We start from the raw sequence: 230,686 nt of genomic DNA, 5'->3' as shown, positions 1-230,686 counted from the left end.
CCGGCACCAGCCGCCGGTCATCAAGCGTCGCCGCGCCAAGTTCTACTACCTGACGCAGACGGACATCAAACCGCCGACCTTCGTCTTCTTCGTGAACGATCCGGAACTGGTGAAGTCGTCCTACTCGCGCTACCTCGAAAACCAGCTGCGCAAATCCTTCGGACTGAAGATGGCCCCCATGCAGGTGTACTTCCGTTCGAGTCACAACAAGAAATAGCCGGACTCCGGCGTGTTGGACCCTCCGGCGCGGTCGCCCCGCCTTGACCGTGCCGGGGGAATTTCATACCGTTCGCGGATTGCATGGTCCGCCATGCCCGGCCCCCGCTCGTCTTGACAGTGCGCGGGGGGCGGCAACTTCATGATTCGCATAGGGAGAAATCCATGGTCCAGAAAGTCGACAGCATCTGGTTTGACGGAAAGCTCGTGCCGTGGGACGAGGCGCAGGTTCATGTGCTGACCCACACGCTGCACTACGGGTGCGGCGTGTTCGAAGGCATCCGCGCCTATCGCCTCGCGGATGGCGGCTCCGCCGTGTTCCGCCTGAAGGAGCACATCCATCGGCATTTCAATTCGGCGAAGATTCTCGAAATGCAGATTCCCTTCTCGGAGGAGGACATCTGCGCCGCCGTCATCGAAACCCTCAAGGCCAACCGCATGGCCGAGGGCTACATCCGCCCCCTGTCCTTTATCGGCGCGGGCGTGATGGGCGTGCATCCGGGCAACAACCCCATTCAGACCATCATCGCTACGTGGCCGTGGGGCGCGTATCTCGGCGAGGACGCCCTTGCCAAGGGCATCCGCGTAAAGACGTCCACCTTCACCCGGCATCACGTCAACGTGATGATGACCAAGGCCAAGACCTGCGGCAACTACGTCAATTCCGTCCTCGCCAAGCGCGAGGCCATTGCCGACGGCTACGACGAGGCGCTCATGCTCGACACGGAGGGGTACGTGTCCGAGGCGACGGGCGAGAACATTTTCATCGTGCGCGGCGGCGTCATCAAGACCACGCCGCTGACGTCCGTGCTCGACGGACTTACGCGCAACAGCCTCATCACCCTTGCCCGCGATCTGGGCTACGAGGTGGTGGAGCAGCGCTTCACCCGCGATGAGCTCTATTCCGCCGACGAGGCGTTCTTCTGCGGCACCGCCGCCGAGGTCACGCCCATCCGCGAGGTGGACCGCCGCGCCATCGGCGCGGGCAAAGCGGGCGAAGTGGGCCTGCATCTCCAGAAGGAATACTTCAAGGTTGTGAAGGGCGAGAACCCGGCCTACGCCAAGTGGCTCGACCGCTATACCCTGTAGTTCCCGGCACTGGTCGGGAACGGATGACATGATCGAACACGCGCCGCGTTCCCTCGGGGGCGCGGCGCATCCCGCAAGGAATCCATGAGCCAGTCCCATCTTACGCACAAGTACCGCCCCCAGACGTTCGCCGAAGTGGCAGGGCAGGAGACGATCAAGGCCATCCTTTCCCGGGCCGCGTCCACCGGGCGCATCGCCCCGGCCTACATGTTTTCCGGCACCCGTGGCGTCGGCAAGACGACCATCGCCCGCATCTTCGCCAAGGCCATCAACTGCGAGCGCGGCCCCGCCGCCGAGCCGTGCAACGAATGCGTGCACTGCCGCCAGATTGCCGCAGGTGCGGCCGTGGACGTCGCCGAAATCGACGGCGCGTCCAACACCGGCGTCGACGATGTGCGTAGCCTGAAGGAGGACGTGGGTTTCGCGCCCATCGACTGCCGCTACAAGGTCTTCATCATCGACGAGGCGCACATGCTCTCCAAGAGCGCCTTCAACGCCTTGCTGAAGACGCTGGAGGAGCCGCCGGCGCATGTCACCTTCATCATGGCCACCACGGAGCCGCACAAGTTCCCGCCCACCATCATCAGCCGCTGCCAGCACTACACCTTTCAGCGGCTGACGCAGAAGGAGCTGGAGACGCACCTTGTGCGCGTGCTCGACGCTGAAAGCCTCGGCTACGAGCACGAGGCCGTGGCGCTTCTGGCGCGGCGTGGGGCGGGTAGCGTGCGTGATTCCATGTCCCTGCTTGGTCAGGTGTTGGCTCTTGGCAGCGACAGCCTGACCTCGGCCGACGTGCGAACCGTGCTCGGCCTTGCCGGGCGCGACATCATGTTCCGGCTCATGGAGGCTATTCATGGCCGCGACTGCGTGGCCGTCAGCACCATTCTTTCCGAAATTCTCGATCAGGGACTCGACCTCGGCTTCTTCCTGCGCGAACTCACCGAGGTGTGGCGCACGCTGTTCCTGCTCGCACAGGCGGGCGAACGCGCATTGCCCATTCTCGATATCCCCGAGGAGGAGGCCCGGCAGTGGCTCACGTGGGTGCCCCGGTTTTCCGTGGCGCACATCCATGCCTGTTGGCAGTTGACGCTGGAGGGACAGCAGCGGGTGCGCCAGAGCCTCGAACCGGCTCTCGCCCTTGAACTCTTGTTGCTCAACCTCGCGTACCTGCCCGAGCTCGTCGGCCTCGAAGGAGCCGGGCAGGGCGGTGGAACGTCCATGCCGCCCGCCGGTGGCGCGCCCTCTGGTGGCGCGCGGCCCATGGGTCATGGCGGCGTCGCTCCCGGACGTCCCGCGTCCGCATCGGCCAGCGCGGCACCGGCTCGTTCCACTGCGCATGCGCCGTCCGTCGCCGCACCAGACATGGCGGAACGCTCCGCTAGCCCGGAACGCCCCGCCATGCCCGAGCGCTCCATGCCACAGGCGGCAGCGCCGGTCCGCGAGGCCGCAACAGCCAGCGTGCAGGCTCCCGCTGCCGATGTCGCGCCCGCAGCGCCGCAGTTTTCCGCGCCCCGGCCCGAGAGCGCCGCTCCCGCGCCGTCACGGGCGTATGGCGCGTCCCGTGGGGGGAACGATTCGAATTTTCCGCCCGTTCCCGCCGGTCCCAAGACGTGGGACTCGTTCATCGAGTACGCCACGGCCTGCAAGGAGGCCACGGGGCGGAGCATCACCGGGCTTTTGCATGTGCGGGCCAGCGTCGGCGCGGGTCGGTTGACCCTTGAATGCGCCAACGCGTTCCACTGCGAACAGATCAAGGCCGACAGTTCCTTCTCGTTTCTGCAGGAACTTGTGCGCGCCTATTTCGGCCCGGAGTGCGTCATCGACTTTCGGTTCCAGCAGAAGCAGCGCAAGAACCGTCAGCAGATCAAGGACGAGGTGAGCCGCCATCCCGTGGTGGCCGGTCTGATGCGCGATTTGGATGCCCAGGTGGTCAGTGCCGGGCCGCGTACGGATCGTCCCCATGATGAGCAGTTCAACCGGCAATAGACAATAATCCCCTGTTCTATAAGGAGTATCGAAATGAGAGGCATGAACGATCTGGTTCGTCAGGCGCAGATGATGCAGCGCAAGATGAGCAAGCTTCAGGAAGAAATGGACGAGCGCACGGTCGAGGCGACCTCGGGCGGCGGCATGGTGACCGTGACCGCGACCTGCTCCGGCAAGATCACCGCGCTGAAGATCGATCCCGCTGCCGTTGATCCGCAGGACGTCGAGATGCTGCAGGACCTCATCCTCGCCGCCATTAACGAGGCTGTGAAGAAGGGCAAGGACACCGCGCAGTCCGAGATGAAGGGCCTGACCGGCGGCATCAACATCCCCGGTCTGATCTAGGGGGCCTTCGTGCAGCAGCTACCGGAACCGCTGAAAGCGGTTGTGGACCAGCTGGCGCAGCTTCCGGGGCTTGGTCCCAAGTCCGCCCTGCGGGCGGCGCTGGCTATCCTCAAGTGGCCCATGCCTCGCGCGGCGGCCATGGGGCAGAGCATTCTGGACCTGCGCGAGAAGCTGTTCTTCTGCGAGAAGTGCGCCAGCCTCTCGGACTGCAACCCTTGCCGCATCTGCTCGGACCCCGCGCGCAGTGACGACCAGCTCATGGTCGTCGCGGAGTGGGACAGCCTCATCACCATCGAGGACGGCGGTTTCTACCGGGGGCGTTATCTGGTGCTGGGCGGCCTGCTTGCCCCGCTGGACAACGTTGGCTCCCAGCAGCTCGAAATCGGCAGGTTTCGTCAGCGTCTGGCGGAAGGCCGGGTGAGCGAGGTGATCCTCGCGCTCGGCACGACGCTCGACGCCGAAGCCACGGCGACCTTCATTCGCGACATGGTGGAGCGCCAGTACCCCGGGGTGCGCGTGTCACGCCTTGCGCAGGGCATTCCTCTCGGTTCCGAGGTCAAGTACATCGACCGCGAGACCCTGCGCCAGTCCCTCGAATATCGACAGAAGCTCGCGTAGTGGGCGTCAAACCTTGACGCGCCCCCGCATGGCATGAGACGAAGCCGGGTGGACTCCTTGGGGAGTCCACCCGTTTTTTTTCATGATTCGAGGAGACTTGCGTCCATGGCCGAAACGCTCAAGGCCGAAATCAAGAATATCGTCTTCCACAACCCCGCCAACGGGTATCTGGTGGCGCGCGTTTCCGTGGAGGCGCAGCCCGGTCCCGTGACCATCGTCGGCAACATGCCGGAGCCGCGCCCCGGCGAAATGCTCCAGTTGACCGGTACATGGAAGGAACACCCCAAGTTTGGGCGGCAGTTCCAGGTGGAATTGTGGGAGCAGGTGATGCCCGCCACCTTAAACGGCATCCGCCGCTATCTGGGGTCCGGCATGGTTAAGGGCGTCGGCCCGGTGCTGGCCACGCGACTTGTGGACGCCTTTGGTACCGAGGTTCTCGACATCCTTGAGAACGATCCGGACCGTCTGCTTTCCGTCGAGGGCCTCGGCCGCAAGAAGCTCGATTCCATCAAGGAATCGTGGGATGCGCAGCACGAGGTGCGAAACCTCATGATCTTCCTGCAAAGCCATGATGTCCCGCCCACCTTCGCCGCGCGCATTTTCAAGCGCTACGGCAACGGCGCGGTGAACAAGCTGCGCGAGAATCCCTACGAGCTGGCCTACGAGATCCACGGCGTCGGCTTCAAGACCGCCGACAGCATGGCCCTCAAGCTCGGTTTCGCTGAGGACGCGCCCCAGCGTATTGAGGCCGCCGTCATCTACGCGCTGTTTTCCGCCAGCGAGCGCGGGCATCTTTTCCTGCCTGTGGACAAGCTTATCGACGCCGTGGACAAGCTCCTCGGTGAGGTGGACCCCGAGCGGGTTGAGGACGCGGTCAACGCCCTCGCCGTCCGCAAGCGCCTGATGGTGGAGCCGCTGCCTGCGCAGGACATCGAGCGTGCCGTGTACCTCATGCATTTCTATCGGCACGAGCGGGAAATCGCCTCGCGCCTCTTGGCCCTGTGCGAGCATCCCACGCCCATGGATCTGGAGAAGATTCGCCGCCTGCTGCCGCAGTTGGAATTGGACGAGGAGATTCAGCTGTCCTCGGAACAGCGCGAGGCCGTGCTGGGCGGCTGCGAGAACAAGGTTTTCGTGGTCACCGGCGGACCCGGTACCGGCAAGACCACCATCACGCGCGTCATGGTCCGCGTGATGGACAAGATGGGCTTCAAGATCAAGCTCGCCGCGCCCACGGGCCGCGCCGCCAAGCGCATGGCCGAGGCCACGGGCTATCCCGCGTCCACCCTGCACCGTCTGCTCCAGTACCAGCCGGACGGTAGCTTTGCCCACGACGAGGAGAAGAAGCTCAAGGCACAGGCCGTCATCATCGACGAGGTGTCCATGCTCGATACCTCGCTGTGCCTTGCGCTGCTTCGCGCGCTGCCCATGACCTGCCGTCTCGTGCTCATCGGCGATGTGAACCAGTTGCCGTCCGTCGGTCCCGGCAACGTACTGGCGGACATCCTGAACAGTCAGGCGGTGCCGAGCGCCCGCCTCACCCACATCTACAGGCAGGCGCAGGAAAGCCTCATCGTCACCAACGCGCACTTGGTCAACGCTGGCCAGTTGCCGGAATGCTCTCCGCGTCCCGCGCCGGACAACGATTTCTTCTGGGTCCAGCAGGAGGACCCGGAGCGCATCCAGCGCCTCATCCTGCAACTCGTCACCGATCGCATCCCCGAGATGTACGGACTCGACCCGCGCCGCGATATTCAGGTGCTCACCCCCATGCATAAGGGCGACCTTGGCACGCAGACGCTCAATCAGCTCCTGCAGGAGCGCGTGAATCCCGGAAAGGGCGGCATCCGTCGCGGCAATCACACCTTCCGTAAGGGCGACCGGGTGCTCCAGATGCGCAACAATTACGACAAGGACGTCTTCAACGGCGACCTTGGCTGGGTGCGCGACATCGAGCCCGTGCGCGGCGAGATGCTGGTCGACTTCGAGGGGCACATGGTGAACTACGAATTGCAGGAGATGGACGAACTGGTGCCCGCCTACGCCATCAGCGTGCACAAGTCGCAGGGTAGCGAGTACCCTGCCATCATCATGCCCGTGGTCACACAGCATTACATGCTCTTGCAGCGCAACCTCATCTACACCGCGCTAACCCGCGCCAAGCGGCTGGCGGTGCTCATCGGCGGCAGAAAGGCCGTGAGCATCGGCGTGTCCCGGCAGGACAGCAACAAGCGCTATACCCACCTCCAGTACAGATTGCAGGAAGCCTTCAACGAACTGGCGACTTGAACCGGCCGGGCCTTTGTGTCAGTTTTGCTGCATGCCTGAAGAAGTGCCGTCCGCGAGGACGGCTTTCCGGGGATGACGTGAAGCGGCAGGAGGGCCGATGAAACGCTGGCTTGGACGTGCGCTGAGACTGGGGCTGACTGCGGGCTGCATCGCGTATGTCGTGCGCGGAACGGATTTCGCCGCGCTTGGGGAGGCCATGTTGCGCATGGCTCCGGCTGCGGTGGCGGCTGCGCTGTGCGCGGCATGTGTCGACTACATGGGGATGGGGGCGCGGCTGATGCTCGTGAGTGGGCGCAGGGTGGGGTGGCTGGACGCCATCAACGCCTCTGTGCTCTGCAACGGCCTGAATGTGGTGCTCCCCGCCCGCATGGGCGAGGTGGCGAAGGTCGTCCACCTACGCAGACGTTGCGGCATTCCCGCCGGTGCCGGGATGGGGATGGTCTTCTGGGAGCGCTTCGCGGACCTGAACATGCTTCTTTTCGTCGCGCTCGCGGCGGCCGGGGCCAGCGGGCAGACGCTGGCGCTCGCCCCGGTGGCCATCGCCGCCGGGGGCGTGTGGGGGGCGCTGATCGTCATGCGCCTGTTCCCCGCCATGCAGGCCGTTTTGTTGCGGCTTCTCATTTTCGAGCGCCTGCGGCTGTTTGCGGCGGAGGTGCTGGGGCAACTGCGCGAACGGATGACCCCGGGCTTTCTGGCGGTGCTCGCTCTCGCCTCGCTGTGGCCGTGGACCATGCACTGGGTCCAGCACTGGCTGCTGCTGGTGTGGGGAGCGGGGCTCGATCTCACCCCGGTGCAGGTGCTGGCCATATTCGTCATGAGCGCCGGGGGGCTGGCCGTGCCGTCCTCGCCGGGAAACATCGGCGTCTACGAGGCGGTGATGGTCGCCGGGCTGGGGCTCTACGGTGTGCCGCGAGAAGAGGCGCTGGCCATCGCGCTGGTTTGCCATATGACATTTCAGGGGCCGCTGGCGCTGTATGCGCTAGGCCTCATGGCTTTTTCAGGGATGGAGGCGCGCGAGCTGCGCGACTCGGCGGGCGCTGGTCCGCAAACTCCGAATCTGCCGCACGCGCTTGCGGACAGGGGGAAGAACTGATGAATACGCTGCCATGCATCCTGACGATTGCGGGGTCCGACTCCGGCGGTGGGGCAGGCATTCAGGCGGACATCAAGACCATCGCCATGAACGGTGGATACGCCATGTCCGTCATCACGGCGCTGACGGCCCAGAATTCCATGGGTATCACCGGCATTCACGCCCCGGACCCGGAGTTCGTCGCGTGGCAGCTGCGTGCGGTGCTCGACGATTTTCCGCTCGCTGCGGCCAAGACCGGGATGCTTTTCTCTGGCCCCATCATTGCCGCCGTGTGTGACAGGCTGGCAGCAAAGACCTTTCCCCTCGTGGTGGACCCGGTGAGCGTGAGCCAGACCGGGCATCAGCTCCTGAAGGACGATGCCATCGCGATGCTGGTGGAACGACTCGTTCCCCTTGCCGACGTGTTCACGCCCAACCGCCCGGAGGCCGAGGTGCTCACGGGCCTGAAGATCGACACGCCCGCCGACGTGCGCACCGCTACGGCGCGCCTTCAGGCCATGGGTGCCAAGGCCGTGCTGCTCAAGGGCGGCCACTTCGACGGGGATCGGATGATCGACTGGCTGGCGCTGCCGGGTGCGGAACCGATTGCACTGGAGCAGCCGCGCATCGACACGGTCCATACCCACGGTACCGGGTGTACGCTGTCCTCGGCTATCGCCACATGGCTTGGGCGTGGATATGGCGTTCGCGAGGCCGTGGTGGCCGCGCAGAAGTATCTGAATCTCGCCCTGCGCGCCGGTTTCGGGCCGGGGCGCGGAGCCGGACCGGCCAATCATAGTGTCGTACTGCTCCGCTTGCAGGAGCGCGAGCGCATCCGCGAGGACATGGGCGCGGCGGTGCGCAGGCTTGAGCATTTCGACGGCATGCGTCGTCTGCTGCCGGAAGGGGTGATGCACCTCGTCGCCGCGCTGCCGTGGGCGAGCGGGGGAGAGGATGTCGCTTCGCTTTCCGGCGGCGTGTCTTGCGATGCGCATGGGCGTCCGCTTGTTGCGGGGTGTCCTGAATTTGGCGCAAGCGGCGACGGCGCGGGAACCGTGCTAGCCGCATCCGCCGTGCGAGCCGAACTGCGCTTCGCGGCTGTGCTGCCGCTGACCGAGGCCGTAACGGCGGCGCTGGGTCGCTCCGGCCTTGGTGTGGCGTGGTTCGATAGGGCCGACGCCCCCGAGGCGGAGCGCGGCAATGCCGAGTCGCTTGCTGCTTGGGGCGTGCGGCAGGTGCTTTCGTCGTCACCTGCACCGCAGGGCATCGGCGCGGTGTGCGATTTTGGCGGCAACGGTTCGGTTGGCGCGGTGCGAATTCTCGGTGCCGAAGCCGACGAGGTGCTTGATCGTCTGGAAGCCGTTGCCGACGCGCTCGACTGAACCGAAAGCGCTCGGCGTCCGCAATATGGCGATGTCTGTAGGGATTGACAGATAAGCCGCCTGGTATTAGGGTTTCCCACTTTTGTGAGACAGTGAAAAGACCTGCCTCGGCCGGATTCCGGCCGAGTGCCGTTTTTTTGTCGTTTCGGCGATGGACAACGGCGCTGCGATGAGGCAGGAATGACGCGTTGAACGCCCCTTTTCGCTGGGCACAGGCCTGCCGTGACAGTATGCGGCGGTGGTGAAATTGGTAGACACGCTGGTCTTAGGAGCCAGTACCGCAAGGTATGCGGGTTCAAGTCCCGCCCGCCGCACCAGAGAAACCACATAGGCAGGCATGCCTCTTTCATGCTCGGAACATGTTTGAACGGCGCGCGCCGCTGGGCGGAGCCGCCATTATCGGAATCAAAAGGGAACGCCGTACAGGCTTAAGGAGGAGTGCCCCAATGGAATATACTATCGAGGAAATTTCCCCGGTTGAGCGCAAGGTGAACGTCACCATTCCCGCAGAAGAGGCGAATGCGGCCATTACCGCCACCATCGCCATGTACAAGACGTCCACCGACATCAAGGGTTTCCGCAAGGGCAAGGTGCCCGCTTCCATCGTCGAGTCCCGCTTCCGCAATCAGATTTATCAGGAAGCCACCACCGACCTCATCAACCTCCAGCTGAACCAGATCCTCGGAGAGTCCAAGCTCCAGCCTCTGTCCCGCCTGGATGTTGATGCCAAGGAACTCGTGCGTGACGAGGAATTCAAGTACTCCGTCAGCTTCGAGGTCGCTCCCACCTTTGAGATTCCCTCCTACGCCGGCCTCGCCGTCGAGCAGGAAATCGCCGTGGTCGAGCCCTCCGAGATCGACGAGGTCGTGGAGCGCATCCGCACCAACATGAGCGAGCTGAAGGACATCGAGGAAGACCGCCTCGCCCAGGACGGCGACGTGGCCGTCATCAGCTTCAACGCATGGAGCGACGGCAAGGAGCTCGACGAGATCAAGGCTCAGAATTTCGAGCTGCCCCTCGGTGACGGACAGGCCCTCGAAGCCTTCGAGAACATCGTGAAGAAGCTCAAGAAGGGCGAGAAGGGCGAAGAGGACATCACCTTCCCCGAAGACTTCATCAACAAGGACTTCGCCGGTCAGACCGTGACCATGCGCGTGACCCTGAACGCCATCAAGGAGCGCGTGAAGCCCGAGCTGGACGACGAGTTCGCCAAGAAGGCCGGCGGTTTCGCCAGCGTCGAGAAGATGCGCGAAGCCATCGAGCAGTCCTACCTGACCTCCCGCAAGAACCTCGTGAAGGCCGCCGCAGAGAAGAAGATCCTCGACGACCTGCTCTCCAAGGTGGACTTCGCTCTGCCGCCGGCGCTGGTCGAGGAGAACATCGACCGCCTCGTTCTCGACCTCAAGGACCGCATGGAGCGTTCCGGCCGTCGTCTCGAGTCCCTCGGCAAGACCCCCGAGGAACTGCGCGCCGAGCAGAAGGAGAAGTCCGAGGAGCTCGTGCGCACCCAGCTGTTCCTGCTGGCCGTCGCCGCCAAGGAGAACCTCAGCGTCGATCCTAAGGAAGTGGACGCCCACATCTTCCAGGAAGCCATGCGCCAGCGTATGGACCCCGAGGCTCTGCGCCACGCCTACGAGGAGAACAACCTCATGTTCGCCCTGCGTGACCGCCTGATGGCCGACAAGGCCATGGAGCTGATCTACGCTCAGGCCGACGTGAAGGAAGTTCCCGCCGCCGACCTGAAGAAGGAAAACTAGGCACGATTGTCCCACGGCGGGGAGCATGCCTCCCCGCCGTTTCTTCCCCCTCCCGCCATCCGGGCGGCTCGGCCATCTGCCGGCGGCCGTACCGGCGTTCCCTCCTCACTCGCGACGGGAACCGGACGCAACCCCCCGTCAAGAATCGCTTTACCGGCCATTCGCCCGGATTTGGCAGTGGACTTGCCAAGTCCTTTTGGCGTATCATTTTTCGAGACACATTCTTTAGGGTTTGAAGAACTGCACACAAGGGAGAGCGACATCCATGGGAACCATACCCATTGTAGTTGAAACCACGGGACGCACCGAACGCGCCTATGACATCTATTCGAGGCTGCTCAAGGACCGCATCATTCTCCTTGGCACGCCCATCGACGATCATGTGGCAAGCCTCATCTGCGCGCAGCTGCTGTTTCTGGAGTCGGAGAATCCCGAAAAGGAAATCTACCTGTACATCAACTCTCCCGGCGGTTCCGTCACTGCGGGCATGGCCATCTATGATACCATGCAGTACATCTCTTCGCCCGTTGCCACACTGTGCATGGGACAGGCCGCCAGCATGGGCGCTCTTCTGCTGTGCGCCGGTCAGGCTGGCATGAGATATGCACTTCCCAATTCGCGTATACTCATCCATCAGCCCCTGGGCGGCATGCAGGGACAGGCTTCCGACATCGAGATCCATGCGGCCGAAATCCTTCGGCTGAAGCAGAAGCTCAACGGAATCCTCGCTCAGCACACCGGCCAGAAGCTCGCCCGCATTGCCAAGGATACGGACCGTGACTATTTCATGGGAGCCGAGGAGGCCAAGGAGTATGGCCTGATCGACAAGATCCTTGTCTCCCGCAAGGATATTCTGGAAGATAGCAAGGAGTAGGAGCCTATGTCCGATAAGAAGATGAGCCTGCCACCGGAACTGTGCTGTTCCTTCTGTGGCAAGAGCCAGGAGGATGTGCAGCGGCTCATCGCCGGCCCCGATGTCTATATCTGCGACGAATGCGTGACGCTGTGCAACGAGATTATCGCGCAGGAAAGCGCCTCCACCGAAGTGGAGGAGGGCAAGCTCCTCACCCCTGAGGAGATCAAGAACCTGCTCGACGATTACGTCATCGGTCAGCAGCAGCCCAAGAAGACGCTGGCCGTGGCGGTGCACAACCATTACAAGCGCGTGTTCTTCGCGGGAAACGTCTCCGGCGATGTGGAGTTGGACAAGAGCAACATCCTGCTCATCGGCCCCACCGGTTCGGGCAAGACCCTCCTCGCACAGACGCTGGCCCGGGTGCTCAAGGTGCCCTTTGCCATTGCGGATGCCACCACGCTGACCGAGGCCGGATATGTCGGCGAGGACGTGGAAAACATTCTCGTCCAGCTGCTCCAGAATGCTGATTATGACATCGAGGCCGCGTCGAAGGGCATCATCTATGTCGACGAGATCGACAAGATCGCCCGCAAGAGCGACAGCCCGTCCATCACCCGCGACGTGTCGGGCGAAGGCGTGCAGCAGGCGCTGCTCAAGATCATCGAGGGCACCGAGGCGAACATTCCTCCCAAGGGCGGGCGCAAGCATCCCCAGCAGGAGTTTATCCGCCTTAACACCTCGAACATCCTGTTCATCCTCGGCGGCGCATTCATTGGGCTGGAGAAGATCATCCAGCAGCGGCGCGAGGGTTCGGGGCTCGGCTTCGGTGCCAAGGTCGCGGCGAAGAAGGAGGAGGATCTCTCCACCCTCATCAAGGACGTCCACCCCGTGGACCTCATCCGCTTCGGCCTCATTCCCGAATTCGTTGGCCGCATTCCGATCGTCACCTCCCTTGAGGAGCTGACCGAGGACGATCTGGTCCGCATTCTCACCGAGCCGAAGAACGCGCTGGTCAAGCAGTACCAGAAGCTCTTCGAGCTGGACAACGTGAAGCTCTGCTTCACCACCAACGCCCTGAGGGCCGTGGCCCGCAAGGCACTCGAACGCAAGACCGGAGCCAGAGGCCTGCGCAACGTGCTCGAGAACATCATGCTCGACATCATGTACAAGCTGCCCTCGCTCTCCGGCGTCAAGGAGTGCGTTGTGAATACGGCTGTGGTAGACAAGGGAGTGGAGCCTCTCCTCATTTTCCGTCAGGAAGTGAAAACGGCCTAGCCACCGCGCACATGCTGCGCCCCGTTCGGTGGTGCCGGGCGGGGCGCGGTTTTTTCCACGCGGTGGGGAATTGACAATCCATGGAGCGGATTTAGGTAGTGATGTGTTGCCGCCCAGTTTCGGGCGGGGCGTGATCCTGTTGCCCTAACGGAGGAATGCATGTCCGATTTCCTGATGGTGGATAACGATCCCCATTCTGCCGATATACTGCTGCCTCTCATGTCACTCCGAGAGGTGGTCATGTTCCCCCGGTCGATCGTGCCCTTGTTCGTCGGCCGCGAGGCCTCGGTCAAGGCCATAGAAACCGCCCTGTCCGACTTCAACAAGAAGATATTTCTTGTGGCGCAGCGGTCTCCGGAAAAGGAGAAGCCCGAGCCGCAGGACCTCTTCGAGGTCGGTACGGTCAGCAAGATTCTCCAGCTGCTCCGCCTGCCTGACGGCACCATCAAGGTTCTCTTCGAGGGCCTGTACCGGGCGCGTTGGTCGCAGGAAAAGGGTTTCGAGCCGATTCCCGAGGATCTCGTCGACGAGAACGTCGAATTTCCTCTCGTGACCGTCGCCCGCGTGGACGAGCGTACCCTCGAATCCTCGGATGGCGAGGCGCTGGTTCGCGCAACGCACGAGTCCCTTGAGGAGTACGGCAAGGTCAACAAGAAGCTGGCCTCCGAAACCATCATGGCCATCTCCTCGCTGACCGATCCCGGTCGGCTCGCCGACGCGCTGATGCCCCACCTCAAGGCGGACTACGTCCGCAAGCAGGCTCTGCTGGAGGAAGAGGACCCCATCAAGCGCCTCGAAGACGCCTACACTCTGCTTCAGGGTGAGATCGAGATCGCCTTCCTCGAAAAGAAGATCAAGTCCCGCGTGAAGTCCCAGATGGAGGGCAACCAGCGCGAGTACTACCTGAACGAGCAGCTCAAGGCCATCAACAAGGAAATGGGGCGCGAAGAAGACCCCATGGCCGAGGTGGCGGACATCGAGAAGCGCCTCGCCGAAAAGGTGATGCCCGACGAGAACCGCGAGAAGGCCCTGCGCGAGATCAAGAAGCTGCGCCAGATTCCGCCGTCCTCCGCCGAGTATACCGTCGTGCGCAACTACGTGGACTGGATTCTCGACCTGCCGTGGAACGTCTGCAAGGAGACCGACCTCGACATCGAGAAGGCCCGCGACATCCTTGAGGCCGACCACTACGGGCTCAAGAAGCCCAAGGAGCGCATCCTCGAATACCTCGCCGTGCAGAAGCTGGTGGGCACCATGAAAGGCCCCATCCTCTGCCTCGTCGGCCCTCCCGGAGTCGGCAAAACCTCGCTTTCCAAGTCCATCGCCCGCGCCACGGGCCGCGAGTTCGTGCGGCTGTCGCTTGGCGGCGTGCGCGACGAGGCTGAAATCCGTGGACACCGCCGCACCTACGTCGGCGCGCTGCCCGGCAAGATCATTCAGGCCCTCAAGCGGGTGAAGTTCAACAACCCCGTGTTCTGTCTGGACGAAGTGGACAAGATGAGCACCGATTTCCGGGGCGATCCGTCCGCCGCGTTGCTTGAGGTTCTCGATCCCGAACAGAATTACACGTTCAACGATCACTATCTGGACATGGACTACGACCTGTCCAAGGTGTTCTTCATCACCACGGCCAACAGCCTGCATTCCATTCCGCTGCCCCTGCAGGATCGCATGGAGATCATCCGCCTTCCCGGCTATCTTGAAACCGAGAAGACCAAGATCGCCAAGCAGTTCCTCGTGCCCAAGCAGATCAAGGAGCACGGTCTGAATGAGGAGAACGTGGTGTTCTCCGACAATGCTGTGCTCGAAATCATCCGCCGCTACACCCGTGAGGCTGGCGTGCGCAACCTCGAACGCGAGATTGCCACCGTCTGCCGCAAGACGGCCATGAAGCTCGTGGAGGAGAACGATCTGGACAAGGCCGTGCGCATCACTGTCCAGAATCTGCCCAACACCCTTGGCGTGGCCCAGTTCCGCTACGGCGAGAAGGAAGAGCTGTCGCAGGTGGGCGTGTCCACCGGCCTTGCCTACACGGAGCTTGGCGGTGAGTTGCTGGTTGTTGAAACCGCGCTCATGGCCGGTACCGGACAGGTGTCCATCACCGGCAAGCTCGGCGATGTGATGCAGGAATCCGCCAAGGCGGCTGTGTCCTACATCCGCTCTCGCTCCGAACTGTTCGGCCTGAAGCCGGACTTCTACAAGAGCATCGACATTCACGTCCACGTGCCCGAGGGTGCCATCCCCAAGGACGGTCCGTCGGCGGGCATCACGCTGGCGACGTCGTTGGTTTCGGCCCTGCTGAACCTGCCCGTTTCCAACGAGGTGGCCATGACCGGCGAAATCACGCTGCGCGGACGCGTGCTGCCAATCGGCGGCCTGCGCGAGAAGCTGCTTGCCGCACACCGTGGCCTGATCAAGACCGTGCTCATCCCCAAGGAGAACGCCAAGGACCTCAAGGAGGTTCCCGGCAGCATCCTGCGCGACCTCAAGATCATCGAGGTCGAGAACATGGACGAGGTGCTGGAGCATGCGCTCATCTGCCCCAGCCCAGACCAGATATTCAGCGGCCGAGGCGACAATGTGGTGCACATCTCGCAGACGCTGCTCAAGGAGCACTGTCAGAATAGCCGTACGCACTAGCGCGCGGCACCAATGACGTCACAAAGGGCCGGAGCTTCATGCTTCGGCCCTTTTCTTATGTTTTTGAATCGGTTGTGACGCGGTGGGACCGAAGCGCATATCCCGTACGGTGGGGCGCGAAGATCGGCAATGTTCGGAGCATCGTTTCGGTTTGCCACGCAGTCCTGTGCCTTTGGTGAGGTCTGTAGGCGGTGTCTATGTGGTAGCGGGGCGAGATGGCACGGTTTTGTAGCCGTGCGAGTGGACGCGGACGCACGCGGTCGTTGTCGGACCGCATACGCGAAACGGGCGGGGAAGTGGATTCCCCGCCCGTTTCGCGTTGCTGTGTCGGAATTTTGTTGCCGCTTGTCGGCGGTCAATCCCGTTCGTTTGGGATTGCCGATTCGTCCAGCCGTCGGACCTTGGGCAGGCGCAGGTGAAAGCGCATGGCGAGAAGTCGCAGGCCCGTGGCGGTGATGGTGGTCGCGAAAAGTAGCCACGACTGGCCGACGCCACATGCGTGCAGGGCCACGAAGGTCGCGCCGCCGAGGATGGCCGCCGTGGCGTAGAAATCCGTGCGGATGACGGCGGGCACTTCGCAGACAAGCACGTCGCGGATGACGCCGCCGCCCACGGCGGTCAGCGCGGCCATCATGATGGTGCCCATGGGGCCAAGACCGTACGCGGCGGCCTTTGCTGCGCCAATGGCCGAGAATACGCCGAGGCCGAGGGCGTCCGCCGCCATGACCATGTTCCAGCGGCGAGCGATGCGGGGGGCGATGAAAATGACGGTGACGCCGCCTGCGAGGCAGACGAAAAGGTAGGATTCATCGTGGAATGCGGCGGGCGGTGTGGCCCCGAGGACCATGTCGCGGATGATGCCGCCGCCGACGCCCGTAGCCGTGGCGAGAACCAGCGCGCCGAGGATGTCTAACTCGCGGCGTGATGCTTTGAATGCGCCGGATATGGCGAATATCAGTGTACCGAAGATGTCCAGGAAATAGAGCATGGTCCGCCTGCCCCGGTATATCGGTGTTGGAAAAGAAAAAGCCCTTCCCGACGAAAGAGTCGGGAAGGGCTTGGTACGCGAAAAATGCGTTGTTCGCAACGCCTTGTTATTGCGTGAGATCGATGGTGTCAGGTCCCTGCGCCACCGGTCCAGGTGGAATGAGGGGCGTTGGGCGCTGCCACGGCATGGAGTTGGCGCTGCGCAGGATGCCTGTGCGCACGGAGGGACGGATGCGCGTCATCTCGTCGCGGGATTTTTCGTCGAGGAGTTCCGTCACCTCGGAGGTAAGAGGCAGGGTGGCGCTGGCCATTGCCAACACCTCGTTCGAGGGCGCGTGGATCAGGCGGATGTTGAAGCGCACATTGCGGCTGGTCTGCGTGTAGGTGCCGGTGAGGAGCACGGCGCTCTTCACGAAGCGGTTGTCCGCCAATTGCACGTCCCGCGTGAGGAGCAGCTCGCCGCGTCCGGGCTTGAGCAGGATGTTCTTGCCCTTGCGGACGTCCTGCACGCTGTAGCCGGACCGGACGAACCAGCCCGCCATTTCTTCGCCGAGCAGCCGCGCGAGTGGAGAACTTTGTTCGAGATCGTCGAGGCTGGCGGGCGTGGTCACGATGAGCGTGGTTCCGCGCGCGGGGCCTTCGTCGAGCCCCAGCCGTTCAACGAGTTGCGCGTCGAGGCTCGCGGCGATGCTGTCCGCCATGTCCGGCACTCCCCCCGCGATGGCGCAGAAGGGTACGAGGACCAGAAGGGCGAGCGTTGTGATGATCTTTCCTGTCATGCTGTGAATCCTACCGTTTGGTGCGGATGAGCCGGTCCGTGTTTTCGATCTCCTGCGACAGAACGGCGCGCATGTCGTCGTTCTGCGCGGTGGCGAGGCCTTGCAGGAAGGTCTGCCGAGCCAGTTCGAAGCGCCCCTGCACCTGATACTCCCGCCCGAGGGTGAGATTGTGCAGGGCAAGCTCGTGATAGGGCAGGGCGTCCGCCCGCGATACATCGACCAGCGGGCTGACGCCGCCCGCCGAGCACCCGGCGAGCAGGGCCGTCAGCGCAAGCGCGGCGATGCGGGATTTCGTCGTCATTATCGACCTCCGGGGCACTAGTGCAGGTCCTCCTGCTCAAGCATGTAGCCGAGCGTGGTCTTGTCCTTCATCTCATCGTAGGATTTGAGTTCCACCTCGGCCGTGCGCAGGCGCAGGGCCGCGCCCTTGGCCAGCATGCTACGGGTGAGCGGCGTCTGCGGGAAGGCTACCGACGCGGTGCGGACCACCATCTGATCCGAGGGCCGGAACAGCCGGGCGTTCACGAAGACGCTGTGCTTGTCGAAATAGTAGGTGCCCGCCAGCACGAGTCCGGAGGCAAGCTGCGGTACGGCGCGTTCCATGTCCCGCGTGAGGGCGAATTCGCCGTCCTGCGGGCGGGTGGCCACGGCGGGCAGGGCGCGGTATTCGCGCACGCCGATGCCTTGCCGCGTCAGGTCGTTGAACATCTGTTCCGCGATGAAGCGGCCGAAGGAGGACGAATGGTCGAAATCGTCCTGATCGACGAAGGAGACGGGCATGGTTACCGCGCCGCCGAGGTCTGTGCCGGGGGCGAGGAGTTGCGCGGCGAGCTCGCGGACCTTGAGCCGCAGTTCTTCCGCCGCTGCGGCGTGTTCGTCCGGCGCGGGCATGGGCTGGTCCGAGTGGAGCCATATGTAGCCCTTGTCGCCGTCGTGGACCAGCACGCCGGGATGAACCTGCCCCTGATTGCGCAGGCTGTGCCGCGTGCCGTCCAGATGGATGGAACCGCCGTATTTCGAGGTGACGCCGCTGCCGGGATCGAGGGCAGGGGCCTCGTTCTGGGCGGCGATCATATGTTCGCCGGGCGTGGCCGGTTGCTCGTCGGCCCGGGCGATGGGGGCGACGGCAAGGGCCAGGACGGCCGCGGTGATGAGTGCGTGTCTGTTCATGAGGCATTCTCCGAAATGGTGCCGCTGGGGACGATTCGAAAGGTCGTCATGCCAGCCATATCGGTTGATGCCCGGAATTCTTTAGGATGAGAACGAGTTTTGATGCATCCCGGTTTCCACGTTTCGCGAATTGGTATACCCTTGAACGAAAAGTGCCCGCCGCGCACGCACGGCGCGAGTAGCCTGATGGAAACCTGTGATGACGGGAAAGGAGCCCCCGGAGGGGAAAGTGGAGCGTGTCAGATTCGGTCGCAGGGCACGTTGTTCATGAACTCCTCGATCTGATCGAAGAATTCCGTGTACTCTCCAAGGGGAAAGCGGCCGCCGCACTTGTCGCAGAACATGAAGACTTCTCGGCAGGAACGGATGACCCGAAGGGAACCGTGGCAGGTCTTGCAGGTCATTTTCGTTTCCGCCTGACGGGGGGAACGGTTGAAGACGGAAGGGGTGTGCATCAATGAATATCCTCCGGTCGTAGTTCGTGAAGGGAGAAGGATGGTGCCGTCTCGTTTCCGGATACTCTTTTGCCCCATTCGCGTGATTTGGGCAAGCCCCGCAGAGCCTGTCAATGCGATGTGGCCGAATTGATAGATCATGCGTTGCATGCGCAGATATGGAGGGCACATGCACGGGCGGCTGCCCTGCATGCCGGGAAACATCAATGATTCGAGCGGCGGATGCCGTCGCGAAGGAGCATCACCATGTTGAGCGGGACGATGGAAAAGGCCTTGAGCGAACAGATCAAGTGGGAACTGTATTCGAGCTATCTCTACCTTTCCATGTCGGGCTATTTCGCCACGAAGGGCCTGCCGGGATTCGCGAACTGGATGCGCATCCAGGCGCAGGAGGAACTGTTCCACGCCATGAAGTTCCACGACTATGTCCTTGAGCGCGGGGGACGGGTGAAGCTGGCGGTCATCGACGCGCCGCCCGCGACGTGGAAGCATCCCGAAGAGGTGTTCGAGGAGACCCTCAAGCACGAGCAGCAGGTTACCCGGCGCATCAACGATCTCATGGATGTGGCGCAGAAGGAGAAGGACCACGCCTGCGGTATCTTCCTGCAATGGTTCATTTCGGAGCAGGTCGAGGAGGAGGACAGCGTAAGCGATGCGTTGAACAAGCTACGGCTGGTGGGCAAGGACGGCGGCGGGCTGTTCATGCTGGATCGCGAGCTTGGCATGCGCGTGTTCACCCCGCCGACCGCCGCGCAGTAGCGGATGTGGTTCGCACCGACTGGCCGGGAGGATGTCATGGATGATCTGTTCGAGGTGCTGACGCGTTCGGAGGAAATGGCTGGCAAAAGCGCGGAATTCTATGCACGCGCCGCCGGGGCGTGCTCGGATGCGTTGGGCGCGGCCATGCTGTCCATGCTACGGCGGGAGAAACTGCTCCAGATGTGGCGGCTGCGGGCGGTGCGGCTCACCGTGCGTCATGAATCATGGAACGCCGTGAAGCCGCCGGTCGAGGAGGGCATCCCCCTGCGCATCGTGTTCCGCAGGCTGGCCGTCCGCCATGAGCCGCCGCGTCCGCCGCTGGAGCGCGAACTCGACGCCCTTGGCATGGCGCTGGAGATGGAACAGGCCATCGTCGGCTACCACGGTGGGCAGTTCGAGGATGCGGGGAGCGACGCGGAGCGGCGCTTTCTGGAGCAGCTTATTGCCGAGGGGCAGGAGGTGATCCTGCTCATCACCGATCTTCAGTACTATTTCACCGATCCGCACGGCTGGGTGATGACCGCTGATGCGGACGGGTTTCTCGTGGACTGATTCGTCGGCGGAAGACCGTCGGGAGGGGACATGTCCGAACGCGGGGTGAATGTCGTCATCGGTGGAGCGGCAGGGCAGGGGTTGGCAACGGTGGGCCGTCTGCTGGCCAAGGCACTGATGCGGGCCGGATACAATGTGGCCGTGTCGCAGGTGTACATGTCGCGCATCCGTGGCGGACATAATACCTTCGCCATTCGCGCGGGGACGGCGCCCGTCGGCGGGCCTGACGAGGAAATGGATCTGCTGGTGGCGCTGAATCAGGAGGCCGTGGATCTCAATGCCCATGCTCTGCGCAAGGGCGGGCTGCTCCTGTTGGATGCCGAACTGGACGCAAAGGAGGCCCCCAGCCTTTCGTTGCCGCTGGCGGAATTGGCTCCGGAGGCGATTTTGCGCAATGTCGCTGGGCTTGGCGTCGTCGGGGCGCTGCTGGGCCTCGGGCAGGACGTGTTCGAGACGCTTCTGTCCGAAACCTTCGCCCGCAAGGGGGAGACCGTCGTCGCCCGCAATCACGCCGTGCTCGCAAAGGCCTACGAGTGGGCGTATTCGCGAAATGTGCCCTTTGCCGCGCTACCGGAGGCGGAACCTCGGACGGGGCGTCTGCTGATGAACGGCAACGACGCCCTCGCGCTGGGAGCCATGGCGGCGGGGGCGAACTTCTGTTCCTTCTATCCCATGACGCCGGGCACTTCCATCGCGCAAGCGCTTATCAGTCATGGCGCGGAGCTTGGCGTGGTCGTGGAGCAGGCCGAGGACGAGATAGCAGCCATCAACATGGCCCTTGGCGCGTCCTATGCCGGGGCGCGGGCCATCGTGCCGACCTCGGGCGGCGGTTTCGCGCTTATGACCGAAGGCTTGAGCCTTGCCGCCGTGGCCGAGACGCCCATCGTCTGCGCCGTGGCACAGCGCCCCGGACCGGCGACGGGCCTGCCCACGCACACCGAGCAGGCAGACCTGAATCTCGTGCTCCACGCGGGGCATGGCGAATTCCCGCGAGCCGTGCTCGCGCCGGGAAGCGTCGAGGACTGTTTCCACCTCGCCCATCGGGCCATTGATCAGGCCGAGCTGCACCAGAGTCCGGTCATCATCCTTACGGATCAGCATCTGGCCGACAGCCTGTGTGCCGTGGACGCCTTCGATCTCGATGCCCTGCCACCGGTGAGCCGCCCGGCAACGCACGCCGAGGTGGGTGATGACTACGAGCGTTACGCCGAGACGGAAAGCGGCGTTTCGCCACGGCTGCTGCCGGGGTTTGGCCCGCATGTGGTGGTGGCGGATTCGCACGAGCATCGGCCGGATGGGCACATCACGGAGGACCCGGACATTCGCGTGACGCAGAACGAGAAGCGCCTGCGCAAGGGACTTGGCCTGTGGCGAGACGCTTTGCCACCGCAAGTGAGCGGCGACGAATCGCCCGATCTGCTGCTGGTGTGCTGGGGTTCGAGCGGCGATGCGGTGCGCGAGGCAGCGTCGGTCATGCGCGGGCACGGCGTGCGTACGGGCGTGGTCCATTTCACGCAGGTCTGGCCGCTTCGCGCGGACGCCTTTCTTGGGGAGTTCGACAGCGCGCGGGAGGTCGTGTGCGTGGAGAGCAACGCCACGGGGCAGTTCGCGGCGCTCCTCAGGCGGGAGACGGGGTTTGGTTTTAGCTACCTTGTGCTGCGGCACGACGGGCTACCGCTCACGGCCCGGTATATCGTGGACAGGCTCGATGCGCGGGTGTGCTCGTCACCGGAGGAGGGCTGACATGGTAACCGCAGACGACTTCGGAACGTATAAGACCTCGTGGTGTCCCGGATGCGGCAACTTCGGCATCATCGCGGCCGTGAAGCAGGCGCTGGCCGAGGAGGGCATAGCGCCGAACGAGGCGCTGGTGGTCTCGGGTATCGGGCAGGCGGCAAAGCTGCCGCACTACATGCGGGTGAATTTCTTCAACGGTCTGCACGGGCGGGCGCTTCCCGTGGCGCAAGGCGCGCGGCTGGCCAATCGCCGCCTGAAGATTCTCGTCACCAGTGGCGACGGCTGCACCTATGGCGAGGGCGGCAACCATTTCCTCGCGGCCATCAGGCGTAACATGGACCTCACCGTCATCGTGCACGACAATCAGATATACGGGCTTACCAAGGGCCAGGCCAGCCCGACCACCATGAGCGAGCAGGTAACCAAGGCCCAGCCGTGGGGCGTGGCCTCCGAGGCGTTCAACCCGGTGGCTGTGGCCGTGGCCATGAACGCCGGGTTCGTGGCGCGGGGATTTTCCGGCATGCAGGCGCATCTGGCCGATCTCATCCGGCAGGCCATGAATCACGAGGGATTCGCCCTTGTGGATGTTCTTCAGCCTTGCGTTTCCTTCAACAAGGTCAATACGCAAGCATGGTATCGCGAACGGTGCTACGAATTGCCGCCGGAGCATGATCCCACCGACCGGACGGCGGCCATGGCGCGGGCGTGGGAGTTCGGCGAGAGGATTCCGATCGGCGTGCTGTATCGTACAGACAGGCCAACCTTCGAGAGCCGCTTCCGTCATCTGGAAGGTCCGCCGCTGGCCGAACGCGAGGAGGACCGCGCGGCGCTGGAGCGGATTATGATGCACTACGCCTGACGACGGTTCCCCCGAATGCGAAAAAAGCCCCCGGACTTGCGTCCGGGGGCTTCGTTTCGTCGAGTGGTCGTGCGATCGGCTTAGTCGTACTTCACGGAGGAGAAGCGCATCAGCTTGTCCCAGCTGTGCACGGCCTCGATGTAGCGGATGGAGCCGGTCTTGCCGCGCATGACGAGGGAGTGGGTGGTGGCACCGTTGCCGGTGTACGTCACGCCCTTAAGGAAGGTGCCACCGGAGATGCCGGTGGCGGCGAAGAAGGTGTCGTCCGTCTTGACCAGCGTGCGGACGGTGAAGATCTCTCGGATGTCGATGCCGGCATCCATGAGAGCCTGCTCCTCCTTCTTGGAGCGCGGGTCGAGGCGGGCGAGCATTTCGCCGCCCATGGCGCGGATGGCGCAGGCGGAGAGCACGCCCTCGGGGGTGCCGCCGGTGCCCATCATGATGTCAACCTCGGAATTGGGGTTGATGGCCATGAGCGAGCCAGCCACGTCGCCGTCGGTGTGCAGCTGAATGCGTGCGCCGGTTTCGCGGATTTCCTGAATGAGCTGCTTGTGGCGGGGCTTGTCCAGCACGAAGACGACGAGGTCGTCCACGTCCTTGCCGAGCGCCTTGGCAACCTTGGTCAGGTTGTCCTTCACCGGGGCGTCGAGGTGCACCACGTCCTTCGCGGCGGCGGGCACGACGAGCTTCTGCATGTAGAAGCTGGGGCCGGGGTTGAACATGGCACCCTTGGGAGCCACGCCGACCACGGAGATGGCGTTGGGACGGCCGAAGGCGAGGAGGTTGGTTCCCTCGACGGGGTCAACCGCGACGTCGACGGCAAAACCGCCGCCCGCGCCGACCTTTTCGCCGTTGTAGAGCATGGGGGCTTCGTCCTTCTCCCCTTCGCCGATGATGACGGTGCCCGCGATGGGCAGGGAGTTGAAGGACAGGCGCATGGCATCAACGGCAGCCTGATCTCCGGCTTCCTTGTTGCCCTTGCCGAGCCAGCGGCCAGAGGCGAGTGCCGCAGCTTCCGTTATGCGGACCAGATCCATTGCGAGATTGCGTTCGGGGGCTTCCACAGTGTCACTCCTTTCTTGCGCCGTGCTCGGAACTAGGCGAGCTTTTCAGTGATGATCCGGGTGAGATTCTCGGGGGTGAAGCCGTATTCCCTTGCAAGTTCTCCAGCGGGAGCGGAAGCGCCGAAATGGTCGAGGCCGTAAACGATGCCGTCGAGCCCGGCGTACTTGTACCACAGGCCGGTGGAGCCTGCTTCCACGGCGACGCGCAGGCCGCCGCCGAGCACTGCGTTGCGGTACTCGGGGGTCTGTTCGTCGAAGAGTTCCATGGAGGGGATGCTGACAATGCGCACCTTGCGGCCTTCGAGCATGCGGGCGGTGCGGCGGGCGAGGTCAACCTCGGAACCGGCGGCCATGATGGTCACTTCGGGTTCGCCGTCGCAGTCCTCAAGGATGTAACCGCCGCGGGCGGGGCCTTCCACCACCGAGGGGTGGCTGGACGGCGCGAGCACGGGGAGACCCTGACGGGTCAGCAGCAGGCAGCTCGGGCGCTCTGTCTGGGTGAGAGCCAGTTCCAGACATGCGCGGGTTTCGTAGGCGTCTGCCGGGCGGAACACGAGCATGTTGGGGATGAGGCGCAGCGAGCTGGCGTGCTCGATGGGCTGGTGCGTGGGGCCATCTTCGCCCACGTAGAAGGAATCATGCGTAAAGACGTGCAGGACGGGGAGCTTCTGCAGGGCGGACATCCGCAGCGCGTTGCGCTCGTAGTCGGAGAAGACCAGGAAGGTCGCACCGAAGGGGATGACGCCGCCGTGAGCGGCCATGCCGTTCAGGATGGCTCCCATGGGGAATTCACGCACGCCGAAGGACAGGTTCCGCTTGCCGTGGTCGCTGGCGCAGAAGACGCCCATGGCCTCGCGGAACTTGGCGGTCTGGTTGGAGGGGTCGAGGTCGGCGGAACCGCCGGCCAAAAACGGCAGCTGGTGCATGATCTCGTTCAGGCAGGAACCCCAGGCCTTGCGGGTGGCCACGGAGGAACCGTCCTCGAATTCGGGCATGCGCAGCTTGAGGCTTCTGCGGCTGCCGGTCACGTTGTTCCAGAGCTCGTCGAACTCGGAATCGGTTTCACGCCGGGTGACCAGCTTGCGCATCCACTTCTTGGATTCGGCTTCGAGGAAGCCGAAGTGGGAACGGAAATGGGTGAGGACATCCTCGGGCACCTGGAAGTCGGCCTCGGGATCAAGGCCCCACTTGGCCTTGGTGGCAGCGATTTCCTCGGGCGGCAGCGGTGCGCCGTGGGTCTCATGATCGCCCTCGCGGGTGGCGGTGCCCTTGGCCATGACGGTATGGCCGATGATCAGGGTCGGGCGGGGATCGTTCTTCGCCTCGGCGATGGCGGTGCGGATGGCTTCGTGGTCATGTCCGTCGACTTCGAGAACCTGCCAGCACATGCCTTCGAAGACCTTGCGGTAGTCGACGCAGTCGCAGCGGCTGGTGGGACCGGCCAACTGGATTTCGTTCTTGTCGTAGAGCACCACGAGCTTGCCGAGGCCCCACAGGCCTGCCAGCGAAGCCGCGCCAAGGGCCACAGGCTCCTGCAGGTCGCCGTCGGAAGCGAGCACGAAGGTGTTGTGGTCGATGGTCTCGTCGCCGAGCTTGCTGCGCAGCAGCGCTTCGGCAACGGCCTCACCCACGCCCATGGCGAAGCCCTGTCCGAGGGGACCGGTGGTCACTTCCACGCCGGGGAGTTCGATTTCGGGGTGGCCGGGGGTCTTGCTGCCGAACTGGCGGAAGGCCTTCAGGTCGTCGATTTCGAGCAGGTCGCAGAAATGCAGCAGGCCGTAGAGCAGCGAGGATTCGTGCCCTGCGGACAGGATGAAGCGGTCGCGGTTGAACCACTGGGGATCGGACGGGTCGAAACGGAGAAATTCTTTGAACAGCACGTAGGCCATGTCAGCGGAAGACATGGGGCCGCCGGGATGGCCGGAGTTGGCCTTGCGGGTGGCATCCATGACCAGAGCCTTGAGCACGCTCACGGCCTTGGCATCAAGTGCGGGATTCGCCTCGGTCATCATGGTCGTTCTTTCCTCTGCGCCGAAGGGGCGGTATTTTTTGTGTCCGGACTGGGCCGGGCTTCGTGACTAGTCGTTGTTCTCGATCAGCTCGATGCGGCGCAGGTGGCGGCCGCCCTCGAACTGCGTGTCGATGAAGATGTCGAGAATTTCGGCGGCAAGGCCGGGACCGGTGACGCGCTCGCCAAGGCAGAGGACGTTCGCGTCGTTGTGCAGACGGGTCATGCGGGCCTGATAGCTATTGGCGCACACCGCCGCACGGATGCCGGGGATGTGGTTGGCCGTCATGGACATGCCGATGCCGGTGCCGCAGACGAGCACGCCGGGGCAGCCTTCTTCGAGGACATACTTGCAGAGCTTCTTGGCGTAGACGGGATAATCGACGCTGCAGGTGTCGAAGGGACCGACGTCCTGCACGGTGATGCCACGGTCCTCCAGATGCTTGCGCAGGATTTCCTTGAGGGAGAATCCGGCGTGATCGGAGCCGATGGCGACCGTTAACTGTGACATGATGCCACCCTTTGCTGGTTGGTTGAGAGGTTCGTGGCGAAGGGACCGCTATTCGTCGGACTTGAGACCGAGATCCTGCACGCGGGCCTTGAGAAGGGCCTCGCGGACGCGGGTGCGTTCGTTGCGGAGGTAGTCGATCTCCTCACGCAGGAACTCGATCTGCTTGAGCGAAAGCAGCAGGTCGTCGTCGACCGGGGGGATGGTCCCGGAGGACTTGCGACCGTCTTCGCCGGGGACAATGCCGTCGTGAATGTGCCGGCCGATGGCGGCGTACTCGCTTTCGAGCCGCTTTTCCATCTGACGGATTTCCACGGCGCGCAGGCCTTTGAGGACGATCCACTTGGTCTCGTCGGCAAGCACCTTGAGTCCGGTGATGAGGTTGTCCAGTACGCTGTCGCTCTTGCGTCGAATGTCAGTGCTGTCCAGTTTGGCGTCAGGCATCGTTCAGTCGTCCTCGATATGTCAGGGTTCTAGCGGGGCGAGCGAATCCATGGTCCGCGTCACCGTGCCCGGAGGCAGCAGGAGGTTCAGCGCCTCCTTCGGCCAGTCGCGCGGCGTGGTATCCACGCTCTTCACCCTGAGCACGGCCCGGTTTCCGGGTTGCATGCGCAGGTCGAGACGCCGCGCCCGAGGTGCGACATCCGTCCCGTCTGTATACCGCTCAAGGCGAAGGGTCCAGTCTTTGTTTTGGTGCCGCCCGGTGAGTTCCACAGGAAGGCCATCGGCGTCAAGGGCTATGCCGTTGATGCGGGAATCCTCGAATCCGAACAGCCAGCCGCCATCGGATAGCGGGCGCGCCGTATCGAAGATTTCGGGGACGAGGTCCGCGTAGTGGCCGGACAGCAGATAGGCGAGGTCGTGCAGGGAGAAGGGCAGGGCTATGCCCATCCCCGCGGCGGCGGATGCGCCGTCGTCGTTGGCGTAGGCGGCGCCGTTTTCCGGGAAGTAGCCGAGGAAGCCATCCTTTGTTTCGCGCATGAGGGCGACGTTGGTGCCGAAGCCCGCGCTCACGTCCATACGCAGGGGGTAGCCGAAATATCCATAGAGCGACAGCAGCACCCGCCCCGAACGGCGTCCCTCGTACTGGAGGCTGGCGGCGGCGTCGATGGAACTGGGCGTGCCGAGGGCCTCGTGCCTATGCCGGAACTCCTGCCACAGCGCCGTGGCCGTGGGCAGCACGCCTGCGGGGATTCTGGGACGGGCGCATCCTGCGGCCACAATGAGGGCGCAAGCCAACACGACGAGAAGCGAGGCCCGAGGCGTTAGCCTCGGGCCAAAGGTGTTCAGGATCATAGGGTGTCGAGCTTTTTTTGAATGGCCGGGGTGTCCGGCCTGAGTTCGAGACTGTTCCGGTAGCCTTCGCGGGCCTTTTCCGTATCGCCCACGGCGCGGGCGATGTCGCCATAGTGTTCCCAGATGGTGGGGTCGTCGGCCACGCGTTCGACGGCCCGCTGGATTTCCGCCCATGCCTTGTCGTTGTCGCCGAGGCGGAAATAAAGCCAGGCCAGCGAATCGATGATGAAGCCGCTTTCGGGGTCGGCCTCCAGCGCCTTGTTGATGAGCACCATGGCGCGGTCGAGGTCGCGTCCTTCGTCGGCGAGCGTGTAGCCGACGAAGTTGAGGGCGTCGGAATGCTCCGGATCAATGGAAATGATGCGCTCCATCATCTCCACGCCCTTGTCGCGCATGCCGAGCTTGTCGAGCGTGATGCCGAGGGAATAGAGCAGTTCCGTATCGTCGATCCACTGTTCGAGGGCCTTTTCAAGCGTGGCGCGTGCTTGCGCGAAATCCCCGAGCGTTTCGTGGATGTGCGCTTCAAGCAGCCAGTAGTCACGCACGGTGGGGTGCGCGGTCTTGACTCTGCGGACCAATCGGAGCGCCTCGGGGGTGCGGTCGGTATCGAGCAGAAGCTGCACGCGGAAGCTGATGGCGCGGCCATAGAGCGGATCGTCCGAGGGGATGCGATTCAGGTAGTCGAGGGCCTGTGCGGGGTCCTGATCGCCTTCGTAGGCCAACAGCGCGAGATAGAACCATATCTTCGTCGGTGCCCCCTCGGTCTGCGGCAGCGGCGTCAGGACGGAGCGCGCGTGGTCGTAGAATTTCTGCTCCAGGAACATGGTCGCCGCTTCGAGGGCGAAGTTCATGTCCGTGGGGCCTTGGCGGTAGAGTTCGAGCGCCTTGTCCGGATTGTTCATCTTGAGGTTCAGGCTGATGAGCCGGAGCCAGACTTCGCCGCCGGTTTCGCCGAGTTCGAGGATGCGGCCGTAGGTTTCCTCCGCGGCGACGTAGTCGCGCTCGACCTCGAACAGGTAGGCCATTTCGGCCCATGCTTCCACGAAGTCGGACTTGATCTCCACGGCACGGTAGAGCATGCCGATGGCCTGACGGTTCAGGCCGAGTCCGGCGCTGGCCTTCGCGCCGTAGTAGAGGGTCTGCGCGTCTTTTTCCTCGTCGGGGATGCCCTCGATGACGTCGATGGCCTGTGCGAAGCGACGGGCCTCGATGAGCACGACGGCAAGTTCGCGATGGGCGACCCAGTCGTCGGGGCGGGTGCGCAGGTAGTCGCGGATGGTCAGTTCCGCCGCGTCGAAACGCTTTTCGGCGAAATAGGTCGTCGCCAGCGTCAGCGCGAGGTCGCGATTATCGGGATAGGTCGCAATGGCGGTCTTGAGGATGTCGCGGGTTTCGTCGATCCTGTTGCGATGCCAGAAATAGTTCGCGCCCTCAAGGAAGGCGTGCGGTGATGGGGCAAGCTCCAGAAGCCGCGCCAGCGCGGCTTCCGCGTCTTCATGACGTCCGAGGCGGCGCGCCGTATCGAAGCGCATGAACTGGTAGGTGATTTCCGCGTGATCGGTGAGTTCCCACACGACGGGTTCGTCGGCCGGACGGGTGTCCGGGAGCGTCGCGCAGGAGCAGAGTGTGGCTGCAAGCGCCGTGGCGAGCGGAAGTGTCAGCAGTCGGGACATGGCGGACGTGTAACTCCGGTTGGATTGGTCGAGCTTCCGCGGACGGCTGTTTCGTCGAGAAGGCGAACCCGGCCATGTGGTCGGGTTCGCGTCGCGCTCGTCAACCCTGCGGGATGTCGAGTGCATCTTCCCGTGAATGTATCGTGTTTTGGCGTCCGCTGACAAGGGCGGACGCCGGCTCTCAACAGCCCAGAAGCTCCTGCTCGATTTCCTTGAGACGGCGGAAGATGGCCGGGGCGAGGGCAAGGCCGAGCTCTATGAACTCGGGGCCGAAGGTCTGGCCCGTTCTGGTGCGGAAGGTTTCCGCGATTTCGCGGATCTTCTCCATGCCTGCCGGGAAGAGGTCGAGGATTTCCTTGACGCTCAACTCGTTGTAATCGCACATTTCCCAGAGGGTGGTGGAGAAGTTGTCGGGGCCCCAGCGGAATTTGTCCGCGTCGTAGAGGGCGTTGGCCAGCAGTTCGGCTTCGGGGTCGTCGGTGATGCGGCGTTCGCGAAACGCCTCATGGTCGCTAATCGCAAAGGCGATGAGTTCCTTGTCGTGGTCAGAGATGGGGTAGTCGCCGAGGATCATCCCCGAGACTTCGGCTCCCTTCTCGGCGTGGTCCTCTTCAAGGCGGCAGGTGTCGTGCATGAGGCCGCTCATCTGAGCGAGCAGGGCGAGCTGACGGACGCGCTCCATGTCGTTTCCGCGCGCTTCGCACAGCACAATGGCTCCGGCTTCGATGGCGACCTTCTTGGCGTGGACCACGCCATGGCTCGCATCATCGTAGAGGAAGGGGATCACGTCTTCCTGCAGGCGCAGGATCATGGGATGATCGAAGAAGTTCCGGTTGCTGTAGTGCAGCTCGGCGGAGCACTCCTGATAAAAGCCCGGAAGAATCTGCTTCGCCGCAAGAATCTTCGCCTCGTTCTTCATTCTGCGCAGTGTTTCATTCATCGGTGTGGATCCAGTCGTCCGAGAAGTCGGAGATGTGTTCGGCCATGTGCTTCCGGAGCTTTTCGAGTAGGCGGGCCTCGATCTGGCGCACGCGCTCGCGGGTGATGTCGTACTTCTCGCCAATCTCGCGCAGGGTGGCCGGTTCGTCGGTCAACAGCCGCGAGGCGAGAATGTCCCGTTCCTTGTCGCTCAACTGGGGAAGGATGGCCTGAATGTGTTTGCGGACCATGGCGCTGATCTCGTCCTGCGCGACGTTGTCCTCGATGCCCTGTTCGAGCGCGGGGAGAAAGTCCATGCGCGACGCGCCGCCGTCCTCGCCAAGCGGGACGTTGAGCGACATGTCCTGCCGGGCGAGTCTCTGGTCCATTTCAATGATGACGTCCTCGGCCACGCCGAGGTTCTTGGACAGTGTCGCGGTGTCCGGGTCGAAGCCCAGATTCTGCAGGCGCTGCCGTTCCTTGTTGAGGTTGTAGAAGAGCTTGCGCTGCGACTGCGTGGTGCCGATCTTGACCAGACGCCAGTTGTCCATGATAAATTTCAGGATGTAGGCCTTGATCCAGAACGCCGCGTAGTAGGAGAACTTGATGCCCTTCTCGGGGTCGAACTTCTGGACGGCCCGCATGAGGCCGACGTTGCCCTCCTGGATGAGGTCCAGAACGTTCTGCATCCAGCGGCGCTGGAATTCCATGGCGATCTTCACCACAAGGCGCAGATGGGACGACACGATCCGGAACGCGGCTTCGTTGTCGCCCTCGTCGCGCACACGGCGGGCGAGTTCCAACTCCTCCTCGGGGGCGAGCAGGGGGAAGCGGCTGATCTCGCGCAGGTAGAGCCTGAGCGGATCGCGGGGCATGATGTCCGAACTGCCGACGAGAGTGAGCGCCTTCTCGTGCGAATCGTCGTCATCGTCGTCGGCAGGGTGTTCCCACTCGCCTTCGACGATGTCTTCGGATTCGCCTTCGATGGCGTCATCTTCGGATTCGAACTCGATGTCGTTTTCGTCTATTATGGTATGATCTTCCATCGTTAGTCGCGACCATGGCGGTCCGTGTTGCGAAAGCCGCCTTTCCGGGCGGGCCGTCGCCGTGAAATGCGGCGGATGACGGCTGCCGTTAGCAGGTTTCGTGCCCCTTTCGGGGTCCGGGAACGATATAGTTTTTGTTTGTCACTTTCAATGTTTTTAAGTACACAACACAGGCCCGGCAAGCCTCGGAATCCGCGCTTGGCGGGCGTAACCCGTTCTCGCTGTCAACCCGCAAAAACGGAGCATGACGTTGCCTGATTTTCGCCGTTTCCTCAAGGAAAGCCGCATGTTCGCCTTCGATGGCGGCATGGGGACGCTTCTGCAGGCCCGGGGACTGAAGCCCGGCCAGTCACCCGAAGCGTTCGGCCTCGCCAATCCCGATATCGTTGCCGACATTCATCGTGAATACATAAACGCCGGAGCGCGTGTTGTCACCACCAATACCTTCGGTGGTACGGATTTCAAGCTCGACGCCGGTCTGGAAGTCGTCTCCTTCAACCGCGAGATGACCGCCGTGGCCCGGCAGGCCGCCGGAGACCGCGCCTTCGTCGCGGGTGACATCGGCCCCACCGGAAAGTTCTGTCGTCCGCTTGGCGACGTGGACTTCCGCGACCTCGTCGAGGCCTTCAAGCGGCAGATTCGCGGCCTGAGCGAAGGCGGAGCGGACCTGCTCATCATCGAGACGCAGTTCGACCTCGCCGAATGCAGGGCCGCCGTTATCGCCGCCCGTGAAGTGTGCGACCTGCCCGTGGCCGTGTCCATGACCTTCGAGGATGGCGTCAGCCTGACGGGCACCCGCCCGCTGACCTTCATCGACACCATGCAGAACCTCGGCGTCGAGCTCATCGGCACCAACTGTTCCGCCGGTCCCGAAGGTATGCTTGAGGTGGTGCGCGCCATGCTGCCGCGCCTGTCCACTCCGTTCTTCGCCCAGCCCAACGCCGGCCTGCCCGAGCTTGAGGACGGCCGCACCGTATTCCGGCTGGACCCCGAGACCTTCGCTGAGCAGATAAAGCCTTTCGTGGCGCTTGGGGCCAAGGCCATCGGCGGTTGCTGCGGCACCACGCCGGAGCATATCCGCTGCGCCTCGAAGGTGTTCGAGGACGTGGCGTGGTCGCTGCCCGAACCGCCAGAGCGCGACTGCCTCGTGCTGACCTCGCGCGCGCAGTCCGTGGCCGTGTCGCCGCATCGACGCAGCAAGGTCATCGGCGAGCGCATCAACCCCACGGGCAAGAAGCAGCTCACTGCCGAACTTCAGGCCGGGCAGTTCTCCGAAGCCTTCCGTTTTGCCAAGGAGCAGTTGGCCTGCGGCGCACATATCCTTGATGTGAACGTGGGCGCGCCCATGGTACGCGAGGAAACGCTGCTGCCTGATCTCGTCTCGGCCCTCGTGTCGCGCGTGCAGGCTCCGCTGTGCCTTGATTCCACCAACGCAGACGCCATCCGCGCCGCGCTGGACGTGTATCCCGGCTCACCGCTCGTCAACTCCATTAGTGGCGAACCCGGCCGCATGCAGGCCCTCGGCCCGCTGTGCAAGCACTATGGCGCGCCGTTCATCATGCTGCCGCTTCTGGGCCGTAAGCTGCCCGTGACCGCCTCCGACAGGCTCGCGGTCATCGAGTCGCTCCTGCGCGAGGCCGACGACCTCGGCGTTCCGCGACGGCTCATCATGGTCGACGCGCTGGTGCTGACCGTATCGTCCAAGCCGGAGTCCGCCAAGGCCTGCCTCGAAGTCATCCGCCACTGCCGTGACGAATGGAATCTGGCCACGGTGTGTGGTCTGTCGAACATTTCCTTTGGTCTGCCCGCGCGTGAACTGCTCAACGCCTCGTTCCTCGTGATGGGCATGACGCAGGGCCTTTCGGCCTTCATTGCCAATCCCGGTTCGAATCGTCTCATGGAGAGCCTCTCCTCGTCGGAGGTGCTGCTCGCGCGGGACCCGCAGGCTCGCGATTTCGTGGCCGGTTACGCGGAGTGGAAACCGACCGGCGGTCCGTTGCCGGGACGCGATTCGCACCTCGCCGGTGCGGCCGCGCCCGTGGAAACTCCGGGGCAGGCCGTCATCGCAGGTGCGGCGGAGAAGGTCGTCGAACTTGTGGAGGCCGAGCTCGCCAAGGGCCGCGATCCCTTCGAGATCGTCGATAGCGACCTCATCCCGGCCATCACCGAGGTTGGCGAGAAGTACGAGCGCAAGGAATACTTCCTGCCGCAGCTTCTGCAATCCGCCGAGACCATGCAGCTCGCCTTCGAGCATCTGCGCCCGCACCTTGAGGCCGTTTCGGGTGGCAAGGAACGGGTGAAGGTGGTCATGGCCACGGTGGAGGGCGACATCCACGACATCGGCAAGAACATCGTCATCCTCATGCTGCGCAACAACGGCTTCGAGGTCATCGACCTTGGCAAGGACGTGCCCGCAGAGCGCATCGTGGAGACGGCGCGCCGCGAAAATGCGGCCGTCATCGGCCTGTCCGCGCTCATGACCACCACCATGGTCCGCATGGAGGAGACCGTGAACCTTGTGCGCGAGCAGGGCCTGAATTGCAAGGTCATGGTTGGCGGCGCGGTGGTTACGCAGGATTATGCCGACAGGATCGGCGCGGACGGTTATTCCCGCGACGCTGTGGACGCTGTGAAGGTTGCCAAGGCCTTGAGCGGCGCCGTGGCCGAGAGCCGTGGAGCATGAGAATGCGCAAGGGATTTGTGAAGCGGCTTGCCGGAGGGGTGGTGCTTTCAGCGGCGCTCCTCGGCTTTTCCGCTCCTTTTGTCGTCGGACAGGCCCATGCGGATGCCGCAGTTGCGGCACTGCCCGGAAACGAGCGGGACACCGTGGCCGCGATGGATATCATCCGCGCAGTGGGGTCCGCCCGCGGGCGGGTGGTTGTCGTCAATTTCTGGGCTACATGGTGCCCGCCGTGCAGGGCGGAGATTCCCGAACTGCGGCAGCTTCGCGAAAGCTATTCCGACGCGGACCTGCTGCTTTTGGGCGTGTCCCTCGATGACGACGAGAAGGCCTATGCGGAATTTCTCGGCCGGACGGAGTTCAATTATCCCGTCCGCCGAGCTGACGATTCCGTGACCAGTTTTTTCAGGATCGAGGGCATTCCGCGGATCATGGTCTACGATGCGGCGGGCAAACTCGCCGTGAATCATGAGGGCATGGTTACCGCGGACGAACTGTCCCCCGTTGTCGATAAGCTTCTCAACCGGAAAGAGTGAAATGAGTTCATACATTCGCAAGGCAATGATGCAGGACGTGAAGGCCATTCACGCCCTGCTCATGTCGTGTGCCTCCAAGGGACAACTGCTGCCCCGTTCGCTGAGTTCCCTGTATTCGCATCTGCGGGATTTCCATGTGCTGGTGGACCGGGACGACGAGCGCGTGCTCGGATGCTGCGCGCTGACCATCTTCTGGGCCGACCATGCCGAAATCCGCTCGCTTGCCGTGGTCGAGGAGTTGAAGGGACGGGGCTTCGGGCGCAAGCTCGTGGAGTCCTGCCTGTCCGAGGCCGTGACGCTTGGGGTTTACAAGGTCTTCACTCTCACGTATGTGAGCGGCTTTTTCGCGAGGCTCGGATTCGAGGAAGTCGAAAAGGACGTTTTGCCGCAGAAGGTGTGGACGGACTGTCTCAATTGTCCCAAGTTCCCCGACTGCGACGAGACGGCCATGCTCCTGGTTATGTGAGCGGGCCGTCGCTCGATTCCGCATGCGCATGACACGTCACAACTCCAAGGAAACAGGTTGAACATATGACTGGAAAGAACATGAAGGTCGTCATCACTCCCGAGGAAATTCGGGAGAGGGTCGCCGTTCTCGGCCGCGAGATCACCCAGCGCTTCAACGGCGAGCCGCTCGTCGTCGTCTGCGTGCTCAAGGGCGGTTTTCTCTTTTTTGCCGATCTCGTGCGCACCATCGACCTTGACCTTGAGCTTGAGTTCGTCCGTCTGGCCAGCTACGGCCGTGGCACCGAGAGTGGAGAGCTGGTCTTCTCCAAGGATGTGGAGACGACCCTGAAGGACAAGAACGTGCTCATCGTCGAGGACATCGTCGATACCGGGCATTCCATGGATTTCCTGCTGCGCACCTTCGAGGAGCGCAAGCCGAAGGCCCTCGCGTTGGCCGCGCTGGTGGATAAGTATGAACGCCGCGAAGTGGACGTAAAGGTTGACTTTCCGGGTTTCCATATTGATAAAGGGTACATCGTCGGGTATGGAATGGATTTTGCGGAGCGATTCAGGGAGCTTGGCGGAATTTACGAACTCGTCGAGTAGCTGGCGGACATTGCCGCTGGCGTTACAGGACTAGGGCTCCGGGCGAGGGGGCTGAAGGAGAGTGGTTCACATATGGTCGTAGAATGCCCGAATTGCCACACGACGTACAATCTCGATGAACAGTTCGCGACAGCGGGCCGCAAGGTGCGTTGTACCGTCTGCGAGAATATCTTCACCCTGTCGCCCACGTCCGCCCCGCCAAAGGCGGGCAAGTCCGAAGCACCGTCCGAAAAGCCTTCCGCTCGCAAGGATGCCGCGCGAGAGGAGGAATCCTTCGAAGGCCTCGGCAGCCTGTCCTTTGATATCGATGAGGGCGCAAAGCCCGCCAAGGGCGGTCGTGCGAAGACCGTGGCCATCGTGCTCATGATTTTTGCGCTGCTTGCCGGTGGCAGCTATGCAGGCCTGCGTTTTCTCGCTCCCCAGTATCTCCCCGCGTTTCTGGGCGGCAAGGCTGCCATGGAGGAGATTGCCATGGAGCAGGCCGAGCAGATGGAGGAGATGGTCAAGCGCATCTCCCTTGAAAGCATCCGCCAGTATTATGTGGACAACGAGAAGGCCGGGCGCATCTTCGTCATCGAGGGCCGCGCCATCAACGGTTTCGAGGTTCCCAAGGAGCTTGTCGAGGTCGAGGCCAGCCTGTTCGACGACAAGAACGCCGTGCTCGATTCCCGCCGTCTGCTGTGCGGGAACACCCTGTCCCTGTTCCAGCTTCAGGTTCTGGATCAGGCGGAGATCGAGAAGGCCCTCACCGACGAAGCCGGTGTGGGGTCCAACAACGTGAATCTCCAGCCCGGACAGGAAGCGCCGTTTATGTTCGTGTTCTTTTCGCCTTCCGACGCCGTTTCGGAGTTCGTGGTCAAGGTCGTGGCCGTCCAGTCGGTGGACATGTAGTCCGCGTCCGGCACGAACGTCCCAGCCCGCCCATTGCGTACATCATCATGAAGAAGAAAAGCGTCTACGTCTGTTCCGAGTGCGGGAGCGTTTCTCCGCGCTGGCAGGGGCAGTGCCCGCACTGCGGCATGTGGAATTGCCTGGCGGAGCAGACCGCTCCGCGCAAGGCCGGTACCGCGCGGCAGGCCGCAGCGGGAGCCATTCATGCGCCGGTCGCCCTTGCGGATTTTTCCGAGGAGCGCGCGGTGCCGTATTCCAGTGGGCTCGACGCGCTGGATCAGGTGCTCGGTAAGGGACTCATGCCCGGTGGCGTCGTGCTGCTTGCGGGCGATCCCGGCATCGGCAAGTCCACGCTTCTGCTCCAGCTCGCGGCGAGCATCAGCCGTAGCGGCAGGCGAGCGCTTTATCTTTCCGCCGAGGAATCCCTCGGTCAGGTCCATGCCCGCGCGAAGCGTCTGGTGGCGTCTCCGCCCGATTTGCTGGCCCTTTCCACCACACGGCTCGAAGACGCGCTGGCCGCCATCGGCGGTCCGGATCGTCCTGATCTCATGATCGTGGACTCCGTGCAGACCTTGTCCTCCGATGACGTCGAAGGCCTTCCCGGCAGCGTCAGTCAGGTGCGCGCGGTTTCGACGTCGCTCATCGAGGCGGCCAAGAGCAACGGCGCAACGCTCATCCTTGTCGGCCATGTCACCAAGGACGGCCAGATTGCTGGCCCGAAGCTCCTCGAACACATGGTGGACACGGTGCTGTCTCTCGAAGGCGACAGGCGGCATCTGTACCGCATCCTGCGCGTCATGAAGAACCGCTTCGGCCCGAGTCACGAGATGGTGGTCTTCGAGATGCGCGGTTCCGGCATGGAGGTCGTGCATGATCCGTCCACGTTCTTCCTTCAGGATCGCAACCCCGGCCTGTCCGGCACGGCGCTGGTCATGGCCATCGACGGGCAGCGTCCCTTCGCGGTGGAAGTGCAGGCGCTGGTCAGCAAGTCGTTTCTGGCCATTCCGCGCCGCACGGCCCTAGGATTCGATGCCAACCGGCTGCATCTGCTGCTGGCCGTGCTCGAAAAGCGTCTGCGGCTCAATCTGTCGCAGGTGGACATCTACACCAAGATCGGCGGGGGACTGAAGATGACGGACCCCGGCCTCGATGCGGGCATCGTGGCCGCCGTGCTGTCGTCCTTCTACGACAGGGCGTTGCCGGAGGGGGCTGTGGTCTGGGGCGAGGTGGATTTGAACGGGCAGATTCGCCCGGTCACCAGTCATGACATTCGGCTCAAGCAGGCGCAGCGCCTCGGGTACGGTCCCATTGTCGGGCCTGCCTCGGGCGGGCGCGGGGCGCGCACCATCGTCGATCTCCAGACGAGTCTCTTCGGGAAGGGGTAGCGGCTCCCGATTCTTTTTTCATTTTCGGGCCGCTCAGTTACGGGCCGCTTAGTTTTCCACCGGGAATGTCCCATTTGCCGCGGCGATGTTCGCGAGCAGTCTTTCCAGTTCTTCCAGTTCGACGGGTTTGGGCAGATAGTCGTTCATGCCAGCCGCGATGAAGCGGTCCCTGTCGCCTTCCATGGCAAACGCCGTGAGGGCGACGATGGGGATTTGCGCCTTGTCGCCCAGGTCGAGCCGCTCCCGAATGATCCGTGTCGTCTGAAGCCCATCAAGCACCGGCATCTGAACGTCCATCAGGATGCAACCGAATTCTTCCTGCGCCAACAGGTCCAGAACTTCCTTTCCCGTGGTCACGCTGCGGAACGGGTAGCCAAGGTGTGTCAGGAATCGCTCCAGCGCGATGCGGCTGAGCCTATCGTCCTCGGCCACGAGGATGCAGGGGAGAATCTCGGGCATGACGGCCGGGACGTCCTCAATGACCTCGTACGGCGGGGCGGCCGGAATATCGACCTGGAACGTGAAATGGACAGTGGTTCCCTGCGTTTCGGCCGATTCCACGGACAGCGTTCCGCCCATTAGACTGATCATGCGCTTTACGATCCCAAGCCCGAGGCAGTGCTCTGGAGATGAGCCTTCCTGAAGATCAAAGCTGGTCTCAAGGCGATTTTCGCTGAATCCTATGCCTGTGTCCGCCACGAAGATATGGATTACGAGCCGCTGATTCGGGCGATAGGGTAGCGCGTTGGCCATGATGACCACCCCTCCGCGCTCCGTGAATTTGATGGCGTTTCCCAGAAGATTGAACAGGACCTGCCGGAGTTTCTGCGCATCGCCGTACACCCGGTCCGGTATGTTGGGAGCCATGTCCCAACCGAGCGTAAGGCCTTTGGTTGTGGCTTCGGGTGCGAAGCTGTCCACGACGGTCTTTAGCGTTTCCGCAATGGACAGAGGTTCCGAGCGGACGGTGAGCGTGTCGGGAGCGAGGCGCGAAATGTCGAGCACGTCGTTGAGCAGGGTGATGAGTCCACGCCCGGCACGCAAGGCGTTGTCGACGAAGCCGCGCTGTTCCTTGTCCAGGCGTGTCTTGTCGAGCAGTTGGAGCATGCTCAATAGCCCGTTGAGGGGGGTGCGGATTTCGTGGCTCATCATGGCGAGGAATTCGGATTGCGTGCGGCTGGCGGCAGATAACGTCGTTTGGGCTACGCGCAATTCCTTCATACGCTTTACGGTTTCGGACATGTCGAGCACACAGGCAAGCGTTCCGTCATACTCGCCCGTTTCGTTTTGGATCGGCGCGGTGACGAGCCGCGTGGGGAAGATGGTGCCGTCCGCCCTGCGCAATTCCACATCGTATGTGCCGCCGTGGCCTTCGCGTAGGGCTTGCAGGCGCTCCTTGGCTGGTAGCCTTTCGTCTTCGGGCAGAAAGGCCTGCAGTTTGGTAGAGAGAAGTCGCGATTCGTCGAGGCCGAGCATTTCGGCCATGCGTGAATTGACGAATATGGTGCTGTCCTGCTTGTCCACAACCCAGATTCCTTCCATGAGGTTTTGGGCGACGAGGCTGTACTGGTGCTCGCGAAGCGCCAGTGCCTTTTGCGCGGCGTCGCGTTCGGCCATGCTCTGGACGAGTTTTCTGTTGATGGCGCAGACGGAGCGATAGCGCCACAGGAGTAGCGTCATCGCCGTGAGGAAGATCAGCCCGCCCGAGATGAGTAGGATGCGCTGGGCGGACCAGTAGGGAGTTTTTCTTCCATACCATTTCACGTAGATGTGCTCGAATTCGTCCTCGGTGACGAAGTGGCGCACCTCGCGGTCCAGCGCGACGAGCAGCGCGGTGTTTCCACGGGCCACTGCCATGGCGCGTTTGACTTCCATGGCGGGAGGTTCAAGCGAGGCGATGCGGTCCTCGATGCCGAGCATGCGGGCCATGCGCCATACGAGGGGGGCCGGATAGATGATCGCGTCCACCTGCCCAGAAAGCAGCAGAAGGACGAGATCGCGCAGGTCATCCGTCATCACTTCGACGAACGCGGGGCTGGACGAGACGATGGAGTGCCCGACGTTGGCTTGAACCGTGCCTATACGTCTGCCTTCGAGGTCCTCCAGCGTGTTGATGTCTGGCGCGGAGGCGCGGATGAAATATGAGATTTCGAAGGTTTCGAGGGGCGAGGTGAATTCGGCGTACTCGGAGCGACGGCTCGTGATGCCCATGTTCGGAATGACCTGCGCCTGTCCTGTCTTGAGGGCCGTCTGGGCGAGGTCCCAGTTGTCGTAGACGCTGTAGTGGACGGTCAGACCTGCCCGTTTCGCTATGGCATTCATGACGTCGATGGCGAAGCCGACGGGGTTGCCCTTTTCGTCCGTGTCATAGTGGGGTGGGAAATATCTCGGCACGGCGGCCGTGGTAATCTCCTGCGCTGTAGCCGTTCGAACCCCCGGCAGCTCGATTGCGCACAGGAATGCGCTAGTCAACGCCAGCAGGAGAGAAAGGAATCGACGCGAAACCTTGCATGGCGGGGCGGATGTGGCGAGGGCTCTCTTTCGTGGCACATTCACCTGCGCTTGGTTCAGGTGTCCGAAATACGTTGGAGTCCTTGGGCGTATCCTTCAACCTACTCCATTTTCGATGCGGTGGACAGGGTTCGCGCGCACGAGCGCCGCGCTCGGCAGGGAAAATGAAAAGCGCCCGCCTCCATGGGAGACGGGCGCTTTGATGTGTCATGTCTTTGGGCGGTTAGATGACGTCCCATTCCTGCCCGGCGGGGGTGTCCTTCACCTCGATGTCCATGGCGGCGAGTTCGTCGCGCACGGCGTCGGAGGTGGCGAAATCCTTGTCCGCCCGGGCCTTGGCGCGGCGAGCGAGCAGTTCCTCGACCTGACTGAGGTCAATCCTGTTGCGGCGAATCTTCATGGTGCGAAGCGCGGCGAGGAATTCGTCCGGGTCCTGATTGAACACGCCGAGCACCGTGCCCCACGAGGACAGCAAATACTGGACGCGATTCCACAGAACACGCGCGCCTTCGCTTTTGCGCATGGTCTTGTCCTCGGCCACGCGACCGGCAAGGCGGACGAGACCGAACACATGGCCAAGCGCGGCTGCCGTGTTGATGTCGTCATCCATGGCGCGGGTCCATTCGGCTTCGATGTGCGCCAGTTCCTCGGTGATCTCAGCGGGCAACTGCGCACCGGACCACTTCTCGCGGGTGAGGGCCGCGCGGATTTCGCAGCGGGCGGTGTAGATGCGCTTGAGGTTCTTTTCGGACTCAAGCATGTTGTCGGGCGTGAAATCGATGGGGCTGCGGTAGTGCTTGGTCAGCAGGAAGTAGCGCAGCGTCTCGGGCAGGTAGGACTCCAGAATGTCGCGGATGGTGGAGAAGTTGCCAAGCGACTTGGACATCTTCTCGGAGTTGACCTGCACAAAGCCGTTGTGCACCCAGAAGCGGGCCATTTCAGTAGCCGTGGCGGCCTCGGACTGGGCGATTTCGTTCTCGTGGTGCGGGAAGATGAGGTCCTGCCCACCGCCGTGAATGTCGAAGGGAAGCTGGAGGTGCTTGTCGCTCATGGCGGAGCATTCGAGGTGCCAGCCGGGGCGTCCGGGGCCCCACGGGCTGTCCCACGTGGGTTCGCCGGGTTTGGCGGCTTTCCACAGGGCGAAGTCCAGCGGGTCTTCCTTCTCGTCGCCGGGCTGCACACGTGCGCCGGAGCGCATCTCGTCCACGTCGCGGCCGGAGAGCTTGCCGTAGGCGTCGAAGGACCGCACGCGGAAGTACACGTCGCCGGAGGGCGTGGCGTAGGCGTGGCCGGTCTCGATGAGCTTCGAGGTCAGGGCGAGCATTTCGTCGATATGCTCGGTGGCCTTGGGTTCGATGTCGGCGCGCAGGACGTTCAGCCGGTCCATGTCCTCGTGGAACGCGGCAATGAAGCGCAGGGCGAGGGCCATGGGGTCTTCGCCGTTCTCGTTGGCGCGGTTGATGATCTTGTCGTCCACGTCAGTGAAGTTGCGGGCGAAGACGACATCGTAGCCGAGATGGCGGAGGTGGCGCACGAGCACGTCGAAGACCACGGCGGATCGGGCATGACCGATGTGACAGTAGTCGTAGGCGGTTATGCCGCAGGCGTACATGCGGACATGGTTGTCCCTGAGCGGTGTGAACTCTTCCTTCTGGCGGGTCATCGTATTGTAGAGCTGCATGGGCCGTACTCCGGTATCACTCGGTCTGTTTGTTGTCGTTTTCCGTGCTGTGCGCGGTGATTGCGCCAATGTCTGACAGGGGTGGCATCATGCACCAAATGCCCCCATGCGTCAAAGCGTTGGGGGAAATGCCAGTTTGCGGGCGCAACAGCCGTGAATGGCGATTAACCGTGGCGAAGCGCCGTGACGCAGGCCACAGCCTTGATGCCGAGCTTCTCGCCGGTAAAGCCGAGACCTTCCTCGGTGGTGGCCTTGAAGTTGACGCGCTGTGCGTCGATGCGCAGCAGCCGGGCCACGTTGTCGCGGATGCGTTCGCGATAGGGAGAGAGTTTCGGAATCTGGGCGATGACGGTCAGGTCCACGTGGCACAGCTCCAACTCCGCCTCTTCGGCCATGGTCAGCACCTCGTTGACCAGCACGGCGGATTCAATGTTGGAGAAGGCCTTGTCCGTATCGGGAAAATGCTGGCCGATGTCGCCCTTGCCGAGACATCCGAGCAGGGCGTCCGTGAGCGCGTGGAGCAGGACGTCGCCATCCGAGTGCGCGACGACCTGCGGGCCGCCGTCGATGGGCACTCCGCCGATCTTCATGGGCCTGCCGAGTCCGTACTTGTGGACGTCGTACCCCCAGCCGACGCAGGGCAGCGGGGCTGGCGCGTTGTCGGTGAGCATGCGCAGATCCTCCGGATTCGTGATCTTGATGTTGGTCTCCTCGCCGGGGACGACGCGTACGGCTCCGCCTGCGGCCTCAATCATGGAGGCGTCGTCCGTGACGTCGAGCCCTTTGGCGTTGCAGAACTCGTGCGCGGCGATAAGGGTGGGCAGCGCAAAGGCCTGCGGCGTCTGCACCGCGCAAAGTTCCGCACGGTGGAGAGTCTCTGCCACCAGCCCCTCGGGCGTGACGCGCTTTATGGTGTCCGTGACGGAAATGGCGGGGATGGCGGCCACATCGCCCTGCTCGACGGCGTCGATGAGGCGGTTGGCGAGCTGCGCCCCGGCGAAGGGGCGGGCGGCGTCATGCACGAGGACGGTGTCGCAGGTTTCGGCAATGGCGCGAAGTCCGTTCAGCACGGAGTCCTGACGGCGTTCGCCGCCGGGGACGGTGAGGCAGGGGAGGACGATGTCGTCCCTGCTGGCGAGGTCGCGCACGATGGCGGCGTATTCCTCGAATTCCGCTTCGGGAAGGACGAAGACGAGTCCCTTCACGCGGGAGACCCGCGCCAGCGTCCGGGCGCTCTTCCAGAACAGCGGCGCGCCCTCGAAGGGGATGAACTGCTTGCGTGTGGACAGGCCCGCCCGCGCGAGACGGGTTCCCTGACCTGCGGCGACAATGACGGCCCAGACGGACATGGTTTTCATCGTGTGTGCAAGGGGTTTGAAAAAGGAACGGCGCGGAGGCAAAAGCCCCAGCGCCGTCCGTGGTGACCTGAATGTCGGGAGCCGGACTGTAAGCCGGGTTCTGTACTCCCCGAAGGGAGTGGTCATCATTCCTCTAGGACCGCAGTTGCCTACGGCCTCAAGCAACCTACCCGAAAGCATCAGCCGGGCCGGCCTCAAACGCTTTCCTATTTGGTCTTGCTTCGGACGGGGTTTACCTAGCTCGACACGTCACCGTGGCGACTGGTGGGCTCTTACCCCACCGTTTCACCCTTACCGGCTTTCACCGGCGGTCTGTTTTCTGTGGCACTGTCCGTGGATCACTCCACCTGGACGTTATCCAGCGTCCTGCCCTGCGAAGCCCGGACTTTCCTCCCCGATCCCGAAGGATCGCGACGATGACCCGTCCGACTCCCGAAATGTCAAAGGCGTTTTGCGGCGCGCGGTTCACGCCGCAGTGCGCCTATACTATTCCTGCTCCTCGGCCTCGACCTCTGCCGCGGGTGCGGCGGGAGCGTCGGCGGGGGCGCAGAAGTGGTTGGTCCAGTAGATGAGTCGCTGGCAGTTGGGGCAGCTCAGAATCTGTTCGCCGCGCTGCAGTTCGTTGAAGATCTGCGGGGGAATCAGAATGTGGCAGCCATTGCACACGGCCTCGTCCACGGGGACGATGACGGGGTGCTGAATGCGGGCGCGGATGAATTCATAGCGACCGAGAACGCGCGGAGGAATGACTTCACAGGCGGTCTCGCGATCCTTCTGGAGCTTGGTCAGACGCTTCTTGGCCGTGGCGGTGCGCTTCTTGAGGTTGGCGCTGCATTCCTCAAGCTGTCCCTTGAGTTCCTCGGCCTCGGCCTCGGCGGCGGTCTGACGCTCCTTCTGGCGGTTCATCTCGTCCATGAGAGCGATCTTCTCTTCCTCGCGGGAACGATTGATCTTCTCCATGTTGTCCATCTCGCGCATCATGGCCTGATATTCGCGAGTGTTGCCGGCCATCATGAGCTTGTTCTTGCTCTTCTTGATCTTGGAGTCGTTGCTGTCGATCTCGTCGGCAAGCAGGCGCTGCTGGTGCAGCAGGATGTCGGTCCGCTCCTTGGTCTGTTCCATGCGCTCGGTCAGCTTGGCGTTCTTTTCCTCAAGAGCGGCAAGCTCCTTTGGCAGGCTTTCGAGTTCCTTCTCGATGACGATGATCTCGTCATCAACCTTCTGCAGAACGACGAGCTGTTCGATTTGCTTGAGGTACATGCTCAACGGAATTTCCTCCTCGGCAGTTGCCTGTTGGCGGCCGGCTGGCGGCTGCCGTGAATGTATCAAGACCCCGTGGGCGGGTTCTTTGCGTCGTATGTCCTATCGTCCGGCGCGCAGGGCGAACGGCTCGCGGCCGGGGAAGAAACGGACTTCGGCATCGTGCCGTCCCGAGAGCCGGGAGGCGAGCGTTTCCGCCAGGATGCGCGTCATGGTTTCTTCCAGAGAAAAATGTCCCACGTCAATGATGAAAATATTCGATTCAAGCGCCTGATGGTACTTGATGTCGCCCGTAATGTAGACCTGCGCTCCGCTTGCCTCGGCGGCCGGGATGAGCGAGCCGCCAGAGCCGGTGCAGTAGGCCACCGAGTCGATGCGCTCGGGAATTTGCCCCGTGGTGACCCAGAAGTCGCGTTCCACGCATGCGCCGAGGCGATCCGCGAAGGCGTCCCAGCCCATGGGGGCGGGGAGCCTGCCGACGAGACCGAAGCCGACCATGGGGTTGCCGGGGTCGGTTTGTTCCATCACGCGCGGTTCGTCAAGCTCCAATTCCCGTGCGAGCCAGCCCGCGGGGCCTTCGGGGCGGACGTCGAGGGACGTGTGCGCCGCGTACAGCCATGTCCCGCGTGTGAGCGTCTGCCGCGCAACATCAAGAAAGAAGCCGGGCCTGTCGAGGGGCTTCGGCTCCATATACAGAGGATGGTGCGTCAGGATGAAGTCCGCGTTCCACTCCAGCGCCTCGGCCATGGCGGCTGGGGACGGGTCGATGGTCACGGCTATCCTTTCGATATCGCCGATGGTGCCGGCGATCTGCACACCGCTTTTGTCCCACGGTGCGGCACCCGATACCGGGGCCATCTCCTCGATGCAGGCGATCAGTTCACGAACGTTCATGCCGCTCCTCAAAAAAGAAGGGTGCTTCCCTGTTCGCGTCGGAGGAAAGCACCGCTGTTGTCGCGCGGTAGCGGGGGGCGCAGGGCACCCGACCGATGTCGGCAGGTCCGTGGACCAACCGGCGTAATCCGCACGGATCGTGCGCATGCCGGAGGATACGAGAATCCCGACGCCGCGCACAGCGGCCCTTGGCGGTGAGACGTCAACGCGTCCCGTGCCCGCCACAGGCAAAGTCCACCTTGCGGGAAGCGAAAACTTTAGCAGAAAAGCCAGCACTCCGCAAGAACGCAAAGCGTTCCGGCGTGTTCCCGGAGTGGTGTTCGTTATTGTCAAAAAAGGGGTTGGAAGGACAATCGTCTTTCCAACCCCTGAAGGTCATTGGTGGGCCAAGTAGGACTCGAACCTACGACCAACCGGTTATGAGCCGGGAGCTCTACCAACTGAGCTATTGGCCCAATGCGCCTAGCGAGCCGATACTTTTACCCGTAGAAGTCCAAGGATGTCAAGGATTCTTCGGGGAAAGAGCCTCGGTGGCGCGTGGTGCGGCGCTCACGGTCCCTGTCGCCGCCGACGGGAGCCGCGAGCGTAGCGCGGGGCGCTAGGCGAACTGTTCGTCCTGTGTGCCGACCTTGCGGGCGAGGTAGATGAACGGCGTGTCGAGCGCTGCCACGAAGGCCTTGAACAGGTATGTGGTGAGGAAAATCTCGGCGAGGACCGGTCCCTCGAAGACACCCCAGAAGGCCACGAAGCAGAACACGGCGGAGTCGAGCATCTGGCTGACCATCGTGCTCACGTTGTTGCGCAGCCACAGGTGGCGGCCGTTGGTGCGTTCCTTCAGACGGTGGAAGGCCCACACGTCGTGCGTCTGCGAAATGAGGTACGCGGCCATGCTGGCAAGGGCGATGCGGGGCATGAAGCCGAATATCGCCTCAAGGTGCGGCTGGGCGAAGTCCTCCGGAGTGGGGACGAACTTCAGCGCGATCTGCATGTATACCGTCATCATCACGAGCGCCACGAATCCGAGCAGAACACCGCGCTTGGCTTCGTTCTTGCCGTAGAATTCGCTCAACAGGTCCGTGGAGAGGTAGACGCTGGCGTAGAGGATGTTCCCCAGAGTGGTCGTCAGGCCGAAGAGTTCGACCGTCTTGATGACCTGGAGGTTGCACAGGATGAGGTTGAAAACGATCAGGGCGTAGAGTCCGGATCGACCGAAGAGCCGAAAGAGGACCACGACGAGCGAAAGGTCCACCACGGCAAAGCAAAGCCAAAGGATTTCGTTCATTGACGACTCCGGAGTTAGATTTAGAAGGAGGGCGGCCTCCTTCCCGGCACCATTGCCGGAACGCGCGGGTTGTATACCCGGTGGCGGGCATGGTCAACCCCGCGGGGCGAACGAGGCGATGATACGCGAAAGGGGCCGCGAACGGAAGTCCGCGGCCCCTGTGGGTTCATGTCTGTAATAGATTAGGAATTCGCTTCGCGTGGCTGGTCCGCGTCGTCCTCGCAGCCGAGCGAGGTGCAGACCATGTTACGCCCCGAGGCCTTGGCGAGGTAGAGCGCGCGGTCCGCCTGCCGCAGGATGTCCACATTCTTCTTGAATGCGCCCGGCGGAATGGATGCCACGCCGATGCTCGTCGTGATGGTGAAGTTTTTTCCGTCTGCGGCGAAGAGCATTCTGGCGATTTTCTGACGCAGACGCTCGGCGAGATTCCATGCCTTCGTCTCGCAGGTGTGGGGCAGAATCACCGCGAACTCCTCTCCGCCGTAGCGGGCGGGAAAGTCCGTGGAGCGAAGGGTTTCGAGCAGCAGTGCGCCCACGTCCTTGAGTACGGCGTCTCCCGCCTGATGGCCGTAGGTGTCGTTGACGGCCTTGAAGTGGTCGATGTCGAGCAGCAGCAGCGAAATGTCCTGCGAGTAGCGGCGTGCGCGCTTGAGTTCGTCCACCAGACGCTCGTCGAAGTATTGGCGGTTGTAGATGCGCGTCAGGCCGTCGTGGTCGGCGCGGATCTTGACCTCGCGGTAGAGCAGGGCGTTCTTCAGGGCGAGGCCGAGGTGGTTCGCGGCGGAATGGAGCACGTCGCGCTGCTCGCGGCCAAGGCGCACCTGCTCCGGCGTGAGTAGCGCAAGACAGCCGAAGTCCCGCCCGCCAGCCTTGAGCGGCAGCAGGATGACCTGCCCCGGACGCGGCGAGAGGTCCACGCCGTCATCGGTCGCGGCGGCATCGAGCAGGAAGGTGAGCTGATAGCTGTCCACATGCGCGGTCGAGAGCTTCGCCGCCGTCTTGAGCAGCAGTTCCACCCACGCCTCCTGAATGTCGCTGTGCTCGTGGAAGGCGAGGAAGAGTTCGGCTTCCACGCTCTCGCGGCCCGTTTCGTGCCAGAAGATACACTGCGCGGCGCTCACCGGGAAGAGCATGTTCAGGTCCTGCCGGGCCTGCGTGATGATCGTCGCGGGGTTGAGGCTTTCGACGGCTCTCGCCATGACCCGGTTGAGGAACAGCAGGTAGTCGTTCTTGCGGGCAAGGATTTCCCGTTCGAGGGAAATCTCGCGTGTCATGCGCATGATGTCGTCATAGAGATTGCGCACCTCGATGGCCTTGAGCAGGGCATCGCTGATGGCGGCAGGCCGCAGCGGAGCGCCGAGAACCGACAGAAAGCCCATATCTACATAGGCTTCCGGGGATACGTCGCTGCCCGTACCGTTTTGCAGAAGCACCTTCTGGACGCTGTCCCACCCGAGGATTTCCTCGCGGCGGGTCGTGTCGAGCGCGTCCCACGAGGCTATGGGAATCCACAGGACGAGCGGCTCGTCCCGCTCCACGTCGCCCGCTTGGGGCAGTGCGTCCGGCGTCCAGTTGCGCAGCTCGTAGCCCGAACCGGAGGCGGTTTCGATCTTTTTGCGGTCTATGTCGTTGAGGCCGAATCCCCAGAGGAGCGTGCGGCTTGTCATGTTCTGCATGTGCGAATCCCCGTTGTGGGTGGAAAAGAGTTCCGTTCGCGAGTTCAGAAGCAAGAACGGGGCCAGTTTGAGCGGGCGGCGTCGCGGATGGTATGGACCGCTTCGTTTTTCAGGCGATTGGGTGTACGGGAATGCGGGCGGCTGGTGTGTGCCGGAGGCGAGGTCGCTATTTTTTTGACGCATGGACCGCGCCGCGCTCAAGAATTTCGGGCTTCGGCCGAAAAGACCAAGAACCGGAAGGAGTTTCGCAATCCGGAAAGGACGGGGAGTGAAGGACATTTCCATATCGATCATAGTGCCGAACTACAATTATGGCCGCTTTCTGCCGAGGCTGTTTACCTCGCTGTGCGCGCAGAGCCGTGGGCTGTCGGACGTGGAGGTCATCGTCATCGACGACGGGAGCACCGACGATTCCGTGGCGGTCGCAAATGAATTGGGTGCGACGCTTGGCGCGGCGGAGTTCCGCGTGGTGCGCATGCGCCATTCGGGGCGTCCGGGCACCGTGCGCAACGTGGGGCTGGCCCGCGCATGCGGGCGATTTATGCTGTGTCTCGACCCCGACGACGAGGTGGCTCCGCAGTATCTGGGGGCCACCCTTGCCGCTTTGGAGGGCTGTCCGCAGGCGGGTATGGCCGTCACGGACTACGAATTGGCCGAGGGGGACGACGTGCGCGTCATCCGCGTGCCGGAGTTCGATCCGGACATTCTGCGCACACAGAATCCCTATCCATCAGTCATGCTTTTCCGGCGGGAGGTGTACGAGCGTTGCGGCGGCTACCGTGACGACACCGCCTACGAGGACTGGGAACTGTGGGTGCGCGCCGCGTCCGCCGGATTTCGTGTAGTGCGCGTGGAGCGAACTTTGTTTCGCTATAATTTCCATGCGGGGAACTATTCCCAGACGGCGCGCAGGGACGATGCGCGGGCCAAGGCCGCGCTGGTGCTGGCCAACCGTCGGTTCTTCGATGCGCAGGTCGTGGCGTGGGCGCGGGGTGTCGAGCGGGGCGAGCCGTGGGCCGTGGGCTTCGGGCGTGGGCTTATCCCGCGCGCCGAAGATGTGCGGACCCTGCGTGGCATCGCCGAGCGGGTCGCCGGGGAGATGGCCGCAAAACACCGGGAAGGCGAGGTGATCCCACCTGTTACGCCATGAATGTGTTCCGGCGCGAAGCACAGACGCCGCGAGCGACGCGCCTGCGCAACCGGCCTTCGTGCCAGCCGGTCTTGACGCGGCGGGCGGTTCCATGTTCCATCCAAGTCCATGATATCGAAAAAAATATGGGGAACGCTCGACCCTTTCATCGAGGGCGGAGCGATCATGGGGCGCAGCGTGGCCAACGCCGCGTTTCTGCGTGCGCTTCTGCGGGCCGATCCTTTTGACGAATACCATTTCCTGCTGCGTGACCGGGCGCTGGCCAACGGCGTGCGCGCCCGGCTGGCCGACGAGTTCCCCGAACTCGCACGGGGCGGGCGGCTCGTCTTTCGCGAAAGGGCTGAACTGCCCGCCGCCATGGCCGATACGCCTTTCCACTGCATGCACCTTTCGGATTGCATCAATCATCCGGCGCATCTGGCCGCGCTGCGCAACGCCTTGAGTCCGCGCATCTTCCCCATAACCGGCCCCACCCATTCCTTGAGCTATCGCCGTTTCTCCACGGATTTCCTCGCCCAGCTCTGGCCCGGATCGACCCGGCGCGACTGTGTCATCGCCACGTCGACCACGGCCGTGGAGGTGGTGCGCGGATTTCATGATTACCTTTCGGAGGGCTACGGCATCGCGCCGGAGTGCAGGCCCCGCGTGGAGCGCATTCCCCTTGGCGTGGATACGGACGTCTACCGTCCCGCAACGCAGGAGGAACGCCGTGCGGCGCGCGAGAGCCTCGGGCTGGCCGATGGGCAGTTGGCGGTGCTGCTTTTTTCCCGGCTGTCGCACCATTCCAAGATGGACCCGCTGCCCGTGCTGCGGGCATTCCAGCGTCTCGGGCGCGAGGGCTTCGACCTGTCACGCGTGGTTTTGTGCCTTGCGGGGTGGGACGATGGCGATGGCGCGGCCTTCGGCGCGACGCTGGCCGAACTGGCGCGCAATGTCGGCCTAGGCTGGCGGCTGGAGGTGGGGCCGGACGAATCCCGCAAGCGTGAACTTTTCTGGGCCTGCGACGTGTTCCTGTCGCCGGTGGACAATCCGCAGGAGACCTTCGGACTGACGATGCTGGAGGCCGGGGCCATGGGCTGCGCTGTGGTCGCCTCGGACTACGACGGATATCGTGATCTCGTCGTGCACGGTGAGACGGGGCTCCTTGTGCCGACCCTCGGTCCCCGGACGACGGACGGCGTGGACCGCATGGCCCCGCTGGTCTTCGACGCGGACTATCATTTGCTGCTGGCGCAGGAGACGGTGGTGGACGTGCCGCGAATGGCGCAGGCGCTACGCACGCTCTTCGACGATCCCGCACTGCGCGGACGTCTTGGCGAGAATGCGCGGCGGCGGGTGGAAGCCGAATTCTCGTGGCGGTCTGTCGTGGAGCGACACGTCGAGCTGTGGGACGCCCTGTGGAACGAGCCGGTGGACGAGGCCGCCTTACGCGGGCGTCGCCATCCGATGCAGTTGCCCTATGCGAGGGTTTTCGGCGGGTATCCGACGGGCGTCCTCGATGACGCCTTGCGCGTGACGTGGTCGGCCGCCGGGCGCGCCCTGTATCGTGGGCAGGAATTCGTCTCCTTCTATGAAGGAATGGAAAGCCGTCTGTCTCCCGAGAGGCTACGCCGGGTCGTGTTTTTCGCGCGAAAGCCCATCGCCTGCGCGCGGCTTGCCGCCAAGCTCGCCGAGGCGGAGTCCATGCCCCCCGAAGATGCCGAGTTTTGCATCCTGTGGGCGCTCAAGAACGATTTTCTGGAGCGCTGTGATGAGCGGTGATTTGCCACCGGTGCGCATTCACGCGCTCTTGCAGCATCGCGGTGGGGCTACGGGCATCGCGCGGGCCGTGTTCGAGGGATGCGTCCGTGAAGGGGGCGATTGCGCCTTTTCCCATGAGCTTGCCGAAGGTGAGGGCGATGGCGACGAACTCGTTTCCGCATCCGAGGTTGGCGCATGGGTGGCGCGTACGCCCGGCGCACTCGCGCATGTTCATGGTTCCCTTGATTGGGAGGCGTGTCTGGGCGGTCTGTCCGGGCATGCGCCGCTGGTGGTGACGCTGCATGATTGCGGGCTGTTGACTGGCGGTTGTCCCTATCCGCTGGACTGCGACCAGTGGAGTGCCGGATGTGCCCACTGCGAGCGCAATTTCCCCGCATCCGCCGAACGCCGTGCCGCAAGGCGCGAGGCCGTGAGACTGGCACGTCCGGTGCTAGTTTCCCCCTCGCGCTGGTTGGCGAACATGGCGCGCGAGGCGTTGCCGGATGCCGATGTCCGGGTGATTCCAAACGGCGTTCCGTGGCCGGAGCATCTTCCCGCAAAGGTCGAGGCGCGGCGCGAGATTGGCCTAGCTCCCGGTGTGAAGCTGGTGCTTTTCGCCGCACACGGGGGCAGGGATGCCGCCTACAAGGCCGGTGACAAATGGGAAGCCCTCTGGCAGCGCATCAAGCTGGCGGTGCCAGAGGCCGTGTGTTTCATGGTCGGTGGCGAAGTCCACGAGAGGCGGGGTGATCTTTTCCTGTGGCCGTATGTGGACGGGGAGACGATGTTGCGCTTCATGCGCGCGGCGGATGTGCTGGCCTATCCGACCATGGCGGACAATCATTCCCTCGTGGTGCTCGAAGCCATGAGCATGGAGCTGCCGTGCGTGGCCTTCGGTGTGGGGGGCATTCCGGAACAGATCGTCTCCGGCGAGACGGGCATCGTCGTCGCGCCGGGGCAGTGGGAGGCCATGGAGTCCGCCGTGGTGCGGGTGCTTCGCGATCCCGGCCTTGGTCGGCGGATGGGGCGCGAGGCCTTCGAGCGGGGGCGGATGCGTTTTTCCCGCGAGCGAATGGTGGCCGACCACCTCAGGCTTTATCGCCGCCTGTCCCAACGGGAGCGAGAGCTTCGCGGATAAAGGCGAGGGCCTGCCGGATGACGCGTCTGTCGTAAAGCATGAAGACATGGCTGACCGGACCGGTCCGTTGCTGCTCCCAGCCGGGGACGCCAATGCGCAGGGCGGCGTTCGGCAGCACCATGTTGTCCACGGGCGAGGAGAGGCTCAGGCAGGGAATGTCCGCCGGGCGGCTTTCTTCGTTCAGGCGGCGGATGGCGGCACCGTCGGGCGTGATGTCCTTGGCGAGCCGCCCCGGTGCGATGGACGCGAGTCTGCTGCCGTTGTGCGGCGTCCCGAGGGTGACCGCCACGGCGATGTGCCGCGCCGTATCCTCGTCCGCCAAGAATGTGCGCAAGACGAGTCCACCAAGGCTGTGCCCCACCACGACCGCCCGCTGGCCGGGATGGCGTTCCATCATCTTCAGAAACCGTTCCTTCGCCCGCGTGGCGACCTCATCGAAATTCCTGCCAAAACTGAGATAACCGAAGGTGTACTGCCGCGAAAGGCCCTCACGGGCCAGCACGCGGGAGACGCGCAGCCACGCCGAAGGGTTGTGGTAAAGCCCATGCACAAGGAAAACCGGATGGGGGCTGGCGTCATCGGACGGGCGCGGCAGCCAGAGTCTGGGAACGAGGCCCGCCGCGTAGGTCGCGATGATGACGCACTGCCCGGCAAGGGCGGTGGCGAATCCGCGAAGGGTCCACGCTACGGCGTGTCCGTTCGAGAGACGGTCCAGTTCCTCGCGGTCACTTCCGTTGGCCGTTTCGTACCAGAAGATGAGATAGGTCGCGCAGGCGAAAAGGACGATGGCGGCGCACAGGGCGGCAAGCAAAAGGAAGACGAGCGTTTTCATGTGTGGGGAGTTCCGTCGCGCAGATGACGCGGGCCGCATCCGTCAGGATGCGGCCCGCGAGGGATTTGGGTGGAAGCCGACCGTCAGCCGTCGGCGTTGATTTCGGCGATGATGTCCTTCAGGCGGTCTTCGGCCTGCTCGACGGGAACCTGACAGGTGCCCACGGCAGCGTGACCGCCACCGCCGTAGCGCAGCATGAGCTTGCCGACGTCGGTTTTGGATGAGCGGTCGATGATGCTCTTGCCCACGGTGAAGACGACGTTCTGGCGGTTCAGGCCCCACAGTACGTGGATGCTGATGTTCACCTGCGGGTACAGGGCATAGATCATGAACCGGTTGCCCGCGTAGATGAGGTCCTGATTGCGCAGGTCGATGACTGCGCATTTGCCGTGCAGCGAGGTGTTGTCCTCAAGCATCTGGCGGAAGAGCTTTTCCTGCTCCAGATAGCGGTCCACGCGTTCCTTCACGTCGGGCAGGGCGAGAATTTTGTCCACTGGCATGGCGCGGCAGTACTCGATGAGATCCTCCATCAGCCTGTAGTTGCTGATGCGGTAGTCGCGGAAGCGGCCGAGTCCTGTGCGGGGGTCCATGATGAAGCCGAGGAGAATCCACCCGCTGGGTTTGAGGATTTCGTCCTGCGTCAGATTGGCGCTGTCGACCTTGTCCACGGCCACGAGCATGTCGTCGAAGCTCTCGGGGAATTTCTCGTGCCCGCCGTAGTAGTCCCAAATGACGCGGGCTGCGCTGGGAGCCATCTTGTACATGCCTTCGAACTGGAAGTCCGTACCGAGGCGGCTGCCCTCGCTGGAGTGATGGTCGAACCACATGCCGCAGCCCTTCACGTAGGGCACGTTGGCAAGGATATCATTCGAGGTGACTTCGATGGTGCCGTCCTGAAGGTCCTTCGGGTGGGCGAATTTCCATTCGTCGATGAGACCCAGCTCGTTGAGCAGGACGGCGCAGATCAGTCCGTCGAAGTCGGATCTGGTAAGCAGTCGCATGAAAAAATCCTCCTTGCTGTGGGCAGTGCCGTTTGCGGCGTCATGCTTCCCTGATGATGCAAAGATGTATGCGTGCAATACATCAATGTATAGCCAGAACGGTCAAAATCTGTCAAAGATTTTGAGGTGAAGTGCCGTTGCCGCATGCCGCGGCGACAGAGTGCCGGTAGCACTTGCCAATGAAAACGGTCATGCAGCTCGCACTTTCCCTACTGATTGCCATGCTCGCCTACATGGCGTGGGTATACGTCACGCAGGAGCGGATGGTCTATTTCCCGGATGCCGTCATGTCCGGCACTCCGGCGGATGTCGGCCTTCCCTTCGAGGACGTGGCGCTTACTGCGTCCGACGGCGTGCGGCTGTCCGCATGGTTCGTTCCGCATCCTCGGGCGCGGGGCGTGGTGCTGTTCTGCCACGGTAACGCCGGGAACATGTCGCACCGCCTTGATACGCTACGCATCCTAAATTCCCTTGGCCTGTCGGTACTCATCTTCGATTACCGAGGCTACGGCCAAAGCGGCGGGTACGTCACCGAGGAAGGAACCTATCGCGACGCACGGGCCGCGTGGCAACATCTGACCATCGCCCGCGAGATTCCGCCGCAACGCATCGTCGCGTGGGGGCGCTCCCTCGGCGGGGGCGTGGCCGCGTGGCTGGCCGAAAACGAATGTCCCGCCGCTCTCGTGCTGGAATCGACCTTCACGTCGGTCCCCGACATGGGGGTGCTCGTCTATCGCTGGTTGCCCGTGTGCATGCTGGCCCGCATCCACTACGATACCGAAAAACGTCTGCGAAGGGTAGAGTGTCCCGTGCTTGTGATGCATAGTCCGCAAGACGAGGTCATTCCCTTCGAGCAAGGGCACAGGCTCTACGGGGCCGCCGGGGAGCCGCGGCGTTTCGTGGAGCTTTCCGGCCGTCACGACGACGCGCACCTTCGTTCCGGAGCCACCTACACGCGCGCCGTGGATTCGTTTCTTCGCGAATTGGTGGGCATGTAGATTTGCCTACGCCTCGCGCCGGGCTGCAAGCGCCTGCGCCCGCAAAAGGCGCAACTTTTCGCCGGATTCCGGGCCGAGATCGCGTTCGGATTCCGGCAGTCGCACGGCAAGCATGACGGCGAGATCCTCACGGGCGAGGGGGGCGAGGTCGTCACCTCCATCCGCCCGGACGACGGCGAAAAGTTCCTCACGAACGCGTTCCGTATGCAGGACGTGGAGCAGATCCACCCGAGTGCCGGGGCGAAGCTCGACATAGCGCGCCGCCGTCATGTGGTGCCGGGCGGCAACGGCTCCAGCCCGGATGAGGCGTGTGGGCAGGGCAAGGCGCTGGCCGAGGGCGCGGGCCATGTCCTCACCGCGAAGTTCGTGCCCGTGGTGGGCGGGGAGCATCTCGACAGGCGTGGCGACCTTGCCGATGTCGTGGACCATGGCCATCCAGCAGGCGATTTCACGATCGGCTGGCGGCGGGGGGAAGGAGTCGTCCTCGGCGATGGCGTCCGCGCACTTTGCGCTGTGTTCCAGAACATCTTCGCTGTGCCACTGGGGCGGCCCGGCGGGGATGGCCTCTGCACCTGCGAATTCCTCAAACCATGAGCCAAGGCAGCCGGTGGCGGCCAGAATGCGCAGGAAGCGTCCCGGTCTTGCGGCGCGGAGCGCCTTGCGTAGCTCGTTGCCCACGCGTTCGGCGGCGAGAGCCTCCAACAGACCGTTTTCCGCCGTGTCGAACATGGCCTTGGCGAGCTCTGGGTGGATGGTGAATTCGGGAAGCTGCGCGGCGAAGCGTGCCGCCCGGAACACGCGCAAGGGGTCGTCGGCCATGGCTGTTGCCGATGCCGGGCGCAGGATGCGGTTGTGCAGGTCCGAAAGCGCGCGGGGGTGGCCGATGACCATGCGCGCGGCGGAACTGGCGCTCGGAATGCGCGGATAGTCGGGCAGGGGCAGGGCGATCGCGTTTATCGTCAGATCGCGCGATTCGAGATCGGCCATGAGTTCGGCCCCGGAGGCCGCGCTGGAGCCGAAGTCGCAGCAGGCACGGCCGTTGCCGCGAGGAAAGGCGTATTCCCTGCCGTCGTGGATGAAGACGGGGAAGGCGTGGCCCACTTCGCGCGCCGTGGGAAAGCGTTCCTGAAATTCGCGGGGCGAGGCATCAAGCACGAGATAGTCGCGGTCGGAAATGGCGCGTCCCATCAGCATGTCTCGCACTGCTCCGCCAACGAGGCATATCTTCATGCATAACAGCTATCACCTAATGCGAAACGATGCCAGTCGGGATTGACCAGCCGTCTGCATCGGCGGTAGGTCATGGCGCATGAACGACAGCCATGAACTTCTTCTTATAGGTAGGGAAACTGCCGGAATCAGCGAGGCGTTGACCCCAGATTCGCTGGCGGACATGCATCCGGGCTGGAGCGCCGATGTGGCCGCGTACGGACCATGGGAGCTTCGCGATGGAGATTGGCGCTCCTGCGGATGGCGCGGCCCGGCCACTGTTGCCGTGTGCGGGCGTTGTTCCTCCAGCCTCGACGTGGCGCGTGATCTTGCCGGGCAGGGGAGCATCGGCCCGTGGGACGCGGTGCTCGCCACGAGCCAGACCGCCGGGCGCGGGCAGCTTCGCCACGAATGGTCATCCCCGCAAGGCAACCTCTACGCCGCGTGGGTGCTTCCACGCTTCGCCCCGGAGTGGGACGTGCTCCTTCCGCTGGTGCTCGGCGTCATCTGCGCCGAAACGCTCGACGAATTCGGCATCGGTGCGCAGATCAAGTGGCCTAACGATCTTCTCGTGGATGGGCGCAAGGTCGGGGGTATTCTCGTTGAGGAGCGCGGCGGCATACTCATCGCCGGGCTCGGGCTGAACATCGTCCGTTCCCCTGGCGACGACGCCATCCGCGAAGCATGGTCCCCCGGGGCGGCGAGTCTTGCCGATTTTGCGGAACCTCCGACCCCGATCCGCCTATGGTCCGCACTTGTGGAGCGGGGAAAAGATTGGTACAACACAGCGCTTTGTGGGAGCACGCCTCGGGAATTCATCCAAACCATCACTCGTCGCATGGCATGGTTTGGCCGTGTGGTCCGGATTCACGGAACCGGAAGGGAATGCACGGCCAGAGTGGTTGGTCTTGCGCCCGATGGCGGGCTTGTCCTCGATTATGGGGACCACAGGGACACCCTGTATTCCGGAAGCATTTCACCGGCTTGAAAGCCTAATCCCCCAAAGGCTCCGCGCTCTGCGGAAATCAAACGTACGCATAGGGAGAAATTGCCTTGTCAGGGAAGAACACGCGTGTGACCTCCTTCAGTGAGGTCCTGGAACAGGTCAGGGGCAAGCGCATCCTCGTGGCGAACCGGGGTATCCCGGCCCGACGGATTGCCCGCTCCATCCGCGAAATGTGTGGCGCCATTCCCGTGATGACCGCCACCGAGCAGGACAAGACCTCCCCGGCCTCGTCCGGCGTGCAGGAGCTCCTGCTGCTGGGTGATAATCCCCGCGCCTATCTCGATATCGATCTTGTCATCCGCAGGGCCAAGGCCAAGGGCATCATCGCCATCCATCCTGGATGGGGCTTTGCCGCCGAGGATGATACGTTCCCTGAGAAATGCCGCAAGGCGGGCATCGAGTTCATCGGCCCCGCCTCGGAACCCATGCGCATTCTTGGCAACAAGGTGCAGGTGCGCGCGCTGGCTCGCAAGCTTGGCGTGCCCGTCGTGCCTGGTTCCGACGGAGCGGTGAGCATCCCCGAGGCCCGCAAGGTCGCCGAGGAGCTTGGCTACCCGATCATGCTCAAGGCCGAGGGCGGCGGCGGCGGTCGCGGCATCTACGAAGTCTATAGGCAGTCGCAGCTGGAAGATGCCTTTTCCAAGGCATCGACCATGGCGCAGGCCTCCTTCGGCAACCCGCGCCTGTACGTGGAGCGCCTGCTGACCAGCGTGCGCCACATCGAGATTCAGGTCATCGCCGACCGTCACGGCAACGTGTTTGCCTTTGACGAGCGCGACTGCACCGTCCAGCGCAATCACCAGAAGCTGGTTGAGATCACCCCCTCGCCGTGGCCCATGATGACCGAGGAACTGCGCGAACAGCTCAAGGAGTACGCGCGGCAGTTGGTCCGGGCCGTTGGCTACCATTCGCTGGCCACCGTCGAATTCCTGGTGGATAAGACGGGCACTCCGTACCTCATTGAGGTCAATACTCGCCTTCAGGTGGAGCACGGCATCACCGAATGCCGGTATGGCGTGGACCTCGTCGAGGAACAGATCGCCATCGCCTTCGGTGCGAAGCTGCGCTTCAACGAGGAGGACACCAAGCCGCTCAACCACGCCATGCAGGTGCGCGTGAACTGTGAGGACCCGCAGAACGGCTTCGCGCCGAACTCCGGACGCCTCACGCGCTACGTGTCGCCCGGCGGTCCCGGCGTGCGTATCGACTCCTGCGTGTCCGCCGGCTACGAGTTCCCCTCGCAGTACGATTCCGCCGCGAGCTTGCTCGTGGCCTACGGCAAGACGTGGAAGAAGACCCTGCGGGTGATGGAGCGCGCTCTGCGCGAGTATTTCATCAGCGGCGTCAAGACCACCATTCCCTTCCATCGCCAGATCATCCGCAACCGCAAGTTCCGCGATGGCGACTACGACACGAACTTCGTCCTCAATACGCCGGAGCTCATGCAGTACCGCTACGAGGAGCCGGAGGCGCATCGTCTGTCGCGCCTGATTGCCGAGATTTCGGCCAAGGGCTTCAACCCCCATGTCCAGCTCGGCGAATACCGTGGCCGCAGCGACAAGCGCATGCCGCGCTTCGAGCCGGTGCTGCCGCCCGTCAACCCGCAGACGTACGACTACCCGTATCCTCGCGGTGACAGGAAGGCGCTGCTGGACTACCTGCGCGACACGGACCACGTCCATTTCATGGATACCACCGCTCGCGATATCACCCAGTCCAACAGCGGTAACCGCTTCCGGCTGGCCGAGGACGAGCTGATCGGTCCCTACCTCGACAACTGCGGCTTCTTCTCCCTTGAGAACGGTGGCGGCGCGCATTTCCACGTGGCCATGCTCGCCAACATGACCTATCCGTTCACCGAGGCCGCGCGCTGGAACCAGTTCGCGCCCAAGACGCTCAAGCAGATTCTCATCCGCTCCACCAACGTGCTGGGCTACAAGCCCCAGCCGCGCAATCTCATGCGCCGGACCGGCGAGATGATCAACGAGCACTACGACGTCATCCGCTGCTTCGACTTCCTGAACCATGTCGAAAATATGCGGCCTTTCGCCGAGGTTGCCCTCGCTTCCGAGGCCAATGTCTTCGAACCCGCCATTTCCATGTCGTGGGCCAAGGGCTTCACCGTGGAGCACTACCTCGGCGTGGTAGAGGAGATTCTGAACCTCGTGCGGCAGGTTGCGGGCGTGAGCACCAAGCAGGCGGAGCGCCTCATCATCCTCGGCCTCAAGGACATGGCGGGCGTGTGTCCGCCCCGGTTTATGACCGAGTTGGTGACCGCCATCCGTCGCAAGCATCCCGATTTGGTGCTGCACTACCATCGCCACTACACCGATGGCCTGTTTGTGCCTGCTGTGGGCGCTGCGGCCAAGGCTGGCGCGCACATCGTGGACACCGCCATCGGCGCGTCCGTGCGCTGGTACGGACAGGGCGAAGTGCTCTCCACGGCCGCCTACCTCGAAGATGAGCTTGGCCTGAAGACCAATCTGAATAAAGACATGATCCGCACCTGCAACTTCGTGCTCAAGCAGATCATGCCGTACTACGACCGCTACACCTCGCCCTATTTCCAGGGCATCGACTACGATGTCGTCGATCACGGCATGCCCGGCGGAGCCACCTCGTCCTCGCAGGAGGGCGCGATGAAGCAGGGCTACATCCGGCTTCTGCCCTACATGCTGAAGTTCCTCGCCGGAACCCGGCAGATCGTGCGTTACCACGATGTGACCCCCGGCTCGCAGATCACCTGGAATACGGCGTTCCTTGGCGTCACCGGCGCGTACAAGCGCGGCGGCGAGCGCGAGGTGCAGGAGCTGCTCGACATCCTCGACTTCGTGGTCAACACCCCCGAGGCCGAACTGCCCGAGAACGTCAAGAAGGCGCGTCTCGCCCTGTACCGCGATTCCAACGATGCCTTCCGCAATCTGCTGCTTGGCGAGTTCGGCAGGCTGCCGCTTGGCTTCCCGCCGGACTGGGTGTACGAGAGCGCCTTCGGCTCCGACTACCGTTCCGCCCTTGCCCGCAGGAAGGACATCTCGCCCCTTGAGACGCTTCCCGAGGTCAACATCGAAGCGGAGCATGCCTCGCTTGTCGAGCGCCTGCGCCGCGAGCCGACCGAGGAAGAGTTCGTGATGTACCTGAACCACCCCGGCGACGCGCTCAAGACCATCGAATTCACCGAACAGTTCGGCGACTGCAACAAGCTGCCGCTCGACGTGTGGTTCGAGGGGCTTGAGATCGGCCGCGAGCTGTTCTTCGAGGACTCGAACCGCAAGCCGCACTCCATGACCATCCTGCACATTTCCGAGCCGGACGATCACGGCATGAGCATTGTGCGCTACTCGCTGGATTCGGAATTCCTGAGTTGCGAGGTGAAGGTGGCCGAGGTCGCGCGCTCCGGCATCGAGGGCCTTGAAATGGCGGATCGCAAGAATCCGATGCACATCGGTTCGCCGTCCAACGGCGACCTGTGGATCATGTACGTGAAGCCCGGCGACATCGTCGAGAAGGGCGAGGAGCTGTTCAACATCTCCATCATGAAGCAGGAGAAGTCGGTGCTGTCGCCCATGGCGGGCATCGTCACCCGCGTTCTCAAGGCGGCCGACTATCAGGAGGATCGCAAGATGGTCCCCGTGAAGGAAGGCGAACTGCTGGTGGAGCTTGGCCCCATCCCCAAGACCTGTCCTACGTGCAGACAGCATATCGTCGCCGACGATTTCTCGTTCTGCCCGTCCTGCGGACAGAAACTCAAATGATTCTCGGCCCGGACCGGATTTTCCCGGTCCGGGCCGTTCCCGTGAAAACGTTGACGTGATCGGACCGTTGGGCGTATGTACAATTAGGTTATATTCCTCACAAACCAATTAGTTCTTGACCAACGCCGACATAGTTTTCTAGAGCCTGACCGGCGCGCGATTTCGCGCGCGCAATAAATGATCAATTCTTCCGATCTGCTCTCATAGGAGGAGAGAATGGCCAAAGGACAGCAGAAGGTAGCTGACGCTGAGAAGAACGCCACCACGCCCGCGAAAAAGCAGACGACCAAACTGGACGCCATAACTGACAAGATTGTTCTTACCGGCGCAGACATCGTTTCCATCGGCGAGGATGCCGAAATCGTTGTTGGCGGCAAGAATTACAATACTGCCATCATCAGCCAGGTCGATGGAATCAGGGCCCCGCAGTTCAGGGCAATCTCCTCCATTGCCTTCCATAAGACGCTGGATGAGACCAAGGTCGATGCGGCCCTGGTCCGTTCTCTCGTGGAAGAGGAATACAAGCGCATCGATTGGAACAGCGAGGAAGTCAACAAAGATACCGACTACCTCCAGAAGTTCGTCCGCCGTGTCGGTCGCAAGGTTCGCGACTCCGCCTCCGAGGGCACGAAGGTTCGCCTGCGCTCCTTCATCAATAACGTTGTTGACGGATTTGCCACCTCTCCCGAAGGCATCGACCAGCTGCGCAAGCGTTCCGTGTTGGTGCAGACGGCCATTCTGTCCGTCGAACTGCCCGCCGAGGTTGGCCGCGAAGTCCGCAGCGCATACAACGCCATCTGCAAGGAAGCCGGTCTCGAAGACGTTCCCGTCGCAGTGCGTTCCTCCGCAGCAGGCGAGGATAGCCGCAAGAAGGCCTTCGCCGGCCTGCAGGACACCTATCTCAATATCGTGGGCGAGAACAACTGCGTCGAAGCCTACCACTGGGACTGCGCTTCCGCCTACAACCTGCGCAGCATGACCTACCGCCGCGAGGCCATTCTCGACGCCATCGCCGAGGCCGAGCGCACCGGCAATGATTCCATCGCTGCCACGGCCAAGGAAGAGTGGGCCATTGAGAACACCTCCCTGTCCGTGTGCATCATGCGCATGATCAATCCGGTGATCTCCGGTACCGCCTTCTCCGCGGACACCGCCACCGGCTGCCGCGGCACCGACCGCAAGGACCTCGTGTCCATCGACGCCAGCTATGGTCTGGGCGAGGCCGTTGTTGGCGGCATGGTCACCCCGGACAAGTTCTACGTCTTCAAGCGTGATGACAACGCCGAAGTCGTCATCCGCAACATGGGCTTCAAGGACAAGAAGATCATCTACGATCCCGAGGGCGGAACCCAGCTCGTGAAGGTCGACTCCTTCGACGCCTACCAGTGGTCCCTGTCGCTGGCCCAGGCCGAGGAAGTGGCCCGTGGCGTGCGCGCCATCAGCAAGGCCTACGGCGGCATGATCATGGACTCCGAGTTCTGCATCGATTCGTCCGACAGGCTCTGGTTCGTGCAGGCACGCCCCGAGACCCGCTGGAACGAGGAGTTCGAGCAGCATCCCCACACCATCTTCATGCGCAGGCTCGAAGTCGATCCCAAGGCCCTGACCCGGGCCGAGGCCATCATCGAGGGCAACGGCGCATCCCGTGGCGCAGGGCAGGGCGTTGTCCGCTTCCTGCGTTCCGCTCTTGAGCTGAATAAGGTCAACAAGGGCGACGTGCTCGCCGCCGAGCGTACCGATCCCGACATGGTCCCCGGCATGCGCATCGCTTCCGCCATTCTGGCCGACGTGGGTGGCGATACCTCCCACGCCGCCATCACTTCCCGCGAGCTGGGCATCCCCGCCATCATCGGCATCCAGCGCGCCGAGGTGCTGCGCAACCTCGATGGTCAGGAAGTGACCGTCGATGGTTCCCGTGGCAAGGTGTACCGCGGCAAGCTGCCCCTCATCGAGGTTGGCGGCGAGATTGACACCGCAGCGCTGCCCACCACCAAGACCAAGGTCGGCCTCATTCTCGCCGACGTGGGTCAGTCGCTGTTCCTGTCGCGCCTGCGCAATGTGCCGGACTTCGAGGTTGGCCTGCTGCGCGCCGAGTTCATGCTCGGCAACATCGCCATCCATCCCATGGCTCTCGAAGCCTACGACACCGGCCTGCTCGATACGCTGGTCAACCGCAAGCTCGATGAACTCGACGCCCGCCTGACCAAGCTCGTCAAGGAGCAGCTGGCCACCGGCGTGCGTACCCTCGATCTCAAGCTGCGCGACTACGTGGGCGAGATCACCGGCATCGCCTCCCAGATTCAGGCGCTGACCGAGCGCGAAAGCACCCCCGGCGGAACCGACGAGGTGCTGGCCATCCATCGCCACATGCGTGAACTGGACAAGCAGCTCGATCACCATCTCGAACTGGCCACCCATCGCCTCGACGTGCTCAAGACCTCCGAGGATCTCGAAGCACACGTCGCCGTCATCATGGGTTGGGCTGAGGTGCTGGAGCAGTTCACCGGCCACGACACGCACAGCGTGAAGAGCCGTCAGGAGCTTCAGGGCAAGATTCACGAGTACGTGCAGGGCATCAAGGACAGCGCCTACGTCCGCGACGTCCTCAAGCGCATCGGTGAGATGCGCCGCGAGGTCTCCCGTCAGACCGGTCTGGCCAAGGAGATCGAGGAAGTCCGCACCCTGCCCGAGCGCATCCGCGAGATCATCAAGTCGCGCGGTTACCGCAACGGCCGTGAGCACTACGTCCAGACCCTGTCGCAGAGCCTTGCGCTGTTCGCCATGGCCTTCTACGGCAAGGAAATCATCTACCGTACCACCGACTACAAGTCGAACGAGTACCGGAACCTCATCGGCGGCAGCCTCTTCGAGACCCACGAGGACAACCCGATGATCGGCTTCCGCGGCGTCTCCCGCAATATCCACGACTGGGAGATCGAGGCCTTCAAGCTTGCCCGTGGCGTGTTCGGCGGCAAGAACCTCATGATGATGCTGCCCTTCGTGCGCACCATCGAGGAAGCCCGCAGCATGAAGCGCTACCTTGAGCAGGTCCACAAGCTCAAGGCGGGCGAGGACGGCCTCAAGCTGATCCTCATGTCCGAGATTCCGGCCAACGCCATTCTCGCCAAGCAGTTCATCGAGGAGTTCGATGGCTTCTCCATCGGCTCCAACGACATGACGCAGATGGTGCTTGCCACCGACCGTGACAACGCCCGGTTGCAGCACATCTACGACGAAGAGGATCCGGCCGTCGTGTGGGCCATTCTGGTCACCATCTTCACCGGTCAGAAGTTTGCCAAGAAGGTTGGCTTCTGCGGTCAGGGCGTGTCCAATAGCCTGATCCTGCGCGGTCTCGTGGCCATCGCCGGCATCACCTCCGCATCCGTGGTGCCCGATACCTACCACCAGACCAAGCACGACATGGCCGCCGTTGAGGCGCTGAACATCCCCGTGTCCGGCCTCGGACGCTGGGTCAAGGAGCAGCACCTCCAGCACCTGATCAAGCTTCTCGAAGCCGAGAACTACGGGCACATCCTCAAGAAGTACAAGACGCCCGCCGACTTCCTCGAATGGTACGAGGGCGAGCTGGCTCGCTTTGCTGAGCAGCTGCGCGAGAACCTCGACGCCGAGAAGGAGCAGTTCTACCGTCAGGAGATGCAGCACTTCCGCGCCACCTTCCACAAGCCGGTCATCTACGCCAGCTGGGATTGGGAAGGCACCGTGCTCGACGCCATGCATCAGGCTGGCTTCGCCTCCTTCGAGGAGCAGGCCGAGGCCCTGATCAAGCAGCGCAAGAAGCTGGGCATCGCCTAGTTCCCCTGCGGGAGAACCGGATCACCATCAACAAAACGGCCCCCCGGACCACTCGGCCCGGGGGGCTTTTTCGTACCGACATGCAACACGAGAATCTCAAAGGCTGGACGCGCAATGTCCCCCTCATGGCCGAGGGCTATCACGAGGACGTGCTGGCGAGGGCGGATGCCCTGCGTGGCGACCGTACCATTTACCCCCCGCGCGGCATGGAGTTCAACGCGTTGCGCCTGACGCCTTTTGACGCCGTGCGGGTGGTGTTGCTGGGGCAGGACCCCTATCACCGGCCGGGGCAGGCGCATGGCCTGTCCTTTTCCGTGCCGGAGGGCGTGCCAGCGCCGCCATCGCTTCGCAATATGTTCAAGGAGATCACGGCGAGCGTTTACGGCGGGCTGGAGCACCCCATGTCCACTGACCTGACCCGTTGGGCACGGCAGGGCGTTTTGCTGCTCAATGCCATGCTCACGGTGGAGGAGGGCAAGCCGGGATCGCACGGACGCCTCGGCTGGGAGCGCCTGTCCGATGCGATTGTGCAGGCACTGTCCGAGCGACGGGAGCATCTCGTGTTTATGTTGTGGGGCAATTTTGCGCGCAGCAAGGCCTCGCTCGTTGATGCGTCGCGCCATCTCGTGCTGGAAGCGGCCCATCCCTCGCCGCTGTCCGCGTATCGCGGTTTCTTCGGCTGCGGGCATTTCGTCCGCGCCAACGCATATCTGCGCGAACACGGGGAACCGCCCATCGAGTGGTAGCCGCGTCTGCGCGGCATCGCCACAGCCAACTTTTTCCGTCAGGCCGGGCACGATGGAACGATGTTCCTCGTCGTCGGCCAGTCTGCGGCGGCATTTCATCTTTCGCCAGCGTATAAGAAAAGGCCCACACCTTCCGGTGTGGGCCTTTTGTCGTTTCGCGAGGATCGGGAACTACATGCGCGAGGTGATGTTGTTCTTGATCCAGGTGGCGTCCCACCATTCGATGGGATTGACCGGCACGCCGGACAGGAACACGCCGTAGTGCAGGTGGTCGCCACCGGCAAGGCCTGTCGCGCCGGTGTTGCCGATGATCTGGCTCTTTTCGACCATGTCGCCGACGTTCACGCTGATCTCGTTCATGTGGGCGTAGAGGGTCATCAGGCCGCAGCCGTGGTCGATGACGACGGTCTCGCCGTAGATGCCGAAGAAGCCCGTGAACACGACCTTGCCGGAGTTCGCGGCGGGAATGGGCGCATTTTGCACGGAGGCGAGGTCGATGCCGAGGTGGGTCTGCTGGTCCACTTCCTGGCCGTTGTAGAGGTAGGTGCGGTGATCGCCGAACTGGGCGCGGTTGGCCGCGTTGGGCAGGCGCTCGAAGCGGCCCTGCCACAGCGGGCGGGATTCGCTCTTGGCACCAAGCTCATGCATGGCCGCGCGGTTCTTGACGCGAAGCTCGCGGTTCACCAGCAGGTAGCGTTCCAGCTGGTTCGCAGCGTCGGGATAGTCGTCCTCGAACTGCGGCATCTTGGCGTTCAGGAAGCCGTCGGAGAGGTTGATGGTGTCGTGGCGGAAGGGCTTGTTAATCAGATGATAGTAGAACGAGCCCTTGCGGGTGTTGCCTGCGAGGTCCGTCGCAAAGAGCATGGGCGCGAAGTCCTTCTCCTCCATGTAGTGGGGGAAGGTGAAGAAGCACAGGAACTGGCCGTTGGCCTGCTTGTAGCCGCGGAAGAATTCTTCACCGACGCGGATGCCGCTTTCGGAGACGTCCTCATTCACGGTGTAGGCCACGCAGCCGACGCCGCCACGGCTGACGTTGTGCTGGGTGGACAGTACGGAGATCATGGGCTTCTTGGTGTCCAGCTCGAAGGTCCAGCTTTTGCTGGCGGTGTTGCCAGCGCCAAAGCCGTAGATGGAGCGGTCCGTGGCGTCCACGGTCACCACGACCTGACCGTTGCGGAATTTCGCCTGCGAATGGGTGAAGTTGAGGACGGCGTGGGTGGGGTCCTCGAACGTGTCGGTCGAGAGGAGGGTGACGGTCTTGTCGCCCTGACGTGCGGTGACGGTCAGCGTGCGGATGCCGGTCCCGAGGTCGTTCGCTTCGAGGGTGAACACCGTTTCGGCGCCGAGGAAGCCGCCGTTCGGGGTCAGCGCGAGTTCGGGCTCCTGCATATCCTTGAAGTAGAACAGGGCGCTGATGCCCAGAGCCGCTACGAGAAAGAGAACGATGGAGAGACTGACGATTTTTTTCATGCCACTCGTATGTAGGGATTGAAGGTTTGTGGAGTGTCATTCCCCTCCGCGATGGGAGAAGGGATGCCTTGGCGTCGAGGCATACCGCTTTCTGTGGCTCATGCCAAGCCCGGTCATTTTTTTCTCATGTCAAGTGTCGAGTTTGGAGGTGGCGCAAAAACGTGCGCGCATTGTCGCAGGCCGTGATTTTGCGGCACCGCATCGGTGATATGGCAAATTGCGGCTTGTGGCAGGGATTTTTGCGTATCCATCGTGACTGGTGACGCGTGAGGAAGCGATTCGTCAACTGGTTATTCGTTCAAACATTATTGTATGCGGCACTGATTCAATGATTGGAATGCAGTGTATACGATTCAAGAAATGGTAATACTGTTCTGCATATCATTTAATTCATCATGCAGAATGTCGAAAATTGCCGTCAATTACTGGGAAAAATGGGGTTTTTCCATTGACTGACATTTGCATTTGTGGTTTCTAATCACGAAATAGTATTCGCGTAGTGCTGATTCCATAAGACTTGAACGGTTGGATGGAACGCCATGTCCTTTGGCGGAGTGGTCCGCCGCTGTTTGGTAACTATGGAGGTGTCTTATGAAATGTGCAATTGGTAGCGGTAAGCATGACGTCATGGAATCTCTGAAGGCAAAAGGGATTTCACGCCGTGAGTTCATGAAGTTCTGTGCCGCTGTATCCGCCGCCATGGCTGCGGATGCGTCCTTCACTCCTGCCAAGGTGGCCGAGGCCCTCACGGCCAAGGAACGCCCCACCGTCGTTTGGCTGCATTTCGCCGAATGTACCGGTTGTTCCGAGTCCATCCTGCGCAGCACCGAGCCCGACATCGCGACAGTCCTGTTCGATGTGCTCTCCCTCGACTACCACGAAACCCTCATGCAGTGCGCTGGCGAAGCCATCGAAGAAGTGCTGCACAAGACGGTTGAAGAGAAGGCCGGCAAGTTCGTCCTCGTGCTTGAGGGCGGCGTGCCCACCAAGGACGGCGGCATCTACGGCAAGGTTGGCGGCAAGACCATGCTGTCCATCCTGCAGGAGATCTACCCCAAGGCTCTGGCCACCATCTGCATCGGCACCTGCGCAGCCTACGGCGGCGTTCAGAAGGCCGCCCCGAATCCGACCGGCTCCGTCGGCTGCAGCGAAGCGCTGGGCGGCGCTCCCATGATTCAGGTCCCCGGCTGCCCGCCGAACCCGATGAGCTTCATTGGCACCGTGGTCTACTTCCTGACCAAGGGTATGCCCGAGCTGGACGACAATGGCCGTCCTGTTCTGTTCTACGGCGAAACCGTTCACGACAACTGCCCCCGCCTCAAGTACTTCGAGGAAGGCAAGTTTGCTCCCTCCTTCGACTCCGAAGAGGCCAGAATGGGCTACTGTCTGTACGAGCTGGGCTGCAAGGGCCCCAATACGTACAACAACTGCCCGAAGGTCCTGTTCAACCAGGTCAGCTTCCCCATCCAGGCCGGCCATCCCTGCATCGGCTGCTCCGAGCCTGATTTCTGGGACGAGATGAGCCCCTTCTACGAGGAAGGCTAACACCTCGACGGTTTGGGTCCGTACTGGTTGAATTGAAGTCTGCTCGAAATATCATTTAGGAGGAAGTTATGGCTGGTTGTAAGTCCAAAGCGGCCCCGGTCACTCCTGTCGGGGATTACACCGGTAAGGTCGTCATCGATCCCATCAACAGGATCGAGGGTCATCTGCGTATCGAAGTGGAAGTCGAAAACGGCCGCGTCAAGAATGCGTGGTCCAGCTCGCAGCTCTTCCGCGGTCTCGAGATCATCCTGCAGGGTCGCGACCCTCGCGACGCCAAGCACTTCACCCAGCGCTCCTGCGGCGTGTGCACGCACGTCCATGCCCTGGCCTCCACCCGCTGCGTCGACAACGCCATCGGCGTTGACAAGCGCATCCCCGAGACCGGCATCGTCCTGCGCAACATGCTGCTCGGCGCGCAGTTCCTGCACGACCACATCGTGCATTTCTATCACCTGCACGCCCTTGACTGGGTCGACGTCGTCAGCGCTCTGTCCGCTAGCCCCAAGAAGGCTGCCGACCTCGCCAACGGCGCCGGACTCGGCCATCGCAAGCATACCGCTGCGGAGCTTGAGGAGACTCAGGCCCGTCTGAAGAAGTTCGTCGGCTCCGGTCAGCTCGGCATCTTCTCCAACGCCTACTTCCTTGAGCCGCACGCGGCCTACAAGCTTCCGCCGGAACTCAACCTGCTGGCCACCCATCACTACCTGCAGGCTCTGAAGCTCCAGATCCTGCCTTCGCGCATGATGGCCATCATCGGCGGCAAGAATCCGCACACCCAGAGCCTCTACGAGGGCGGCATCACCTGCTACGACGCCCTCAAGAAGGAAAACATCGCGCAGTTCAAGGCTCTCTACAAGGAGACCATGGACTTCGTGAACCACACCTACCTGCCGGACGTGCTGGCGGTAGCTCCGTACTACCTCGACTGGGGCGGCATCGGCGGCACCACGCACTTCCAGACCTGCGGTGAGTTCCCGACTGATGAAGCCAACATGGACAGCCGCTTCCTGCCCTCCGGCGTCATCTACAACCGCGACATCACCAACATCCACAAGTTCGACCTCCAGAAGATCGAAGAGGGTGTGAAGTACAGCTGGTACAAGGACGACTCCCCGAAGCATCCCTGGAAGGGCGTCACCGATCCCGAGTACACCGGCATGGACCGCATGACCTCCGAGGACACTGGCAAGTACAGCTGGATGAAGGCTCCCCGCTACGACGGCAAGTCCACCGAGGTCGGTCCTCTGGCTCAGGTGCTGGTTGCCTACGGCCGTGGCCACGAGCCGACCGTCGCGCTGGTCAACACCGTGCTCAAGCACCTCGGCGTCGGACCCGAAGCTCTGTTCTCCACTCTGGGCCGTACCGCTGCCCGCTGCATCGAGACCAAGCTCATCGGTGACGAGATGGTCAAGTGGATCGACAAGCTCGAAAAGAACATCGCCAAGGGCAATGTCGACATCGTCGCGCCCTTTGAGATGCCCGACAAGGCCTTCGGCGTCGGCTTCGTCAACGCCCCCCGCGGCATGCTGTCCCACTGGATTGAGATCGAGGGCGGCAAGATCAAGAACTTCCAGCTGGTCGTTCCCTCCACCTGGAACCTTGGCCCGCGCAGCGACGACGGTACCCTCGGCCCGGTGGAAGAAGCCCTCATCGGCACCCCGGTGTTCGATCCCAAGCGTCCTGTGGAAATCCTCCGTACCGTTCATTCGTACGACCCCTGCATCGCCTGCGGCGTGCATGTGATCGATCCGAAGAGTAACGAGGTCTACAAGTTCAAGGTCTGCTAAATTGGGTAGACATCGGTTCTGAAACGACTATAAATGGAACCCGGCCCGGCATAAGACGGGCCGGGTTCCCGTTTTTTCCAGACCGTCAGGAGTGCGAGTGACCAATACCGACAAGAAGATTCTCGTTCTGGGCTGCGGCAATATCCTGCTTCGCGATGAAGGTATCGGGGTGAGAGTTCTGGAACGCTTGCAGGATACCTACGATTTCTCCGAAAATACGGAACTCGTCGATGGCGGCGTGAGGGGACTCATCCTCACGGACATGATCTCGCAAGCGGATCACGTGATTGTTATCGATGCGGTCATCAACGGACACGAACCCGGAACGCTCTACAGGCTCGATGGTGACGACCTCAAGCTCTCTCTGGCGTTCAAGAATTCCGTGCACGACATGGACCTTCTGGAAACCATGTGCTGTTGCGAACTCATTACCGGCAAGCGCCCGGCGGCCGTCGTCGTCGGCATCGAGCCCAAGGACTATCAGTCCAGCCCGTCTCTTGAAATCAGCGAGGAACTGACCTCGCGCATTCCCGAGATGATGGATATGGCGCTCAAGGAAATCGAGGCCGTCGGGGGAACCTGGACCCCGCGCAATCCCTCGTAAACTTCGGATTTTGAGGATACGACCATGTGCCTAGCTACTCCCTGTAAGATTTCTGAACTCCTCGACGACGAACTGGCGACCGTGCAGGTCGGCAACTCTCAGACCTTCGTGAAGTGTTCGCTCATGCTGATGCAGGACAAGCCGGCAGTTGGCGAGTATGTGCTCGTCCATGCTGGATTTGCCATCAGCAAGGTGGAACAGGAAGAGGCCCAGAAGACCATCGACCTCATCAACGAGATGAGCGAACTCGCCGGGGCCAAGCCGCTGGGCAACACGGCGTTCGATCTGTAGCCGGCGCATGAACGGATTTTCCTGCCTTCGCGTCATGGATGCGGCGGGCAAATCCGCACTATCCGCATAGCTCAAAACATGGCCCCCATCCGTAAGGACGGGGGCCTTTTGTTGTACTTGGGCGCCTCAGTAGGCAAGCGAATGTCAGGACGTTTGCCCCAGGAAGCGGCAGAAGGGCGGAGGACTGTTGGAGGCCAAAAGTGGCCTTCAGTAAAACCAGAATTTGGAGGATAGCGAGTGCGATCTGTGCCGCTTCATGTATCTGTGGATGCCAGCCATCCTGCTTATCAATGGGCCAAGGCCCAATCCGACGCCGTTGATGCGATGGGGCATATCGGGACGCATCTTGACTGTTATACAGCGCAGCCATCTCGTCGCGTGTACGAGTTGGCTGTCGAGATTATAGACTGCGCCAACGGCATGCCCACTGCGGAGGCTATTCCTCTGCGCGATTTCACGGGAAAGGCAGTCTTTCTTTATACGGGTGTTTTGCATCGCTTTGGCTATGGCGGTGATGATTACGCACGGGCCGACACCTTCCTTGACGAGACAGCATTAGAGGCTCTACTCGCCTGCTCTCCGTCTTTCATCCTTATTGACGGATGTGGCATCGGTGCGCATGGCGAGGTGCACAAGCGCTTTGACAGGCGATGCGAAGAACTGGGATGCTTCGTGATAGAGAATGTCCTGCTTGACGATGAAACTATCAGGACCATTGAAGGGATTCGATTGGTAGTGGATATCGATACGCCATCCACAGGCAAGCCATGCAAGGTTTTTGCCCTGTGTAGATAATCTCTAATCCTTGTGAGGTCTGGGGCTGATCACGCGGCACGAGTGGGCGCTTGCGACCGCATGAAGGCAACGCGGTTTCAGATTCTGTGACGACGCCCCCCAACCTTTCACGCCGCATGGCGACGGCTCTCCGTTTGTTTGGCGAATGAGGTTCGAATGATCGGATGGAGCCGACCCGACGGCGGCGAGCGTTTTGGCAGGAAGAGTCAGCTACGCGTTGGCTAGTCGAGATCGAGCATGTCCATCAGGCGGATGGTCAGCTTCAGGAAGTCAGCCTCGGTGATGATGCCGACAAGTTCGTCATTGTCCACGACGGGTAGGCAGCCATACTTGTGGTGGAGCAGCAGCTCCGCAGCCTCCTGCAAGGGGGTTTCCGGGGTGACGGCCGTGACGTCGGTGCGCATGATCTCGCGGATGGGGATTCCGGAATCGATTTCGTCTTGCGTTTTTCTGTCCACGTCAGCAAACTGTGACAGAGTGGCCGCAAGTATGTCCCTGTGGGTGAGAAGCCCCATGAATTTCATGCTGTTGGACACGATGGGAATGTGACGTATCCGGGCGAGTGACATCATGGAGCGTGCAGTCTTGAGCGTGTCCGTTCCGCGCAGCGTGAAGACATCCCTTGTCATCAGATCGTTGACTGTCAGCATCGCGTGCTCCTTTTTGTCGTATGGACAATACTCGACACAGTTGTCCGGCGCTGTCAAGGGAATGCGTCGATGCTGGCGGATCATGTTGACTTGACTGGTGAAATCTGGTCTGCATCAGCGGGTCGTCACAGCCGCTCCATCACGGGATGGACAGCGAAAGGGCGGCGTGCATTCATCGGGAACATCTATGGTTCAAGTCGACTTACGCCGGAACAGGGAACGCATGGTTCGTGACCAGATCGAGGCGCGCGGGATCAATGATCTCGCCGTCTGCGACGCCATGCGCAAGATCAAGCGTCATCTTTTCGTGGAGGAGGCCCTTCAGGCGCAAGCCTACGAGGACCACCCCGTGCCCATCGGGTTCAAGCAGACCATCTCCCAGCCGTTCATCGTCGCGCTCATGTCGCACCTGCTGGACGTCCAGCCCGGCATGAGGGTGCTCGAAATCGGCACCGGGTCGGGCTATCAGGCCGCCGTGCTCGCCGAGATGGGGGCGGAGGTCTACAGCGTGGAGCGCATCCGCGAACTGCACGTCGCCGCGCGGAAGCGGCTGACGGAACTGCGATATTTCAACATCCGTCTCAAGCTCGATGACGGGACTCTCGGTTGGCCGGAGCATGCTCCGTACGACCGCATCATCGTCACCGCCGGGGGACCCGAACTGCCGCAGCCGCTGCTCGACCAGTTGGCCGATCCCGGCATGCTGCTCATGCCCGTGGGCGCGTCGCGCCGGAATCAGGACCTCGTCCTCGTGCGCAAGCAGGACGGGCGAATCACGCAGGAGAGCAGGGGCGGCGTCGTCTTCGTCGATCTCATCGGAACGCATGGCTGGTAGGGCCACATGCCCTCGAAACGCATCGAACCTCAACTCGGCGGACAATCCATGACATTCAGGCAGGCCCTGTTCTCCGGTCCCGGACCGGACACGTTCTCCCGCGCGCTCGTGCTGGCCGCGAAAGGCTTCTGCATGGGCGCGGCGGACATCGTTCCCGGCGTTTCGGGCGGTACGGTGGCCTTTATCACCGGCATCTACGAGGACCTCATCGCCGCCATTCGATCGGTGAACCTGCGCGCCATCGGCGCACTGCTCCGGTTCGATCTGGCGGGCTGCATCGCGCAGGTGCATCTGCGCTTTCTCGTGCCGCTTCTCGCGGGCCTCGGGTTGGCGCTCGTGTCCATGGCGGGTGTCATGAACATGCTGCTCAAGTCGTATCCCGTACAGATATGGGCGCTGTTTCTCGGCCTTATCCTCGCGTCCATCCTCGTGGTGAGCCGCCGGGTGGAGCGCTGGACTCCTGCGTGCTGGGCATGGCTCGTCGCCGGAACCCTCTTCAGCTGGTTCGTGGTGGGTATGATCCCCGTCACCACACCCGAGACGTGGTGGTTCATCCTGCTGTGCGGCATGATCGCCATCTGCGCCATGATCCTTCCGGGAATCAGCGGTGCCTTTCTGCTTTTGATCCTCGGGAAATACGAGTATATAACCGGAGCGCTGCGCAATCCGTTTGATCCCGGCAACCTTGCGGTGCTTGCGATCTTCGCCTGTGGATGCGTCATCGGCATCACGTCCTTTTCGCGGGTGCTGCACGTCTTTTTCGTGCGCTGGCACGCGCTGGCCGTGGCCTGTCTCACGGGATTCATGATCGGCGCATTGCGCAAGGTATGGCCGTGGAAGGAAGTGCTCGAAACGCAGATCATTCGCGGCAAGGTGCACGTCCTGCGCGACGCAAACGTGCTTCCTGCATTTGACGGGGATTTCATGTTTGCCGTATTGCTGATGGCGACGGGATTCGCGCTTGTGGTCCTGCTGGACCGCGTGTCGGAACGGCAGGCTCGCTGATCACCGCGATTTTTGTGAAAAAATTCTCCTTTGGCTCTGGTCAACGGCCAGAAAAGGATTATCGTCAATGCGTCCCCCGCCCGGCTGTCGGACGGAGAGGCACTGGAACCGTCACGGTGTGAACGGCTAAGAGTAACCACGAAGAGGCTAGAGACAATGACCCAATCCGGATGCAGCTCCTGTTCCTCTGGTGGCGGCGGCGAGAATAAGCCGAGCGCCAAGCAGATCATTCAGGACCAGATGATCTCCAGCACACTGGAGAAGATCAAGTATAAGCTGTTCATCATGAGCGGCAAGGGCGGCGTGGGCAAAAGCTCCGTCACCGTCAACGTTGCGGCCGCGCTGGCCAAGCTCGGCTTCAAGGTCGGCATCATGGACGTGGACATCCACGGCCCCAGCGTTCCCCGTCTGCTCGGTCTTTCCGGTCAGCTGGAAGGCGACGAGCGCGGCGGTCTGATCAAGCCCAAGAAGTACGACGACAACCTCTACGCCGTCTCCATGGATTCCCTGCTCAAGGACACCGACCAGGCCGTCCTGTGGCGCGGTCCCATGAAGACCTCCGCCATCCGTCAGTTCATTTCCGACGTGTGCTGGGGCGAGCTCGACTTTCTGGTCATCGATTCGCCTCCCGGAACTGGCGACGAGCACATGACCGTGCTCAAGACCATTCCGGACGCGCTGTGCGTGGTGGTGACCACGCCGCAGGAACTGTCCCTTGCCGACGTGCGCAAGGCCGTCAACTTCCTGCAGTACGCCCACGCGAGCGTGCTCGGCGTGATCGAGAACATGAGCGGCCTCGTCTGCCCGCACTGCCACAAGGAGATCAATCTCTTCAAGAAGGGCGGCGGCAAGGAACTGGCCGAGAAGTACGGCCTGCCGTTCCTCGGTGAGATTCCGCTCGATCCGACCACCGTTGTGGCGAGCGATCTGGGCACCCCGGTGGTGTACCTCGAAGAGGACTCTCCGGCAAAGAACGCGCTGCTCAAGATTGCCGATGAAATCAGCAAGGCCGCGCAGAACAGCCTTGAGGCGGTTTCGACCATTCACCTCTAGGCGGCGGAAGCAGCAGGCTTCCGTACCGCATCGGACGCGAGGGTAGGGTATGCGCCACGCGTTGACCATGCCGATCCTTATTCTTGTGATGGCGTTGAGCCTTACGCTCGACGCCGCGCAGGCCGGTGCGGGCAAGATGTACTATTTCGTGGACGAGGAGGGCCGATTCCATTTCACGAACCGGCCCTCCTCGACTGCGTACAGCGTTTTTGCCGTGTTCCGGAATTTTCCCGACAAGAGCCGCGACGACATCATGCGCGTCGTGCGGCGGATGTCGCGGCGGCACGGCGTGGACCCGAGCCTCGTGGCCGCAGTGATCGAGGTGGAGTCCAATTTCGAGCCGGATGCCATATCCCACAAGGGAGCGCAGGGGCTCATGCAGATCATGCCCCATACCGGGCGCGATCTCGGCCTCGATAAGCCCTTCGACATGGAGGACAACATCGAGGCCGGAGTGAAGTATCTGAAGATGCAGATCGATCGTTTCGGCGACAAGGCGTTGGCCTTGGCCGCGTACAACGCAGGACCCAAGCAGGTCGAGCGCTACGGCGGCATCCCTCCGTTTCCGGAAACCCGGCAGTACGTCCGGAAGGTGCTTACCATCTACAATCGACTCAAAGGCAGCTGATTCATAATGATAAAGCTCAATCTCGCCAACAAGCTCACCCTTGCGCGCATTCTTGCCGTGCCGGTGATCGTTGTCCTTCTGTATTTTCCTTCCAAGATCGCGTGCCTGAGCGCAATGCTCGTTTTCATCGTCGCGTCGCTCACGGATCTCTTCGACGGTCTCATCGCCCGCCGCATGGGCATGGTGACCAACTTCGGCAAGTTCCTCGATCCGCTGGCGGACAAGATCCTCGTCGGCTCCGTGCTGATCATGCTGGTCGAAATGGGCTGGGTTCCCGCGTGGGTGGTTATCATCATCATCGCCCGTGAGACGACCGTGACCGGACTGCGCGCCATCGCCGCAGACATGGGCATGGTCCTCGCTGCGGACAAGTACGGCAAGCTTAAGACCGTGATCCAGATTCTTGCGCTGTGTCCGCTTCTTTTGCACTTCGAGTGGTTCGGCTTCGATCCCGTAGGCATCGGAACGTTCTTCCTCTATATCGCCCTTGTGCTGACAGTGTTTTCCGGCGGGAATTATCTGTACAAATTCTATAAGAATTGGTTATATGAGGAAAATCGGGAAGGATAGCGGAGCGGTACATGCCGGTCCGCATTGGCGAGCGGACGAGAAACCCTAACCGCGGGGGGTTTTCATGGCCCAGATTGATGCCTTTTTTAAAATGATGCATGAAATGGGGGCTTCGGACCTCCATCTCTCCAGCGGAACCCAGCCGATCATCAGGCTGCATGGCGAGCTGGAACGTGTCAAATACAAGGTACTTGAGCACGACGAACTGAAGAAGCTGCTTTTTGAAATCACGCCGGAGGCCAAGGTCAAGGAATTCGAGGAAACGGGCGATATCGACTTCGCCTACGAAGTTCCGAACCTTGCCCGCTACCGCGTGAACTTCTTCAATCAGGCCAGAGGCGTCGCCGCCGTCTTCCGTGAAATCCCCCAGACGATTCTCACGGTGGAACAGCTGGACCTTCCCCCCATCCTTAAGAATCTCTGCATGCTGCCTAAGGGACTGGTGCTGGTCACCGGTCCCACGGGTAGCGGCAAATCGACCACCCTTGCGGCCATGATGGACTTCTGCAACACCATGCGCCGCCAGCACATCCTCACCATTGAGGACCCCATCGAATTCGTGCACCAGCCCCGGCAGAGCCTCATCAACCAGCGCGAGCTGGGGCGTGACACCAAGAGCTTTTCCGCCGCACTTCGCGGTGCGTTGCGCGAAGACCCGGATATCATCCTCGTCGGCGAAATGCGCGACCTCGAAACCATCCAGCTCGCGCTGGAAGCCGCGGAAACCGGCCACCTCGTGTTTTCGACCCTGCATACCATCTCCGCCGCCAAGACCGTCGACCGTATCATCGAGGTCTTCCCGGGCGACTTGCAGGCGCAGATTCGCGCGGGCTTGTCCGAGGCGCTACGGGCTGTCGTCGCGCAGAACCTCTTCAAGCGCATCGACCGCAAGGGCCGCGTCGCCGCGCTGGAGATTCTCATCGGCATTCCTTCGGTGCGAAACCTCATCCGCGAGAACAAGACGTTCCAGCTGAACTCGGTCATCGAAACCGGCAAGAAGTACGGCATGCAGACCCTCGACGACGAGATCATGAAGCTTCTCCAGAAAAAGATCATCGATCCCAACGATGCCTACGAGAAGTCCGTGGACAAGGCCAAGTTCAAGCAGTTCCTCACGAAGGACCCCAACGACTTCACCGAAGCCTAACACGGGGGGAGCGTCATGCTTCGTTCGCAGTTCGATCACATTATCGGGCAGGTGCTGGACCACAGCCCCTCCACGTCGGACATCTTTTTCGTGGCGGGGAAACCCTTGCAGGCCGAGGTGCACGGCAAGCTCGAAAACGTGCCGCTCGATCCGGCGATGGGGCCGTTCTCGCCCGCGCAGACCGAGTCGTGCGCCTTCTGCATGATGGGGCAGAATCAGCGCCTCTTCGACGATCTCGTCCAGCATGGTTCCTGCGACCTGTCCTACGAATTGTTGGGGCGCGCGCGCTTCAGGGTCAACATCTTCAGCCAGCGCGGGGCGCTTTCCATCGTCATGCGTCAGCTGTCCATGAAGGTCCCCACCGTGGAGCAGCTCGGCCTGCCAGCCATCTTCCACGAAATGGCGCACGAGAAATTCGGGCTGGTGCTCGTCACCGGTGCAACCGGCAGCGGCAAGTCCACCACGCTCGCAGCGCTTATCGACTCCATCAACGCCCAGTTCCCTGTGCATATCCTCACGCTTGAGGACCCGGTGGAGTTCGTTCATCCGCACAAGATGGGCACCGTCAATCAGCGCGAGATGGGGCAGGATTTCGACGCCTTCGCCTCCGGGCTTCGGGCCGCGCTGCGGCAGGCGCCCAAGGTTATCCTCGTCGGCGAAATCCGCGACCGGGAAACCATCGAGATCGCCATGCAGGCGGCTGAGACAGGGCACCTTGTGCTGGGTACGCTGCACACCTCCGACACGGGGCAGACCATCAACCGCATCATCGGCATGTTCGACCCCACGGAAGAGCATCTCGTCCGGCAGCGGCTGGGCGAAAGCCTGAAATTCGTCGTTTCGCAGCGCCTGTGCCCGAAGGAGGGCGGTGGGCGCATCGCGGCCTTCGAAATCCTGCGCAACAACCTGCGCATCAAGGATCTCGTCGTCAACGGCGAGACTCCGGAGAAGACGATCTACAACGTGCTCGAAACGTCCGAGACCTTCGGCATGATGACCTTCGACCAGTGCCTGACGAAGCACTTCGAGGAGGGCAAGGTCAGCGAGGAAACCGCCATGGTCTACGCGTCCGACAAGTCCGCGCTCATGCAGCGGCTGGATCGCATCAAGACGCTTCGCGGTGACAAGGTCACGGACATTTCCGGGTTGGAGCTCGACGCAGACTACGGCAAGGAGTAGCCGCCGCGGCGGCGCACAAGGAGGCGACCATGCAGGTGACATGCTCGGAATGCCACAAGACGCTGAACATAGCCGACGAGAAGATTCCCGCCGGAGGGCGCTTTTCCGTCAAATGTCCCCAATGTGGGCAGAAGATCGTCGTGGATGCCGCGGCAGCGGGCGCTTCGGTGCCGCCGCCTACACACGCCGCCCCCCCGCCGTACCCTGAACCCGCGCAGCCCATTCTGGATCTGCCCACTGTGGAGCCGGACATGTTCCCTCCCGGCTCGAAGGTCGCATTTCTCTATGTGGCCGACGGGGCCTTCCATTCGGCGGCTGAGGCATGGTTCGGGGCGAACGGCTACCATGTCAGCACGTCATCGGACGAGCTGGAGGCCATTGCCAAGCTGCGTCTGAACAGCTACGACATCGTGCTCGTCGAGGAAGGCGATGCCGCAAAGCGGCTGCTCTCCGAAATTTCCCGATGGCCAGGACACAAGCGTCGCGCCATCAATTATGTGCTGCTCGGAACCCGCGCAAAGAGTTTGGACCCGAATTTGGCCTTCCAGAACGGCGCGAATTTCTATATGAACACGGGCGACAGGGATAAGGCTGGTGATCTGCTCGATGGAGCCATCAGAGGTTACGAGCTTTATTACCAATTCTACAAGAAGGCGGCGCTAAGCGCCGGGAGCTGACTTCAACCAGACGGAAAACCATGGATTCCAAGACTGCCGTTCTGCAGACCAGGCTGATGAATTGCCTGGAAACGATCATCGAGCTGGAACAGGACCTCGAGCGCCTCGAGCTTGGGCACGTGCTGCTTGACGAGTTCAGCCAGCTCAAGGCGTTCATGAAGCGCATTGATCAGGTCAATGTCGACGAGGATGATGTGCGTCGCATCGAGCGCGCCACGTCCAACTTTCTGGAGGAACTGAAAGCTCCCATGGGGATCGCCGCCCTGGGTAGCGAGCGGACGTCCAAGCTCGTCCAATGATTCCAGTGCCGTGAGAGTAATTTTTCTTGCCCTGCTTCTTGTGCTCAATGCCTTCCTCGGTTATCGCCTCCTCGCGAGTGATCAGGGGGTCTTTGCCTATGTCAAGCTCCGGGAGGAGTGTGGGCGAATGCAGGACCGGCTGGCCGAAGCCGATAGGCGCGCCCGCGACCTTTCGCGTGAAATCCGTCTGCTTCAATTCGACCGGGACTACCTCAAGGACACAATTCGCAAGCGAATGAACTATCTGGCTCAGGACGAAGTCGTGTACGTCTTCCCGGATGCCAAAACCGATTCGACCGATCCGCACGCAGGAGCCGCCACGAATGCAAACCAAGATTAAATGGTTCAGGGAAGTACTGGAGCTGGAACCCGCGTCCAAGGTCTTCTTTCCTCTTGCCCGTCTCTACTTCGAGGACGGAAAACTCGAAGACGCCGTCTCGGCCCTGCGACAGGGGCTTGAGCGCAATCCCGAGCATGTGGAAGCCCGCTTCCTGCTGGTCGAGATTCTTCACGCCCTCGGGCGCGGCAGCGAGGCCGCAGCCGAGGTGGAGTCGATAACGGGCATGCTTTCGCGCTATCCCGCGTTTTGGAAGGTGTGGGCTGAAAGCTGCGCCCCCCGGGCAAAGGATGCCGCGCTTGCCTTGTCCTTCCTCGCCGCCAATTTTCAGGGTCGCAGCATTTCGTGGTCGCAGGTCATCGAACGCGGCCTCGATTCCTTCTATCGTGGCGAGGCTCCCGTGGGCGAAGCGGAGCCGTCCGTCATTGACGCCGCACCCGCGCCGAAGGCCGATGCGAAGCCAGCCGCTCGTCCAGCCGCTCATTTCGTCTCGCCGGAACCCGCCGTGGTTGTCGGTGACGAGGAGGAGGCCAATCTGCGCACGCGGACCATGGCCGATCTGCTTGCGGAGCAGGGCGACTATCGGGGCGCGCTCGACATCTACGATGAACTGCTGGCCGAAGCCGCCGATGATGAGGAAGTCGATGAGCTGGAAGGCATCATCGCCAATCTGAAGGGTAGGCTGCGAGGCGGCCCCGCGCGACAGGCGACGGCGGACGAAAGCGAACCCGTTGCCGAGGTCGAGTCGGAGGAGGATCTGCCCCCGGTCGGTCTGCCCGGCAAGGAAAAATTGCTGCATACGCTTGAAGCCCTCGCCGAACGGCTGGAGGCGCGCGCAGCCCTGTAGGGCTGTGACGGATTCCTAAAGAATTGCGGCCGCCTGTGTCCGGTGGGATCAGGCGGCCTTGTCTTGCCCGGGCGGTCCGGGACGGACCGGAGGGCAGATAGCGCTTGAAGAAAGCCGTATCTTCTGTCACACCACCCAAAGGCGACATGTGGGCCACGGCCCGAAAGCTTTGATGACGATTACAAGGGGTTGGAACTTGAAACGCAAACTCGTGCTTGCCTGCGCGGTCCTTGCCGCCACAATGATGCTTCAGGGCTGTGAAACGCTCAAGGGAACCTGGAAGACGACCAAGGTATACTACAAGGAATACATCAACGTTGATCCCCAGGTTGATCTTGAGAAGAAGGACTACAGCTCCAGCGAGGAGAAAATGTCCGCCCTTTTCACGCCGGTGGACAAGCACATGGAATCCCTTTCCATATTCCTGAATCGTCAGGACAGACTGCCCGACGAGAAGTGGATGGAGAACCTGTTCTCGGAATATCCGTGGGTTGACGGCTTCGTTGCGGCAACGCTCGATGGCGAGGTTGTCATGCGCCGTCCCGACATGAGCATGAAGCCCCTGAACATCGCTCCGCTCGTGGAGACGGGCGAGGCCCTGCGTGACAGGAAGCTGCGTGCCTACGTGGATTCCACGCCGCTTGGCCCCGAGGTCTACCTTGGCACGGCGCTGTTCAAGGGCAACGATCTGGCGGGCATCATGGCCGTCCATTTCGACATGCGCAATCTTGCCCAGTTCTGCCCGTCTCCCGACGAGCTGATGATCTTCACCCCGGACAACCTGCTGTGGGCCGGGAGCGATCGCAGCATCGCCGAGGCGCTGTTCGACCGCCCGTGGGATGCGCTGCTCAAGGAACAGTCCTCCGGCACCATCCGCATCGACGGACGTCAATTCGATTGGCTGGGACGCTATCTCGGAGACCGTCAGGTCATATACGCCGTGGAGCACATCTCCGGCGAAGACGAGGAGACCAGCAGTTTCTGGAAAATTTTCTAGCCTGAAAAGGCATGCGATGCGACGGCCGCGGTCTGTCGCCGGGCCGGATGCCGCATGGCATGCCGGCCTTCGCTTTTTGGTCGCAAATGAGAGCGCTTGCCTCGTACAACGCTTTGCTTTGCCTGTAAAAACATATTCAGCTATGATTGAAGAGCCGCTCTATTCCGATCGACTCCATCAGGAGGGCTTACGATGAGCCAGGTTACAGTTACCGAACACCTGCTTCTGCATCAGAAGAAATCGCCCATGGCAACGGGGCGGTTCACCAGCCTGCTTACGGAACTCATTCTCTCGGCCAAAATCATTTCCCGCGAGGTGACCAAGGCCGGACTCGTGGACGTGCTGGGCTTCACCGGCGAGACCAACGTCCAGGGCGAAAAGGTCCGCAAGCTCGACGAATTTGCCAACAACGTCCTCATCCACCGCATGCGCCGCTCCGGCGTGCTGTGCGCCATGGCTTCCGAGGAAAATGGCGATCTCATCCACATTTCCGGCGACCTGCCGCGTGGCGACTACATCCTCATCTTCGATCCGCTCGACGGCTCCTCGAACATTGACGTGAACGTCTCCATCGGCACGATCTTCTCCATCTATCGCCGTCCCCTCAAGAAGAACGGCGAGACGCCCTCCATGCGCGAAGTGCTCCAGACCTGTGACAAGCAGATCTGCTCCGGCTACTTCATCTACGGCTCGTCCACGATGATGGTCTACACCACCGGCGAGGGCGTGCATGGCTTCACCCTCGACCCGAGCGTCGGCGAATTCCTGCTCTCCCACGAGGACATGAAGATTCCCGAGCAGGGCCGCATCTATTCCGTGAACGAAGCCTACTGGAACTCCTGGGACCCGGCGACCAAGGAAGTGCTGGCCTACTTCAAGAGCCGTGAAAACGCGCTCGGCAAGCCGTACTCCTCGCGCTACATCGGTTCCCTCGTGGCGGATTTCCACCGCAATCTCCTCTACGGCGGCATCTTCATGTACCCCTCCCGCATCCTCGACAACGGGGAGCGGCAGGGCAAGCTGCGCCTGATGTGCGAGGCCGCGCCCATGGCCATGCTCATCGAGCAGGCTGGCGGCATGGCCACCGACGGCATCAACCGCATTCTCGACTACCAGCCCACCGAGCTGCACCAGCGCGTGCCGCTGTTCATCGGCTCAAAGAACGACGTCGAGACCGTCCGTCAGATCTACCTCAAGCATCAGGAGAAGAAGTGAGCCTGACGCTTGGCATTGAAACGTCCTGCGATGAAACGGCTCTGGCCCTTGTGGACCGGGGCCGTCTCGTCGCGGAGCGCATAGCCACGCAGATCGACGCCCACGCCCTGTTCGGTGGCGTGGTGCCGGAGCTTGCCTCGCGCGAGCATTTGCGCGTGCTTGCGCCGCTGTTCGATGAACTGCTGGCCGATGCCGGGATCGGACCCGACGACATTGCCAATATCGCCGTGGCGCGCGGGCCGGGGCTGCTGGGCAGCCTGCTGGTGGGCCTGTCGTTCGCCAAAGGGCTTGCGCTGGCCACCGGAGCGCGCCTTGTGGGCGTGAATCACCTTTGGGCGCATCTCACCGCTCCCGCGCTGGAGCAGGAATTCGAATATCCGGCCCTCGGGCTGCTGGTTTCCGGCGGCCACACGCAGACCTACCTCATCCGCTCGCCGCTGGAATTCGAAGTCCTCGGCCGCACGCTGGACGACGCAGCCGGTGAGGCCTTCGACAAGGCCGCCAAGACGTTCAATTTCCCGTATCCCGGCGGTAAGTACATCGACATGCTCGGTCGCCGCGCGCAGCCGGATCATTCCATGTTTCCGCGCCCCTACGTGAACAACGACAATCTTGATTTCAGCTTCAGCGGAGTCAAGACGGCCGTGGTCAATCACGTGGAGGCCCATCCGCATCTGCGCCTGCCCCGCATGCCGGAGCCGGGCGAGGACGTGGAGACCATCCTTACTGAGGCTGGCGTGCTGGACGAATTCTCGCTCGTGTGTTCCTCGTACAACTGGTGCATTGCCGACGCGCTACGCATCAAGGTGGAAAGGGCACTCAGGACCGTCGCGGACGCGGGCGTGCGCTCGCTTGTGGTTGCCGGTGGCGTGGCCGCCAACAGCGTGATACGTTCCACCATGACCACACTGGCCGAGACGCACGGACTGCGCTGCGTGCTGCCGCCGCTTCGGCTGTGCACCGACAATGGCGCCATGATCGCCATCATGGGTGAACGGCTCGTGAATGCGGGCTGGTGCCATGATCTCGATCTGGAGGCCATTCCGCGCGGCAGGGCCGTCCCGTGGGACTACCGCAGAATAGTTGAATAACCTCCGGGTTGTGTGCTAGCTTCGAGTTCCTTGACAGCCCGCAAGGGCCAACTTAATGTGAAAAGCTGAATCGCCGCGTGATTGCGCATGAATGCCGCACATCGCGTGGGTCCGGCCTGAGCCGGGCGCAGCCCGCGGTAGCGCCGCGGGAATCGGAACTTCGAAATCACCTTGAAACGCAAAGGAGAAGCGATATGGCTGCGCAAGTGACTGACGGCAATTTCGAAGCTGAAGTTTTGCAGTGCGATCTGCCGGTGCTTGTTGATTTTTGGGCCCCCTGGTGTGGCCCCTGCCGTGCGATGGGTCCCGTTGTCGACGAGCTGGCCAACGAGTTCGCGGGCCAGATCAAGGTCGTGAAGATGAATGTCGACGAGAATCAGGGCACCCCGAGCAAGTACGGCATCCGTGCCATCCCCACGCTGATCCTGTTCAAGGGCGGAGAAGTTCTGGAGCAGGTGACCGGTGCGGTTTCCAAGAGCAGCATCAAGGAAATGATCAGCGCCAAGATCGCCTAGGGATATTCCTGATCGGCTTTAGAGAAGGGTGGACCGGCCGTGCGTCGGCCACCCTTTTTTTTGCGCGTGCGAACGACGGGCTTGACCGCCAAGCCCCGCCTCCTGTAGGAAGCCTGACAGGGGGCGCATTCCTTTGGCGCTCCATCAGCGCAGCATCGTCCGTTTTTCCGGGCGTGACAGATCAACGACAATCCGGACAGGAAAATGAAGACAATACTTCGCATCATCGCGGCTGTGTCCCTTACCGTCATGCTGACGGGTTGCGGCTATCTCGACGCCTACTTCATCGAGCCGCCGGAGGACACGGCGCAGGAGCTCTTCGAGGCTGGCAAGGATGCCATGACCGAGAAGCATTATGCCGATGCCGCCGGATTCTTCGCGAAGCTCAAGGATCGTTATCCGTTCAGCCCCTATACGCCCGCCGCGGAACTCGCCCTGGGCGACGCCTACTTCATGAACGAGGATTACGAGCTCGCAGCGGATGCCTACAGCGAATTCGAGTCCCTGCATCCCCGCCACGAGGAGATTGCCTACGTCCTCTTCCAGATCGGAAAGAGCCGTTACAAGCAGTTCACCTCCATCGACAAGCCGCTGGAGCACGTCTCCGAGGCCATCGAGTACTTCCAGCGGGTTCAGGAAACCTACCCCGACACCAAGTACGCCAAGGAATCCGCCGCGTACATCGTCGCCTGCCGCCAGTACATGGCCGACCACGAAGTCTATGTCGCGGACTTTTACTGGCGTACGGAACGCTTCCGGGCCGCATGGCAGCGCTATACGGCCATCGCCCAGAATTTCCAGGATCTGCCCGAAGTGGCCCAGTACGCGCAGAAGCGCTCGACACTGGCCTACATGCGTTTCCAGAAGGACTCTGCCGAACTGGAACGCGAACGCGCACAGGGAAGCTGGAAACAGTGGTTTGAATGGTTGTAGATAACAAACGGCCCCACGCGGGCCGTTTTTCATTGTGGCCCGGATTGGCGTTGACGCGTCGGACGGGCCATTTTCAGGAGAAGTGACATGATCGAGAAGCCGTTCGTTCCCGAATGGGCCGTGTCCTGCCTTGTGGATGATGAGACCTTTGGCGCCGCCTATGACGGACAGTCCGGTGAGCGCAGGGCATGGCTGAAGAAGCTCATTGCCCAGATTTTCGAGATGAGCGGCCCCGTGCGCACGTCCGAAGCTTTCGCCGGTGCCGATTGGCGTACCGGATTTTCATCGCGTACCGTGAGCGCCACGCCCGACTATGTCGCCGTGGTGCTTGGCGCGGATTGCACCTCCGCCTCGCAGGCTGTTGCCGCGGCGCTTCCGGCGGTGCTGTCCGGCGCGCGCAACGTCTGCCTTGTCCGCGTGGGCGAGGAGGGCGGCGCTTGCGATGCCGTGCTGGCCGGAATGGAATTGTGCGGTATGGAGACCGTGCTGGCCATGAACGAGGCCGAGGCCGTGCGCTTCATCGAGTATCTGGCCGGATTTGGCCGTGGGGCGCTGGTCGTGCGTGCCGGAGCCGAAGCTGGCGGCGCGCTGGTGGCGCAGGCGGCCAGGGCGTGCGGCAACATGCGGCTGTGGTTGGACCAGCCGGCCACGCGCATCGGCGTATGGGGCGCGGATTCCGACTGGGATTTCGAGACCCTCGCTTGGGCGCATCCCGACGTGGCGTTCGAGCTGTGGAACGCGCAGGACAAGGCGGATGGCTTTGCACCGCGCGCTGGCGAATTCGAGGACTTCCTCGCGCAGGGGTACGATGCCGTCTTCGTTTCGCAGGAACTCGCCGAGCAGGCGCTTTCCCGCTCTGGTCTCGTGCTTTGTCCCGGTCAGGAAGGCTGCTGGGCATGGCTTGATCTGCGACCAGAAAATTTTCGTGTTTCCGGCTTGGCATTGAGTGTGGTTTCCGAGTAAAAACACTGGATACGCACGAGTTTCGTCCTCATACCGCCACACTTTCGCACAGGATGCCGAACATGCCGAATACTCCCATCGTCCCCAAGGGCTACATCCAGTCGCTGCGCAACATTGGCATCATCGCCCACATCGACGCCGGAAAGACGACGCTCTCCGAGCGCATCCTCTATTTCACCGGTAAGATCCATCGCATGGGCGAGGTGCACGAAGGCACGGCCACCATGGACTTCATGCCCGAGGAGCAGGAGCGCGGGATCACCATCGGCTCGGCATGCACTACCTGCACGTGGGGGCCGCACACCATCAACGTCATCGACACGCCCGGCCACGTGGACTTCACCATCGAGGTCGAACGCTCGCTGCGTGTGCTTGACGGCGCGGTCGGCGTATTCTGCGCCGTGGGCGGCGTGGAGCCGCAGTCCGAAACCGTGTGGCGGCAGTCCGAGAAATACCACGTTCCCAAGCTGGCCTTTGTGAACAAGATGGACCGCATCGGCGCGAACTTCGAGGCCGTGCTCGACGCCATGCGCGAGCGCCTCGGCGCGTCGCCACTGGCCATGCAGATTCCCGTGGGCGCGGGACCGGAATTTACGGGCGTCATTGACATCGTGGGCATGCGCTATCTCGTCTTCGACGAGGACAAGCGTGGCGGAAGCTACGAGGCTTTCGACCTGACGCCGGAGCAGGCCGAACTGGCCGCGCCGTGGCGCGACCGGCTCATCGACGTGGTCTCGGAAGCCAACGACGCTATTCTCGAAGCGGCTCTTTCCGGCGAGGACCCCGCGCGTGAACTGATCGACGCCACCGTGCGCGAGCTGACCGTTGGTCTGAAGATCGTTCCGGTCTACGCCGGTTCCGCACTGCGAAATATCGGCGTTCAGCCGCTGCTCGACGCCGTGTGTGCCTATCTGCCCAGCCCCCTCGAAGTGGTGCCCCAGACCGGCACGGACGCGCTGACGAAAAAGCGCATCACGATGGAGCCTTCACCGCAGGAACCGCTGTCGGTCCTCGCGTTCAAGGTGAATCTCGATTCCGGGCACAAGCTCGTGCTCATGCGCGTCTACTCCGGCGTGCTCGAATCCGGGCAGGTCGTCTGGAATGCCACCCAGCAGCAGGAGGAGCGCGTGGCGCACCTCTATCGCGTCCACGCAGGGCACCGGGAGAAGATCGAACGTGCCGTGGCGGGCGAGATCGTCGCTGCCGCTGGCATGAAGTTCGCTCGCACCGGAGACACGCTGTGCACGCGCGAGCATCCGGTCATCCTTGAGCATATCGAAGGCTACAAGCCGGTCATCTCGCTGGCTCTGGAGCCGCGCAGCAGCGCCGAGGCCGAACGGCTGGAAGAAGTCATGCGCAAGCTGCTGCTCGAAGATCCCACCCTCGACGTGAAGATCGACGAGGAGACGGAACAGTTGGTGCTGTCCGGCATGGGCGAGCTGCACCTCGATGTGGTGCTGGACCGTGTGCGTCGCGAGTTCAATGTGGACCCGCGCGTCGGCAAGCCGCAGGTGGTCTATCAGGAAACCGTGGGCCAGTGTGCGCCGGGAGAGGGCGAGTTCGACCGCGAGCTTGGCGACGTGGAGCATTACGGCTTCGTGAGTCTTACCGTGGAGCCGCTTCCTCGGCAGGCTGGGCGGGACATTGTTCTTGAGGTCGATCCCGAGGCGTGGCCGACCGACTGGCTCGACGCCGTGGCCGAAGGTATCGAGGACGGGTTGCAGAGCGGTGTGGTGCGCGGGTATCCCGTGCAGGATGTTCGCGTGATCGTGCGCGAGCTTCGCCGGGTGGACGGCAAGTCCAGCACCGTGGGCTATCGCATGGCCGCCGCATTGGCCCTGAAGCAGGCGCTGGCACAGGCGACTCCGAAACTGCTCGAACCCATCATGAATGTGGAGGTCAACGTCCCGGACGAATTCGTGGGCGAGGTGATAGGTCTTTTCGGCACCAAGGGTGCCAGAATCGGCAACATGTTCGACGTGAACGGCCAGAAGATCGTGCAGGCGCTTACGCCTCTGCGACAGCTGTTCGGGTTCTCCACCCAGCTGCGTTCCGTCACCCAGGGTAGGGCAGGGCTGATCATGAAGTTCGCCCGCTTCGACGTCCTTGGCTAGTGTGCAACCACTTTCCTCAGGTCACAGACTTCCGATGAACAAGAATCGTACGTCACGGTGGGTCCGGCTCAAGCGCTGGACCCGCTACCATTACCTGCGCATCATGCGTCTTGCGGCGACGCCGCACTCCATCGCCATGGGCCTCGCCCTCGGTATCTTCGTCGGCTTTTTGCCCATCATCCCGTTTCAGACCATCGTCGTGCTCGCACTGGCGTTCGTCTTTCGCGGGAACAAGATCGCCGCGGCGCTCGGAACATGGATTTCAAACCCCGTGGACCTGCCGTTTTTCTATTACGGCCTGTATCTCGTAGGCAGCCTTGTCCTGCCGTTCGCCGGTCCGGGTTTCGATCCGCATCACCTCGAAATGAAGCAACTCATTGAGGCGGGCTGGGAACTCTTCGCCATGATGCTGACCGGTGGCCTCATCCTCGGCATTCCGGCGTCCGTCATCACCTACTTCGCCACCAGCAAGGCCGTTTCGGTCTACCGCAAGCGCCGCATGCTGCGCATGCTCAAGAAGCGCACCCACATCGGCTGACCCCGATTACTATTTCCAACACGAAGGCCCCCACAGGATCGTTATTCCTGCGGGGGCCTTCGTGTTGGCGGGATGCTCCGCAACGATCCTCACTTCATTCCCGGCCCCAAGCGTGCTATGACGGACCGAAACCTGTTCATGATTTCAACGCGTTGCCAGCGCGGCGTCGATACGGGAGGAACCATGCGCACATGGAGTGAGGTGGAGACGGATTCCGGATTCTGGGCCGGGGTGGCCTCGGCTCCCGCAGTGGTGCTTGTCCTCGACTACGACGGAACTCTCGCGCCATTCGTGGCGAACCCTGCCGAGGCCGTTCCGTATCCGGGCGTGTGCGAAGCCGTGACGCGGTTGATGGACGGCGAACGGTGCCGTGTGGTTTTCGTGACGGGCCGGGCCATTGACGATCTGCTTCCGCTTTTGGCGTTGCCGCGCACGCCGGAGATATGGGGCAGTCACGGCGGGGAGCGGCTGCTTTCCGATGGTCGTTGCATTCCACCAGCCATGCAGGACGAAACGCGCGAAGCCCTCGCCCGTGCGGCAGGCATGGCCAATGCGGCGGGCTATAGCCATAACCTTGAGCGCAAACCGGGCTGTATCGCGTTTCACCTCCGGTCACTCCCGGAGCAGGAGAGGGCGAAGGCGTCGGAATGGGCGCGTGGAGCGTGGGGCGAGTTGGACGGACGGGACGGCCTCGTCCTGCATGCCTTTGACGGTGGGCTCGAACTGCGCTGCGCCGGATTTGGAAAGGATCGGGCGGTCCGAACCATTGTGGAAGAAGCACCGGACGGGGCGGCGATCTTCTACCTTGGCGACGATCTGACTGACGAGGACGCCTTTGCGGCACTTGCGGGGCATGGAACGGGAATTATTGTTCGCGCGCAATGCGAGCGGCCGAGCCTTGCGCAATGGATACTCCACCCGCCGATGGAGCTCATCGCGTTTTTTCAGCGCCTGACGGATGTTTTAGTTGGTAGGACATGAAAAGGCACGTGGCGCGGATTTGTGTGTATATCACGCAACAGCGCATGTTGCTTGAGAATTTCTTGCAATGCCATCATCCATTCTGTACACAATGAGGTGTCCTTCCGGAAGGACTGTGCCAATATTCCGGATTTGTTCACTCCATTCAGGGCGGTATGATGCATAGAAATTCAGTCCGGCTGCTCGTCGTTTCCAATCGGCTTCCCATTAGCCTCTCCCGTTGCGGCGAGGGCTGGAGCGTGGAGCAGGGCAAGGGCGGACTGGTCACCGCGTTGGCTCCCGTGCTTCGCAACAGGGGGGGCGATTGGATAGGCTGGCCGGGGTCTGGATGCGATGACGACCTTACCCCCTATCTGTCCGCATTCTCGAAGAAGGCCGGCTACAACCTGCACGGGGTCAACCTCACCGAAGACGAGGTGCAGGGCTTCTATCAAGGCTTTTCCAACGAAATCATCTGGCCGCTGTTTCACGACTTCCAATCCCGCTGCAACTTCGTCCCCGACTACTTTCGCAGCTACCTCGACGTGAACCGCAAGTTCGCCGAGGTCATCGCCGCCCATTCCACGGGGGACGATTACGTCTGGGTGCATGACTATCACCTCATGCATGCGGCGCAGATGCTGCGCATACTCGGGCACGCTCGGCGGACCGGATTCTTCCTGCATATCCCTTTCCCGCCGCAGGACATTTTCCTCAAGCTGCCATGGCGTCAGGAAATCATCCGGGCACTTTTGGAGTTCGATCTCGTGGGATTCCAGACCTTTCGCGACAGGCGGAATTTCCTGCAATGTGCCGTTACCCTGTGCCGGGACCTCAAGCCCTCCGGGCGCGGCCCCGTGGTGCACCTGAACGGGCAGGGCAGGCAGGTGAAGGTGGGCTATTTCCCCATCAGCATCGACTATCGCGAGTTCTCGAATCAGGCCCGCACCCGCGCGGCGGCGGAGCAGGCCGATCAGGTCCATGCGGCGTTCCGGCGCAGATTCCTCATCATCGGGGCGGACAGGCTCGACTATAGCAAGGGCATTCCCGAACGCCTCGAAGCCATGCGCACGCTGCTCCTCAAGTATCCGGAACTGCGCGAGAAACTGTCCCTCGTCCAGATCGTCGTTCCCAGCAGGGAAACCGTGCAGGAATATCAGACGATGAAGCAGCGCATCGAAAGCCTCGTCAGCGAGATCAATGGGCAGTTCGCGGTGCCGGGCTGGTCGCCCATCCACTATCAGTACCGGAATCTCGACAGGGCGGAGCTTGTGGCCTATTACCGCGCGTCGCGCATGGCGCTGGTTACCCCGCTGCGCGACGGCATGAACCTCGTGGCCAAGGAGTACTGCGCCTGCAACCTGTCCGGGGACGGCGTATTGGTGCTCTCCGAATTCGCGGGCGCGGCGGCGCAACTCCAGCGTGGGGCGCTGCTCGTCAACCCCTACGACACCGAGGGCGTGGCTGATGCCATTTTCGAGGCGTACCACATGGTTCTTGACGAGAAGCGGGCGCGCATGCACAAGATGCAGACCGCGATTCGCAAGTACGACATCTACTGGTGGGTCGATTCGTTTCTCAAGGCGGCCTTTGACAGACAACTCGACGACTTCCCGCCGCAGGAGGTCGTGGATTACCACGGGGCGTGACCCCGAACTGCCCGGCATCCACGTGCATAGGGCGGCATCCACCATCCGACGCCCACGCGTCGAAAACGAAGTGACAACGTGAATAAGATCGAGACTCCCCGCTACGGCCGCTTCGCCAAGAAGCGCTTCGGCCAGAATTTTCTGCACGATGCCAACATCTGCCGCAAGATCGTCGCGGCCTTGCGTATCGAACCCGATGATCGTGTCATCGAGATCGGTCCGGGCCACGGCGCGCTGTCCTGTCATATAGCCGAGGCCGCCCCGGCACTCTACGCCGCCGTGGAGCGCGATCTCGACCTCGCGCTGGAGTTGCGCGAGAAGTGTCCGGAGGTCCAGCCGCTGGCCGCGGACGCGCTGTGCGTGCGCTGGGAGGCGCTGTCGGCGGATGTGCCGTGGAAGATCATCGGCAATCTTCCGTACAATGTCGCCTCGCCGCTCATGTGGGACATCTTCAGCCGGGCGAAGGGGCTGCGCCGCGCGGTGTTCATGATCCAGAAGGAAGTGGGGCAGCGCCTCACCGCCGAACCGGGCACCAAAGCCTATGGCGCGCTGACCGTATGGGTGCAGAGCTACGTCAGGCCACGCCACGAGTTCACCGTTGGCCCCAACGTGTTCACGCCAAGGCCCAAGGTGGACTCTTCCGTGCTCTCGTTCGAGCCACTTTCGGAAGAAAAAGTCTTCGACCCCGAGGCCTTGTCCGGGCTGGTGAAACTCTGCTTCCAGAATAGGCGCAAGCAGCTTGGTAAGATACTGAAAACATTGTGGAATGACGATGTCGAAGCCCTTCTGGCTTCCCTTGGTCATACACCCCGGACACGGCCTGAGGAATTGGCCCCGACCCACTTCCAGGCCTTGTCAGCACTGGTTAATGTGCATTTTATGGCTTGACATGATTGAGATTCTGTTGCCAATGTTCAATGCGACGGCTGGGGCCGCGCCATGGGCGGGTTTCAGCCGTATGCCTCACTAAAGGGGAAGGGTAAATCCCGTAAACCACTGGACACGAACCTTCTTTTGCTTTATGGGGCATTGAAAAGCGTGCAAACGCATGCGAGTAGGGCTGCACTGGTCCACAACGGCACAATGGGCCACAAGCTTCAGTGAAAGCGAAGTTGCCTCGCCGAAGGCGGACATGGTGATAGGAAAGTTGTTTTTGGGGAGATAGAGACAAACTTCTATGAGGAGGAAGGACTGATGACTAAGGCTGATCTGGTTGTTAAGATTGCTGAGAAGGCCAACATCACCAAGGCCAATGCTGAGCGTTCCCTGAATGCTTTTCTGGATACCGTCGAGGCTACCCTCGTGAAAGACGGCAAGCTGACCCTTACCGGCTTCGGTACCTTCGTTGTTGAGGAGCGCAAGTCCCGCACCGGTCGCAACCCCCGCACCGGCGAGCAGATCGAGATTCCCTCTTCCAAGGTTGTCAAGTTCCGTCCTGGCAAGCTCCTGAAAGACGCCGTAAAGTAAAGTCTCAAGGGAGGACAGTATGATCCATGGAGAAACTCTTCACAGCGCCCTGCCCTGGGATCTCCCCTGGTGGGCTCCTGACCATGTCGTTTTCTTTGGAACGCTCTATCTCGTGTTGGGCATCCTCGGTCTCGCCGTGGGCTACGCCGCTGTGAAAGCCTACATCGACACTGTCGCCAACCCGAAGTCCGGCGCTAATTCTCATTAGTCCCCGGCCTCATGACGACTTGTTCGGCCCGATCCGCACATATGCGGGTCGGGCCGTCTTTTGTCCCATGGGCCAATGTCGGAAGGGAAGGGGATGTCCGTCGAAGGCCAATTCTCCTGGATTTTTTCTTGCCAAGCGTGTAATGATGGCATACAAGTTCTGTCTTTACTTTGGCGCGGCCTTTTTGAGCCGTGCACTCAGGGGGAGGTGATTTTTAATGCCCGGTGTAATCCTCGAGGATAACGAAAACTTTGATGCCGCTCTTCGCCGTTTCAAGAAGCAGGTCGAAAAGTCCGGCCTCCTGTCCGAGCTGAAGAAGCGTCAGCACTTCGAGAAGCCCAGCGTGCAGCGCAAGAAGAAGATGGCTGCCGCCCGCAAGAGGCTTGTCAAGAAGATGCGCAAGATCAATATGGGTTAATCGCCTTCCGTTCTACGGAGTGCGGTTGGCGGCCTGCCGCAAGGTGGGCACCATTACCGATCCCTCAAGTTGTGCGGGGCGGCGTGAACGCCGCCCCGCATTCCTTTATTCACCAAGCAAGGCGCATCCCCACGGATGCCCGCCGCGGAGCAAACGTCATGAGCAGCCTCATCAAGAAAATCGAATCTGACTTCGTTACCGCCTACAAGGCCAAGGACCAGGATCGCGTCTCTGTTCTGCGCATGCTCAAGACCTCCCTCAAGAACAAGCAGGTCGAACTGATGCGCGAGCCGACCGACGACGAGGCACTCGATCTCGTTGCCAAGCAGGTCAAGCAGCGTCAGGAATCCATCGACCAGTTCACCAGCGCCGGACGCACCGAACTTGCCGACAAGGAAGCGGCCGAAATGGCCATCCTCAAGGAGTACCTGCCCGAGCCTCTCTCCACCGAAGAGATCGAGCGCGTAATCGCCGAAACCATCACGGAACTCGGCGCACAGGGCATGAAGGACATGGGACGCGTCATGGGTGCTATCACCGCAGCCTACAAGGGCAGAATCGACGGCAAGGAGCTGTCATCCATCGTGCGCGCAAGGCTTTCCGCCTAGTCGCGAACGCATTTTTCTACAGCATCATCATATGGAATCGCGAACTCTCCAGCTTCTCGAGTTCCCCAAGGTTCTCGAACTGGTGGCCGGATACTGCGCATCCGAATCGGGCGCACAACGTGTTTTGGCCATCCGTCCGTTCGAGGACTCTCTTACGCTTGCGCATGAACTCGATCTTCTGAGGCAGTGGCTGACATGGAATGCGGAAACGCGTTTCAAGCTCGGCACCTTTCCCCCGCTTGACGGGCTGTTCGAACATCTCGGGCAGCCCTCTGCCGTGCTTGATCTCGACGCCTTGTGGGCCGTTTCCGAAGTGCTTGGCACCGCCCGCGAAGCCCGCGAGGTGCTGGAGCGGATCGACGAGGAGCGTTTTCCGCTTCTGGCCGCTCTGGTGGGGCGCAACTGGCCGCAGAAGCTCTGGTCCGCCCTGCGGCGTTGCCTCGGGCGCGACGGCAATATCCGTGACGAAGCCTCGCCGGAACTCTTCTCCGTGCGGCAGGAAATCCGCCAGATTCACAGCCGCTGCTACAAGCGTGTCAAGGAATTCATCGAGAACGAAGGCCTGTCGAATTTCCTTCAGGACGACTTCGTTACCATCTCGTCCGATCGCTACGTCATTCCCCTGAAGACGGGCGCGAAGGGACGCGTGCGCGGCGTCATCCACGACTATTCGCAGACCGGCGAAACCTGCTACTGCGAGCCGTTGTTCCTCGTCGATATGAACAACCAGTTGCAGGACTTCAAGCAGGAGGAGCGCGAGGCCGAACGCGAGGTGCTGCGCTTCCTTACGGACCTTGCCCGGCAGGAGTACGACGAGCTTGAGGGCGCGTACGAATTCCTCATCACGAGCGACATGCTCGCCGCCAAGACCTCTTTCGCCGGTGACTACGACGCCCGGACCATCGAAATCGGCGAGGGAAGCCCGCTGAATCTGCGTACCGTGCGCCATCCGCTGCTCATGAAGACTGGCGGTCACGCCATCCCCGTGGACATTGTCCTGCATGAGGGGCAGCGGGCGCTGATCATCAGTGGCGGCAACGCCGGTGGCAAGACCGTGTGCCTGAAGACCATGGGCCTTGCTGCGCTGATGGCGCTTTCGGCACTGCCGGTCAGTGCGGACGAGGGAAGCTCCATGCCCGCATGGGGCCGCATTTTCGTTGTGCTTGGCGACGAGCAGAGCATCGAGGATTCGCTGTCCACCTTCACCGCGCAGATCAAACATCTGTCCGGCGCGTTCGCGGCCATCGACGACCGCACGCTGGTGATCATGGACGAATTCGGCGCTGGTACCGACCCGAGCCAGGGCGCGGCGCTTGCGCAGGCCGTTGTCGACAGCGTGCTGGACAAGGGCGCGTGGCTCGGCGTGGCTACCCATTTCCCGGCGCTCAAGGCCTATGCCCTGAGCAGGGAAGGTGTGCGCGCGGCCTCCGTGCTGTTCCACCCCGTGAGCAAGAAGCCCCTGTATCAGCTGGCCTACGATCAGGTCGGCGCGAGTCAGGCGCTGGACGTTGCCCGCGAGCACGGCCTGCCCGAGGAGATTCTTCAGCGCGCCGAGCAGTATCTGCTGCTCGACGGTTCCGATACCTCGCGTATCGTCGAACGTTTGAACGAGCTTGCCGTTGCCCGCGCGAACGAGTTGAGTGCCCTCGAAGAGGAGCGCCACAAGCTGCATGACAAGCGGCTGCGGTTCTCCGAGCGCTACGAGCGTGAGAAGAAGGTGCTCATGGACGAGATTCGCGCACAGGCCCAGAGCGTTCTGCAAGAGTGGAACAAGGGCCGTATCGGGCACAAGGAAGCCCGCCGCAAGCTCGCCGAGGCCAGACAGTCTCTGGCCGGGACCGGCAGCGGCGTTGCGGCGGAGACTCCGATCGCTCCGGCCGTCTCCGATGAACTGGCATGGACAGACGTGACCGTCGGCGGCACCTATGGCTACGCGGCATGGGGCAAGAACGGCGTGGTGCAGGAGAAGGACGACCGTCGCCAGCGCGTGAAGCTGGACATGGGCGGCGTCGCCGTCTGGGTCGGCCTCTCCGAGATTGCACCGCAGGCGAAGCAGGGCGGCACAGTGCGTCCGGCTGCGACGGGGACGGCAAACGTGCGCAAGAGCGCGTCGCTGTCGCTGGATCTTCGCGGCATGCGGGCCGATGCGGCCTTGGCCGAACTGGCGCGCTACATCGACGGAGCTGTGCTCTCCGGCCACCATCGCGTGGAAATCGTGCATGGGCGGGGAACGGGAGCGCTTCGGCGTGAAGTTCACGAATTTCTGCGGACATTCCCGCCGGTTGACAGTTATAGTCTTGCACCGGAAGATCAGGGCGGCGATGGCATGACGATCGTGGAGTTGAAGTAAGAATGGTGGAGTAGGGCATGGCGAAGATAGATTCCGGAGCGATAGCGGCGATCAAGGCGCGGCTCGACATCGTCGAGCTGGTCCGCAGGTATGTGGACCTCAAACGCGCTGGCGGCCGTTTTATGGCTCCCTGCCCCTTCCATCAGGAAACCAAACCCTCGTTCACCGTTCATCCGGATGGCTACTACTATTGTTTTGGATGCCGAGCCTCCGGAGATGTGATAGATTTCTACTGCCAGATCAACGGGCTGGATTTTCGCGAGGGACTCGCGCAATTGGCCGATGAACTCGGCATCCAGCTGGAGAACGCGCGCCCGGACCCGGTGATGGACGAGCGGCGCAAGCTGCGGGGCGACAGCATCAAGATGCACGCCCTCGCCGAGCAGTTCTACCGTGCGAGCCTTGACGCCCCGTCCGGGAGCATCGCCCGCGAGTACATCGCCAAGCGCGGACTCTCGCCCGAGGTTGTGAACGCTTTCGGCCTCGGCTACAGCCCGGACGACTGGCACGCGCTGGAAACCGCCCTGCGTAGCCGCGGATTCTCCCCGGAGAACGCCGCTGCGGCGGGGCTGCTCATTCGCAACGAGCGAGGCAACATCTACGACCGCTTCCGCGGGCGGCTGATGTTCCCCATCAACAACCTTTCGGGACAGGTCATCGCCTTTGGCGCGCGGACGCTCACCGGTGACGATCCCAAGTACCTGAACAGCGGAGAATCTCCCATCTACACGAAGGGAGAGCATCTTTACGGACTGTTTCAGGCGCGCCGGACCATCGCGCACGAGAAGACCGCGCTTCTGACCGAGGGATACATCGACGTTCTCTCGCTGCATCAGTTCGGCTTCACGAATGCCTGCGGCGTGCTCGGAACGGCGCTCACCACCGAGCAGGTGCGCCGGATTGGCGGATTCTGTTCGGACCTGCGGCTGGTCTTCGACGGCGACAGGGCGGGACGCAAGGCCGCCATGCGCTCGTGCGAGATGATCCTCGGCCAGGGGCTGAAATGTCGCGTGGTCATCCTCCCCGATGGCGAGGACGTGGACAGCCTACTCCAGACGCACGGAGCCGAAGCTTTTCGCGAGCTTCTGGACAACGCCGAAGATGGACTTAAGTATTGTTTGCGCACCGTCGGGCACGCCTCGACGCGCGAAATGGTGGACTGGGTGCACACGTTTTTGGGCACCTTGCAGAATCCAGAATGGAAGTCCGCCATCATTTCCGAAGTGGCCCTGAATATAGGGCTGAACGAGCAGGATTTGCGGAGCAGACTGAAGGCGGACGCCCGGCAGACGGCCGGACCAGCGCCCGAGGTCGGCTCCGGTGCGATTGTGGGCACGCGCCGCACGTCGCCGCTCTCACGGGGCGAGAAGCTTGACCGCCAGCTCATGCGGTTTGCCGTACGCAACACCCGCTATGTGCGGGAGCTTGAAGCCAGAGGCATGGGGGAAGCTCTCTCGACTCCGTTCGCGCGTGGACTGTGGGACAAGATGGCCGCACAGCCCGATATCGATGTCTTTCCGTTGCTTACCGAGCCGGAAAAGAGGTATTGGGTTGAATGCCGTCTCAAGACCCACGAAAGCGACGAGCAGGTGGAGCGGGAATGGTGCGAGGTGTGCGAACATCTCGAACGCGTGCGGCTCAATTGCCAGAAGCGGTTCACCATCGACGCCCTGCGAAGGGCCCAGATGAACGGCGACCAGACGGAAGTGGAGCGGCTTTTGAGGCTGCAGCAGGAGATCTTAGGGAGGCTAGATGAGCAACATTAAGGAAATCCAGCAGATCAAGGCTCTGATCGCAGAGGGCAGAAAAAAGGGATTCCTGACTTTCGACGAGGTCAGCAAGGCCCTGCCCGCGGAGATCAACAAGCCTGATCAGATCGAAGAAGTCATCGGCATCTTCGAGCAGATGGACATTGCCATCGTCGATAACGAGAGGGAAGGCGACGAGCTGAGCATGCAGGTCGTCGAGGAGTCCGAAGAGACGTGCGACGATGGCGGGCTGGAGCTGACCGATACCGAAGACAGCGCGGACTACGCCTCTCGCAGCACCGATCCCGTGCGCATGTACCTGCGCGAGATGGGTGCCGTTTCCCTGCTTGACCGCGATGGCGAAGTCGTCATCGCCAAGAAGATCGAAGAGGGCGAGCTGGATGTGCTCTACGCCCTTGTCGAGGTGCCTGTCGCCATCGAGGAGCTTATCTCCGTTGGCGAAAGCCTCGAAGACGGACGCATCAAGCTGAAGGACGTCGTCAAGACCATCGAGGAAGACGATCCCAGCGAGGACGAGATGAACCAGCGCCAGCGGGTCATCTTCCTGCTCGATGAGATCGGCAAGATATACAAGAAGAAAAGGAAGATCTACGAGAAGCAGGATCAGTGCGCCACGCTCGACAAGCGCGTAGCGGGTATCCAAAACGAAATTCTCGCCTACAAGGAAGAGATCGTCACCAGGCTTCGCGACATCAAGCTCGAAAAGACCCTGATCGACGGCATCATCGAGACCGTGGGCGACTACGTGCGGCAGATGCACAACTGCCAGCGCGACCTTTCCGCGTACCTGCTTTCCACCGGCAAGCCCACTCAGGAAATCCGCGAGCTGTTCGAGAAACTCGACGCCCGCGAGATCAATCCCATGGTCGTCGCCGGCGAACTGGGGCTGACCGTCGAGGAGATGTTCTCCTTCAAGGAAATCATTTCCGGCAAGATCGAAATCTTGAAGCGCCTCGAACTGAAGTGTTGCCATCAGGTGGGCGACCTCGAAGAGGTGCTGTGGCGCATCAAGCACGGCAACAATTCCGCCTCCCGCGCCAAGCAGGAGCTTATCCGCGCCAACCTGCGGCTGGTTGTGTCCATCGCCAAGAAGTACACCAACCGCGGTCTGCAGTTCCTCGACCTTATCCAGGAAGGCAACATCGGCCTCATGAAGGCCGTGGATAAGTTCGAGTACCAGCGCGGCTACAAGTTCTCGACCTACGCGACGTGGTGGATTCGGCAGGCCATTACCCGCGCCATAGCGGATCAGGCCCGTACCATCCGCATCCCCGTGCACATGATCGAGACCATCAACAAGCTCATCAGGACGTCCCGCTACCTCGTGCAGGAACTCGGCCGTGACCCCACGCCCGAGGAAATCGCCGAGCGCATGGACTACCCCATCGACAAGGTCAAGAAGGTCCTCAAGATCGCCAAGGAACCCATTTCCCTCGAAACCCCCATCGGTGACGAGGAAGATTCGAGCTTGGGTGATTTTATCGAGGACAAGAAGGCCGCCGCTCCCGCCGAGGAAGTGGTCAACACCAAGCTCAGCGAGCAGATCGCGAGTGTGCTGTCCGACCTCACCCCCCGCGAGGAGCAGGTACTGCGCAAGCGCTTCGGCATTGGCGAGAAGAGCGACCACACCCTTGAGGAAGTTGGCAAGCTCTTCAACGTCACCCGTGAGCGAATCCGGCAGATCGAGGCCAAGGCGCTGCGCAAGCTACGCCACCCCGTCCGCAGCGCCCAGCTCCGTTCCTACTACGAGAGCTAGACCCGCGAACGCATTCCGGTCCAAAGACGGCCCGCATGGCATCAGCCATGCGGGCCGTCTTCTTTCTGTGGCAGATTCGGTGGAGTGGGGCGGGTGAACGGACCTATTTCATCTTCCGGGGAGTCGGTCCCGATCCGCCGCGTAGTGCCGCTTCTTGTCGTGTATGTGTGCAGGGCTTTGACTCCGCACTCGGGGCGGGATAGACACCCCGCTCATGAATACGTTCCTCTCCCACAAATCCATCATTACCGATTCGTTCCATGCCATTGCGCGCCATTGTGCCCTGTGCCTGTTACTGGCGCTCGTCCTGTGCGTTGATATGGCGGGAGCCGCCACGTTCACGGCTCGCGTCCGTTGGATTCCAGACGGCGATACCATCCGCCTCGCCGACGGACGCTGGGTGCGTCTGGTGGGCATCGATACGCCGGAAACCGGAAAGGACGGCGATCCAGACCAGACGGGTGCGGCCGATGCCCGCGCCATGCTCCGTTCGCTCATCGGTAGGGACAGCGTCACCATCAACACCGTGCAACCACACAAGGACAGGCACGGTCGCCTGCTCGGCACCGTCCGGCTTCGGGACGGCCGGGTGTGCAACGAGGAACTGCTGCGCGTCGGACTGGCCTTTCACTACTGGTTTTCCGGACAGCCGGATTCCATGGTCAAGCGCTACACGGCGCTCCAGAGCGCTGCCATTGCCGGGGAACGAGGCTTCTGGCCAAAGGTACTCGACACGCGTCACGCAAAGCGCAAATGGATAGGCAACGCCCACTCGCGCCGCGCCTTTCCGAAAGGCTCCTCGGCGGCCAAGGATATCCGCCGCAAAAATCAGGTCGAGTTCGACAACCTGCGCGAGGCGCTCGAACAGGGCTACAGTCCGGCGCGGAAGTATTCGCCCTTTGCCCAGTGAGGGACAAAGCTGCATGGCTTTCGCGAAGTGAGGGAAATCCGAACAGACGCGGGAATGGCAACAGGCTCGAAATGGCCGCCATTCCCGCGTTTTTTTGCGTCGAGCCATCGCTTTGGGCTTGAAAACACAATATGTTGAAATACTTGTCTTGTTACAATTATGAAAATCGAATAGTTTCATAATTGGCAAAAAGAGTGTTTTTAGTTTGACGGTGTTGGGTGAAAGCCGTATTCTGGTCAGCCCAATGTGAGATATAAGGGAAGGGGCGCTATCGGTCTTCGCAAGGGGACGTGGCGGTCGGCACCAATCCGGTCGCGAATCGACGCGAAGACCAGCCCGTGCTCATGGACACATGCAAAGAGGACACGCACGCATGAATCGCGCACCAATAGCCAAGGAAAATGATGCCTGCGCAATTATCGCCTTCGTTGATAAGCGCGGCCATTCCTCACACGCAAATATCGTCAAGACCATCGAAGCCCTCAAGAAAATGGCGCACCGTTCAGGTGACATCAACGACGAGGGCGACGGCTGCGGCATAATGACGGACATCCCGCGCGAAGTGTGGGCCGCTCGCCTTGAGAAGGCTGGCCTGTCGCGCCATCTTGCCGAAAGCCGTGGATTTTTCGTTGGGCATTTCCTGCTGCCCCACGCCATCAGGAGCGACGCGGACACCATCATGTCCGGCATTCGGGCCACCTTTGCGGCCAAGGGCATTGAGCTGCTGCACGAGGTGGTGGGTGCCACGCGCGACGAGGAGCTTGGCCCCATGGCCCATGCCGAGGCTCCGCTGTTCTGGCAGGTGGCGGGTATGATCTCCGAGGCCGACCTCGCACGGGGGCCGGAACTGCTTTTCGGCATCCAGATGGAGCTGGAGGTCGTATTCCCGGACATGCACATCGCCTCCCTGTCCGGCGACAGCGTCGTGTACAAGGTGCGCGGCGTTCCGGATCTGCTGGCGCGGGTGTACCCCGAATTGCAGAACCCCGACACCCGCTCCGTGATGACCCTTGGCCACAGCCGCTATTCCACCAACACCCTGCCCACGGTGGAGCGTTCGCAACCGTTCTCCCTGCTTGGGCACAACGGCGAGATCAACACCATCGAGCGCCTGCGCAGCACCGGCCGCACACTCGGCATCGAGCCTGTCCCCGGCGGCAGCGATTCGCAGGATCTCAACCGCATTCTCGAAGGTCTGATCAACCTCTACGGGTTTGATCCCATGGAAGCCTTCGCCATGGTCTTTCCGGCGGTCCATTCCGAGGTCGCCCGCTATCACAAGGATTTGCAGGACGTCTATTCCTTCTACCGCTGGTTCTTCCCCCCGTCGGCACAGGGACCGGCCGCCGTCATCGCCCGCCATGGTCATGTGGTGATGGGCAGCGTCGATGCGCTGGGCCTGCGCCCGCTGTGGTTCGGCGAATCGGATTACGATTTCTTCCTGTCCTCGGAAAAGGGCGTGGTGGACATCGAATTCAACGCCACGGACCCCAAGCCGCTGGCCCCCGGCGAAAAGATCGCCATCATTTCCGGGCAGGGCCGAAGGGGCGTCGTCCTTGACTGCTCCACCTTCCAGCGTCGTCTTGTCACGCTTATGAAGTCCCGCAAGAAGGCGCTCGGTTCCATCCATTCGCTGTATCAGGAAATCCCGCCCCAGAAGGACGCGGTCCCGGCGCTTGCGGATTTCCTTGGCCAGTCCGCCGCATCCGGCCTTTCCGAGGACGAATTGGTGCGGCAGAACGCTCTGGCGGCCCTTGGCTGGCAGAAGTACGACGTGGATATGCGTCACAAGGTCGCCACGACCGGGCGCGCCGTCATCGGGTCCATGGGGCACATGGGACCGCTGGCTTGCCTCAATGAGCAGGCGTTGCCGGGCATCTCCGAATTCTTCAAGGAAAACGTGGCGGTGGTCACCAATCCGGCCATCGACCGCGAGCGCGAGGCTGACCACTTTTCCACGCGGGTCATCCTCGGTGACAGGCCGGACGCCTGGGGCGAGAAATCCCCCTCCGCCGTTGGCCTCATTCTCAAGTCGCCCATCCTGCTTGGCGGGTGCCTTGGCAATGCCGTTCCGCACGCGAACATGGCGGAGATAGCCGCGTCCTTCGGCACGCAGACGCTTGAGGAAGTTCTGTCGTTCTTCACCGCCCAGCGGCGCGACACGGCCCGTGTGCGCGTGCTGGACGCGACCTTCGCCCCGGCGGATGAATCCCTTGCGGCCCGCATGGCCATTCTGTGCGATGAGGCCTGCGAGGCCGTGCGCAACGGGGCCGTGCTGCTGCTTGTGGACGATTCGGCGACCTTTACCGACAGCCGTGTATTCATCGATCCCGGCCTTGCCGTGGCCAGCCTTGGCGCTGCACTCAATGCCGCCGGTCTGCGCCGCGAGTGCTCCATCATCGTGCGTTCGGCAGCCATCCGCAATCTGCACGATCTCATGTTCCTCATGGGCCTTGGCGCGGATGCGCTCAATCCGTACCTCATCTGGCGCATGGCGCGCGAGCATGCCACAGAGTCCCGTCCTGCGGAGGAGGTCATCCGCGTGACCATGGACGTGCTGCAAAAGGGCATGGAGAAGGTGATGTCCACCATGGGCATCCATGAAATCTGCGGCTACGGACGCATTTTCGCCTCCATCGGCCTTGCGGATGATCTGGCCGCCGCGTTCGGCTGCCCCAACTTCTGCGCCAGCCAGGAGCAGGGCCTGTCCTTCGCGCGGCTCCAGCGCATGGCCATCCGTCGCCTTGAGCGCTTCGCAGAGAATGAAGACGCCCAGCTCTGGCGTGATCCGCAGCGCAACGCCAAGGTGGGGCGCGTTCTGCGCGCCGCCGCCGAAGGCCGCACCGGATACCGCGAGATGGCCCGCAGTCTCGAAGAGATCGAGGCCGAAGCGCCGGTGGCTCTGCGCCACCTCTTGAGCTTCCGTAAGGTGGAGAAGGGCGCGTCCCTCGCCATGAGCGATGTGGACATCACCTGCGGCAACCACTCCATGCCGCTGGTCATCCCGGCCATGTCCTTTGGGTCGCAGGGCGAGAACTCGTTTCGCACCTACGCCGAAACCGCGCGCGAACTGAACATCGTGTGCATGAACGGAGAGGGCGGCGAGATTCCCGACATGCTCGGCCGCTACCGGCACAATCGCGGTCAGCAGATTGCGTCCGGCCGGTTCGGCGTGCACATGGACTTCCTCAATTCCGCAGACTTCCTCGAAATCAAGGTCGGTCAGGGCGCAAAGCCCGGCGAGGGCGGACACCTGCCCGGTCAGAAGGTTACCGAGATGGTGGCCGGGGCGCGGCATTGCAAGCCCGGCATCGCGCTCATCTCGCCCTCGAACCATCATGACATCTACTCCATCGAGGACCTTGCCCAGATCATCGCCGAACTGAAGACCGCCAATCCCGAGGCGCGCATCAGCGTCAAGATTCCGGTCACCAGCGGCGTCGGCACCATTGCCGTGGGTGTGGCCAAGGCCGGAGCGGACATTGTGAACATCTCCGGCTTCGATGGCGGCACCGGCGCTGCGCGCGAGCACGCCAAGAAGTACGTGGGCCTGCCTGCGGAAATCGGCGTGTCGTTGGCGCATCGGGCGCTCATCGAGTCCGGCCTGCGCGATGGCGTGGAACTGTGGTGCGACGGCGGCATGCGCTCCGGCGCGGACGTGCTCAAGATGATCATGCTTGGCGCGAACCGCGTGGGGCTTGGCACCGTGAGTCTCATGGGCCTTGGCTGCATTAGCTGCCAGCGCTGCCACCTGGACCTCTGCCCCCGTGGCATATCCACGCAATTGCGCACCAAGGAGCAGGCTGCGGAGCGCGGCGTGAAGGGATTCCACCCTGTGCAGGTGGCCGAGGAAACCGGCAACCTCGTCCGGCTTCTCGGCTACATCGGTGAGGAGATGCGCAGCATCCTCGCCCGGCTCGGCGTGCGTAGGCTTGCCGATGTTGTTGGCCGCACGGACCTGCTGGAACAGATCCGCATGCGGGAGGACATCTCCCTTCGCGAACTGCTCGACGCGCAACTGGCCGACACTCCGGCCCCCATCGCCGCGAGCGTGCGTACCACGCGCAAGCCTTTGGACTATCTGACCCGACTCATTTCCGACATGGCGATGACCTCCTTCAGGAAGAACGAGACCAGAAACGTGCGCTACACAGACGAAGGCGTGCGCAGCGTGGACAGGGCCGTGGGCACCTTCCTCGCCGGAGCCATGAGCCGTGAATTCGGCCCCGCCTCCGATCGCAAGGCCTTCCTGCGGCTCGACGCCTCTGTCCCTGGCAACGGCCTGTGTGCCTTCAACGTCCCCGGCATCGAATGCATCGTGGGCGGCGGAGCGCAGGACGGCACGGCCAAGGGCTGCTTCGGCGGCACGCTCGGCGTGTTCAAGGGCGCGAACTGGCAGGGCAAGCGCATCGACGGGTCCACGGGCAAGAGCTTCGCCTACGGAGCCATCGGCGGCACGCTCATGATCCAGAACTACGCTGACTCCCGCGCCTGCGTGCGCATGTCCGGAGCGGATGCCATCTTCGGCGCCCGCATCACCGAGCCCGTGAATGACGATCTCGGTAATCTGGCCACGCGCGCACATCTCAAGGGCTTTGCCTTCGAGTACATGACCGGCGGCCGCGCCGTCGTACTGGGCGACCCCGGTCCGTGGATGTGCGCTGGCATGACCGGCGGCGTCATCTATCAGTGCCTGTATCCGGAATACGGCTTTACGCGGGCATCGCTGAACCGCCGCCTCGCGACCGGCGCGGACGTGGAGATTCACCCCGTGGACGAGGAGGGGCTTGCCGACGTGAAGTGCCTGCTCACCCGATATGTCGAGGAACTGCGGCGCAGCTTCCAGAACGACGAAGCCGAGGCCGTGCTCGGCCTACTTCGCGAGGCGGGCGACCGTTTCGTCGCAATCGCACCTGCCCACAAGCATCCGCCAAAGGCAGAATAACCCCGGCCTGGCGGCTTCGCATAGACACACCTTCCGTGCTTGTAGGGAGGGAGGCTCCGGTTCGCCGGAGCCTCTTCTTTTGGAAGGCGCGGAAAGCTGGGTGAGCGGTTTAGCCGATGTGGGCCGTGAAATTTCCATTCCTTGTGGCCTATGCGTGGACGGTGGAGAAGGGCAACGCAGGGATGCGCTCGCAACAAAAAGTGTCGTGTGGCGATACATTGCCCGCATCCACTCAGAATTTTTCATCGAACCGTTTTTTTTGGTGAAAGAAAGTATTGACCTGATCCGTAGTTCGTATATAAAAGGGCATTCGTTTGACAGAACGCAGGCGGATGTTGGTACATGGCGTGCCAAGACGCGGTGTTCGTGCCAGGGTGGTTGATAAATGGCATACAACCGTCGCGGCACATGTTATTCCCTTTTTTTCCTTTTGGAGTTATTTCCTTGTCTAAGAACATTTATGTCGGCAACCTGGCCTGGGGCGCTTCTGACGAAGACCTTCATTCTCTCTTTTCCGAGTTCGGTGAAGTGATTTCCGCACGTGTCGTCATGGACCGTGAGACTGGTCGCTCCCGTGGCTTCGGATTTGTCGAAATGGATGACGAAGGCGCTCTTCAGGCCATTGAGGCCCTGAACGGCAACAACTACATGGGCCGTGACCTTCGTGTCAACGAAGCCCAGCCCCGTGAGCGCCGCCCCCGCTACTAGCGGAGACAATGGCACCACGAAGCCCGCCGCAAGGCGGGCTTTTTTGTAAGCTTTCATTGGTGACGCCGCGAGCGTGGCGTCACCAATGTTGGGCTTCTTTTGTTTTATGAAGCCTATCCGCCTTGCGGACAGGCCGAGATGGTTTGTGCTGTCCGCTTCGCCATCGAAAAGCTCTTGCTTCTTCCCCTGTTCAAAGAACCCGCCTAGGCGATCTCGCCCACCTTCGCTGCCGGTCCTTCAATGTTTTTCGCCTCGTTTCAATGAGATCTACGTGAACGTCGTGAGTTGGTACGACGCGTTATTGTCCTTCAGCGCGTGTGCCTTTTCAATGACGCATACTCGATGACATCCATCCGGCAGGGCATCCAAAAGTATCCGGCCGTCCATGGTTTCCACCGAATCCGAGGCATGCCATGTCCCCTCATGGGGGCGTTGATTCCAGTTGGCATTCGGACCTCGTGGCCTCCTTCCCCCGCACGATTTCGTGCATCCGCCCACCGAATCTGCTATCATCCCGATTTCCGGTAATATTTTCCTGATTGCTCGCTCACCGCGAGGCGCTGCAAAAATGATGAGCAATATCAAAGTGTAGAGTTTCTCATGGGATTTTCGTGAAAAAGTCATGAAGAATAAGCGGGGTGGTCATGCGGCGTCGGATCCCTTTTGTTGCCCTGTTCGCCTGTCTCAACCTTTTCCTGAACCTGTGGATTCCACCGGTCATCGCGGCGGAATATCCAGTTCTTTCCAGTCACTACATCTCCGCTCCCCCAGTCGTTGACGGCCAACTCGACGATGTGTGCTGGCACGAGGCTCACTGGTCCGACATCTTCGTCGATCTCGTCCACGGAACCCCCGCATGGCTCGATTCGCGCTGCGCCATGGAGTGGGACGAGCGCGCGCTCTACATCGCCTTCCGTTTCGAGGAACCGAATGTGACGGCGAACCTGACAGAGCGCGACGCACCCATATATATGGATGATGACGCGGAGGTTTTCATCGCCGGTCCCGATGCATATTACGAGCTGGAAATCAACGCCTTCGGCACCGTCTACGAAGTGCTGTGGATATGGGACGACGCCTTCGACCCGCAGGGTGCGCACGCCGGGGCGGAATTCTCGGGGCGCACCATGCGGCTGGCCGGAATCGGAAGCCACCGACATCCACGGGGGATGCGCACGGGCTTTCTGGATTGGGATTTGCCGGGGCTCGTGACGGCCGTACGGATTCAGGGAACCGTGAACGACGATACTGACGTCGACGAAGGCTGGACGGTGGAGGTGGCCATCCCGTGGACGGGATTGCGCCGTATTCTTCCGGATGCCCCCATGTCGCCGCAGCCGGGGTGGACCTTCCGTGCCGACTGCTCGCGGTTCAGGCATCGCGACAGTGCAGGGCGACGCATCGACCCGCCGAACGGCTGGGCGCTTGGGCCGCATGGGCAGTTCGATTCGCACATGCCGGAGAAATTCGCCCGCGTGATCTGCGCGCCCTGAATGCAGACACGGCGCGTCAGCGTTCCGCGATACGCTCGCGCAAAAGCTCGATTCGTCGCCGATTCACGCCAAAATCCCAGTATCCCAAGCGGGAAGCGCTGCGGATATGGACGCGCCCTTCGGATTCCACGTACAGGCATTCGAGATCGTCTCTGAATCCGAAGATTCTGCTGCTGAACACCGCGTGAAGATACGCGCCATCCACGGAAACGATATCGACGCCGGGCATGGATTCGATCACCGCTTTTAGTCGATTCATTACGGACACCGTGTTTCCGCTCATCCGCAAGGGCGCGATGCCGTGGCGGTCATCCGCCAGCGACGACACACAGTTGGGGCTGCCGGGGCATGGAGCAAGTCGTTCGCGCAGGGCGTCAGCGCCACCGGAACAGCCGGAGCAGGCCGCAAGGGCGAGCGTTCCGGCAAGGGCCGTCATAAGCATGCGTCTGATCATCATGCGTCCATTGTAAAGGAAAAGACCACGCGCAGGAAGTTCGGCATGCAGCGAACGCCTCATGATGTCCCTCGCGCGCGGGCCGGAGTCGGGCCGTTCCATCTAGTGGTCAGCACCTTGAGCCACAGGGGCGGGAGTACGGTGGTTACGATGATGACGAAGATCAGCGCGGCGTGGGTTTCGGGCGGAAAAAGCCCGGTCCGATGCCCGACCTCGGCGAAAACGAGGCCCACCTCGGCACGCGGAACCATCGAAATGCCGATGAGCCGCTTCTCGCGAATGGAGAAGCCCCCGGCGAGAAAACCGGCCGCGTACTTGCCGATGATTCCCGCACCAAGCAGGAGCAGGGCGGGAAGCCAGAATCCCGAATCGCCCCAGTCGATGGCGCGCATGTCCACGGAAAGCCCGACCGTGACGAAGAAGATGGGCGTAAGAAGCTGCATGATGGGCCGGATGCGATCATGCAGAAGTTCGATGAAGACCTTGTCCGTGCGGACCGTGCGGCCGAAGAAGAAAGTCGTGTCCTGCGAAAGCACGCATCCCGCCGCGAAGGCCCCGAGGATTTCCGGCACGCCGAACCTGCGGCAGAGGGCGGCGAAGAGGAGCAGGCTGGCCACATGGATTGCCGGAAGCAGCCCCGGCACCTTGCGCCGCTGGCGCAGGATCATGACGAGGTGCGACACGTGCCCCGCCGCAAGCGGTACGAGGGCCAGAAGAAGCGCCACGGAGCCGGTGATGGTCAGTATGCGCATCCCGTCCACACTTCCCGTCACGGCGAAGTCGTACAGAAAGGCGAGCAGGACGACGCCGATCACATCGTCCACGATGGCCGCGCCGACGATGACGCGGGCATAGTCGTGCGAGCCGTGGCCTATGTCCTCAAGCACGCGCACCGTCACACCGATGCTTGTGGCGGCCATTGTGCCACCAGCGAAAAGCGCGACAGGAGCGGGCACGCCGAGCAGGCCGGAAAGTCCCCAATAGACGAGAAACAGGGGCAGCATGGCCCCGGCAAAGGCCACCGCCACGGCGCTACGTCCGGCGCGGACCAGCTTGCCAATGTCGGATTCGAGACCGATGCGGAAAATGAACAGCATGATGCCGAGTTCCGCGAGAAATGAAATGATCTCGTTGACGTGGACGATGTCGAGCAGGCTCGGACCAAGCAGGATGCCCGCGAGCATCTCGCCGAGTACAGACGGCATGCCGAATCGCGAGGCTATTTCCCCGAACAGACGGGCTGCAACGATGATGAAGAAGAGCGTGACATAGATGGATGTGTAATCCATTGCAGGCACCCCATGCCGAGATCCGGCGGTTTGGAGGATGCTACACCGTCCGGTTGCGAAGGGAAAGGGCAGGGGTTCCAAAGGGATGCGATTGTGGAAAGAGGACGTGCCGCGCCGGGATGGGCGGGGCGTGGGCACGCGTTCACCATGCGCAGGGCCGAGGGAGGCGCGATGGGCCAAAAGCGGGCGCAATACAGACAAAGCAACGTTTCCCGGGCGGGTTACGGTTGACGAAAACCAGCCGAGGCCTTATCAGGATTCGTTGCAGCCTGTTCATTTACGTAGCTGCATGATACAAGCTCCATACGTCCGCCCCGGGGTGTCCCGATGGTGGCGATGATTGCCAACACTTCACTAGGAGGCCAAATGTTTTTCGCTGACGTAGCCTACGCCATGGGCGCCGGTGCGCAGGGCGCAGAGGGCGCGGCCAATCCCATCATGGGAATGATGCCCCTCATCCTGATGTTCGTCATCTTCTACTTCCTTCTCATTCGCCCGCAGCAGAAGAAGGCCAAGCAGCACAAGGAAATGCTCGCCGCCCTCAAGAAGGGCGACTGGGTTCTCACCGGCGGCGGTTTCTACGGCCGTATCGTTGAGATTCGGGAAGACGAGCTCGTTGTCGAACTCGGCGACGAGAACGAAGTCATCATGAATCGCGCCTTCGTTTCCAGCGTTCTGGAGAATGCCCCCAAGAGCTTCTCCGGCGCCAAGAACGACAAGAAGAAAAAGTAACGGAGACGCGGCCATTGTCCGCCTCCATGCATGTAAGGCAAGCGAGACGCCGAGCTGGCTGTTCAGTTCGGTCAACCGCTTGCCTTTGCTATTGATAAGACGTATTTATTTAAGGCTTTTCACTGGCAGTTGGCGCGTCGGATTCCCGTGCGCGCCGTGTTTTGTCTGGACCCCGAGGAGAAACAATGAAAGGGAGCCTGCGTTACCGCATCATTCTCGCCCTGTTCGTGGGCGTGCTCGGACTCGTCTACGTGCTGCCCTCGTTCGTCGGCAAGGATTCTCCGCTGAAGAACGTGCTGCCCGCTGATGAGATCAGTCTCGGCCTCGACCTGAAAGGTGGCGTGCACCTGACTCTGGGCGTGGATATCCCCAAGGCCATCGAGTACAACCTGAACCAGCTGGGGCAGGACATCCGTTCCGCGGCACGCGAGGAAGGCATCGCCGTCCTCAAGCCCGCCGTGAGAGCCGGAGAGAAGCTCGACTTCACGCTGCTCAAGTCCGAGCAGCAGAAGGCTCTTGATGAGCTTCTGAAGCAGCACTACCGCGTGCTTAAGGTCGATGCCCGCGAGGCCGACGCCGATGGTAAGGTGCGCTACACGATGGAAATGACCCCCGAGTATCGGCGCGACGTTGCGAAGCTGACCGTCGATCAGGTGCTCAAGACCATCCGTACCCGCATCGACCAGTTCGGCGTGGCCGAGCCCGACATCCGCCGCCAGCAGGACGACCGCATTCAGGTCCAGCTGCCCGGTCTCGATGACCCCCAGCGCGCCATCGACATCATCGGCCGCACCGCGCACCTCGAGTTCAAGCTCGTGGACGACGCTGCCGATCTGACCAAGGCGGAGAAGGGCATCATCGCTCCGGGCCGCGAACTGGCCGCACTTAAGAAGCTCCGCGCCGACGGTACCTACGGCCAGCAGCCCATCGTCCTCAAGAAGGATGCCGTGCTGTCCGGCGAGTACATCACCGATGCCCACGTGAGCTACGACAACTTCGGCCAGCCCTACGTCAGCATGACCTTCAACCCCCGCGGCGCACGCATCTTCGCACGCGTCACCGGCGAGAACGTCAAGAAGCGTCTGGCCATCGTGCTCGACGGCGAAGTCTACTCCGCGCCGAGCATTCAGGACAAGATCGTCGGCGGACGCGCCCAGATCACCGGCTCCTTCTCCGACACCGAGGCCGCCGACCTCGCGCTGGTGCTGCGCTCCGGCGCGCTGCCCGCTCCGGTCAAGGTGCTTGAGGAAAGAAGCGTTGGCCCGTCCCTCGGACAGGAATCCATCGACAAGGGCGTTACCGCCGCATTCGCCGGATTCATCCTCGTGCTCGGCTTCATGGCCGTGTACTACGGCTTCGGCGGCATCGTGGCCGACCTCGCCCTCGTGTTCAACATCGTGCTGATCATGGCCGGTCTGGCCGGTTTCGGTGCCACGCTGACCCTGCCGGGCATCGCGGGCATCATCCTGACCATCGGCATGGCCGTGGACGCCAACGTCATCATCTTCGAGCGCATCCGCGAGGAACTGCGCCGCGGCCTTACCCCGCGTGCGGCCATTGACGAAGGCTATTCCAAGGCCACCCTGACCATTCTCGATGCCAACGTGACCACCATCCTCGCCGCCGTGATCCTGTACCAGTTCGGTACCGGCCCCATTCGCGGCTTCGCGGTCACTCTGACCCTGGGTATCCTGGCCTCCATGTTCACGGCCATCTTCGTGACCCGCATCCTGTTCGACATGTGGGCCGCCAAGGCCAAACCCGGCGCCAGCCTGAGCATCTAGGGGAGTTACTGAGATGGGACTGCAAATCATCAAGTCTGATACGCATATCGATTTCGTCGGCATCCGCAAGTTCGCCTTCATGATCTCGCTTGCGCTGATCCTGCTGGGCGTTGGCTCGCTCATCATGCATGGCGGCCCCCGCTACGGCATCGACTTCGCGGGCGGCATCAACGTGCAGGTGAAGTTCGACAAGGAAATCGAAATCGACCACCTGAAGACGATCCTGCGCGACGGCGGCCTTGCCGACACCACCGTGCAGACCTTCGGCCTGCCGCAGGACAACGAGTTCATCATCCGCGTCTCCGCACTGAACGTCACCACCGACGAGGTGCGGACCAAGGTCGAGACCACGCTGAACGCCGACATGGGCAACTCCGGCTACAAGATCCAGCGTCAGGAAATGGTCGGCCCCAAGGTCGGCGCGGACCTGCGCGAAAAGGCCCTGGAGGCCATGTTCTACGCCGTGCTGCTCATCGCCATCTACATCTCCGGCCGCTTCGAGGCGCGCTGGATCGTGGCGGGCATCATGGCGGCGGCTCTGGCTGGCGGCATCTACCTGCTGGAGCTGGTCAACCTGCCCATGAGCCTGCTCATCGTGGCAGCCATGTTCATCACCATCGGCCTGTGCTGGTACCTGAAGCTCAACTACGCCCTCGGCGCGGTCGTGGCGCTCATTCATGACGTCATCATCACCGTCGGCGTGTTCTCGCTTCTGGGCAAGGAGTTCGACCTGACCATCGTCGCCGCGCTCCTGACCATCATCGGCTACTCGCTGAACGACACCATCATCGTGTTCGACCGAATCCGCGAGAACCTTCGTAATGGCCTCGGCGACACCTTCGCCGACACCATCAATAGGTCCATCAACCAGACCCTGTCCCGTACGCTTCTGACCTCCGGCACGACCCTGCTGGTTGTCGCAGCCCTGTACGTGCTGGGTGGCGGCGTCATCCACGACTTCGCCTTCGCGCTGCTCATCGGCGTGGTTATCGGTACCTACTCGTCCATCTTCGTGGCCAGCCCCATCCTGATGGGCATCGGCCCCTCGGCGCAGCCCGTCGAGGAGGAAGGCGCGGCGGCCTAGCCGTTTCGTCGGACGATACGCAATGAAAAGCCCCCGGTTCCGAAAGGAGCCGGGGGCTTCTTCTATGCCCTGATCGAGGTGTCGAAAGGCGAAACGGCATGCGACGCCGGATGCGCGAATCGCTCGGCATGTTGCCAACGAAATGCCGCCACCTCAAAGCGCGCCGCAAAGTCTTTCGCTTCGAACGAAACGCGCGAAGTCGCATTCGCCGACTCAGGAAGTCGGCTCGTCCCGCCTATCCCCCGGCAAATGGCGCAGACACACCCAGAGACGCACGGAATCGCGTGCTGGCGATTGGCGGGCGTCGGAGTCGCAAAACGCCGCAGAATGGCATGCCCAGCCGAAATTCGGCGCTAGCAGATATGGAGTGGATAGTTGATGGTGCCGAGACAGTCCAGAATGTCCTGTTCCCAACTGTCGCGGCTGAACTGGGGACTACGGCCGTAGCATTCGCCGGGGCGACGCGTCGCCTCGCTGACCACCAGCGCGCTCAGGTTCGGGCGGTCGTTGGCTACGCACCACTCCTCGATGCGGGCCAGCGGCTCGCACAGGCAGATGGCATGGCGCTTTTCCCTGTCGAGCATCTCGCAGAGGTCACCGTAGGAGAGCATTCGGGGCGGCACGTCGTCCGCGGTGACGCGGGGCTTTCTGACGCGCCGCTGATGGTAGAGGAGCGTGTTGAGCACTTTGACGGAGAAGGGCGTGAGCGAAGAATTGTCGAACATGCGAAACCTCCTTGAAAGTGTCCTTTCAGGTGCCTTACAAAATAGATTCGCAAATGACAACACAAACAGGAACGCCTTTCGCGGTGAAGCGAAAGGCGTTCCTAAATTCAAGGCATGGGCCTTTGTTTTACAAGGGCTGACAGGCGCGTTCGCAGTGCCCATCGTTGCATGAAATTATCGCTCATGCAGTGATCACTTGCGGTAATGACAGCCCTTGCTTTCCTTGTTGCGCATGGAGGCAAGGGTCACGATGTACGCGGCGTAGCACCCGTGGAAGAGGTCCACCAGCGGGCGGGAAATGGGCGTTTCGCGGTAGAAGTCCTGCAGGTGGCGGTAGAGGTTGCGCATGTCGTCGAAGGCGCGCTTGAGGCGCTGCGTGGTGCGCGTGATGCCCACGTAGTTCCACATGGTGGAGCGTATGGTGGCCCAGTCCTGCGCGATGAGGGCCGGGTCCTCGTTCTCGGTGTCTCCTGCGGCCACCCAGTCGGGCATGGACTCCGCCAGCCGTTTGGGCAGGGCGTTCTTGTGCGAATGGCGGGACGCGATGTCGTGCGCGGCGGAAACGCCCCACAGCAGGCCTTCCAGCAGCGAGGTGCTGGCAAGGCGGTTCGCGCCGTGCACGCCGGTGCAGGCGCATTCACCCACGGCGTAAAGGCGCGAGAGCGTGGTCCGGGCGCGGGTGTCCGTGAGCACGCCGCCGCAGAAGTAGTGGGCGGCGGGGACGACGGGAATCGGCTCCCGCGTGACGTCAACGCCGATCTCGCTACATTTCTTGCAGATGGTGGGGAAATACGCATGGATGTCGCGCGAGACGTAGTTGGCGGCGTCAAGGTAGACGCAGTCCGCCCCGGTGGCGAGCATCTCTTCCTGAATGGCGCGGGTGACGATGTCGCGCGGGGCGAGGTCCGCGCGCGGATCGTAGCGCGACATGAAGGCCTCGCCCTTGTCGTTCAGGAGCCGCGCTCCGGCTCCGCGAACGGCCTCCGAAATGAGGAAGCGCCTCGGGGCGCGGTGGAAGAGGGCGGTGGGGTGGAACTGCACGTACTCTGCGTTGATGGTCTTGGCCTTGGCGCGCGAGGCCATGACCATGCCGGAGCCGATGGACGACGCGGTATTCGTGGTGTGCAGGTAGACCTGTCCGATGCCGCCCGTGGCGAGTATCGTGTAGTCCGCGAGCACCGTCTCGACCTGGTTGAGTTCCTGGTTGAAGACGTACGCGCCGCAGCACTGATTGACCAGATGATACTTGAATTCGAGGGAATTGGCGTGGTGATGGCTGGTAAGCAGGTCAATGGCGGTCCGGCCGGTGAGCAGGGTGATGTTTGGATGCTTGCGCACCGCCTCCACCATGCGGTCCATGATGGCCCGGCCGGAATAGTCCGCGCAGTGGGCGATGCGCGGCTTGCCGTGTCCGCCCTCACGGATGAGCTCCAATTCGCCATCCGGGTCGCGAGCGAAGGCGACGTCGAGCTTCTCCACCAGCACGCTTCGGACAGCCTCCGGTCCCTTGCGGGCGAGGAAGCGTACGGCGCGGGGATTGTTGATCCGCCAGCCAGCCGTGTAGATGTCCTCTTCGAGATCGCGGGGGTTCTCGTCGTGGGCCTTGTAGACGATGCCGCCCTGCGCGAGGGCGGAGTTGCCCTTGTCCGGCGCGTCGTCCGCCGTGAGGAGCGTTACCTGTATGCCTGCGTCGGCAAGGGTGAGGGCGCAGGCGGAACCGGCGATGCCGGAACCGATGATCAAAGCCTCGGTCTTGTAGCGATAACTGTGCATGTTCCTGCTCGATGACGTTCGCAATGCCGACAGGCCGGAAAACGGACTTCGGGCCGCACCCGTTGCGGGGGGGCATGGCGCACGCCTGCCGAAAGCGCGTCTGCCATGCCCTGTTCCCGTAAGCGGCCCGGAGCCGTTCAAGCGGTCTGCACGGAAAGGGTTGATGTTTCCAATCGGCTAGGCACAGGCTTCGAGCATGCGCTCCAAGGCGATGCGGGCGTAGTGCACCGTATCGTCCGGCACGCGCACCGGCTCGGAGTTCTCCAGATTTTCAAGGGTTTCCGCCAGCAGGCGCTCGGTGGTCAGTGCCATGTTGGCGCAGGAGCTGGGGACCAGCGGCCGGATGCGCTTGTCGCCCCGGTACTGCTTGGCAAGGCGCTCCACGAGATTGATCTCCGTGCCGACGTAGATGGTCGCCTCCGCAGGTGCGTTGGCCACATACTTAATGATGAAGGACGTGGAGCCTGCGGCGTCGGCCTTGCGGACCACGCCGGGGCGACACTCGGGATGCACCACAATCAACGCATCGGGGTCGCGCTGGCGGATTTCGTCGATCTGCCCCTCGCGGAAGCGCTCGTGGATGGAGCACAGGCCGGGCCACAGGAGGAGCCGCGCCGCCGTGGCGCTCTTCACGTCGATGTGGGAACCGTTGCCGCGGATGTCGAGCTGCATGCGCCGGTTGGCGGGCACGCCGAGCTGATCGGCTGTGTTGTTGCCGAGGTTGCGATCCGGGAGGAAAAGGACCGTCTCGCCGCGCTTGAGTGCCCACGCCAGCATGGTTTTCGCGTTGGCCGAGGTACACACGGAACCGCCGTAGCGTCCCACAATGCCCTTCACGGCGGCGGAGGTGTTGACGTAGGCCAGCGGGATGACGCTCGCGCCGTCCTCGGTGAGGCGGCGCATGACGCAATCAAGCAGGTGGGCGGGAGCCATGCCGGACATGGTGCATCCGGCCGAAGGCGCGGGGATGATGACCTTCTGGTCCTCACCTGCGAGCATTGCCGCCGTCTCGGCCATGAAGCTCACGCCGCAAAAAACGATGTATTCCGCCTTAAGCGACGGAACGTGCCGTGCCAGCTCCAGTGAATCTCCCTTGAGATCGGCATGCAGGATGACGCGCTCGTGCTGGTAGTGGTGCGCCATGATTACGAGATCTGATCCGCGCTGCTTCCTGATGTCAGTGATGATCTGCGTGTGGTTGGAGCTCATTGTCTCATCCATTCGTTATGCGGACACGCATGCTGAAATCCGCTGCCGGGGCCGAGTGGGTCAGCCTGCCCACCGACACGAAATCCGGACCGATTCGACCAATGTCCGCAATGGTGGAAAGATTCACCCCGCCGCTTACTTCGGATTCGATACCCTCGGGTATGCGGGCCAGAGCATCGCGCAGCGTTGCGGGGTCCATGTTGTCGAGCATGATGCGATCGACGCCAAGGGCAACGGCTTCCGACACGTCATCGAGCGTGCGGCACTCGACCTCTATGGGGGGGCAGGGGGTGTAGGCTCTTCGCAGGGCCTGAACCGCCGGACTGATGCCGCCCGCCTGATCGATGTGGTTGTCCTTGAGCATGAGCATCTCGGCAAGATCCATCCTATGGTTTTTGCCGCCACCCAGCAAGACTGCGTATTTTTCCGGATATCTGAGGCAGGGGAGAGTCTTTCGCGTGTCGAGGAGCACGGTGCGCGTTCCCGCCAGCGCATCGACGTAGCGGCGGGTGAGATTGGCTATCCCCGAGAGATGACAGACGAAATTCAGGATGACGCGTTCCGCCTTGAAGGCGACGATGGGCGAGCAGGCGAATTCGGCGACCACGGTGCCGGCGGAAACGGTGTCGCCATCGGCGTGGTGGAAGGTGACGTCGTGTGGCCTTTCGAGGCCGAGGGCGTCCAGAACGAGGTCGATGACGGGCAGTCCGGCACAGATGGTTTCCTCCTTGGCGAGGATGACGCAATGCGCCACTTCGTTTCCGGTGAAAACGGCATGCGACGTGAGGTCCGCACCATCTTCATCAAGCGCGAAAATGATTGCCCGCCGCAGATAGTCACCTGCTACCCCCTGGAAAAATGCATCGAATGGCGTATGGTTCATGGCGTACCCGCGAGGGTTGGAGTTGTGTCTGTACACGGCTCGTACGGTATGGGCCAATGCGAGTCAAGTTCCCCGATTCTTTTGACCTTGAACAGCATTTGGGGTACCCCACAACGGCTATGACGGAAAAGGAAAGAATCACCTCGCAGTTCGGTCCGCAAGGGCCGGACGGGCAGGCTGTCCCGCAGCCGCAGGAAAACCCCGCCGCCGAATTCGAATTCGCGCATCCGGCGGACGGTGCGGAACTGCTGGAGAGTCTGCCGCTCGAAGAACAGGTGGAGGTGATCACCACACTTGAGCCTGAGGACGCGGCCGAATTCATTGCCGAAATGGAACGGCATGATCGCGCCCGGCTCATGAAGGATCTGCCTCCGGACTACGCAGCCGACCTGCTCGGACAGATGTCGCCCGACGATGCGGCGGACATTCTGGACGACCTCGACGATGCCCACCAGCAGCGACTGCTGCAACGGGTCGAGCAGGAAGAAGCGCTGGAAATCGAAACCCTGCTGACATTCGACCCCGACACCGCCGGTGGGGTCATGAACACCGAGGTGACGGTCCTTGACCAGAACCTCACCGCGGATCAGGCCATCCAACTCATCCGAAGCGCCGCAGAAGAATCCGAGATTCCCTACTACGCCTATATCGTCGATGAAGCGGACCACCTCATCGGCGTGCTTTCGCTGCGCAATCTCATGCTCAGCCGCCCCGGCCAACGCCTGCGCGACGTGCTGGGAAAGCAGCACCTCGTCTATTCGTACTTCGATGTGGACAAGGAGGAAGTGGCCCAGAAGCTCACGCACTACAACTTCCTCGCGCTGCCTATCGTGGACCGGGAGATGCGCCTGCTCGGCGTGGTCACCCACGACGACGTCATCGACATCATCCACGAAGAGGCTAGCGAGGACATGCTGGGCATGGTCGGCGCCGGTCAGGACGAGACCACGGATACCCCGTGGTTGCAGTCCGTGCGCATGCGCCTGCCGTGGCTTCTGGTCAACGTCCTCAATTCCGCGGTCTCCGCGTGGGTGGTGCACCTTTTCGAGGGAACCATCACCCAGATGGCCATCCTTGCGGCGCTCATGCCCATCGTGGCCAATCAGGCCGGAAACTCCGGCCAGCAGTCGCTGGCGGTCATCATCCGCCAGTTGGCCATGGAGGCCTTCGACCGCAAGCGCGCATGGCTCGCCGTTGCGCGCGAGGCCAGAATCGGCCTGCTCAACGGCATTATCGTGGGCATACTGGTCATGGTCGGCGTGTCCCTGCTGACTCACAAGATCGAACTCGCCTTCGTGATGAGCCTCGCACTCGGAGTGGACATGTGCATCGGCAATGTCGCCGGCGCGTCCATCCCGGTCGTGTTCAAGGAACTCGGCCGCGACCCCGCGCAGGCGTCGAGCATCTTCCTGACCGCCCTGACGGACAGCGCGGGCTTCCTGACCTTCCTCGGGTTGTCGTCGCTGCTGTTGTTCTGAAACGAATCATCATACCACAAAACAAAGGGCCGCACCGGAATTCCGGTGCGGCCCTTTTGTGTGTATCGCGATGAAATCTATTCCAGACCGAGCTGCTTGAGCAGGTCGTCCACGTCGCCCTGCGAGGTGCCGCCCTGCGGGCCCTTGAGTTCAGATGCCGTCTGGCGCGCTTCTTTAGCGATTTCCTCGGTGTCGCGCTCCGGCTCCTCGTCGCGCTTCTTCACGGCAAGGCCAGTGGACACGTAGAGGCTGAACACGACTTCCTCGATGCGCTTGAGCGCGGAGACGATGCGCTTGATGCGCTGCCCGGTAAGGTCCTGAAAGGAGAGGGCGGTCATCACGTCGATGAGGTCCGAGGTGTGGGTGTCGTTGAGTTCGATAAGGCGGTTCACGCTGTCCTTGCTGGCTCCGCCGCTGCGGAATTCGCGCAGCAGCTTGCCGGACTGGGCGATCATCTCCTGATGCTTCTCCACGATGTCCATGATGCGCACAGTGGCGTCCTCGGTGGACTTGAGAATCTCGTCCAGCTGGTCCGAGGCCTCGGTGATGAGCTGATCGGTCTCGCTGCGAGAGCCGGAAGACAGGGAGGCGGCAGAATCGTTCTGCTTGGCCTTCTTGATCTCCTTGTAGATTTCCTCAAGACCGTGACGCATGTCGTCGTTGACCTTGCGGAAGAACTCGCCGTCCTTGATCTCCTTGTTGAGGCTCTTCGTCAGGACGTTGGTGACCTCCTTGACGATGGCGTCCTTGATGACGGCATCCAGCCCGGCAACGACGCTCTGCGTCACCTGCTCGACCAGTTGATCCAGCTGCTTGTCGATCTTGGGGGTCATGCTGTTCCCTCCGGACGGTTGGCGCTTCCGGCTACTCCGCCCATTTCTTTTCACGGATACGCTCGCGTTCCTCCCTGAACACGAACCTGACGATGGCCTCCTGATCACTTTCGCGCACGCTGGTGAAGGTCACGTTCCATACGGGGCGCTCGTTGACGGTGCGCACCTGCGTGACCTTGCCCACGGCAGCGGCGACACGGAAGGGAAACTGAGCCAGAAGCAGCGCGAACTCCAGCCTGTCGCCAACGGCGAAGGCGCAGTCCGCGCAGGTGAAGCCGAGACCGGAGCCGGAGATTTCCACGATCTCGATGCGGCTGTCGAACTCGCTTTCGAGCCGTTCCACGCTCATGAGCCCAAGCAGGGTGTCGAGCTTGGCGTTGACGGCCTCAAGAAAACGCACAAGCGGTTCCTGAAGCTTCACCCCGGACAGGTCGAGGGCGTCGTCTTCGGCTGCGGAAAGCTGCTCCTGAAGCATGGGCAGATCGGAGGCCGAATCCATCCGGCGGACATAGCCGCGAATTCTGGTCGGAACGCTGGAAAATTCCCGTGTGTTCATCTTCGGCCTCCGAACCTATGCTACCAGTCTTCGTCGAGTTGCACATTCATGGCGTTGACGGGGCAGACGCGGGTACACATGCCGCAGGCGGTGCACTTCTCGGAATCGAACTGGATACGCCGGGTGGCGCGGTCGAGGTGCAAAGCCTTGGACGCGCACAGCGCGGTGCACATGCCACAGTCGATGCAGGCTTCCTCGTCGCGGAATATCTTCTGCGCCACCACCTGCACCTTGATGCCCTGCTCGGAGAGGTAGGCGATGCCCTTGGTGTAGTTCTCCTCACTGCCGGTCAGTTCGAGGGTCAGCGAACCCTCCTGCCGGGGCGAGATGGACGCCTGAAGGATGTTGAAGGTGAGGTCGAACAGCCGGGTCAGATTGCAGACCACGGGGCGGCCGGAGCTTTCCGGGGGGAAGGAGAGGTGAACGATCTTGCGATGAGCCTTGATGACGTCTTGCATGATGTATCCGTCAATCGTCCGGTGCCGTCGGCAGCCGGAGCAGATGTTACTGCTGTCCCTTGAGCAGGGCCGTTGCGCGCCGTGCCTCGGGGGACTTGGGGAACTTCTCGACCACGTCGTGCAGCAGCAGGCGTCCCGCCTTCACACGGCCAAGGCGCATGAAGGACAGACCCTGTTTGAGCAGGGCAGTGGGGTACTTGGGGCTTTTCTTGTGGCCGTCCAGCACTTCCTGATACTTGAGCACGGCGCGGGCGTAGTCCTTGAGCTGGTAGTAGCATTCGCCCTGCCAGAACAGAGCGTTGGCCACCAGTTCATGCTTGGGGAAGTTCTCCACAAACTCCTCCCAGCGGGCCTGGCCCTCGGCGTACTTGCGCTCCTCAAAGAACTTGCGGCCCGAATCGTAGAGCGCCTTGGCCGGGTCCGCATTGGCGGCGACGGCCGGGGCAGCGGGCTTTTCGGGCTGCGCCGCGGGGGTGGCCGGTTCCATGTCACCATTGGCCGGAGCCTCTGCGGTGGCATTGGCGGCATCGGCCGCAGCCGCACCGTCGGTGGCGGTTGCATTGGCCGCAGGCGCGCCAGCGGCCTGCTCGGCGGCCTGACGCTCTGCGCGCATGGCCGCGAGATCGACATCCACGCCAAGCTGCGAGGTCATCTGCTGCCATGCGGAGTGCACGTCGCGCATGTCGCCGGAAAGGGCATTCACGGACTTGCGGTTGGCATCCGTGGCGGCCTGCTGTTCGTCCAGCGCACGGCGCAGGCTTTCCACCTCGCCCTGCAACGACGCCAGCTCAAGGCGCATGCTCTGCACCTGCGACCAGGTGTCCGCCTGCTGCGGGTCGGGCGTGGAGAGGTCCGTGACCTTCTGTTCGATGCCGTCGATGCGAACCTTCTGCGCGTATACGCGGTCGTCGAGGGTTCTGATGTCGTCGGGATTCACGCATGCGGTCAGCGTGAGACTCATGATTCCCAGCGCGAGCATTCGTTTCATGATGCGTATCTCCGTCCTCTATTCCTTCCACAGACAAGATAGACGATTCCTCCGATAAACGGAATAAAGACAGCCAAGGCCAACCAGACCATCTTTTCCTGATGCGAAGGGAATTCGCGCCAGAACGCGTGCCAGATTGCCCAGAAACTCAAGGAAAGGCAAACGGCGACCATGGCTGCGATGATGGCCAAAAGTGCAGGGGAGAATGTGGAGATGTCAACGAGCATCGTCTGTGAACTCTCCTGTGCGGCTATTCGTTCGTTTCGCCGCTGTTGCCGGTTTTCAGAAGGGTGAGCGTGAGTGCGCAAACCCCAAGACAGATGGCGATGTCAGCCACGTTGAAGGCGGGCCAGTGCCATGCCCCCACGTGGAAATCGAGAAAGTCGATCACCGCGCCGATGCGGATGCGATCGACCAGATTGCCGAGCGCGCCGCCCAAAACGAGGCCGAGTCCGCATACGGACAGCCGGTCCGCGCAGTGGGAGCCGCGCAGCAGATAGAGAATCAGCCCGACAGCCGCGAGTGCCGTGACGATGAAGAACGTCGTCTGCCACTCGATGTCGGTCCGGTTCAGGAACCCGAAGGCCGCGCCCCGGTTGAGCACGTGCACCATGTTGAAGAACCCGGGCACGACCGGAAATCCTTCCCAGAGCGGGATGGATGCGGCGACCCGGGCCTTGGTGACCTGATCGAGGGCGAGAACGAACCCGGCAATGCCGAGTGCGGTGGTGTAACGCGCGCGCATGGGGTTGTTGTGTATCCTCCATGTTCAAAGGCCCGGGCACGGTCTGCGCCGCACCCGGGCCATTCAGGCGGTAATGGGGCTGCGCGTGAGGCTATTCGGCCTCGGCAGCCATCACTGCGGCGCAGCGGGGGCACAGCGTGGGATGCGTGGCATCGGTGCCAAGCTCCTCGGAATGCACCCAGCAGCGCTCGCACTTGTCTCCCTTGGCGGGAGCAACGGTGATGCGCAGTTCCTCGACTTCTTCGCTGGTGAAGGCATCGGCGGGAGCCTCGGCCAGCGGAGCGAGCGTCAGGCTGGAGATGATGCACAGCTCGCGCAGGTCCAGCCCCTCGATGGAAAGATCCTCCAGCAGGTCCTCGCGGGCGAAGACCGTGATGGCGGTATCGAGGCTGTGGCCCACGGTTCCGGCCTTACGCACCGGCTCGATGGCGCGGATGATCTCGCCGCGCACGGCGGAGATGGTATCCCAGCGGTGACGCTCCTCCTCGGAAAGGAGGTAGCTCTCGTCCATCTTGAAGCGCATGGCGAACACGGTGGGAACGCCAGGATGCAGCGCCTCGGGCAGGCTCTGGAAGGCCTCTTCCGCGGTGAAGGAGAGGACCGGCGCGATGTCGCTCAGGAAGACCATGAGGATCTGCCACAGGGCGGTCTGAGCGGAGCGGCGCTCCGGCGAATCCTGCGCGGAGACGTAGAGGCGGTCCTTCAGGATGTCGAGATAGAAGGACGACAGGTCCGTCACGCACATGTTGTGCAGCGCATGGAACACGCGGTGGAACTCGTACTCGTTGTAGGAGCGCTCGATCTTTGCATGGATCGAGTTGATGAGGTCCATGGCGTAGCGGTCGAGCGGCAGCATCCTGTCGGCGGGAACGGCGTGGACGGCGGGGTCGAAATCGCCGAGGTTGCCGAGGATGAAGCGCATGGTGTTGCGGATGCGCCGGTAGGCGTCGACCAGTCGATTCAGAATGTCATCGGAGATGCGCACGTCGGACTGGTAGTTCTCGGACGACACCCACATGCGCAGGATATCCGCGCCGTACTTGTCGATGATTTCCTGCGGAGCCACGACGTTGCCGATGGACTTGGACATCTTCTTGCCCTCGCCATCGACGACGTAGCCGTGGGTCAGCACGGACTTGTACGGAGCCACGCCGCGGGTGCCCATGGACGCCAGAAGCGAGCTATGGAACCAGCCGCGGTGCTGGTCGGAACCTTCGAGGTAGATGTCAGCCGGGAAGCGGCATTCGTCGCGCTGCTCGACAACGGCGGCAAAGCTGGTGCCGGAGTCAAACCACACGTCGAGGATGTCGTCTTCCTTCTCCCAGTGGCGGCCACCGCAGTGGGGGCACACGAGGTCGGCGGGGATGATCTCGTCGAGCGGAGCCTCGAACCAGTAGTCGCAGCCGGTGGGGTGCTTCTCGAAGCGGGACACGATGTCCATGACCCATTTGGAGTCGAACCACGCCTCGCCGCAGTCCTTGCAGAGCAGGGCCACGATGGGCACGCCCCACGTGCGCTGGCGCGAGATGCACCAGTCGGGACGGAATTCGATCATGTTGTGGATGCGCTCGCGGCCCCAGGCCGGAATCCACTGCACGTCGCTGGCGATGGCCTTGAGTGCGTTGGCGCGCAGGTCGTTCTTCTCCATGGAGATGAACCACTGGGTGGTTGCCCGGTAGATGACGGGCTGCTTGCAGCGCCAGCAGTGCGGGTACGAGTGGGTGATCTTCTCCTCGGCCAGCAGGTTACCCACCTCGCGCAGCTTGGCGATAACGAGCGGGTTGGCCTCGTTGACGGTCTTGCCGCCGAAGAACTCGACGGTGGGCAGGAAACGGCCCTCGTCGTCAAGCGGGGAGTAGATTTCGAGACCGTAGCGGTAGCCGGTCATGTAGTCATCGGGACCGTGACCGGGGGCGGTGTGAACGCAGCCGGTGCCGCTCTCAAGGGTGACGTAATCGGCCAGCACGAGCAGGGATTCCCTGTCGTAGAAGCAGTGACGGGCCTTGAGGCGGTCCATCTGGGCACCCTTGATCGTGGCCACCACGCTGTAGCCGCTCCAGCCGAACTTGGCGGCGCAGCTCTCCAGCAGTTCCTCGGCGAGGATGTAGAAATTGCCCTCATGCTCCACGCAGGCGTAATCATACTCGGCGTGGAAGGCGATGGCCATGTTGGACGGCAGCGTCCACGGGGTGGTCGTCCAGATGCACACAAAGGTACGGGCGGGATCGACGGCGGGGATGATTTCCTTCACACGCTCGTCGGTGAGCGGGAAGCGGACGAACACGGAGGGGGAGGTGTGGTCGGCGTATTCCACCTCGGCCTCGGCGAGGGCCGTCTTGCAGTCGTTGCACCAGTAGATGGGCTTCTTGTTGCGGACGACGGAACCCTTGGCCATGAAATTGCCAAGCTCACGGGCCGTGGCGGCCTCGTAGCTGGGGTTCATGGTCAGGTACGGTTCGTCCCAGGCACCCATGACGCCAAGGCGCTTGAACTCGCCGCGCTGGACGTTCATCCACTTTTCCGCATAGCTGCGGCAGATTTTACGGATGGCGGCGGCGGGCAGGTCGGTCTTGCCCTTGGCCTTGAGTTCCTGACCCACCTTGTGCTCGATGGGCAGGCCGTGACAGTCCCAGCCGGGGACGTATTCGGCCTCGTAGCCCTGCATGTTCCGGTGCTTGACGATGATGTCCTTGAGCACCTTGTTCATGGCGGTGCCGAGATGAATGTGCCCGTTGGCGTAGGGCGGACCGTCATGAAGCACGTAGCGCTCATGGCCTTCGTTGGCCTTGACCATGGTCTCGTAGGCGTTGGTCTCTTCCCAAAACTTGAGCATTTTCGGCTCGTTCTGGGTCAGATTGGCCTTCATGGGGAAACTGGTCTGGGGCAGGTGCAGGGTCTTCTTATAATCGCTCATGGATGTGCGTGTCCTCCACGGAAATTAAACAGGCAAGCAAAATAAAGATGACAAAAGTAACCAAGTCTCCCGCAAAGTCAAGAAAAGAGGGGCTGAACCGTGGGATGTGGCCGTGGGCGCGCCTTGCGGGGCGCAAGGCTCACGAGGGGACAGGGAAGAAGGCGGCGCTTCACGCGCAGGGCGGTATGCCCGAATCGCCAGTCAAAAAGCAGGTGAAGTCAGATGGTTGGGCGTGGTCGCCCGTTGCGGGATACGTGACGACTTAGACCAGCAGACAACCCGGCGCGGGAGCAGTGATGACCGCGCGCCCGCCAGGCACCACCACGCCGTGCTGCGTCTCGCAATCCTGCGCCACGCGGTGAATGGCGGCCTCGGCGAGGCTGATGAGCCGTTGAGATGCGGCCTTGGCGGCGAGGCGATGGTCCGGCGAGGGCTCCTGAGCCATGGCTTCGTTCGAGGGCGCACCATGGCCTTCGCCGTAACTGGTGGGCGTGATTGACGGTCCGGCCCCAAAGCGCGACGGCGTATAGATTTCTTCAGGGGAAAGGGCGGCAGGATTGGGGTAGACATCCTGCGTCACCCGAAGCCGCACGACATGTGAGCCAATGGGGCGTACCGCATGGGCGGCCTCGGCAGCCGGAGCCACGCCGAGCGCCTTTCCGGCCTGCGGCATCTCGGGAACGAGCCCCAGTGCGACAAGTGAGGAAACAACGCAGAACAGAAAAGTCATGATGATCGCTATTGAACGCATATCGTCCCCCGAACCCGTGGCCGGCGTTTGCGGTTTGACGGCGAATTCGCCTCGGGGATGTGCTTTGCAACTCGGAGGCCAAACACGGCAGCATGCCGGAACCATGCGCGATGGCACATCATGTTCTCGTTTAGGGACGAGAAAACGGGGGCGATGATCGTCGATGCTTTGACACCCGCGTACGGCTTGCCCACACGAGAAAAGCCCTCCAGCCAGAGGCAGGAGGGCTTTTGCGCATGAAAGCTGCGGCGGGGCGTCCGCATCCGCGTCACGCCGACGCGGGGGACACATCACCCGTCTAGATCATCTCGAAGTATTCTTTTTCGGCTCCGCACTTGGGGCAGACCCAATCCTCGGGCACGTCGGCCCACTCGGTGCCGGGCGCAATGCCGTGTTCAGGATCGCCTTCCGCCGGATCGTAGACGTAGCCGCAGGGGCATTCCCATTTTTCTCCAGCCATGATGACCTCCGTATGGGTTGCTGGTGCATTGAATCCTGTCTGGCATGATATGCCCACACATGGAAAAGGCAAACGCGTTCCGCCACGAAGACAAAAGCCCGACTCCGCGCGAGGGGCGGCCGATCGGCGACAACGTGCCGCATTTCCAGCACTTGACCCTAACGATCCGGTCGGCGCTCATGGGGTGGGGGCTTCCTCGGCCCCGGCATGCGATGCCTTGGCAGTGCTGGCTGGCCTGTTCACCGTCGCCTTTGCCCAAATGCTGTAGGTCTGGGGATCGCGTCGCACCTCCACATGCGTGAAACCTGCGGATTGGAGCGCCACGGCAAGTGTCTTCTGCGTGAATCCCGTATGGTGGGCCATGTACAGGCGCCCCTGTGCCAGCGCGACGCGGTGTCCATACAGAATATCGAGCGGGGCGACGGGGCCGAGGGACGAATTGTACAGGGCATCATCTAGCCCGTCGCGCAGAATGGCCTCTGCGACGGACTGGACGTCCGGAACTGTGACAAGGGCGAATCCATCCGCGCGGAGAACCCGCCGGAATTCCGACAGGGCCAGCGAAACTTCGTGCGGGTAGAGATGCTCCAGATTATGGGAGGAATAGATGGCATCCATGCTGGATGTGACGACAATACGCATGTCGGTGATGGAGGCGACATAATCCGGACGGACGTCGGGGTTGATGTCGAGCCGTATCTCGCGCCATCCCGGAGTGCGGAACATGGCATGCAGCCGATCCGGTTTCGGCATGCCGCAGCCGACATGGAGAACGCTGCGCATTCTGCGGGCTTTCATCGCTTCGACCTCCGTAGTGAAGATCCATCCCTGACTCCGCCGCGATGGTACATAACATCCCGCGCAGACACAAGATGCATGAAACTCGTGAATGGACACGCCAGCACGAGCATTGCCGCATGGGCCGCAAACCCGGCGGGGAGCCGAATGCGTACGACATTGCGGACTTTACGCAACGCACCGGCTGACGTAGTCTTTGCGCCGAAAAACACCGAGAGGAGAGACGATGAGCAAGGATTACGCCCCCAGAATGCACTCCGCAGAGCATATCCTGAACGGAACCATGGTTCGGGTCTTCGGCTGCGAGCGCTCATTCAGCGCGCATATCAACAAGAAAAAATCAAAGTGTGACTACCACTTTGCCCGTCCGCTCACGGACGCCGAAATTTCCGACATTGAGGCTCGCGTCAATGCCGTGATCGACGGCAAACTCGACGTGCGGGCCGAAATGATGCCCCGCAGCGAGGCTGAACGCACCTTCAACCTGTCCAGACTCCCCGAGGACGCTGGGGAAGCGCTACGCATCGTGCTGATCGGCGATTACGACGCCTGCCCGTGCATAGGCGAGCATGTCGACAACACGGCGGAAATCGGCGCGTTTCGCGTCATTTCCCACACTTTCGAAGATGGGGTGCTCCGCATCCGCTACAGGCTGGACGATCCCGCCTAGGCGCACGCATTCCACGCTTTCCGAAATCGCGACGACGGCCCCCACACCATGCAGGTGCGGGGGCCGTCGAACGTTTGCGGCCGGTGGACACGCATCGCATGCCCACCGGCCACCAATGGAACGCACGGAGGAAAAAGCGCGGCTCAGCCGCCGAAATATCCGGGGCTCAGTACTGAAAGCGCCTTGCTGTAATGGACGCGCAGATCCTCGAACTTACGCCCGATGGCGGTTTCGGTGCCGGTGATGTTCATGGGGCACTCGAAGCGCATCTTCTCCATCTGCATCTCGATTTCGCGCAGGGTGGAGCGGATGAGCTGCAGGGTGTCCTCGACGTCCGTCTTGCGTTTGTCGTCGGCGAAGATGTCGAAAAGCCGGGCCTTCCAGGAATTGAGTTCCATCTCCAAGCCCTTGCAGTAATGCTCGATGCGCTGCTTGCGCTGCGCCTCGGTGTCGCAGTTCTCGACAAGCGCACAGCTTGGGCAAGGTCCTGGATAATCCATGTTCGGCATGTCAGGCCTCCTTTAAGTTGTATTTGATACCGGGGACATATCAGACTGCCGGGAATATTATCATTCATACATGAATGAGTAAAGGGTATGCGAACTGTTCATTGACATCCAACACTGGAAACTCGTCCGTCACTTGCTGCAACGCAATCTTGAGTACCAACGAAATCATGCGAAAGACCTCCTACTTTCTGCGCCTGTGCTTCTGATCGAAGAGATTCTTGAGAAATGCGCTAACGATCAGGCCGGACAATCCGGTGACGATGGCCCCACCAAGGCTCAGGTAGAAAAGGTTCTGGGCATCCGGAAGGTCGCGCTTGATCTGATACTCGGTGAAGAAGAACAGGAGGAACAGCCCCAGTCCGATGAGTGAGCCTATGCTCGCGTAGGCCTTCTCGCGTTCGGTCAGCCGGGCTCCCAGCGGGTCCAGAGGGATGATGACGCCAAGGAGCAAACTCAATGCCCCGCAGACGAACATGGCCCAGGCCGCGCCAAGCAATGCGCACACCACGAAGGTGAACGCGTTCAACTCGAAGTCGACGACGGCAATGAAGGCGAACACGGCACCAGCGATCCAGAAAGCGAACCAGACGTAGCGATAGACGATACGGATCATGTTCTCGTTCGTTTCGGACATGACACCTCCATGCATTCGTCAGCGGCCAGAAGGCTTCAACTCAACGGCATGCATCATGATTTTTCTGGAACACCCCAATTTGTCATATCCTATTTGAAACGATGCGTCGATATGGCATGGCTTCATAGCTCGGCGCTGCATTGCTGTGGGACTGCATGCTCTCCGAAACTGCCGCCACTGGCCGCAAAAAGGGGACCGGCTGCACAAAGCCGTTGACAAGATTGGAGAAGGGGAGCATCAAGAACCCATCTTATTCTCAGGGCGGGGTGAAATTCCCCACCGGCGGTAACCCATTCTTTCGGGAAGCCCGCGAGCGCTTTTCCCATCGGGGGAAAAGGTCAGCAGATCTGGTGAAATGCCAGAGCCGACGGTCATAGTCCGGATGTAAGAGGATAAGACAGCCAATGCACCTGCCCCCTTGGCCCATCGGGTTCGGGGCTGTCCGCACCTGCGTACAGCTGTCTGTCTCATCGCCCTGATTCTGGTAATCCATAGTGATTTCAGGAGTATTGCCATGAATCAGAATTCCGTTTCTCTTTTCGGTACCCCCGCAGAGCGCGTGGAAAACGCGCTGGAAGCCCTTCGCCGTGGTCAGGGCGTTCTCGTTACTGACAACGAGGACCGCGAAAACGAAGGTGATCTCATCTTCGCCGCGCAGACCCTGACTCCGCCGCAGATGGCCATGCTCATCCGCCAGTGCAGCGGCATCGTCTGTCTCTGCCTGCCGGAGGACAAGGTCCGCGCACTGGGCCTGCCCATGATGGTGGAGCACAATCGCAGCCAGTACCAGACCGCCTTCACCGTCTCCATCGAGGCGGCGGAGGGTGTGACCACCGGCGTCTCCGCCGCTGACCGCGTAACCACCATCAAGGCAGCCATTGCCGACGACGCCACCCCCGCCAGCATCAACAGCCCCGGCCACGTCTTCCCGCTGCGCGCCCGTCAGGGCGGCGTGCTGGAGCGTGGCGGACACACTGAGGCCACCGTGGACCTCATGCGTCTTGCCGGTCTCAAGCCCTACGGCGTGCTGTGCGAAGTAACCAACGAGGACGGCACCATGGCCCGCCTGCCGGAGATCGTCGAGCTCGGCAAACGGCACGACATTCCCGTGCTCACCGTGCAGGACATCGTGACCTATCGCCTCGCCGCACAGCGCGAGGCCTGCTGATCAGCCGACACTGCGAGGTCCGCCGACCGCGCAATGCACCCTCGCCGCGTTGAGTCGATCAACACCGCGTGGGCATAGTGAACGCCCCGTACCGGGAACATTCCCGGTGCGGGGTTTTCTGTCGTTGAAGCGACGTGAGAATGAACGGAGAGGGGGAGAAGGCGAATCGGAATTCACACCCTAACGGCATGGTGAAGGGGGTAGCTCGAAGCAACGGAACGCCGCCGCCGTCAGCGAGCGCCCGATACGCCAAGGCGTAGCGCGCTGCCGGACGTCCGCAGCCAACCTGTCGAATCAGCCCCGATACCAATCGCAGGGCAGGGGGGCATGGCCGAACGCCGTGAACTTCCGGCGCAACGCCACGCAAGAAAGGCCTGCATCCGAACGTGGATGCAGGCCTTGCGATTTTCTCGTGGCTCTACGCGTGGTGGGCACTTGTGGGCCTGCCAACGCGCAGGCCCGACGCACTACGCGGTTAATTCTTCAAGCCGGGGAAGGTCACGGAAACGATTTCGTACTCGATCTTGCCGCGCGGGGCGTCGACAACGATCTCGTCTCCCTCTTCCTTGCCCAGAAGGGCACGGGCAACGGGAGAAAGCACGGAAATCTTTCCGTTCGCCGTATCGGTCTCGTCCGGACCGAGCAGGGTGTACTTGCGCACCTCGGCGGTATCCAGATCTTCGATCTCAACGGTGGCGCCGAAGGTGACGCGGGGACCATGCAACGTGTTTAAGTCGATGACGTTGAAACGAGGAATGCGCGACTCGATGTAATTGATACGCGCTTCGAGCATACCCTGGCGCTCGCGGGCGGCGTCGTATCCGGCGTTCTCACGCAGGTCGCCTTCCTCGCGAGCCTTGGCGATCGCATCGATCACCTCGGGCCGCTCCTTCTTGAGTTCCTCGAGTTCCTTTTTGACCCGCTCAAAACCTTCGACAGAAATCGGAATGGTGCTCATCATTAATCCTTAACTACTCTCACATCTGTATTTGCCAACAAAAAATGCAGCCTAGCCGTGGCTGGGCGGCACGATGAAGGACACGGCCAAGCCATGTCCGCCACCCGGTCAAGGCACAAAGGGCCTTCCCCATGCCTCTGCGGAACAACATGCGGAAGCTCTGTCCATAAAAACATGCTGGACCCGACATTCCGCTGGCCTTCCGGATACCTGCGGGGGCTTCATGCATGAACCTCGCAGTTTCCGGAGCTTTCCCAACAGTCCGCCAAATGTAAAAGAAATGCCCTTGCGCGCCAAAGCGTGCAAAGAACAATTTCTGTGGGGAGGATTTGTTAGGAAGGCTGACAAGACTTCTAACAGAATTTTCAGCGGGAGGCCAGCCTTTCCTGATGCCCGAAAATACAGGGATATGTGTTTTTCGAATTCGGAAGAGCGAAAGACCTTGTCCCATATGGAACGCGCAAGGGTTCATGTCGGTCGCACCCGGCACGTCTGCATACCCACGCATTGACAGCCGAAAGGGCATTCGGGGATAGTTGAGGCGACACCGCCCGGCACAGCCGCCAAACGGTGTTTTTGGCTCCCGCATCACATTTTCGAAGAACAGGGAAAATCATGGGCATCGCTTCGGATCTCGTTCTCATCATCGTCCTTTCGCTCATATGCGCCGTTTTTGCGCGCAAGCTGGGCCAGCCGCTCATTCTCGCCTACATTGTTGCGGGAATCCTGCTTGGCCCGCACACCGGCGGCGTAACCGTCTCGTCCGTCCACGAAATCGAACTGCTGGCCGAAATCGGCGTGGCACTCCTGCTGTTCGTGCTCGGCATCGAGTTCTCGTTCAAGGAATTGAAGCCGGTGAAGGGCATAGCCCTCATCGGAACGCCCATCCAGATACTTTTGACCATGGCCTTCGGGTATGGCGTTGGCCTGCATCTTGGCTGGGACTGGAATGCTTCTCTGTGGCTCGGCGCGGTCATGTCGCTATCGAGCACCATGGTCGTGCTGAAAACGCTGGAAAGTCAGGGCCTCATGGGCACACTGTCGAGCCGGGTCATGATCGGCATGCTCATTGTTCAGGACATGGCCATCGTCCCGCTGCTCATCGTGGTGCCGAAGATACAGACCATCGGGTCGGAGCTGGGCGCGCTGGTCTGGGCCTGCGCCAAGGCGGGCATATTCCTCGTCGCCATGGTCGCCCTCGGCAGGAAGATCATCCCGGCGGTCCTTGCCCGCATCGCCCGTTGCGGCTCGCGCGAGCTGTTTCTCCTGAGCACCTGCGCACTGGGGCTGGGCATCGGATACGCGACCTACCTGACCGGCCTGTCCTTCGCGTTCGGCGCTTTCGTGGCGGGCATGATTCTCAGCGAATCCGACTTCGCATACCAGACGCTCGGCAACATGCTGCCCCTGCGCGACCTCTTCGGCCTGCTGTTCTTCGCCTCCATCGGTATGCTGCTCGATCCGTCCGTGATCATCGACCACCCCGGCGAGGTGCTGACGCTTCTGGCCTTCCTCATGATCGGCAAGGGGGCGATCTTCGCCATCCTTTCGCGGATATTCCGCTACGGCAACGTTATTCCGCTGGCCACGGCGCTGACCATGTCCCAGATAGGCGAACTTTCGTTCCTGCTGGCGAGCGCGGGCGCGGCCTCCGGTGCGCTGGGACATCGGGAATATTCCCTCATCCTTACCACGGCGGTCTTGAGCATGATGCTTACGCCGTTGGCCGCACGGATCACCGGGCCGCTGTACGGCCTGCGCAAGCGGCTGGTGGGGCATGGCCCCCTGCAAACCAAGAACCTCCCGCCGAGTGACGCCATGCGCGACCACGTGGTCATCGTGGGCGGCGGAACCATTGGCGGCATGATCGCGGGCATCCTGCGGCGCTTCGGGCACCCCTTCGTCGTCATCGAGGACGACTACCGCGCCATGGAAAAGCTCAGCAAGGCCGGAATGCCCGTGATCTTCGGCGATGCGGGCAACGATGTGGTGCTGGAGGCGGCGCATGTGGCGCAGGCCAGAATCATGCTCGTCACGCCACCGGCCTACGCGGTCGTCCAGATGGTCACGAAGATGGCTCGCAAGGCCGCACCGGAACTGGTCGTCATCGGGCGCGCGCACACGGGCGAGGAAATGCGGGCACTGGCGCAGGATGGGGCCGACATTGTCGTTGAGCCGGGCCTTGAAGCCAGTCTCGAATTCATCCGCCAGACACTGTCGCGCCTTGGCGTATCGGCTGCGGACATCATGCGCTTCGCGGATGAGGTACACCGCGATCTGTATGCCCCGTTCCATGAGGAAATGTCCGCCAACGGCGTCGGCGGGGCGCTTCGAATCTCCCAGCGCCTGTTCGATCTGCACTGGATAGAGCTGCCAGCAGGCTCCCCACTTGGAGACAGAGCCATTCGCGATACGGAAATCCGCACCCGCACAGGCGCATCCGTCGTGGCCATCCTCCGGGGCGAAAACGTGGACGTCAATCCCGGACCGGAGAAGACGCTGCGGGCAGGGGACCTACTCGGTGTCATCGGCATGGCGGAGCAGGTGGACGCCCTGCGCACCCTCATGGCAGCCAGCGAAGGCTAGGCATCCCCCACACCCCAGCCATCATGAAAGATTGAAAGGCCGAGGTCACATCGGGTTCATCCGAAGTGGCCTCGGCCTTTTCTTGCATTCGCGAGAATGGCGAACGTCATTTCCGAAAGGGCAGGGGGCCTCACGTCATCGACACCCCAACCAGCGCCCATCCGGCAGGCGCACGCCTTGCGGCGTGGCATCCATGCAATACACCCACGCGGCGGCACACTCCGCCCCGACCATCACCGACACCAGCACGCGCCGATACAGCCCGCTCCCGTCCGGGACGAATTCCTCAAGCTCGTCGATGGGCGGCATGTCGCGCGAGGGCGTGGCGAATTCGACCAACTCGCCATGCACGATATCCCAATCGCCCTCCGGCCGCTGTGGCCAGTCACATCCCACCTCGGCCTGCCGCTGCGCGTCCGCGACAGGGTCGAGCGTCCCTGTCGCCATGATCGACTGCTGCGGAATCAACAGGGCGGGGTAGCCCGCTGGCAAATCGAAAAGCCTGCCCCAAATGGCGGCCTCCCGAAATCCCACGCCACCGCCACAGAATCGCGCATGGTTCCTCTCGCCGCGCATCAGCGTTCCATAAACGAACAGCCTAAACGGCTCCATCCGGTCAGTCATCGTTTCTCCATTGCCTCGTTGTTGAGGCGAAAGCATGTTCGGTCATGTGACGGATCAACTCGAAAACGTGTTCATATCAGAAGTAGCGTACGCATATTCATGTTATGTTTGACATCGATGCCCATATGTTCGAAATTTTGCTGTTTTGAAATTCATCTACACTCAGAAGAATATAGCAAAACAATAAGCGCCACATATTGATGATGCATCGATGACAAAAATAATGCAATCAAACGCGGCATCAGGTTGTATGATACATACCACACACTTGCGCTGTCTACACTTTTTGCATTGATATGTGAGAGGCCACAATAGACGACGCTGACATATCTTTTAGCAATATCCTCATTGTAATGTGCGAGCACATTGTTGCATGTCTACTGGTTATATATGCAAAGCATTTCATCAGACCGGATTTGGAGTTCAAATGATTCGACAGCACATGATTGTTACCTTGGCTTTCGCACTCATCATGACGGCCGGATTCCCGGCACAAGCGAAAAGCGGCGACCTCCTCGGCTTTCAGGATGAGTACACGCAACAGGACTATCAGGATGACCTCGAAGCCTACTTCGGGCGACTGGCCATTCATGACGAAGTCTTCGTGACCGACATGTTGAACACCGCCCCGCCCATGCCGCCGTGTGGCGAAACCGCAGGCGCCACCCTCGCAGCTGGCTTTTGTGCAGGCGGCGATGCCATGTTCAGCGTCAACAACGGATCAGCAACCATCCTGGCCGAAACGCCAAGCGCCTTTGGCATCGGAGTATTTGGCGATAGGGCCTTGACCTTTGGTCAGGCGGTCATCAACGGCGGAGTCGCCGTCAACAACGGTTCACTCTACACGTATTCGGGTGTGAGCGAGCTTGATGGCATCGGCACCGGCAACCCCAAGGCCATCTCCTACGGCATGTGGGTCACACGCTCCGGCCTCACGCCATTCAGTGACGGCCCTGAAGCGCCGTTGCCGGGTTATTCCGAATGCGTGGCCGTCAACAACGGCACCATTGCCGTTTCCACCAAACTTTCGGACTATGCGGCAGCCACATCGTTCAAAGCGCAATCCCTCGCCGCAGGCATCGGGTGTGGCGAGGACAGTCACTGCTTCAACTCCGGCCAAATCTTGGTTGATGCGGCAGGTGGTTTGCAGGGCGATACGCATACTGGAACAGCTCCCACAGTCGTTATTGCCACTGGCATCTACGGAAACCGAAGGGTGCTGTGCAGTAACACCGGGACCATCGCTGTTACGGCCCATGGCGACAACGCACAGACTCCAGCCACATCCGTGCCGGATACGGGCGGATCTATGATGCTGACCTCCGCCACGGGCATCGCTGTCATCACAGATAGCACCATCAACAATTCCGGAATGTTGACGTCAACGGCATACGCCGGAACAACTGAAAGTTCTCTGAATGCTCAGGCCTTCGGCATTGAGGCTGGCTCTGGCTCGACAATAGTGAACAGCGGAACCATCAATGCCTCCGCCGTCTCGGCAATCGGACATGCCAAAGCCTACGGCATCATGGGCGGAAACAATTGCACCCTGCATTCCACAGGTTTTATCAACGCCTCCGCCTCCACCGACACCGGAACGACGACAGCCTACGACGTCTACGCCACTGACGGCACCTTCGCGGTTAGGGAATACGCCATCCTCCTTGCGCACGACCCCGATGCCTTCATCGGCAGGTGGAGACACGGGAGCACCGGCACCTTCGACCTCGCCGACTCCACGCTGCATGTCCACGTGAGCCCGCAGACACTTCTAAACACGCCGTACAAGGTGGACGAGTTCGTCGCGGGCGAGGCCAACGCCTTCGAAAGCATCGTCTGCGACACCCCGGCGGATGTGGACCTCGAAGTGATCGGTGCAAACGAAGCCGTGCGGCTGAACTACAATCCGAAATCCGCTCCGGCGCTCAAGGCCGTCGAAAGCTCCAACATGATCGTGAGCAAGTGCGTAGACATCTCCGATCAGGCTCTCGTCAACGCCGCGTTCAGAATAGGCGACTTCTACGCGCAAAACGATGCGGAAGGGACCATGCTGGCCTCCGCGGGAGGGGTCGTCCCCGGCGAACGACATGGCGCGCTCGACACCGACGACAAGTCCCATTCCGTCTTCCTCATGCCCTACGTGATCCGCACCGACGACGATGACTATACCGGCACGGCTCGTGGCATTTCCGCAGGCTATAACCGCGCCGTGAGTAGCGACGACGTCGTCGGCTTCCATGTCGGCGTGGGCAGCGGCGACATCAACTTCGCCTCGCTCGCCAATCAGGACCGCAAGGTCGACATCTCCAATTTCTCGCTGGGCGTTCAGGGTCTGCACCGCTTCTCGCAGAGCCTCGCCCTTCGCGCCTCGTCCACACTGTTCATCTCGCAGAACGAATTCCGCGACGACGCCCCCGCAAACCGGGAGCACGCCACCTACGGCAGCCGTGGAGCCTCGACCATGCTGACCGGAAGCTACGAATGCAGGCCCACCGAGCACACGCTTCTGGCCCCGGAACTCAGCCTGCGGCACGAATGGATTCATCAGGACGGCTTCACGACTTCCAACGTCGCTGGTCCGTCCACCACCTACGGCGATGTTGACGAGAACGAGCTTTACGCCACGGCAAGCCTTCGTCTGATGCGACGTCTGGCCTTCGGCGACGTCTCGATTCTGCCCAGCCTGCGCATCTTCGCTGATCAGGTCCTAACGGACGGAGAGACTGCAAGCTACATGGAACTGCTCGGCTCCCGCAAGGACATGACGGACACCAATGACGATATGAGCTTTGGCGCGCAGGCCAGCTGCACCGTCACCAACGGCGACACATCCCTCGAACTCGGCTATTCCAGAGAGGAAAATGGGGATCGTATCCAGCAGAGCGGATGGCTACAAGTGCAGGTGAACTTCTAGCTGACCCCAACGGTTTTCGCTTCCGTCTGAACGCTGGACGCGAAAGCTTTCATCTCTCACACGGACAACACAAGGCCCGTCATGTTCGGCGTATTTCGCCGTTCATGACGGGCCTTCTTCTTGCTTTTCCGTACGGAGCGAACGCGTCCCGCCCGTTCGTCAGCCCTGTGCTCGCGGTGCGCGCTCCGGCGCAAAGATCAGAAGCGTCCATCCCGCATCGGGGTTGAAAGCCAGCTCCCGTGAGTACAGCCGGAATTGTCCGCTGGGCGAGACGCCGCCAAGCAGAAACCAATCACGTCCCGCAACCCCGAGGCTCTCGGAAAGCAGCGCAAAATCGTCCTTCTGCCGCAGGCCGACGGCACGGATTGTCCATCCGGCATCAAGGTACTGGTGCAGGGCTTCGAATGTTGCCCGTTCGTCAAAGGCGGTGTGTCCGCGCTGCTGCACCGGCACGCGGTGCAGTTCCGGGCCGATTTCCTGATGGATGGCCAACTGGAAGGTCCGGTGCAGGCCAAAGCCGCGCCCGCGAGCCTTGCAGACCAGCGCGTTGTAGAAATCGTTGTCGGTGGCGCAGAGCAGGTAGCTCAGGTGCTGCGTTTCAAGGGAGTGCTCGGCGTGTTCGGAAAGCACTTCGCCGAAATAGACCTCCACGCCGTCCACGCGGGCGGCCATGAGCCGGGGTAACGCGCCATCGGCCAGCATGACGTTGATGCCAAGATCGTGAAGGGCGCTCGCAAGGGCCCTGGCCCAAGGCGAAGCCCCCACGATGAGTAGGCCGTTCTGCGCCGCCGCGGCAAGGCCGAGGCGTCTGGCCAGACCGCCAATGGTCAGCCCATGCAGCAGCACCGTGGAAATGATGACCAGAAACATGATGGGCAACAGCCGTTGCGCGTCGGGAAACCCCGCAGCCACGAGTTCCGGCCCGAGGATGCCCGCCGTTGCGGCGGCGACGATGCCGCGTGGGGCAACCCATGCGAGCAGCAGCTTGTCCTCGCGCTGGATGGGTGCGCCAATGGTCGCCAGAGCGATGGAGGCGGGACGCACGATCAGGAGAATCGCCAGCACAAAGAGCACACTGCGCCAGTCGAGCATTTGCAGATGCCGAACTTCGAGCTGCGAAGGGATGACGATGAACAGGATGGCCAGCAGGATGACGGTGAGGTTTTCCTTGAAACGCTGCAAGGCGTTACGCTCGACAAGCCGCACGTTGCCGATGACGAGGCCCATGACCGTCACGCTCAGAAGTCCGGCTTCGTGCTGGAACATGTTGCTGATCGCATAGACGAGCAGAACAAGCAGCATGAGTGCCGGGGGCTTCAGATGCTCCGGCACCAGCCCGCGTCGGTAGAGTCCGGCGATGAGCCACCCGCCCAGACCGCCAAGCACCGCCGCAACGACAAGCGCCACGCCGATGCGGACGAGCGTGTCGCCCCATCCGCCGCCGACGGTGGTGAAATACTGGAAGGTGAGCACCGCAAACAGCACGCCGATGGGGTCGTTGACGATGCTTTCCCATTTCAGGAGGAGCGTGGATTTTTTGCGCAACCGACTCTGGCGTAGGAGCGGCTGGATGACGGTAGGCCCGGTGACGACGAGAATGGCCCCCAGCACACAGGCCACGGGCCAGCTCAATCCCGCCACATGGCGCGCCGCAAGCGCGCCGAACAGCCATGCCAGCGGAGGGCAGAGGACGGTAAGGCGGCCAATGCCCCGGCCGACGCGCCGAAACTCGCCGAACTTCAGGTCCATGCCGCCTTCGAAGAGAATGATGGCCACGCCAAGCCCGATCAGATCGGTCAGCTCACGCTGGGGAAGGTCGATCCTGATTATCCCGGCGACTGGGCCAAGCGTCAGCCCCGCGCCAATCATGATGACGATGGCCGGAATTCGGATGCGCCATGCCACCCACTGGCTCGCCATTCCGGCGGCGAGAATGATCAGGAGAAGCGTTGCGCCGTGCATGGTCGAGTTGCTCCCGTCCCTTCGCTTTCCAATCCGACATTCGGACCACCGGCAGAATGTATCCCAAAAGGCGCTTGGCGGCCACGAGCTTTGCGTCAATGACGGAAAGGAAGCGCCGGATGCGGAAACGTTGGAAAAAGTCGCACCCGCTCAGCCGCCGGGGAAGAGGTCGTCATCCAGGAAGAGGGTGTCCTCCCTCTTCGATGCCGCCGGAGTTACGCATCAGGGCGCGCAAAAGGGCAGACCAACGGCGACGTCATTTTCCGGCGATGTCGCAGCCGCCAAACGGGCAAACATGGCAGTCCCGCTCGTCGCACAGTTCCGTCCGCACAAGGATATCCGAAACATGGGGAATTCGCTTGCGGATTTCGCTTTCGATGAGGTGCGTGTTGATCTGGGCCTCTTCGAAGGAGAGCTTCCTCGGCAAGACAAGATGCATGTCTACGTGAATGCTGCGCCCGGATCGCCACGCCCGCACATTGTGCACGGACAGCCACTCGGGGCGTCGGATGTCGGCAAGTATCGCGTACAGTTCCTCGACGAGCCCGGCGTCCTTTTCGTCCATAAGGCCTCTTATGGATTGGCGGACCAGGTCGTATCCTGTACGCGAAATATGCAGGGCAAGGACGCAGGCGATGGCACCGTCAATCCAGAAGTATCCCGTCACACGCACGACAATCAGACCCGCGATGACTCCGGCCGTCGTGTAGACGTCCGTTATGAGATGTTTCCCGTCCGCGGTGAGCGTCATTGTGGCCGTACGCTTGCCAACGCGGATGAGATACAGGCCAACGGCGAGGTTCAGCAGCGATGCGAATGCGGAAATCGCCATGGCGACATCGAGCTTCGGCAGAGGCTGTGGGTGCAGGACCTTGGGGACGGACGTCGCGACGATGCCCGCCGCAGCCAAAAGGATCAGCGCGCCCTCAAAAAGGACAGAGAAATACTCGATCTTTCCGTGTCCATAGGGATGGTTCTCGTCGGGCGGCGTCAGCGACACATGGACACTCCACATGGCAAAGGCGCTCGCCACCACGTTGATGATGGACTCCAGCGCATCGGAAAGGAGCGCGGCGGAGCCGGAAAGCGCATATGCGGCGAACTTGAAGAGCAGGATACAGACTCCCGCCACAAAGGAAACCGTGATGGCCCTGAATTGCGTCGTCAACGCGTCATTCTCCGAACCGTATCCGAATGGCGACGAACATCGCCATTTCGCATGTTGAACATCTGTTTCCAATGGCATCATGAAACACACTTCGGGAAGCCGCAAATCCATTGCGCATCCTGCGTTGCATGGTACCGGAAGGCGGAATGTGACACAAAGGATATCCCGCCCTAAACGCCAGAAACACGAGAACGCGGCAGACGCAGAGACACATAAAGACTCTCGCCGATCACGCCACGATCATGCATTCAAGGATTCGGAATAGGGCATGTCGCCAAGCACATCCGCAACCTCGCACGTACGACAACCGCATCAATACACTCAAAAAAAGCCGCAGTGCAACATTTTTGCATTGCAGTTGATATGCAGAATCAGAATCGGTCAGGGGATGTGAATGGCGGATGCGGGAACGGGGCAGGGGGCATGGAGCCATATCCGGACACAACGCGGGTGCCTTCAGCGAGCTCCTGAATCCGCCGACAGCGTCCCGCCCAAATCACACACTCTCGTTCTCAACATTCCCCGCTACGGAGCGATGTGACCGCGCCAGCGCCAGAAACGCGCGCAGGTAGTCTATGTCGGCATCAGCCTCGCGGATACCGAGAAAGATCTGCTTGTCGATTCCTCGCGGACCAAGGCGAATGGGAAGCACGTCGAACCTCTCCATGTATTCCTCGACAAGCCAACGCGGCAACGCCGTGACACCACGACCGCTTTCCACCATCTGCAGGATGATGTCCGTGGTTTCGATCAGTTTGTGCCGCTTCGGGGCAATCCCTGAGGGCGTGAGAAAACGGGTGAAGACATCGAGCCGGTCGGTCGAGACCGGATAAGTGATCAGGGTTTCGTCGGCCAGCTGAGCGGGTAGAGCATGGGCCGCGTCGCGCAGGGGATGACTCGTGCCGACCACAAGCACCTGCTCGTAGTCGAAGACGGGTTCGAAGAGCAGGCCAGGCTTGAAGAGCGGATCCGGCGTCACCAGGAGGTCTATTTCGTATCCGAACAGCGCCCCGATGCCGCCGAACTTGAACTGCTGCCTCACATCCATGTCCACTCCCGGCCATGCGGCCAGATAGGGAGAGGCGATCTTCAATAGCCACTGGTAGCAGGGGTGGCACTCCATCCCGATGCGCAGCGTTCCGCGTTCGCCATGTGCGAACTGCCGGAGGCGTTCCTCGGCTTGGACGAATTGCGGAATAAGCCTATGGGCCATGGCAAGCAGATACGCGCCAGCCTGCGTCGGCCGCAGGCGGCGTCCCTCCCGGTGCCAGATGGCAACGCCGATCTGGCTTTCCAGCTTGCAAATGCTGTGACTCAACGCGGACTGCGTGAGGCGCAACCGTTTTGCGGCGGCGGTCAGCGAACCGCACTGGTCCACAGCACGGATGATTTCCAAATGGTCGCGTTCGAGAGTGGGCATTGAGCGCTTTCCTTATATGAACAGAATTCATTGAAGTGTGAAAACTTACCATTTTCATTCATGGATTCAAAGCGCTATCTCTGGTCATGGCTTCCCCGAACCACAAGAAAGGAAAGATTCATGGCTTACACCCACAATCTCGGATTTCCCCGCATCGGGGCTCGGCGCGAATTGAAATTCGCACTCGAATCCTACTGGAAGGGACAGATATCCCGCGACGAACTCAAGGCCAAGGGCGCGCAACTGCGTCAACGCCACTGGCGTGATCAATCGGCTCTGGATTTCGTTCCGGTTGGCGACTTCGCCTTCTACGACCACGTGCTGGACATGAGCTTCACACTGGGCAACCTCCCCGAACGGGTGCGTCACCACGAGGGTGACGCGCTGGATAGCTCTTTCCGCATTGCGCGCGGACGCTCGGCCCCTGCGGCGGACCAGAAGGCGCAGTGCCCGAACGGCGTGACTGCTGGCGAGATGACCAAGTGGTTCGACACCAACTATCACTACATCGTCCCGGAATTCACCGCCGACACGACCTTCGCCGTGAACTCCTCGCGACTGCTGGAACAGTTGGACGAAGCGCGGGCGCAGGGCGTTGCGGCCAAGCCGGTGATCATCGGTCCCGTCACCTATCTCGCCATCGGCAAGGCCCGGGACGACTCGGATCGGCTTGCACTGCTGCCGCGCCTGCTGCCAGCGTATGTGGAACTCCTGAACGCATTGGCCACGCATGGCGCAACATGGGTACAGATTGACGAACCAATCCTCGTCACGGAACTCGACGAAGAGTGGACGCAGGCCTTCTCCACAGCCTATCGGACCCTGAACACCGGAAGTGTCAAGCTGCTGCTGACAACGTATTTCGGTCAACTGCGCGAGAACCTGCCGCTGGTCGCCGCGCTGCCGGTGCAGGGTGTGCATCTGGATGCCGTGAACGCACGAGATGAGGTCGAAGCCCTGAACGCGCAGCTTCCGGCGGAAAGCGTGCTCTCGCTAGGCGTCGTCAACGGCCGCAACATCTGGAAGACGGACCTGAACGCCACGCTGGACTGGCTGGAACCCGTGGCCCGGACGCGGGGCGATCGGCTGTGGCTCGCACCGTCCTGCTCGCTGCTGCACGTGCCCGTGGATCTGGAAAGCGAAGAGAAGCTCGACGCGGAATTGAAATCGTGGCTGGCCTTCGCCCGGCAGAAGCTGGACGAGCTACGCGTACTCGCGAACGCACTCAATCATGGCCGGGCAAGCGTGAAGGCAGCGCTGGAGACCAACCGCTCCGCCATGGACGCACGCCGACAGTCCCCCCGGGTGCACAACCCCGCAGTCCAAGCCCGCGTCGCGAAAATTGGCGAACTGCGGCACCACCGCAACAGTCCCTACGCTCACCGAGCCCAGAGGCAGGCCGCGCTGCTGAAGCTGCCGCCGTTCCCGACCACGACCATCGGCTCCTTCCCGCAGACGGCGGAAATCCGCCAGACGCGCAGCCGCTTCCGTGCTGGGGACATCGACGAGACGGCCTATCGTGAGATCATCCGGGCCGAGATCGCGCGGTGCGTGCGAGAACAGGAAGGATTGGGGCTTGATGTGTTCGTGCATGGCGAGGCCGAGCGCAACGATATGGTGGAATACTTCGGCGAACGTCTCGAAGGCTACGCATTCAGCCAGTTCGGATGGGTCCAGTCCTACGGTTCGCGCTGCGTGAAGCCGCCCATCCTGTTTGGCGACATCAGCCGCCCGCAGGCCATGACGGTGGACTGGATCACCTACGCCCAATCGCTGACCGACAAGCCGATGAAAGGCATGCTGACAGGGCCGGTAACCATTCTCAACTGGTCCTTCGTGCGCGACGACCAGCCGCGCTCGGCATCCTGCGCCCAACTCGCGCTGGCCATTCGCGAGGAAGTGCTCGATCTCGAAAGGGCGGGTGTGCGCATAATCCAGATTGACGAAGCCGCGCTTCGCGAAGGGCTGCCGTTGCGCAGGGCGCAGTGGAAGGAATACCTCGACTGGGCGGTCAGCGCCTTCCACATCACCGCCAATGGCGTGTCGGACGAAACGCAGATCCATACCCACATGTGCTATTCCGAATTCAATGACATTATCGACTCCATTGCAGCCATGGACGCCGACGTCATCACCATCGAGACCTCGCGGTCAGACATGGAGTTGCTCGATGTCTTCGACACGTTCAGGTATCCCAACGAGATCGGACCGGGCGTGTACGACATCCATTCGCCCAATATCCCGACGGAGGAGCACATCGTGCAACTGATGCGCAAGGCCGCCGAGCGCATTCCGGTCGAACGCCTATGGATCAACCCGGACTGCGGCCTGAAGACTCGCCAGTGGAACGAAGTGATCCCGGCCCTGACCAACATGGTCGCCGCCGCGGCACGACTGCGCGCCACAAAGGCTTAAACGATGCGGCTGCGGCGCATGAGATGTCGCAGCCGCTTGAGCTACCTATCGTGGCGCATCCGCTTTATATTGCCATTGCGAGTGAATAATCCGCGTGATAGATGTGCGGTGTTTGGCGTTAAGAGTGCTTACCGCAACCTGATATCAAGGCGGAAAAATGAATATTGAGCATGGAACACAACATGATTACGAAGAAATCATAAAGGTCTGGGAAGCTTCTGTAAGAGCAACTCACGCTTTTGTGCCAGAAGAATATATTCAGGAGCTGAGGGCGCTGATATTGAATTCTGCTCTGCCTGCGGTCGATGTCTATCTGATTAAAGATCAAGCAGACAATATCATGGGATTCATGGGCATTTCTGGTGAAATGTTGGAAATGCTGTTTATCGCTCCAGAACACTTCCGCAAAGGACTTGGCAAAGCCTTAACGACCTACGCTGTCGATACGTGTGGCGTAACCAAGGTTGATGTGAATGAACAGAATCCAGAGGCACACAAATTTTATCTTGCCCAAGGATTCAAGGTTACAAGACGCTCGCCCACAGATGGCATGGGCAAACCGTATCCCATACTCCATATGGAACGATGCCGGTAATTCCTGCTGCAGAGTTGTAGAGCCAACGTGTAGCCCCAGCCTGAAACTCGAATCCCGGCACGCCAGAAAACGAAAAAGCCTTCGGAAATCCGAGGGCTTTTTCGTTTATGAAATGGGGGTTTTGGTGGAGGCGGGGGGCCTCCACCTTTTTAATGTCTTGACTTTTTTGGCCAATAGTTAACTGAATATCTAACTTGCTAACCGTTTATGGGAGTGAAAGCAATCCTCCCATTCCTGATTAGTCCAGTAAATGGGCAAATCTCACTATGTCACGCAGGTCCTGGATTTTTGAAAAACAAAGTATATGTCGACAAAAAGCTTAAAAAAGGGGGGGGCGCATATGAATCCAAAACTATTCGAGTTCTCTTTGGTCAATGCCAAGCCTTCGGATTGGGATGATTTCGAGAAGTTATCCTCTTCTTTTCTTGTCGATGAGTTTGGTTCACTTAGAACTATGGCAGCACCATCTGGTGATGGTGGAAGAGACTCAGAACTGTTTTGTGTGATAAGTAAGCCCGTCGTAGCAGCGCAGTACTCTGTTGCAAAGGGCTGGAACACTAAAATAAATCAGACTATTCAGCGTCTTGAAGAAGGGATTGATAGTGTACGCATTCTCATTTACATGACATCTCAGGTGATTGGAGCAAATGGAGATTTGCTCAAGTCAGAGACTCTTGATAAAGGCATTTCTCTTGATATAAGAGATAGAAATTGGTTTATTGAGAGATTGAATACATCTAATACACGCGAGTCAGCGGCAGAAGCATTTATAGATACAGTTGGACGCCCAATCCTTGCCGGAGAAGGTCTAATTGAGAACAATCCATCTCAATTGTCTTCTAGCGAAGCTAAGACGGCCTTGTTATTTCTAAATCTTCAACTATATGATGACATTAATCAAAAAAGTCTGACGAAGTCATCATTCGAAGCAATAGTTCGGTCTGTGCTTCGGCGCACAAATTCTGAAAATAGGATGTCGAGAGCACAGATTTACGATGCAGTTTCAGGGGTATTGCCTAAAACAACTCGCCCCGAGATAGAGAGATTCACAGATAAGGCCTTACGACAATTAACAAAAGATAAGATTCGGCATTGGGTTAAGAAAGATGAGTTTTGTTTGTCTCATGAAGAATATAGCCGCACGCTCACTGGTTTGGCTGAGATTCAACTAACTGAAGGCAAAATTGATGAATTCATTGGTCATTTATTATCTGGTGATGACTTGGGCATAGCATTTGGTGAAGAGGAAATTTCTGTACTGATTGTTATGGCTAGAAGAATACTCGAATGTTTTTTGATGAGATTAGGTGAAGACTTCGCTTCTTCTGTCGCACAATCAAGGGTGAATCGCATTGAGACAACGATGCTAAGTGACATAATTATTAATGACATCAATGGACACAGACATAAAAATCAAGATGCAAATGTAGAGCATTATCCTAATGTGATTACCTTCATCATTAAGGAGATACTAAACTCTGGGACACATGAGATTAAGCAATATCTCAGAACACTGTCTGACTCTTACACACTTTTTTCATTTATGAAAGAAACACCAGATATTAAAAGAGTAACACAGCGTATCTTTTCACACGGAACAATTTGGCTAGATACAACTGTTTTACTCCCATACATAGCTGAGACGCTTCTTGATGATACGAATAAAGGCAACATTACCAAGCTTTTGAAAACCGCACATGATGCAGGTATAAAATTCATGGTGACAACAGGTGTTCTTGAGGAAATTGATAGCCATATGAATAGGTCTACTTTATGCGCATCTTATAATCATATGGAATGGGTTGGCAATATTCCATTCCTCTACTATAGATATACATGTTCAGGGAGAACGCCTAGTGACTTTGCTGGTTGGATTTCAGGATTCAAAGGAAAAGAAAGACCCCTAGATGATTTACTAGAATATTTACACGAAGAGCTCTCTGTAGAGCGCTGCGATTTAGCGAATAAGCTTGAAGAGATAGACAAAGATTTACGCTTTGCTACGAGTAGGCTCTGGGAAGAAAAACATAAGGCCCGACGCGCAAGAGCTGGGCATGAAGTCGATGAGGCCGTTACACAACAGCTTATAAACCACGATATTGAGAACTACCTTGGCGTAATAGCCCTCAGGAAGAATGAAAAAGTATCTGAGTTCGGCTATAAGCATTGGCTTTTAACTTTTGATAGCAATGCTTGGCAAATTCGGGATGCACTGTGTAAAGAGTTCAAGCAGACGCCACCGTCTCCTCTGATGTCGTTAGACTTCCTCTCGCGGAATTTGTCCATTGGACCAAGTAGAGAGATGCTATCCAAGGAAGGCCACAATAATGTTCATTTGGTTTATTCATTTGAAATGGATGGTGTAGAATCACGTCATGATATTGTTGGTATGGCGAATAAAGTTCGGGAAGAGAATAAAGACCTGCCGGATAGAGTCTTAAAACGTAAGGTGAGAGATGCATGTGATAGTGAGAGGCGGAGGCGGTCTTGTTCCGTTCCTGAAGCTAAGCATGTCGAGATGGCAAAAGATGAACTGTAATCTAAAAAGTCTGAAGCAGCCCGCCAGCGTATGAGAGCGCTTGAGTTTGCCGAGAGCTAGGGAAGCGTCAGCGAAGCCTGTCGGCGACGGCGGTGAGGCGTAAAGCCCGAGGACGTGCCTCTTGCAGGAAGGCTGTGCGCAGGGAACGGCGGACTTCATTCCTGCCCAGCACGGGGCGGAGGTCGATGGGGACGACGATTCGGAAGTGGTAGACGCCTCGACGATTCACGAGGTGGGAGGCGGCCTTCGGGATCATGGCTTCTCAGCTCCGGTTTGTACCCGCGACGTGCCCCCCCGGCCCAGAGCCTCGAATCCTGACCGCCAGAAAACGAAAAAGCCCTCGGAAATCCGAGGGCTTTTTCGTTTATGAAATGGGGGTTTTGGTGGAGGCGGGGGGAATCGAACCCCCGTCCGAGAATGCTCCACTCGAGGCATCTACAGGCTTAGTCCATCGATTTGTTCTCGCCGCTTGCCTGCCGATGGACAGGCGTGCTTACGGCCAGTTCACCTAGGTTCTCGCCCCGATTCCGGCGAACGCGAATCGGTAGCCAGCCTGATGGGGGTTTGACACCGTCCCCGGCTTATCAGACGTCCACCGGTTAGGCGCTGGCTTAATTAAGCAGCCAGAGCGTATTCATTATTGTTGGCATTTAAGCCTTGCCGCTTTTTACGAGGCCAGCGGCGCCTCGGCCTGCAACCCCGGCTTCAACCATCCCCGTCGAAACCAGGTCGCCCCCATTCAAAGAACCAAGGTGAATATAGGCACTTTCCCGCGTTTGGCAAGGGGCAAAGCCCGCGATGCCCCATTTTTCCCACGCCGCCGTGCCAAGCCCCCGACATTTCGCACAGGATTGCGATGCATCCTACGCCGCACGCCCCCATTGCCGCAAAGGCGTCAGCCGTCGAACAGGCGTTCCGCCAGCGCAAAGCGCGCCATCATCCGCTCGTAGGGCAGGGGCGCGTGCCCGGAACGGCACGAGTAGACCTCCACGAAAAGCTGCCTTCCCCAGTCGTGCCCGCTTTCGCGCAGGGTCTGTGCCTCCCGCGCGAAGGGCAGGAAATGCCGCTGCATATGGAAGCTGTCACGCGCGTTCTGCGCGAAGAAGATGCGCGGCATGTATCGCTGGTGATGATAAAAATCCATGACGCGCAGCCGGGTGGGATAGCGCTCGCGCGCCGTGCGCGCCGAGATTCCCCCAAAGCAGACGCGAAGCAGTCTGCTCACGGCGGCCTCGTCGGCAAGCAGGACGTCCGTATGCGCATTGTTGACGACGACCGACGCGCCGCGCAGCATCGCCCCAAGCATGAGCGACGTGAATCCGCCCGCGCTGGAGCCGAAAAGCACCAACTCCTCGAACCGACGCCCCAGCGCCTGGACAAAACCCCGCAGGATGGCCGCAATGCAGGGGAGATACGGATTCTGCGCCGTGCCGAGGCACCAGCCGCAACGCAGTCCGCCAAGATAGCGCGTCGGGTCATTGTAGACGATGACTGAATCGCGCATGGCAAAGGCCCAGCGCCAGCGGTCGAAACGCGGCAGGATGCGCAGATTGTCGCGGCTTGCCGTGCCGAATGCATAGACGCGGTGGGCATCGCGCTTGAGGTTTGTAAAGAACTCAAAGGGAACGCCGTCCACATCGAACGTATAGAGGGCAGGCCCATCCCAGTAGGGCACCAGCGAATCCGGCGAGGAAGGGTAGAATCGGGCGGAAGCCGTCAGTTCCCGCAGCAGGTGCCCATCGAAGCGTTCGGTCAGTTCGTCCGTGAGCATGGAGTTTTCGAGGATGCGCATTCCGCATCGCACGTTGAACTCCATGACTCCATCGTTCGCGAATGCGTTGCCCATGGGCACCTCCCGTTTATGCGCCGGCGACGTTGGCCGGTTTCGGGAAGACGAACGTGTTATATGCCTGCCGGAGCCTGCGCACGAGACGATACTCGTCCTTCAGCATGGTCCGCAGGCGTACGGCCTCCGGCGGCGAAAGGGCAATGGTGTTGCAGCCGTGATTGACGGTGGTATTGCACAGGGGAACGTTGAACAGGGACGACAGCATGCGAAGCGAGCAGTCCATATCTTCTACGAAGAAATACGCGCCAAGTCGTCGAATGCAGTTGTACGCTTCGCCGACATCGAATGAGGGCGAGAACATGTACAGTTGGCGCATGAGTTCACGCTGCGGGATCGTATCCAGAAAGTCCATGAACGAATCACCGAGCCACTGGCATTCCGCACTGGAATCGTCATTCTTTTCAGGCAGGTCTCTTTGACGAAGAAGCGTACGATACAGGGAAAGTATGCGCGCGGCAGGATCGCGAAACGTCGAGAAGATGAACGTGCGATCGGGAATGCGCATTTCATGGAATGGGGAAAGGGACGAGGCGTAGAGAAAGCGCCCGTTCTCGATGAAGTCCCGCGTTTCTCCCGCAAACACGAGGCCCTTGTAATAGACAACATTTCCCCGGCCGACATCGCCGAACATGAAACCGCTTTCGTTGTCGATGGCGTTGAGGAAAATTCGGTTGATGGCTGCCCCAGCGCATTTGCGGATGTGGCAGTAGTAATACCTCTCGTACGGACCCCTGATGTTGAGATACATGGCGATCCCCCGGGCTGGCCGTTCCGTTCCCCCGATACCCGCCAACGCGCCTCGACCATCCCGCCCAGCCGCATGGTGCAGCCGTGGGCGGAATAGTCCACGATATTCAAAATAGCATACTGCGGGGGCCGTGGGAAACCATTCCACGAGAAAAGCGCGAGGACAGGACGAAAGGCGCCGCGCCGAAAAGCCATGGCAGAAGCGTGTACGCGCGAGGAGCGGGGAGCACGTCGAGAAAAAGAAAGCCCTCCCGCTTTCGCAGGAGGGCTATGCATTCGTGGTAGCGAGGAGAGGACTTGAACCTCCGACACTGCGGATATGAGCCGCATGCTCTGACCAACTGAGCTACCTCGCCATGTGTTGACAACTTTCGTCGTCTGCGGAGGCGGTATCTACCCGTTCCGTCGGAAATTGCAAGGACTTTTTTCCAAAAAGCCCCCAAAAGGGTCTAGCGCAGCGCCCATCCTTCGCCGTTGGGACCGCAGGTCATCACCTGCGCACCGGCGGCGGTGACAGCGATGGTGTGCTCGAAGTGGGCGGAGGGCCTGCGGTCGGCGGTCACGATGGTCCAGTGATCGTCGAGGGTCTGCACTTCCTTCACTCCGGCGTTGATCATCGGCTCCACGGCGAGAACCATGCCCTGCTTGATTCGGAAGTCCTCGCAATTATGCGAGAAGTAGTTCGGAATCTGGGGCAGTTCCCACATGCTTTCGCCGATGCCGTGGCCCACCAGCTCCTCGACGACGGAGAAACCGGCATTTCGGGCGTGTTTGGCCATCTTCTTGGCAATCTTGCTCCACTTCTCGCCGGGGCGGATGTCCTTGATGGCGATACGCAGGCATTCCTCGGTCACGTCCAGGAGGGCGCGCTTCTCGTCATCGAGACCGTCTACGCCATGGGAGCAGGCGCAATCCGCGCACCAGCCCTTGATCTTGAGGCCGATGTCGATGCTGACAATATCTCCAGCGATCAGCTGACGAGAGGACGGGATGCCATGCACGACCTCTTCGTTTACGGAGATGCAGCACGTCGCGGGGAAGGGCACCTTTCCGGGAACACCCTTGAAGAGCGGGGTGGCGTTGTTGCCGAGGATGAACTTTTCCACTTCGGCGTCGATGGCCTCGGTCGTCACGCCGGGTTCAACCATCTCGGCGGCGATCATATGGGCCTTCCAGAGCAGAAGGCCCGCTTCGCGCATGAGCGCGATTTCGGATTTGTTCTTGAGCTTCAAGGCAAGACTCCCTTTTTTACCGTGGGCAAAGGGCAAGCTCATACTCCTTCAGAGTCTCATGTCAACCGCAGCGGGCGCAAACCTGAAAGCCCACCGCTATCGCCAATGTCCCGTCATGTCGCAAATGCGTCCGCAACGCGCCAGCATTTCGCGACGAGAGGCATGGCGGCACTGGGGATTTCGCACCGCAAAAACACCGTTGACCCAACGGGAATCGCACCATGGCGGGCCATTCTCCACGTCCGTCGCTTGCAAGGAACATCAGCGTCGGGTAGAAGACTGGGCCGCGCCACGCGAAACCGCGCGTCCCGCTGGCGTTTTCCCGTTCACCATTATCCAAACAGTACAAGAGACGAGCCATCATGAATCTCAATCTTTCTCCGCTTGCTCCGCAGCAACCCGCCGCCGACGAAACCGCCATTACCTTCGTCCCGCAGGGCGTGTGCTCCAAACTGATTACCTTCCGCGTGGAAGAGGGCAAAGTCCACGACGTAACCTTCACCGGCGGTTGCCCCGGCAACCTCGAAGGCATCGGCAAACTCGTGGAAGGCATGCGTGTGGCGGACGTGATGGATAAGCTCTCCGGCATCCGCTGCGGCAACAAGGCCACCTCCTGCCCCGATCAGCTCTCCAAGGCCCTCGAGCCGTACAGGAACGACGCCTAGCCCGTCGAACGCGCCGCCTCGTCCGAGTGGGAAGCCCCCCTTGCGGCAAGGCGTGTTTGAAGCTCGATAAAGAAAAGCCCCCAGCGTGTTGCTGGGGGCTTTTCTTTATCTGTCGGAATCCGACTCGGCGTCCATCGTCCCCGCCAAAAAGACGATAGGGCCACTAACGCTGTAGACTCGCACCAGTAGTCATCACCGCTTCAAAATTCATATACTTTGGTCACTTCCCGATGCCCTTCAACGCCTCAAGGTCGGCGGCCATACGGCCCATACCGCCCATCTCCACAGGGATAAGGACGGTATTTCCCTCACCCTGGGCAGCCTCTCGGACGGCATCACGCATATCCCAGCCTTCAAAGAATTTGAGGGCCAAGGCATGATCAATGTTCAGGCCCTCGCAAAAGACGGCAATGGCTTTGCTGTTGCCTTCGGCCATGGTATTGCGCTGATCCGCATAGCCCTTGGCTTTGAGCCGCAAGCTTTCCGCTTCCGCTTCCGCCCGGCCCACAAGGCGTTCCCGCACGGCTTCCTTTTCCAGAACTGCAGCATCCTTGTCGCGCTGGGCGGCCAACACCTTCTCAAAAGCCTCCTTGAGCTGGTCGCTTGGCTGCGGATCGTCCACGAGGACGTTGACTACGGCGAAACCGTACTCTTCAAATGTGGACTTGAGTTCAGTCTCTACCACGGCTTCAAAGTCTGACTTGCCCGAAAAAATTTCGTCCATGGTCATTGAGCTGGCCTTGGCACGGACTTGGTTAACGACATAGGAAAGAATCTGACTCCACGGATTGTCCAAAGCGTAATAGGCATCCTTCACTTTTTCCGGGATGACCTTGACCTGCACTTTGACCGGGACGCACAGAAAGGCGTTATCCTTGGACTTTATCTCCACGGTTTCCGCAATTTCCTGAATGCGAAGATCTACGGTCGCCACGGCGATTTGGATGGGCCAAGGCAACTTCATCGACAGGCCGGCGGTTCGGAAGCCGGAGTATTTGCCGAAGGTTTCGAGTATCTGGACCTTCTGTTGTTTGGTGATGATAAAGCAGCCGGAGATTATAGGCAGTAGTGCAATAACTAGAACAATTAGGACGCCGACCATGATGATGCCTCGTATCGATTTTGAGTTTCGATGTGAAAATTAGCGATGCTATATTCGCGGCGACGTTATTTCGTTTCCTTCGCCGAGGCAACATAAAACAAGAGAACGTCCAGCTCCGTTCACCAAAACAAGGAGAAATTTTGTCATTCCCATACCTTTTCATGAGGAATTATGGGGGAGAAAACATACTGCTCGGCGGGCTTTTCGTTGATTGCAAGGGCAGGGTGGAGAATCATCCAACACTGCGGCAACATTCACAGCACATGAATATTGCCTTTGAAAAGGGGACCAGAGGCCCAACTTCCTTTTCCAAACGAAAAAGCCCTCCCGCTTTCGCGGAAGGGCTATATACTCTTGGTAGCGAGGAGAGGACTTGAACCTCCGACACTGCGGATATGAGCCGCATGCTCTGACCAACTGAGCTACCTCGCCATGATGCGTCGGGAAGAGCGGGAAACGCTCACCCCGTCGGCGAAAAGGCATATAAGAATTTTCAAACCCGATTGCAAGCGGAAATTAGGACTTTTCTCAAAAAAGCCCCATCTGCCAGAAGATAAGGACAATCGGAGCCAGAACGAGACGGTACCATGCGAAGGGGCGCAGCGTCACCTGCCCCAGAAGCCGGATGAACACCTTTACAGCCAGCCACGCGGACAGAAAGCTCACCACGAAGCCCGTGGCGAGAAAGGGCAGGTCCGCCGCCGTGAACAGGTGCATACTCTTAAGCATGTCATAGCCCGTGGCCGCGAACATGATGGGCACCGCCGCGATAAAGGAATATTCTGCGGCGACAGTGCGCCCAGCACCAAGGATCATGCCACCCATGATCGTAGCCGCGGAACGCGAAAAGCCCGGCCACAGCGCCAGACACTGGAACGCGCCCACGCCGAGGGCGAGCAGGGGAGTGATGTCGTCGAGAGTCTGCGTGGTCGGCGTCCTACGCCGACGCTCCACCCACAGGATGGCCAGCGCGCCGACACCCAAAGCCAGCGCCACGGTATACGGCCCGAAGAGGTATTGCTTGATGGCGTCATGCGCTGCCAGCCCGGCCAGCCCGGCGGGTAGCGAGGTCAGAAACAGCAGCCACAGCCCGCGCACGCCAGAGAAGCGCATCCCCGGCGCAGGGCGCAGAAGCCCCCAGAAGCGCTCCCAGTAGAGCACAACCACGGCGAGAATGGCGCCAAGCTGGATGACGACCTCGAACGTCGCGGCCTTTTCGCCGGTAAAGCCCAGCAGATGCCCGACAAGGATCAGATGCCCCGTGGACGACACGGGCAGGAATTCGGTCAATCCTTCGACGACGCCGAGAATAGCGGCCTGAAGAATGGAATCCACGCAGTACTCCTCATTTGTGTATGTATACGAAATGCCGTCCGGTTCGGACACAAGCGGCCTAGCTCAAGCCGCAGCAAGTTGCAAGCCCGCTCCCGATGGTGTAGAGCCAAGGCAGCCCGACGGCTGGAACCCCGCCGCGCAAAAGGAGAAACCATGACGACGATCATGCCCGACAACGAACTGTTTCGCCGTGCGGTCCGCTGGATCGACGAACAGCGGACGGACGGCACGTCCAACCTCGACGCGCTCATTCAGGAAGCCGCCATGCGCTTCAATCTCGGCCCGAAGGAAACCATCTATCTGGACGATTTCTTCAAGAAGAACTTAAAGAAACAGGACGAGTCCCCTGAGTAATCCGCTTTCCCCTTCACTGCTGCATAGGCAGATGTTCAAGGAATTGGCGACCCTGTTTGCGCTGTGCGCGGGGTCGCTTTTGACGCTTCTGCTCATCGGGCGGCTTCTGCAACTGCGCGAACTGCTTCTGAACCAGAACCTCGGTCTCTTGGACGTGGGGCGCATGCTCCTGTATTTGAGCCCGTTCTTCCTGCTTCTGCTCATCCCCATCGCGTGCATGCTCTCCGTGTTTCTGACGCTTCTGCGCATGAACACGGACCTTGAGACCACGGCCCTTCGCGCCTCGGGCGTAAGCCTGTACCAGCTTTTGCCCGCACCGATACTGCTGGGCACGCTGTGCACCCTGGCCGCTTGGTGGATTTCCTTCCACGGGCTGGCGTGGGGCATGGAGAATTTCCGTTCCACCATGCTCGAACTCGCCCGCTCCAAGACGCAGCTCGTCCTGCAACCCGGCGTGTTCAATCGCGAGTTTCCCGGCATCACACTCTATGCCCAGCAAGCGGACGGCGCCAGCGGAGAACTGCGCACCGTGTTCGTCAAGGACGCCACGCGCGGAGACTCCGCAGCGACCATCCTCGCCCCGGAGGGCAGGGTACGCACGGACACCGAGCGGGGCGAAATCGTCTTCCAGCTCCGCAATGGCCGCATCTACCGCGAGGAACCCAAGGGCATGAGCGTCATAGGCTTCGGCACCTATCAGGTGAAGATGGACCTCTCGAAGATGCTCAGCGGCTACAAAATCGGCGAGATGCGTCCCAAGGAAATGTCGTGGAGCCAGTTGAACCAGATCGCCGAACGCAACGAGCGCGAGGGCCTGAACGACAACTCCGCGCGCAAGGTGCAGGTGGAAATCCACAAGCGCCTCGTGCTGCCGCTGGCCTGCCTCGTATTGAGCCTTTTCGCCGTGCCGCTGGCGTCCATGTTCAGCGGTCTGCATCGGCACTGGGGCCTTCTGCTCGCGCTTGGCTTTTTCCTCTTCTACTACACGCTGTTGTCCCTCGGCCTGTCCCTCGGCGAAACCGGAGCCATGCCGCCCGCGCTGGGGCTGTGGCTGCCCAATGGCGTCTTCCTGTTGACCGGGCTGTACGGCCTGCGGCAGGCCGCGCGGGAGCGCTCGTTCACGGTGATCGAGCGCCTGCGCCACATCAAGCTCTTCGGCAGGAGGACTGCGGATGTTCGCTAGAACCCTCCACACCTACCTCCTGCGCCAGAATCTGTTCTACCTAATGACCTGCCTCGGCGTCGGCGCCGGGCTGTACCTGATGACGGACATCTTCGACCGCCTCGACGACTTCATTGAAGCGGGGTTGGGCTTTTCCACCGTGGCCCTGTACTTCACGGTGAAGCTGCCGCTCATCATCTCGCAGATTCTTCCGGCGGTGTTCCTGCTGTCCGTGGTGGCCCAGCTGTGCCTTATGGCCCGCCACCGCGAGCTGCTGGCCCTGCGCGCGGGCGGCATTTCCTTCGGCCGCCTGTCGTCGTTCTACATCGCCTACGCCCTTGCGTGGTGCGTGATCCAGCTCGTGTTCTCGCAATTCGTGGGCGTATACGGCCAGCAGACATCCTCGCACATCTGGTCCGAGCAGGTTCGCGGCAACATCGCCGAAAACACGGTCCTGCGGAATCTGTGGTTCAAGGACGGCGACCACATCGTGGAGATGGAACGCGCCTATCCCTTGCGCCACGAAGCCGAAGGCGTGACCATCTACGAACTTGCGCCCGACCGTGGCTCCATGGTTCGCGTCTACTCCGCGCAAAGGGCGGAGGTTCGCCAGGGCCACTGGCTCCTGCACGAGGCGCGGGTTCTGGACCCGCAGACCTTCAGCAAGGAAACTCGCCCGGAGCTTGAGCTTGCGCTCTCGCAGGACATCGCGACGTTTCTGGTCATCGATCCGGACACGGACCCGGCCCAGCTTCCGCTGCGACAGCTCTCGCAGGTCATCGACAGGCTGGAAGTCTCCGGCTCCAACGTGGAGGGTCTGCGCACGGCGTGGCACAGCAAGTGGGCCTACGCCTTCTCCATCCTGACCATGAGCATTCTGGCCATGGCCATGGTGACAATCTTCGAGAACATCTACCTCAACATCGGCCTGTCGCTGGTGCTGACCTTCGCCTACTACGCGGTGTTCATGATCGGCCAGACGCTGGGGCAGGGTGGACTGATGCACCCGGCCATCGGCGCATGGCTCGGCAACATCGTCTTCTGCCTGCTTGGCGGGGCGCGGCTTGCGTGGTGCGCACTGCCCACCCGCAAGGAGCATTGAGCCGTTCATCGCGAACGGAAGTCCATGGACGCAAAAAAGGCTGCCGGATGAAACCACCCGGCAGCCTTTCTCTTTTCTGAAACGCGATGAAGGGCTATTCGGCCGTGGCTCCAGCCGCCTCGCGCATGGCGCGCCACAGGGCGTCGCGCCCCATTCCGGTCTTGGCGGAGCAGAGCAGGGGCAGGTTCTCGGAACCGAGGATGTTCTGCCACTGGCGCTGGCGCTGGGCGCAGTCCTTCTGCTTGGTCTTGTCGATCTTGGTCAGCACGGGAATCATGGGAATGCCCGCGCCCTGAAGGTAAGAAACGAGTTCGAGGTCGATCTTCTGCGGCGTGAGGCGCGAATCCAACAGCACAGCCACGGCACGCAGCCAGTGGTTGTTGCGCAGATAGGCATCGATGAGCTTGCCCCATTTCTCGCGCTCGGACATGGAACAACGGGCATAGCCGTATCCCGGCAGGTCCACGAGGTAAAACTCGTCCGGCTTGACGCGGTAGAAATTGAGGCTTCTGGTCTTGCCGGGGGTGGCGCTGATCTTGGCGAGGCTCTTACGCCCGGCCAGACAGTTGATGAGCGAGGACTTGCCGACATTGGAGCGGCCAGCCATGGCCACCTGCGGGGCGGGCATCTCCTCCAGCTGGTTCATGAGATAGATCGTCTTTTCGAGTTCGAGGGTCGGATTCATATGGGATCCTGCGCGGGGCGCGTTTTGCGTGTTTCGGCTTTCGGCCCGGGCGTCGTGCCGGGACGGCGAGTATGCACGGATTCTTTCGATTTGCCAACCAACGGCGAAACATATAATACATAGGCGCTTGGGACGGATGCCACCCGGAGCCGTCCCCTGTCATTTCCAAAGGATACCCGAACATGGCGAAACACACGATACTCGTGCTCAACGGCCCGAACCTGGGTCATCTGGGCGTGCGGCAACCGGAAATCTACGGCTCGCGCGGCATGGATGATGTCCCGGCGCTGGTCGATTCGCTTCTGGGCACCGCGTCCGGCAGCGTCCAACTCGTCTTCGACCAGAAGAACGGCGAAGGGGAGTTGATCGACCGGCTGGAGAAGGCGCGGGAGGACGGCGTGGACGGCATCGTCTTTAACGCCGGAGCCTACACGCACACCAGCCTCGCGCTGGCCGACTGCCTTGCCTGGATAAGGATTCCCTTTGTGGAGGTCCACATTTCCAACGTGTGGGCCAGACCGGAGGAGATCCGCCACCATAGCTGGATCGCCCGCCATGCGGTGGGCGTGATAGCCGGTTTCGGAATCGAATCCTACGCCCTCGCGGTGGCGGCGCTGGTCCGTCGCCTCGAAGAGGCACAAGCGTAAAGAAATTCTGGAAAATACGTTATTTGGGAGGATGAATGTACTCGACTACCGATTTCAAGAACGGCCTCAAGATCGAACTCGACGGCACCCCCTTCGAGATTCTCGAACATCAGCACCACAAGCCGGGCAAGGGCGGCGCCATCATGCGCACCCGCCTGCGCAACCTGCTGAACGGCCGTGTCATCGACAAGACCTTCCGCTCCGGCGAAAAGGTGGAGAAGGCCGACGTCGAAACCCGCACCATGCAGTTCCTCTACCACGAGGGCGCTACCGGCTTCGTGTTCATGGACATGACCTCCTACGAGCAGATGGAAGCGCAGGCTGACCAGCTCGGCCCCACCGCCGCCTTCCTCGTTGACGGTCAGGAAGTGAAGATCATGCTCTACAAGGGCCGCCCCATCGACCTCGACATGCCCGCTTCCGTGGTCATGCAGGTGGTCGAGACCGAGCCCGGCGTGCGTGGCGACACCGTGAGCGGCGCCACCAAGCCCGCCACCCTGTCCTCCGGCGTCGTGGTCAACGTCCCGCTGTTCATCAACACCGGCGACATGATCAAGGTCGACACCCGCTCCCGCTCCTACCTCAACCGCGAGTAGCCTCGCAGAGAGTACAAGAAACCGTCGCGCGCCACGCACTCGGCGCGGCGCGCGACGGACGCGAAATCATCATGGAGGAACCCACGACGAACGGCGCCAAACTCCTCAAGGAGATCATGGCTCTCGCGCTCGCATTCTGGGCAGTTCTGCTGCTCGTCTCGCTGGCCACCTACAGCCCCCACGATCCGAGCCTCAATCAGGCCGTGAGCAGGGGATACGTGGTCAAGAATGCGGCAGGGCTCATCGGCGCCTATCAATCCGATCTACTGGTCATGCTCTTCGGCCTGTCGAGTTGCCTGCTTCCCCCGGCACTCGCGGCGCTGTCCGCCGGAAACTTCGTCCGCAGGCTGTTCCCTGCCTGGTGGCGATGGCTCGGCGTTTTCCTCTTCTTCCTGTGCCTCACCAGCTTCGGCTCCACGCAGTGGGCGCGCGAGCACCTGCACGCCGGCGACATCCGCGGTGGCGGGCTGCTTGGCGCTGTCCTCTACAACGAGGCGCAGTACTACCTGCGACCCACAGGGGCCTTCCTGATTTGGCTGTTTTCGACCATCGTCTCGCTGCAACTCATGTGCGGGATGACGTGGGGCGCGTTCGCCAAGCGCGTACAGATGCGCCTTGTCGATGCGTGGACCAAGTTCAGGGAGCGCCTGTCCCGCAGCCGCCGCAGGCAGGACGACAAGGACGAGCCGAAGACCGAAGAGAAAACCCGACGCGGTCTGCTCTCGCCCAAGCCGCGCAAAAAGCGCGTCAAGGACGAACCCGCCGCCAAGGACGCCTCCACCGTGGACGAGGAATACGTTCCGAATCTCGGTAGGGCGGCCGCACAACCCGAACCAGCCACACCCCCGGCTCCCAAGGCCGCCCACGCGCCCATCCCCACGGATATGTCGGGTCCGCCGCCGATCGAGTATCTGGAGGCCCCCGGCAACAACGAGGACGTCATCCCCAAGGACGTGCTTGAAACCAAGGCCAAGGATCTCGAAACCTGCCTGTCGGACTTCGGCATTCAGGGCGAGGTGAAGGACGCCGTGCCCGGTCCCGTGGTCACGATGTTCGAATACAAGCCCGCGCCCGGCGTGAAGATCAGCCGCATCGCCAATCTTTCAGACGATCTGGCCCTTGCGCTGCGTGCCAGCGCCGTACGCATCGAAGCTCCGCTGGCGGGCAGGGACACCGTGGGCGTGGAAATCCCCAACGAAAAGCGCCAGACGGTCTATCTGCGCGAGATCATCGAATCGAAGGACTTCCAATCCTCCAAGTCGCTGCTCACGCTGGCCCTTGGCAAGGACATCTACGGCAGGCCGCGCGTGGCCGATCTGGCCAAGATGCCGCATCTGCTGGTGGCCGGTGCCACCGGTCAGGGCAAGAGCGTCTGCCTGAACTGTCTGCTTTTGAGCTTCCTGTACAAGGCCGCACCGGACGAGCTGAAGCTCCTGCTGGTGGACCCCAAACGCATCGAACTGTCCGTGTACTCGGAGTTGCCGCATCTGGTGCATCCCGTGGTCACGGACATGGCTCTGGCCAAGAACGCGCTGGACTGGGCCGTCTATGAGATGGAAAAGCGCTACGACTCCATGGCCAAGCTCGGCGTGCGCAACATCGAGGGCTTCAATGCCAAGCTGAGGAAGCTCGGCGACGACCGCCCCGAGGGATGCGAAGAGATGCAGCCACTGCCGTACCTCGTCATCGTCATCGACGAGTTGGCGGACCTCATGCTCACCGCGCGCAAGGAAGTGGAAACCTCCATCGTGCGGCTGGCGCAGTTGGCCCGCGCGGCGGGCATCCACATGATCCTCGCCACGCAGCGGCCGTCCGTGGACGTCGTCACCGGTCTCATCAAGGCGAACTTCCCCAGCCGCATCGCGTTCACCGTGACCTCGCCGCAGGACTCGCGCACCATCCTCGACACCGTGGGTGCAAACCACCTGCTGGGCAAGGGCGACATGCTCTTCAAGCCCGGCGGCGGCAAGAACGTCCGCGTTCACGGCGCACTGGTGGGCGAAGAGGAAATCGGCCTGATCATCGACTACTGGAAGGCCAAGGCCAAGCCCGAGTTCGAACTCGACTTCGGCCAGTGGTCCAAGGAAGGCGAGGTTGGCGGCAGCAACGGCGATGGCCCCAACGGCTCGGACGGCATCCCGGACGATCCCGTCTACGGGGAGGCCGTCCAGTTCGTAATGGAGCAGGGCAAGGCGTCCATTTCGCTCATCCAACGGCGCTTCCGCATCGGCTTCAACCGCGCGGCGCGCTTCGTGGAGCAGATGGAGCAGGACGGCGTGATCGGCCCGGCGGACGGCAGCAAGCCGCGCAGGGTCATCACGGGCAGAGAATAAAAAAACGACGAAAAAGCGCCCGGAGCTACGCGAAATAGCTATAGCTCCGGGCGCGATATCTGGACTTTTCCGCGAAAGCGGCGCATTCCCGTCCATGAATGCAGTGTGTTTTTCACGGCTTTTCTCGACGTGGACCGCAACAGGAAAATGTTTCGGAGGACGAATGCCCCTGTTCAGACTCATGGCCATCGCCATGTCCCTGTACTTCCTTTTCCAGCCCGTGGCCGCGCATGCCGACGAAACTGATGGCAACGCCACGGAAATCACCGCGAGCATGCAGCGCCAGTACGAGGCCCTCGGCGCATTCCGGGCCGACCTCGTCCAGAAGCTGACCAACGCTGCCAGCGGATCGACACAGACCCGCACCGGAACCCTCGTCTTCAAGCAGCCCGCGCTCATCCGCTGGCAGACCGAAAGCCCGGAGCCGGAGCTTCTGGTCGTCGGCAGCGACAGGGTATGGGACTACTTCCCGGACGAGGAGACCGCCTACCGCTACACCACGGATCAGGTGCTCGGCTCCAAGACCATGCTGCGCTTCCTGTCCGGCAAGGCGCGCCTCGACGAGGACTTCTACGTCTCCGTCGTGGGGCGCGACAACGGATACATCAAGATGGAGCTGGTCCCGCGCGATCCGGAGCCGTCCCTCGTGCAAGCATGGCTGTGGCTCATCCCGGAAAGTAAGCTCCTGCACCGCGTGGTCATCGTCGATTTCTTCGGCAACGAGAACGACGTCACGCTCAAGAGCATCGTGCTCAATCCGGAGCTGCCCGCCAGCACCTTCGAGTTCACGCCGCCCAAGGGCACGGAGATTCTCGACACCCCGAAGGACTAGGGCGCAATCCCGAATCCCATCGGCAGCGGCGCACAGCCTGAATGCCGAAATCGCACGCGACACGACAAAAAGGGCGGCATCCTCACACGGGGATGCCGCCCTTGCCATTATCGGCGAAAAACCGTCCACAACTCCCGCATCGCGGGAATCATCATATTCTAACGGGGCTTGCGACCGGAACCGGGGCCCTTGCCGCGCCGGGGACCATGCCCGGAGCCGCGCGAACTATCGGAGCCGGAACCGCGACGGTCATCCGAGCGCCCGGAGCGCCTGTCGTCGCGTCCGCCGCTACGGCCACCGTCGGAGCCGTATCCTCCGCGCGAACCGGAAGGCTTGCGGCCATACGGGCGATCCTGCCCGCGTCCACCGGACGGCCTACCATCACGATCGCCACCGGGGCGCGGACCACGGCGCTCGCCGCGCTCGTCGTCACGTCTAGGGCCAGAACCGCGACGCTCATCACGATCATCGCGGCGCTTGGGACCACGGCGGTCGTCGTCACGGCCATAACCACGCTTCTCACCGCGATCATCACGGCCGTAGCCGCGTTTTTCACCACGATCATCACGGCCGTAGCCGCGCTTTTCATCGCGGTCATCACGGCGAGGGCCACGACGCTCGTCACGCGAGGAGCCGCGGCGGTCGTCATCGCGACGGCCGTCCCTGCGCTCATCGCCACGGCCGTAGCCGCGACGGTCGTCACGGTCTCCACGGTCGTCACGCCTCGGCGCACGGCGTTCCTCGCCCTCGGCGTCACGCCACGGATCGCGACGTTCGCCGCGCTCGTTGTCACGTCTGGGACCGGAACCGCGACGCTCATCATCGCGACCGTAGCCGCGCTTCTCACCACGATCATCACGACCGAAACCGCGCTTCTCGCCACGATCATCACGGCCATAACCACGTTTTTCGCCACGATCATCGCGGCCGTAGCCGCGTTTCTCACCACGATCATCACGGCCGTAGCCGCGCGTTTCACCGCGGTCGTCACGACGAGGACCACGGTGTTCGTCGTGCGAGGAGCCACGGCGGGCGTCGTCGCGACGGCCGTCCCTGCGCTCATCGCTACGACCATAACCACGACGGTCATCGCGGTCTCCACGGTCGTCGCGCCTCGGCGCACGGCGTTCGCCGCGTTCGTCGTCACGTCTGGGGCCGGAACCGCGGTGCTCGTCACGATCGTCGCGACGCTTGGGACCGCGGCGCTCGTCATCGCGGCCATAGCCACGCTTCTCACCGCGATCATCACGGCCAAAACCACGCTTCTCACCGCGATCATCACGACCGAAGCTGCGTTTTTCATCACGATCATCACGACCGAAACCGCGCTTTCCATCGCGCTCGTCACGGCGAGGACCACGGTGTTCGTCGTGCGAGGAGTCACGGCGGTCACCATCGCGGTCGTCACGACGGGCACCTGCCTTGCGCAAGGGGCGGAAGCCGCCGCCATGCACGGATTCGCCGTTCGATTCGTCATCGGTGCGCCACTCGCCACTCGCCTTGTCGTCTCGCTCCTCGGAAGAGGCATTGGACGTGGCGAACGGGGAGGCAAGGCCAACAGCCTGCCGCAGCGCGGCAACTTCCTTGTCCGTCAGTTCCCGAACCTCACCGGTGGGCAGCGTGCCGAGAAACACCGGCCCCTGACTCACGCGCTCAAGGCGCAGGATGGTCAGCTCAAGGTCGCGGCACATGCGGCGAATCTGGCGGTTCACGCCCTGAACGAGGGTCATGGTCAGCATAATGCTGCCGCTTCGTTCCTCGGCCGCGTCCACACGCACCGGGGCGAGGCGTTCGCCCTCGGCAAGGGTCATGCCCGAACGCATCCGGCGCAGCTTCTCCTCGGTCACCTCACCGCGTACGCGGACATGGTAGACCTTGGGCAGGTGCCAGCGGGGATGCATGAGGCGGTTGGCGAGGTCTCCGTCCGTGGTCAACAGCAGCAGGCCTTCGGAATAGAAGTCCAGCCGCCCCACGGGAAAGACTCGCCGACGGCGGTATTCCTCGGGCAGGATATCGACGACGGTTTGACGCGCCTGCGGATCGCTCACCGTGGTCACGACCTCGATGGGCTTGTTGAGGGCAAGGTAGAGGTTTTGATCGCGCCCCGGCACGATGAGGTTGATGGTCTTGCCGTCGACCTCAAGAACGTCGTTCTCGGGATCGACCCGCATGCCGGGCTGGGTGACGATCACCCCGTTGAGGCGCACCACGCCGCTTTCGATCAGTTCGTCAGCAGCGCGGCGGGAGCAGACTCCCGCCTGCGCCAGTACACGATTGATGCGCAGAAGACTCTCCGCGCCATCGGAAGGGGTCCCCTTGGAGGGACCACCGGGTTTGTGTTTTGTCATGCCCCGTAACTAGACGGTAATGACCTTCGTTGCAAGCTGAAGACTCGTGACCACGTCGAGCATATTCGTGGTTTCGCCCACGGCCTTGCGGTCCAACAGGCCGAAATGATCAAGACAAGTGCCGCAAACGAGAATCGTTGCGCCCATTTCCTCAAGAGCCTTGATTTTTTCGCAGCAGGGATTGTCAGCCACGGTGAGCCGCACGCCGCCGTTGACCAGCACCACGCGCCACAGTTCGGGACCGAACTCCGGCAGCGTGGCAAGGAAGTTGAGCATCAGCTTCTCGCCCAGCGCATCGTCGCCGCTACCGAGGACATCACGCTGAATGAACACGGTCACCTTCTGCTCCAGAGCGGCCATTTCATCGGCGCTCATGGGACGGCAGACAGGGCACGCACCGGCCGGGGAGGGCGCGGCGTCGGAAGATTCAGCGGCGCGACGGCCAACCACGGCCCATCCGCCATCGACATTCTCAACGCTCGTCTCGTAACCACGGGTCGCAATGAAGCGTCCGACGTTCTCGCGCGCGGCCTCGTTGTCGACAATCACCGCAAATTCGGCGGGCTGTTCCGTCTCCACCAGCTTCCGGGCGTTCAGGACAGGCTGAGGGCAGGCAAGTCCCTTGCAGTCCAGAATTCTTCTCGTCATGTGAGGTACTCCTTTGCCTGCATGGAACAACCGTGGGGCCTTTGGGTCAAATAGATAATTCCAATCGCCTCTGGCGTGTCCCATCGAAAACGCCACTAGCGGAGCGGGAGGGGCCACGCCTGTACCGGCGCGAACTTCTGCGGGATATTTTTCTGGATTTCGGGCCGGTAATTTCTTATCTGATTCGTTTGCGCGGCGGCTCAAACAGCCACTCGCGACAGATTCGCCGCCGCTGCCGACTTCCGACGCGACGCAAAGCCCGTCCGACATGGACCACGCCCCTCAACGCGGAACTACGCATGAAAATCAAGGTCGATCCCGTTCTTCTTTCCTATCCGCTATCATGGCTCTATCGGCTGTGGTGCGGCACCATCCGCATGGACATCGAAAACCGCGATGCCCTCGAACGGGTGTGGGCGCAGGGCAGGACCGTCGTCATGGCCTGCTGGCACAACGAACTGTTCCCGTATCCCACCATCCAGATGAACAGGCAGTGGACCGCCATCGTCAGCCTGAGCAGCGACGGCACCATCGCCACGGAACTGCTCAACCGGCTCGGCCTCGTCATCGCGCGCGGCTCAAGCTCGCGCGGCGGGGTGCGCGCCCTCATGAGCGCCTGCCGCCTCATTAAAAAGGATGGAAGGCAGGGCTTCGTGACAGTGGACGGTCCCCGTGGCCCTCGGCACGAGGTCAAGGAAGGCGTCATCTTCCTCGCGCAGAAATCGGGCTCCCTTCTGGTGCCCACGCGCATGGTTCCCTCGCGGGCCAAGATTTTCGACCGTTCGTGGGACAAGTTCGTCCTGCCGCTGCCCTTTTCGCGTTGCCGCATCGTCTTCGGCGAACCCTACGAGGTCACGTCCGAGAAGCTCGACGAGCAAACCCTCGCCGAGGAAACCCGCAAACTCGGGGAAAAGCTCCATGCGCTGGTCTAGGCCGCTTCTCGGCAGAAGCTCCGTGCCCGTGCTGTGCTACCACAACATGGGCGGCAACGGCATGCCATGGCAGAGCTTCACGCGCCAGATTCGCTGGCTGCGCGACAGCGGCGTGAGGACGCTATCCCTCACCGAACTAGACGCCTTCCTCGGCGGCGAACCGCTTTGCGCGCCCTCGGTCCTGCTTACGTTCGACGACGGATTCCGCGACCTGCACACCCGTGTCGCGCCGCTTTTCGAGGAACTGGGACTCCGGGGCACCGTCTTCGTCATCAACAATCGCATCCGCCCCGAGGACGAACCGGGCACCAACGAAGACATCATCGCCCACGAGGCACACCGCGCCTTCCTGACCGAAGGCAACCGCTCCGCATGGCTCAGCGAATCCGAACTCACGGACCTCGTGAAGCGCGACCTTTTCGACGTGGGCAGCCACTCCGGCACGCACGTCATGGGCATCGTGTCTCCGCACGAGCGTCCCGAGAAGCCAGAACACTGGGCCTATGCCCGGTGGCATGCAGGGCTGGAGCAGGGCGAACTGCCCAGAATGGCACCAGAATTCACGACGCACCTCTTCAATGCCGAAGCTGGCCGTCCCGAAACGGACGGGGAATTCTTCGCTCGCGTGCGCGACAATCTCGCCGCCAGCCGCAGCGACCTCGAACGCCGCCTCGGCAAGGCGGTGACGTCTCTCGGCTGGCCGTGGGGCAAGGCGCATCCCATTGCTGTGGACGCCGCAAAGGCCGCAGGGCTGCGCACGCTCTTCACCCTCGCCAACGGCCCCGTGACGGCAGGTTCCGACCCCGCCGCCATCAATCGTCTGGAAGTCCGGCGCGGCAAGGGCCCGAGCTGGTTCACAAGCCGCACCATCATCTACAGCCACGCGACGATTGCCGCCCTGTACGCCGGAATGAGGATAGGATGAGGGAAATCGTCTACGAATTGCTAGCCCGCTCGATGCAGGGCATGAGCCTCGACGCCATCGACCGCTGGGGCGCTCGCATGGGCGACCTGCTTTGGCTCACGCTACCCGAACGTCGCCAGATGGCCACCGAGACCATGGCCCGCCAACTGGATCTGCCGCTCCACACGGCCCAGCGCATGGCCCGCAACAGCTTTCGCAACACCGGGCGCTCGTTTCTGGAAATTCTGCTCAGTTCACGGGTAGACTGGCGTTTCATCCACGAACGCCTGCACATCGCCACGCCGGATGCGTTTCGCGCTTTTCAGGACCTCGATCGACCGGTGGTCATCGCCACTGCGCACATGGGCGCGTGGGAACTCCTCGCCGGCATCTATCAGCTTCTCGTCCACAAGCACCCCAAGCAGATCGTGGTGCGCCGTCCCAAGGACGAAGCGCTGCATCGGCTCATGACGCGCCTGCGCAGCCGTCCGGGCGTGGACGTCATCCCGCACCGCATGGCCGCGCCGCAGGTGTTGCGCTGCCTGCGAAAGGGTGGAGTGACAGCCTTTCTCGTGGACCACAACAGCAGCACGTCCGAGGCGCTATTCATGCCGTTTCTCAAGGACATCGCCGCTGTGAACATGGGCCCGGCCCTGCTGGCCGTGCGCGCCGAGGCCTGCATCTGCCCGGTCTTCATAATCCGCAACGGGCAGGGCGGATACGAGCTGCACAACGATACACCGCTGGACACGCGCACCCTCACCGGAAGCCGCGACGAACGCATCCAGAAGGCCGCCGAGTTCTACACCCGCGCCGTGGTCCGCATGATCCGCGCCTATCCGGAGCAGTGGTACTGGCTGCACAGGCGCTGGAAAACTCAACCGCCAGAGGGCTGGCGCTACGGCGGTCCGCTTCTCGAAAGCTAAAGCTTCGCTTCAAGTTCTCCAATCCAAGGCGGCGCGTGCCGCCTTTTTTCATGCGCAAAATCGGTGCATTACGCGTTTTTCCCCGCCAGACGGGAGCAGGCGGCCACCGCTCACCACACGGGGACGCCGAAGCCGATTGAACTCGCTCGGCTTTTCATGCAATGATGTGCCTTTGACGGGACGCTACGCGCCACGGTAGCCGCCATCACCACCGGCGAGACATAGGCCGGGGCCGGAATCGGCCGAGGACATCCTCCCCACGGTGAAGCAGCCCACACGACGCCCCCGTCATCCTCCGCAAAACGCTTGCCGCATTTCCATGCGCAACAAACGTCAAGGTCGGGCACGTCATGGCAGGCCGTCACGGGAGCTTCTGGAGTCGCCTGACCGGCGGTCGGTGGATCGTCTTCCTCACCGGCGTCGCGTTTTCCATCCTCGTCTCGTGGCTGTACATCCAGCAGCCCTTCTTCCTCGAATTGCTGGACTACAAGCTCTACGACGCGCTTCTGCGCTCCACGCACACCACAAAGACCACAAACGTCCCCGTCATCGTGGACCTCGACGAACGAAGCCTCGCCAAGTACGGGCAGTGGCCGTGGCCGCGCTACCGCGTGGCGCTGCTTCTGGCGCGGCTGCAACAGGCCGGGGCGCTCTCCGTGGGGCTGGACATCCTCTTCGCCGAACCGGACCGCACCTCACCGAAAACACTCCAGAACGATCTCAAGCGCGACCTCAATGTGGACGTGCGCTTCGCGGGAATGCCCGAAGCGCTAATGGACAACGATTCCGTGCTGGCTGGCGTTCTCGGGCAGGGACCGTATGTCCTCGGCTATTTCTTCAATTTTGCCGGGGAAATGACGCAGGACGTGGACGTCTCGAAACGCTGCGAGCTTCACAAGCTCTCGCGGGCCGTCATCCGCACGCCACAGGCCCCGGAATACACGCGCTTTCTCACCAGCGCGCCGTCCGTGGTCTGCAATCTCCCGGAACTCACCAGCGCGGTGAACATGTCCGGCTACATCAACACCACCACAGACCCTGACGGCGTGGTGCGCAGAATCCCGCTCCTCGTCCATTATCAGGGGGAAATCTACCCCAACCTGTCCCTCGCCACACTGATGAAGGCCTCCGGAGTGAAGCAGGCGGCCATCAAGGTCGGCACCACCGGCATTGAGAGCATCAAAATCGGCGCTACGGTCATCCCCGTGGACAGGGAAGGGCGCTTCCTCTGCAATTACCGGGGCGGCAGGCACACCTTCCGCTACGTCTCGGCCAGCAAAGTGCTCGACGGCAGCCTCGGCAAGGACGAGCTGAAGGGCACCATCGCATTCGTGGGCACCAGCGCGGCGGGCCTGCTCGATCTGCGGGCCACGCCCTTCGACGCCACGCTTCCCGGCGTGGAAGTGCATGCCAACGTCGTGGACAATATCCTCGCCAAGGACTTCATCCACGCGCCGTCATGGGCCAAGGGCACGGAATTCCTGCTCACCCTCGGCGCGGGCCTGCTCACGGCGCTGCTCCTCACGTGGGCACCGGCACTGTTGAGCATCATCCCGGTGGGCGCGTGCTCCGTGGGCATATGGTACGGAGCTGTCTGGTTCATGCAGGAAAAGGGCTTCTACCTCTCGCCGCTGTATTCGCTCATCGCGCTTAGCGGCAACTTCGCGCTGCTCACGCTGGTGAAGTTCTGGCGCGAGGAAGGGCAGAAGAAGTTCCTCCACGCCACGTTTTCAAGCTACCTGTCCCCGGAACTGATCAACGAGATGTTCGAAAACAAGCAGATGCCGGAGCTTGGCGGCGAAGCTCGAACCATCACGGCCTTCTTCTCGGACATCCAGAGCTTTTCGACCTTCTCGGAGAAGCTCTCAGCCACGCAGCTCGTCGAGCTGCTTAACGAATACCTCACGGCCATGACGGACATCCTCATTCAAAATCGTGGCACGCTCGACAAGTACGAGGGTGACGCCATCGTGGCCTTTGTCGGCGCGCCCATGGAGGTGCCGGACCACGCGCTACGCGCCTGTCGCATCACGGTGGGCATGCAGGCAAGTCTCGTGGACCTGCGCAGGAAGTGGGCAGGGGAGAAGCAGCTCCCCGAGGAACCGGAGCGCAATACCAAGGGCTTTCCCGCCGACCAGTGGGCCCCCGGAGACAAGTGGCCCAAGGTCGTTCACGAAATCAAGGTCCGCATCGGCCTGAATTCCGGCGAGATCGTGGTCGGCAACATGGGCAGCACCATGCGCATGAACTACACCATGATGGGCGACGCGGTGAACCTTGCGGCCCGCCTCGAATCCGGCGCGAAACAGTACGGCATTTACTCCATGATCAGCGAATACGTGCTGGAACAGCCCTGCATGGACGAAAACGGCAAGCCCGCGACGGTGCGCGACATGGTCGAGGTGCGCTTCATCGACACCATCACCGTGGTAGGCAAGGCCGAACCGGTCCGCGTCTACGAGCTGTGCGCCATGAAGGGCGAACTGACGGACAAGGAGAAGCGCCTCTTCGAGCTGTTCGACGCAGGTATGGCCCACTATCTGGCCATGCGCTGGGACGAGGCCATCGAGGCCTTCACGCGGGCACTTGAGATCGAACGCGTTCCCGAGGGCAAGACCACGCCGTCGCAGGTCTACATCGGGCGTTGCCGCGAATACCGCGAAAATCCGCCTGTCCCGGCAGGCGAATCGTGGGATGGCGTGTACCGGATGACCAAGAAGTAGGGCGTACGCGGAGCGTTTGGAAACTTGAAGCTCAACTTGAGGTTGTTCAATACAAAGAATAAAATCAGCATGTTGTTGTCTCAAGTCTGCTTCCCAAAACGTCCGTCCGCATGACTCCCGGCCCCAGCCTACTGGCTCGGGCCGGACCGGGAGCCGGCACTCGCAACGCCTGCCGAGATACCTCACACCCAGCCCCCACCATGCAGCCACCAGGCACTCAATCCGCGAGAATGCCCCTCTGCGGCGTTTTCAACCTCCGGCATGGCCCATGGCCCATTTTAAGATGCAAACGCGTCTTACAGGGCAAATTCCTACATCACGCACAACAGCACACCAGCACGTCATCTACACGCAAGAATGACATGCCAAGGCCTGGCATCCACGCACACCATCCCGACACATCCCGAAACGAATTCCACGACATACGACGTAAAAGCGCGCTGCAAAGGCATTTTGCGTCATATTCAGCACGCAAAGGCCATGAACTCGCGCGGCGTTGTCCTCCCAAATGGACACGTTTTCGATTCTCGCGGCACGCGATGCGTTTTAAATTTTTACGGCAACACAGTGCAGGCACGCGACCCCGCTGCCTTTCTTGCTCTCGGGGACGCTACCCGCTGAAACCATCCCACAAAACAGGTCTCAACAGCCCGAAACCACGATTGGGGGCGACAGGGACCACGGCAGGGGAGGGGAGTACACCCGCGCTACAGAGCCAGCCGGGCACGCCGGAATCGACACGACACAGGCAAAAACCAGATGGATCGCGCTGAGGCGGGGCGTTTGCGCCAGCGAGCCAAGGACCGAGCGAGGCTTGCCGCATACACGAGTAGCTGGCGAGCCAGCGCCAACTGCCACTAATTACACAGGTATTCCTGTGAGGAATACCTGTTCGCAGGGGTTTCAGCGTCAAGCGACCAGCAACACGAAGAGCTATCCAAACGAAAAGACCACGGAAAGAAAAACACACCGACAGCCAACCCGCACCGCGAACATCTCTCCAGCTAAAAACCTCGACCAATGGCTCAAGAATAGGCTCCACACCCACGCGCCCGGAGCAATAAGAGAACAAGAAGAGGCCTCAACGACGCTACTCACGGCGCGGTCCCGTGCTGGGCGCACAGAAGCGCCAAAGATAACAGGAAGTTCCATCCCCCACCCCAACAAGCCCACACACCGGGCACCCATGTCGAAGAAAAACCTTCCCACCACATCCTCACGCGCCCGGAGATCCCCAGACGCAGCCGCAACACGACTCCCCCCTCGGTGCGATTTTACCGGAGAAAGGCCGTACAGGCAGTTCACGCAGAGGGCCAGCGCCCAAAATGGTGATCGAATCCGCACTCTCGCTGCCGCGCACTCACAGAGCACCCCCAAGTCAAGTCCCACATGCCGCGAACGTCCATACAGCGAGCCCTGACGCATTGCAGAGCGTCCCACAGCGGGAGGGCAGTCGGCCTGCCCAGACACCTCTCTTTCGCCGCAGCGGAGATCTCAACGCTTGAGAATGCCGCATTTCCCACCCAATCACCCCACGAAACCACCCAAGTGGAAAGTGGGGCGGTTTTCGATACGCAAGCCACGCACCTTTGCGTAGCCCGCCCAAGCCCGAGCAAAGTCGCCCCCTTCCATTGCAAGCGAAACGAGAGGGGACTCCCTCGGCTCATTCGCCTTTGCGCACCAGAGTGCCTCAATGAAAGCCCACAGGGGAGGCCAGGACAGACGCCACCCAGCACTCCTAGCCCATCGAAAGCATAGGTCAAATCAGCCTATGTGCCTCACCGGAACATCGCAGAACGTCTAAAAGAGAGGACACGCTCCAGCCTCATCAACACCCCCTCGAAACACCCGCACACACCAGAAAGCTCAAGTGAAGGTTCAAGAAATGACGCGTGGAACATTGAAGTTGAAGAGGTACCCGCAGGTTTTGTTTCACGCACGGGTTTCCAAAGACGTAATCCTTTATTCATGCGGCTTCCCAGCATGTTTTCCATATATTAAAGTTAACATAATTTACATTATGAGACTTATTCCGATACGGGAAACATTGTCGATTCGAACCGCAAAACCACCCGCTTTGGCCCGCGCTGGTCCATGACCTCTGGCCGTATCCGGCTTCACGGCGCTTCGGGAATTGGGACCAACTGGACACCTGCTTGTGGGCATATTCCGCCTAGCACATGCCGTGCCCCTCATGTGACCTCCAGACGCCGACGGAAAACCACACGCCACGAAACGCCGCCCAACAGCCTGATTCCGGCTACGAATCCAGCATTGCGCGCCCGAAGCCAGCCGCTCTTGAAGGCCCTCTGCGAGCCTCATCCCCGCGCAGCATCGGAGTCGCATGGCGGAAAAGCCGCGCAGGCCGAGGCTCCGCGCCTACTCCAACCGTCCACATCGCTACAAGCTTCGCACGCAACCACCCGCCAATACGCCACAATCGACAGCCGCAGCCGATCAATCGGAAGCCGACTCAAACGCCCTATATGCCGTGAATTTGTCGTGACAGACGCCGTGTCCGCGCGCGGACTGACCAAGCGCGCGCTTCGGCCTGCGCACCTCAAGCCGCACCGCCCCTACACGTCGCGCATGGGGTCTGCACGCTATCTTCCCGTTCACGCACCTTTTCCCGAGTGCGTCGCCACCGGGCGTGCTCCTCATCTCACCATCTCAACACGACCGCGAGGCTTCGCCTCACCTGTGTCGCGTCCGAAGGTCGATTTCCAAGTCCGTCTCACCCTCGGCCGTCACCCCCGCGCGTCATCAGCTTCGGAGACTCCCCTTTCCCCTTCCATTTCCAGCACTCCCCTCCCCGCCTCCGCCCTTCCCCGATTTTTCGAAATCCATCGAAAAAACCGACCTCCGCAAAGCCGCCCCTCAGGCGTTTTCAGAATCTTTCCGGATCATTGCTCATCGCGAAGACCAAAACGCGTCCAGAGGCCTGCTAGAGGCCTTTTTTCGATGTGACGCCCTTTTTCCCCATTTTTCCCCGCCATCCCGGCCTGTTTTGTCATTGTCACCCCCTTCGTGTGCCCGGTCCCGTTTCAAAACGCACAAAAAAGGCCCCCACCGAAGTGGGGGCCTTTGGCCAGACAATCAGACGGCGTACGCCGAGGCGAATCAGCCCTGCGCACCGGGGGTCTTCTTCCAGTCCTCGAGGAACTGGGTAAGCCCGGCGTCTGTGAGCGGATGCCGCGAAAGACGATTCAGAACCTTGAAGGGAATGGTCGCCACGTCCGCGCCCATGAGCGCGGCCTGAACGATGTGGATAGGATTGCGAACGCTGGCCACGAGAACCTGCGTCTTGAACCCGTAATTGCGATAGATGGTGATGATTTGATTCACCAGCTCCATGCCGTCGGACGACGTGTCATCGAGACGGCCAACAAAGGGGCTGATGTAGGTCGCCCCGGCCTTGGCGGCCAAAAGGGCTTGCGACGGCGAGAAGCACAGCGTCACATTGGTGGAAATGCCCTCTTCCGAGAGCTGGCGGACGGCCTTCAGGCCTTCCATGAGCATGGGAATCTTGACCACGACGTTGGGCGCGATGCCCGCGAGATCACGCGCCTCGCGGACCATGTCCTCGGCGGTGGTGCCCACGACTTCAAGGCTGACCGGCCCATCCACCTCGTGGCAGATCTTGTCGGCCAGGGTGCGCCAGTTCTCGGATTCCTTCGAAAAGAGGGACGGATTGGTGGTTACGCCGTCGATGAGACCGTATGCCTTTGCCTCGCGAATTTCCGCAAGGTTGGCAGTGTCGATGAAAAAGCGCATGCGCAAGCTCCTTGGGAGGTTGGGAAAACGCGGAATTTTTCCCAACCTAGCACAAGACCTCGCCTTTTCAAACGCTTATTCGTTCGTGACGTCGACGGATTCGAGCCTGCGCAGGTAGGCGTCGCGGCACTCGTAGCTACAGAAGCAATGCACGCCGTCGGCGTCCTTCACCCGGATGCTCGCATCATGCGGAACATACGCGCCGCACACCGGGTCCTTCACGGTCTCGCCGGTCTCGGCCATGCGCTCCATGTCCTTGTTTTCCTTGGCGACTTTCTTCTTCTGGTCGCCCTTGAGCATCTTGAACAGCAGGAATGCGCAGACGATGGGCACGATGATCTTGAGCATGGTTCACCTTCCGCCCTTGCGGGCCGAGACGTTGGAGGTTGAGCCGACGTGGAGGCCGCCCGCGGCCGAGGCTGCGGGCGGCTAATCCTGCCAGATTCTGAAGTTGTCGACCCTGTACGACAGCCGTGCGAGCGCGTCGCGTAGCGTGTCTCCATCGGGAAATCGCAGATCGGGGGCCACATCCGCCAGCGGCACCAGCACGAAGGCGCGTTGGCGCATGCGCGGATGCGGCAGCGTCAGGGTTTCGGTTTCCATGACCGCATCGCCGTAAAGGAGCAGATCAAGGTCGATGACGCGCGGGCCGAAACGGACCACGCCCTCCCCGCGCACGCGGCCGAGTTCGGCCTCCACGCGGAGGAGCTCGTCCAGAAGCCCCTGCGGCGAAATCTTGCCCTCGCATAGCACGCGGGCAACGCGGTTGGCAAACCACGGCTGATTCTTCACGTCCTGCGGCTCGGTGAAATAGACGGCGGAGACCGCGTCCACAGTCAAACCGGGAACCTCGCCCAGTCGCTCGATGGCGTGGGCGAGATTCCCTTCCGTGTCGCCAAGGTTCGAGCCGAGGCAGACGTAAGCCGGAATTAGAGGCTGGAGATGCGTGATGCCGCCTCCTCAAGCCTTTCGGTGGGCACAGTCAGCGAAATGCGGAAGAAGCCTTCGCCTGCCGCGCCGAAACCGCTGCCGGGGGTGATGACCACGCCCGTCTCCTCGATGACCTTGGTCACGAACTGCGCGGAGGTGTAACCGGCCGGAACCTTGGCCCACAGGTAGATGGTGGCGTCCGGCACGCGGCATTCAATGCCCGCCTTGTGCAGGGCCTCGACCATCACATCGCGGCGCTGGCGGTAGATCTTGCGGGTTTCGGCCACGTGGGCGTCGCCCTTTTCCATGGCGACGATGGCGGCTTCCTGCACGGCCTGGAAACAGCCGGAGTCCACGTTGGTCTTGATGTTGCCAAGCGCGCCGATGAGCTGCGGATTGCCCACGGCCATGCCGACACGCCAGCCGGTCATGTTGTAGGTCTTGGACAGGGAGTGGAATTCCACGGCCACGTCCTTGGCACCCGGAATCTCAAGGATGGACATGGGGCGCTTGTTCTCGTCGAAGTAGATTTCCGTGTAGGCGGCATCGTGCAGGACGATGGTGTTGGTCTCGCGGGCGCGTTCCACCAGCTTGCGGAAGAACTCGGGCGTGGCCATGGCCGCCGTGGGGTTGTTCGGGAAATTCACGTAGATGGACTTCGCGCGCTCCCACAGTTCCGGCGAGATGGAGTCGAGATCGGGCAGGAAGCCGTTCTCCTCCAGCTGGGGAATGAAGACCGTCTCGCCACCCGCAAAATCGGTGGTGATGGGGTACACGGGGTAGTTGGGCGAGCAGACGAGGTTCACGTCGCCGGGATCGGTGACGGCCAGCGCGAAATGGGCGATGCCTTCCTTGGAACCGATGAGGTTCACGACCTCGGTCTTGGGGTCGAGGTCCACGCCGAAGCGGCGGCCGTACCATCCGGCCACGGAGGAGCGGAAGGACTCAAGACCTTCATAATCGGGATAGCGGTGATTCACCGGCTTCCTTGCGGCCTCGCAGAGGGCGTCGATGATGAAGTCGGGGGTCGGCAGATCGGGATCGCCGATGCCGAGGCTGATGATGTCCACGCCTCGTGCGGCAACTTCCTTCTTCACCTTGTCAATGCGGGCAAAGAGGTACGGGGGCAGTTCGGCCACGCGACGCGCGAGCTTGAAATCGGACACGGGAAGTCTCCTTCGGTGAGTTGACCAGTTGTATACGTTTCCAATGGAAAGTCGCACAAACTAACTGCCCGCCCCGCGCCCTGTCAACGCCGCCCGTGGTGTTTCGGCTTGAGAAGAGCCGTGCCTGCGTGTACGCTCCCAATCACTGGAGAATATGATGAATACCGACAATGACATGACCGCCTGCGCCAAGCGCCCGGATGCGCCCGCCTCCCCGGACCGGGGGCATCCGCAGGTCGATGCATATCTGGAACATCTGCTCGTGGTCCGGGGGCTTTCGGAAAATTCGCTGGCCGCATATCAGGCGGACCTCGCGGCGTTCACCGCCTTTCTGGACGACAAGCGCGCCGCCGTTGGCGACGTGAGCCAGCAGGACCTTTCGCTCTACCTCTTCCACATGCGCCGCAAGGGCCTGACGAGCCGCAGCCTCGCCCGGCACCTCTCCACCCTGCGCGGCTTCTTCGCGTGGCTGGAGGATGAAGGTCTCGCGCACGGCAACCCTTCGCAATATCTAGAGAATCCGAAACTCCCGCTCAAGCTGCCCGAAGTGCTCTCCATGGAGGAAATGGCGGCGCTGCTGGAGCGCCCACGCCTTGAGGACAAGCTCGGCTTCCGCGACAGGGTGATGCTCGAACTGCTCTACGCAGGCGGGCTGCGCGTGTCGGAACTCATAAGCCTCAAGCCTTTCGATTTCGACCCGCAGGTCGGCGTGCTCAAGGTCTTCGGCAAGGGCGCAAAGGAGCGGCTGGTGCCCATCCACTATGCCGCGCAGGAATTTCTGGAGACCTATCTCCGCCACTGGCGCAGCATGTTCTCGCCCAAGGAGGACTTCATCTTCCTGAACCGATCGGGCAAGGGACTTTCGCGGCAGGCCGTGTGGAAATGCGTGAAGCGCTACGCCACGGAGGCGGGCATCACGCGCGATATTTCGCCCCACACCTTCCGCCATTCCTTCGCCACCCACCTGCTGGAGGGCGGCGCGGACCTGCGCACGGTGCAGATACTGCTTGGCCACGCGGACATCACCGCCACGGAAATCTACACCCACGTGCAGAGCGGCCGGCTCAAGCGGATGCACAGCCAGTTCCACCCCCGCTCGAACATGCGAACGCGCTCCTAGCGCACCACGCGCCACACACGGGACAAACGGCCGACGGGTACGGCCATCGAGGAATCATACATGCCCAACAGGTTGAAGGCCCCGACCATCATCACCACGCACATGAACGCGGACTTCGACGCGCTGGCAGCCATGATTGCCGCCAGCCGCCTGTATCCGGACGCGACGCTCGTCTTCCCCGGCAGTCAGGAAAAGAACCTGCGCAATTTCTACATCCAGAGCGCCATGTACATGTTCAACTTCCGTGGCGTGAAGGAAATCGACCTCTCCTCGGTGTCGCGGCTGGTGGTCGTGGATACGCGCCAGAAATCGCGCGTGAACCATGTGGCACAGGTCTTCGAGAATCCGAACCTCGTCATAGACGCCTACGACCATCACCCCAACTCCGAGGACGACGTCGTCCACCGTGACGGCATCGTGGTGAACTGGGGCTCCACGGCAACCATCCTCTGCCATGAACTGATGAAGCGGGGCGTCACCCTCGACCGCGACGAGGCAAACATCATCGGCCTCGGCATCTACGAGGACACCGGCTCCTTCACCTTCAACTCCACCACCCCGCAGGATTTCGCCGCCGCGTCGTGGCTGCTCTCGCAGGGCATGGACGTCACCTTCATCGCGGACCTCATCACCCGCGACCTCAGTTCCGACCAGATCGCGCTGCTGAACACCATGCTCGAATCGGCCAAAACCCACGAGATCAAAGGCGTCTCCGTGGTGATCACCGAGGTGAGCACCGAGGAATACGTCAACGACTTCGCCCTGTTGGCCCACAAGATGCTCGACATGGAGCACATCCACGTGCTCTTCGCGCTGGCGCGGATGAATGACCGCATCCAGATGGTGGCCCGCTCGCGCATTCCGGATGTGGACGTGGGGCTGATCTGCGCGTCCTTCGGCGGAGGCGGGCACGCCGCCGCGGCCTCGGCCAGCATCAAGGACCGCACGCCCTCGCAGGTCAAGGACGAGCTCTTCGCCCTGCTCTATTCGCACATCAACCCGCAGCAGGTGGTGCGCCAACTCATGTCGCACCCGCCGATTCTCATCGAGAGCGACCACACCACCGCGCAGGCCAGCGAAACCATGACCCGCTTCGGGCTCAAGGCCGCCCCGGTGGTCGATCCGAAAACCGGCGAGTGCAAGGGCATCCTCGAACACCAGATCGCGGACAAGGCCGTCTCCCACGGGCTCGGCTCCGCTCCGGCCACGGACTATCTCATGCGCTCCAACGCCTCGGTCCCCCCGGATTCCGACCTCTACAACGTCATGGAAATCATTCTGGGGCAGGGGCAGCGGCTGGTTCCCGTGGTGGAGGACGGCCACGTCATCGGCGTGCTCACCCGAACGGACCTCATCAATATCCTCATCGAGGAACCGGCGCGCATTCCGGAATCGCTTTTGCCCGAGCGCATGCGCGAGCGCAACGTGCGCATAATGCTGCGCGACAGGCTCCCGCGCGAGCTCTTCAACATCCTGCTGCGCGCCGGGGAGCTCGCCCGCGACGTGGGCATGGAGGCCTACGCGGTGGGCGGTTTCATCCGCGACATCCTGCTCAACACCCCGAATTCGGACCTTGATCTCGTGGTGGAGGGCGACGGCATCGCCTTTGCCCGCACGCTGGCGCAGAGCATGGGCGGGCGCGTGCGCGCGCACCACAAGTTCCGCACGGCGGTGGTCATCCTCGAAAATGGCCAACGCATCGACGTGGCCACGGCTCGCCTCGAATACTACGAGTACCCGGCGGCCCTGCCCACGGTGGAACTCTCGTCCATCAAGATGGACCTCTACCGGCGCGACTTCACCATCAACGCCCTCGCCGTGCAGCTGAACCCCGCGAACTTCGGCAAGCTGGTGGACTTCTTCGGCGCGCAACGCGACATCAAAAACCGAGTGGTGCGCGTGCTGCATTCGCTGTCCTTCGTGGAGGACCCCACGCGCATCCTGCGGGCCATCCGCTTCGCCAAGCGCTACAACTTCCGCATTGGCGGCCAGACGGACCGGCTTATCCGCAACGCCATGCAGTTGGACATGATCCCGAAGCTCTCCGGCTCCCGCATCTTCCATGAGCTGAACCTCATCTTCGAGGAAGAGCACGCCGTGGACTGCCTGCGCCAGATGCGCGACTATCGCCTGCTAGAGGCCATCCACCCGCTGCTCACGCTCACTCCCGCGCAGGAGAACCTGCTGGAGGAGATAGAAAAGGTGCGCGACTGGTACCGCCTGCTCTACCTCGACGAGAAGCCCCGCAACTGGATGATCTACCTGCTGGCAGTCTTCAACGGCATGCCCGAGGAGGACATCCTGTCCGTCTGCACGCGGCTCAACCTCACCAAACGCCAGTCGTCGGATATCCTGACGCTGCGCACCCAGACCAACGAGACCGTCTACCGCTTCAAGATGTGGCGGCACCGCGGCGGCCCGGTCAGCGAACTCTTCTTCATGCTGGAGATGCTGCCGCTGGAGGGCCTCCTGTTCTTCATGTCGCGCTACAATCAGGAGGAAGTCCGCAAGAGCCTGTCCATGTACCTGACGCAGCTCAAGGGCATGGAGCTCGACGTCAGCGGACGCGACCTCAAGGGCATGGGGCTCGAACCGGGACCGCTCTACGGGGAGATACTCCGCAAGCTACGCGCCGCCATGCTCGACGGACAGGCCACCTGCCGGGACGATCAGCTCGCCCTTGCGCGAAGGCTCGCCAAGGACCAGCGGTACATCGGATTGGACGCCGCGCCGCGTTGACCGGCCCGGCGGCGGGGCATGCCGCTCTTGCCCTCGGGGGGCATGCCGTGTAAATGTTTCGCTTTCGCCGCATGATGCGGCAAGGGAGCATACATGCCGCACCATTGCGCTTCCACTGCCGGACCAGACGTCCGCACTGCGCAGCGCAATCGTGCATGGATGGCGGAGCCGCAGTGCGCCGCATCCTTTCCTGTCACTCGAACCGCCTGCCAAGGGCACGCGTGAGGTCATGTCGATGGAAGTGCTATGGGCCCCGTGGAGGCTCGACTACATCCTCGGCCCCAAACCGGACACCTGCCCGTTCTGCCTGCCGGAGCACACCGACGAGGACGAACGCCGCCGCGTTCTGTACAGAGGCCGTTATTCCTTTGTCATCATGAACATTTTCCCCTATAACAACGGCCATCTGATGGTGACGCCCTACCGTCACGTCATGAACCTCGTGGACATCGGTCCCGAGGAACGTCACGAAATGATGGACCTCATGCACGAGTGCACCCGCATATTGCAGACGCATTTCCACCCCCAGGGCATCAACATGGGGGTCAACATCGGCGAGGCCGCCGGTGCGGGCATCAAGGAACATCTGCATTTCCATCTCGTACCCCGCTGGGTCGGCGATTCCTCCTTCATGGCATTCGCCTCGGAAACCCGCGTCATACCGGAGCATCTCGACTCCACCTACGCCAGTCTCAAACCGTACTTCGACGAATACAAACGGAAGCAACAATCCGCCAAGGAGGAGATTTGATGAGATACCTGAAGGTTCTGGCGCTGCTCGCCCTGTTCTTCCTGACCATGGTCCTGTTCGCGCAGAACATGGAGGCCCTGTCGCAGCAGGTTGAACTGGGGCTTGTCCTGTTCGGGCAGGAACTGTTCCTGATCCACCAGCCCATCTACTTCATTCTGCTGTCCGCCTTCGTGCTGGGCGGCGCCCTGTGTACCCTGTACTTCCTGTACGAGAAGATCCGCGTCAGCTCCGAGCTGCGCTCCTGCCGCAAGAAGCTCCGCAACCTCGAAAAGGAAGTGAACTCCCTGCGCAGCCTGCCGCTGGAGGACAAGAACTTCCCCGTCGAGCCGATGCCCGCCGTCGAAGCCGACGTTCAGGAAGGAAAGTAACCATCGCCATGGCCCGACGGGCAGAGGGGACGACATGAACTGGCTCAAATCGCTCCTGCGCGGCCGCAGAGGGATGAAATTCGCCCTCGAAACGGAAAGCTCCCGCGATGCGGCAGGCAACTATGCCCCTGTCTCGCGCGATACGCAGGCCGCCATCGCGGAGCTCAGCCAGGTTGCCAAAGACAACCCCGACGCCGTCGAGATATATCTGGCACTGGGAAATCTGTACCGCTCGCACGGCGAAATCGAGCGGGCGGTACAGATTCGCCAGAATCTCATCGTGCGGCCGGGGCTGAACGAGGAATTCAAGGCAAAGGCCTGGTACGAACTCGGCCTCGACTACAAACGCGGCGGCTTCATCGACCGCTCCCTCGGTGCGTTCGAGCAGGCCCGCAGAATCGCGGGCGACAGCCCCGCCATCGTGGACGAGCTGGCCCGCCTGACGGCGGATACCGGCGACTACGAGCGCGCCTCCCGCTACTACGCCCAGCTCGGCAACGAAATCGCCGAAGCCCACTACATGGTGCGCCTCGCCCGCGAGAAATTCGCGGATAACGACGTCGCCCTCGGCACGAAATGGCTGAAAAAGGCCCTCAAGACCTATCCCGGCTCCGTGGAAGCGTGGCTCGAACACCTCGTGCGCGACTTGAACGACGCGGACTGGCCCACCCTGTCCAAGCACCTGAACAAGGCCCTTTCCCGCGTGGACCAGAGCCTCGCCTTCGTGCTGTTCGAGGGCCTTCTGGCCGCGGCCCGCGCGCGTAACGGCGAAAGCGGCGAACTCGACACGGACAAGCCCTTCCGCTACCACCCGGAGGAGGAACTGTGCAACGCGGTGCTGGCCGTGCTTGAAAAGCGCGAGCCGGACCTTCTGGCGCAGTTCTATGCCGCATGGATGGTGTGTAGCCACGACAGGGAGGAATCCCGCAAGTGGCTTGAGAAGACCCTCGTCCTCAACCCGGATTTCTGGCCCGCCCGCCTCGAACTTCTGGCCATCAGCATGGACGACCAGCCGCTTTCCCCGGCCTTCCGGCAGCAGCTTGAATTCTTCATCCTGCGCGCCCGGGAGCTGAAGCGCTTCGTGTGCCGCCGTTGCGGCCTCAAGCGCGAGCAGGTGTTCTTCATGTGCCCCCGGTGCCATAGCTGGCATTCCATTTCGTACCGCATCGTCATCAACGAATAGCAAACCCTTGCCCGGCCGCGACATTCGTCGCGGTCGGCCATATCGACCGAGCACGTGAGCAATATCAAAATGACTCCCATGCTCGAACAGTATCTGCGCATAAAACAGGACTATCCTGATGCGCTGCTGTTCTACCGCATGGGCGATTTCTACGAACTGTTCCTAGAGGATGCGGAAATTGCCGCGCGCGATCTGCAAATCGCGCTGACCTCCCGCAACCCCAACGCCGAGGCCCCCGTACCCATGTGCGGCGTGCCCTATCATTCGTGCGATCCATACCTCGCCAAGCTTCTGGAATGCGGCCACAATGTCGCCATCTGCGATCAGGTGGAGGACCCCAAACTGGCCAAGGGCCTCGTGAAACGCGAGGTCACCCGCGTGCTGACGCCGGGAACCGTGGTCGAGGACGCCAACCTCGCGGCCAAGGCACACAACTACCTCGCCGCCATCCTGTGGGACGCCAAGGCCGCCGCGGGCGGTCTGGCGTGGGTGGATTTCTCCACCGGCGAATGGACGGGCATCCAATCATCCAGAGAGGAAGAACTCTGGCAGTGGATGCAGAAGACCGACCCCCGCGAGATTCTCATCCCCCGCGAACAGGCCGTGCCCAAGCGCTACGCGGACTTCGAGCCGCGCATCCATCCGCTGCCCGTGCCCTCGTTCTTCGACCTGCCCGGCGCGCGCCGCCGCGTGTGCGAGGCGCAAGGCGTGGCGGACCTCGAAGCGCTCGACCTCGCGGACAAGCCCCAGCTTGCGCAGGCCTGCGGAGCCATCCTCGCCTACCTGCGCCAGACGCAGAAGCACGACCTCACGCACCTCGCGCCCTTCCGCCCGCTCAACCTCGCCCGCCATCTGCTGCTGGACGAAGTGACCGAGCGCAACCTCGAACTCTTTCGCAGGCTCGATGGCGGACGCGGACGCGGCACCCTGTGGCACGTGCTCGACAGGACCATGACGCCCATGGGCGGCCGCCTGCTGGCCGAGCGCCTGCAACGGCCGTGGAAGGAGCTTGGCCCCATTCAGGGCACGCAGGAGGCCGTGGCCTTCCTCGTGGACAACGAGCCGCTGCGACAGGACCTGCGCACCCGGCTGGACAGCGTCTACGATCTGGAGCGCCTGTCCACGCGCATCTTCCTCAACCGCGCCAATCCCAAGGATTTCCTCGCGCTGCGCAACTCCCTTTCCGTATTGCCGCAGATGGAGGAACTGCTGGAGCAGGCGCGCACGTCCGGCGACGAGGCGGACATCCCCGAACAGGACGGCCTGCCGCGCATGATCGCGCAGATGCTCAAGGGCTGGGACAACCTCGCCGACTGGGCGGGGCTGCTCCAGAAGGCGCTGGCGGACAATCCGCCCCACCTCATCACAGAGGGCGGCCTGTTCCGCTACGGCTACGAGCCGGAACTCGACGAACTCATGGACCTCACCGAGCACGGCGAGGCCCGGGTCAACGATCTGCTGGAGGAGGAGAAATCCACCTCGGGCCTCGAACGCCTGCGCCTCGGCTTCAACAAGGTGTTCGGCTACTACTTCGAGGTCCCCAAGAGCCTCGCCGACAAGGTGCCCTACCACTTCACGCGCAAGCAGACGCTCGTGAACTGCGAGCGCTACATCACGCCCCAGCTCAAGGAGTTGGAGGAAAAGCTCCTGTCCGCGTCCGACAAGCGAAAGGCCCTCGAATACCGCCTGTTCAACGAACTGCGCGAGCGCCTCGCACAGGCGCGTCACCGCTTCATGGACATGGCGGGCCGTGTGGCCGCGCTGGACTACTGGCAGGGACTGGCCGAGGCCGCCGTCCAGCACAACTGGTCGCGCCCCGAAGTCCACGAGGGGCTGGATATCGAAATCGTCTCCGGACGCCATCCCGTGGTCGAGGCCATGCAGGGCGACACCAACTACATCCCCAACGACGTGCGCGTCGGCGAGGACAAGCGCCTGCTGGTCATCACCGGTCCGAACATGGCGGGCAAATCCACCGTGCTCCGGCAGGCGGCCATCATCACCATCATGGCCCAGATGGGGTCTTTCGTCCCGGCTCGCACGGCCCGCATCGGCATGGCGGACCGCATCTTCTCCCGCGTCGGCGCGTCGGACAACCTCGCGCAGGGGCAGAGCACATTCATGGTCGAAATGATGGAGACCGCGCGCATCCTGCGTCAGGCCGGACGGCGCAGCCTCGTCATCCTCGACGAAATCGGACGTGGCACCAGCACTTTCGACGGCCTCGCGCTGGCGTGGGCCGTGGTGGAGGAGCTGTGCGCGCGCGGCAAGGGCGGCGTACGCACCCTGTTTGCCACGCACTACCACGAGCTGACCGTGCTGGAGAGCAAGCTGCCGCAGGTGGCCAACTTCAACATCGCGGTCAAGGAATACAAGGGTGACATCGTCTTTTTGCGCCGCCTCGTGCCCGGTCCGTCGGATAGAAGCTACGGCATCGAGGTGGCACGGCTGGCGGGTGTTCCCCGTTCCGTGGTAGGCAGAGCGAAGGACATCCTGCACGAGCTCGAACGCCGCGCGAAAGAAAACGGCAACGGCAGGCACCCCGCCGCGCCGGAGGTCCAGAGCGTGCTGCTGCCCGGCTTTGGCGCTTCGCAGCCTGAACCGGCCCCGGAGCCGAGCATGCCGCCGCATGTGGCCGAAGTAATGGATGAACTCGAAAATCTCGACGTGAATAGCCTGACGCCCATCGAGGCGCTCAACGTCTTACACCGGTGGAAAACGACCGGACTGAACAAGGACTGATCCCATGCGCACTCCCCGACTGGTCTCCTGCATTCTCGCCGCGCTGGCATGCGCGGTCCTTCTGTCCGGTTGCGGCAGGAAGGCGTGGCCCGAACCGCGCCTCTCCGATGACGTCTTCGCCTTCGAGAACGCCACCGCCACGCTTGAAAAGGGCTGCATCACCGTCAACGCCGACGTGACCGGCAAAGCGGACAAGATCGCCCGCGTGTATCTGGAACTCTCCTCGGCGGACTGCCCGGGCTGCCCCTTCACGCCCGACCGCCGCATCGAGTTCACCCGCGCCAGCGCGGATCTGCGCATCACCGCTGACAAGCTCACCCTTTCCGCCTGCGGACTGGGCAACGAGCCGCTCATGTGGCGCATCACGGCCGAGAACATCCACTCCGCAATCAGGGGAACCGCCACCGCGGTGCAGATGGTTCCCTAGCACTCAACAGGGAGAACGCCATGCATTTCTTCAATTACGAGAACGGCGAACTCAAGGCCGAAGGCGTGCGCGTCGCGGACCTCGCCCGCGAATACGGCACTCCGCTCTACGTCTACTCCGCCGCGACCCTGCGCCGGCACTTCAAGGCCTACGACTCGGCCTTCGCCGGGCTCGACCACATGACCTGCTACTCGGTGAAGGCCAACTCGAACCTCTCCGTGCTGCGGCTACTGGCCGAAATGGGCGCGGGCATGGACATCGTGTCCGGCGGCGAGCTGTATCGCGCGCTAGCCGCGGGCGTCGATCCGGGACGCATCGTCTACTCCGGCGTGGGCAAACGCCCGGAGGAAATCCGCGCCGCCCTCGAAGCGGGCATCCTCATGTTCAACGTGGAGTCCATGCAGGAGCTTGAACGCATCGGCGAAATCGCGTCGGAACTCGGCACCACGGCCCGCATCTCCCTGCGCATCAACCCAGACGTCGATCCCCGCACCCATCCCTACATCTCCACGGGAATGAAGACGAACAAGTTCGGGCTGGACATGGACGCCTCGCTCGCGGCCTACCAGCGCGCCAAGGATCTCCCCGGCGTGGAGCCGGTGGGCATCGACTGCCACATCGGCTCGCAGCTCACCTCTGTGGAGCCATTTCTCGAAGCGCTGGACAAGATTCTCGCCTTCCACGACAAGCTGTGCGACATGGGCATCAACATCCAGTACCTCGACCTCGGCGGTGGCCTCGGCATCACCTACAACGAGGAGGAGCCGCCCCACCCCGCCGAATTCGGTCAGGCACTCACCGAACGCCTCGGCGGCCTGCCCCTGCGCCTGATCCTCGAACCGGGTCGGAGCATTGCGGGCAACGCGGGCATCCTCGTCACCGAAGTCGTCTACACCAAGGACACGCCGAGCAAGCACTTCGTCATCGTGGACGCTGCAATGAACGACCTCATCCGCCCCTCGCTCTACGGCTCCTACCACCGCATCGCGGAGGTGGTCCCGGCCGGGCGCGAGGATCTTACGGTGGACGTGGTCGGCCCCATCTGCGAATCCGGCGACTTCCTCGCGCGCGACCGCGCCCTGCCCCGCGTTGAATCCGGCGAACTGCTCGCCTGCTTCTCCGCCGGAGCCTACGGCTTCTCCATGAGCTCCAACTACAACACCCGCCCCCGCGCCTGTGAGTTGCTGGTGGACGGAGAAAACGTCACCGTGGCCCGTCGCCGCGAAACCTACGACGACCTCATCGCCGCCGAGCGCTGATCCCGACGGTTTGCGAGCATGAAACGAAAAGGGGGCGTGTCCACACGGACACGCCCCCTTCCCTTTCGCCTAGACGCAGCATAGCGCCGCTACAGCCATCCCTTGCTGCGAAAGAAGCGCAGCATGCCGAGGACGACCAGCACGATGAGGCCCCAGAAGACGAAATATCCATACCGATAATGCAGTTCCGGAATATTGTCGAAGTTCATCCCGTACACTCCGGCAATAAATGCCAATGGAATGAATATGGACGAGAACATCGTCAGAAACTTCATTATGTCGTTCAGCCTGTTGCCGACATTGGAATTGTATATGGCGATATAGTCTGAAAGCATCGCCGAGTATGCGTCTATGGCCTCGTTGACGTGCTCGCTCAGGTCATAGAGATCACGCAGAAACGGTGCGAGATCGTCCGAAACGAATTCCGTATCGAGATGCGAAAGCGCCTGAATGAAATCCCGCGTGGGCCGGGCGGCCTTGCGAATGTAACCGAGTTCCATCTTGAAGCCGGTGATGGATTCCAGAATGCCCGGAGTCGGCGTAAGAAGCACCACCTCCTCCAAGGACTCGATATGTTCGCCAAGGTGCGTCAGCACACGCAGGTAGTTCTCCATGACCACATCAAGCAACGCATAGGCCAGATAATCCGCCCCAAGTTTCCGGATACGTCCACGGTTGCGGCGCAACCGCTCGCGCACGGGATCGAAGACGTCACCCGGAAGCTCCTGAAAGGTCAAAAGCCAGTTCCTGCCGAGCACAAGGCTCAACTGCTCCGCATGGACCGTGTCGTCCTCGGGCACCAGCCGCAGCATCTTGGCCGTCAACGCGAGGCAGCCGTCGAACTCCGCCAGCTTGGGGCGCTGGCCGGTATCCAGCACGTCCTCCATGACCAGCGGATGCAGGCCGAAGGCGTCACGCACCTTGCCCATGAGTTCCACGTCGTGCAGGCCGTCCACGTTGACCCACGTGACGGCCGGGGCCTCGCGGCAGCACTCCACACCCTCCAGCGTGCCAAGCTCGCGCTCGTCGATGCTTTCGGCGTCGTAGTGGATGATGCGGATGCTCGGCGACTCGACGCGCTGTTCGCCAACGAAGACGAGGGATCCCGGCGGGCGGCCCCGCGTCGCATCCATGGGTTTCAGGAATCTCGGCATGGCAATCCTCCATATCGCACTCTCAATGTGAACGTCCCATGCGCACTTGTCCAGCGCCGAGGCTCCGTTGCGTCAAAACGACAAAGGGCGGCCCCACTGAAGCGGAACCGCCCTTGCCCGGAAAATGGAGAGTTCGCGCAGATCAGTCGGCCATGAAGGCCTCGATGTCCGCAATGCTCTTGGGAATGCCGGGGCCGAGCACACGCGCGCCGTCGTCGGTGACGAGCACGTCGTCCTCAAGGCGCATGCCGCCGTAGTCGAGATACTTTTCTACCTCGGCGTAGTCGATGAACGCCTCGTTTCGCCCCTCGGCGCGCCACTTGGCCACCAGCGCGGGGATGAAGTAGATGCCGGGTTCCACGGTCATCACAAAGCCGGGGCGCAACGTGCGGGCCAGCCGCAGTGCGGACAGGCCGAACTGCGAGCTTCGCGTCAGCTCGTCGCCGTAGCCCACGAGATTCTCGCCGATGTTCTCCATGTCGTGCACGTCGAGCCCCATCATGTGCCCAAGGCCGTGCGGCATGAACAGCGCATGCGCTCCCGCCTCGACGGCCTCGGCCGGGTTGCCCTTCATGATGCCAAGGGCGGTCAGCCCCTCGGCGATGCGCCGGGCCGTGGCGAGGTGCAACTCGCGGTAGGTCACGCCCGGACGGCAGGCCGCACAGGCCGCCACCTGCGCATCGTGCAGGATGGAATACAGGGACTTCTGGCGCGCATCGAAACGTCCGCCAACGGGAATCACGCGCGTGATGTCCGAGGCATAGTGCTCTGGCGATTCGGCTCCGGAGTCGATGAGCAGCAGATTCCCGGCTTCAAGGATATTAGCGTGCGAACGGATGTGCAGGGTCTCGCCGTGCACGGAAAGGATGAGCGGAAAGGACGGGATGGCACCAGAGCGCGCCACCACGCCGATCATGGCTCCGGCGATTTCGCGCTCGGGCACGCCGAGGCGCGCCATGCGCATGGCGGCGGCGTACATGTCGTAGGAGACGACCTGCGCCTTCTCAAGCTCGACCACCTCTTCCGGAGCCTTCACGCTGCGCTGGTCCACAACGGCGACGGACAGCTCACGCGACACGCCCTCGGCCTGCCGCGCGGCGGGAATGCCCGTCAACGCCTCAAGCCGTTCGCGATTCTCGGCGCGGTACTGGGGCAGGAAGTGGACCGCCCGGCCCTGTCGCTGCGCCTCGCGGACGAAATCCGCCAAACCGGCGAGACTGCCGTGGCGCTCGGCACCGACACGCGCGGCGCGCTCCGCCACACTCGGCACGGGGCCGGACCAGATGATGTCGTCCATGGTGGCGTCTTCGCCCCACAGGGCGCACTCGCCCGCGTCGAAATCCACCGTGCCCCACAGGCCCGGAAGGTCGTGACCGAAATAGTAGAGGAAGGTGCTGTCCTGACGGAAGGGATAGCAGTTGTCGAGATAGTTCATGGGCGCCTCGACATTGCCGGGGAAGACGGCAATGCCGGAAAGCCCGGATTCGAGCAGTGCGCGACGGCGCGCCGCGTGGATTTCTGGTGCGAACATGGCGGCATCCTTTGCGAATCGGTTGACGAAACAGGGAGGAAGTGTCGCCGAATCGAGCCGAAAGTCAATACCGTCGCCATCGTCAAACCAAATGAAAAGGGACTCTGGTGTCCGCCAGAGTCCCTTTTCGATCCGGTTTGCGTATCCAATCCGCGTCGGATCAGGCGGCCAGTTGGCCCCTGATCAACGAGGCGGCTATCGCCCACATGATGGAACAGATGATGAGGTCAAGCACCTGCCAAGCCTTGGGATTGCGAAACAGCGGTGCAAGCAGCCGCGCCCCGAAGCTCAGCGTGAAGAACCAGATGAGCGAGGCGGAAACGGCACCCGCTCCGAAGAGAAAACGCCCATGCCCCGGGAATTGCCCGCCGATGGACCCCAGCAGCACGATGGTGTCGAGATAGGTGTGAGGATTCAGGAAGGTCACGCCCAGCGTGGCCAGCAGCACCGATCGCAGCGACCGGGCCTGTCCCTCCTCCAGATCCATCGCCGCCCCGGAAAACGCCGAGCGCAGCGAACCGAATCCGTACCACGCCAAAAAGGCGGCACCGCCCCATGCGGCAAAACTCGCCAGACCGGGATTCTGCACCACGAGCGTTCCCACTCCGGAAACGCCGATGGTGATGAGCAGCGCGTCGCACATGCTGCACAGCAGCGCGATCTGCATGGTATAATTTCTCCTGAGTCCCTGCGACAGGACGAACGCGTTCTGCGCGCCAATGGCGACGATCAGACCGGCTCCCGTCCCAAGCCCATGAAGAAACGGCATCAGAACCATTTTCTCTCGATCCTCCTCAAAGTGTTTGACCGGTTTCGGACACTACGGTATTCACATTCATCAGTAAAACTAATTTTATTAATTGGTCATAAGAAACGCTAATGGTGCCCAATGCTGGATTACAAGCTTCTTGAAGCGCTTACGGTCGTCGTCCGCGAACAGGGGTTCGAGAACGCCGCGCGCGTGCTACACATCACGCAGTCTGCGGTTTCGCAACGGGTGAAGCTCCTGGAGGAGCGGATGGGGCAGGCTCTGGTGGTGCGGGGAACGCCCGTCACACCGACGGACGCGGGCCGCAAGCTCTTGCGGCACTTCGAGCAGGTGAAGCTACTGGAGGAGCAGACCCTCGCGGAACTCTCGCCGGAGCTTGAAGAAGGCCCGGTCACGCTGTCCGTGGGCGTGCACGCGGACAGCCTTGCGACGTGGTTCCTCGAAGCCGTGGCCCCCATGGCCTTCCGCCACGGCGTACTGCTGGATCTCGTACTGGAGGATCAGGAAAACACACACCAACTCCTGCGGCGCGGCGAGGTGGTGGCCTGCGTGGGCACGCACCCCACCCCAGTGCAGGGCGGACGCACCGAGTACCTCGGGCGCATGCGCTACGTTCTCGTGGCGGCCCCGGACTTCGCGCAGCGCTGGTTCGGTGGCGGCGTCACAGCCGCGAAGCTGACCCGCGCCCCGGCGGTGATCTTCAACCGCAAAGACGAGCTCCACTTCCGTTTTCTGGAAAAGCATTACGGGCTGACGCTCGGGGACACGCCCTTCCACATCATGCCGTCGTCCGAAGCCTTCGTGGAGGCCACCATGCGCGGCATGGCCTACACACTCGTGCCGGAATTGCAGGTACTGGACGAACTGGACGAGGGCATGCTCGTGAACATCGCCCCGGACAGGACCATCGAACTGAAACTCCACTGGCACACGTGGGGGCTCAAGGTGGACATGGTGGACAGACTGACGGAGCTCGTGGTGCGGCACGCGCGCAAGGTGCTGCCGCAGTAGAGAGGAAATCCGGGGCAGGCGAGAAGGAAATGCGGTCATCCGCCGGAGCATTCACCGACGGATGACCGAAAGGCCGAAACGGCTAGCGCGGATTCGGCTCAAAAAGCTCGTGGTTCACAATGCCCCGATGCAGGGCCGGAACCGTGTCGCGATGACCGCCCCGGATGTCGATGCCGGTGCAGCCAAGGGCCTCGGGCCACTGGAGCACGCGGGTGCGGGGGCGATACATATCGAGGAAATCGAAATTGGCGGTGGTGAACCGAGCCACGTCGTGCCCGACATTGCGGGCCACGGTCAGCGCCTTGAGGAAGACCTCGGGCATGAGCACGGCGGAACCGATGTTCAGCAGCACGCCCTCGGCCATGGCGGCGACGGTGTCGGTGATGATCCGGAAATCCGTATAGGACGCCGTGCCAAGCGCAGCGCCGTCGCACAGGGGATGCTGGTGGATGATGTCTCCGCCCACGGCCACGTGGATGGTGGCCGGAATGCCCAGCCGGTAGGCATTGTACAGCACGCTCGAATCTCTGAACGGCAACTCCCGCTCGGCGATCATGCGCCCGATGCCGTGGCCGTAGCCCTCCCCTTTTGCCGCCGCGTCGCGGATGGCGAGGTTCATCATCGCGCCGGTTTCCTCGGCCATGCCGAAACTGCCGTCGCGCAGGCCGTTCTGGACGTTCTCCGAGGTCTGGCCGATGAGCGCTATCTCGAAGTCGTGGATGGACACCGCGCCGTTTCCCGCGATGTGGTCGATGACGCCCTTCTCCATGAGGTCGATGAGCAGCGCTCCGCAGCCTTCCTTGATCACGGCACCGCCCATCATGACCACCACGCGCCGCCCCTTGCGCTTGGCGCGAACCACGGCGTCCGCCAGCGCATCCATGTTCTCGATGCCCGCCGCCAGATACCGCGCGGGATCGATCATCATGTCCAGCGTGAACTTGTTGTCACGCTCGGCAATGGGATAGGTCCGCACCTTGTCGAAATCCACCATGAAAACCTCCAGCATGCCGCGCCATCGCGCATATCATGAGGGGCTTCGACGTGTGTCGAAGCCCCTTCGTTATCGTGAGAACATCAAGCAAACAGCAGACTCCGCCTACTGGACCTCGGCTCCATCCGTAGGAGCGCCCTCCCCCTCCCGCACCGCAATGGACGCATCCGAGGGAGACGCCTTGGCATGGGCAAGATCAAGAGGAAGGCTGACACTATCCGAACGAATCCCGCCGAGGCCGATCATCGTGTGGAAGATGTTGTCGTGAGTCACCTTTCCGCCCACGCTGGCGGCAAGGCTTCGCACGCTCTCGGGGAAGGCCGCCGCATAGGCGTTGCTGTACCACACGAGGAATGGAACATTGAACTGCTCATCGGAAATGGTCACGCCGTGCAGGAACACGCCACGTTTACCGAGAGAGTCTCCATGATCGGATGTATAGACCACAACAGCATTCCTGTCGCGAAGCATGGAAATGATCGAGTACAGGAAATCATCAGTCTTCACGATCGAATTATCGTAGGCATTGATGACTTCATTCCGATATTTCGCCAGATTTTCATTGCCGTAGTCATCAGGAACGAATTTGCGAAATTCGTCCGTATAGTCCTCACGGTACGAAAAGTGCGAACCACGCATATGCAGCAGGACAAGCTCGCCGCCATTACGGGCATCAAGCACTTCCTTAAGCGGCTCCAGCAGCACATGATCCGTCCCGTGCATGTAGCGAACATCATCGGAGCACGCCACGAGCGCATCGGTCAGGTGTCCACTCCGTCCAAGCTTGTTCTGCACGGAGAAGAAATGCGTCCCATAGCCATGCTTGTTATAGACATGAATGAACGAACCACAGCTTGGCTTGCGCCTGCCAAGGGTCGCATCCGTCAGCATGCCGATGAGCGCCTTGCGCGTCGTATTCGCATAGGCCTGGCAGACGCCAAAATTGAGAAGATTCTGTTCCGCCGCGAGCTTCGGAGTCGTATCGCGCTCGTAGCCGTTGATGCCAAAATGCTGGGCCTGGGCACTCTCGCCGATGACAAAGACGACGACGGGCCGCTTCTCTTCACCCACGGCCTCGGAGGTCAATTCGGCCGGACTCGGCAGGTTGAGCATCTCCTCGATCTTGCGCTCCTCATGCACATACATGCGTAGCGCCTTGGGAATGGAAATGGGCATGATGCGCTGCATGGCAATCGCCTCGCGCACCGTCTGTCGATCCAGCTGTTGCAGCATGAACCAGCTTCCGCGATAGGCAATCGCCGTCACGCCAAGCACGGCCAGCACAAGTACGCAGTACCGGCGCACAGGTAGCGCATCCAGCACCCGTGCAAGGCGCGCGTGAATCACGCCAAGGCCGACGCCAAACGCCAGCAGCACCGCCAATTTCCACGTCAGGAAGCTGTTGACCTCGAACCCATCCGCCTCAAGAAGCCATGCAATGGAATCGTAATTCACCGTGACGCCGAATACGATATAGAAATAGGCTCCAGCGCAACAGGAAACATGCAGTAGCGGAAAAAACGCGCCACGAAAGTACGGAATCCTGCCGAATACGACAGTTAGCGCAGTATGAACAAGCGCCATGATAACCGCGCACAGCACAACCCACCCAGCAGGGAGCGCGAACATATGCGGATTGTAGGCCACACCTGCAACAAAACTAAAAGCCGCAAGTGCGGCCATGCCCAGCGACATCTTCCTTTGCCCGATCACGTTCCCTCCGCTCATCCGAAAATCACCAACAGCCACACAAGTCCGGCAAGGCACAGCGCGACAAAGACTGCGGCCGAGCCCATGTCCTTCGCCTGCCCGGCCAGTTCGTTCCACTCCGTGCCCACGCGGTCCGTCACGGCTTCGATTGCCGAATTGAGCAGTTCCGCGATGATGACAACGAGCCAACTGCCGATCAGAAGCGCCTTTTCGACGCCCCCATCCCCAAGCACCAGGCCGAGGACGATCACCGGCACGAGAATCAGCAGTTCATCCTGAACGGCCTTTTCCTTGCGGATTGCCGTCCGCAATCCGGCCATGGAAAAACTCGTCGCCTTCACGACCCTCTTCACACGACTCAACATGAATCACCTCTGCATCATGCAGGATTTCAAAAGCACAGTTCGTACTCCACAGCACTTCACGCGTCAATGCGCGGACATATTCACGATCAGCTAAGTGGGATTCCTCTTCCGCAGACGCGTGTGCACGGCACGGCAATGCACGCCACAGTGTGCACCCCATTTCCCAATGCCTCAAAACGAAAAGGCCCCGAGCGTCCCGGAGCCTTTCCATCAACGATACCGCAGAATATGGGAACCCGTCAGTCGAAGGCCATCCCCACCTTCCATGCCTCCCAGACCTTGCCCACAAGATCCGGCCCCGGCTTGAGCGTCATCTTGCCCGGCCGCCAGCCGGACGGCGTCGCTTCGCCGCCGCCCGAAGCTCGCACCAACTGGAAGGCCTGAATCTGACGGATGGTCTCCATAACGTTGCGCCCCACAGGCGGCGTAAGCACCTCGTACCCGACGATAATTCCATCGGGATCAATGATGAAACGCCCGCGTACGTCCACTCCATTATCCGGATCGTACACGCCGTACACCTCACCCACCTTGCCTCCCGCATCCGAAAGCATGTGGAAGGGCACGGTTCCGGACGAGACCATCTTCGAAATTTCGTGGTCCACCCACATCTTGTGCACGAACATGCTGTCCGTGCTCATGGACAGGACCTCCACCCCCAGCTTTGCGAACTCACCATGCTTCTCGGCGACCGCCGAGATCTCGGTCGCTCAAACAAAAGTGAAATCACCAGGATAGAAGCACAGCACCACCCACTTCCCAAGGAAGTCGGAGAGCTGGACCGAGGTGAACTCGTTGCAGAAAAAGGACGGGGCCACAAAATCCGGGGCCTTCCTGCCAATCCTGATCATCGGTCTCGCTCCTTGCTGGGGGGTGGCTTGCTGCGTCGACGACGTCTCCACTTCCGTCTGCCCCACCGGTCCACCGGTGGGCCGGGCACAACCAACGGGTTTCTTGTCTGCCATGGCCAACTCCTTCGTTCGCTTCCCCCTGCCCGAGCATGAGCGCTGGGGGCTCTTCCGGCAGACAATAGCACTCTCGATTCGTCCGCTCAATGCGGACCGACTACAGACGCGGGTAACGCTCTTCCGCTACGCATTTCGCAAAGGGGGCACACACCACAAGGAATACACTGGGGAAGTCAAAAGAACGCGCAACACAAAGGGCGGCCAGCCCACTGCGCTCACTAGCCACTGGCTGTGAAAGGACAAAGAAAAAGCCCGTGAAGCGTTTGTGCGCTTCACGGGCTTGTCATCAATCTGGTGCCGAAGGGGAGACTCGAACTCCCACGGCCTTTCGGCCACTACCCCCTCAAGATAGCGTGTCTACCAGTTCCACCACTTCGGCAACGAGGGGTTTTCCCTTTCGGGAAACACTATTTATCCGAAAATCTCCAGCTTGGCTAGAAGATTTTCAGGCCCTTGAGCAGAACCACAAGGATGAGGACCGGCGTCACAAAGCGGACCAGCATGGTAAACATGCTGGAGATGGCGTCGGTATTGAGCGCCCCGTGGTTGGACATGGCCTTGCGAATGGCCGCCTTGCCCCAGATCCAGCCGGCGAACAGACAAATGCACAGTCCGCCCGCGGGCATGAGGACGTTGGAGGACAGGAAGTCATAGAGATCGAAGAAGTTCAGGCCGAAGAAGGTGACGTCTGCGGTCAGGCTGCTGGACAGCGCGGCGGGAGCGCCGAACAGGCCGAGCAGAACCACGGTGACCACGGTGCCCTTCGCGCGGGACCAACCCATGGACTCGATGGCAAAAGCAACCGGAACCTCAAGCAGCGACAGCATGGCTCCGGTGGCCGCCACGGCGGTCAGCACGAAGAACAGAACCTGAAACACGCCGCCCATGGGCATGGAATCGAACACGGACGGAATGGTGATGAACAGCAGGGACGGACCGGCGCCCGGCTCGAAGCCGAAGGCGAACACGGCCGGAAACACGGCGATGCCCGCAAGCATGGAAACCGTCAGGTCGGCCAGCATGACGCGAAGCGTGGTCAGGGGAACATTCTGATCGTCACGGTAGTAGCTGCCGTAGGTGGTCATGGTGCCCATGCCGATGGACAGCTTGAAGAAGGCAAGGCCCATGGCCATCAGCACGACGGTGAAGTCGATCTTGCTGAAGTCCGGCGTGAACAGAAATTCAAGGCCCTTGGACGCGCCGGGCAGGGTCATGCTGCGCACGCCGATGATGATGAGCAGCACGAACAGGATGGGCATAAGGCGTTTGACGGTGCCCTCAATACCCTTGGACACGCCCAGCATGATGATACCGCCGACGAAGATCAGCACGAACCACTGCCAGAACAGGGACTGCACGGGATCGGAGACCAGCGTGGTAAACATGGCTCCGCCGTCAACCTTGCCATTGCCGACGAACAGCAGACCGATGCTCTTGAAGATGTAGGCGAACACCCAGCCCGCGACCTCCGTGTAGAAGGCCATGATCAGGAAGGCGGAAACGACGCCCGCCACGCCGATCAGGAACCACGGCTGGCCCTTGGGCGACAGGGACTTGTAGCAGGTGATGGCGTTGGCCTTGACGTGACGACCGATCAGAATCTCGGAGATCATGACCGGAAGGCCGACGAGGAACGTGCAGAGGATGTACACGAGCAGGAACGACGCGCCGCCGTTCATACCCGTCATGTACGGGAATTTCCAAATATTGCCGAGACCGACGGCAGACCCGAGCGTAGCCAGGGTCACACCGATGCTCGACGTGAAACCATCTCTGTGTTGCATGACACCCCTTCTGACGCCATCCCCCCCGGACGGCGTGCGACAAATGTGAAAACAACGGCTGGCGCACCCACGCAGCCAGCCCAACCTTGATTCAACCGCAGGCTTTTACATCACAAGCCCTGCGGAGTCAAATTCGGTGCAGAGGGTAATAAGCTGAAAAGTCACGACAATTCGACAAATTCAGCGATGATGACAAGTGCGAGACTTTCGGAATGGGAAGCGCCCGCCATCGTCTCGCCATGTTCCCAACGCACCCTACGCTTCTCGCGCCAAACGCCATCATCATTGCATCTCCCTCCACGGACACCCCATAAAACTCCAGACACGGTACCCAACACCTGCAAATCGCAAAAACACAAAAACCCGCAGCAAGACGCCACGGGCTTACCAAAAGGACAACTCGTCCGCCGGGAAGCCAGCCCCCGACGGTGTCCCTCTCGGCAAAAAGAAAGGGTTGCGCCAATTATGGCGCAACCCTTTTCCAACTTTATGGTGCCGAAGGGGAGACTCGAACTCCCACGGCCTTTCGGCCACTACCCCCTCAAGATAGCGTGTCTACCAGTTCCACCACTTCGGCAATGTGGCTATTCGGCGGTCTTCTCACCAGCGGTGGTGGGAATGTCGTCGGTATTCGCCGCGGGAGCGGGGGCCGCCTGCTCCTGCGTCTGGATGTCGTCGGCAGGCTGGGTCACAGCGGGGACATCCATCATGATGGAATCACCAGCGGGCTTGGAGCTGATCAGGACGTTGTAGAGCAGCGACGTGACCAGGAACAGGCCTGCCAGAAACGCGGTCAGCTTGGTAAGCAGGCCGCCGGCACCGGTGGAACCGAAAACGGTGCTCGAACCGCCGCCGAAGATCACACCCATACCCTCCTTGCCGGACTGGAGAAGAACCAGCACGATGAGGATAAGGCAGGCAAGAATGTGCAGAGTCAGTACTAAGGATTCCAAATCAAACTCCCTTGGACCCGCAAATGGCGCGGATTTGGTTTCTTATGCCTTAACGATCCGGCTGAAGCTGTCAGCCTGTAGGCTTGCGCCTCCTACCAGCACTCCATCCACATTGTCAAGAGCAAGAATTTCCGCACAGTTGGCGGGCTTCACGCTGCCGCCGTACTGGATGCGAATCTCGTTGCCCCTCGCGCCGAAGATTTCGACAAGAATCTTCCGGACGAAGGCGTGAGCATGCACGATTTCCTCCGGCCCCGCAACCTCGCCGGTGCCGATGGCCCAAACCGGTTCATAAGCGATGACAATGTCCTCAGTCGAAATGTCGCGCGCCACACCGGCCAGTCCCTTTTCGAGCTGACGGCGCAAAACGCTCTCCACCTGACCGGCCCTGCGCTCCTCGATCTTCTCGCCCACGCAAAGGATCATGCGCAGCCCCTGCGCGAGGCCGAATTCCACCTTGCTCCCCACGAAGGCGTCATCCTCGCCCAGCACGTGGCGGCGCTCGGAATGGCCAGCCAGCGCGTAGGTGCAGCAGGCGTCCTTCAGCATGCGCGGAGAAATCTCGCCGGTGAAGGCGCCTTCCTCGGCGGGATAGAAGTTCTGCGCGCCGAGGTAGAATGCCCCGCCATGCGAAAACGCGCCCGCCACGGCGGACAGCGCCGTGAACGGCGGAATGACGAGCACCTCGCGGTCCGCGGGGACGTCACCGACCAGACGGACCAACTCCTCGGCGGTCGTCCTCGCCTCTTCGGCGGTCTTGTACATCTTCCAGTTGGCGGCCATCAGCTTCTTCATGCGCTACTCCTCCAGTGCCTTGAATGCGGGCAGTTCCTTACCCTCCATGAACTCCATGAAGGAACCGCCACCGGTGGAAATGAAGGTCACAGCGTCGGCAAGACCCGCCAGCGCAAGGCACGCGCCGGTGTCGCCACCGCCGCCGATGGTCAGGGCGTCCAGACCGGCGATGATCTTCGCCAGCTCCAGCGAACCTTCCGCAAAGGCCGGATTCTCGAAGGCACCCACAGGGCCGTTCCAGACCACGGTCTTCGCGCCGGAAAGGGCCTGACGGTAGCGCTCCACGGTCTTCGGCCCCACGTCGAGGGCCATGAGGCCTTCGGGCACTCCTGCCTCGGCATCGACCACACCGGCGGACTTCGCCGCATCAGGGCCTTCGCCGATGACAAAGTCCAGCGGCAGGACGAGGTCCACGCCGCGCTCCTTCGCGGTCTTCATGACGGTACGGGCTTCCTCAACGAGGTCGGGCTCCACGAGGGATGCGCCGACGCCGTGCCCCTGCGCCAGCAGGAAGGTGTTGGCCATGGCACCGCCGATGATGAGCGCATCGACCTTGCCGAGCAGATTGTTGAGGATGCCGAGCTTGGAGGACACCTTGGAGCCTCCGGAAATGGCGACGTAGGGGCGCTTGGGCGCGGCAAGGGCCTCACCGAGAAACTCCCACTCCTTCTTGAGCAGGAATCCAGCGCAGCGGGCGGGGGCAAAGGCGGGGATGCCGGTCATGGACGCATGGGCGCGGTGGGCGGTGCCGAAGGCGTCGTTACAGTAGACGTCGCACAGTGCGGCCAGCTCGCGGCCGAAGGCCTCGTCTCCGCTCTGCTCCTCGGCGTGGAAGCGCAGATTCTCAAGCATCAGCACCTCGCCGGGGGCAAGGGCCTTTGCCATGGAGCGAACCTCGTCGCCCACGCAATCGGGGGCCATCTTCACCGGACGGCCAAGCAGCTCGCCAAGGCGCACGGCCACCGGCGCAAGCGACAGCTCGGGCTTGATCTGCCCCTTGGGCTTGCCGAGGTGCGAGCACAGAATAAGTGACGCGCCATTGTTCAGCGCATATTCCAGCGTGGGCAGGCTGGCCCGGATGCGGTTGTCGTCACCGATCACACCGTCCTTGATGGGCACATTGTAGTCCACTCTGATCAAAAGCCGCTTTCCGTCGAGATCCATCTGATCGATAAAGCGTATCACGGCATCTCTCCTTGCCTGAATTCATTGTCGGATAGCTGCGAAAACCAACGAACAAGTCTATCCCCTCTCGGGGATTTTATCCATATCAAGTGTCATGAGCAGCGCGTCCTCGCCAGTATCGGGATAGTAGCCCGTACGGATGCCCACCTGCTCGAAGCCGAAATTGGCGTACAGGTTGCGTGCGGCGACATTGGACACGCGAACTTCCAAGCGCGCGTTATGTATGCCCATTTTACGGCAGATTTGCAACACGATCCGCAGCAGGCGCGAGCCGAGGCCCTGCCGGCGAAGCTCCGGACGCACCGCGATGTTCAGCACCTCGGCCTCGTCAACGATGATATACATGGAACAGTAGGCGACAATGACGCCAGCCCGACGCAGGCCGAACACGTGGAAAACCTTGTTCTCCAGCCCAAGCCGGAACTGCTCCGCGCCCCACGGGTGCGAGAAGCACTCGCGCTCCAACTCGACCAGCGCGTCGATATCGTCCATGCCGAAGCGTTCGAATTCACATATTTCGTCAGACACGAAAAAACACCACACGAGTGTTGGAAGTTTGTCCTCGCCCTGCTATACACGGCGCATGCCGTTCAAGCAAAGCACATTTCCCGAAAGACGGGACAAGGAACCCGCCGAAATCATGACAGACCCCGTGGAAGTGGTGGACGACAGCGACAACCCGCTGTGCGTACTCCCACTGACAGACGCCGCACGCCAGACGCTCCGCCACAGGGCGGTCCTGGTACTCGTCTACGATCACGAGGGCCGACTCTACCTCCAGAAACGCTCCGGAAGCAAAAGCCTCTTCCCCGGGCGCTGGGACCTCTCCGCCACCGGACACGTCAAGGCCCACGAATCGCGCGAGGACGCCGCTATCCGCGAACTGCGCGAGGAACTGGGCATACGCGTCGCCGGGCTTCGCCTGTTGCACGAGGTGGAGGCCTGCCCCACAACGGGGTTCGCCTTCGTCACCCTGTATTCCGCAGGCCGCGTGACCGGTCCCATCCTCACCAATCCCGATGAGATCAGCGACGGCATGTATGTGGACAGGGAAGAACTCGCCCTGCTCGTCCGCGATTTTCGCGACAGGCTCACTCCGGGCCTCGTCCACTTCTGGGAACTGGGGCTGCTGTTCCCCGGCGAACAGGACTGAACGCCCCGCCCCATCGAATCGCTCACCCGCCAATCAGGTACGACGTCGAAACGCCGCAGGTGCGCGGCACGCTTGCTCTCGCGGTCCGTTCCCAACGGCCCGGACCGCGCCGTCATGGCGAAGGCTACGCGTCTCGCCCGGTCACCAGCGCCGCGACAGCCTCGTGAACGTGGCCGTTGGACGCAAGGATGTCCCCACCGAAGACGTAGGGCGTCACGCCATCATAGGACGTGACGCGCCCTCCGGCCTCCTCCACCAGAATCCATCCCGCCGCGGTATCCCACGGCTTGAGATTGATCTCGTAAAAGGCGTCCAGACGGCCGCAGGCGGTGTAGGCGAGGTCCACGGCCGCCGCGCCCATGCGTCGTACGCCCTGACAGGCGGCAAGCACGCGCTCCAGCGGATCGACGACCCGGCGAATATCCTCGCGCACGGTGTACGGGAACCCCGTACCCACCAGCGCCCGCTCGGGATCGGACTCGCCGGTCACGGAGATAGGCTCGCCATTGAGATACGCGCCCTCGCCCCGCACGGCGTGAAAAAGCTCATCCAGAACGGGCAGATACACCACTCCCATCTCGGAGCGTCCATTGCGCCACAGGGCTACGGAAATGGCGCACATGGGAATGCCGTGGGCGAAATTCGTGGTGCCGTCCAGCGGATCGACAACCCACGACAATTCGCCAAGGTCCCAGCCTCTGGCGCTCTCCTCAGCGAGGATGCCCGCCTCGGGCAGGATCTCCGCAAGGCGTGCCTTGAGCGCGGCCTCAACCGCCACATCCGTACCGGTCACAAGGTCGATGCGTCCCTTGTATTCGATGTTTCTCGGCCTGTTCCACGCATCGCACACGATGCGTCCCGCCTCGCGCACGGCGGCGAGAGTGCGGGCCAGAAGAATCGGCGTGACATAGTCCGACACGGTGCCCTCCCAGATTGTTGACCAAAAAAAGGCGGCCCATGGGGCCGCCTGAAAGACAGCGGAAAAACCTGTTTCTAGTTGATGTACACCTTGGCGTAGAGCTTGGGTACCTCAAGCGTGCGACCTGTGCCGCGCACAACGGTGGTCAGCGGATCATCGTCAACGATGACGGTGAGATGCGTCTCAGTGCTGATGAGCTTGTCCAGCCCCTTGAGCAGCGCACCACCGCCAGCCAGCAGCAGGCCATTGCGGGCGATATCGCCCACCAGCTCCGGCGGAGTCTTCTCCAGCGCACGCTTCACGGCCAGCACGATGCGGGCCACAGGCTCCTGAATGGCCTCGCGCACGTCGGCGTCGGTGATGGGCAGACACTTGGGCGTTCCATCAACGAGGTTCTTACCGGACACTTCGCCATGCAACGTCTCATCCAGCGGAACGGCGGTTCCGAGGGTCATCTTGATGCGCTCGGCCATGTTCTCGCCAATGAGCAACTGGTGGCGATCCTGAAAATAGCGCTGGATGGACTCGTTCATCTCGTCGCCAGCCACACGAACGCTCTCGGCGTACGCGACAGCGGACAGGGAAATGACGGCGACCTCGGTGGTGCCGCCACCGATGTCAACGACCATGTTGCCGATGGGGTTCTCGATGGGCAAGCCAGCGCCGATGGCGGCGGCCATGGGTTCCTCCACGAGCTTGACCTCGCGAGAACCGGCCTGCAGGGCGGACTCGATGACCGCCCGCTTTTCCACCTGCGTAATACCCGTGGGCACGCAGATGACAATTCTGGGCTTCACCAGCGACATGCCGCTGATCACCTTCTTGATGAAGAAGGAGATCATCTCCTTGGTCACCTCGAAGTCGGCGATGACGCCATCCTTGAGGGGCCTAATGGCCCGGATGCGATCGGGCGTGCGGCCCAAGAAATCCTTGGCTTCCCTGCCGACGGCGATGATGCTGCCATTGTGGGCATCCATGGCCACGACGGACGGCTCGTTCAGGACGATGCCATCCTTCGGGGAATATATGAGCGTGTTGGCCGTTCCCAGATCCATGGCGAGATCCCTGCCGAAGAAGCCGAAAAGGCGTCGGAATATCATCAATCAGCTCTCTTTTGCCGTACTGAGGTTTGAAGCGACGTGGCAGCCCCGTTCACGGGGTCGGAATCGGTATACTCGATAAGCCCCCCGGCGGCAATCGGCGTACGGGGCATTCCGCAAGTTTTCTTCACGGTTGCTGGATGCGACTCTTGAGGAAGAGATTTTCCAGAAACAGGGCCAGATGATCCGTGGACATCTCCACAAAGCGCTTGACCTCGGGCGAAATGTCCCTCGGCTCGCGATGAGCGAGCACCAACACGCCGCGCGTCCTGCGGTGAATGCCAAGAGGCATGCAAAGCGCGCTATGAAACACCGGCCCGCCGGAGTTCTTGCCCAGAAGCGACTGCGGGGCGGCCTTGGTCTCTCCGTCGCCGGAGCAGATGCTCTGCCCGTTTCCGAACACCCAGCCCACCAGTCCGCTCTTGATGGGGAAGCGGTCCTTGCCGGTCACCGCGCCCATATCGCCGCAGGCTCCCTCGATGAAGTAGCTCTCGCCCCTGTCGTCGCACGCGGCGAGGAAACAGTGCGAAAAGCCGGAAGCTTCCGCGACGATGCGCAGGAAATTCTGAAGGAATGTATCCCAGCGCGGAAACTGCTTACGCAAGAGTTGGATAAGCTGAAGGCTACGGTAGAAGCGATGCTCCACGAGATCGCGGCGGACCTGCGAATCCCCATTGTGGATATCGCTTGCCAGCATGGCGAACAGTTGGAGGATCTTCTGATCCTTGTCGCTGAAGTTGTACGTCCGGCAACTGTCAACGCACAGGGCGCCGCCCTTGTCCTGAATGGGGCAGCCCATGAACGCCTTGATCTTGCTTTCCTCGTCGGAAGCGTAATACCCGAGCTTGCTGCGCGTACGGTCGAAGTTGTTGATGAGCAGCGGATCGCCGTTGCGGATGATCCATCCGACGAGTCCCTGCCCGGGAGCGAGCGTCATACCCTCGCGGATGTCGTCCCCAAGGCTGAAGCGCGCCCTCAAATAATATTCTGATGTATTCTCCTCTGGCAGGAACAGCACGGTCGAATAGGCATCGAACACGCTGCAGACAATGCCGAGGAGTTTTTCGAGACTATCGTTACCCATATTCATCGTATTGCGTTAGAGCGTTCGATCCGGGATACCCGGCTCCGCCATGGTGTACGATACCGGCCCGAAATTTGACAGCATTATTTTCCGTCTCCGTGGGCCGACCGGCCCTGCGGCGCGAGGGATTCCAGATAGTGGAAATCCACCTCTCCTGCCGCGTCCTCGGCGGCAAATCCCGCCAGCCCGCCGCATTCGAGCCTCTCGAACACGCCCGCAGCAGCGAAGGGGCCAAACACGTCGAGCATCGTGGCCCACAGCCCCCCTGCCCCACGCGCTCCTCCCTGCGGCAGATGGAGCGCGGCCCCGACATCGGCGCGAAGCGTCCTCGCCATGCGCGGATAAGGGTGCAGAAAAGCATCTAGGGCGGCGACGAATTCCCCCGCGTCCAACCGCCCCTCTGGCACGAAGCGCGTTCCTTCGGCAAAGAGTTCCAGCACCAGCCGCACGAAGAGGAGTAGTTCGATATACGCAAATTCCTCTTCACCTTGCGCCAATGCGCCGATCATCCGGTCCGCCATGAGCGCCAGAAGCGGCTCAAAGGCATCGAGAAAGCCATGCCGCTCCACGACGGCACGAACAGAGGGTCCGCTGTAGCGGGCATTCTGCGCGGCCAGCGCGCGGCGACTCATGCGCCGAACCTGCCGGACGGACTCCGTCTCCACCCGTCGCAACCCATACCCGGCGTTACGCAGGGCGCGGCAGAAGGCGAAATCCTCGTGCGTGGGCGCGGCGTGCCCGCCGAACCCGCCCACCCGTCGCCATGCCTCGCCGGGCATAAGCCAGATGTTTCCGGAAATGAAGCCCGTGGCGGACGGGTCGAAATCAAGGGTTCCATGCCGGGCCATGTAGCGCGCGGTCGGCCCGGTTCCGCAGTCGCACTCCACGCGCGCGCCGACAAGCCCCACACCCGGCTCGCCGACGATGGCGAGGGCGGCGCGCAGCCAATCCGGACCGGGGCGGATGTCGCAATCCACGGACAGAACGAGGCGCGAGAACGCCGCAGCCTCGATGCCTACGGACTTCGCTCCGGTGGGGCCACGATTCTCCGCCAGACGCAGCACCTCGATGTCTGGGCATATGGCGGGCGGATCGACCTCAGGCACGAAGGGTCGGTCCGAACCATCGTCCACCACCAGAATCCGCCCGGGGCGAACGCTCCAGCCCGCGACACAGCGCAGCAAACCATGCGCGAGGTGCGCATCATTGTAGGTGAATGTCACGAGGGCGATGTCCGCTTCCACGCAAGCCTCCGGCTGAATGGACGTGGCGAGGCGCAAGTTGCAGGAGACTACCCGCCCTTCGCCCCGTTGGTCAATCTTCCTGCGAAATTCCTCGGCATTCGTCAGTCCCTGTCCGGCAAGTCCCGCCCACGAACATTTTCCCGACCGTGACACACCGTCGGCTATTGTCATTCTTTTGAACAGGATGTAGAGTTTGCTGCCAGCAACGTGCAGAATCCCGCCATGCGGAGGACTCGGCACCACTCACTGCGACCGGAGGTACCACACAGCCGCGGCTGGCATTTCAGCACCCACCTTTTACAGGCTTCGAAAGTCTTTGGAAAACGGCATGCGTTTCAGTTGGAAACACGCATTCAGCAGATCGAAGGAATTCAACGGGCTTCGCTGCGACGAGGAATCACCCGTCAGCATCAATGCAGCAACGCTCGAAGACCTGAAGCGGTTTCTTGACTGGGTACACATCAAGCACTGCCTGCTGAAGCCCTACTTCGAAACCGAAAACTACCCGCTCGTCGAACCGCGCGAGCTCCTTCCGTCGTTCGAGTCCGACGCCTTCGAATACGAGAAGCTTCCCGGCTTCAGCATGGTCGCCCTCGCCCGGCCGCTGAACTACTTCAGCGAACCGTTCCAGTTCGACATCCTGCATGATCTTCTCGAAACGCCAAGTTCTGGCGAGGGCAGTTCCTGCCCGCTCGAACGCAACATCTACGAGCAGAACCGCAGAGTCTTCCAGGATAGGATGCCCAAGCCCTATCAGGAGGAATTCCGCAAGCGCTACGCCCGCAAGGACTTCACGACCCTCGAGCAGTATCCCGGCATTCTGGAGTATCTGCTCAACATGGACCGCGCCCACGTCATGGCGCGCAACATCGACGGCAGCTTCCACCTCGCGGGCATCTACGCATCGTTCCCTTCCGATCTGGATACGGAGATCAAGCGCTTCGGGCTGCGCATCGGCAAGTTCACCGTGGGCGACAACCCCCGCTACGAGTTGAACCGCAATTTCGTCTACCAGTTCCTTATGGAACTCTACGGCTTCCCCATCGTGTCCGAGCGCCGCACCTCCAGCGCACTGTTCGCACGGCGGCTGCACGCCATGGGCGAGAAGTTCCTCATCCGCGTTCTCGGCCAGTCCGACCGCACGCTGACGACCATCTACTCCCACCCCTCGCAGAAGCGCTACCCCCGCGTGGAGAAGATCGCCCTCGTGCAGGTGGACGAGCAGCAAAAGGACGCACTGGCCAGCCTTGGCCGAGGGCGATATTTTGTTGATAAGGAACGCCGGGTGGTCATCCTGCGCGTCATCTACCGCCAGCACGCCTACTCGCACGACAACGTCCGGCAGGACCGCGCCCTCTCCGTGTTGCGGCAGGAGGTCATCCATCCGTGGTCCGGCCTCGTCAACGCCCGCGTGAACCTGCTCAAGGACGCCACGAACCTCGTCGTTCGCATCAACGACATTGCCAAGGGCGAATTCATGGGCCGCACCGTATACAAACGCAACGAGGTTGTGGAGAATACGGACACGCATGACAAGCGTCTCAAATTCCTGTATGCGTGGCTCACGAAACATCAGCGACGCATCATCGCCTACTCGGACGACTTCTACGCGCAGGTTGTGAAAGTGCTGGACGCATACCTGCTCAACCCCGGCAACTACGACACGTTCAACGCTATGAACGAGTTGTATCAGGAAGTCTGGGCGCGCTACAGCTACATCCAGCAGGCCAGAAAGGTGCAGCAGTTGGAAAACCTCCAGCATCGCACATTTCGTGGCGAGCGCATCAACTACAAGCAGATGCTGGAACAGACCAACGCGATTCTTCACGACCTCAAGTTCGAGATCGTGAACTACTTCGACCAGCTGGTGCAAAACGTCATCAGCATTGGCGAGCACATACTGGCGGACAGCTACCTCGTCCGCAACTATGCGAAATGCAAGGACGAGGATCTCACGCCCTACGGTCTCGAAATCAAGAAGCACTACGGGCGTCTGGTTTCTCTCATGGACGAGTTCAAATCCATCAGAAAATCCCGTGCCGATCAGGATGACAAGCCGACCGGATTTGCTGTATAACCCCTGCGCGAGTAGTCCACGTCTTTCCCGTTTCCGTTCTCGGAGGAGGATTCATTGCCAGAGCTCTTGACCACCCCGCTTCATGCATGGCACGTGGCCAACGGCGCCAAAATGGTGCCTTTCGCCGGCTGGGACATGCCCGTCCAGTATTCCGGCATCATCGATGAGCACACCCACACGCGCACGAGAGCGTCTGTGTTCGACATCTGCCACATGGGCGAATTCAAGCTCAAGGGAGCCAAGGCCAAGGCCAGCCTCTCCCGGCTGGTGACGCACAACCTCGACACGCTGGGTCCCGGCCGCTGCCGCTACGGCTTCCTGCTCAACGAGCAGGGTGGCATCATCGACGACCTCATCGTCTACTGCATCAACGACGACGAATACATGCTCGTGGTCAATGGCGCACGCACCGCGATCGACTTCGCGTGGATCAAGGCACACCTCCCGGAAGACATGTTCTTCGAGGACATTTCGGAACTCATGGCCAAGATCGACCTACAAGGCCCGCTGGCCTGCGAGGTGCTGAACTCCGTCACCGGTTCGGACTGGAGCTTCCTCTCCTACTTCGCGTTCAAGAAATGCGAGTTCCTGAACGATCCGTTCATCGTCAGCCGCACCGGCTACACCGGCGAACTGGGCTACGAGCTGTACATCCGCGAGGAAGCCGCCCTGCGCCTGTGGGAGGCGCTGCTCTCCCATCCGGACGTGAAGCCCGCTGGACTCGGCGCGCGCGACACCCTGCGCCTTGAAGCCGGGCTGTCCCTCTACGGGCAGGACCTCGACGAAAAGCACACCCCCGCCGAAGCGGGCTGTGCCGTCTTCCTCAAGTCCAACGCGGACTACATCGGCAAGACGCACGCCTTCGACGTGCGCGAAAGCCTCATCGCGCTAACCATGGAAGGCCGCAAGGCCGCGCGGCACGACGACCCGATCTTCCTGCCTTCCGGCGAGGAAGTGGGCCGTGTAACCAGCGGCTGCTTCGCCCCCAGCATCGGGCACGCCGTTGCGCTGGCCTACGTGCGCAAGGAATTCGCCGCTCACACGGAATTCCTCGCAGGCAAGGGCCCGAAGAAGATCACCGCCACGCGCTCGCAACTGCCCTTCTACACGAACGGAACGGCGCGCATGAAGCTGTAGGGCCGCATCCCGCCTTCGGGACCAATGGCATACCACGCCCCGTGCGGCCCCAACAGGCTGCGTCGCGGGGCGTTTTCCTTTTTCACCAAGGATCGAGACATGAAGACCTTCTATCTGGAACCGGACGACTGGCGCGAGCCGTATATGCTCTCCGGCCCGGAAGCTCACCACCTCTCCCGCGTGCTGCGCCTGAAACCCGGCGAGACCGTTCGCCTGTTCGACGGACGCGGACGCACCGGCACCTTCGAGATTCTCTCCTGCTCGAAGTCGAACGTCATGCTCGCCGCGCAGGACATCGCGGACGCGCTGCCGCCCGCGAACCCCATCACCCTCGCGCTGGGCTGGGCCAAGGGCATCCGCCGCGGCTGGCTGCTCGAAAAGGCCGTGGAACTGCAAGCCGAGGGGCTGCTGTTCTGGCAGGCCAAGCGCAGTCAGGGCCACGTGCCGGACGACAGCAAGGAGACGTGGGACGCCAAGCTCATCGCGGGCGCCAAGCAGTGCGGTTCCGCATTTCTGCCCAACATCGGCGTGTGCCCCGGCGGCGTTCGGGAACTCGTCGAAATCGGCAAGGACTACGACCACCGCTTCGTGCTGTGGGAATCCCCGGATTGCCCGGCCATGCTCGATTTTCCGGCGCTGACCCGTCCGGGCCGGGTGCTGTGCGTGCTCGGCCCCGAGGGCGGCTTTGCCCCCGGCGAGGCGGAGGAGCTCATCGCGGGCGGGTTCACGGCCGTAAGCCTCGGCAACTCCATCCTGCGTTGGGAAACCGCGGCACTCATCGCGCTTGGTCTGTTCTGGTGGGGGAGGCAGCATGCTGACGAATCCTGAATCCGGACCGCGCCCGGAGCGTGACACCCAGCCGCTGGCGGACAGAATCCGCCCCGGCTCGCTGGACAACTTCATCGGCCAGTCGCACCTGCGCGAGAAGATCGACGCGCTCATGAAATCCGAGCGCATGCCGAGCCTTCTGCTCTTCGGCCCTCCCGGCTGTGGCAAGTCCACGCTGGCTCTGCTCCTCGCACAGCACAGCGGTCTGCCCTTCATCCGCGTGAGCGCTCCCGAGGCGGGGCTGACCGTCCTGCGCAAGCGCCTGCAAGGCATGCGGGTGCTCATTCTCGACGAGCTACACCGTTTCTCCAAGGCCCAGCAGGACTTCTTCCTGCCCATCCTCGAATCCGGCGAAATCGCGCTCATCGCGACGACCACCGAGAACCCCTCGTTCTCCGTGACGCGCCAGCTTCTGTCGCGGCTACACGTGCTCAAGCTGACCCAGCATTCGCGCCATGAACTGATGGAAGTGGCCAAACGCGGGGCCGAGGCGCTCGGAGCTGAAATTCCCGAGGAAAGCCTGCGTCTGCTCACCGGCGTGGCACAGGGCGACGCCCGCACGCTCCTCAACCTGCTGGAGTACACGGCGGACCTGCCCGAGGACCATCGCGCCCCGGAACACCTGAAGACCGTGCTGCCGGACATCGTGCTGCGCCACGATAAGGCGGGCGATTCGCACTACGACCTCGCCAGCGCGCTCATCAAATCCATCCGCGGCAGCGACCCGGACGCGGCGGTCTACTATCTGGCATGTCTGCTGGAAAGCGGCGAGGACCCGCGCTTCGTGTGCCGTCGGTTGATTCTTTCGGCAGGCGAGGACATCGGCCTCGCGGACCCGCAGGCCTTGCAGATGGCCGTGGCCTGCCAGCAGGCCGTGGAATTTGTGGGCATGCCCGAGGGCTTCATCCCCATGAGCGAATGCGCCATCTATCTCGCGCTGGCCAAGAAAAGCAATTCCACCTACGAGGCCTACCACCGCGCGGCGGCGGAAGTGCGCAAGAACGGCGCGAAGCCGGTGCCCATCCACCTGCGCAACGCGCCGACAAAGCTGATGAAGGAATGGGGCTACAAGCGGGACTACAAATACCCGCACAGCTTCCCCGGCGCATGGGTCGAGCAGGACTACCTGCCGGACGAAATCCTCGGCCACCGCTTCTATCAGGCCAAGGATCAGGGCGAGGAAGCAAAACTGACTGCCCTATGGAAGAGTCGGCAGCAGAAGAAGCGCTGATTTTTCGAACGTTGGGGGGGGAAGAGGAGGAAGCTATATATGCAAGCGACCCTGTTAAAGCACGTCACAACAAGATACGCCCCCCCCATCAAACAAAGAACAACTTGTTATAAACATATGAGAAAAGCCGATGAAACGCCCGTCAGCATTGAATCAAACGCAGAAGGCTCGCTACACTAATCTTCGCGCACAAATGATCAAAGCCTGCCAAATTGGAGACACTGAATCTGGCAAGATCATCCTTCACGAAATCAGAAGCATACTCCTTCCAACGGGGCATCATATGAAATATTATGAAATGATGCTCTTTCTATCTGAAACGCTTATTCTAAAAAAAGAATATAAGACAGCCGAGTGCTTTCTCCTTCGTATTACAGAAAGCACGAGCAAAACAACCAGAACATTTCAAGAAGCCAACATTTTACTTTCTATTTGCAATTTACACTTACATAATCTTCTGTCCGCACAAAGTCATTTAAGCATAGCCATCAATTCTTGCGCGATTAAGAATGTTGAGCTGCGCAAATCATTTTTGGAAGACATATCTCAACGTTTTAAAGAAGAGTCACTACTTGCATCTCTTGGAAGCGAAGCAAGAGAACCTACCACAAAAGAAATTATTGAAGGCGTTCAAAAGAACTTCATGTCTAACGCCAGTGACCATGATATTTTACAACAGATAGGGAGATCGATACCTCACAAATCTATCGAATTTATGGAACAAATCTATGAAATGGCAAAAAACCAACTTCCCTTTAATGAACAAAAGATGCTTCCCCCGCCCCCTGACCCAAAAGACACTGTAAAAATTGGGAAAATTTTCATTAATGCAATCATAAAAAGGCTATGGCCTGCAATCTGCCCCCCGAAGTGCAAATTCCAACAGGGATTGAGCAAAATTCAAGACCCCAGCAACATAGCTACCTACCTTATCGCAGAATTTTCAAGCAAAGGCATCACATTGCCAACCATAACTATTACGACAGGGGTTATTACATACATTATAAAATACACTGTAAATGGCTTTTGCAAAAGACACCATCCGACAACTATAATGGGGCTCAGGCACAAAAGAGCAACACATGAAATGTAAAGCTAACCTTTTAATTTAAAATGAATCGGTTTCAAATCGCGCCCTCCCCCCGCCTCTACGCCCGCTTGCCCCCGTACTGCTTGCGCCATTCGTCGAGGAAGAGGATGGCCGTCTCCACGTCGGACAGGGTGCCCTGCTGCTGGCGCAGCGTCCAGACGAGGTCGTCGAAGGACGTCTGCGCGGGCAGGCCCAGTCGGTCCAGAAGTGCGAGCACCTTGTCCCGCAGTTCCGGCGGATACTCGGCGAAGAACTCCTCTCCCCCACGCCGCGCGGGCCAGCCCTCGCGGCGCGCGGCCACGAAATCCAGAAGCGTCTGCATGCGCCGATCATAGGTGTGATCCGCCAGCACGCGCTCGCGCCCACGCCGGGCGTATTCCTCGCGCTCCTCGGGATGGGCGAGGAAGTGGTCGATCATTTCCTCCATCTCGGGGATGCTGCGGAAGGTGGCGAGCTCATCGGACCAGAAGAGGTCCGCCATGAGCGCGCGCTCGTCCACAAGCTGGAACGCGCCGCAGGCAGCAAGCTCGAAGGTGCGCGGATTCACGAAATCCCCGTTCGAGACGAGGCTGGTCGAATCCACCGAGGAATGCAGATTCAAGTTGATGCGCGTGGCGTTGAAAATCTTCACGCACTCCTCGGACGACAGCCGCCGTCCGTTCATCTGCACCAGCGCCTCAAGGGCGGGGTCGCCGTCCCACTCCGTGCCCCATATCTTGAAATCCCGATTCACCAGCCGCCGGAAGGCCACCCGCCGATTGGGATACCCCGCGCCCATGAAGGACAGGTCCGATCCCCACATGCGCCTGTCCACCGAGGACAGGTCCATGGGGCAGTGGAATTCAGGGTCTGCCGCCAACGGGAGATACAGGGCGTTGGACTGCCCCACGGCCTCCAGTTCGTCGAAGAACGGGTCCTCCTGAATGATGGCGAAGAAATCATAGTGCGGGGCGAAGGCCATCCAGTACGTGAACAGCCGGTAGTCCTCCACGAACCACATGGCCGTGGCCACGCCGTCGCGGCGCAGGCGCTTGAGGGTCTGGATGCTCATGGGTGCCTGCGCGAGACAGAGCACGAGATCCGGGCAGAAGGCCTCCACCTTGGCCATGATGGCCTGCGAAATCACGTTCAGAAAGCTGTTTTCGAGGTACTGGAGCCTTTCGCGCGAGACGCGCATCCGCCGCAGGGCCTCGAAGGATTGATGAAATTCGGGAGCCTCGAAGGTCTCCACCACATGCCCCAGACGAGTCAGGGCGCGGGCGCAATAGCGCCCCACGGGAAGCGAGCCGCCATACATGGGCAGCACAAGCAGAACGCGAACGGATGTGTCCTTGGATGTCATGATCGAACCCTGTTGCCGTTACTCTTTCTCCGGAGCGGGAACACACTCCGGCATCGCGTGTCGGGGATTGTCCGCGCCGAGCATCCAGTCCGTCTCGCGGAACAGGCGCTCCACGAGATCGGCATCCGGCGTCGGCCCGGACATGGGCAATCCGAAATACTGCGCCACAAGGGCACGAAACGCGGCGCGGCGCGCGGCGTCGGGATCGTCGCCAAGCACCGCTCGATAGGTCATGCCAAGCTGGTCAAAGGCACTCACGTAGCCCACGAGGCCCTCGGGAATCTCGAAGGCCGCGTTTCCGGCCAGATGCCGCAGGAAGTCCCGCCCACCAAAGGACGCGAGGCAGGCCACGTCATTCGGGCAATCGGCGGCTTCGAGGCACGGGGCGCACTGCGCCGCGCTCTGCCAGACCCGGTGGCCCAGTCCGTACGGTCCGGTCTCGAAACACCACGCCGAGGACAGGAAAAGCGCATGCACAGGAACGCCGAGATGCGCGGCGAGATGCATGGTGCCGGTATCCGGGGTGATGACGGCATCGAGTCCGGCAAGCGTTTCCACCAGCCCGGCCCAGTCCGTCTGGCCCACGGTGTCCTCGGTCATAGCACGCAGACGGGGCGAGGCCACGTCCATGAACTCCCGCGCAAGGGGGCGTTCCGCGCCGCTGCCAACCAGCACCACGCGCTGCGACTGCGTGCCCTGCACCACGGCCCCTGCGATGTTCGCGAGCATCTGCGGTGGCAGACTGCGCCGGGAATGCCGCCCGGCCAGCACCACGCCCACGCCCTTGCCGCCCCGCCGCGCCACGGGATTCACCTCGCCCGGCGCAACGGGGTTCTTGGCCATCGCGGCCCAGAAATCCACGAGATTAAGCCCCGCCGCCCGCCGGATACGCGTCCAGCGCATGGCCATGCGCGGCCACAGGTCGGAGAGTTCCTGCCCCTGCGCCATGCGATGCCCGCGAACCGTGGCGGGATCGAACAGCGTGGACAGGCTGGAATTCAGGCCGGAAAGATTGAGGTTGTAGACCTCGGCGAAGTTCAGCGCGGCAAGCTCCGCCAGCACGGGGAGATTCGTGCCGAGAATTTCGGCATCCGTCGGCGAACCGGACCGGTGCGCCGCGATGCCATGCACCGTAACGCCCGGATAGACGATGCGGGCAATCCCCACCAGCGAATTGTCCACGAGCAGGTGCACGTCCGCGTCGGGACGGCGTTCGAGCGTGACGAGAAGGCGCTTGCTCTGGAGCAGGTCGCCGAATCTGGCAAGCTGTATGACGAGGTGGCGGCGCACGCCGCCGGAAGGCGTCGATGACATGTGGTGTCCGGTATGTACTATTCTATGCGCGGGGATGCGCTATCATTCCAGCGGGAAAGGTAGCGCAGAAACGGCACTCGGGCAAGAATCCGCAGGCCGTGGGCGAGGATAACCTTTTGCAGGCGGGCTGGTCTTCTGGTATGACCCGCCCATGCGACATTATCCGGCATTCCTGAACCTTCGGGGCCGGAGGTGCCTTGTCGTCGGCGCTGGCGAAGTGGGGACGCGAAAGATCGAAACCCTGCTCTCCTGCGGCCCGGCGGAGGTCCTCGTGGTCGATACCGCACCGCCTTCCGCTCGGATGAAGGCCTTGCTCGACACCCCCGCGGTGGTCTATAACCAGCGCCCCTTCGAGGAAAACGACCTGGAGGGACGCACGCTTGTGTTCGTGTGCACCAACAACGCACAGTTGAACGCGACCATCGGCACCATGTGCGAAACGCGCGGGCAGTTGTGCAACATCGCCGACGCCCCGACGCAAAGCGGATTCATCGTCCCCGCCACGTTCGACAGGGGCAGCCTTGTCGTGGCACTCTCCACTGGTGGCGCAAGCCCAGCCGTGGCGCGGCGCATCCGCATGGAACTCGAAGCCGCGCTTGGCCCGTCCTGCGGTGCGTTCGTGGAGCTGATGGGACGCATCCGTCCGCTGGTGCTGGAACTGGGCATGCCGACGGCCGCGAATACGGAAATTTTCAGAAAACTGGCCCATGGTCCGCTTATGGCGGCCATCGGCGAAGGGGACGCGGAACAGGTGCGCGACATCCTGACACAGGAACTGCCCGCCGCCCTGCACCCCCGCATCGGAGAAGTGCTCGATGGAATTGTATGATGTTCTTCAGATAGGCATCACGGTGCTCTACACGTTTGGGGCCGTGCTGTTCATCGGCGGCATGCTCGGCATGCGGCCGGGGCTGAAGACCGCTGCGGGACTGTCGTCCGGCGCGGGCTTCGCGCTGCACACCCTCTCGCTGGCCCTGTACTTCAAGCTGATGGGCTACGGCAGCTTCCTCGAAGGCGATTTTCACCTGAGCCTGCTCGGCTGGGTGCTACTCGCCATCTTCTTCGCCCTGTGGTGGAGGCTGAAGCTCGACTTCCTCGCGCTGGCGGCATCCCCGCTGGCCCTGCTGCTCTACCTCTCCTCCATGTCGGTTCCGGGCACCAAGGTGCTCATGCCCAAGGCGTTGGCCGGATCGTTCTTCATGCTGCACATCGGCTCGCTGTTCTTCAGCCTCGCCTTTCTGGCCATGGCCTTCGCGGCGGGCGCGCTGTTCATGCATCTGGAACGCAAGATCAAGACCAAGGAAAAGCTGGTCGGCTTCCGCAAGGATCTGCCGTCGCTCAACACCTTCGACCACGCCAACCATCTGGCCGTGGTGTTCGGCTTCCCGCTGTACACCGTGGGCCTTTTGTCCGGCTTCATCTGGGCCCGCTTCGCGTGGGGCCGCATCGTCACCGGTGATCCCAAGGAGATCGTGTCGCTCGCCATCTGGGTGGTGTACGCCTATCTCTTCCACCAGCGTCTGGCCATGGGATGGCGGGGACGCAAGGCCGCCATGCTGGCCATGGCCGTCTTCGCCTTCTGCGTGTTCTCTCTGGTCGTCGTGAACTTCATGGTGCCCTCGCACCACAACTTCATGCAGTGATCATGAAACAGAAGATATTCCTCATCGGACTCAATCACCGTACCGCGGGCGTCGAAATCCGCGAGGCCTATGCCCTCAAGGACTGCAACACCGTGGAACTCGGTTTCGTGACACCGGCCGGCCCCGTGAGCGAGGCTCTTGCCCTCTCCACCTGCAACCGCGTGGAAATCCTTGCCGTGACGGACCACCGCGCCACCGCGGACGACGTCCTTCAGTTCTGGGCGTCGCACTGTGGCGGCAGCGTTCCGCAGCTTAAGCCCCACGTCTACATTCACGAAGATCTCGAAGCGGTGAAGCACCTGTTCACCGTTGCCGCCAGCCTCGATTCCATGGTCGTCGGCGAGCCGCAGATTCTCGGCCAGCTCAAGGACGCCTACCGCAAGTCCGTCGAATTCGGCTCCGCGAAGGTCATCATCAACCGCCTGCTGCACAAGGCCTTTTCCGTGGCCAAGCGCGTGCGCACGGAGACGGCCATCGCCTCCTCCGCCGTGTCCATCAGCTACGCGGCCGTGGAGCTGGCCAAGAAGATCTTCGGCGACATGTCCGACAATCGCGCCATGCTGGTGGGTGCGGGTGAAATGGCCGAACTCGCGGCTACACACCTCATCAACGCTGGTGTGAAGGACATCGTGGTGGCCAACCGCACCTTCGAACGTGGCGAGGAGCTTGCCCGCCGCATGAACGGCACGGCCATCATGTTCGAGGAACTGCACCGCAAGCTGGCCGACGTGGACATCGTCATCAGCTCCACCGGAGCGACCGAAGCCGTCATCCGCGCCAAGGACCTGCGCGGCGTGCTCAAGAAGCGCCGCAACCGGCCCATGTTCTTCATCGACATCGCCGTCCCGCGCGACATCGACCCCGACGTCAACGGACTGGACAACGTCTACCTCTACGACATCGACGACCTGAAGGAAGTCGTGGAGGAAAACCTCGCCCAGCGCCGCGAGGAAGCCATCAAGGCCGAAGCCATCATCGCCTCGGAGACGCGACAGTTCGCCCGCTGGCTGGAGTCGCTGGAACTCAATCCCACTATCTGCGACCTGCTCGAACGCGGCGAGGACATCGCCGCCCGAGAACTGGCCCGCACGCTCAAGCGCCTCGGTCCCGACGTGTCCGACGAAACCCGCGAGGCCCTCGAAACCCTCGTCGTCTCCATCGCCCACAAGCTCTACCACGAGCCCATCGCCTTCCTGAAACGCCGCACGCAGGAGGAAGGCGCGGCCCAGCGCTTCATCGACACCACCCGCCGCATGTTCAACCTCGACGGCGAGGATGTCCCCGAAGACGCGCACGCAGACCGCAAGAAGGTCGTACCGCTGCGGGCCGTATGCGGCGGCAGAACCTCCGAAAACCAGCACTGAGCCTCAACCTCAAGCGAGATTCACATGCGCCTCTACTGTATCGACGACCTGACCGAAGACAACGTGAAACGGCTTGAAGCAACCTTCGACGCCAACGGCATGAAGGGCTCCATGGACGGCATGTACTGGCTGGACATCCCCGAAAGCCTCTACACCGACGAACAGACCGCCCACGCCGCGCAGTGCGGTCCCTACAGCCTCGGCATCGAGACGCTCGAAAACGGCGTGCGCATGGAGCTGCTGGTCCGCGCGCGCAACATCATCCGCTGCTCGTGCGTGGCCTATGCCACCCCGGAGCAGCGGCTGTACGCCATCGAATGGCTCGACTCCGCCTTAAGGGAACAGGACATCCCGGCCTAGCCCACAGGCTGCCGCCATGCGCTTTCCTCTCCGCCTTCAGGACATCCCGCCCGCTCAGGCGCGCTTCTGTCTCGGCATCGAACGCTTCCTGCGCGACGAGCTGAAGGCGGAGACGGACGGAGCCGCCATCCTCGTCGCCTTCTCCGGCGGCGTGGACTCCACGGTGCTGCTCGCCACCCTCGCCCTCCTGCGCGACCGCCTACGCTGCGAGGTGCTGGCGGCCCATCTCGACCACGGCCTGCGTCAGGAATCGTCCGCAGAAGCCCGCCACGCCCTCGCCCTATGCGAGGCAGCCCATATCCACTGCGAGACCACACGCATCGACGTGGCCGCCCTCGCCGCCACACGCGGCATCGGTCTCGAAGAGGCCGCTCGCGACGCACGCTACGACTTCCTGGAGCAAACCCGCCAGCGCAACGGAGCGAGCCTCATCGCCCTCGGGCACAACCTCGACGACCTCGCCGAGGACGTGCTCATGCGCCTGACGCGCGGCGCTGGCTGGCCGGAGCTGGGCGGCATGCGCGGCATCGACAGCGCACGGCACCTCGTGCGACCTCTGCTGCTCACGACGCGTGCGGACATTGAAACCTGCGCCCGCGCCCTCGGCCTGCCATGGGTGGAGGACGCCTCCAACGCGGACACGACCTTCACGCGCAACCGCATGCGCCACGAAGTTCTTCCGCTGCTCGCTCGTGAAAACCCGAACATTCTCCGCGCCGTGGCCGCCCAATGGCGCGTGGCGAGCCTCGACCGCGACTACTGGGACGGCGAGGTCCAGCGCCTGCTCGAATGCGGGGTTCCCCACTCGGGTGGATTACTTTTACCCCGCGAAATACTTGACGATCTGCACCAGACTGTGCGACTGCGCCTCTACAAGGCGACGCTCGAACGCCTCGGTCCGGGGCAGGCATTGGCCGACAGTCTGCATACCCTCGACCGCCTGTTTAGAAGCGGCGAAGGGGGGCGCACGGTGCAGTTTCCCGGCGCAAAGACCGTGACGACCAGCGCGGCGGGCCTGCTCTTCAGGCCGCGTGAATGCTGAATTTTGTCCGCATTTGGCGGACTTGCCGCCGCACGCCATTGACAGCGGCGGGCGAGAAGTATAGTGCTTTGTGAAATTTTCAACTTGTTAAGGAGGAACCGGTGAATATTCTTATTTTCGGCCCCAATGGAAGCGGCAAAGGCACTCAGGGTTCTCTTGCAAAGAAGAAGTTTGACCTGGACCACATTGAGTCCGGCGCCATCTTCCGCAAGCACATCGGCGGCGGCACCGAGCTTGGCCTCAAGGCCAAGGCCTTCATCGACAAGGGCGAGCTGGTTCCCGACGACATCACCATCCCCATGGTTCTCGACGTTCTGAAGAACTCCTCCGCCAACGGCTGGCTGCTGGACGGCTTCCCCCGTTCCATCGTGCAGGCCGAGAAGCTGTGGGACGCCCTCCAGAAGGACGGCGTGAAGCTTGACTACGTCATCGAGATCCTGCTGCCCCGCGAGGTCGCCAAGGCCCGCATCATGGGTCGCCGCCTCTGCGCCACCGACCCCAACCATCCCAACAACATCGGCATTGCCGCCATCGCTCCCGACGGCGACAAGTGCCGCGTGTGCGGCGGCGCTCTCACCGCCCGCGCTGACGATCAGGACGAAAACGCCATCGACAAGCGCCACAACATCTACTACGACACCAAGACCGGCACCCTCGCCGCCGCCTACTTCTACAAGGACAAGGCTGCCGAGGCTGGCTTCAAGTACATCGAGCTGAACGGCGAAGGCTCCATCGACGAGATCAAGGAATTCCTTATCTCCCAGCTCGCCTAGTTCATCCGCATGTTGCATGCCAAGGCCCCCGGCGGTATACCTCCGGGGGCCTTTTCCTTTTCCGGCGCGCCCGCCGCGAATCCCGCCCCAGCGGGCCAATGCAACGCAAGGACAGCGAACCATGAGCCATACGCACCTGACCATCGGACAGATCAGCTACCTGAACGTCCTTCCCCTGTTCCAGACCCTTAAGCGCCACTTCCCGCCATCGTCCGGCATCAGGTACATGCCGGGCCATCCCTCGGAAATGAACAGCGCTCTGGAGCATGGCGAAATAGACCTCTCTCCGGCCTCGGCCTTTGAATACCTCGCCAACGCAGAGCGCTACCGCCTGCTGCCTGGGCTGTCCATCACCGCCCCATCCGGCCCGGTCAAAAGCGTACTTCTGGTCAGCCCGGTGGCCTTGGAGGAGCTGCCCCGCTGGATGGCCGAAAACGGCAACGACATCCACGTCACCCGCGCCTCGGCAAGCTCCGTGGCTCTGCTCAAAACGCTGTGGAGCTTCCACTGGAAGCTTCCCACGGCAAACTGGGTTCCCATCACCCCCGGCACGGGGCTTGATTGCAAGCGCCCCTTCCTCGAAATCGGCAACTTCGCCCTGCAAAACTGGCTGAATCCGCCCGCGGGCTGGCACATCATCGACCTTGCCGAGCAATGGCGCGCCTTCACCGGCCTGCCCTTCGTCTTCGCCGTATGGATCGTGCGCAACGGCCTGTCCGACGCGCAGCGCGAGCTTCTGGCCGACGTCCACACCGCGCTTTTGCACTGCAAGGCCGCCTGCCACGAGTCCATCGGCGAAATTTCCGAAATGAAGGACATCTGCGGCTGGATATCGCGCGAAGGCATCGAGGACTACCTCTCCACCCTCGACTACGACCTCGGCCCGCGCGAGGAGGCCTCGCTTGTGCTCTTTGGCGACTACTGCCGCCGTCTCGGCCTCATTCCCGGCGTTCCCGGCCTGCGCTGGGCACTCTAGCCCAAACGCACACGCGGGGACCGGCAGACACCGATCCCCGCGCAGGGCACCCGCATATGGCGGGACGCATCACTTTCCGTTTTCCGCAATATACTGTTTGGCCGACTCCAACACTCCCCGCAAGCACGAAGCGAACTCGCTCAACTTCAACGGGGCGAAATCCCGGCCTTCATCGCGCAGGGTTAGCTCCAGCGCCGCTGCGGAGTGCTGAAGCTCCAGCGCCCCTATGCTGCCCGCCACGCTCTTCATGCTGTGCGCGAACCGCGTCGCACCCTCGATGTCGTCATCATGCAGCAGGCGTGCGATATCATCGCCCGCATGCTCATACTGCGCGATGAACGTTTCGAGCATGCGCCGATACATGGTGCAGTCCCCCATGCAGCTCACAAGCCCGCACGACACATCCAGCCCCTCCAGCACCTTGAGCGACGGAGTCTTCTCCACCTCGGCGCGCAAAGGCGCTATGCCCTCTCCATCGCCAATGATGACGGCCCTGCGGCCCGTCCAACGCGCCAGCGTATCGTAGAGCACGTTGGGAATGATGGGCTTCGTGACATGGTCATCCATCCCCGCTTCCAAGCTCTTCTCCCTGTCGCCGCGCATGGCGTGCGCCGTCATGGCGATGATGGGTAGCCTCCCTCGTCCGGCGTCCGCACGGATGCGGCGGGCGGCCTCGTAGCCGTCCATCTCCGGCATCTGGATGTCCATGAGCACGGCATCGTAGTTGCCGGCAAGCGCCATATCCACGGCCTGCCTTCCGTTCACGGCCTCATCCACCATTACCCCGACGGAGGAAAGCAGTTCGCAGGCCAACTCGCGGTTGAACTCGTTGTCCTCCACCAGCAGGACATGCAGACCGCTCAAGGTCGCCGCGTCCGGCGAATCATCGGCTCGCTCGCGCCTGCGGACGAGGTTTGTACCATCCTCGTGCCCGAAGGCCTGAAGAATGGCCTCGTACAGCAATGACTGGCTCACGGGCTTAAGCAGGAAGCCCCCCACGCCCGCCTCCTCGGCCTGACGCATGATGTCGTCGTACCCGAAGGCCGTCATCATGATCACCACGGGCTTCCGGGACAGCCGCTCATCCGCGAAAATCCGCCGAGTAGCCTTGATGCCGTCCATCTCCGGCATTTTCCAATCCATGAAGACCAGATCGAAGGGTTGCCCCTGTATAGCCCCATGCAACACGTCCAACGCCGCCAAGGGCGAGGAGACCGTGGACACGGACAGATCAAGCGAGCAGAGGCAACGGCGCATGTATTCGCAACTCGTCAAACTATCGTCCACCACGAGCGTGCGCATGCCCCGGAGTTCCGCTGGCATGATCGTCTGCTGACCAGCACCCTTCGCCTCTATCGCGACATCGAGGGCGAAGGCGAATCGGCTTCCCTGCCCCGGTGCGCTTTCCACCACGAGCCGCCCTCCCATCATTTCGACAAGCCTACGGCTGATGGCAAGGCCAAGCCCCGTGCCGCCATAACGCCGGGTGGTGGACGAATCGGACTGCGTGAACGGCTCGAACACTCGCGCCAACTCTTCCTGCGTCATGCCGATGCCCGTATCGCGAACGGAAAATTCGATCTGCGCGCGATCATCCGACTGGCGGGCAAGCTCCAGATTGACGCATATCTCGCCGGATTCAGTAAACTTGACGGCATTGCCGACAAGGTTCTGCAACACCTGACCAAGCCGCAGCGGATCGCCGACAATCCTGTCCGGCACATCCGGGGCAACGGCCACGATCAGTTCGACATCCTTGCGCTGTGCGGCCAGTGCCGTCACGTCGGCCAGTTGCTCCAAAACTTCCTGCAAGCTGAAGGAAATGCTCTCCATCTCCAAGTGGCCAGCCTCGATCTTCGAGAAATCGAGAATATCGCCAATGATGCCCAGCAGGGAGCGCGAGGCGAACTCGGCCTTGTCGATGTACTGACGCTGGCGGGAAGTGAGTTCCGTGCGTCGGCACAGGTGCAGCATGCCCATGATGGCATTCATGGGAGTGCGTATCTCGTGGCTCATGTTGGCCAGAAATTCGCTCTTGGCCCGGTTCGCACTTTCGGCGGCATCGCGGGCATCGCGGAGCATGCGCTCCGCTTCCTTGCGCTCCGTGATGTCCATGACCACGCCGATCATGCGCTCGGCGGCGCCGCCGATGCCGGGTAGCACAGCCCCCGTCTCCAGCACCCACCGCACGCTGCCGTCCGGACGTTCGATGCGATGATCGACCTCGTAGCCACACACGCGGCACACGGCATCGTCCACGGCGGTCCGCACGCGGACCTGATCACGCGGATGAATCATCGCGATGAACTCGTCGAAGGTCACTGGCGCGGGCCGCTCATCGCGGCCGAAAATCGTATGCACCACGTCGGACCACTCAAGCCTATCGACCGGGATGTTCCATTCCCAGCACCCCACGCCAGCGCAGCGCTGGGCAAGCGCAAACCGCTCGGCGTGGCCCATCGCCTGTTGCTCGGCCTTTCGCAGGTTGGTCATGTCGCCAAGCGTCACCGTCATGCCCGCAAACTTCCCGGACACATCCGGCATAATGTTGAAGGACACAAGGTAGACGCGACTGTCGCCGTCATCCAACCTCACCCGGCGCTCGAAGCGCATGGCCTTCGCCGCACCGCTGCGAAAGTCGCGCAACTCGTTGCCAAGCCACGGAAGAAGATCCCCAAGCGGAGTGCCTATCACCCCGCTCCCGTCCTCGGCATCAAGAGAACTCCCCGGATATCCACGCGGACCATAATAATGCGCACCGTACCGTGTCGAACGCCCAAGCAGTTCGGACGCCGCGCTGTTCAGGTTGAGCACGGTCCCAGTCGCATCGAGCAGGAACATGGGCGTCGAAATGCTCTCGAACAGCGTCAGGTACCGGTTCTTCTCGTTGGTCATGATGCGGGCCTGCGCCTGCAACTCATTGCTCAACTCGTCCGAACCCTTGGCCGCCCATTCCACCACGAGCGCAAGTTCGAGCCTGTCGAACACACGGATGACGAAGGACCGCCAACGCTGCCTCGACGCCATGTCCGGCACGCGCAGTTCAATGAGATCGACATAGCTCTGGCGATAATACTTGAGCAGGCTCAGAAACATGCCCATGTCGACGCCGCGTTCGCGGTGCCTTCGGGCCTCCAGTACGCCGAACGCGGTGATGGGATCGCCCACGTAATCTTCCTCGGGCGAGAATTCAGGAGGGGTATCGCCGAATATCCTCAAGGCATCGACGATAACGCCGGACAGACCGGAAATGGACAGCCGCCACGCCTCAAGCAGCGTGGACGTGTAGCGGACGTAGCCACGTTCCTTCGCATAGCCGAGGATGCGCTCCATGAGCCATTCCTCGCTCGTCGTGATGAGGCGTTCCAGATCGTCCATTACCCCGCCTCCTTGAAGCATACGGCCGAACGACACGCCGTGCCCTGGGGCAGACGACCCACGCAGGCCGAACGCCCATCGAGCAGCCAACGACGGACCAGACCATGTTTAAGTATAATTCAGATGCGGTATTCGCGCCACCACTATCCACAAAAAGCGGACGCGGACGCGAAACGGATACGCGAATGAGGCTCAGCCTTCGCCTGAAGCGTCGTCAGAGACCTCGCGAAGCGATGTGAGGATGAGACCGAAGAATCCGGTCCCGAAGCCGGAGTAATGCCAGCCCAAATGTTCGAGGCATCCGGAGCAGGCCACGGGCTGCCATGCATAACCGGGAAACCACGTGAATTCGAGACTCGCCGGTCCGCCGAACAGCAGACCCTGTGCGGCGGAAAAGCAGCCCACTTCGAAGATCAGGCCGGATGGATTGAAGAAGACATGATGGTGCTTACCGCCAATGCGCGTACGCGCGCCGGACGTGGTGATGCGTGTGCCGCAGAATCGGCAGACGAGCGCATTACCGCCCGAGCCGTCGGACGTTTCCGAACGCTCGTCGACAATGACGGAACCGGCGGAGTCATCACCGCGCCCGTCAGGCGAAATAAGCCCCCACAGCGCAGGGGTGGCAGGAATTCCGGGCCAATGGTTTCGCATCCGTCCTCCCGGAGTGATCGAATTGCACTCTCTGCCCTAAATACGACACCCGCCGCCAAAGGTGAAGGGACGAGGCGCCTACGGTTCGATATTCTTGAGCATATCTTCCTGCACGAAGACCACTAGCTCATCCCCGCGGGAAAGCCGGGTATCCGCGCGCGGCAGGAACTCGAAGGTCGGCACGTCCTGATGGCGGACGGCCACAACCTGAAGACGAAAGCGATTGGTGAGGTCCAACTCGCGCAGGGTCTTGCCATCCCACTTGTCCACGGTCAGCCGCTGGATGAGCACCCCCATGCCGAAGGGAAGATAATCGATGAGGCCGGGGTGCGTCATGCGCAGCGCCAACTGCTGTGCGCCGTAGCGCTCGGGGAAGAACACCTCGTCGGCTCCGATCTTGGTCAGCACCTTCTCGTGCTCCCAGCTCACGGCCTTCACCCACACGCTCTGGACTCCGATTTCCTTGAGGTGCAAGCAAATGAGGATGCTGGACTCCATAGCGGACCCCACGCTGACCACCACATGCGAGAAATGCTGAAAGCCCAGCTGTTCCAGAACAGTACGATCAGTCCCATCGCCCTGAAACACGCGGGTCAGGTTGTCCTGCGCGCGGCGCACAAAGTCCGGGCTGGAATCCAGCCCCACGACGTCGTGCCCCAGCTCCATGAGCCGCTGTGCGAGGAAGTAGCCGAACTTGCCAAGACCGATGACACCAACTTCAAGCTTGTCCATATGTGCTCCGTCCGGACCATGCGCCCCGGAATGGATGTGATGCTACCCGATGGCCAGCCGCTTCTCCGGCCACGAAAACTTTTCCTGCCGATGCAGCTCCTGCAGAACCTGCAGGAACACGATGGGACCAAGACGTCCCACGAACATGAGCACCGTCAGCGTCAACTTGCCAACGACGGACAACTGCGGAGTCACCCCCGTCGAGAGTCCCACCGTACCGAAGGCGGAGACCGCCTCGAACAGCAGTTCCAGAAACTGCCCGCGCGTCTGGCTATGGGGCACAGCCCCCGTCTCGCTGACGCACAGGATGAGCGTAGCCAGGGCAACGATGCCCGTGGCGATCATCACCAGCGTCAGGGCGCTGTTCATGGTGTCCTCGTCCAGTGCGAAACGCCCCGCCACAGACTGCCTGCGGCCCTTGAGCCGCGCACCGCAGAAGGCCGCAATGGCGCGGAAGGTGGTCACCTTCACGCCGCCAGCGCAGGAGCCGGGCGCACCGCCAACGAACATGAGCAAAATCATCACCAAAAGGGAGACGTTGCTCATGCTGCCGATGTCCATGGTGTTGAACCCCGCCGTGCGGCAGGTCACGGACTGGAACAGCGAGCCAAGAATCTCCTCGCTTGGCGAGTAGTCTCCCGTATGCATCAGGAATTCGGCAAGCAGAATGAAGGCCGCTCCGCCGATGACCAGCCCCGCACTCACCTTCAGCACGATATGCGCATGCCACGACAGGCCGTTCGACCCGCCGAGGGAATTGAAGGAACCGGAGCGCAACCAGTGGCACCCAAGCTTCTGTGCGCATTCGAGCAGCACAATGAAGCCGAGTCCGCCAAGGGTGATGAGCGCAATGAACACAGCATTGACCGCCCAGTCCGTGCGCCAGCGGGTAAGGCTATCCGCATAGAGCGAAAAGCCCGCGTTGCAGAAGGCGGACACGGAATGGAACAGCGCGGAGAACGGCGCGAACCCCTCGGGATCAAGCAGATGCAGCGCCACGGCCCCAAGGCATTCGAGCAGCGCACAGCCCAGCACCACCTGCTTCAGGAAATCGCCAAGGCTGAACTTGGGATCGTGCAGCAGGGACTGGCTGACGGCCAGCCGGTCGTTGAAGGCGATACGCTTGCGCCACAGGTAGAAGATGAGGCTCGTGTAGGTCATGATGCCCAACCCGCCGAGCTGAATGAGCGCAAGAATCACGCTCTGCCCCGTCGTGTTGAAGAACGAGCCGGTATCGACGACCACCAGCCCCGTCACGCAGGTGGCGGACGTGGCCGTGAACAGCGCGTCCACCCAGCCAAGGCTCTCGCCCGCGTGGCAGAATTCCTGCCGCAGCAGGACGGTTCCGGCCAGAATAGTCAGCGCGAAACCGAGTATCGGATAAATGAAGGTTGGAATCTTCCTGCGGGGCATGCGCGTCCTCTGACCGCCGAACGCGGCGGATCGGCTATTTTCGCCAGAATTCGGGAATAAAGAGGATGATGACCGTGTAGATTTCGAGACGCCCGAGCAACATGCAGAACACCAGCAACCACTTTCCCAGAAGCGGGAAATGCGCGTAGTTCTCCGTGGGACCGACCGTTCCGAGGCCGGGACCGATGTTGCCGATGCAGGCCACCACCGAGGCAAACGAGGTTACCACGTCCATCCCCATGGCGGCGATACCGAAGGACGACACGATGAACAGCCCCAGAAACAGCAAAAAGAAGCCGGTGATGGAGTTCATCACTTCCGGGGGCACGGTCTTGCCGCCAAGCTTTACGCTGGTGACGGCGCGGGGGTGGATAAGCCGGTAAAGTTCCTTGTAGGTGTGCTTGAGCAGCAAGAGGATGCGCATGCACTTGATGCCGCCGCCCGTGGACCCGGCGCAGCCGCCGAGGAACATCAGCAGAAGCAGCATGGCCTGCGGCAGCGGTGCCCACAATTCGTAGTCCGCCGTGGCGTAGCCGGTGGTGGTCACGATGGATGCCACCTGAAACGCGGCGTAGCGCAACGACTCGAAAAACGAATCGTAGTTACGCCCCCACACGGAAAACGCGCACACGAGGGTGAATACGGCGAACACGCCCATGAAGAAGCGGAACTCCGCATCACGCCACATCACCAGCGGCCGCCCGCGCAGCAACTGGTAGTGCAGGGAGAAGTTCACGCCCGCGATGAGCATGAACACGGTGATAACCACGTCGAAATAGACGCTGTCGTACGCGGCGATGGACGTATTGCGCGTGGAGAAGCCGCCGGTGGCCATGGTGCCGAAGGTGTGACACAGCGACTCGAACAGGTCCATGCCGCCGATGAGCAGCAACAGGACCTCCACCACGGTGAAGAACACGTAAACCTTCCACAGCAGCATCGCCGTGTCCTTGATGCGCGGCTTCAGCTTGTCCGGCACGGGTCCGGGGACTTCGGCCTTATACAGCTGCATGCCGCCCACGCCGAGAAACGGCAGAATGGCCAACGACAGGACGATAATGCCCATGCCGCCCAGCCAGTGGGTCAGGCTGCGCCACATGAGCAGCCCGCGGGGAACGGATTCGATGTCCGTGAGCACCGAGGCTCCGGTGGTCGTGAAGCCGGACACGGACTCGAACACGCAGTCCGTAAACGTGGGGAAGGTTCCGGCGAACCAGAACGGCAGTGCCCCCACGATTCCGGCGGCAATCCACCCGAGCGCCACGATGGCCATACCCTCGCGATGGTTCATGGCCGGCGCGTCGAGATCGCGGAACATGTAAAACAGCCCCGCGCCGAAGACCACGGCCACGGAAATGGACGCCACCAAAGGCTCGACACCGGCATCGTTGTAGTACAGCGAGAAGCCTAGCGCGAAGAGCATGGACAGGCCCATGCTGACCAGAATCGCACCCACGACGTGCAGAGTGTAGCGCCAGCGCATCTAGAAGGACTCCAGCTTGACTGCCAGCCGCTTTTCCACGCGGGGAATGTTCTGGGCCGTGCTGAGCATGATGATCCGGTCATTGGGATGAATGATGGTATCACCCGTGGGGAAGATGACGTTGTCCCCGCGCACGAGCGCAAGAATGAGCGCGCCCTTGGGCAGATGCAGATCGCGCACCGAGGTGCCGACGATGTCGGAATGCTCCAGCGCGATGGC

At 61.7% G+C, this 230,686-nt stretch carries 198 protein-coding genes, 6 tRNA genes, 2 other RNA genes and 1 riboswitch (2 of these 207 only partly in view); of the genes, 114 read left to right on the top strand and 92 right to left on the bottom strand.

The features are described from left to right. From der to lon, 13 genes are all read left to right on the top strand, one after another. Positions 1 to 217: the final stretch of a ribosome biogenesis GTPase Der gene (gene der / locus GGQ74_RS03075; protein WP_167940062.1), read on the top strand. The gene continues 1,112 nt to the left of window position 1, outside the view; 217 of the gene's 1,329 nt are visible here — the last part of the coding sequence; its start codon lies off the left edge, out of view; its stop codon occupies positions 215 to 217. 164 nt (positions 218 to 381) lie between these two features. After that, positions 382 to 1,305: a branched-chain amino acid transaminase gene (locus GGQ74_RS03070; protein WP_167940061.1), complete on the top strand. Its 924-nt coding sequence runs from the start codon at positions 382 to 384 to the stop codon at positions 1,303 to 1,305. Between the two features lie 84 nt (positions 1,306 to 1,389). Further along, positions 1,390 to 3,291 (top strand): DNA polymerase III subunit gamma/tau, encoded by a 1,902-nt coding sequence (dnaX, locus tag GGQ74_RS03065; protein ID WP_167940060.1) that lies wholly within the window; start codon positions 1,390 to 1,392, stop codon positions 3,289 to 3,291. A gap of 33 nt (positions 3,292 to 3,324) precedes the next feature. Next, positions 3,325 to 3,636 (top strand): YbaB/EbfC family nucleoid-associated protein, encoded by a 312-nt coding sequence (locus GGQ74_RS03060; protein WP_167940059.1) that lies wholly within the window; start codon positions 3,325 to 3,327, stop codon positions 3,634 to 3,636. Positions 3,637 to 3,645: 9 nt separating this feature from the next. Further along, positions 3,646 to 4,254 (top strand): recombination mediator RecR, encoded by a 609-nt coding sequence (gene recR, locus GGQ74_RS03055; protein WP_167940058.1) that lies wholly within the window; start codon positions 3,646 to 3,648, stop codon positions 4,252 to 4,254. A gap of 105 nt (positions 4,255 to 4,359) precedes the next feature. Then, a complete protein-coding gene (gene recD2 / locus GGQ74_RS03050; protein ID WP_167940057.1) occupies positions 4,360 to 6,543 on the top strand; it encodes an SF1B family DNA helicase RecD2 in 2,184 nt (727 codons plus the stop codon). 97 nt (positions 6,544 to 6,640) lie between these two features. Continuing rightward, complete coding sequence (locus tag GGQ74_RS03045) at positions 6,641 to 7,636, top strand: lysylphosphatidylglycerol synthase transmembrane domain-containing protein (RefSeq protein ID WP_167940056.1); 996 nt, start codon at positions 6,641 to 6,643, stop codon at positions 7,634 to 7,636. After that, positions 7,636 to 8,997: a bifunctional hydroxymethylpyrimidine kinase/phosphomethylpyrimidine kinase gene (thiD, locus tag GGQ74_RS03040; RefSeq protein ID WP_167940055.1), complete on the top strand. Its 1,362-nt coding sequence runs from the start codon at positions 7,636 to 7,638 to the stop codon at positions 8,995 to 8,997. The genes GGQ74_RS03045 and thiD overlap by 1 nt, the downstream gene beginning before the upstream one ends. Positions 8,998 to 9,229: 232 nt before the next feature. Beyond that, positions 9,230 to 9,314 (top strand) — tRNA-Leu (locus tag GGQ74_RS03035). A gap of 129 nt (positions 9,315 to 9,443) precedes the next feature. Further along, entirely contained in the window at positions 9,444 to 10,754 is a 1,311-nt protein-coding gene (gene tig / locus GGQ74_RS03030) for a trigger factor (RefSeq protein ID WP_167940054.1), read from the top strand. A gap of 265 nt (positions 10,755 to 11,019) precedes the next feature. Further along, positions 11,020 to 11,628 carry an ATP-dependent Clp endopeptidase proteolytic subunit ClpP gene (gene clpP / locus GGQ74_RS03025; RefSeq protein WP_167940053.1) on the top strand — a complete coding sequence of 203 codons (609 nt, stop codon included), beginning with the start codon at positions 11,020 to 11,022 and terminating at the stop codon, positions 11,626 to 11,628. Between the two features lie 6 nt (positions 11,629 to 11,634). Next, positions 11,635 to 12,885 carry an ATP-dependent Clp protease ATP-binding subunit ClpX gene (clpX, locus tag GGQ74_RS03020; protein ID WP_167940052.1) on the top strand — a complete coding sequence of 417 codons (1,251 nt, stop codon included), beginning with the start codon at positions 11,635 to 11,637 and terminating at the stop codon, positions 12,883 to 12,885. A gap of 159 nt (positions 12,886 to 13,044) precedes the next feature. Continuing rightward, positions 13,045 to 15,525: an endopeptidase La gene (gene lon / locus GGQ74_RS03015; RefSeq protein WP_167940051.1), complete on the top strand. Its 2,481-nt coding sequence runs from the start codon at positions 13,045 to 13,047 to the stop codon at positions 15,523 to 15,525. Between the two features lie 355 nt (positions 15,526 to 15,880). On the opposite strand, the gene GGQ74_RS03010 is transcribed toward lon, so the two are convergent. From GGQ74_RS03010 to GGQ74_RS02990, 5 genes are all read right to left on the bottom strand, one after another. Continuing rightward, a complete protein-coding gene (locus GGQ74_RS03010) occupies positions 15,881 to 16,513 on the bottom strand; it encodes a trimeric intracellular cation channel family protein (protein WP_167940050.1) in 633 nt (210 codons plus the stop codon). A 106-nt stretch (positions 16,514 to 16,619) separates the two neighbouring features. Beyond that, on the bottom strand, positions 16,620 to 17,291 hold the full coding sequence (locus GGQ74_RS03005; RefSeq protein ID WP_167940049.1) for a FlgO family outer membrane protein: 672 nt from the start codon (positions 17,289 to 17,291) through the stop codon (positions 16,620 to 16,622). Between the two features lie 10 nt (positions 17,292 to 17,301). Then, positions 17,302 to 17,592: a hypothetical protein gene (locus GGQ74_RS03000; protein ID WP_167940048.1), complete on the bottom strand. Its 291-nt coding sequence runs from the start codon at positions 17,590 to 17,592 to the stop codon at positions 17,302 to 17,304. A gap of 17 nt (positions 17,593 to 17,609) precedes the next feature. After that, the gene (locus GGQ74_RS02995) at positions 17,610 to 18,461 is read right to left on the bottom strand and encodes a FlgO family outer membrane protein (RefSeq protein ID WP_167940047.1); all 852 of its coding nucleotides are present in this window, start codon (positions 18,459 to 18,461) and stop codon (positions 17,610 to 17,612) included. A gap of 239 nt (positions 18,462 to 18,700) precedes the next feature. Then, entirely contained in the window at positions 18,701 to 18,916 is a 216-nt protein-coding gene (locus GGQ74_RS02990; RefSeq protein WP_167940046.1) for a dual CXXC motif small (seleno)protein, read from the bottom strand. Between the two features lie 246 nt (positions 18,917 to 19,162). Here GGQ74_RS02990 and GGQ74_RS02985 point away from each other — a divergent pair, with 246 nt between their 5' ends. From GGQ74_RS02985 to GGQ74_RS02970, 4 genes are read left to right on the top strand one after another with little or no spacing between them, the layout of a single operon-like run. Continuing rightward, positions 19,163 to 19,675, top strand: coding sequence for a ferritin (locus GGQ74_RS02985; RefSeq protein ID WP_167940045.1), 513 nt, complete (start codon positions 19,163 to 19,165; stop codon positions 19,673 to 19,675). A 36-nt stretch (positions 19,676 to 19,711) separates the two neighbouring features. After that, positions 19,712 to 20,227, top strand: a complete 516-nt coding sequence (locus GGQ74_RS02980) for a hypothetical protein (protein ID WP_167940044.1) — start codon at positions 19,712 to 19,714, stop codon at positions 20,225 to 20,227. A 30-nt stretch (positions 20,228 to 20,257) separates the two neighbouring features. After that, on the top strand, positions 20,258 to 21,970 hold the full coding sequence (locus GGQ74_RS02975) for a 2-oxoacid:acceptor oxidoreductase subunit alpha (RefSeq protein ID WP_167940043.1): 1,713 nt from the start codon (positions 20,258 to 20,260) through the stop codon (positions 21,968 to 21,970). A 1-nt stretch (position 21,971) separates the two neighbouring features. After that, a complete protein-coding gene (locus GGQ74_RS02970) occupies positions 21,972 to 22,823 on the top strand; it encodes a thiamine pyrophosphate-dependent enzyme (RefSeq protein ID WP_167940042.1) in 852 nt (283 codons plus the stop codon). 80 nt (positions 22,824 to 22,903) lie between these two features. Here GGQ74_RS02970 and glpX read toward each other — a convergent pair whose 3' ends face one another. From glpX to GGQ74_RS02930, 8 genes are all read right to left on the bottom strand, one after another. Next, complete coding sequence (gene glpX, locus GGQ74_RS02965) at positions 22,904 to 23,887, bottom strand: class II fructose-bisphosphatase (protein WP_167940041.1); 984 nt, start codon at positions 23,885 to 23,887, stop codon at positions 22,904 to 22,906. A 32-nt stretch (positions 23,888 to 23,919) separates the two neighbouring features. Next, positions 23,920 to 25,899 carry a transketolase gene (gene tkt / locus GGQ74_RS02960; protein ID WP_425338076.1) on the bottom strand — a complete coding sequence of 660 codons (1,980 nt, stop codon included), beginning with the start codon at positions 25,897 to 25,899 and terminating at the stop codon, positions 23,920 to 23,922. Between the two features lie 66 nt (positions 25,900 to 25,965). Continuing rightward, positions 25,966 to 26,406, bottom strand: a complete 441-nt coding sequence (rpiB, locus tag GGQ74_RS02955) for a ribose 5-phosphate isomerase B (RefSeq protein ID WP_167940040.1) — start codon at positions 26,404 to 26,406, stop codon at positions 25,966 to 25,968. 48 nt (positions 26,407 to 26,454) lie between these two features. After that, positions 26,455 to 26,847, bottom strand: a complete 393-nt coding sequence (locus GGQ74_RS02950) for a hypothetical protein (RefSeq protein ID WP_167940039.1) — start codon at positions 26,845 to 26,847, stop codon at positions 26,455 to 26,457. 21 nt (positions 26,848 to 26,868) lie between these two features. Next, the gene (locus GGQ74_RS02945; RefSeq protein WP_167940038.1) at positions 26,869 to 27,699 is read right to left on the bottom strand and encodes a hypothetical protein; all 831 of its coding nucleotides are present in this window, start codon (positions 27,697 to 27,699) and stop codon (positions 26,869 to 26,871) included. Beyond that, entirely contained in the window at positions 27,696 to 29,372 is a 1,677-nt protein-coding gene (locus GGQ74_RS02940) for a tetratricopeptide repeat protein (protein ID WP_167940037.1), read from the bottom strand. The genes GGQ74_RS02945 and GGQ74_RS02940 overlap by 4 nt, the downstream gene beginning before the upstream one ends. 181 nt (positions 29,373 to 29,553) lie before the next feature. Beyond that, on the bottom strand, positions 29,554 to 30,312 hold the full coding sequence (locus tag GGQ74_RS02935) for an HD domain-containing protein (protein ID WP_167940036.1): 759 nt from the start codon (positions 30,310 to 30,312) through the stop codon (positions 29,554 to 29,556). After that, on the bottom strand, positions 30,305 to 31,336 hold the full coding sequence (locus GGQ74_RS02930; RefSeq protein WP_167940035.1) for a sigma-70 family RNA polymerase sigma factor: 1,032 nt from the start codon (positions 31,334 to 31,336) through the stop codon (positions 30,305 to 30,307). Before GGQ74_RS02930 ends, GGQ74_RS02935 begins: the two co-directional genes overlap by 8 nt. A 250-nt stretch (positions 31,337 to 31,586) precedes the next feature. On the opposite strand from GGQ74_RS02930, the gene GGQ74_RS02925 reads away from it, so the two are divergent. The 6 genes from GGQ74_RS02925 to radA all read left to right on the top strand — a co-directional run bounded on the left by GGQ74_RS02925 (position 31,587) and on the right by radA (position 37,881). Continuing rightward, positions 31,587 to 34,019 (top strand): homocysteine S-methyltransferase family protein, encoded by a 2,433-nt coding sequence (locus GGQ74_RS02925; RefSeq protein WP_167940034.1) that lies wholly within the window; start codon positions 31,587 to 31,589, stop codon positions 34,017 to 34,019. Positions 34,020 to 34,021: 2 nt separating this feature from the next. Beyond that, entirely contained in the window at positions 34,022 to 34,552 is a 531-nt protein-coding gene (locus GGQ74_RS02920; RefSeq protein ID WP_167940033.1) for a TlpA family protein disulfide reductase, read from the top strand. Between the two features lies 1 nt (position 34,553). Next, a complete protein-coding gene (locus GGQ74_RS02915) occupies positions 34,554 to 35,018 on the top strand; it encodes an N-acetyltransferase (RefSeq protein ID WP_167940032.1) in 465 nt (154 codons plus the stop codon). A gap of 65 nt (positions 35,019 to 35,083) precedes the next feature. Beyond that, complete coding sequence (gene hpt, locus GGQ74_RS02910) at positions 35,084 to 35,605, top strand: hypoxanthine phosphoribosyltransferase (RefSeq protein ID WP_167940031.1); 522 nt, start codon at positions 35,084 to 35,086, stop codon at positions 35,603 to 35,605. A 72-nt stretch (positions 35,606 to 35,677) separates the two neighbouring features. Continuing rightward, entirely contained in the window at positions 35,678 to 36,496 is an 819-nt protein-coding gene (locus GGQ74_RS02905) for a DUF3426 domain-containing protein (RefSeq protein ID WP_167940030.1), read from the top strand. Between the two features lie 47 nt (positions 36,497 to 36,543). Continuing rightward, positions 36,544 to 37,881, top strand: coding sequence for a DNA repair protein RadA (gene radA, locus GGQ74_RS02900; protein WP_167940029.1), 1,338 nt, complete (start codon positions 36,544 to 36,546; stop codon positions 37,879 to 37,881). 48 nt (positions 37,882 to 37,929) lie between these two features. Here radA and GGQ74_RS02895 read toward each other — a convergent pair whose 3' ends face one another. From GGQ74_RS02895 to GGQ74_RS02855, 9 genes are all read right to left on the bottom strand, one after another. Continuing rightward, complete coding sequence (locus GGQ74_RS02895) at positions 37,930 to 40,275, bottom strand: response regulator (RefSeq protein ID WP_167940028.1); 2,346 nt, start codon at positions 40,273 to 40,275, stop codon at positions 37,930 to 37,932. Between the two features lie 340 nt (positions 40,276 to 40,615). Next, on the bottom strand, positions 40,616 to 42,073 hold the full coding sequence (gene cysS, locus GGQ74_RS02890) for a cysteine--tRNA ligase (protein ID WP_167940027.1): 1,458 nt from the start codon (positions 42,071 to 42,073) through the stop codon (positions 40,616 to 40,618). A 164-nt stretch (positions 42,074 to 42,237) separates the two neighbouring features. Continuing rightward, on the bottom strand, positions 42,238 to 43,422 hold the full coding sequence (ispD, locus tag GGQ74_RS02885) for a 2-C-methyl-D-erythritol 4-phosphate cytidylyltransferase (protein ID WP_167940026.1): 1,185 nt from the start codon (positions 43,420 to 43,422) through the stop codon (positions 42,238 to 42,240). 82 nt (positions 43,423 to 43,504) lie between these two features. Then, an RNA gene (gene rnpB / locus GGQ74_RS02880) (RNase P RNA component class A) lies at positions 43,505 to 43,864 on the bottom strand. Between the two features lie 53 nt (positions 43,865 to 43,917). Then, the gene (locus GGQ74_RS02875; RefSeq protein WP_167940025.1) at positions 43,918 to 44,691 is read right to left on the bottom strand and encodes a zinc ribbon domain-containing protein; all 774 of its coding nucleotides are present in this window, start codon (positions 44,689 to 44,691) and stop codon (positions 43,918 to 43,920) included. Positions 44,692 to 44,793: 102 nt separating this feature from the next. Further along, on the bottom strand, positions 44,794 to 45,585 hold the full coding sequence (locus GGQ74_RS02870; RefSeq protein WP_167940024.1) for a Nif3-like dinuclear metal center hexameric protein: 792 nt from the start codon (positions 45,583 to 45,585) through the stop codon (positions 44,794 to 44,796). Between the two features lie 379 nt (positions 45,586 to 45,964). Then, a tRNA-Ile gene (locus tag GGQ74_RS02865) sits at positions 45,965 to 46,040 on the bottom strand. 143 nt (positions 46,041 to 46,183) lie between these two features. Next, the gene (locus GGQ74_RS02860) at positions 46,184 to 46,867 is read right to left on the bottom strand and encodes a queuosine precursor transporter (RefSeq protein ID WP_167940023.1); all 684 of its coding nucleotides are present in this window, start codon (positions 46,865 to 46,867) and stop codon (positions 46,184 to 46,186) included. Positions 46,868 to 47,049: 182 nt separating this feature from the next. Continuing rightward, positions 47,050 to 48,543 (bottom strand): GGDEF domain-containing protein, encoded by a 1,494-nt coding sequence (locus GGQ74_RS02855; RefSeq protein ID WP_167940022.1) that lies wholly within the window; start codon positions 48,541 to 48,543, stop codon positions 47,050 to 47,052. Positions 48,544 to 48,811: 268 nt separating this feature from the next. Between GGQ74_RS02855 and GGQ74_RS02850 the strand changes: the two genes are divergently transcribed. The 3 genes from GGQ74_RS02850 (at position 48,812) to GGQ74_RS02840 (ending at position 52,571) form a co-directional block, all read left to right on the top strand. Further along, positions 48,812 to 49,693, top strand: coding sequence for a glycosyltransferase family 2 protein (locus GGQ74_RS02850; protein WP_342448572.1), 882 nt, complete (start codon positions 48,812 to 48,814; stop codon positions 49,691 to 49,693). A 165-nt stretch (positions 49,694 to 49,858) separates the two neighbouring features. Next, a complete protein-coding gene (locus GGQ74_RS02845) occupies positions 49,859 to 51,454 on the top strand; it encodes a glycosyltransferase family 4 protein (protein ID WP_245168107.1) in 1,596 nt (531 codons plus the stop codon). Continuing rightward, positions 51,444 to 52,571 carry a glycosyltransferase gene (locus tag GGQ74_RS02840; RefSeq protein WP_167940019.1) on the top strand — a complete coding sequence of 376 codons (1,128 nt, stop codon included), beginning with the start codon at positions 51,444 to 51,446 and terminating at the stop codon, positions 52,569 to 52,571. Before GGQ74_RS02845 ends, GGQ74_RS02840 begins: the two co-directional genes overlap by 11 nt. Here the strand turns inward: GGQ74_RS02840 and GGQ74_RS02835 are convergent. Together GGQ74_RS02835 and GGQ74_RS02830 are read right to left on the bottom strand one after the other, a co-directional pair. Next, positions 52,522 to 53,403 carry an esterase/lipase family protein gene (locus tag GGQ74_RS02835; RefSeq protein ID WP_167940018.1) on the bottom strand — a complete coding sequence of 294 codons (882 nt, stop codon included), beginning with the start codon at positions 53,401 to 53,403 and terminating at the stop codon, positions 52,522 to 52,524. The two genes, GGQ74_RS02840 and GGQ74_RS02835, sit on opposite strands and share 50 nt — an antisense overlap. 83 nt (positions 53,404 to 53,486) lie before the next feature. Continuing rightward, positions 53,487 to 54,404 carry a DHH family phosphoesterase gene (locus GGQ74_RS02830; protein ID WP_167940017.1) on the bottom strand — a complete coding sequence of 306 codons (918 nt, stop codon included), beginning with the start codon at positions 54,402 to 54,404 and terminating at the stop codon, positions 53,487 to 53,489. Positions 54,405 to 54,595: 191 nt separating this feature from the next. On the opposite strand from GGQ74_RS02830, the gene GGQ74_RS02825 reads away from it, so the two are divergent. Beyond that, positions 54,596 to 55,402, top strand: coding sequence for an alpha/beta hydrolase (locus tag GGQ74_RS02825; protein WP_167940016.1), 807 nt, complete (start codon positions 54,596 to 54,598; stop codon positions 55,400 to 55,402). 6 nt (positions 55,403 to 55,408) lie between these two features. Here the strand turns inward: GGQ74_RS02825 and GGQ74_RS02820 are convergent, their stop codons facing one another. Then, positions 55,409 to 56,632 carry a tRNA nucleotidyltransferase/poly(A) polymerase-related protein gene (locus tag GGQ74_RS02820; protein WP_167940015.1) on the bottom strand — a complete coding sequence of 408 codons (1,224 nt, stop codon included), beginning with the start codon at positions 56,630 to 56,632 and terminating at the stop codon, positions 55,409 to 55,411. A gap of 79 nt (positions 56,633 to 56,711) precedes the next feature. Here GGQ74_RS02820 and GGQ74_RS02815 point away from each other — a divergent pair, with 79 nt between their 5' ends. The 4 genes from GGQ74_RS02815 (at position 56,712) to ung (ending at position 65,928) form a co-directional block, all read left to right on the top strand. After that, on the top strand, positions 56,712 to 57,599 hold the full coding sequence (locus tag GGQ74_RS02815; protein WP_167940014.1) for a biotin--[acetyl-CoA-carboxylase] ligase: 888 nt from the start codon (positions 56,712 to 56,714) through the stop codon (positions 57,597 to 57,599). A gap of 65 nt (positions 57,600 to 57,664) precedes the next feature. Next, positions 57,665 to 61,369 (top strand): pyruvate carboxylase, encoded by a 3,705-nt coding sequence (locus GGQ74_RS02810; protein ID WP_167940013.1) that lies wholly within the window; start codon positions 57,665 to 57,667, stop codon positions 61,367 to 61,369. A 216-nt stretch (positions 61,370 to 61,585) separates the two neighbouring features. Beyond that, a complete protein-coding gene (locus GGQ74_RS02805) occupies positions 61,586 to 65,182 on the top strand; it encodes a PEP/pyruvate-binding domain-containing protein (RefSeq protein ID WP_167940012.1) in 3,597 nt (1,198 codons plus the stop codon). A gap of 80 nt (positions 65,183 to 65,262) precedes the next feature. Further along, on the top strand, positions 65,263 to 65,928 hold the full coding sequence (gene ung, locus GGQ74_RS02800) for a uracil-DNA glycosylase (protein WP_167940011.1): 666 nt from the start codon (positions 65,263 to 65,265) through the stop codon (positions 65,926 to 65,928). 171 nt (positions 65,929 to 66,099) lie between these two features. On the opposite strand, the gene GGQ74_RS02795 is transcribed toward ung, so the two are convergent. Beyond that, positions 66,100 to 67,398, bottom strand: a complete 1,299-nt coding sequence (locus tag GGQ74_RS02795; RefSeq protein ID WP_167940010.1) for a M23 family metallopeptidase — start codon at positions 67,396 to 67,398, stop codon at positions 66,100 to 66,102. Positions 67,399 to 67,989: 591 nt separating this feature from the next. On the opposite strand from GGQ74_RS02795, the gene GGQ74_RS02790 reads away from it, so the two are divergent. The 5 genes from GGQ74_RS02790 (at position 67,990) to GGQ74_RS02770 (ending at position 72,420) form a co-directional block, all read left to right on the top strand. Further along, a complete protein-coding gene (locus GGQ74_RS02790; RefSeq protein WP_167940009.1) occupies positions 67,990 to 68,943 on the top strand; it encodes a hydrogenase small subunit in 954 nt (317 codons plus the stop codon). Positions 68,944 to 69,011: 68 nt separating this feature from the next. Further along, a complete protein-coding gene (locus tag GGQ74_RS02785) occupies positions 69,012 to 70,730 on the top strand; it encodes a nickel-dependent hydrogenase large subunit (RefSeq protein WP_167940008.1) in 1,719 nt (572 codons plus the stop codon). A gap of 97 nt (positions 70,731 to 70,827) precedes the next feature. Continuing rightward, positions 70,828 to 71,334 carry a hydrogenase maturation protease gene (locus GGQ74_RS02780; protein ID WP_167940007.1) on the top strand — a complete coding sequence of 169 codons (507 nt, stop codon included), beginning with the start codon at positions 70,828 to 70,830 and terminating at the stop codon, positions 71,332 to 71,334. 24 nt (positions 71,335 to 71,358) lie between these two features. Then, on the top strand, positions 71,359 to 71,625 hold the full coding sequence (locus tag GGQ74_RS02775) for a HypC/HybG/HupF family hydrogenase formation chaperone (RefSeq protein ID WP_167940006.1): 267 nt from the start codon (positions 71,359 to 71,361) through the stop codon (positions 71,623 to 71,625). Between the two features lie 237 nt (positions 71,626 to 71,862). After that, positions 71,863 to 72,420 (top strand): hypothetical protein, encoded by a 558-nt coding sequence (locus GGQ74_RS02770; protein WP_167940005.1) that lies wholly within the window; start codon positions 71,863 to 71,865, stop codon positions 72,418 to 72,420. A 221-nt stretch (positions 72,421 to 72,641) separates the two neighbouring features. Here the strand turns inward: GGQ74_RS02770 and GGQ74_RS02765 are convergent, their stop codons facing one another. Further along, complete coding sequence (locus GGQ74_RS02765) at positions 72,642 to 73,070, bottom strand: CBS domain-containing protein (protein ID WP_167940004.1); 429 nt, start codon at positions 73,068 to 73,070, stop codon at positions 72,642 to 72,644. A gap of 187 nt (positions 73,071 to 73,257) precedes the next feature. On the opposite strand from GGQ74_RS02765, the gene GGQ74_RS02760 reads away from it, so the two are divergent. From GGQ74_RS02760 to GGQ74_RS02600, 33 genes are all read left to right on the top strand, one after another. Beyond that, complete coding sequence (locus GGQ74_RS02760; protein WP_167940003.1) at positions 73,258 to 73,905, top strand: protein-L-isoaspartate(D-aspartate) O-methyltransferase; 648 nt, start codon at positions 73,258 to 73,260, stop codon at positions 73,903 to 73,905. A gap of 48 nt (positions 73,906 to 73,953) precedes the next feature. Continuing rightward, the gene (locus GGQ74_RS02755; RefSeq protein ID WP_167940002.1) at positions 73,954 to 74,910 is read left to right on the top strand and encodes a DUF368 domain-containing protein; all 957 of its coding nucleotides are present in this window, start codon (positions 73,954 to 73,956) and stop codon (positions 74,908 to 74,910) included. Positions 74,911 to 75,066: 156 nt separating this feature from the next. Beyond that, positions 75,067 to 75,963, top strand: coding sequence for an Mrp/NBP35 family ATP-binding protein (locus GGQ74_RS02750; protein WP_167940001.1), 897 nt, complete (start codon positions 75,067 to 75,069; stop codon positions 75,961 to 75,963). A gap of 67 nt (positions 75,964 to 76,030) precedes the next feature. After that, positions 76,031 to 76,591 carry a lytic transglycosylase domain-containing protein gene (locus GGQ74_RS02745; RefSeq protein ID WP_167940000.1) on the top strand — a complete coding sequence of 187 codons (561 nt, stop codon included), beginning with the start codon at positions 76,031 to 76,033 and terminating at the stop codon, positions 76,589 to 76,591. Between the two features lie 6 nt (positions 76,592 to 76,597). Then, entirely contained in the window at positions 76,598 to 77,161 is a 564-nt protein-coding gene (gene pgsA, locus GGQ74_RS02740) for a CDP-diacylglycerol--glycerol-3-phosphate 3-phosphatidyltransferase (protein WP_167939999.1), read from the top strand. A gap of 64 nt (positions 77,162 to 77,225) precedes the next feature. Then, the gene (locus tag GGQ74_RS02735) at positions 77,226 to 78,308 is read left to right on the top strand and encodes a type IV pilus twitching motility protein PilT (protein ID WP_167939998.1); all 1,083 of its coding nucleotides are present in this window, start codon (positions 77,226 to 77,228) and stop codon (positions 78,306 to 78,308) included. 15 nt (positions 78,309 to 78,323) lie between these two features. Then, positions 78,324 to 79,487: a type IV pilus twitching motility protein PilT gene (locus tag GGQ74_RS02730; protein WP_167939997.1), complete on the top strand. Its 1,164-nt coding sequence runs from the start codon at positions 78,324 to 78,326 to the stop codon at positions 79,485 to 79,487. A 29-nt stretch (positions 79,488 to 79,516) separates the two neighbouring features. Beyond that, positions 79,517 to 80,164: a zinc-ribbon domain-containing protein gene (locus GGQ74_RS02725; RefSeq protein ID WP_167939996.1), complete on the top strand. Its 648-nt coding sequence runs from the start codon at positions 79,517 to 79,519 to the stop codon at positions 80,162 to 80,164. A 20-nt stretch (positions 80,165 to 80,184) separates the two neighbouring features. After that, positions 80,185 to 80,463: a hypothetical protein gene (locus tag GGQ74_RS02720; protein ID WP_167939995.1), complete on the top strand. Its 279-nt coding sequence runs from the start codon at positions 80,185 to 80,187 to the stop codon at positions 80,461 to 80,463. A 10-nt stretch (positions 80,464 to 80,473) separates the two neighbouring features. Next, positions 80,474 to 80,803: a septum formation initiator family protein gene (locus GGQ74_RS02715; protein ID WP_167939994.1), complete on the top strand. Its 330-nt coding sequence runs from the start codon at positions 80,474 to 80,476 to the stop codon at positions 80,801 to 80,803. After that, the gene (locus GGQ74_RS02710; RefSeq protein WP_167939993.1) at positions 80,787 to 81,647 is read left to right on the top strand and encodes a tetratricopeptide repeat protein; all 861 of its coding nucleotides are present in this window, start codon (positions 80,787 to 80,789) and stop codon (positions 81,645 to 81,647) included. Before GGQ74_RS02715 ends, GGQ74_RS02710 begins: the two co-directional genes overlap by 17 nt. Positions 81,648 to 81,843: 196 nt before the next feature. After that, complete coding sequence (locus GGQ74_RS02705) at positions 81,844 to 82,644, top strand: hypothetical protein (RefSeq protein WP_167939992.1); 801 nt, start codon at positions 81,844 to 81,846, stop codon at positions 82,642 to 82,644. A gap of 192 nt (positions 82,645 to 82,836) precedes the next feature. Then, positions 82,837 to 83,859: a class 1 fructose-bisphosphatase gene (gene fbp / locus GGQ74_RS02700; protein ID WP_167939991.1), complete on the top strand. Its 1,023-nt coding sequence runs from the start codon at positions 82,837 to 82,839 to the stop codon at positions 83,857 to 83,859. Continuing rightward, positions 83,856 to 84,950: a tRNA (adenosine(37)-N6)-threonylcarbamoyltransferase complex transferase subunit TsaD gene (tsaD, locus tag GGQ74_RS02695; RefSeq protein ID WP_342448571.1), complete on the top strand. Its 1,095-nt coding sequence runs from the start codon at positions 83,856 to 83,858 to the stop codon at positions 84,948 to 84,950. The genes fbp and tsaD overlap by 4 nt, the downstream gene beginning before the upstream one ends. Positions 84,951 to 85,144: 194 nt before the next feature. Further along, a complete protein-coding gene (trxA, locus tag GGQ74_RS02690; RefSeq protein WP_167939990.1) occupies positions 85,145 to 85,465 on the top strand; it encodes a thioredoxin in 321 nt (106 codons plus the stop codon). Positions 85,466 to 85,669: 204 nt separating this feature from the next. Further along, positions 85,670 to 86,398, top strand: coding sequence for an outer membrane protein assembly factor BamD (locus tag GGQ74_RS02685; protein WP_167939989.1), 729 nt, complete (start codon positions 85,670 to 85,672; stop codon positions 86,396 to 86,398). Between the two features lie 87 nt (positions 86,399 to 86,485). Continuing rightward, positions 86,486 to 87,361, top strand: a complete 876-nt coding sequence (locus GGQ74_RS02680; protein ID WP_167939988.1) for a hypothetical protein — start codon at positions 86,486 to 86,488, stop codon at positions 87,359 to 87,361. A 62-nt stretch (positions 87,362 to 87,423) separates the two neighbouring features. Next, entirely contained in the window at positions 87,424 to 89,475 is a 2,052-nt protein-coding gene (gene fusA, locus GGQ74_RS02675) for an elongation factor G (protein ID WP_167939987.1), read from the top strand. Positions 89,476 to 89,509: 34 nt separating this feature from the next. Next, on the top strand, positions 89,510 to 90,013 hold the full coding sequence (locus GGQ74_RS02670) for a DUF2062 domain-containing protein (RefSeq protein ID WP_167939986.1): 504 nt from the start codon (positions 89,510 to 89,512) through the stop codon (positions 90,011 to 90,013). 183 nt (positions 90,014 to 90,196) lie between these two features. Then, entirely contained in the window at positions 90,197 to 90,994 is a 798-nt protein-coding gene (otsB, locus tag GGQ74_RS02665) for a trehalose-phosphatase (RefSeq protein WP_167939985.1), read from the top strand. A 158-nt stretch (positions 90,995 to 91,152) separates the two neighbouring features. Further along, entirely contained in the window at positions 91,153 to 92,622 is a 1,470-nt protein-coding gene (locus GGQ74_RS02660) for an alpha,alpha-trehalose-phosphate synthase (UDP-forming) (protein ID WP_167939984.1), read from the top strand. Between the two features lie 78 nt (positions 92,623 to 92,700). Beyond that, on the top strand, positions 92,701 to 93,510 hold the full coding sequence (rsmA, locus tag GGQ74_RS02655) for a 16S rRNA (adenine(1518)-N(6)/adenine(1519)-N(6))-dimethyltransferase RsmA (protein WP_167939983.1): 810 nt from the start codon (positions 92,701 to 92,703) through the stop codon (positions 93,508 to 93,510). A 306-nt stretch (positions 93,511 to 93,816) separates the two neighbouring features. Beyond that, on the top strand, positions 93,817 to 94,089 hold the full coding sequence (locus GGQ74_RS02650) for an HU family DNA-binding protein (protein WP_167939982.1): 273 nt from the start codon (positions 93,817 to 93,819) through the stop codon (positions 94,087 to 94,089). Between the two features lie 19 nt (positions 94,090 to 94,108). After that, positions 94,109 to 94,297, top strand: coding sequence for a hypothetical protein (locus GGQ74_RS02645; protein ID WP_167939981.1), 189 nt, complete (start codon positions 94,109 to 94,111; stop codon positions 94,295 to 94,297). 217 nt (positions 94,298 to 94,514) lie between these two features. Beyond that, complete coding sequence (rpsU, locus tag GGQ74_RS02640) at positions 94,515 to 94,715, top strand: 30S ribosomal protein S21 (RefSeq protein ID WP_167939980.1); 201 nt, start codon at positions 94,515 to 94,517, stop codon at positions 94,713 to 94,715. Between the two features lie 158 nt (positions 94,716 to 94,873). After that, entirely contained in the window at positions 94,874 to 95,323 is a 450-nt protein-coding gene (locus GGQ74_RS02635) for a GatB/YqeY domain-containing protein (protein ID WP_167939979.1), read from the top strand. A gap of 31 nt (positions 95,324 to 95,354) precedes the next feature. Beyond that, a complete protein-coding gene (locus GGQ74_RS02630) occupies positions 95,355 to 97,673 on the top strand; it encodes an endonuclease MutS2 (RefSeq protein WP_167939978.1) in 2,319 nt (772 codons plus the stop codon). Between the two features lie 17 nt (positions 97,674 to 97,690). Beyond that, positions 97,691 to 99,439 carry a DNA primase gene (gene dnaG, locus GGQ74_RS02625; protein WP_167939977.1) on the top strand — a complete coding sequence of 583 codons (1,749 nt, stop codon included), beginning with the start codon at positions 97,691 to 97,693 and terminating at the stop codon, positions 99,437 to 99,439. Then, positions 99,426 to 101,198, top strand: a complete 1,773-nt coding sequence (gene rpoD, locus GGQ74_RS02620; protein WP_167939976.1) for an RNA polymerase sigma factor RpoD — start codon at positions 99,426 to 99,428, stop codon at positions 101,196 to 101,198. The genes dnaG and rpoD overlap by 14 nt, the downstream gene beginning before the upstream one ends. 214 nt (positions 101,199 to 101,412) lie before the next feature. Further along, a complete protein-coding gene (locus GGQ74_RS02615; RefSeq protein WP_167939975.1) occupies positions 101,413 to 102,108 on the top strand; it encodes a thermonuclease family protein in 696 nt (231 codons plus the stop codon). Between the two features lie 373 nt (positions 102,109 to 102,481). After that, positions 102,482 to 107,053 carry a glutamate synthase-related protein gene (locus GGQ74_RS02610; RefSeq protein ID WP_167939974.1) on the top strand — a complete coding sequence of 1,524 codons (4,572 nt, stop codon included), beginning with the start codon at positions 102,482 to 102,484 and terminating at the stop codon, positions 107,051 to 107,053. A 444-nt stretch (positions 107,054 to 107,497) separates the two neighbouring features. Continuing rightward, entirely contained in the window at positions 107,498 to 107,761 is a 264-nt protein-coding gene (locus tag GGQ74_RS02605; protein ID WP_167939973.1) for an RNA recognition motif domain-containing protein, read from the top strand. 644 nt (positions 107,762 to 108,405) lie between these two features. Beyond that, positions 108,406 to 109,254 carry a carbohydrate-binding family 9-like protein gene (locus GGQ74_RS02600; RefSeq protein ID WP_167939972.1) on the top strand — a complete coding sequence of 283 codons (849 nt, stop codon included), beginning with the start codon at positions 108,406 to 108,408 and terminating at the stop codon, positions 109,252 to 109,254. Between the two features lie 16 nt (positions 109,255 to 109,270). Here the strand turns inward: GGQ74_RS02600 and GGQ74_RS02595 are convergent, their stop codons facing one another. Both GGQ74_RS02595 and GGQ74_RS02590 read right to left on the bottom strand, forming a co-directional pair. Further along, positions 109,271 to 109,708 carry a DUF1499 domain-containing protein gene (locus GGQ74_RS02595; protein WP_209280056.1) on the bottom strand — a complete coding sequence of 146 codons (438 nt, stop codon included), beginning with the start codon at positions 109,706 to 109,708 and terminating at the stop codon, positions 109,271 to 109,273. A gap of 59 nt (positions 109,709 to 109,767) precedes the next feature. Further along, entirely contained in the window at positions 109,768 to 110,997 is a 1,230-nt protein-coding gene (locus tag GGQ74_RS02590; protein WP_167939971.1) for a cation:proton antiporter, read from the bottom strand. 366 nt (positions 110,998 to 111,363) lie between these two features. On the opposite strand from GGQ74_RS02590, the gene yajC reads away from it, so the two are divergent. From yajC to secF, 3 genes are all read left to right on the top strand, one after another. Next, positions 111,364 to 111,729 (top strand): preprotein translocase subunit YajC, encoded by a 366-nt coding sequence (gene yajC / locus GGQ74_RS02585; RefSeq protein WP_167939970.1) that lies wholly within the window; start codon positions 111,364 to 111,366, stop codon positions 111,727 to 111,729. Positions 111,730 to 111,914: 185 nt separating this feature from the next. Continuing rightward, positions 111,915 to 113,513 (top strand): protein translocase subunit SecD, encoded by a 1,599-nt coding sequence (secD, locus tag GGQ74_RS02580; RefSeq protein ID WP_167939969.1) that lies wholly within the window; start codon positions 111,915 to 111,917, stop codon positions 113,511 to 113,513. Positions 113,514 to 113,526: 13 nt separating this feature from the next. Next, complete coding sequence (gene secF / locus GGQ74_RS02575; RefSeq protein WP_167939968.1) at positions 113,527 to 114,597, top strand: protein translocase subunit SecF; 1,071 nt, start codon at positions 113,527 to 113,529, stop codon at positions 114,595 to 114,597. 353 nt (positions 114,598 to 114,950) lie between these two features. On the opposite strand, the gene GGQ74_RS02570 is transcribed toward secF, so the two are convergent. From GGQ74_RS02570 to nadC, 4 genes are all read right to left on the bottom strand, one after another. After that, positions 114,951 to 115,322 (bottom strand): hypothetical protein, encoded by a 372-nt coding sequence (locus GGQ74_RS02570; RefSeq protein ID WP_167939967.1) that lies wholly within the window; start codon positions 115,320 to 115,322, stop codon positions 114,951 to 114,953. A gap of 192 nt (positions 115,323 to 115,514) precedes the next feature. Further along, complete coding sequence (gene nadB / locus GGQ74_RS02565; RefSeq protein ID WP_167939966.1) at positions 115,515 to 117,095, bottom strand: L-aspartate oxidase; 1,581 nt, start codon at positions 117,093 to 117,095, stop codon at positions 115,515 to 115,517. A gap of 177 nt (positions 117,096 to 117,272) precedes the next feature. Next, a complete protein-coding gene (gene nadA, locus GGQ74_RS02560; RefSeq protein WP_167939965.1) occupies positions 117,273 to 118,304 on the bottom strand; it encodes a quinolinate synthase NadA in 1,032 nt (343 codons plus the stop codon). A gap of 4 nt (positions 118,305 to 118,308) precedes the next feature. Beyond that, positions 118,309 to 119,187 (bottom strand): carboxylating nicotinate-nucleotide diphosphorylase, encoded by an 879-nt coding sequence (nadC, locus tag GGQ74_RS02555; protein ID WP_167939964.1) that lies wholly within the window; start codon positions 119,185 to 119,187, stop codon positions 118,309 to 118,311. 119 nt (positions 119,188 to 119,306) lie between these two features. Here nadC and mgtE point away from each other — a divergent pair, with 119 nt between their 5' ends. Then, positions 119,307 to 120,665 carry a magnesium transporter gene (gene mgtE, locus GGQ74_RS02550; protein ID WP_167939963.1) on the top strand — a complete coding sequence of 453 codons (1,359 nt, stop codon included), beginning with the start codon at positions 119,307 to 119,309 and terminating at the stop codon, positions 120,663 to 120,665. A 77-nt stretch (positions 120,666 to 120,742) separates the two neighbouring features. On the opposite strand, the gene GGQ74_RS02545 is transcribed toward mgtE, so the two are convergent. The 10 genes from GGQ74_RS02545 to GGQ74_RS02500 all read right to left on the bottom strand — a co-directional run bounded on the left by GGQ74_RS02545 (position 120,743) and on the right by GGQ74_RS02500 (position 129,168). Continuing rightward, positions 120,743 to 121,498: a protein phosphatase CheZ gene (locus GGQ74_RS02545; RefSeq protein ID WP_167939962.1), complete on the bottom strand. Its 756-nt coding sequence runs from the start codon at positions 121,496 to 121,498 to the stop codon at positions 120,743 to 120,745. A 31-nt stretch (positions 121,499 to 121,529) separates the two neighbouring features. Continuing rightward, on the bottom strand, positions 121,530 to 122,054 hold the full coding sequence (locus GGQ74_RS02540) for a PilZ domain-containing protein (protein WP_167939961.1): 525 nt from the start codon (positions 122,052 to 122,054) through the stop codon (positions 121,530 to 121,532). A gap of 20 nt (positions 122,055 to 122,074) precedes the next feature. Then, a complete protein-coding gene (locus GGQ74_RS02535) occupies positions 122,075 to 122,512 on the bottom strand; it encodes an NIL domain-containing protein (protein WP_167939960.1) in 438 nt (145 codons plus the stop codon). 46 nt (positions 122,513 to 122,558) lie between these two features. Beyond that, the gene (gene ybgF, locus GGQ74_RS02530; RefSeq protein ID WP_167939959.1) at positions 122,559 to 123,500 is read right to left on the bottom strand and encodes a tol-pal system protein YbgF; all 942 of its coding nucleotides are present in this window, start codon (positions 123,498 to 123,500) and stop codon (positions 122,559 to 122,561) included. Further along, positions 123,497 to 123,727: a PLD nuclease N-terminal domain-containing protein gene (locus tag GGQ74_RS02525; protein WP_167939958.1), complete on the bottom strand. Its 231-nt coding sequence runs from the start codon at positions 123,725 to 123,727 to the stop codon at positions 123,497 to 123,499. The genes ybgF and GGQ74_RS02525 overlap by 4 nt, the downstream gene beginning before the upstream one ends. Positions 123,728 to 123,750: 23 nt before the next feature. Then, positions 123,751 to 124,245, bottom strand: a complete 495-nt coding sequence (gene lspA / locus GGQ74_RS02520) for a signal peptidase II (protein ID WP_167939957.1) — start codon at positions 124,243 to 124,245, stop codon at positions 123,751 to 123,753. Between the two features lie 91 nt (positions 124,246 to 124,336). After that, entirely contained in the window at positions 124,337 to 127,159 is a 2,823-nt protein-coding gene (gene ileS, locus GGQ74_RS02515) for an isoleucine--tRNA ligase (RefSeq protein ID WP_167939956.1), read from the bottom strand. 262 nt (positions 127,160 to 127,421) lie between these two features. After that, the gene (locus GGQ74_RS02510) at positions 127,422 to 127,910 is read right to left on the bottom strand and encodes a hypothetical protein (RefSeq protein WP_167939955.1); all 489 of its coding nucleotides are present in this window, start codon (positions 127,908 to 127,910) and stop codon (positions 127,422 to 127,424) included. Between the two features lie 298 nt (positions 127,911 to 128,208). After that, the gene (locus tag GGQ74_RS02505; protein WP_167939954.1) at positions 128,209 to 128,370 is read right to left on the bottom strand and encodes a rubredoxin; all 162 of its coding nucleotides are present in this window, start codon (positions 128,368 to 128,370) and stop codon (positions 128,209 to 128,211) included. A 177-nt stretch (positions 128,371 to 128,547) separates the two neighbouring features. After that, positions 128,548 to 129,168, bottom strand: a complete 621-nt coding sequence (locus GGQ74_RS02500; RefSeq protein ID WP_209280055.1) for a class I SAM-dependent methyltransferase — start codon at positions 129,166 to 129,168, stop codon at positions 128,548 to 128,550. Positions 129,169 to 129,394: 226 nt separating this feature from the next. Between GGQ74_RS02500 and GGQ74_RS02495 the strand changes: the two genes are divergently transcribed. Beyond that, positions 129,395 to 129,838 (top strand): alanyl-tRNA editing protein, encoded by a 444-nt coding sequence (locus GGQ74_RS02495; RefSeq protein WP_167939953.1) that lies wholly within the window; start codon positions 129,395 to 129,397, stop codon positions 129,836 to 129,838. Positions 129,839 to 129,981: 143 nt separating this feature from the next. Here the strand turns inward: GGQ74_RS02495 and GGQ74_RS02490 are convergent, their stop codons facing one another. Then, complete coding sequence (locus tag GGQ74_RS02490; protein ID WP_167939952.1) at positions 129,982 to 130,347, bottom strand: hypothetical protein; 366 nt, start codon at positions 130,345 to 130,347, stop codon at positions 129,982 to 129,984. A gap of 181 nt (positions 130,348 to 130,528) precedes the next feature. After that, positions 130,529 to 130,981, bottom strand: a complete 453-nt coding sequence (locus tag GGQ74_RS02485; RefSeq protein ID WP_167939951.1) for a hypothetical protein — start codon at positions 130,979 to 130,981, stop codon at positions 130,529 to 130,531. A gap of 248 nt (positions 130,982 to 131,229) precedes the next feature. Beyond that, a riboswitch (FMN riboswitch) is annotated at positions 131,230 to 131,379 on the top strand. A gap of 116 nt (positions 131,380 to 131,495) precedes the next feature. Here GGQ74_RS02485 and ribB point away from each other — a divergent pair. After that, complete coding sequence (ribB, locus tag GGQ74_RS02480; protein ID WP_167939950.1) at positions 131,496 to 132,149, top strand: 3,4-dihydroxy-2-butanone-4-phosphate synthase; 654 nt, start codon at positions 131,496 to 131,498, stop codon at positions 132,147 to 132,149. A 475-nt stretch (positions 132,150 to 132,624) separates the two neighbouring features. Here the strand turns inward: ribB and greA are convergent, their stop codons facing one another. Continuing rightward, positions 132,625 to 133,107 carry a transcription elongation factor GreA gene (gene greA / locus GGQ74_RS02475; protein ID WP_167939949.1) on the bottom strand — a complete coding sequence of 161 codons (483 nt, stop codon included), beginning with the start codon at positions 133,105 to 133,107 and terminating at the stop codon, positions 132,625 to 132,627. A 615-nt stretch (positions 133,108 to 133,722) separates the two neighbouring features. Here greA and GGQ74_RS02470 point away from each other — a divergent pair. Then, positions 133,723 to 135,693 (top strand): monovalent cation:proton antiporter family protein, encoded by a 1,971-nt coding sequence (locus GGQ74_RS02470; protein ID WP_167939948.1) that lies wholly within the window; start codon positions 133,723 to 133,725, stop codon positions 135,691 to 135,693. 135 nt (positions 135,694 to 135,828) lie between these two features. Here GGQ74_RS02470 and GGQ74_RS02465 read toward each other — a convergent pair whose 3' ends face one another. After that, on the bottom strand, positions 135,829 to 136,317 hold the full coding sequence (locus tag GGQ74_RS02465; RefSeq protein WP_167939947.1) for a gamma-glutamylcyclotransferase family protein: 489 nt from the start codon (positions 136,315 to 136,317) through the stop codon (positions 135,829 to 135,831). Between the two features lie 427 nt (positions 136,318 to 136,744). Here GGQ74_RS02465 and GGQ74_RS02460 point away from each other — a divergent pair, with 427 nt between their 5' ends. After that, positions 136,745 to 139,231, top strand: coding sequence for an autotransporter outer membrane beta-barrel domain-containing protein (locus GGQ74_RS02460; RefSeq protein ID WP_167939946.1), 2,487 nt, complete (start codon positions 136,745 to 136,747; stop codon positions 139,229 to 139,231). A 159-nt stretch (positions 139,232 to 139,390) separates the two neighbouring features. Here GGQ74_RS02460 and GGQ74_RS02455 read toward each other — a convergent pair whose 3' ends face one another. From GGQ74_RS02455 to GGQ74_RS02445, 3 genes are all read right to left on the bottom strand, one after another. After that, positions 139,391 to 141,193 (bottom strand): cation:proton antiporter, encoded by a 1,803-nt coding sequence (locus GGQ74_RS02455; protein ID WP_167939945.1) that lies wholly within the window; start codon positions 141,191 to 141,193, stop codon positions 139,391 to 139,393. A 256-nt stretch (positions 141,194 to 141,449) separates the two neighbouring features. Beyond that, on the bottom strand, positions 141,450 to 142,361 hold the full coding sequence (locus GGQ74_RS02450) for a cation diffusion facilitator family transporter (protein ID WP_245168097.1): 912 nt from the start codon (positions 142,359 to 142,361) through the stop codon (positions 141,450 to 141,452). A gap of 496 nt (positions 142,362 to 142,857) precedes the next feature. Then, on the bottom strand, positions 142,858 to 143,781 hold the full coding sequence (locus tag GGQ74_RS02445) for a LysR family transcriptional regulator (protein ID WP_167939944.1): 924 nt from the start codon (positions 143,779 to 143,781) through the stop codon (positions 142,858 to 142,860). A 120-nt stretch (positions 143,782 to 143,901) separates the two neighbouring features. Between GGQ74_RS02445 and metE the strand changes: the two genes are divergently transcribed. The 3 genes from metE to GGQ74_RS02430 all read left to right on the top strand — a co-directional run bounded on the left by metE (position 143,902) and on the right by GGQ74_RS02430 (position 149,330). Continuing rightward, positions 143,902 to 146,196, top strand: a complete 2,295-nt coding sequence (metE, locus tag GGQ74_RS02440) for a 5-methyltetrahydropteroyltriglutamate--homocysteine S-methyltransferase (RefSeq protein ID WP_167939943.1) — start codon at positions 143,902 to 143,904, stop codon at positions 146,194 to 146,196. Between the two features lie 157 nt (positions 146,197 to 146,353). Next, positions 146,354 to 146,791, top strand: a complete 438-nt coding sequence (locus tag GGQ74_RS02435; RefSeq protein WP_167939942.1) for a GNAT family N-acetyltransferase — start codon at positions 146,354 to 146,356, stop codon at positions 146,789 to 146,791. Between the two features lie 340 nt (positions 146,792 to 147,131). Continuing rightward, positions 147,132 to 149,330, top strand: a complete 2,199-nt coding sequence (locus tag GGQ74_RS02430; protein ID WP_167939941.1) for a hypothetical protein — start codon at positions 147,132 to 147,134, stop codon at positions 149,328 to 149,330. Positions 149,331 to 149,397: 67 nt separating this feature from the next. Here the strand turns inward: GGQ74_RS02430 and GGQ74_RS02425 are convergent, their stop codons facing one another. The 6 genes from GGQ74_RS02425 to map form a co-directional block, all read right to left on the bottom strand. Further along, complete coding sequence (locus GGQ74_RS02425) at positions 149,398 to 149,586, bottom strand: DUF6538 domain-containing protein (RefSeq protein WP_167939940.1); 189 nt, start codon at positions 149,584 to 149,586, stop codon at positions 149,398 to 149,400. 125 nt (positions 149,587 to 149,711) lie between these two features. After that, positions 149,712 to 150,067, bottom strand: a transfer-messenger RNA (tmRNA) gene (gene ssrA / locus GGQ74_RS02420). Positions 150,068 to 150,225: 158 nt separating this feature from the next. Next, on the bottom strand, positions 150,226 to 151,176 hold the full coding sequence (locus GGQ74_RS02415) for a hypothetical protein (RefSeq protein WP_167939939.1): 951 nt from the start codon (positions 151,174 to 151,176) through the stop codon (positions 150,226 to 150,228). Positions 151,177 to 151,189: 13 nt separating this feature from the next. Continuing rightward, positions 151,190 to 151,927 (bottom strand): sulfotransferase family 2 domain-containing protein, encoded by a 738-nt coding sequence (locus GGQ74_RS02410; RefSeq protein WP_167939938.1) that lies wholly within the window; start codon positions 151,925 to 151,927, stop codon positions 151,190 to 151,192. Between the two features lie 278 nt (positions 151,928 to 152,205). Beyond that, positions 152,206 to 152,282: transfer RNA gene (locus tag GGQ74_RS02405), tRNA-Met, on the bottom strand. 93 nt (positions 152,283 to 152,375) lie between these two features. Further along, positions 152,376 to 153,158 carry a type I methionyl aminopeptidase gene (gene map, locus GGQ74_RS02400; RefSeq protein ID WP_167939937.1) on the bottom strand — a complete coding sequence of 261 codons (783 nt, stop codon included), beginning with the start codon at positions 153,156 to 153,158 and terminating at the stop codon, positions 152,376 to 152,378. A 362-nt stretch (positions 153,159 to 153,520) separates the two neighbouring features. Between map and GGQ74_RS02395 the strand changes: the two genes are divergently transcribed. Further along, a complete protein-coding gene (locus GGQ74_RS02395; RefSeq protein WP_167939936.1) occupies positions 153,521 to 153,823 on the top strand; it encodes a TIGR03905 family TSCPD domain-containing protein in 303 nt (100 codons plus the stop codon). A gap of 220 nt (positions 153,824 to 154,043) precedes the next feature. On the opposite strand, the gene GGQ74_RS02390 is transcribed toward GGQ74_RS02395, so the two are convergent. From GGQ74_RS02390 to GGQ74_RS02380, 3 genes are all read right to left on the bottom strand, one after another. Continuing rightward, positions 154,044 to 154,925: an SPFH domain-containing protein gene (locus tag GGQ74_RS02390; RefSeq protein WP_167939935.1), complete on the bottom strand. Its 882-nt coding sequence runs from the start codon at positions 154,923 to 154,925 to the stop codon at positions 154,044 to 154,046. A gap of 355 nt (positions 154,926 to 155,280) precedes the next feature. Further along, positions 155,281 to 155,357, bottom strand: a tRNA-Met gene (locus GGQ74_RS02385). Between the two features lie 96 nt (positions 155,358 to 155,453). Next, a complete protein-coding gene (locus tag GGQ74_RS02380) occupies positions 155,454 to 156,260 on the bottom strand; it encodes an undecaprenyl-diphosphate phosphatase (RefSeq protein WP_167939934.1) in 807 nt (268 codons plus the stop codon). 153 nt (positions 156,261 to 156,413) lie between these two features. Between GGQ74_RS02380 and GGQ74_RS02375 the strand changes: the two genes are divergently transcribed. Genes GGQ74_RS02375 through GGQ74_RS02365 form a run of 3 tightly spaced genes read left to right on the top strand, consistent with a single transcriptional unit; the run spans position 156,414 to position 158,878 of the window. After that, positions 156,414 to 156,614: a hypothetical protein gene (locus GGQ74_RS02375; protein WP_167939933.1), complete on the top strand. Its 201-nt coding sequence runs from the start codon at positions 156,414 to 156,416 to the stop codon at positions 156,612 to 156,614. A 31-nt stretch (positions 156,615 to 156,645) separates the two neighbouring features. Next, positions 156,646 to 157,797, top strand: a complete 1,152-nt coding sequence (lptF, locus tag GGQ74_RS02370; protein WP_167939932.1) for an LPS export ABC transporter permease LptF — start codon at positions 156,646 to 156,648, stop codon at positions 157,795 to 157,797. Next, positions 157,787 to 158,878, top strand: coding sequence for an LptF/LptG family permease (locus GGQ74_RS02365; protein ID WP_167939931.1), 1,092 nt, complete (start codon positions 157,787 to 157,789; stop codon positions 158,876 to 158,878). The genes lptF and GGQ74_RS02365 overlap by 11 nt, the downstream gene beginning before the upstream one ends. A gap of 94 nt (positions 158,879 to 158,972) precedes the next feature. Here the strand turns inward: GGQ74_RS02365 and yihA are convergent, their stop codons facing one another. Then, positions 158,973 to 159,563, bottom strand: a complete 591-nt coding sequence (gene yihA, locus GGQ74_RS02360; RefSeq protein WP_167939930.1) for a ribosome biogenesis GTP-binding protein YihA/YsxC — start codon at positions 159,561 to 159,563, stop codon at positions 158,973 to 158,975. Between the two features lie 182 nt (positions 159,564 to 159,745). Here yihA and GGQ74_RS02355 point away from each other — a divergent pair, with 182 nt between their 5' ends. The 4 genes from GGQ74_RS02355 to lolA all read left to right on the top strand — a co-directional run bounded on the left by GGQ74_RS02355 (position 159,746) and on the right by lolA (position 163,971). Then, entirely contained in the window at positions 159,746 to 160,210 is a 465-nt protein-coding gene (locus tag GGQ74_RS02355; RefSeq protein WP_167939929.1) for a type II 3-dehydroquinate dehydratase, read from the top strand. A 35-nt stretch (positions 160,211 to 160,245) separates the two neighbouring features. Further along, complete coding sequence (gene efp / locus GGQ74_RS02350; RefSeq protein ID WP_167939928.1) at positions 160,246 to 160,806, top strand: elongation factor P; 561 nt, start codon at positions 160,246 to 160,248, stop codon at positions 160,804 to 160,806. Between the two features lie 71 nt (positions 160,807 to 160,877). Next, positions 160,878 to 163,139: a DNA translocase FtsK gene (locus tag GGQ74_RS02345; protein WP_167939927.1), complete on the top strand. Its 2,262-nt coding sequence runs from the start codon at positions 160,878 to 160,880 to the stop codon at positions 163,137 to 163,139. Between the two features lie 163 nt (positions 163,140 to 163,302). Then, complete coding sequence (lolA, locus tag GGQ74_RS02340) at positions 163,303 to 163,971, top strand: outer membrane lipoprotein periplasmic chaperone LolA (RefSeq protein ID WP_167939926.1); 669 nt, start codon at positions 163,303 to 163,305, stop codon at positions 163,969 to 163,971. 158 nt (positions 163,972 to 164,129) lie between these two features. Here lolA and GGQ74_RS02335 read toward each other — a convergent pair whose 3' ends face one another. Then, positions 164,130 to 166,319, bottom strand: a complete 2,190-nt coding sequence (locus GGQ74_RS02335; RefSeq protein WP_167939925.1) for a pseudouridine synthase — start codon at positions 166,317 to 166,319, stop codon at positions 164,130 to 164,132. Positions 166,320 to 166,328: 9 nt separating this feature from the next. Next, a complete protein-coding gene (gene yedF, locus GGQ74_RS02330; RefSeq protein WP_167939924.1) occupies positions 166,329 to 166,967 on the bottom strand; it encodes a sulfurtransferase-like selenium metabolism protein YedF in 639 nt (212 codons plus the stop codon). 299 nt (positions 166,968 to 167,266) lie between these two features. On the opposite strand from yedF, the gene GGQ74_RS02325 reads away from it, so the two are divergent. The 4 genes from GGQ74_RS02325 (at position 167,267) to GGQ74_RS02310 (ending at position 172,452) form a co-directional block, all read left to right on the top strand. After that, the gene (locus GGQ74_RS02325; protein ID WP_209280054.1) at positions 167,267 to 167,899 is read left to right on the top strand and encodes a lysophospholipid acyltransferase family protein; all 633 of its coding nucleotides are present in this window, start codon (positions 167,267 to 167,269) and stop codon (positions 167,897 to 167,899) included. Continuing rightward, positions 167,886 to 168,824 (top strand): polysaccharide deacetylase family protein, encoded by a 939-nt coding sequence (locus GGQ74_RS02320; protein WP_167939923.1) that lies wholly within the window; start codon positions 167,886 to 167,888, stop codon positions 168,822 to 168,824. Before GGQ74_RS02325 ends, GGQ74_RS02320 begins: the two co-directional genes overlap by 14 nt. Continuing rightward, on the top strand, positions 168,821 to 169,729 hold the full coding sequence (locus GGQ74_RS02315) for a lysophospholipid acyltransferase family protein (RefSeq protein ID WP_167939922.1): 909 nt from the start codon (positions 168,821 to 168,823) through the stop codon (positions 169,727 to 169,729). The genes GGQ74_RS02320 and GGQ74_RS02315 overlap by 4 nt, the downstream gene beginning before the upstream one ends. Before the next feature lie 350 nt (positions 169,730 to 170,079). Beyond that, complete coding sequence (locus tag GGQ74_RS02310) at positions 170,080 to 172,452, top strand: CHASE2 domain-containing protein (RefSeq protein WP_167939921.1); 2,373 nt, start codon at positions 170,080 to 170,082, stop codon at positions 172,450 to 172,452. A gap of 3,120 nt (positions 172,453 to 175,572) precedes the next feature. Here the strand turns inward: GGQ74_RS02310 and fsa are convergent. From fsa to GGQ74_RS02290, 4 genes are all read right to left on the bottom strand, one after another. Continuing rightward, entirely contained in the window at positions 175,573 to 176,226 is a 654-nt protein-coding gene (gene fsa, locus GGQ74_RS02305) for a fructose-6-phosphate aldolase (protein WP_167939920.1), read from the bottom strand. A 75-nt stretch (positions 176,227 to 176,301) separates the two neighbouring features. Continuing rightward, the gene (locus GGQ74_RS02300) at positions 176,302 to 176,574 is read right to left on the bottom strand and encodes a transcriptional regulator (RefSeq protein WP_167939919.1); all 273 of its coding nucleotides are present in this window, start codon (positions 176,572 to 176,574) and stop codon (positions 176,302 to 176,304) included. 81 nt (positions 176,575 to 176,655) lie between these two features. Continuing rightward, a complete protein-coding gene (gene folK / locus GGQ74_RS02295) occupies positions 176,656 to 177,156 on the bottom strand; it encodes a 2-amino-4-hydroxy-6-hydroxymethyldihydropteridine diphosphokinase (RefSeq protein ID WP_167940981.1) in 501 nt (166 codons plus the stop codon). Beyond that, on the bottom strand, positions 177,156 to 178,322 hold the full coding sequence (locus tag GGQ74_RS02290; RefSeq protein WP_167939918.1) for an LL-diaminopimelate aminotransferase: 1,167 nt from the start codon (positions 178,320 to 178,322) through the stop codon (positions 177,156 to 177,158). The genes folK and GGQ74_RS02290 overlap by 1 nt, the downstream gene beginning before the upstream one ends. Positions 178,323 to 178,476: 154 nt before the next feature. On the opposite strand from GGQ74_RS02290, the gene xerD reads away from it, so the two are divergent. From xerD to lysA, 8 genes are all read left to right on the top strand, one after another. Then, complete coding sequence (gene xerD, locus GGQ74_RS02285; RefSeq protein WP_425338075.1) at positions 178,477 to 179,442, top strand: site-specific tyrosine recombinase XerD; 966 nt, start codon at positions 178,477 to 178,479, stop codon at positions 179,440 to 179,442. A 60-nt stretch (positions 179,443 to 179,502) separates the two neighbouring features. Continuing rightward, positions 179,503 to 182,181, top strand: a complete 2,679-nt coding sequence (locus GGQ74_RS02280; RefSeq protein WP_167939917.1) for a CBS domain-containing protein — start codon at positions 179,503 to 179,505, stop codon at positions 182,179 to 182,181. 235 nt (positions 182,182 to 182,416) lie between these two features. After that, a complete protein-coding gene (locus tag GGQ74_RS02275; protein WP_167939916.1) occupies positions 182,417 to 182,932 on the top strand; it encodes an HIT family protein in 516 nt (171 codons plus the stop codon). After that, positions 182,932 to 183,300, top strand: coding sequence for a lipopolysaccharide assembly protein LapA domain-containing protein (locus GGQ74_RS02270; protein WP_167939915.1), 369 nt, complete (start codon positions 182,932 to 182,934; stop codon positions 183,298 to 183,300). Before GGQ74_RS02275 ends, GGQ74_RS02270 begins: the two co-directional genes overlap by 1 nt. A gap of 34 nt (positions 183,301 to 183,334) precedes the next feature. Then, complete coding sequence (locus GGQ74_RS02265; protein WP_167939914.1) at positions 183,335 to 184,483, top strand: tetratricopeptide repeat protein; 1,149 nt, start codon at positions 183,335 to 183,337, stop codon at positions 184,481 to 184,483. A 69-nt stretch (positions 184,484 to 184,552) separates the two neighbouring features. Then, positions 184,553 to 187,225, top strand: a complete 2,673-nt coding sequence (gene mutS / locus GGQ74_RS02260) for a DNA mismatch repair protein MutS (protein ID WP_425338088.1) — start codon at positions 184,553 to 184,555, stop codon at positions 187,223 to 187,225. Positions 187,226 to 187,229: 4 nt separating this feature from the next. Continuing rightward, positions 187,230 to 187,652, top strand: a complete 423-nt coding sequence (locus GGQ74_RS02255; protein WP_167939912.1) for a hypothetical protein — start codon at positions 187,230 to 187,232, stop codon at positions 187,650 to 187,652. A gap of 20 nt (positions 187,653 to 187,672) precedes the next feature. Then, a complete protein-coding gene (lysA, locus tag GGQ74_RS02250; protein ID WP_167939911.1) occupies positions 187,673 to 188,911 on the top strand; it encodes a diaminopimelate decarboxylase in 1,239 nt (412 codons plus the stop codon). Between the two features lie 89 nt (positions 188,912 to 189,000). Here the strand turns inward: lysA and corA are convergent, their stop codons facing one another. From corA to GGQ74_RS02235, 3 genes are all read right to left on the bottom strand, one after another. Continuing rightward, the gene (corA, locus tag GGQ74_RS02245; RefSeq protein ID WP_167939910.1) at positions 189,001 to 190,065 is read right to left on the bottom strand and encodes a magnesium/cobalt transporter CorA; all 1,065 of its coding nucleotides are present in this window, start codon (positions 190,063 to 190,065) and stop codon (positions 189,001 to 189,003) included. 142 nt (positions 190,066 to 190,207) lie between these two features. Then, the gene (locus GGQ74_RS02240; protein WP_167939909.1) at positions 190,208 to 191,596 is read right to left on the bottom strand and encodes an aminopeptidase P family protein; all 1,389 of its coding nucleotides are present in this window, start codon (positions 191,594 to 191,596) and stop codon (positions 190,208 to 190,210) included. Positions 191,597 to 191,756: 160 nt separating this feature from the next. Then, entirely contained in the window at positions 191,757 to 192,374 is a 618-nt protein-coding gene (locus tag GGQ74_RS02235; protein WP_167939908.1) for a LysE/ArgO family amino acid transporter, read from the bottom strand. A 111-nt stretch (positions 192,375 to 192,485) separates the two neighbouring features. Between GGQ74_RS02235 and GGQ74_RS02230 the strand changes: the two genes are divergently transcribed. Further along, complete coding sequence (locus tag GGQ74_RS02230) at positions 192,486 to 193,376, top strand: LysR family transcriptional regulator ArgP (protein WP_167939907.1); 891 nt, start codon at positions 192,486 to 192,488, stop codon at positions 193,374 to 193,376. 82 nt (positions 193,377 to 193,458) lie between these two features. On the opposite strand, the gene GGQ74_RS02225 is transcribed toward GGQ74_RS02230, so the two are convergent. From GGQ74_RS02225 to rimI, 11 genes are all read right to left on the bottom strand, one after another. Beyond that, a complete protein-coding gene (locus GGQ74_RS02225; RefSeq protein ID WP_167939906.1) occupies positions 193,459 to 194,370 on the bottom strand; it encodes a GSU2086 family protein in 912 nt (303 codons plus the stop codon). 105 nt (positions 194,371 to 194,475) lie between these two features. Then, on the bottom strand, positions 194,476 to 196,083 hold the full coding sequence (locus GGQ74_RS02220) for a sulfatase-like hydrolase/transferase (protein ID WP_167939905.1): 1,608 nt from the start codon (positions 196,081 to 196,083) through the stop codon (positions 194,476 to 194,478). Between the two features lie 11 nt (positions 196,084 to 196,094). Then, a complete protein-coding gene (locus GGQ74_RS02215; protein ID WP_245168091.1) occupies positions 196,095 to 196,400 on the bottom strand; it encodes a diacylglycerol kinase in 306 nt (101 codons plus the stop codon). A gap of 284 nt (positions 196,401 to 196,684) precedes the next feature. Further along, positions 196,685 to 197,410 carry a thioredoxin-dependent peroxiredoxin gene (prxU, locus tag GGQ74_RS16210; protein ID WP_245168088.1) on the bottom strand — a complete coding sequence of 242 codons (726 nt, stop codon included), beginning with the start codon at positions 197,408 to 197,410 and terminating at the stop codon, positions 196,685 to 196,687. 295 nt (positions 197,411 to 197,705) lie between these two features. Beyond that, positions 197,706 to 197,792 (bottom strand) — tRNA-Leu (locus tag GGQ74_RS02200). A 55-nt stretch (positions 197,793 to 197,847) separates the two neighbouring features. Beyond that, complete coding sequence (locus tag GGQ74_RS02195) at positions 197,848 to 199,197, bottom strand: sodium-dependent transporter (RefSeq protein WP_167939901.1); 1,350 nt, start codon at positions 199,195 to 199,197, stop codon at positions 197,848 to 197,850. A gap of 490 nt (positions 199,198 to 199,687) precedes the next feature. Continuing rightward, positions 199,688 to 199,774: transfer RNA gene (locus GGQ74_RS02190), tRNA-Leu, on the bottom strand. Between the two features lie 7 nt (positions 199,775 to 199,781). Then, entirely contained in the window at positions 199,782 to 200,150 is a 369-nt protein-coding gene (gene secG / locus GGQ74_RS02185; RefSeq protein WP_167939900.1) for a preprotein translocase subunit SecG, read from the bottom strand. Between the two features lie 42 nt (positions 200,151 to 200,192). Continuing rightward, complete coding sequence (gene tpiA, locus GGQ74_RS02180) at positions 200,193 to 200,945, bottom strand: triose-phosphate isomerase (RefSeq protein ID WP_167939899.1); 753 nt, start codon at positions 200,943 to 200,945, stop codon at positions 200,193 to 200,195. A gap of 3 nt (positions 200,946 to 200,948) precedes the next feature. Continuing rightward, positions 200,949 to 202,127 (bottom strand): phosphoglycerate kinase, encoded by a 1,179-nt coding sequence (locus tag GGQ74_RS02175; RefSeq protein WP_342448595.1) that lies wholly within the window; start codon positions 202,125 to 202,127, stop codon positions 200,949 to 200,951. A 60-nt stretch (positions 202,128 to 202,187) separates the two neighbouring features. After that, on the bottom strand, positions 202,188 to 202,658 hold the full coding sequence (gene rimI, locus GGQ74_RS02170) for a ribosomal protein S18-alanine N-acetyltransferase (RefSeq protein ID WP_342448570.1): 471 nt from the start codon (positions 202,656 to 202,658) through the stop codon (positions 202,188 to 202,190). Between the two features lie 112 nt (positions 202,659 to 202,770). Here rimI and GGQ74_RS02165 point away from each other — a divergent pair, with 112 nt between their 5' ends. Continuing rightward, positions 202,771 to 203,283: an NUDIX hydrolase gene (locus tag GGQ74_RS02165; RefSeq protein ID WP_245168086.1), complete on the top strand. Its 513-nt coding sequence runs from the start codon at positions 202,771 to 202,773 to the stop codon at positions 203,281 to 203,283. A 124-nt stretch (positions 203,284 to 203,407) separates the two neighbouring features. Here GGQ74_RS02165 and GGQ74_RS02160 read toward each other — a convergent pair whose 3' ends face one another. The 4 genes from GGQ74_RS02160 to GGQ74_RS02145 all read right to left on the bottom strand — a co-directional run bounded on the left by GGQ74_RS02160 (position 203,408) and on the right by GGQ74_RS02145 (position 207,630). Next, a complete protein-coding gene (locus GGQ74_RS02160; protein ID WP_167939897.1) occupies positions 203,408 to 204,202 on the bottom strand; it encodes an inositol monophosphatase family protein in 795 nt (264 codons plus the stop codon). Between the two features lie 74 nt (positions 204,203 to 204,276). After that, the gene (gene mreB / locus GGQ74_RS02155; protein WP_167939896.1) at positions 204,277 to 205,302 is read right to left on the bottom strand and encodes a rod shape-determining protein; all 1,026 of its coding nucleotides are present in this window, start codon (positions 205,300 to 205,302) and stop codon (positions 204,277 to 204,279) included. Between the two features lie 127 nt (positions 205,303 to 205,429). Next, entirely contained in the window at positions 205,430 to 206,386 is a 957-nt protein-coding gene (locus GGQ74_RS02150) for a GAF domain-containing protein (RefSeq protein WP_245168084.1), read from the bottom strand. An 83-nt stretch (positions 206,387 to 206,469) separates the two neighbouring features. Then, positions 206,470 to 207,630 (bottom strand): glycosyltransferase, encoded by a 1,161-nt coding sequence (locus tag GGQ74_RS02145; RefSeq protein WP_167939894.1) that lies wholly within the window; start codon positions 207,628 to 207,630, stop codon positions 206,470 to 206,472. A 328-nt stretch (positions 207,631 to 207,958) separates the two neighbouring features. Between GGQ74_RS02145 and GGQ74_RS02140 the strand changes: the two genes are divergently transcribed. From GGQ74_RS02140 to GGQ74_RS02120, 5 genes are all read left to right on the top strand, one after another. Beyond that, positions 207,959 to 209,707, top strand: a complete 1,749-nt coding sequence (locus GGQ74_RS02140; RefSeq protein WP_167939893.1) for a hypothetical protein — start codon at positions 207,959 to 207,961, stop codon at positions 209,705 to 209,707. A gap of 54 nt (positions 209,708 to 209,761) precedes the next feature. Then, the gene (gene gcvT, locus GGQ74_RS02135) at positions 209,762 to 210,844 is read left to right on the top strand and encodes a glycine cleavage system aminomethyltransferase GcvT (RefSeq protein WP_167939892.1); all 1,083 of its coding nucleotides are present in this window, start codon (positions 209,762 to 209,764) and stop codon (positions 210,842 to 210,844) included. Between the two features lie 99 nt (positions 210,845 to 210,943). Next, positions 210,944 to 211,672 (top strand): 16S rRNA (uracil(1498)-N(3))-methyltransferase, encoded by a 729-nt coding sequence (locus GGQ74_RS02130; RefSeq protein WP_167939891.1) that lies wholly within the window; start codon positions 210,944 to 210,946, stop codon positions 211,670 to 211,672. Next, on the top strand, positions 211,656 to 212,903 hold the full coding sequence (locus tag GGQ74_RS02125; RefSeq protein WP_167939890.1) for a replication-associated recombination protein A: 1,248 nt from the start codon (positions 211,656 to 211,658) through the stop codon (positions 212,901 to 212,903). Before GGQ74_RS02130 ends, GGQ74_RS02125 begins: the two co-directional genes overlap by 17 nt. A 130-nt stretch (positions 212,904 to 213,033) precedes the next feature. Beyond that, on the top strand, positions 213,034 to 213,996 hold the full coding sequence (locus GGQ74_RS02120) for a hypothetical protein (protein ID WP_167939889.1): 963 nt from the start codon (positions 213,034 to 213,036) through the stop codon (positions 213,994 to 213,996). A gap of 55 nt (positions 213,997 to 214,051) precedes the next feature. Here GGQ74_RS02120 and GGQ74_RS02115 read toward each other — a convergent pair whose 3' ends face one another. Both GGQ74_RS02115 and GGQ74_RS02110 read right to left on the bottom strand, forming a co-directional pair. Continuing rightward, a complete protein-coding gene (locus tag GGQ74_RS02115) occupies positions 214,052 to 215,335 on the bottom strand; it encodes a CgeB family protein (RefSeq protein ID WP_167939888.1) in 1,284 nt (427 codons plus the stop codon). 18 nt (positions 215,336 to 215,353) lie between these two features. Then, on the bottom strand, positions 215,354 to 216,649 hold the full coding sequence (locus GGQ74_RS02110) for a glycosyltransferase family 9 protein (RefSeq protein ID WP_209280053.1): 1,296 nt from the start codon (positions 216,647 to 216,649) through the stop codon (positions 215,354 to 215,356). Positions 216,650 to 216,800: 151 nt separating this feature from the next. On the opposite strand from GGQ74_RS02110, the gene GGQ74_RS02105 reads away from it, so the two are divergent. From GGQ74_RS02105 to GGQ74_RS02075, 7 genes are all read left to right on the top strand, one after another. After that, positions 216,801 to 217,478, top strand: coding sequence for a precorrin-2 dehydrogenase/sirohydrochlorin ferrochelatase family protein (locus tag GGQ74_RS02105; RefSeq protein WP_167939887.1), 678 nt, complete (start codon positions 216,801 to 216,803; stop codon positions 217,476 to 217,478). Beyond that, positions 217,465 to 218,292, top strand: coding sequence for a cytochrome c biogenesis protein CcsA (gene ccsA, locus GGQ74_RS02100; protein WP_167939886.1), 828 nt, complete (start codon positions 217,465 to 217,467; stop codon positions 218,290 to 218,292). Before GGQ74_RS02105 ends, ccsA begins: the two co-directional genes overlap by 14 nt. A gap of 2 nt (positions 218,293 to 218,294) precedes the next feature. Then, on the top strand, positions 218,295 to 219,656 hold the full coding sequence (hemA, locus tag GGQ74_RS02095; protein WP_167939885.1) for a glutamyl-tRNA reductase: 1,362 nt from the start codon (positions 218,295 to 218,297) through the stop codon (positions 219,654 to 219,656). Between the two features lie 24 nt (positions 219,657 to 219,680). Beyond that, a complete protein-coding gene (locus GGQ74_RS02090) occupies positions 219,681 to 220,016 on the top strand; it encodes a hypothetical protein (RefSeq protein WP_167939884.1) in 336 nt (111 codons plus the stop codon). Between the two features lie 16 nt (positions 220,017 to 220,032). Beyond that, the gene (gene tilS / locus GGQ74_RS16205; protein ID WP_167939883.1) at positions 220,033 to 221,058 is read left to right on the top strand and encodes a tRNA lysidine(34) synthetase TilS; all 1,026 of its coding nucleotides are present in this window, start codon (positions 220,033 to 220,035) and stop codon (positions 221,056 to 221,058) included. Between the two features lie 101 nt (positions 221,059 to 221,159). After that, positions 221,160 to 221,831 carry an adenylate kinase gene (locus GGQ74_RS16200; RefSeq protein ID WP_167939882.1) on the top strand — a complete coding sequence of 224 codons (672 nt, stop codon included), beginning with the start codon at positions 221,160 to 221,162 and terminating at the stop codon, positions 221,829 to 221,831. A gap of 121 nt (positions 221,832 to 221,952) precedes the next feature. Continuing rightward, on the top strand, positions 221,953 to 222,807 hold the full coding sequence (locus tag GGQ74_RS02075; protein ID WP_167939881.1) for a menaquinone biosynthetic enzyme MqnA/MqnD family protein: 855 nt from the start codon (positions 221,953 to 221,955) through the stop codon (positions 222,805 to 222,807). Positions 222,808 to 222,876: 69 nt separating this feature from the next. Here the strand turns inward: GGQ74_RS02075 and GGQ74_RS02070 are convergent, their stop codons facing one another. The 6 genes from GGQ74_RS02070 to trkA all read right to left on the bottom strand — a co-directional run. Beyond that, positions 222,877 to 226,185 carry a hybrid sensor histidine kinase/response regulator gene (locus GGQ74_RS02070; protein ID WP_167939880.1) on the bottom strand — a complete coding sequence of 1,103 codons (3,309 nt, stop codon included), beginning with the start codon at positions 226,183 to 226,185 and terminating at the stop codon, positions 222,877 to 222,879. Between the two features lie 192 nt (positions 226,186 to 226,377). Beyond that, positions 226,378 to 226,839: a cereblon family protein gene (locus GGQ74_RS02065; RefSeq protein ID WP_167939879.1), complete on the bottom strand. Its 462-nt coding sequence runs from the start codon at positions 226,837 to 226,839 to the stop codon at positions 226,378 to 226,380. Between the two features lie 78 nt (positions 226,840 to 226,917). Then, on the bottom strand, positions 226,918 to 227,571 hold the full coding sequence (locus GGQ74_RS02060; protein WP_167939878.1) for a potassium channel family protein: 654 nt from the start codon (positions 227,569 to 227,571) through the stop codon (positions 226,918 to 226,920). A gap of 42 nt (positions 227,572 to 227,613) precedes the next feature. Next, positions 227,614 to 228,984 carry a TrkH family potassium uptake protein gene (locus GGQ74_RS02055; RefSeq protein ID WP_167939877.1) on the bottom strand — a complete coding sequence of 457 codons (1,371 nt, stop codon included), beginning with the start codon at positions 228,982 to 228,984 and terminating at the stop codon, positions 227,614 to 227,616. 34 nt (positions 228,985 to 229,018) lie between these two features. Next, positions 229,019 to 230,467: a TrkH family potassium uptake protein gene (locus tag GGQ74_RS02050; RefSeq protein ID WP_167939876.1), complete on the bottom strand. Its 1,449-nt coding sequence runs from the start codon at positions 230,465 to 230,467 to the stop codon at positions 229,019 to 229,021. Beyond that, positions 230,468 to 230,686, bottom strand: partial view of a Trk system potassium transporter TrkA gene (trkA, locus tag GGQ74_RS02045; protein ID WP_167939875.1) — the end only. Its footprint extends 1,146 nt past the window's final position; the window shows 219 of its 1,365 coding nt (coding positions 1,147-1,365); the start codon falls outside the window, past its right edge; the stop codon is at positions 230,468 to 230,470.

The organism is Desulfobaculum xiamenense, assembly GCF_011927665.1.
Classification (GTDB): Bacteria; Desulfobacterota; Desulfovibrionia; order Desulfovibrionales; family Desulfovibrionaceae; genus Desulfobaculum; species Desulfobaculum xiamenense.
The sequence above is the reverse complement of the archived record's forward strand: the minus strand, read 5'-3'. Positions and strand labels throughout refer to the sequence as shown.

What these genes read in the sequence shown, in the direction of transcription:
- GGQ74_RS02215 (WP_245168091.1), bottom strand. Translation starts at nt 196,400, where the DNA reads ATGGCCGGATTGCGGACGGCAATCCGCAAGGAAAAGGCCGTTCAGGAT.
- lspA (WP_167939957.1), bottom strand. Translation starts at nt 124,245, where the DNA reads ATGCGCGCGCGTTACACCACCGCACTCGGCATTGCCGGGTTCGTTCTC.
- GGQ74_RS02485 (WP_167939951.1), bottom strand. Translation starts at nt 130,981, where the DNA reads ATGTCCGAAACGAACGAGAACATGATCCGTATCGTCTATCGCTACGTC.
- GGQ74_RS02535 (WP_167939960.1), bottom strand. Translation starts at nt 122,512, where the DNA reads ATGCAAGACGTCATCAAGGCTCATCGCAAGATCGTTCACCTCTCCTTC.
- GGQ74_RS02355 (WP_167939929.1), top strand. Translation starts at nt 159,746, where the DNA reads ATGGCGAAACACACGATACTCGTGCTCAACGGCCCGAACCTGGGTCAT.
- yihA (WP_167939930.1), bottom strand. Translation starts at nt 159,563, where the DNA reads ATGAATCCGACCCTCGAACTCGAAAAGACGATCTATCTCATGAACCAG.
- GGQ74_RS02090 (WP_167939884.1), top strand. Translation starts at nt 219,681, where the DNA reads ATGCGCCTCTACTGTATCGACGACCTGACCGAAGACAACGTGAAACGG.
- GGQ74_RS02685 (WP_167939989.1), top strand. Translation starts at nt 85,670, where the DNA reads ATGAAGACAATACTTCGCATCATCGCGGCTGTGTCCCTTACCGTCATG.
- GGQ74_RS02755 (WP_167940002.1), top strand. Translation starts at nt 73,954, where the DNA reads ATGACATTCAGGCAGGCCCTGTTCTCCGGTCCCGGACCGGACACGTTC.
- GGQ74_RS02505 (WP_167939954.1), bottom strand. Translation starts at nt 128,370, where the DNA reads ATGGCTGGAGAAAAATGGGAATGCCCCTGCGGCTACGTCTACGATCCG.
- GGQ74_RS03010 (WP_167940050.1), bottom strand. Translation starts at nt 16,513, where the DNA reads ATGCTCTATTTCCTGGACATCTTCGGTACACTGATATTCGCCATATCC.
- fsa (WP_167939920.1), bottom strand. Translation starts at nt 176,226, where the DNA reads ATGCGCTTTTTCATCGACACTGCCAACCTTGCGGAAATTCGCGAGGCA.
- GGQ74_RS02670 (WP_167939986.1), top strand. Translation starts at nt 89,510, where the DNA reads ATGAACAAGAATCGTACGTCACGGTGGGTCCGGCTCAAGCGCTGGACC.
- GGQ74_RS03060 (WP_167940059.1), top strand. Translation starts at nt 3,325, where the DNA reads ATGAGAGGCATGAACGATCTGGTTCGTCAGGCGCAGATGATGCAGCGC.
- GGQ74_RS02075 (WP_167939881.1), top strand. Translation starts at nt 221,953, where the DNA reads ATGAGCCATACGCACCTGACCATCGGACAGATCAGCTACCTGAACGTC.
- GGQ74_RS02760 (WP_167940003.1), top strand. Translation starts at nt 73,258, where the DNA reads ATGGTTCAAGTCGACTTACGCCGGAACAGGGAACGCATGGTTCGTGAC.
- GGQ74_RS02845 (WP_245168107.1), top strand. Translation starts at nt 49,859, where the DNA reads ATGGGGCGCAGCGTGGCCAACGCCGCGTTTCTGCGTGCGCTTCTGCGG.
- GGQ74_RS02120 (WP_167939889.1), top strand. Translation starts at nt 213,034, where the DNA reads ATGAAACGCCCGTCAGCATTGAATCAAACGCAGAAGGCTCGCTACACT.
- GGQ74_RS02415 (WP_167939939.1), bottom strand. Translation starts at nt 151,176, where the DNA reads ATGGGCAACGCATTCGCGAACGATGGAGTCATGGAGTTCAACGTGCGA.
- GGQ74_RS02875 (WP_167940025.1), bottom strand. Translation starts at nt 44,691, where the DNA reads ATGTACCTCAAGCAAATCGAACAGCTCGTCGTTCTGCAGAAGGTTGAT.
- GGQ74_RS02710 (WP_167939993.1), top strand. Translation starts at nt 80,787, where the DNA reads ATGCAAACCAAGATTAAATGGTTCAGGGAAGTACTGGAGCTGGAACCC.
- GGQ74_RS02195 (WP_167939901.1), bottom strand. Translation starts at nt 199,197, where the DNA reads ATGCAACACAGAGATGGTTTCACGTCGAGCATCGGTGTGACCCTGGCT.
- GGQ74_RS02825 (WP_167940016.1), top strand. Translation starts at nt 54,596, where the DNA reads ATGCAGCTCGCACTTTCCCTACTGATTGCCATGCTCGCCTACATGGCG.
- rpiB (WP_167940040.1), bottom strand. Translation starts at nt 26,406, where the DNA reads ATGTCACAGTTAACGGTCGCCATCGGCTCCGATCACGCCGGATTCTCC.
- GGQ74_RS02815 (WP_167940014.1), top strand. Translation starts at nt 56,712, where the DNA reads ATGAACGACAGCCATGAACTTCTTCTTATAGGTAGGGAAACTGCCGGA.
- GGQ74_RS02975 (WP_167940043.1), top strand. Translation starts at nt 20,258, where the DNA reads ATGTCCGAACGCGGGGTGAATGTCGTCATCGGTGGAGCGGCAGGGCAG.
- GGQ74_RS02255 (WP_167939912.1), top strand. Translation starts at nt 187,230, where the DNA reads ATGCGCACTCCCCGACTGGTCTCCTGCATTCTCGCCGCGCTGGCATGC.
- GGQ74_RS02735 (WP_167939998.1), top strand. Translation starts at nt 77,226, where the DNA reads ATGGCCCAGATTGATGCCTTTTTTAAAATGATGCATGAAATGGGGGCT.
- secF (WP_167939968.1), top strand. Translation starts at nt 113,527, where the DNA reads ATGGGACTGCAAATCATCAAGTCTGATACGCATATCGATTTCGTCGGC.
- GGQ74_RS02315 (WP_167939922.1), top strand. Translation starts at nt 168,821, where the DNA reads ATGAGGGAAATCGTCTACGAATTGCTAGCCCGCTCGATGCAGGGCATG.
- GGQ74_RS02320 (WP_167939923.1), top strand. Translation starts at nt 167,886, where the DNA reads ATGCGCTGGTCTAGGCCGCTTCTCGGCAGAAGCTCCGTGCCCGTGCTG.
- GGQ74_RS02065 (WP_167939879.1), bottom strand. Translation starts at nt 226,839, where the DNA reads ATGCGAAACCATTGGCCCGGAATTCCTGCCACCCCTGCGCTGTGGGGG.
- GGQ74_RS02990 (WP_167940046.1), bottom strand. Translation starts at nt 18,916, where the DNA reads ATGCACACCCCTTCCGTCTTCAACCGTTCCCCCCGTCAGGCGGAAACG.
- GGQ74_RS02235 (WP_167939908.1), bottom strand. Translation starts at nt 192,374, where the DNA reads ATGGTTCTGATGCCGTTTCTTCATGGGCTTGGGACGGGAGCCGGTCTG.
- fbp (WP_167939991.1), top strand. Translation starts at nt 82,837, where the DNA reads ATGAGCCAGGTTACAGTTACCGAACACCTGCTTCTGCATCAGAAGAAA.
- GGQ74_RS02365 (WP_167939931.1), top strand. Translation starts at nt 157,787, where the DNA reads ATGTTCGCTAGAACCCTCCACACCTACCTCCTGCGCCAGAATCTGTTC.
- hpt (WP_167940031.1), top strand. Translation starts at nt 35,084, where the DNA reads ATGACTGGAAAGAACATGAAGGTCGTCATCACTCCCGAGGAAATTCGG.
- GGQ74_RS02840 (WP_167940019.1), top strand. Translation starts at nt 51,444, where the DNA reads ATGAGCGGTGATTTGCCACCGGTGCGCATTCACGCGCTCTTGCAGCAT.
- GGQ74_RS02310 (WP_167939921.1), top strand. Translation starts at nt 170,080, where the DNA reads ATGGCAGGCCGTCACGGGAGCTTCTGGAGTCGCCTGACCGGCGGTCGG.
- GGQ74_RS02645 (WP_167939981.1), top strand. Translation starts at nt 94,109, where the DNA reads ATGATCCATGGAGAAACTCTTCACAGCGCCCTGCCCTGGGATCTCCCC.
- GGQ74_RS02115 (WP_167939888.1), bottom strand. Translation starts at nt 215,335, where the DNA reads ATGACATCCAAGGACACATCCGTTCGCGTTCTGCTTGTGCTGCCCATG.
- GGQ74_RS02495 (WP_167939953.1), top strand. Translation starts at nt 129,395, where the DNA reads ATGAGCAAGGATTACGCCCCCAGAATGCACTCCGCAGAGCATATCCTG.
- GGQ74_RS02595 (WP_209280056.1), bottom strand. Translation starts at nt 109,708, where the DNA reads ATGATCAGACGCATGCTTATGACGGCCCTTGCCGGAACGCTCGCCCTT.
- GGQ74_RS02750 (WP_167940001.1), top strand. Translation starts at nt 75,067, where the DNA reads ATGACCCAATCCGGATGCAGCTCCTGTTCCTCTGGTGGCGGCGGCGAG.
- GGQ74_RS02935 (WP_167940036.1), bottom strand. Translation starts at nt 30,312, where the DNA reads ATGAATGAAACACTGCGCAGAATGAAGAACGAGGCGAAGATTCTTGCG.
- GGQ74_RS02775 (WP_167940006.1), top strand. Translation starts at nt 71,359, where the DNA reads ATGTGCCTAGCTACTCCCTGTAAGATTTCTGAACTCCTCGACGACGAA.
- thiD (WP_167940055.1), top strand. Translation starts at nt 7,636, where the DNA reads ATGAATACGCTGCCATGCATCCTGACGATTGCGGGGTCCGACTCCGGC.
- GGQ74_RS02920 (WP_167940033.1), top strand. Translation starts at nt 34,022, where the DNA reads ATGCGCAAGGGATTTGTGAAGCGGCTTGCCGGAGGGGTGGTGCTTTCA.
- GGQ74_RS02510 (WP_167939955.1), bottom strand. Translation starts at nt 127,910, where the DNA reads ATGCGTTCAATAGCGATCATCATGACTTTTCTGTTCTGCGTTGTTTCC.
- mgtE (WP_167939963.1), top strand. Translation starts at nt 119,307, where the DNA reads ATGACGGAAAAGGAAAGAATCACCTCGCAGTTCGGTCCGCAAGGGCCG.
- ybgF (WP_167939959.1), bottom strand. Translation starts at nt 123,500, where the DNA reads ATGAAACGAATGCTCGCGCTGGGAATCATGAGTCTCACGCTGACCGCA.
- lon (WP_167940051.1), top strand. Translation starts at nt 13,045, where the DNA reads ATGTCCGATTTCCTGATGGTGGATAACGATCCCCATTCTGCCGATATA.
- GGQ74_RS02915 (WP_167940032.1), top strand. Translation starts at nt 34,554, where the DNA reads ATGAGTTCATACATTCGCAAGGCAATGATGCAGGACGTGAAGGCCATT.
- GGQ74_RS02980 (WP_167940044.1), top strand. Translation starts at nt 19,712, where the DNA reads ATGGATGATCTGTTCGAGGTGCTGACGCGTTCGGAGGAAATGGCTGGC.
- mutS (WP_425338088.1), top strand. Translation starts at nt 184,553, where the DNA reads ATGACTCCCATGCTCGAACAGTATCTGCGCATAAAACAGGACTATCCT.
- rpsU (WP_167939980.1), top strand. Translation starts at nt 94,515, where the DNA reads ATGCCCGGTGTAATCCTCGAGGATAACGAAAACTTTGATGCCGCTCTT.
- GGQ74_RS02995 (WP_167940047.1), bottom strand. Translation starts at nt 18,461, where the DNA reads ATGAACAGACACGCACTCATCACCGCGGCCGTCCTGGCCCTTGCCGTC.
- otsB (WP_167939985.1), top strand. Translation starts at nt 90,197, where the DNA reads ATGCGCACATGGAGTGAGGTGGAGACGGATTCCGGATTCTGGGCCGGG.
- tkt (WP_425338076.1), bottom strand. Translation starts at nt 25,899, where the DNA reads ATGATGACCGAGGCGAATCCCGCACTTGATGCCAAGGCCGTGAGCGTG.
- corA (WP_167939910.1), bottom strand. Translation starts at nt 190,065, where the DNA reads ATGCCGAGATTCCTGAAACCCATGGATGCGACGCGGGGCCGCCCGCCG.
- lptF (WP_167939932.1), top strand. Translation starts at nt 156,646, where the DNA reads ATGTTCAAGGAATTGGCGACCCTGTTTGCGCTGTGCGCGGGGTCGCTT.
- GGQ74_RS02140 (WP_167939893.1), top strand. Translation starts at nt 207,959, where the DNA reads ATGCGTTTCAGTTGGAAACACGCATTCAGCAGATCGAAGGAATTCAAC.
- GGQ74_RS02720 (WP_167939995.1), top strand. Translation starts at nt 80,185, where the DNA reads ATGGATTCCAAGACTGCCGTTCTGCAGACCAGGCTGATGAATTGCCTG.
- GGQ74_RS02820 (WP_167940015.1), bottom strand. Translation starts at nt 56,632, where the DNA reads ATGAAGATATGCCTCGTTGGCGGAGCAGTGCGAGACATGCTGATGGGA.
- mreB (WP_167939896.1), bottom strand. Translation starts at nt 205,302, where the DNA reads ATGATATTCCGACGCCTTTTCGGCTTCTTCGGCAGGGATCTCGCCATG.
- GGQ74_RS02615 (WP_167939975.1), top strand. Translation starts at nt 101,413, where the DNA reads ATGAATACGTTCCTCTCCCACAAATCCATCATTACCGATTCGTTCCAT.
- lysA (WP_167939911.1), top strand. Translation starts at nt 187,673, where the DNA reads ATGCATTTCTTCAATTACGAGAACGGCGAACTCAAGGCCGAAGGCGTG.
- GGQ74_RS02830 (WP_167940017.1), bottom strand. Translation starts at nt 54,404, where the DNA reads ATGCGACTGCTTACCAGATCCGACTTCGACGGACTGATCTGCGCCGTC.
- GGQ74_RS02375 (WP_167939933.1), top strand. Translation starts at nt 156,414, where the DNA reads ATGACGACGATCATGCCCGACAACGAACTGTTTCGCCGTGCGGTCCGC.
- GGQ74_RS02970 (WP_167940042.1), top strand. Translation starts at nt 21,972, where the DNA reads ATGGTAACCGCAGACGACTTCGGAACGTATAAGACCTCGTGGTGTCCC.
- GGQ74_RS02325 (WP_209280054.1), top strand. Translation starts at nt 167,267, where the DNA reads ATGAAAATCAAGGTCGATCCCGTTCTTCTTTCCTATCCGCTATCATGG.
- GGQ74_RS02275 (WP_167939916.1), top strand. Translation starts at nt 182,417, where the DNA reads ATGGAAGTGCTATGGGCCCCGTGGAGGCTCGACTACATCCTCGGCCCC.
- secD (WP_167939969.1), top strand. Translation starts at nt 111,915, where the DNA reads ATGAAAGGGAGCCTGCGTTACCGCATCATTCTCGCCCTGTTCGTGGGC.
- GGQ74_RS02110 (WP_209280053.1), bottom strand. Translation starts at nt 216,649, where the DNA reads ATGTCATCGACGCCTTCCGGCGGCGTGCGCCGCCACCTCGTCATACAG.
- GGQ74_RS02600 (WP_167939972.1), top strand. Translation starts at nt 108,406, where the DNA reads ATGCGGCGTCGGATCCCTTTTGTTGCCCTGTTCGCCTGTCTCAACCTT.
- ung (WP_167940011.1), top strand. Translation starts at nt 65,263, where the DNA reads ATGCAACACGAGAATCTCAAAGGCTGGACGCGCAATGTCCCCCTCATG.
- GGQ74_RS02805 (WP_167940012.1), top strand. Translation starts at nt 61,586, where the DNA reads ATGGCCAAAGGACAGCAGAAGGTAGCTGACGCTGAGAAGAACGCCACC.
- nadB (WP_167939966.1), bottom strand. Translation starts at nt 117,095, where the DNA reads ATGCACAGTTATCGCTACAAGACCGAGGCTTTGATCATCGGTTCCGGC.
- GGQ74_RS02680 (WP_167939988.1), top strand. Translation starts at nt 86,486, where the DNA reads ATGATCGAGAAGCCGTTCGTTCCCGAATGGGCCGTGTCCTGCCTTGTG.
- GGQ74_RS02270 (WP_167939915.1), top strand. Translation starts at nt 182,932, where the DNA reads ATGAGATACCTGAAGGTTCTGGCGCTGCTCGCCCTGTTCTTCCTGACC.
- cysS (WP_167940027.1), bottom strand. Translation starts at nt 42,073, where the DNA reads ATGCAGCTCTACAATACGATGACCCGCCAGAAGGAAGAGTTCACACCG.
- GGQ74_RS02610 (WP_167939974.1), top strand. Translation starts at nt 102,482, where the DNA reads ATGAATCGCGCACCAATAGCCAAGGAAAATGATGCCTGCGCAATTATC.
- GGQ74_RS02790 (WP_167940009.1), top strand. Translation starts at nt 67,990, where the DNA reads ATGAAATGTGCAATTGGTAGCGGTAAGCATGACGTCATGGAATCTCTG.
- GGQ74_RS02345 (WP_167939927.1), top strand. Translation starts at nt 160,878, where the DNA reads ATGGAGGAACCCACGACGAACGGCGCCAAACTCCTCAAGGAGATCATG.
- GGQ74_RS02945 (WP_167940038.1), bottom strand. Translation starts at nt 27,699, where the DNA reads ATGATCCTGAACACCTTTGGCCCGAGGCTAACGCCTCGGGCCTCGCTT.
- GGQ74_RS02445 (WP_167939944.1), bottom strand. Translation starts at nt 143,781, where the DNA reads ATGCCCACTCTCGAACGCGACCATTTGGAAATCATCCGTGCTGTGGAC.
- GGQ74_RS02570 (WP_167939967.1), bottom strand. Translation starts at nt 115,322, where the DNA reads ATGTTCGACAATTCTTCGCTCACGCCCTTCTCCGTCAAAGTGCTCAAC.
- GGQ74_RS02500 (WP_209280055.1), bottom strand. Translation starts at nt 129,168, where the DNA reads ATGAAAGCCCGCAGAATGCGCAGCGTTCTCCATGTCGGCTGCGGCATG.
- GGQ74_RS02930 (WP_167940035.1), bottom strand. Translation starts at nt 31,336, where the DNA reads ATGGAAGATCATACCATAATAGACGAAAACGACATCGAGTTCGAATCC.
- GGQ74_RS02540 (WP_167939961.1), bottom strand. Translation starts at nt 122,054, where the DNA reads ATGAACACACGGGAATTTTCCAGCGTTCCGACCAGAATTCGCGGCTAT.
- GGQ74_RS02785 (WP_167940008.1), top strand. Translation starts at nt 69,012, where the DNA reads ATGGCTGGTTGTAAGTCCAAAGCGGCCCCGGTCACTCCTGTCGGGGAT.
- GGQ74_RS02860 (WP_167940023.1), bottom strand. Translation starts at nt 46,867, where the DNA reads ATGAACGAAATCCTTTGGCTTTGCTTTGCCGTGGTGGACCTTTCGCTC.
- lolA (WP_167939926.1), top strand. Translation starts at nt 163,303, where the DNA reads ATGCCCCTGTTCAGACTCATGGCCATCGCCATGTCCCTGTACTTCCTT.
- GGQ74_RS02390 (WP_167939935.1), bottom strand. Translation starts at nt 154,925, where the DNA reads ATGGTCGGCGTCCTAATTGTTCTAGTTATTGCACTACTGCCTATAATC.
- GGQ74_RS02060 (WP_167939878.1), bottom strand. Translation starts at nt 227,571, where the DNA reads ATGGACAAGCTTGAAGTTGGTGTCATCGGTCTTGGCAAGTTCGGCTAC.
- GGQ74_RS02725 (WP_167939996.1), top strand. Translation starts at nt 79,517, where the DNA reads ATGCAGGTGACATGCTCGGAATGCCACAAGACGCTGAACATAGCCGAC.
- tig (WP_167940054.1), top strand. Translation starts at nt 9,444, where the DNA reads ATGGAATATACTATCGAGGAAATTTCCCCGGTTGAGCGCAAGGTGAAC.
- GGQ74_RS02335 (WP_167939925.1), bottom strand. Translation starts at nt 166,319, where the DNA reads ATGACAAAACACAAACCCGGTGGTCCCTCCAAGGGGACCCCTTCCGAT.
- GGQ74_RS02230 (WP_167939907.1), top strand. Translation starts at nt 192,486, where the DNA reads ATGCTGGATTACAAGCTTCTTGAAGCGCTTACGGTCGTCGTCCGCGAA.
- yedF (WP_167939924.1), bottom strand. Translation starts at nt 166,967, where the DNA reads ATGACGAGAAGAATTCTGGACTGCAAGGGACTTGCCTGCCCTCAGCCT.
- GGQ74_RS02470 (WP_167939948.1), top strand. Translation starts at nt 133,723, where the DNA reads ATGGGCATCGCTTCGGATCTCGTTCTCATCATCGTCCTTTCGCTCATA.
- clpP (WP_167940053.1), top strand. Translation starts at nt 11,020, where the DNA reads ATGGGAACCATACCCATTGTAGTTGAAACCACGGGACGCACCGAACGC.
- trxA (WP_167939990.1), top strand. Translation starts at nt 85,145, where the DNA reads ATGGCTGCGCAAGTGACTGACGGCAATTTCGAAGCTGAAGTTTTGCAG.
- GGQ74_RS02425 (WP_167939940.1), bottom strand. Translation starts at nt 149,586, where the DNA reads ATGATCCCGAAGGCCGCCTCCCACCTCGTGAATCGTCGAGGCGTCTAC.
- GGQ74_RS02055 (WP_167939877.1), bottom strand. Translation starts at nt 228,984, where the DNA reads ATGCCCCGCAGGAAGATTCCAACCTTCATTTATCCGATACTCGGTTTC.
- GGQ74_RS03045 (WP_167940056.1), top strand. Translation starts at nt 6,641, where the DNA reads ATGAAACGCTGGCTTGGACGTGCGCTGAGACTGGGGCTGACTGCGGGC.
- GGQ74_RS02545 (WP_167939962.1), bottom strand. Translation starts at nt 121,498, where the DNA reads ATGACCCCCAAGATCGACAAGCAGCTGGATCAACTGGTCGAGCAGGTG.
- GGQ74_RS03005 (WP_167940049.1), bottom strand. Translation starts at nt 17,291, where the DNA reads ATGACAGGAAAGATCATCACAACGCTCGCCCTTCTGGTCCTCGTACCC.
- GGQ74_RS02795 (WP_167940010.1), bottom strand. Translation starts at nt 67,398, where the DNA reads ATGAAAAAAATCGTCAGTCTCTCCATCGTTCTCTTTCTCGTAGCGGCT.
- GGQ74_RS02650 (WP_167939982.1), top strand. Translation starts at nt 93,817, where the DNA reads ATGACTAAGGCTGATCTGGTTGTTAAGATTGCTGAGAAGGCCAACATC.
- ileS (WP_167939956.1), bottom strand. Translation starts at nt 127,159, where the DNA reads ATGAGCGATTATAAGAAGACCCTGCACCTGCCCCAGACCAGTTTCCCC.
- GGQ74_RS02105 (WP_167939887.1), top strand. Translation starts at nt 216,801, where the DNA reads ATGCGACATTATCCGGCATTCCTGAACCTTCGGGGCCGGAGGTGCCTT.
- GGQ74_RS02525 (WP_167939958.1), bottom strand. Translation starts at nt 123,727, where the DNA reads ATGCTCGTTGACATCTCCACATTCTCCCCTGCACTTTTGGCCATCATC.
- GGQ74_RS02280 (WP_167939917.1), top strand. Translation starts at nt 179,503, where the DNA reads ATGCCCAACAGGTTGAAGGCCCCGACCATCATCACCACGCACATGAAC.
- GGQ74_RS02905 (WP_167940030.1), top strand. Translation starts at nt 35,678, where the DNA reads ATGGTCGTAGAATGCCCGAATTGCCACACGACGTACAATCTCGATGAA.
- fusA (WP_167939987.1), top strand. Translation starts at nt 87,424, where the DNA reads ATGCCGAATACTCCCATCGTCCCCAAGGGCTACATCCAGTCGCTGCGC.
- GGQ74_RS02660 (WP_167939984.1), top strand. Translation starts at nt 91,153, where the DNA reads ATGCATAGAAATTCAGTCCGGCTGCTCGTCGTTTCCAATCGGCTTCCC.
- GGQ74_RS02150 (WP_245168084.1), bottom strand. Translation starts at nt 206,386, where the DNA reads ATGGGTAACGATAGTCTCGAAAAACTCCTCGGCATTGTCTGCAGCGTG.
- GGQ74_RS02410 (WP_167939938.1), bottom strand. Translation starts at nt 151,927, where the DNA reads ATGTATCTCAACATCAGGGGTCCGTACGAGAGGTATTACTACTGCCAC.
- ispD (WP_167940026.1), bottom strand. Translation starts at nt 43,422, where the DNA reads ATGTCCGTCTGGGCCGTCATTGTCGCCGCAGGTCAGGGAACCCGTCTC.
- GGQ74_RS02455 (WP_167939945.1), bottom strand. Translation starts at nt 141,193, where the DNA reads ATGCACGGCGCAACGCTTCTCCTGATCATTCTCGCCGCCGGAATGGCG.
- GGQ74_RS02940 (WP_167940037.1), bottom strand. Translation starts at nt 29,372, where the DNA reads ATGTCCCGACTGCTGACACTTCCGCTCGCCACGGCGCTTGCAGCCACA.
- GGQ74_RS02835 (WP_167940018.1), bottom strand. Translation starts at nt 53,403, where the DNA reads ATGAAAACGCTCGTCTTCCTTTTGCTTGCCGCCCTGTGCGCCGCCATC.
- GGQ74_RS02050 (WP_167939876.1), bottom strand. Translation starts at nt 230,467, where the DNA reads ATGCGCTGGCGCTACACTCTGCACGTCGTGGGTGCGATTCTGGTCAGC.
- GGQ74_RS02765 (WP_167940004.1), bottom strand. Translation starts at nt 73,070, where the DNA reads ATGCTGACAGTCAACGATCTGATGACAAGGGATGTCTTCACGCTGCGC.
- tpiA (WP_167939899.1), bottom strand. Translation starts at nt 200,945, where the DNA reads ATGAAGAAGCTGATGGCCGCCAACTGGAAGATGTACAAGACCGCCGAA.
- GGQ74_RS02950 (WP_167940039.1), bottom strand. Translation starts at nt 26,847, where the DNA reads ATGCCTGACGCCAAACTGGACAGCACTGACATTCGACGCAAGAGCGAC.
- yajC (WP_167939970.1), top strand. Translation starts at nt 111,364, where the DNA reads ATGTTTTTCGCTGACGTAGCCTACGCCATGGGCGCCGGTGCGCAGGGC.
- recD2 (WP_167940057.1), top strand. Translation starts at nt 4,360, where the DNA reads ATGGCCGAAACGCTCAAGGCCGAAATCAAGAATATCGTCTTCCACAAC.
- radA (WP_167940029.1), top strand. Translation starts at nt 36,544, where the DNA reads ATGAAGAAGAAAAGCGTCTACGTCTGTTCCGAGTGCGGGAGCGTTTCT.
- GGQ74_RS03000 (WP_167940048.1), bottom strand. Translation starts at nt 17,592, where the DNA reads ATGACGACGAAATCCCGCATCGCCGCGCTTGCGCTGACGGCCCTGCTC.
- GGQ74_RS02300 (WP_167939919.1), bottom strand. Translation starts at nt 176,574, where the DNA reads ATGCTCAAGATCATCGTGCCCATCGTCTGCGCATTCCTGCTGTTCAAG.
- rpoD (WP_167939976.1), top strand. Translation starts at nt 99,426, where the DNA reads ATGAGCAACATTAAGGAAATCCAGCAGATCAAGGCTCTGATCGCAGAG.
- nadC (WP_167939964.1), bottom strand. Translation starts at nt 119,187, where the DNA reads ATGAACCATACGCCATTCGATGCATTTTTCCAGGGGGTAGCAGGTGAC.
- GGQ74_RS02460 (WP_167939946.1), top strand. Translation starts at nt 136,745, where the DNA reads ATGATTCGACAGCACATGATTGTTACCTTGGCTTTCGCACTCATCATG.
- GGQ74_RS02435 (WP_167939942.1), top strand. Translation starts at nt 146,354, where the DNA reads ATGAATATTGAGCATGGAACACAACATGATTACGAAGAAATCATAAAG.
- nadA (WP_167939965.1), bottom strand. Translation starts at nt 118,304, where the DNA reads ATGAGCTCCAACCACACGCAGATCATCACTGACATCAGGAAGCAGCGC.
- GGQ74_RS02630 (WP_167939978.1), top strand. Translation starts at nt 95,355, where the DNA reads ATGGAATCGCGAACTCTCCAGCTTCTCGAGTTCCCCAAGGTTCTCGAA.
- GGQ74_RS02165 (WP_245168086.1), top strand. Translation starts at nt 202,771, where the DNA reads ATGACAGACCCCGTGGAAGTGGTGGACGACAGCGACAACCCGCTGTGC.
- metE (WP_167939943.1), top strand. Translation starts at nt 143,902, where the DNA reads ATGGCTTACACCCACAATCTCGGATTTCCCCGCATCGGGGCTCGGCGC.
- GGQ74_RS02870 (WP_167940024.1), bottom strand. Translation starts at nt 45,585, where the DNA reads ATGAACGTTCGTGAACTGATCGCCTGCATCGAGGAGATGGCCCCGGTA.
- GGQ74_RS02265 (WP_167939914.1), top strand. Translation starts at nt 183,335, where the DNA reads ATGAACTGGCTCAAATCGCTCCTGCGCGGCCGCAGAGGGATGAAATTC.
- GGQ74_RS02225 (WP_167939906.1), bottom strand. Translation starts at nt 194,370, where the DNA reads ATGGTGGATTTCGACAAGGTGCGGACCTATCCCATTGCCGAGCGTGAC.
- GGQ74_RS02590 (WP_167939971.1), bottom strand. Translation starts at nt 110,997, where the DNA reads ATGGATTACACATCCATCTATGTCACGCTCTTCTTCATCATCGTTGCA.
- GGQ74_RS02465 (WP_167939947.1), bottom strand. Translation starts at nt 136,317, where the DNA reads ATGACTGACCGGATGGAGCCGTTTAGGCTGTTCGTTTATGGAACGCTG.
- GGQ74_RS02240 (WP_167939909.1), bottom strand. Translation starts at nt 191,596, where the DNA reads ATGTTCGCACCAGAAATCCACGCGGCGCGCCGTCGCGCACTGCTCGAA.
- hemA (WP_167939885.1), top strand. Translation starts at nt 218,295, where the DNA reads ATGAAACAGAAGATATTCCTCATCGGACTCAATCACCGTACCGCGGGC.
- xerD (WP_425338075.1), top strand. Translation starts at nt 178,477, where the DNA reads ATGATGAATACCGACAATGACATGACCGCCTGCGCCAAGCGCCCGGAT.
- GGQ74_RS02635 (WP_167939979.1), top strand. Translation starts at nt 94,874, where the DNA reads ATGAGCAGCCTCATCAAGAAAATCGAATCTGACTTCGTTACCGCCTAC.
- efp (WP_167939928.1), top strand. Translation starts at nt 160,246, where the DNA reads ATGTACTCGACTACCGATTTCAAGAACGGCCTCAAGATCGAACTCGAC.
- GGQ74_RS02395 (WP_167939936.1), top strand. Translation starts at nt 153,521, where the DNA reads ATGAATCTCAATCTTTCTCCGCTTGCTCCGCAGCAACCCGCCGCCGAC.
- GGQ74_RS02730 (WP_167939997.1), top strand. Translation starts at nt 78,324, where the DNA reads ATGCTTCGTTCGCAGTTCGATCACATTATCGGGCAGGTGCTGGACCAC.
- dnaG (WP_167939977.1), top strand. Translation starts at nt 97,691, where the DNA reads ATGGCGAAGATAGATTCCGGAGCGATAGCGGCGATCAAGGCGCGGCTC.
- tilS (WP_167939883.1), top strand. Translation starts at nt 220,033, where the DNA reads ATGCGCTTTCCTCTCCGCCTTCAGGACATCCCGCCCGCTCAGGCGCGC.
- GGQ74_RS02070 (WP_167939880.1), bottom strand. Translation starts at nt 226,185, where the DNA reads ATGGACGATCTGGAACGCCTCATCACGACGAGCGAGGAATGGCTCATG.
- GGQ74_RS02745 (WP_167940000.1), top strand. Translation starts at nt 76,031, where the DNA reads ATGCCGATCCTTATTCTTGTGATGGCGTTGAGCCTTACGCTCGACGCC.
- clpX (WP_167940052.1), top strand. Translation starts at nt 11,635, where the DNA reads ATGTCCGATAAGAAGATGAGCCTGCCACCGGAACTGTGCTGTTCCTTC.
- GGQ74_RS02985 (WP_167940045.1), top strand. Translation starts at nt 19,163, where the DNA reads ATGTTGAGCGGGACGATGGAAAAGGCCTTGAGCGAACAGATCAAGTGG.
- GGQ74_RS02125 (WP_167939890.1), top strand. Translation starts at nt 211,656, where the DNA reads ATGCTGACGAATCCTGAATCCGGACCGCGCCCGGAGCGTGACACCCAG.
- GGQ74_RS02430 (WP_167939941.1), top strand. Translation starts at nt 147,132, where the DNA reads ATGAATCCAAAACTATTCGAGTTCTCTTTGGTCAATGCCAAGCCTTCG.
- GGQ74_RS03070 (WP_167940061.1), top strand. Translation starts at nt 382, where the DNA reads ATGGTCCAGAAAGTCGACAGCATCTGGTTTGACGGAAAGCTCGTGCCG.
- GGQ74_RS02130 (WP_167939891.1), top strand. Translation starts at nt 210,944, where the DNA reads ATGAAGACCTTCTATCTGGAACCGGACGACTGGCGCGAGCCGTATATG.
- greA (WP_167939949.1), bottom strand. Translation starts at nt 133,107, where the DNA reads ATGAGCACCATTCCGATTTCTGTCGAAGGTTTTGAGCGGGTCAAAAAG.
- ccsA (WP_167939886.1), top strand. Translation starts at nt 217,465, where the DNA reads ATGGAATTGTATGATGTTCTTCAGATAGGCATCACGGTGCTCTACACG.
- dnaX (WP_167940060.1), top strand. Translation starts at nt 1,390, where the DNA reads ATGAGCCAGTCCCATCTTACGCACAAGTACCGCCCCCAGACGTTCGCC.
- GGQ74_RS02490 (WP_167939952.1), bottom strand. Translation starts at nt 130,347, where the DNA reads ATGCCGAACATGGATTATCCAGGACCTTGCCCAAGCTGTGCGCTTGTC.
- ribB (WP_167939950.1), top strand. Translation starts at nt 131,496, where the DNA reads ATGAATCAGAATTCCGTTTCTCTTTTCGGTACCCCCGCAGAGCGCGTG.
- pgsA (WP_167939999.1), top strand. Translation starts at nt 76,598, where the DNA reads ATGATAAAGCTCAATCTCGCCAACAAGCTCACCCTTGCGCGCATTCTT.
- GGQ74_RS02855 (WP_167940022.1), bottom strand. Translation starts at nt 48,543, where the DNA reads ATGCAGAACATGACAAGCCGCACGCTCCTCTGGGGATTCGGCCTCAAC.